General features: G+C 73.1%; 201 protein-coding genes, 1 tRNA gene, 2 pseudogenes, 1 CRISPR repeat array and 1 riboswitch (1 of these 206 cut by a window edge). Of the genes and pseudogenes, 98 read left to right on the top strand and 106 right to left on the bottom strand.

Translation table 11 applies throughout. The annotated features are described in order from the left end of the window. Positions 1-16: 16 nt before the first annotated feature. Positions 17-661 carry a hypothetical protein gene (locus tag OYE22_RS19980; RefSeq protein WP_277321687.1) on the bottom strand — a complete coding sequence of 215 codons (645 nt, stop codon included), beginning with the start codon at positions 659-661 and terminating at the stop codon, positions 17-19. A gap of 243 nt (positions 662-904) precedes the next feature. On the opposite strand from OYE22_RS19980, the gene OYE22_RS19975 reads away from it, so the two are divergent. From OYE22_RS19975 to OYE22_RS19960, 4 genes are all read left to right on the top strand, one after another. Then, on the top strand, positions 905-1,234 hold the full coding sequence (locus OYE22_RS19975) for a PadR family transcriptional regulator (protein ID WP_277321686.1): 330 nt from the start codon (positions 905-907) through the stop codon (positions 1,232-1,234). A 2-nt stretch (positions 1,235-1,236) separates the two neighbouring features. Next, entirely contained in the window at positions 1,237-1,626 is a 390-nt protein-coding gene (locus OYE22_RS19970; RefSeq protein ID WP_277321685.1) for a DUF1048 domain-containing protein, read from the top strand. A 364-nt stretch (positions 1,627-1,990) separates the two neighbouring features. Beyond that, positions 1,991-3,037, top strand: coding sequence for an ATP-binding cassette domain-containing protein (locus tag OYE22_RS19965; RefSeq protein ID WP_277321684.1), 1,047 nt, complete (start codon positions 1,991-1,993; stop codon positions 3,035-3,037). Further along, complete coding sequence (locus OYE22_RS19960; RefSeq protein WP_277321683.1) at positions 3,034-3,825, top strand: ABC transporter permease; 792 nt, start codon at positions 3,034-3,036, stop codon at positions 3,823-3,825. Before OYE22_RS19965 ends, OYE22_RS19960 begins: the two co-directional genes overlap by 4 nt. 189 nt (positions 3,826-4,014) lie before the next feature. On the opposite strand, the gene OYE22_RS19955 is transcribed toward OYE22_RS19960, so the two are convergent. Then, positions 4,015-4,665 (bottom strand): DUF4360 domain-containing protein, encoded by a 651-nt coding sequence (locus tag OYE22_RS19955; protein WP_277321682.1) that lies wholly within the window; start codon positions 4,663-4,665, stop codon positions 4,015-4,017. Between the two features lie 457 nt (positions 4,666-5,122). Between OYE22_RS19955 and OYE22_RS19950 the strand changes: the two genes are divergently transcribed. Continuing rightward, positions 5,123-5,896 (top strand): phosphotransferase, encoded by a 774-nt coding sequence (locus OYE22_RS19950; RefSeq protein WP_277321681.1) that lies wholly within the window; start codon positions 5,123-5,125, stop codon positions 5,894-5,896. A 90-nt stretch (positions 5,897-5,986) separates the two neighbouring features. Here the strand turns inward: OYE22_RS19950 and OYE22_RS19945 are convergent, their stop codons facing one another. The 7 genes from OYE22_RS19945 to OYE22_RS19915 form a co-directional block, all read right to left on the bottom strand. After that, entirely contained in the window at positions 5,987-6,613 is a 627-nt protein-coding gene (locus OYE22_RS19945; protein WP_277321680.1) for a TetR/AcrR family transcriptional regulator, read from the bottom strand. Further along, positions 6,610-7,608 carry an enoyl-CoA hydratase family protein gene (locus OYE22_RS19940; RefSeq protein WP_277321679.1) on the bottom strand — a complete coding sequence of 333 codons (999 nt, stop codon included), beginning with the start codon at positions 7,606-7,608 and terminating at the stop codon, positions 6,610-6,612. Before OYE22_RS19940 ends, OYE22_RS19945 begins: the two co-directional genes overlap by 4 nt. 353 nt (positions 7,609-7,961) lie before the next feature. Beyond that, a complete protein-coding gene (locus OYE22_RS19935; protein ID WP_277321678.1) occupies positions 7,962-9,125 on the bottom strand; it encodes an acyl-CoA dehydrogenase in 1,164 nt (387 codons plus the stop codon). 183 nt (positions 9,126-9,308) lie between these two features. After that, a complete protein-coding gene (locus tag OYE22_RS19930) occupies positions 9,309-11,369 on the bottom strand; it encodes a biotin carboxylase N-terminal domain-containing protein (RefSeq protein ID WP_277324221.1) in 2,061 nt (686 codons plus the stop codon). A 38-nt stretch (positions 11,370-11,407) separates the two neighbouring features. Further along, positions 11,408-13,006: a carboxyl transferase domain-containing protein gene (locus OYE22_RS19925; RefSeq protein WP_277321677.1), complete on the bottom strand. Its 1,599-nt coding sequence runs from the start codon at positions 13,004-13,006 to the stop codon at positions 11,408-11,410. Further along, positions 13,003-14,853, bottom strand: a complete 1,851-nt coding sequence (locus OYE22_RS19920; RefSeq protein ID WP_277321676.1) for an acyclic terpene utilization AtuA family protein — start codon at positions 14,851-14,853, stop codon at positions 13,003-13,005. The genes OYE22_RS19925 and OYE22_RS19920 overlap by 4 nt, the downstream gene beginning before the upstream one ends. 111 nt (positions 14,854-14,964) lie before the next feature. Further along, positions 14,965-15,882, bottom strand: a complete 918-nt coding sequence (locus OYE22_RS19915; protein ID WP_277321675.1) for a TIGR03084 family metal-binding protein — start codon at positions 15,880-15,882, stop codon at positions 14,965-14,967. Positions 15,883-16,729: 847 nt separating this feature from the next. On the opposite strand from OYE22_RS19915, the gene OYE22_RS19910 reads away from it, so the two are divergent. From OYE22_RS19910 to OYE22_RS19900, 3 genes are all read left to right on the top strand, one after another. Next, positions 16,730-17,125 (top strand): hypothetical protein, encoded by a 396-nt coding sequence (locus tag OYE22_RS19910; protein ID WP_277321674.1) that lies wholly within the window; start codon positions 16,730-16,732, stop codon positions 17,123-17,125. 450 nt (positions 17,126-17,575) lie between these two features. Beyond that, a complete protein-coding gene (locus OYE22_RS19905) occupies positions 17,576-18,184 on the top strand; it encodes a carbonic anhydrase (RefSeq protein ID WP_277321673.1) in 609 nt (202 codons plus the stop codon). A 123-nt stretch (positions 18,185-18,307) separates the two neighbouring features. Next, the gene (locus OYE22_RS19900) at positions 18,308-19,891 is read left to right on the top strand and encodes a SulP family inorganic anion transporter (protein ID WP_277321672.1); all 1,584 of its coding nucleotides are present in this window, start codon (positions 18,308-18,310) and stop codon (positions 19,889-19,891) included. Positions 19,892-20,118: 227 nt separating this feature from the next. Here the strand turns inward: OYE22_RS19900 and OYE22_RS19895 are convergent, their stop codons facing one another. The 5 genes from OYE22_RS19895 to OYE22_RS19875 all read right to left on the bottom strand — a co-directional run bounded on the left by OYE22_RS19895 (position 20,119) and on the right by OYE22_RS19875 (position 26,116). After that, the gene (locus tag OYE22_RS19895) at positions 20,119-20,985 is read right to left on the bottom strand and encodes an antibiotic biosynthesis monooxygenase (protein ID WP_277321671.1); all 867 of its coding nucleotides are present in this window, start codon (positions 20,983-20,985) and stop codon (positions 20,119-20,121) included. Positions 20,986-21,248: 263 nt separating this feature from the next. After that, positions 21,249-24,110 carry an FAD-binding and (Fe-S)-binding domain-containing protein gene (locus OYE22_RS19890; protein WP_277324220.1) on the bottom strand — a complete coding sequence of 954 codons (2,862 nt, stop codon included), beginning with the start codon at positions 24,108-24,110 and terminating at the stop codon, positions 21,249-21,251. Between the two features lie 414 nt (positions 24,111-24,524). Beyond that, positions 24,525-24,818 carry a hypothetical protein gene (locus tag OYE22_RS19885; RefSeq protein WP_277321670.1) on the bottom strand — a complete coding sequence of 98 codons (294 nt, stop codon included), beginning with the start codon at positions 24,816-24,818 and terminating at the stop codon, positions 24,525-24,527. Positions 24,819-25,239: 421 nt separating this feature from the next. Beyond that, positions 25,240-25,413 (bottom strand): CsbD family protein, encoded by a 174-nt coding sequence (locus tag OYE22_RS19880; protein WP_187059588.1) that lies wholly within the window; start codon positions 25,411-25,413, stop codon positions 25,240-25,242. 214 nt (positions 25,414-25,627) lie between these two features. Further along, positions 25,628-26,116: an isochorismatase family protein gene (locus OYE22_RS19875; RefSeq protein ID WP_277321669.1), complete on the bottom strand. Its 489-nt coding sequence runs from the start codon at positions 26,114-26,116 to the stop codon at positions 25,628-25,630. Between the two features lie 242 nt (positions 26,117-26,358). Here OYE22_RS19875 and OYE22_RS19870 point away from each other — a divergent pair, with 242 nt between their 5' ends. After that, positions 26,359-26,892 carry a cupin domain-containing protein gene (locus OYE22_RS19870; RefSeq protein ID WP_277321668.1) on the top strand — a complete coding sequence of 178 codons (534 nt, stop codon included), beginning with the start codon at positions 26,359-26,361 and terminating at the stop codon, positions 26,890-26,892. Here the strand turns inward: OYE22_RS19870 and OYE22_RS19865 are convergent. After that, on the bottom strand, positions 26,841-27,887 hold the full coding sequence (locus OYE22_RS19865; protein ID WP_277321667.1) for a putative protein N(5)-glutamine methyltransferase: 1,047 nt from the start codon (positions 27,885-27,887) through the stop codon (positions 26,841-26,843). The genes OYE22_RS19870 and OYE22_RS19865 overlap by 52 nt on opposite strands. A gap of 650 nt (positions 27,888-28,537) precedes the next feature. Here OYE22_RS19865 and OYE22_RS19860 point away from each other — a divergent pair. Then, on the top strand, positions 28,538-28,978 hold the full coding sequence (locus OYE22_RS19860; protein ID WP_277321666.1) for a VOC family protein: 441 nt from the start codon (positions 28,538-28,540) through the stop codon (positions 28,976-28,978). A 239-nt stretch (positions 28,979-29,217) separates the two neighbouring features. Here the strand turns inward: OYE22_RS19860 and OYE22_RS19855 are convergent, their stop codons facing one another. Both OYE22_RS19855 and OYE22_RS19850 read right to left on the bottom strand, forming a co-directional pair. Further along, on the bottom strand, positions 29,218-29,688 hold the full coding sequence (locus OYE22_RS19855; protein WP_277321665.1) for a hypothetical protein: 471 nt from the start codon (positions 29,686-29,688) through the stop codon (positions 29,218-29,220). Further along, positions 29,685-30,002 carry a hypothetical protein gene (locus tag OYE22_RS19850; protein WP_277321664.1) on the bottom strand — a complete coding sequence of 106 codons (318 nt, stop codon included), beginning with the start codon at positions 30,000-30,002 and terminating at the stop codon, positions 29,685-29,687. Before OYE22_RS19850 ends, OYE22_RS19855 begins: the two co-directional genes overlap by 4 nt. Positions 30,003-30,334: 332 nt before the next feature. Between OYE22_RS19850 and OYE22_RS19845 the strand changes: the two genes are divergently transcribed. Both OYE22_RS19845 and OYE22_RS19840 read left to right on the top strand, forming a co-directional pair. Next, positions 30,335-31,279 carry a helix-turn-helix transcriptional regulator gene (locus OYE22_RS19845; RefSeq protein ID WP_277321663.1) on the top strand — a complete coding sequence of 315 codons (945 nt, stop codon included), beginning with the start codon at positions 30,335-30,337 and terminating at the stop codon, positions 31,277-31,279. Then, positions 31,236-31,373 carry a DUF397 domain-containing protein gene (locus OYE22_RS19840; protein ID WP_277324219.1) on the top strand — a complete coding sequence of 46 codons (138 nt, stop codon included), beginning with the start codon at positions 31,236-31,238 and terminating at the stop codon, positions 31,371-31,373. The genes OYE22_RS19845 and OYE22_RS19840 overlap by 44 nt, the downstream gene beginning before the upstream one ends. 103 nt (positions 31,374-31,476) lie before the next feature. Here the strand turns inward: OYE22_RS19840 and OYE22_RS19835 are convergent, their stop codons facing one another. Beyond that, positions 31,477-32,292, bottom strand: a complete 816-nt coding sequence (locus OYE22_RS19835; RefSeq protein WP_277321662.1) for an SDR family oxidoreductase — start codon at positions 32,290-32,292, stop codon at positions 31,477-31,479. Positions 32,293-32,352: 60 nt separating this feature from the next. On the opposite strand from OYE22_RS19835, the gene OYE22_RS19830 reads away from it, so the two are divergent. Next, positions 32,353-32,763 carry a MerR family transcriptional regulator gene (locus OYE22_RS19830; RefSeq protein WP_277321661.1) on the top strand — a complete coding sequence of 137 codons (411 nt, stop codon included), beginning with the start codon at positions 32,353-32,355 and terminating at the stop codon, positions 32,761-32,763. A gap of 73 nt (positions 32,764-32,836) precedes the next feature. Here the strand turns inward: OYE22_RS19830 and OYE22_RS19825 are convergent, their stop codons facing one another. The 3 genes from OYE22_RS19825 to OYE22_RS19815 all read right to left on the bottom strand — a co-directional run bounded on the left by OYE22_RS19825 (position 32,837) and on the right by OYE22_RS19815 (position 36,900). Further along, positions 32,837-33,712, bottom strand: a complete 876-nt coding sequence (locus tag OYE22_RS19825; protein WP_277321660.1) for an alpha/beta hydrolase — start codon at positions 33,710-33,712, stop codon at positions 32,837-32,839. A gap of 130 nt (positions 33,713-33,842) precedes the next feature. Beyond that, entirely contained in the window at positions 33,843-34,910 is a 1,068-nt protein-coding gene (locus tag OYE22_RS19820) for a Rieske 2Fe-2S domain-containing protein (protein WP_277321659.1), read from the bottom strand. Positions 34,911-35,340: 430 nt separating this feature from the next. Next, positions 35,341-36,900 (bottom strand): PLP-dependent aminotransferase family protein, encoded by a 1,560-nt coding sequence (locus OYE22_RS19815; RefSeq protein ID WP_277321658.1) that lies wholly within the window; start codon positions 36,898-36,900, stop codon positions 35,341-35,343. Positions 36,901-36,946: 46 nt separating this feature from the next. Between OYE22_RS19815 and OYE22_RS19810 the strand changes: the two genes are divergently transcribed. The 3 genes from OYE22_RS19810 (at position 36,947) to OYE22_RS19800 (ending at position 39,465) form a co-directional block, all read left to right on the top strand. Next, positions 36,947-37,399: a carboxymuconolactone decarboxylase family protein gene (locus tag OYE22_RS19810; protein WP_176162222.1), complete on the top strand. Its 453-nt coding sequence runs from the start codon at positions 36,947-36,949 to the stop codon at positions 37,397-37,399. A 282-nt stretch (positions 37,400-37,681) separates the two neighbouring features. Beyond that, positions 37,682-38,800, top strand: coding sequence for a phosphoserine transaminase (gene serC / locus OYE22_RS19805; RefSeq protein ID WP_277321657.1), 1,119 nt, complete (start codon positions 37,682-37,684; stop codon positions 38,798-38,800). Positions 38,801-38,955: 155 nt separating this feature from the next. Then, entirely contained in the window at positions 38,956-39,465 is a 510-nt protein-coding gene (locus OYE22_RS19800; protein WP_277321656.1) for a PPOX class F420-dependent oxidoreductase, read from the top strand. A 99-nt stretch (positions 39,466-39,564) separates the two neighbouring features. On the opposite strand, the gene OYE22_RS19795 is transcribed toward OYE22_RS19800, so the two are convergent. Next, positions 39,565-40,611, bottom strand: a complete 1,047-nt coding sequence (locus OYE22_RS19795; RefSeq protein WP_277321655.1) for a hypothetical protein — start codon at positions 40,609-40,611, stop codon at positions 39,565-39,567. 195 nt (positions 40,612-40,806) lie between these two features. Here OYE22_RS19795 and OYE22_RS19790 point away from each other — a divergent pair, with 195 nt between their 5' ends. The 5 genes from OYE22_RS19790 to OYE22_RS19770 all read left to right on the top strand — a co-directional run bounded on the left by OYE22_RS19790 (position 40,807) and on the right by OYE22_RS19770 (position 46,125). Continuing rightward, positions 40,807-41,436, top strand: a complete 630-nt coding sequence (locus OYE22_RS19790) for a Uma2 family endonuclease (RefSeq protein WP_277321654.1) — start codon at positions 40,807-40,809, stop codon at positions 41,434-41,436. A 77-nt stretch (positions 41,437-41,513) separates the two neighbouring features. Then, on the top strand, positions 41,514-42,512 hold the full coding sequence (locus OYE22_RS19785) for an aldo/keto reductase (protein WP_277321652.1): 999 nt from the start codon (positions 41,514-41,516) through the stop codon (positions 42,510-42,512). 191 nt (positions 42,513-42,703) lie between these two features. After that, positions 42,704-43,147 carry a hypothetical protein gene (locus OYE22_RS19780; RefSeq protein ID WP_277321651.1) on the top strand — a complete coding sequence of 148 codons (444 nt, stop codon included), beginning with the start codon at positions 42,704-42,706 and terminating at the stop codon, positions 43,145-43,147. A 73-nt stretch (positions 43,148-43,220) separates the two neighbouring features. Beyond that, the gene (locus OYE22_RS19775; protein WP_277321650.1) at positions 43,221-45,503 is read left to right on the top strand and encodes a hypothetical protein; all 2,283 of its coding nucleotides are present in this window, start codon (positions 43,221-43,223) and stop codon (positions 45,501-45,503) included. Further along, positions 45,496-46,125 carry a hypothetical protein gene (locus tag OYE22_RS19770; protein WP_277321649.1) on the top strand — a complete coding sequence of 210 codons (630 nt, stop codon included), beginning with the start codon at positions 45,496-45,498 and terminating at the stop codon, positions 46,123-46,125. Before OYE22_RS19775 ends, OYE22_RS19770 begins: the two co-directional genes overlap by 8 nt. 225 nt (positions 46,126-46,350) lie before the next feature. On the opposite strand, the gene thpR is transcribed toward OYE22_RS19770, so the two are convergent. The 3 genes and pseudogenes from thpR to OYE22_RS19755 all read right to left on the bottom strand — a co-directional run bounded on the left by thpR (position 46,351) and on the right by OYE22_RS19755 (position 49,435). Next, positions 46,351-46,917: an RNA 2',3'-cyclic phosphodiesterase gene (gene thpR / locus OYE22_RS19765; protein ID WP_277321648.1), complete on the bottom strand. Its 567-nt coding sequence runs from the start codon at positions 46,915-46,917 to the stop codon at positions 46,351-46,353. A gap of 568 nt (positions 46,918-47,485) precedes the next feature. Next, positions 47,486-48,808 (bottom strand): annotated as a pseudogene (locus OYE22_RS19760) (MFS transporter); the annotation flags it as partial. A 162-nt stretch (positions 48,809-48,970) separates the two neighbouring features. After that, positions 48,971-49,435, bottom strand: coding sequence for a MarR family transcriptional regulator (locus OYE22_RS19755; RefSeq protein WP_277321647.1), 465 nt, complete (start codon positions 49,433-49,435; stop codon positions 48,971-48,973). A 128-nt stretch (positions 49,436-49,563) separates the two neighbouring features. Here OYE22_RS19755 and OYE22_RS19750 point away from each other — a divergent pair, with 128 nt between their 5' ends. Further along, entirely contained in the window at positions 49,564-49,773 is a 210-nt protein-coding gene (locus tag OYE22_RS19750; protein ID WP_277321646.1) for a ribbon-helix-helix protein, CopG family, read from the top strand. A 137-nt stretch (positions 49,774-49,910) separates the two neighbouring features. Here the strand turns inward: OYE22_RS19750 and OYE22_RS19745 are convergent, their stop codons facing one another. Continuing rightward, positions 49,911-51,383 (bottom strand): NCS2 family permease, encoded by a 1,473-nt coding sequence (locus tag OYE22_RS19745; protein ID WP_277321645.1) that lies wholly within the window; start codon positions 51,381-51,383, stop codon positions 49,911-49,913. Between the two features lie 313 nt (positions 51,384-51,696). Between OYE22_RS19745 and OYE22_RS19740 the strand changes: the two genes are divergently transcribed. Both OYE22_RS19740 and OYE22_RS19735 read left to right on the top strand, forming a co-directional pair. Next, positions 51,697-52,086, top strand: coding sequence for a DUF2530 domain-containing protein (locus OYE22_RS19740; protein WP_277321644.1), 390 nt, complete (start codon positions 51,697-51,699; stop codon positions 52,084-52,086). Positions 52,087-52,290: 204 nt separating this feature from the next. Beyond that, on the top strand, positions 52,291-54,753 hold the full coding sequence (locus OYE22_RS19735; protein ID WP_277321643.1) for a cation-translocating P-type ATPase: 2,463 nt from the start codon (positions 52,291-52,293) through the stop codon (positions 54,751-54,753). A 145-nt stretch (positions 54,754-54,898) separates the two neighbouring features. Here the strand turns inward: OYE22_RS19735 and OYE22_RS19730 are convergent, their stop codons facing one another. Further along, positions 54,899-55,672 carry a calcium-binding protein gene (locus OYE22_RS19730; protein WP_277321642.1) on the bottom strand — a complete coding sequence of 258 codons (774 nt, stop codon included), beginning with the start codon at positions 55,670-55,672 and terminating at the stop codon, positions 54,899-54,901. Between the two features lie 233 nt (positions 55,673-55,905). Next, a complete protein-coding gene (locus tag OYE22_RS19725; RefSeq protein WP_277321641.1) occupies positions 55,906-56,307 on the bottom strand; it encodes a RidA family protein in 402 nt (133 codons plus the stop codon). A 148-nt stretch (positions 56,308-56,455) separates the two neighbouring features. Here OYE22_RS19725 and OYE22_RS19720 point away from each other — a divergent pair, with 148 nt between their 5' ends. Further along, positions 56,456-57,433, top strand: a complete 978-nt coding sequence (locus OYE22_RS19720; protein WP_277321640.1) for a WYL domain-containing protein — start codon at positions 56,456-56,458, stop codon at positions 57,431-57,433. Positions 57,434-57,474: 41 nt separating this feature from the next. Here the strand turns inward: OYE22_RS19720 and OYE22_RS19715 are convergent, their stop codons facing one another. Both OYE22_RS19715 and OYE22_RS19710 read right to left on the bottom strand, forming a co-directional pair. After that, a complete protein-coding gene (locus OYE22_RS19715; protein WP_277324218.1) occupies positions 57,475-61,050 on the bottom strand; it encodes a molecular chaperone Hsp90 in 3,576 nt (1,191 codons plus the stop codon). A 385-nt stretch (positions 61,051-61,435) separates the two neighbouring features. Beyond that, on the bottom strand, positions 61,436-62,452 hold the full coding sequence (locus tag OYE22_RS19710) for a DUF3027 domain-containing protein (protein WP_277321639.1): 1,017 nt from the start codon (positions 62,450-62,452) through the stop codon (positions 61,436-61,438). 596 nt (positions 62,453-63,048) lie between these two features. Here OYE22_RS19710 and OYE22_RS19705 point away from each other — a divergent pair. The 4 genes from OYE22_RS19705 (at position 63,049) to OYE22_RS19690 (ending at position 67,583) form a co-directional block, all read left to right on the top strand. Further along, the gene (locus OYE22_RS19705; protein ID WP_277321638.1) at positions 63,049-64,782 is read left to right on the top strand and encodes an MFS transporter; all 1,734 of its coding nucleotides are present in this window, start codon (positions 63,049-63,051) and stop codon (positions 64,780-64,782) included. Between the two features lie 26 nt (positions 64,783-64,808). After that, a complete protein-coding gene (locus tag OYE22_RS19700; RefSeq protein ID WP_277321637.1) occupies positions 64,809-65,336 on the top strand; it encodes a hypothetical protein in 528 nt (175 codons plus the stop codon). A 302-nt stretch (positions 65,337-65,638) separates the two neighbouring features. Further along, entirely contained in the window at positions 65,639-66,589 is a 951-nt protein-coding gene (mqnB, locus tag OYE22_RS19695) for a futalosine hydrolase (RefSeq protein WP_277321636.1), read from the top strand. 91 nt (positions 66,590-66,680) lie between these two features. Further along, positions 66,681-67,583 carry a 1,4-dihydroxy-6-naphthoate synthase gene (locus OYE22_RS19690; RefSeq protein ID WP_277321635.1) on the top strand — a complete coding sequence of 301 codons (903 nt, stop codon included), beginning with the start codon at positions 66,681-66,683 and terminating at the stop codon, positions 67,581-67,583. 150 nt (positions 67,584-67,733) lie between these two features. Here the strand turns inward: OYE22_RS19690 and OYE22_RS19685 are convergent, their stop codons facing one another. From OYE22_RS19685 to OYE22_RS19675, 3 genes are all read right to left on the bottom strand, one after another. Further along, entirely contained in the window at positions 67,734-69,899 is a 2,166-nt protein-coding gene (locus OYE22_RS19685; RefSeq protein ID WP_277321634.1) for a neutral/alkaline ceramidase, read from the bottom strand. A gap of 146 nt (positions 69,900-70,045) precedes the next feature. Beyond that, a complete protein-coding gene (locus tag OYE22_RS19680) occupies positions 70,046-70,900 on the bottom strand; it encodes a TetR/AcrR family transcriptional regulator (protein ID WP_277321633.1) in 855 nt (284 codons plus the stop codon). Between the two features lie 491 nt (positions 70,901-71,391). Next, positions 71,392-71,775, bottom strand: a complete 384-nt coding sequence (locus OYE22_RS19675; RefSeq protein WP_176162244.1) for a cold-shock protein — start codon at positions 71,773-71,775, stop codon at positions 71,392-71,394. 194 nt (positions 71,776-71,969) lie between these two features. Between OYE22_RS19675 and OYE22_RS19670 the strand changes: the two genes are divergently transcribed. After that, positions 71,970-72,206: a hypothetical protein gene (locus OYE22_RS19670; protein WP_176162245.1), complete on the top strand. Its 237-nt coding sequence runs from the start codon at positions 71,970-71,972 to the stop codon at positions 72,204-72,206. 187 nt (positions 72,207-72,393) lie between these two features. On the opposite strand, the gene OYE22_RS19665 is transcribed toward OYE22_RS19670, so the two are convergent. Beyond that, positions 72,394-73,065, bottom strand: coding sequence for an HAD hydrolase-like protein (locus tag OYE22_RS19665; RefSeq protein ID WP_277324217.1), 672 nt, complete (start codon positions 73,063-73,065; stop codon positions 72,394-72,396). Positions 73,066-73,287: 222 nt separating this feature from the next. Between OYE22_RS19665 and OYE22_RS19660 the strand changes: the two genes are divergently transcribed. From OYE22_RS19660 to OYE22_RS19645, 4 genes are all read left to right on the top strand, one after another. Beyond that, on the top strand, positions 73,288-74,316 hold the full coding sequence (locus tag OYE22_RS19660) for an iron ABC transporter permease (protein WP_277321632.1): 1,029 nt from the start codon (positions 73,288-73,290) through the stop codon (positions 74,314-74,316). A gap of 115 nt (positions 74,317-74,431) precedes the next feature. Further along, positions 74,432-75,535, top strand: coding sequence for an iron chelate uptake ABC transporter family permease subunit (locus tag OYE22_RS19655; RefSeq protein WP_277321631.1), 1,104 nt, complete (start codon positions 74,432-74,434; stop codon positions 75,533-75,535). Beyond that, positions 75,532-76,476: an ABC transporter ATP-binding protein gene (locus tag OYE22_RS19650; protein WP_277321630.1), complete on the top strand. Its 945-nt coding sequence runs from the start codon at positions 75,532-75,534 to the stop codon at positions 76,474-76,476. The genes OYE22_RS19655 and OYE22_RS19650 overlap by 4 nt, the downstream gene beginning before the upstream one ends. A 282-nt stretch (positions 76,477-76,758) precedes the next feature. Further along, a complete protein-coding gene (locus OYE22_RS19645; RefSeq protein ID WP_277321629.1) occupies positions 76,759-77,721 on the top strand; it encodes an iron-siderophore ABC transporter substrate-binding protein in 963 nt (320 codons plus the stop codon). Between the two features lie 293 nt (positions 77,722-78,014). On the opposite strand, the gene OYE22_RS19640 is transcribed toward OYE22_RS19645, so the two are convergent. The 3 genes from OYE22_RS19640 to OYE22_RS19630 form a co-directional block, all read right to left on the bottom strand. Beyond that, the gene (locus tag OYE22_RS19640; RefSeq protein ID WP_277321628.1) at positions 78,015-79,502 is read right to left on the bottom strand and encodes a hypothetical protein; all 1,488 of its coding nucleotides are present in this window, start codon (positions 79,500-79,502) and stop codon (positions 78,015-78,017) included. A 227-nt stretch (positions 79,503-79,729) separates the two neighbouring features. Beyond that, on the bottom strand, positions 79,730-80,206 hold the full coding sequence (locus tag OYE22_RS19635; protein WP_277321627.1) for a hypothetical protein: 477 nt from the start codon (positions 80,204-80,206) through the stop codon (positions 79,730-79,732). A 634-nt stretch (positions 80,207-80,840) separates the two neighbouring features. Then, positions 80,841-81,329: a hypothetical protein gene (locus OYE22_RS19630; protein WP_277321626.1), complete on the bottom strand. Its 489-nt coding sequence runs from the start codon at positions 81,327-81,329 to the stop codon at positions 80,841-80,843. A gap of 175 nt (positions 81,330-81,504) precedes the next feature. Here OYE22_RS19630 and OYE22_RS19625 point away from each other — a divergent pair, with 175 nt between their 5' ends. After that, positions 81,505-82,722, top strand: a complete 1,218-nt coding sequence (locus tag OYE22_RS19625) for a helix-turn-helix transcriptional regulator (protein ID WP_277321625.1) — start codon at positions 81,505-81,507, stop codon at positions 82,720-82,722. A gap of 55 nt (positions 82,723-82,777) precedes the next feature. Here OYE22_RS19625 and OYE22_RS19620 read toward each other — a convergent pair whose 3' ends face one another. Beyond that, a complete protein-coding gene (locus tag OYE22_RS19620) occupies positions 82,778-83,092 on the bottom strand; it encodes a 4a-hydroxytetrahydrobiopterin dehydratase (RefSeq protein ID WP_277321624.1) in 315 nt (104 codons plus the stop codon). A gap of 9 nt (positions 83,093-83,101) precedes the next feature. After that, a complete protein-coding gene (locus tag OYE22_RS19615; protein ID WP_277321623.1) occupies positions 83,102-84,367 on the bottom strand; it encodes a helix-turn-helix transcriptional regulator in 1,266 nt (421 codons plus the stop codon). 101 nt (positions 84,368-84,468) lie between these two features. Between OYE22_RS19615 and OYE22_RS19610 the strand changes: the two genes are divergently transcribed. The 5 genes from OYE22_RS19610 to OYE22_RS19590 all read left to right on the top strand — a co-directional run bounded on the left by OYE22_RS19610 (position 84,469) and on the right by OYE22_RS19590 (position 92,009). Next, positions 84,469-84,888, top strand: coding sequence for a hypothetical protein (locus OYE22_RS19610; protein ID WP_277321622.1), 420 nt, complete (start codon positions 84,469-84,471; stop codon positions 84,886-84,888). Then, positions 84,885-85,316, top strand: coding sequence for a hypothetical protein (locus tag OYE22_RS19605; RefSeq protein ID WP_277321621.1), 432 nt, complete (start codon positions 84,885-84,887; stop codon positions 85,314-85,316). Before OYE22_RS19610 ends, OYE22_RS19605 begins: the two co-directional genes overlap by 4 nt. A gap of 5 nt (positions 85,317-85,321) precedes the next feature. Further along, on the top strand, positions 85,322-85,606 hold the full coding sequence (locus tag OYE22_RS19600) for a hypothetical protein (RefSeq protein ID WP_277321620.1): 285 nt from the start codon (positions 85,322-85,324) through the stop codon (positions 85,604-85,606). Between the two features lie 335 nt (positions 85,607-85,941). After that, positions 85,942-86,938: a CRISPR direct-repeat array (repeat unit 21 nt; unit sequence CTGGTCCCCGCGCGCGCGGGG). A 111-nt stretch (positions 86,939-87,049) separates the two neighbouring features. Next, a complete protein-coding gene (locus tag OYE22_RS19595) occupies positions 87,050-90,043 on the top strand; it encodes a helicase-associated domain-containing protein (protein WP_277321619.1) in 2,994 nt (997 codons plus the stop codon). A 316-nt stretch (positions 90,044-90,359) separates the two neighbouring features. Continuing rightward, positions 90,360-92,009: a DNA repair helicase XPB gene (locus OYE22_RS19590; protein WP_277321618.1), complete on the top strand. Its 1,650-nt coding sequence runs from the start codon at positions 90,360-90,362 to the stop codon at positions 92,007-92,009. A 233-nt stretch (positions 92,010-92,242) separates the two neighbouring features. Here the strand turns inward: OYE22_RS19590 and OYE22_RS19585 are convergent, their stop codons facing one another. Next, positions 92,243-92,485 carry a hypothetical protein gene (locus tag OYE22_RS19585; protein WP_277321617.1) on the bottom strand — a complete coding sequence of 81 codons (243 nt, stop codon included), beginning with the start codon at positions 92,483-92,485 and terminating at the stop codon, positions 92,243-92,245. Between the two features lie 564 nt (positions 92,486-93,049). Between OYE22_RS19585 and OYE22_RS19580 the strand changes: the two genes are divergently transcribed. From OYE22_RS19580 to OYE22_RS19555, 6 genes are all read left to right on the top strand, one after another. After that, positions 93,050-95,230 (top strand): AAA family ATPase, encoded by a 2,181-nt coding sequence (locus OYE22_RS19580; RefSeq protein WP_277324216.1) that lies wholly within the window; start codon positions 93,050-93,052, stop codon positions 95,228-95,230. A gap of 277 nt (positions 95,231-95,507) precedes the next feature. After that, positions 95,508-95,816, top strand: coding sequence for a hypothetical protein (locus tag OYE22_RS19575; protein ID WP_277321616.1), 309 nt, complete (start codon positions 95,508-95,510; stop codon positions 95,814-95,816). Continuing rightward, positions 95,809-96,297 carry a hypothetical protein gene (locus OYE22_RS19570; protein ID WP_277321615.1) on the top strand — a complete coding sequence of 163 codons (489 nt, stop codon included), beginning with the start codon at positions 95,809-95,811 and terminating at the stop codon, positions 96,295-96,297. The genes OYE22_RS19575 and OYE22_RS19570 overlap by 8 nt, the downstream gene beginning before the upstream one ends. After that, positions 96,297-100,943, top strand: coding sequence for an RHS repeat-associated core domain-containing protein (locus OYE22_RS19565; RefSeq protein ID WP_277321614.1), 4,647 nt, complete (start codon positions 96,297-96,299; stop codon positions 100,941-100,943). Before OYE22_RS19570 ends, OYE22_RS19565 begins: the two co-directional genes overlap by 1 nt. Then, complete coding sequence (locus OYE22_RS19560) at positions 100,937-101,404, top strand: barstar family protein (RefSeq protein WP_277321613.1); 468 nt, start codon at positions 100,937-100,939, stop codon at positions 101,402-101,404. Before OYE22_RS19565 ends, OYE22_RS19560 begins: the two co-directional genes overlap by 7 nt. Before the next feature lie 225 nt (positions 101,405-101,629). After that, the gene (locus OYE22_RS19555; RefSeq protein WP_277321612.1) at positions 101,630-101,758 is read left to right on the top strand and encodes a hypothetical protein; all 129 of its coding nucleotides are present in this window, start codon (positions 101,630-101,632) and stop codon (positions 101,756-101,758) included. 146 nt (positions 101,759-101,904) lie between these two features. On the opposite strand, the gene OYE22_RS19550 is transcribed toward OYE22_RS19555, so the two are convergent. Continuing rightward, complete coding sequence (locus OYE22_RS19550; protein WP_277321611.1) at positions 101,905-102,621, bottom strand: copper homeostasis protein CutC; 717 nt, start codon at positions 102,619-102,621, stop codon at positions 101,905-101,907. A gap of 211 nt (positions 102,622-102,832) precedes the next feature. Between OYE22_RS19550 and OYE22_RS19545 the strand changes: the two genes are divergently transcribed. Beyond that, positions 102,833-103,492, top strand: coding sequence for a hypothetical protein (locus tag OYE22_RS19545; protein ID WP_277324215.1), 660 nt, complete (start codon positions 102,833-102,835; stop codon positions 103,490-103,492). Positions 103,493-103,820: 328 nt separating this feature from the next. Continuing rightward, positions 103,821-105,089, top strand: a complete 1,269-nt coding sequence (locus tag OYE22_RS19540; protein ID WP_277321610.1) for a Cmx/CmrA family chloramphenicol efflux MFS transporter — start codon at positions 103,821-103,823, stop codon at positions 105,087-105,089. 124 nt (positions 105,090-105,213) lie between these two features. Here the strand turns inward: OYE22_RS19540 and OYE22_RS19535 are convergent, their stop codons facing one another. After that, entirely contained in the window at positions 105,214-105,543 is a 330-nt protein-coding gene (locus tag OYE22_RS19535) for a DUF4031 domain-containing protein (RefSeq protein ID WP_277321609.1), read from the bottom strand. After that, positions 105,543-105,953 carry a hypothetical protein gene (locus tag OYE22_RS19530; protein WP_277321608.1) on the bottom strand — a complete coding sequence of 137 codons (411 nt, stop codon included), beginning with the start codon at positions 105,951-105,953 and terminating at the stop codon, positions 105,543-105,545. The genes OYE22_RS19535 and OYE22_RS19530 overlap by 1 nt, the downstream gene beginning before the upstream one ends. Positions 105,954-106,087: 134 nt before the next feature. Between OYE22_RS19530 and OYE22_RS19525 the strand changes: the two genes are divergently transcribed. Both OYE22_RS19525 and murQ read left to right on the top strand, forming a co-directional pair. Then, on the top strand, positions 106,088-107,002 hold the full coding sequence (locus OYE22_RS19525) for a MurR/RpiR family transcriptional regulator (protein WP_277324214.1): 915 nt from the start codon (positions 106,088-106,090) through the stop codon (positions 107,000-107,002). A 193-nt stretch (positions 107,003-107,195) separates the two neighbouring features. After that, positions 107,196-108,143 carry an N-acetylmuramic acid 6-phosphate etherase gene (murQ, locus tag OYE22_RS19520; protein ID WP_277321607.1) on the top strand — a complete coding sequence of 316 codons (948 nt, stop codon included), beginning with the start codon at positions 107,196-107,198 and terminating at the stop codon, positions 108,141-108,143. A 91-nt stretch (positions 108,144-108,234) separates the two neighbouring features. On the opposite strand, the gene groL is transcribed toward murQ, so the two are convergent. From groL to thrC, 4 genes are all read right to left on the bottom strand, one after another. Next, complete coding sequence (gene groL, locus OYE22_RS19515) at positions 108,235-109,860, bottom strand: chaperonin GroEL (RefSeq protein WP_277321606.1); 1,626 nt, start codon at positions 109,858-109,860, stop codon at positions 108,235-108,237. A 778-nt stretch (positions 109,861-110,638) separates the two neighbouring features. Next, complete coding sequence (locus OYE22_RS19510; protein WP_003986833.1) at positions 110,639-110,842, bottom strand: cold-shock protein; 204 nt, start codon at positions 110,840-110,842, stop codon at positions 110,639-110,641. A 443-nt stretch (positions 110,843-111,285) separates the two neighbouring features. Beyond that, positions 111,286-111,561 carry a ubiquitin-like small modifier protein 1 gene (locus OYE22_RS19505; protein WP_277321605.1) on the bottom strand — a complete coding sequence of 92 codons (276 nt, stop codon included), beginning with the start codon at positions 111,559-111,561 and terminating at the stop codon, positions 111,286-111,288. An 87-nt stretch (positions 111,562-111,648) separates the two neighbouring features. Continuing rightward, positions 111,649-112,962: a threonine synthase gene (thrC, locus tag OYE22_RS19500; protein ID WP_277321604.1), complete on the bottom strand. Its 1,314-nt coding sequence runs from the start codon at positions 112,960-112,962 to the stop codon at positions 111,649-111,651. A gap of 17 nt (positions 112,963-112,979) precedes the next feature. Further along, a riboswitch (SAM riboswitch) is annotated at positions 112,980-113,118 on the bottom strand. 174 nt (positions 113,119-113,292) lie between these two features. Between thrC and OYE22_RS19495 the strand changes: the two genes are divergently transcribed. Then, a complete protein-coding gene (locus tag OYE22_RS19495) occupies positions 113,293-114,270 on the top strand; it encodes a glucosyl-3-phosphoglycerate synthase (protein ID WP_277321603.1) in 978 nt (325 codons plus the stop codon). Positions 114,271-114,434: 164 nt separating this feature from the next. Then, positions 114,435-116,156: a trehalose-6-phosphate synthase gene (locus OYE22_RS19490; protein WP_277321602.1), complete on the top strand. Its 1,722-nt coding sequence runs from the start codon at positions 114,435-114,437 to the stop codon at positions 116,154-116,156. A gap of 99 nt (positions 116,157-116,255) precedes the next feature. Here OYE22_RS19490 and otsB read toward each other — a convergent pair whose 3' ends face one another. The 3 genes from otsB to OYE22_RS19475 form a co-directional block, all read right to left on the bottom strand. Then, positions 116,256-117,086 (bottom strand): trehalose-phosphatase, encoded by an 831-nt coding sequence (otsB, locus tag OYE22_RS19485; RefSeq protein ID WP_277321601.1) that lies wholly within the window; start codon positions 117,084-117,086, stop codon positions 116,256-116,258. A 155-nt stretch (positions 117,087-117,241) separates the two neighbouring features. After that, the gene (locus tag OYE22_RS19480; protein WP_277324213.1) at positions 117,242-117,592 is read right to left on the bottom strand and encodes a DUF3263 domain-containing protein; all 351 of its coding nucleotides are present in this window, start codon (positions 117,590-117,592) and stop codon (positions 117,242-117,244) included. Between the two features lie 84 nt (positions 117,593-117,676). Then, positions 117,677-118,936 carry an extracellular solute-binding protein gene (locus OYE22_RS19475; protein ID WP_277321600.1) on the bottom strand — a complete coding sequence of 420 codons (1,260 nt, stop codon included), beginning with the start codon at positions 118,934-118,936 and terminating at the stop codon, positions 117,677-117,679. A 690-nt stretch (positions 118,937-119,626) separates the two neighbouring features. Here OYE22_RS19475 and OYE22_RS19470 point away from each other — a divergent pair. From OYE22_RS19470 to OYE22_RS19455, 4 genes are all read left to right on the top strand, one after another. Beyond that, positions 119,627-120,559, top strand: a complete 933-nt coding sequence (locus OYE22_RS19470) for an ROK family protein (RefSeq protein ID WP_277321599.1) — start codon at positions 119,627-119,629, stop codon at positions 120,557-120,559. Beyond that, on the top strand, positions 120,559-121,737 hold the full coding sequence (gene nagA / locus OYE22_RS19465) for an N-acetylglucosamine-6-phosphate deacetylase (protein WP_277321598.1): 1,179 nt from the start codon (positions 120,559-120,561) through the stop codon (positions 121,735-121,737). The genes OYE22_RS19470 and nagA overlap by 1 nt, the downstream gene beginning before the upstream one ends. Before the next feature lie 408 nt (positions 121,738-122,145). Further along, positions 122,146-123,075, top strand: a complete 930-nt coding sequence (locus OYE22_RS19460; protein WP_277321597.1) for a 1-phosphofructokinase family hexose kinase — start codon at positions 122,146-122,148, stop codon at positions 123,073-123,075. Between the two features lie 217 nt (positions 123,076-123,292). Continuing rightward, a complete protein-coding gene (locus OYE22_RS19455) occupies positions 123,293-124,147 on the top strand; it encodes a class II fructose-bisphosphate aldolase (protein ID WP_277321596.1) in 855 nt (284 codons plus the stop codon). Positions 124,148-124,322: 175 nt separating this feature from the next. Here OYE22_RS19455 and OYE22_RS19450 read toward each other — a convergent pair whose 3' ends face one another. Next, positions 124,323-125,381 carry a carbohydrate-binding protein gene (locus tag OYE22_RS19450; protein WP_277321595.1) on the bottom strand — a complete coding sequence of 353 codons (1,059 nt, stop codon included), beginning with the start codon at positions 125,379-125,381 and terminating at the stop codon, positions 124,323-124,325. Between the two features lie 233 nt (positions 125,382-125,614). After that, positions 125,615-127,387 (bottom strand): diguanylate cyclase CdgB, encoded by a 1,773-nt coding sequence (gene cdgB / locus OYE22_RS19445; protein ID WP_277321594.1) that lies wholly within the window; start codon positions 127,385-127,387, stop codon positions 125,615-125,617. 560 nt (positions 127,388-127,947) lie between these two features. Here cdgB and OYE22_RS19440 point away from each other — a divergent pair. Continuing rightward, a complete protein-coding gene (locus OYE22_RS19440; RefSeq protein ID WP_277324212.1) occupies positions 127,948-128,493 on the top strand; it encodes a flavin reductase family protein in 546 nt (181 codons plus the stop codon). An 832-nt stretch (positions 128,494-129,325) separates the two neighbouring features. On the opposite strand, the gene arfB is transcribed toward OYE22_RS19440, so the two are convergent. Continuing rightward, positions 129,326-129,754, bottom strand: coding sequence for an alternative ribosome rescue aminoacyl-tRNA hydrolase ArfB (arfB, locus tag OYE22_RS19435; protein WP_277321593.1), 429 nt, complete (start codon positions 129,752-129,754; stop codon positions 129,326-129,328). Positions 129,755-129,994: 240 nt separating this feature from the next. On the opposite strand from arfB, the gene OYE22_RS19430 reads away from it, so the two are divergent. Continuing rightward, the gene (locus OYE22_RS19430) at positions 129,995-130,570 is read left to right on the top strand and encodes a TerD family protein (protein WP_277321592.1); all 576 of its coding nucleotides are present in this window, start codon (positions 129,995-129,997) and stop codon (positions 130,568-130,570) included. 161 nt (positions 130,571-130,731) lie between these two features. Here the strand turns inward: OYE22_RS19430 and OYE22_RS19425 are convergent, their stop codons facing one another. The 4 genes from OYE22_RS19425 to OYE22_RS19410 form a co-directional block, all read right to left on the bottom strand. After that, a complete protein-coding gene (locus OYE22_RS19425; RefSeq protein WP_277321591.1) occupies positions 130,732-131,199 on the bottom strand; it encodes a hypothetical protein in 468 nt (155 codons plus the stop codon). Between the two features lie 127 nt (positions 131,200-131,326). Continuing rightward, a complete protein-coding gene (locus OYE22_RS19420) occupies positions 131,327-131,557 on the bottom strand; it encodes a DUF397 domain-containing protein (protein ID WP_277321590.1) in 231 nt (76 codons plus the stop codon). A 328-nt stretch (positions 131,558-131,885) separates the two neighbouring features. After that, positions 131,886-132,716 (bottom strand): helix-turn-helix transcriptional regulator, encoded by an 831-nt coding sequence (locus OYE22_RS19415; RefSeq protein WP_277321589.1) that lies wholly within the window; start codon positions 132,714-132,716, stop codon positions 131,886-131,888. Next, positions 132,713-133,234, bottom strand: coding sequence for a DUF6879 family protein (locus tag OYE22_RS19410; RefSeq protein WP_277321588.1), 522 nt, complete (start codon positions 133,232-133,234; stop codon positions 132,713-132,715). Before OYE22_RS19410 ends, OYE22_RS19415 begins: the two co-directional genes overlap by 4 nt. 448 nt (positions 133,235-133,682) lie before the next feature. Here OYE22_RS19410 and OYE22_RS19405 point away from each other — a divergent pair, with 448 nt between their 5' ends. The 3 genes from OYE22_RS19405 to OYE22_RS19395 all read left to right on the top strand — a co-directional run bounded on the left by OYE22_RS19405 (position 133,683) and on the right by OYE22_RS19395 (position 137,065). Then, complete coding sequence (locus tag OYE22_RS19405) at positions 133,683-134,060, top strand: hypothetical protein (RefSeq protein WP_277321587.1); 378 nt, start codon at positions 133,683-133,685, stop codon at positions 134,058-134,060. After that, on the top strand, positions 133,997-134,911 hold the full coding sequence (locus OYE22_RS19400) for a hypothetical protein (protein WP_277321586.1): 915 nt from the start codon (positions 133,997-133,999) through the stop codon (positions 134,909-134,911). Before OYE22_RS19405 ends, OYE22_RS19400 begins: the two co-directional genes overlap by 64 nt. Positions 134,912-135,250: 339 nt before the next feature. Next, positions 135,251-137,065, top strand: coding sequence for an amidohydrolase (locus OYE22_RS19395; RefSeq protein WP_277321585.1), 1,815 nt, complete (start codon positions 135,251-135,253; stop codon positions 137,063-137,065). Between the two features lie 67 nt (positions 137,066-137,132). Here OYE22_RS19395 and OYE22_RS19390 read toward each other — a convergent pair whose 3' ends face one another. Together OYE22_RS19390 and OYE22_RS19385 are read right to left on the bottom strand one after the other, a co-directional pair. Continuing rightward, the gene (locus OYE22_RS19390; RefSeq protein ID WP_277321584.1) at positions 137,133-137,675 is read right to left on the bottom strand and encodes a hypothetical protein; all 543 of its coding nucleotides are present in this window, start codon (positions 137,673-137,675) and stop codon (positions 137,133-137,135) included. Positions 137,676-137,836: 161 nt separating this feature from the next. After that, positions 137,837-138,319 (bottom strand): hypothetical protein, encoded by a 483-nt coding sequence (locus OYE22_RS19385; protein WP_277321583.1) that lies wholly within the window; start codon positions 138,317-138,319, stop codon positions 137,837-137,839. Between the two features lie 197 nt (positions 138,320-138,516). On the opposite strand from OYE22_RS19385, the gene OYE22_RS19380 reads away from it, so the two are divergent. After that, positions 138,517-138,975, top strand: a complete 459-nt coding sequence (locus OYE22_RS19380; protein WP_277324211.1) for a DUF4259 domain-containing protein — start codon at positions 138,517-138,519, stop codon at positions 138,973-138,975. A 175-nt stretch (positions 138,976-139,150) separates the two neighbouring features. Then, positions 139,151-139,600, top strand: a complete 450-nt coding sequence (locus OYE22_RS19375; protein WP_277321582.1) for a nuclear transport factor 2 family protein — start codon at positions 139,151-139,153, stop codon at positions 139,598-139,600. Positions 139,601-139,761: 161 nt separating this feature from the next. Here the strand turns inward: OYE22_RS19375 and OYE22_RS19370 are convergent, their stop codons facing one another. Then, positions 139,762-140,196 carry a nuclear transport factor 2 family protein gene (locus tag OYE22_RS19370; protein WP_277321581.1) on the bottom strand — a complete coding sequence of 145 codons (435 nt, stop codon included), beginning with the start codon at positions 140,194-140,196 and terminating at the stop codon, positions 139,762-139,764. 93 nt (positions 140,197-140,289) lie between these two features. Here OYE22_RS19370 and OYE22_RS19365 point away from each other — a divergent pair, with 93 nt between their 5' ends. The 5 genes from OYE22_RS19365 to OYE22_RS19345 all read left to right on the top strand — a co-directional run bounded on the left by OYE22_RS19365 (position 140,290) and on the right by OYE22_RS19345 (position 144,233). Further along, positions 140,290-140,784, top strand: coding sequence for a MarR family winged helix-turn-helix transcriptional regulator (locus OYE22_RS19365; protein ID WP_277321580.1), 495 nt, complete (start codon positions 140,290-140,292; stop codon positions 140,782-140,784). Between the two features lie 281 nt (positions 140,785-141,065). Then, positions 141,066-141,440 carry a hypothetical protein gene (locus OYE22_RS19360; RefSeq protein ID WP_277321579.1) on the top strand — a complete coding sequence of 125 codons (375 nt, stop codon included), beginning with the start codon at positions 141,066-141,068 and terminating at the stop codon, positions 141,438-141,440. 317 nt (positions 141,441-141,757) lie between these two features. Then, positions 141,758-142,855: an S-(hydroxymethyl)mycothiol dehydrogenase gene (locus OYE22_RS19355; RefSeq protein WP_277321578.1), complete on the top strand. Its 1,098-nt coding sequence runs from the start codon at positions 141,758-141,760 to the stop codon at positions 142,853-142,855. After that, on the top strand, positions 142,852-143,526 hold the full coding sequence (locus OYE22_RS19350) for an MBL fold metallo-hydrolase (RefSeq protein WP_277321577.1): 675 nt from the start codon (positions 142,852-142,854) through the stop codon (positions 143,524-143,526). Before OYE22_RS19355 ends, OYE22_RS19350 begins: the two co-directional genes overlap by 4 nt. A gap of 284 nt (positions 143,527-143,810) precedes the next feature. Then, positions 143,811-144,233: an SH3 domain-containing protein gene (locus tag OYE22_RS19345; protein ID WP_277321576.1), complete on the top strand. Its 423-nt coding sequence runs from the start codon at positions 143,811-143,813 to the stop codon at positions 144,231-144,233. Positions 144,234-144,390: 157 nt separating this feature from the next. On the opposite strand, the gene OYE22_RS19340 is transcribed toward OYE22_RS19345, so the two are convergent. Next, positions 144,391-144,774 (bottom strand): ArsR family transcriptional regulator, encoded by a 384-nt coding sequence (locus tag OYE22_RS19340; RefSeq protein WP_277321575.1) that lies wholly within the window; start codon positions 144,772-144,774, stop codon positions 144,391-144,393. Positions 144,775-144,920: 146 nt separating this feature from the next. Between OYE22_RS19340 and OYE22_RS19335 the strand changes: the two genes are divergently transcribed. Next, positions 144,921-146,288: an MFS transporter gene (locus tag OYE22_RS19335; RefSeq protein WP_277321574.1), complete on the top strand. Its 1,368-nt coding sequence runs from the start codon at positions 144,921-144,923 to the stop codon at positions 146,286-146,288. A 7-nt stretch (positions 146,289-146,295) separates the two neighbouring features. On the opposite strand, the gene OYE22_RS19330 is transcribed toward OYE22_RS19335, so the two are convergent. Together OYE22_RS19330 and OYE22_RS19325 are read right to left on the bottom strand one after the other, a co-directional pair. After that, positions 146,296-147,189: a peptidoglycan-binding protein gene (locus tag OYE22_RS19330; protein ID WP_277324210.1), complete on the bottom strand. Its 894-nt coding sequence runs from the start codon at positions 147,187-147,189 to the stop codon at positions 146,296-146,298. A 509-nt stretch (positions 147,190-147,698) separates the two neighbouring features. Beyond that, a complete protein-coding gene (locus OYE22_RS19325) occupies positions 147,699-149,483 on the bottom strand; it encodes an MFS transporter (RefSeq protein WP_277321573.1) in 1,785 nt (594 codons plus the stop codon). 607 nt (positions 149,484-150,090) lie between these two features. Between OYE22_RS19325 and OYE22_RS19320 the strand changes: the two genes are divergently transcribed. Next, positions 150,091-150,588, top strand: a complete 498-nt coding sequence (locus OYE22_RS19320; protein ID WP_277321572.1) for a hypothetical protein — start codon at positions 150,091-150,093, stop codon at positions 150,586-150,588. Positions 150,589-150,743: 155 nt separating this feature from the next. Further along, positions 150,744-150,896 (top strand): annotated as a pseudogene (locus OYE22_RS19315) (NmrA family transcriptional regulator); the annotation flags it as partial. 88 nt (positions 150,897-150,984) lie between these two features. On the opposite strand, the gene OYE22_RS19310 reads toward OYE22_RS19315, so the two are convergent. Next, entirely contained in the window at positions 150,985-151,623 is a 639-nt protein-coding gene (locus tag OYE22_RS19310) for a pentapeptide repeat-containing protein (protein ID WP_277321571.1), read from the bottom strand. Between the two features lie 294 nt (positions 151,624-151,917). On the opposite strand from OYE22_RS19310, the gene OYE22_RS19305 reads away from it, so the two are divergent. Next, positions 151,918-152,904: a zinc-binding dehydrogenase gene (locus OYE22_RS19305; protein WP_277321570.1), complete on the top strand. Its 987-nt coding sequence runs from the start codon at positions 151,918-151,920 to the stop codon at positions 152,902-152,904. Positions 152,905-152,985: 81 nt separating this feature from the next. On the opposite strand, the gene OYE22_RS19300 is transcribed toward OYE22_RS19305, so the two are convergent. From OYE22_RS19300 to OYE22_RS19280, 5 genes are all read right to left on the bottom strand, one after another. Continuing rightward, positions 152,986-153,384, bottom strand: coding sequence for a hypothetical protein (locus tag OYE22_RS19300; RefSeq protein WP_277321569.1), 399 nt, complete (start codon positions 153,382-153,384; stop codon positions 152,986-152,988). Positions 153,385-153,494: 110 nt separating this feature from the next. Continuing rightward, positions 153,495-154,628 carry an aminopeptidase P family protein gene (locus OYE22_RS19295; protein WP_277321568.1) on the bottom strand — a complete coding sequence of 378 codons (1,134 nt, stop codon included), beginning with the start codon at positions 154,626-154,628 and terminating at the stop codon, positions 153,495-153,497. A 419-nt stretch (positions 154,629-155,047) separates the two neighbouring features. After that, complete coding sequence (locus OYE22_RS19290; protein ID WP_277321567.1) at positions 155,048-155,806, bottom strand: IclR family transcriptional regulator C-terminal domain-containing protein; 759 nt, start codon at positions 155,804-155,806, stop codon at positions 155,048-155,050. 632 nt (positions 155,807-156,438) lie between these two features. Then, the gene (locus tag OYE22_RS19285; protein WP_277321566.1) at positions 156,439-157,464 is read right to left on the bottom strand and encodes a LuxR family transcriptional regulator; all 1,026 of its coding nucleotides are present in this window, start codon (positions 157,462-157,464) and stop codon (positions 156,439-156,441) included. 253 nt (positions 157,465-157,717) lie between these two features. Continuing rightward, on the bottom strand, positions 157,718-158,968 hold the full coding sequence (locus tag OYE22_RS19280) for a TrmB family transcriptional regulator sugar-binding domain-containing protein (RefSeq protein ID WP_277321565.1): 1,251 nt from the start codon (positions 158,966-158,968) through the stop codon (positions 157,718-157,720). Positions 158,969-160,478: 1,510 nt separating this feature from the next. On the opposite strand from OYE22_RS19280, the gene crcB (OYE22_RS19275) reads away from it, so the two are divergent. Together crcB (OYE22_RS19275) and crcB (OYE22_RS19270) are read left to right on the top strand one after the other, a co-directional pair. After that, positions 160,479-160,913: a fluoride efflux transporter CrcB gene (gene crcB / locus OYE22_RS19275; RefSeq protein WP_277324209.1), complete on the top strand. Its 435-nt coding sequence runs from the start codon at positions 160,479-160,481 to the stop codon at positions 160,911-160,913. Continuing rightward, the gene (crcB, locus tag OYE22_RS19270) at positions 160,910-161,284 is read left to right on the top strand and encodes a fluoride efflux transporter CrcB (protein WP_277321564.1); all 375 of its coding nucleotides are present in this window, start codon (positions 160,910-160,912) and stop codon (positions 161,282-161,284) included. Before crcB (OYE22_RS19275) ends, crcB (OYE22_RS19270) begins: the two co-directional genes overlap by 4 nt. Here the strand turns inward: crcB (OYE22_RS19270) and OYE22_RS19265 are convergent. Beyond that, a complete protein-coding gene (locus OYE22_RS19265; RefSeq protein WP_277321563.1) occupies positions 161,281-162,303 on the bottom strand; it encodes a TIGR03620 family F420-dependent LLM class oxidoreductase in 1,023 nt (340 codons plus the stop codon). The two genes, crcB (OYE22_RS19270) and OYE22_RS19265, sit on opposite strands and share 4 nt — an antisense overlap. Before the next feature lie 148 nt (positions 162,304-162,451). On the opposite strand from OYE22_RS19265, the gene OYE22_RS19260 reads away from it, so the two are divergent. After that, a complete protein-coding gene (locus OYE22_RS19260; RefSeq protein ID WP_277321562.1) occupies positions 162,452-163,087 on the top strand; it encodes a TetR/AcrR family transcriptional regulator in 636 nt (211 codons plus the stop codon). Positions 163,088-163,188: 101 nt separating this feature from the next. Here OYE22_RS19260 and OYE22_RS19255 read toward each other — a convergent pair whose 3' ends face one another. The 3 genes from OYE22_RS19255 to OYE22_RS19245 form a co-directional block, all read right to left on the bottom strand. Next, positions 163,189-164,097: a hypothetical protein gene (locus OYE22_RS19255; RefSeq protein WP_277321561.1), complete on the bottom strand. Its 909-nt coding sequence runs from the start codon at positions 164,095-164,097 to the stop codon at positions 163,189-163,191. A gap of 728 nt (positions 164,098-164,825) precedes the next feature. Beyond that, positions 164,826-165,233 (bottom strand): Rid family hydrolase, encoded by a 408-nt coding sequence (locus OYE22_RS19250; protein ID WP_277321560.1) that lies wholly within the window; start codon positions 165,231-165,233, stop codon positions 164,826-164,828. A gap of 337 nt (positions 165,234-165,570) precedes the next feature. Then, positions 165,571-166,476, bottom strand: coding sequence for a LysR family transcriptional regulator (locus OYE22_RS19245; protein WP_277324208.1), 906 nt, complete (start codon positions 166,474-166,476; stop codon positions 165,571-165,573). Positions 166,477-166,613: 137 nt separating this feature from the next. Between OYE22_RS19245 and OYE22_RS19240 the strand changes: the two genes are divergently transcribed. Next, a complete protein-coding gene (locus tag OYE22_RS19240) occupies positions 166,614-167,675 on the top strand; it encodes a YncE family protein (protein WP_277321559.1) in 1,062 nt (353 codons plus the stop codon). 151 nt (positions 167,676-167,826) lie between these two features. On the opposite strand, the gene OYE22_RS19235 is transcribed toward OYE22_RS19240, so the two are convergent. From OYE22_RS19235 to OYE22_RS19225, 3 genes are all read right to left on the bottom strand, one after another. Further along, a complete protein-coding gene (locus tag OYE22_RS19235) occupies positions 167,827-168,096 on the bottom strand; it encodes a hypothetical protein (protein WP_277321558.1) in 270 nt (89 codons plus the stop codon). A 107-nt stretch (positions 168,097-168,203) separates the two neighbouring features. Continuing rightward, positions 168,204-168,557: a hypothetical protein gene (locus OYE22_RS19230; protein WP_277321557.1), complete on the bottom strand. Its 354-nt coding sequence runs from the start codon at positions 168,555-168,557 to the stop codon at positions 168,204-168,206. 73 nt (positions 168,558-168,630) lie between these two features. After that, positions 168,631-169,557, bottom strand: a complete 927-nt coding sequence (locus OYE22_RS19225) for an SDR family oxidoreductase (protein ID WP_277321556.1) — start codon at positions 169,555-169,557, stop codon at positions 168,631-168,633. 228 nt (positions 169,558-169,785) lie between these two features. Between OYE22_RS19225 and OYE22_RS19220 the strand changes: the two genes are divergently transcribed. Beyond that, the gene (locus OYE22_RS19220) at positions 169,786-169,983 is read left to right on the top strand and encodes a hypothetical protein (RefSeq protein WP_277321555.1); all 198 of its coding nucleotides are present in this window, start codon (positions 169,786-169,788) and stop codon (positions 169,981-169,983) included. A gap of 154 nt (positions 169,984-170,137) precedes the next feature. Here OYE22_RS19220 and OYE22_RS19215 read toward each other — a convergent pair. After that, positions 170,138-170,210: transfer RNA gene (locus OYE22_RS19215), tRNA-Thr, on the bottom strand. Between the two features lie 473 nt (positions 170,211-170,683). Here OYE22_RS19215 and ugpC point away from each other — a divergent pair. From ugpC to OYE22_RS19200, 3 genes are all read left to right on the top strand, one after another. Then, positions 170,684-171,820, top strand: coding sequence for a sn-glycerol-3-phosphate ABC transporter ATP-binding protein UgpC (gene ugpC, locus OYE22_RS19210; RefSeq protein WP_277321554.1), 1,137 nt, complete (start codon positions 170,684-170,686; stop codon positions 171,818-171,820). Positions 171,821-172,111: 291 nt separating this feature from the next. Then, positions 172,112-172,528, top strand: a complete 417-nt coding sequence (locus OYE22_RS19205) for a hypothetical protein (RefSeq protein WP_277321552.1) — start codon at positions 172,112-172,114, stop codon at positions 172,526-172,528. A 398-nt stretch (positions 172,529-172,926) separates the two neighbouring features. Next, positions 172,927-173,628 (top strand): nucleotidyltransferase family protein, encoded by a 702-nt coding sequence (locus OYE22_RS19200; RefSeq protein WP_277324207.1) that lies wholly within the window; start codon positions 172,927-172,929, stop codon positions 173,626-173,628. Between the two features lie 189 nt (positions 173,629-173,817). Here the strand turns inward: OYE22_RS19200 and OYE22_RS19195 are convergent, their stop codons facing one another. The 7 genes from OYE22_RS19195 to OYE22_RS19165 form a co-directional block, all read right to left on the bottom strand. Beyond that, the gene (locus OYE22_RS19195) at positions 173,818-175,692 is read right to left on the bottom strand and encodes a DoxX family protein (protein WP_277321551.1); all 1,875 of its coding nucleotides are present in this window, start codon (positions 175,690-175,692) and stop codon (positions 173,818-173,820) included. A gap of 206 nt (positions 175,693-175,898) precedes the next feature. Next, positions 175,899-176,855 (bottom strand): 23S rRNA (guanosine(2251)-2'-O)-methyltransferase RlmB, encoded by a 957-nt coding sequence (gene rlmB / locus OYE22_RS19190; protein WP_277321550.1) that lies wholly within the window; start codon positions 176,853-176,855, stop codon positions 175,899-175,901. Between the two features lie 142 nt (positions 176,856-176,997). After that, on the bottom strand, positions 176,998-178,392 hold the full coding sequence (gene cysS, locus OYE22_RS19185; protein ID WP_187062174.1) for a cysteine--tRNA ligase: 1,395 nt from the start codon (positions 178,390-178,392) through the stop codon (positions 176,998-177,000). A 168-nt stretch (positions 178,393-178,560) separates the two neighbouring features. After that, positions 178,561-178,965: a PPOX class F420-dependent oxidoreductase gene (locus tag OYE22_RS19180; RefSeq protein ID WP_277321549.1), complete on the bottom strand. Its 405-nt coding sequence runs from the start codon at positions 178,963-178,965 to the stop codon at positions 178,561-178,563. Between the two features lie 237 nt (positions 178,966-179,202). Continuing rightward, the gene (gene ispF, locus OYE22_RS19175; RefSeq protein ID WP_277321548.1) at positions 179,203-179,712 is read right to left on the bottom strand and encodes a 2-C-methyl-D-erythritol 2,4-cyclodiphosphate synthase; all 510 of its coding nucleotides are present in this window, start codon (positions 179,710-179,712) and stop codon (positions 179,203-179,205) included. Next, positions 179,702-180,481, bottom strand: coding sequence for a 2-C-methyl-D-erythritol 4-phosphate cytidylyltransferase (gene ispD / locus OYE22_RS19170; RefSeq protein ID WP_277321547.1), 780 nt, complete (start codon positions 180,479-180,481; stop codon positions 179,702-179,704). The genes ispF and ispD overlap by 11 nt, the downstream gene beginning before the upstream one ends. Before the next feature lie 781 nt (positions 180,482-181,262). Beyond that, positions 181,263-181,745 carry a CarD family transcriptional regulator gene (locus OYE22_RS19165; RefSeq protein WP_009716930.1) on the bottom strand — a complete coding sequence of 161 codons (483 nt, stop codon included), beginning with the start codon at positions 181,743-181,745 and terminating at the stop codon, positions 181,263-181,265. 763 nt (positions 181,746-182,508) lie between these two features. Here OYE22_RS19165 and OYE22_RS19160 point away from each other — a divergent pair. Further along, complete coding sequence (locus tag OYE22_RS19160) at positions 182,509-183,258, top strand: DUF461 domain-containing protein (RefSeq protein ID WP_277321546.1); 750 nt, start codon at positions 182,509-182,511, stop codon at positions 183,256-183,258. 215 nt (positions 183,259-183,473) lie between these two features. Here the strand turns inward: OYE22_RS19160 and OYE22_RS19155 are convergent, their stop codons facing one another. Both OYE22_RS19155 and OYE22_RS19150 read right to left on the bottom strand, forming a co-directional pair. Continuing rightward, a complete protein-coding gene (locus OYE22_RS19155) occupies positions 183,474-184,154 on the bottom strand; it encodes a response regulator transcription factor (protein ID WP_142217884.1) in 681 nt (226 codons plus the stop codon). Positions 184,155-184,199: 45 nt separating this feature from the next. Continuing rightward, on the bottom strand, positions 184,200-185,498 hold the full coding sequence (locus OYE22_RS19150) for an ATP-binding protein (RefSeq protein WP_176162331.1): 1,299 nt from the start codon (positions 185,496-185,498) through the stop codon (positions 184,200-184,202). Between the two features lie 276 nt (positions 185,499-185,774). Between OYE22_RS19150 and phoU the strand changes: the two genes are divergently transcribed. The 4 genes from phoU to OYE22_RS19130 all read left to right on the top strand — a co-directional run bounded on the left by phoU (position 185,775) and on the right by OYE22_RS19130 (position 188,506). Beyond that, the gene (phoU, locus tag OYE22_RS19145) at positions 185,775-186,470 is read left to right on the top strand and encodes a phosphate signaling complex protein PhoU (protein ID WP_277321545.1); all 696 of its coding nucleotides are present in this window, start codon (positions 185,775-185,777) and stop codon (positions 186,468-186,470) included. Positions 186,471-187,121: 651 nt separating this feature from the next. Continuing rightward, positions 187,122-187,277, top strand: coding sequence for a hypothetical protein (locus OYE22_RS19140; RefSeq protein WP_277321544.1), 156 nt, complete (start codon positions 187,122-187,124; stop codon positions 187,275-187,277). Between the two features lie 328 nt (positions 187,278-187,605). Then, positions 187,606-188,070: a hypothetical protein gene (locus OYE22_RS19135; RefSeq protein WP_348652226.1), complete on the top strand. Its 465-nt coding sequence runs from the start codon at positions 187,606-187,608 to the stop codon at positions 188,068-188,070. 214 nt (positions 188,071-188,284) lie between these two features. Further along, positions 188,285-188,506 (top strand): type II toxin-antitoxin system VapB family antitoxin, encoded by a 222-nt coding sequence (locus OYE22_RS19130; RefSeq protein ID WP_277321542.1) that lies wholly within the window; start codon positions 188,285-188,287, stop codon positions 188,504-188,506. A gap of 195 nt (positions 188,507-188,701) precedes the next feature. Here OYE22_RS19130 and OYE22_RS19125 read toward each other — a convergent pair whose 3' ends face one another. Continuing rightward, entirely contained in the window at positions 188,702-189,463 is a 762-nt protein-coding gene (locus OYE22_RS19125) for a phosphoglyceromutase (RefSeq protein WP_277321541.1), read from the bottom strand. A 275-nt stretch (positions 189,464-189,738) separates the two neighbouring features. Here OYE22_RS19125 and OYE22_RS19120 point away from each other — a divergent pair, with 275 nt between their 5' ends. Further along, entirely contained in the window at positions 189,739-191,109 is a 1,371-nt protein-coding gene (locus tag OYE22_RS19120; protein WP_277321540.1) for an MFS transporter, read from the top strand. A gap of 314 nt (positions 191,110-191,423) precedes the next feature. On the opposite strand, the gene OYE22_RS19115 is transcribed toward OYE22_RS19120, so the two are convergent. The 4 genes from OYE22_RS19115 to OYE22_RS19100 all read right to left on the bottom strand — a co-directional run bounded on the left by OYE22_RS19115 (position 191,424) and on the right by OYE22_RS19100 (position 195,089). Next, positions 191,424-191,789 carry a hypothetical protein gene (locus OYE22_RS19115; RefSeq protein WP_277321539.1) on the bottom strand — a complete coding sequence of 122 codons (366 nt, stop codon included), beginning with the start codon at positions 191,787-191,789 and terminating at the stop codon, positions 191,424-191,426. A gap of 109 nt (positions 191,790-191,898) precedes the next feature. Further along, a complete protein-coding gene (locus OYE22_RS19110) occupies positions 191,899-192,903 on the bottom strand; it encodes a helix-turn-helix domain-containing protein (RefSeq protein WP_277321538.1) in 1,005 nt (334 codons plus the stop codon). 229 nt (positions 192,904-193,132) lie between these two features. After that, positions 193,133-193,711 carry a YbjN domain-containing protein gene (locus tag OYE22_RS19105; RefSeq protein WP_277321537.1) on the bottom strand — a complete coding sequence of 193 codons (579 nt, stop codon included), beginning with the start codon at positions 193,709-193,711 and terminating at the stop codon, positions 193,133-193,135. Beyond that, the gene (locus tag OYE22_RS19100; RefSeq protein ID WP_277324206.1) at positions 193,704-195,089 is read right to left on the bottom strand and encodes a glycosyltransferase; all 1,386 of its coding nucleotides are present in this window, start codon (positions 195,087-195,089) and stop codon (positions 193,704-193,706) included. The genes OYE22_RS19105 and OYE22_RS19100 overlap by 8 nt, the downstream gene beginning before the upstream one ends. 432 nt (positions 195,090-195,521) lie before the next feature. Between OYE22_RS19100 and OYE22_RS19095 the strand changes: the two genes are divergently transcribed. Further along, positions 195,522-196,328 carry a class I SAM-dependent methyltransferase gene (locus OYE22_RS19095; RefSeq protein WP_277321536.1) on the top strand — a complete coding sequence of 269 codons (807 nt, stop codon included), beginning with the start codon at positions 195,522-195,524 and terminating at the stop codon, positions 196,326-196,328. 210 nt (positions 196,329-196,538) lie between these two features. Here the strand turns inward: OYE22_RS19095 and OYE22_RS19090 are convergent, their stop codons facing one another. Continuing rightward, complete coding sequence (locus OYE22_RS19090) at positions 196,539-196,892, bottom strand: hypothetical protein (RefSeq protein ID WP_277321535.1); 354 nt, start codon at positions 196,890-196,892, stop codon at positions 196,539-196,541. Between the two features lie 912 nt (positions 196,893-197,804). Beyond that, positions 197,805-198,104 (bottom strand): hypothetical protein, encoded by a 300-nt coding sequence (locus tag OYE22_RS19085; RefSeq protein ID WP_277321534.1) that lies wholly within the window; start codon positions 198,102-198,104, stop codon positions 197,805-197,807. A 170-nt stretch (positions 198,105-198,274) separates the two neighbouring features. Between OYE22_RS19085 and OYE22_RS19080 the strand changes: the two genes are divergently transcribed. The 4 genes from OYE22_RS19080 (at position 198,275) to OYE22_RS19065 (ending at position 202,731) form a co-directional block, all read left to right on the top strand. Then, entirely contained in the window at positions 198,275-199,633 is a 1,359-nt protein-coding gene (locus OYE22_RS19080; RefSeq protein WP_277321533.1) for a tetratricopeptide repeat protein, read from the top strand. A gap of 141 nt (positions 199,634-199,774) precedes the next feature. Further along, positions 199,775-200,878 (top strand): helix-turn-helix transcriptional regulator, encoded by a 1,104-nt coding sequence (locus OYE22_RS19075; RefSeq protein ID WP_277321532.1) that lies wholly within the window; start codon positions 199,775-199,777, stop codon positions 200,876-200,878. A gap of 111 nt (positions 200,879-200,989) precedes the next feature. Beyond that, positions 200,990-201,466: a GNAT family N-acetyltransferase gene (locus OYE22_RS19070; RefSeq protein ID WP_277321531.1), complete on the top strand. Its 477-nt coding sequence runs from the start codon at positions 200,990-200,992 to the stop codon at positions 201,464-201,466. Between the two features lie 140 nt (positions 201,467-201,606). Continuing rightward, complete coding sequence (locus tag OYE22_RS19065) at positions 201,607-202,731, top strand: ABC transporter substrate-binding protein (RefSeq protein ID WP_277321530.1); 1,125 nt, start codon at positions 201,607-201,609, stop codon at positions 202,729-202,731. Between the two features lie 48 nt (positions 202,732-202,779). On the opposite strand, the gene OYE22_RS19060 is transcribed toward OYE22_RS19065, so the two are convergent. The 4 genes from OYE22_RS19060 to mshD all read right to left on the bottom strand — a co-directional run bounded on the left by OYE22_RS19060 (position 202,780) and on the right by mshD (position 208,964). Further along, a complete protein-coding gene (locus OYE22_RS19060) occupies positions 202,780-203,232 on the bottom strand; it encodes an NUDIX hydrolase (protein ID WP_277321529.1) in 453 nt (150 codons plus the stop codon). Beyond that, positions 203,229-204,683 carry a CHAD domain-containing protein gene (locus OYE22_RS19055; RefSeq protein ID WP_277321528.1) on the bottom strand — a complete coding sequence of 485 codons (1,455 nt, stop codon included), beginning with the start codon at positions 204,681-204,683 and terminating at the stop codon, positions 203,229-203,231. The genes OYE22_RS19060 and OYE22_RS19055 overlap by 4 nt, the downstream gene beginning before the upstream one ends. 73 nt (positions 204,684-204,756) lie before the next feature. Further along, the gene (locus OYE22_RS19050) at positions 204,757-207,195 is read right to left on the bottom strand and encodes an RNA degradosome polyphosphate kinase (RefSeq protein ID WP_277321527.1); all 2,439 of its coding nucleotides are present in this window, start codon (positions 207,193-207,195) and stop codon (positions 204,757-204,759) included. Between the two features lie 833 nt (positions 207,196-208,028). Next, positions 208,029-208,964 (bottom strand): mycothiol synthase, encoded by a 936-nt coding sequence (gene mshD / locus OYE22_RS19045; protein ID WP_277321526.1) that lies wholly within the window; start codon positions 208,962-208,964, stop codon positions 208,029-208,031. Positions 208,965-209,212: 248 nt separating this feature from the next. Here mshD and OYE22_RS19040 point away from each other — a divergent pair, with 248 nt between their 5' ends. Next, positions 209,213-211,042, top strand: coding sequence for a bifunctional metallophosphatase/5'-nucleotidase (locus OYE22_RS19040; protein ID WP_277321525.1), 1,830 nt, complete (start codon positions 209,213-209,215; stop codon positions 211,040-211,042). A gap of 116 nt (positions 211,043-211,158) precedes the next feature. Here the strand turns inward: OYE22_RS19040 and OYE22_RS19035 are convergent, their stop codons facing one another. Both OYE22_RS19035 and thrS read right to left on the bottom strand, forming a co-directional pair. After that, positions 211,159-211,524: a hypothetical protein gene (locus OYE22_RS19035; protein WP_277321524.1), complete on the bottom strand. Its 366-nt coding sequence runs from the start codon at positions 211,522-211,524 to the stop codon at positions 211,159-211,161. Positions 211,525-211,677: 153 nt separating this feature from the next. Further along, positions 211,678-212,931: a threonine--tRNA ligase gene (gene thrS / locus OYE22_RS19030; protein ID WP_348652225.1), complete on the bottom strand. Its 1,254-nt coding sequence runs from the start codon at positions 212,929-212,931 to the stop codon at positions 211,678-211,680. 359 nt (positions 212,932-213,290) lie between these two features. On the opposite strand from thrS, the gene OYE22_RS19025 reads away from it, so the two are divergent. Further along, a complete protein-coding gene (locus OYE22_RS19025; RefSeq protein WP_277321523.1) occupies positions 213,291-214,139 on the top strand; it encodes a GNAT family N-acetyltransferase in 849 nt (282 codons plus the stop codon). Between the two features lie 298 nt (positions 214,140-214,437). On the opposite strand, the gene OYE22_RS19020 is transcribed toward OYE22_RS19025, so the two are convergent. Genes OYE22_RS19020 through OYE22_RS19010 form a run of 3 tightly spaced genes read right to left on the bottom strand, consistent with a single transcriptional unit; the run spans position 214,438 to position 216,784 of the window. Then, entirely contained in the window at positions 214,438-215,373 is a 936-nt protein-coding gene (locus tag OYE22_RS19020; protein WP_277321522.1) for a squalene/phytoene synthase family protein, read from the bottom strand. Further along, complete coding sequence (locus OYE22_RS19015) at positions 215,370-216,071, bottom strand: tRNA-dependent cyclodipeptide synthase (RefSeq protein ID WP_277321521.1); 702 nt, start codon at positions 216,069-216,071, stop codon at positions 215,370-215,372. Before OYE22_RS19015 ends, OYE22_RS19020 begins: the two co-directional genes overlap by 4 nt. Beyond that, entirely contained in the window at positions 216,068-216,784 is a 717-nt protein-coding gene (locus OYE22_RS19010; RefSeq protein ID WP_277321520.1) for a hypothetical protein, read from the bottom strand. Before OYE22_RS19010 ends, OYE22_RS19015 begins: the two co-directional genes overlap by 4 nt. Positions 216,785-217,345: 561 nt before the next feature. On the opposite strand from OYE22_RS19010, the gene OYE22_RS19005 reads away from it, so the two are divergent. From OYE22_RS19005 to OYE22_RS18995, 3 genes are all read left to right on the top strand, one after another. Continuing rightward, entirely contained in the window at positions 217,346-218,134 is a 789-nt protein-coding gene (locus OYE22_RS19005) for a pentapeptide repeat-containing protein (protein WP_277324204.1), read from the top strand. 152 nt (positions 218,135-218,286) lie between these two features. Then, positions 218,287-219,933, top strand: a complete 1,647-nt coding sequence (locus OYE22_RS19000) for a DUF2993 domain-containing protein (protein ID WP_277321519.1) — start codon at positions 218,287-218,289, stop codon at positions 219,931-219,933. Between the two features lie 172 nt (positions 219,934-220,105). After that, the gene (locus tag OYE22_RS18995) at positions 220,106-220,696 is read left to right on the top strand and encodes a GNAT family N-acetyltransferase (protein WP_348652274.1); all 591 of its coding nucleotides are present in this window, start codon (positions 220,106-220,108) and stop codon (positions 220,694-220,696) included. A gap of 98 nt (positions 220,697-220,794) precedes the next feature. On the opposite strand, the gene OYE22_RS18990 is transcribed toward OYE22_RS18995, so the two are convergent. The 3 genes from OYE22_RS18990 to OYE22_RS18980 all read right to left on the bottom strand — a co-directional run bounded on the left by OYE22_RS18990 (position 220,795) and on the right by OYE22_RS18980 (position 224,786). Next, on the bottom strand, positions 220,795-222,303 hold the full coding sequence (locus OYE22_RS18990; RefSeq protein WP_277321517.1) for a HAMP domain-containing sensor histidine kinase: 1,509 nt from the start codon (positions 222,301-222,303) through the stop codon (positions 220,795-220,797). Between the two features lie 81 nt (positions 222,304-222,384). Further along, on the bottom strand, positions 222,385-223,197 hold the full coding sequence (locus tag OYE22_RS18985; RefSeq protein WP_277321516.1) for a response regulator transcription factor: 813 nt from the start codon (positions 223,195-223,197) through the stop codon (positions 222,385-222,387). A gap of 350 nt (positions 223,198-223,547) precedes the next feature. Further along, a complete protein-coding gene (locus OYE22_RS18980; protein WP_277321515.1) occupies positions 223,548-224,786 on the bottom strand; it encodes a trypsin-like peptidase domain-containing protein in 1,239 nt (412 codons plus the stop codon). A 130-nt stretch (positions 224,787-224,916) separates the two neighbouring features. Here OYE22_RS18980 and OYE22_RS18975 point away from each other — a divergent pair, with 130 nt between their 5' ends. Together OYE22_RS18975 and OYE22_RS18970 are read left to right on the top strand one after the other, a co-directional pair. Further along, the gene (locus OYE22_RS18975) at positions 224,917-226,122 is read left to right on the top strand and encodes an AAA family ATPase (protein WP_277321514.1); all 1,206 of its coding nucleotides are present in this window, start codon (positions 224,917-224,919) and stop codon (positions 226,120-226,122) included. Beyond that, positions 226,119-226,718 carry a DUF4276 family protein gene (locus tag OYE22_RS18970; RefSeq protein WP_277321513.1) on the top strand — a complete coding sequence of 200 codons (600 nt, stop codon included), beginning with the start codon at positions 226,119-226,121 and terminating at the stop codon, positions 226,716-226,718. Before OYE22_RS18975 ends, OYE22_RS18970 begins: the two co-directional genes overlap by 4 nt. Before the next feature lie 51 nt (positions 226,719-226,769). Here OYE22_RS18970 and OYE22_RS18965 read toward each other — a convergent pair whose 3' ends face one another. Then, positions 226,770-226,938 carry the 3' portion of an ATP-binding protein gene (locus OYE22_RS18965; RefSeq protein WP_277321512.1) on the bottom strand. Its footprint extends 278 nt past the window's final position, so 169 of the gene's 447 nt are visible here — the last part of the coding sequence; the start codon falls outside the window, past its right edge — the gene reads right to left on this strand; it ends in the stop codon at positions 226,770-226,772.

The following is a 226,938-nucleotide window of genomic DNA, read 5'->3' as shown; positions in this document are numbered from 1 at the left end:
AGGCCGTGCCACCACCTCACGGCCGCGCCTCCCCGCGCCTCGCGCCCCGGATGACTTCGGCGGCCTCGGCCGGTCGATCGGCGGTGAAGTACACCCGCCGGGCCAAGGTCGGGCCGCCCTTGCGGAACTGGACGGGAAGAGGCTCGGCGAGTTCGAGGGCCATGGTGGTGGCGCTGCTGACCGAGCAGGCCACGGCGTCGTCCTCGTCCAACGGGCGGCGCAGGCCGTGGCTGGGCGTCATGCCGTGGGCGGCCCGTACGGTCTGGATCTGGTGGAGCGGAATCGCCAGGGCGCGGAACGGGCCGGTGCGCAGGTACAGCGTGTGGTCATCGATCAGGTGGGGAGTGCGCACGGTCATCGCGCAGAACCCCACCGTCATCACCACCGAGACCACGACCCAGGCCAGGTGCAGTGGCCGGTAGGCGGCGGGAACCATCGCGTCCACGACGACACTGGCCACCAGGTCGGCCGCGGTGATCGACCAGATGATGGTGCGGGAATCGGCGGAGTGCCGTATCGCTCGGTGCACGCCAGGGTGCGCGACCGGCTTGCGTGCCAACCAGGCGGCGAGATCGCGCAGCATGGTCATCGTCCAGGTCAGGGCCGATCGCCGAGGCATGGCACCGGACGGGACGCGGTCGCGGATGTCGTCTTGCGTCATGGGTACTCCCCCTGCCGCGAAGGCCCGTGGGCTGGGCCGAACTCCCGGTCGTCAGCCCGAGTATGGCCGCCTCGGCCAGCGCGAATGCCACTGGCCCCCACCGCCTCCTCCCCGAGAGCGGCCGAATGCCGCCCCAGGACGGAGAAGCATCGACCCGCTATTCCGTCTTGCTAAGTACCAGTAGTCAGCGTTACGGTGTACCAGTACTCAACAGCGCTGACTAGCGCAGAGGGGAGGTGCTTCATGGCCAAGCTGCTGACCGAGATGCTCAAGGGCACGTTGGAGGGCATCATCCTGGCCTCTCTGTCCGGCCGGCCCGCGTATGGCTACGAGATCACGGCGCGGCTGCGTGAGCAGGGGTTCTCCGACATCGCCGAGGGGACCATCTACGCGCTGCTCATCCGGATGGAGAAGCGCGGGCTCGTCGACGTGAAGAAGGTGCCGTCCGAGAAGGGGCCGCCGCGTAAGGTGCACTCCCTCAACGCCGAGGGAGTGGAGTACCTCGAAGAGTTCTGGAGGACGTGGAGCTTCCTCACGGAACGACTGGAACAGCTCCGCGAAGGGGGAAAGTGATCATGTCTGACGCCGAGAAGAGCGGCTTCCTCTCCAGGGTGATCGGGCCCAAGAAGCGCTGGCGGGCGTACAAGGCGCGCGTCAGGGACTTGCCGGCCAACTACCGGCTGGCGGCCGAGGCCATCGAGCGACACCTGATGCACTTCGTACCGACCGACAACGACAACGCCGCGACGATGTTCGAGGACCTCGCCGACCTGATCGAGGAGGCCGCGGCGAACGGAACGCCGATCCGCGAGATCGTCGGGGAGGACCCGGCGGAGTTCGTCGCCGAGTTCGCCCAGAACTACACCGACGGCGCCTACGTTCCCGCCCGCCTGCGCGAGCGGCTGGCCGACGACATCGCGCGCGCCGAGGCCGAGCCCCCGGAGGGTTCGGAGGGCACCGCGTAGCCCCGCACCGCGTAGCCCCGCACCGCGTAGCCCCGCACCGCGTAGCCCCGCACCGTACGTACGTCCCGTACCGCAGGTTCCGTACCGCAAGCCGCGTACGCACCACCTGCCGCAAGCCGGTACATCAGCCGCCGCGCCATCCGAGCCGCGCCGCCGTCGCGCCGGGCCCCCGCGTCACGATTCCGCCGTCACGCCCGGGCCCGGCGGCCGGGCCCCGACCACGACCGGGCCACTTCCCCGCCCCACGCGCCACGCGTCACGCGCCCCACACACCGCCACACGCGCCCGGCCACGCCGCGCCGCGCGACCCGCACCCTCAGCCGCTCACGCCATCGCACGGGAGAACTCCATGCCTTCCTCTGTCATGCCCACATCCAAAACCGGAGTCGGTCCCGCTCCGTCGACCGCCGTCTCCGCCGTCGGGCTGCGCAAGTCGTACGGGGACAAGACGGTCCTCGACGGCATCGACCTGCACATCCCGGCCGGGACGGTCTTCGCCCTGCTCGGCCCGAACGGGGCCGGCAAGACCACCGCCGTGAAGATCCTGTCCACCCTCATCACCGCGGACGCCGGCGAGTTGCGCGTCGGCGGGTACGACCTGGCCACCGACGCGCAGGCCGTGCGCGCCGCGATCGGTGTCACCGGGCAGTTCTCCGCCGTGGACGGGCTGATCACCGGCGAGGAGAACATGCTCCTCATGGCCGACCTGCACCACCTCTCCCGCCGCGAGGGGCGCCGCGTCGCCGCCGAACTGCTGGAGCGGTTCGACCTGGTGGAGGCCGCGAAGAAGCCCGCCGGCACCTACTCCGGCGGCATGAAGCGGCGGCTGGACATCGCGATGACCCTGGTCGGCGGCCCCCGGATCATCTTCCTCGACGAGCCGACCACCGGCCTCGACCCGCGCAGCCGCCACAACATGTGGAACATCATCCGCGGGCTCGTCTCGACCGGGGTGACCGTCTTCCTCACCACCCAGTACCTGGAGGAGGCCGACCAACTCGCCGACCGCATCGCCGTGTTGAACGACGGGATGATCGCGGCCGAGGGGACCGCCGACCAGCTCAAGCGGCTCGTGCCCGGTGGCCACGTCCGGCTGCGGTTCGCCGACCCGGCCAGGTACCAGTCGGCCGCCGCCACGCTGCGCGAGGCCCACCGGGACGACGCGGCGCTGGCCCTGCAGGTCCCCAGCGACGGCAGTCAGCGCGAGCTGCGCTCGATCCTCGACTGGCTCGACTCGGTCGGTATCGAGGCGGACGAACTGACCGTGCACACCCCCGACCTGGACGACGTGTTCTTCGCCCTGACGGGCCCGGGCGCCGCACCCGCCATCGGCCCCGCCGCCGACTCCTCCACCGGCTCCACCGCCCGCCCCGCCGCCGTCCCCCACCAGCGCAAGGAGAACGACCGATGAGCGCCCTCACCCTCGCCGTCCGCGACTCGACCACGATGCTGCGCCGCAACCTGCTGCACGCCCGGCGCTACCCGTCCGCGACCCTGAACCTGCTGCTCACGCCGATCATGATGTTGCTGCTCTTCGTCTACATCTTCGGCGACGTGATGAGCGCGGGCATCGGGGGCGGCGACGCCGACCGCTCCGAGTACGTCGCCTACCTCGTTCCGGGCATCCTGCTGATGACCATCGGCAGCACCGTGATCGGGGCCGCGGTGCACGTCTCCATGGACATGAACGAGGGCCTCATCGCCCGCTTCCGTACGATGGCGATCCACCGCACCTCCGTGATCATCGGGCACGTGGTCGGCAGCGTCTTGCAGTGCCTGGCCAGCGTGGTCCTCGTCGGTGCCGTCGGCGTCGCCATCGGCTTCCGCTCCACCGACGCCACGGCCCTGGAGTGGCTGGCGGCCTTCGGGCTGATCGCGCTGTTCGCCTTCGCGCTCACCTGGATCGCGGTCGGGATGGGCATGTCCAGCCCGAACCCCGAGGCGGCCAGCAACGCGGCCATGCCGCTGATCCTGCTGCCGTTGATCTCCAGCGCGTTCATCCCGGCCAGCACGATGCCGGGATGGTTCCGGCCGATCGCCGAGTACCAGCCGTTCACCCCGGCCATCGAGACGCTGCGCGGCCTGCTGCTCGGCTCCGAGATCGGCAACGACGGGTGGATCACCGTCGCCTGGTGCGTCGCGCTCACCGCGCTCGGCTACCTCTGGGCGACGGCTCGGTTCAACCGCGACCCGGCGTGAGGAGCCCGCATTCTCGTCCGGCGAGGTCGACGGCAGACCGCCGCCCGAGACCCGTCGCCCGTTCCCCGTAACGACCGCGCCGCCTGGCCCCCGGGCCAGGCGGCGCGCCCCGTACGACCGAAGGCCCCGCTCCCTCCGGCCGTACGGGGCCGCCGGCTCAGTCGGCTGGGCGACCGTCGAGCGCGCGGGTCATCGCTTGGGGCACTGCTTCCAGGCGAGGCGGTAGATGGTGTTCACGTCGCCGTCGGTGGAGTCCATGGTCATGAAGCTGGTCTGCTTCGGGTCCGAGGTGCCCGCGCTGACCCGCAGCTCGGTGTTGACGTTGAAGTTCCGCCGCGTGCCGCAGGGGGCCCAGACCAGTTCGCCCCAGTCGGTGCTGTCGGTGGCCTGCCAGTTGTCGTGGCGCGGGCCCTTGAACGTGTGCGTGCTGGACGTGGTGTCCGGCGAGCCCTGGAAGTAGAACGAGGACTTCTGCCGGCCGACGGCGCCGGGTTGGAGCGATGCGTAGCCCCGGTAGTCGGCGCTGGCGACGGCGTACGTGAAGCCGTGCGGGACGTGCACCAGCAGGCTGAGCTGACAGTTCTTTCTGGCGTCGGTGGGGTCGGAGGAGCCGCCGACTCTCGCCAGGTACTGGCTGTACGTCACGGTGAAGGCGGTGTTGTCCGGGGCGACGGCCACCGCCGCGGTGTCCTTCGGGCACCCCGAGCCGTTCACCGTCTCGACCTCGACCCTGACCTTCTCGGTGGGCGGGTTGGGGGTCGAGGAGGCCGGGCTCTGGGGCGAGAGCGTCGCGCCGAACAGGCCAAGCATCGCGCCAGTCGCGAGTATGCCGGAGTGCATGAGAGATCAGTCCTTTGCCTTGGGGACGGGCGGTTCGAAACCGTGCGGGACCACCGAGGGGCTGGGGACGTACGTGGTGCGAGCGGTTGCCCCGGCCGGCGGCCGTGTACGAACGGTGGAGCGGAGCGGCACGTACGCGAGTGGCCGGATAGCCATGCGCATGCCAATGGTGCGAGATGTTAAGGAGTCGTGGAGGAGCCGCCTAGGGCGAACTCAGGCCAAATCAAGGGACATACGACGTAGAAGGGGGCATACGTCGTAGAGGCGGTGTCGCGCCTTTCCGGGCCTCGCGTCGGCCAGGGACCAGATGCCAGGGGCACCCCGGCGTCAGGAGGCCCGGCGTCAGGTCCGGGTGCCGGGCGGGTGTCTCCGGCGCGTGGCGGGAGGCGGACAGCCGCGTCACCGCGCGCGATAAACCGGGCGACGCCGGCGACCGTCCTCGGAATACTCGTCGCCCATGGATGCGGTCGAATCACCCGTGAGCCGGGACGAGGTCAAGGTCGTCGTCGCCCATTCCGAGCGCGCGACGCTGCGCGTCGGTGACGTGTTCCTGAAGGTGGACGCCGACCAGGCGCGCATGGACGCCGAGGTCAGGGCGATGACGTTGGCGCCGGTACCGACGCCGGAGATCCTGTGGCGCGAGCCGCCCGCGCTCGCGCTCGCCGCGCTCCCGGGGACGACCCTCGGGAGCCTGGGCGGGGCGGCGACCGGGTCGGCGGCGGCGTGGGCCGCGGCGGGCGCCGCCATCCGGAAGCTGCACGACGGGCCGCTGCCGCCGTGGCCCGGCCGGGCCGGGCGGAGCGTCGCGGCGCTGGTGGCGGAACTCGACGCCGAGTGCGCGTCGCTCGTGACGAGCGGGCTCCTCCCCGCCGACCTGGTCACCCGCAACCGCCAGGTCGCTGAGGCCGCGTTCCGGCCCTGGACCCCGGCGTTCACCCACGGCGACCTACAGATCGCGCACGTCTTCCTCGACGGCGACCGGGTCACCGGCATCATCGACTGGTCCGAGGCGGGCCAGGGCGACGCCCTGTACGACCTCGCCACCTTCACGCTCGGACACGAGGAGCACCTCGACGACGTCATCGCCGGCTACGGCGCCGACATCGACCTCGACGTGATCCACGCGTGGTGGTCGCTGCGCAGCCTGCTGGCCGTTCGCTGGTTGTCCGAGCACGGCTTCGACCCGTTCGCACCGGGCTGCGAGGTCGACGTACTGAGGGCTCGGATGTGAGGTGCGGAGAGCCTGGGTGTGAGGTGCGGGCAGGCCGGGGGTGGGGCCCGCGCGTCGGGTGGGGCCCGCACGCTTGGAGGGGTGGGTCCGTCACCCCCGCCCCAACACGTCGTGGACCAGCCGGGCCCACTGGGTGACCACCCGCTCGCGGCGTGGGGCGTCGTCCGTGAGGAGGTTGGCGAGGCCGAGGCCGCGGGCCATGTCGAGGAGGCCCTGCACGGTTTCCCGTACACCGGGGACGCTCTCGTCGGCGCCGAGGAGTTCGATCGCCATGCGGTGACTCTCGCGGCCGATGCGGGCCTCAAGTGCCGTGACGCGACCGCCGAGTTGGGGCTCGTTCGAGGCCGCCACCCACAGTTGCAGGGCGGCGCGGAACAGTGGGCCCGTGTAGAGGCTGACCAGGGCGTCGACCACGGCGTGGGTGCGCTCGGGGCCGTCGCGCTCGGGCGGGTCGGTGGCGCCCGTGAGCAGCGCGCGCAGGGCCGCCGAGCGTTCCTCGGCGACCTGCTCGACGGCCGCGGTGAACAGGTCCTCGCGGGTCGGGAAGTGGTGTTGCGCCGCGCCACGGGAGACCCCCGCGCGCTCGGCGACCACCGACACCGTCGAGCCCGCCCAGCCGTGCTCGGCCAGGCAGGCGATGGCGGCCTCAAGCAGCCGCTGGCGGGTGGCGCGGCTGCGGTCCTGTTTGGGATCGCGTAGCGCCGGGCGCGTGGTCAACGGGGTTCCTCCACGGTGCTGGGCTCGGCGGGCCGCGCGGCGTGCGGCCCGCCATCGGATGGTGCGGCCTTGGCTGGGGTGGCGGTGGTGGCTATGTCGGCTGGGTTCGCTGGGACGGTGGTGGCTGGGGTGGCTGTGCTGGCTGGGTTCGCTGTGCTGGCGGTCGTGGCCGGGGTGGGGGCCCACGCCGGGTCGCGGCGCTCCAGGAACGCCGTCATCCCTTCCCGGGCCTCGGCCGAGCCGAAGAGTCGCGCGGAGAGTTCGGCCAGTGCCGCCGTGTCCCGGTCGAAGGCCCGTAGCACCTCGGCCGTGACCAGCCGCTTGGACTCCGCGAGCCCCTGCGGCGAGCCCCGACGCAGCCCGTCCAGGACCGGGACCAGGACGTCGTCGGGATCGCCGGCGAGGGTGATCAGGCCGATGCGGGCCGCCTCGGCGGCGTCGAACCGCTCGCCGGTCAGGTAGTAGCGCCCGGCCGCGCGCGGGTCGAGCCGGGGCAGCAGCGGCATGGAGATCACGGCGGGCGCGAGGCCGAGCCTGGCCTCGGTGAACGCGAAGCTGGCCGCCGGCCCTGCCGCCGAGATGTCGCAGGCCCCCAACAGGCCGAGCCCGCCGGCCCGTACGTGCCCGGTGACGCGGGCGACCACCGGCACCGGCAGCTCCACGACGGTACGCATCAACCGGGCCAGGCCCAGCGGCCCGGCCACGGGCGCGCCCCCGTCGGCCGTGGCGCCGGACACCGCCTCGCTCAGGTCGGCACCGGCGCAGAACGTGCTGCCCGTGTGGTCGAGCAGTACGGCCCGAGTGGCCGGGTCGTTGGCGGCGGCCTCCAGGCCCGCCAGCAACTCGGTCACCAGGCGCGACGAGAGCGCGTTGCGGTTGTGCGGCGAGTCGAGGGTGAGCGTGGCGATGCCACGGTCGTACCCGCGACGCACGAGCGGCGCCGGCCGCTCCCCGGCCGTCGCGGACTGCCCGGGCCGCTCGGGTGGGTTGGTCATCGGTCCGCCGACCTCCTTCCTGGGCTGGGTGACTGGGTGGGTGAGTGGCTGGGTGACTGGGTGGGTGAGTGGCTGGGTGGCTGAAATGGCTGGGTGGGTGGGTGCGGGGTTGGGTGGGTGACTGGTGGGGTGAGGCGGCCGGATGGGCACGGCCGGTGGGGCTGCGGGGTGGTGCGCTTCGGCGCGCTTCGGGGCTCCATTGAACTGGATGGACTACGGGACGCGCCGGTTCCCCCGGCGCGTGGCGGACCGCCCCGGTGTCGTACGGGCATGCCTGGTGCGACCGTTCCCGTACGACCGGGTCCCGTACGGCCGCGTTCCCCGGCCGCCCCGCGCCGTGACCGCGCGGCCGGTCAGTACGACTTGGGCAGGCCGAGCGTGGTGTGCGAGACGAAGTTGAGGATCATCTCGCGGCTGACCGGGGCGATGCGGACCACGCGAGCGCCGGTGATGAGCGAGGCGAGGCCGTACTCGGAGGCGAGTCCGTTGCCACCGAGCGTGTGCACGGCCTGGTCGACGGCCCGGACGGTCGCCTCGCCCGCCGCGTACTTCGCCATGTTGGCCGCCTCGCCGGCCGCCATGTCGTCGCCGGAGTCGTAGAGGTGGGCCGCCTTCTGCATCATCAGGCGGGCCAGTTCCACCTCGATGTGCGACTGGGCGAGCGGGTGGGCTATGGCCTGGTGGGCGCCGATCGGACTCTTCCACACCTCGCGGGTCTTGGCGTAGTCGACGGCCCGCGCGAGGGCGAACCTGGCCATGCCGAGGCCGAAGGCGGCGGTCATGATGCGCTCGGGGTTGAGTCCGGCGAAGAGTTGGAGGAGTCCGGCGTCCTCGTCGCCGACCAGCGCGTCGGCGGGCAGCCGCACCTCGTCCAACGTCAGCTCGAACTGCTTCTCCGCCGCCGCGACCTCCATCGGGATCTGCCGGTAGCCGAAGCCGGGAGTCTGGCGGTCCACGATGAACAGGCACGGCTTGAGCTTGCCGGTGCGGGCGTCCTCGGTGCGGCCGACGATCATCGTCGCGTCGGCGACGTCCACGCCGGAGATGAAGACCTTGCGGCCGGTGAGCACCCAGTCGTCACCGTCCCGGCGGGCGGTGGTGGTGATGCGGTGCGAGTTGGAACCGGCGTCGGGCTCGGTGATGCCGAACGCCATCGTCCGCGAGCCGTCGGCCAGCCCCGGCAGCCAGGCCCGCTTCTGCTCCTCGGTGCCGAAACGGGCGATGACGGTGCCGCAGATGGCGGGCGAGACGACCATCAGGAGCAGCGGGCACCCTGCAGCCCCCAACTCTTCAAGCACCAACGAGAGTTCGACGATTCCGCCGCCCCCGCCGCCGTACTCCTCCGGCAGGTTGACGCCGAGATAGCCGAGCTTGCCGGCCTCGGCCCACAACTCTTCGGGGTGCTTGCCCTCGCGGACGACGGTGTCCATGTACGAGCGGCCGTACCGCGCGCCCAGGGCGGCGACGGCGGAGCGCAGCGCGCGGTGCTCCTCGGACTCGATCACGGCGTGGGACATGGGGCCTCCTCGGTGCGGGATGGCGTACGGGGGGTCGGGGGCGTGAGGTGCGCGCGTCGCGTGCGGTGCGCCAGGTACGGGCGGTGCGGCGGTTCCTGTGGTGCGTACGGTGCGCGGGGTGTGGTGCCTGCGGTGCCTGTGGCGCGTACGGGCTCAGGGGTACGGGTCGGGGGACCGGGCCGGTCAGTCGGAGACGACGGCGAGCAGGGCGCCGACCTCCACCTGTTGGCCCGGGACCGCGCGCAGGGCCGTGAGGGTGCCGGAGGCCGGGGCGGTGATCTTGTGTTCCATCTTCATCGCCTCCAGCCACAGCAGCGGCTGGCCGGCCCGCACGGCGTCGCCCTCGGCCACGTCGGCGAGCCGGATGACAGTGCCGGGCATGGGCGCGAGCAGCGAACCGGGCTCGGAGCGGGCACTCGGGTCGGGGAAGCGGGGCAGCGGGGTGAGGGCGTACGCGGTGGGCTGGCCGGGAGGGCCGGCGGCGGGCGGCGGCGTGTCGACGTAGACCGTCCCGTCCTCGTACGCGCTCACCGCAAGGGTTCGGCGGACGCCGGCCACGTCCAGGACGACCTGATCGCGGGTGGCCGAGAGCAGGCGGACGCCGGGCAGGCCGTCGGCGTCCAGGCCAGCGCGGGTGAGCCGGTAGCGGACCTCGTGCTCGGTGCCGTCCGGCTCGCTGCGGTAGCTCCGGGTCTGCGGCTGGGACGGCACGTTGCGCCAGGCGCCGCCGTAGCGGGTGCCGCCGAACCGCGAGCGCCCGCAGCCGTCCGCCAGCGCGGCGGCCAGCGCCGCCAGCCGCACGCCCGTCCCGCCGGGCCCGCCAGGCCCTTCCGCGCGGCCCGACTCTTCCGAGGCACCCAACTCTTCCACCTCACCCGCCTCGCCCGGGGCGGACCCGGTCAGCTCGGTCAGGTGGCGGTCGAGGAAGCCGGTGTCGAGGTCGGCGGCCTGGAAGCGCGGGTGGCGCAGGGCGCGTACGAGCAGGTCGCGGTTGGTGACCGGGCCGTGCAGGCGGGCCCGCTCCAGGGCGTGGGCGAGGCGGCGGACGGCCTCCGCGCGAGTGGGGGCCCAGGCGATGACCTTGGCCAGCATCGGGTCGTAGTGCGGGCTGATGGTGTCGCCGGCGCCGAAGCCGGAGTCCACCCGCAACCCGGCGGGCGGCAGCGGCTGGCCGGGCCCGGTCGGCGTCGTCGGGCCGAGGTCGAAGCGGCGCACCAGGCCGGTCTGCGGCTGCCAGTCGCGCGCCGGGTCCTCCGCGTACAGCCGGGCCTCCACTGCGTGCCCAGTGGGCTCGGGGGGCGTGGCGGGCAGCGGGTGGCCCTCGGCGACGCGCAGTTGCCAGGCCACCAGGTCGAGGCCGTGGACGCACTCGGTGACCGGGTGCTCGACCTGGAGGCGGGTGTTGACCTCCAGGAAGTAGCCGCGGCCCTGCGGAGAGACGAGGAATTCGACCGTGCCGGCGCCCCGGTAGTCGATCGCGGTGGCCGCCTGGGCCGCCGCCTCGTGCAGCGCCGCGCGCAGCGCGTCCGGCAGCTCGGGGGCCGGGGCCTCCTCGATGACCTTCTGGTGCCGGCGCTGGAGCGAACAGTCGCGGGTGCCGAGCGTCCACACCGTGCCGTGCGCGTCCGCGAGGATCTGCACCTCGACGTGGCGCCCGCGCTCCACGTACGGCTCGGCGAACACCTCGCCGTCACCGAACGCCGAGGCCGCCTCGACGCTCGCGGCCTTCATCTCTTCCGGGAGCGCGGCGAGTTCACGTACGAGCCGCATGCCGCGCCCGCCGCCGCCGGCCGCCGCCTTGACCAGCAGCGGCAGGTCTGCCTCGGTCGCCTCCTCGGGGCGTACGAGCGCGAGCAGCGGCACGCCGGCGCCGGCCATCAGCTCCTTGGCCCGGGTCTTGGACGCCATGACCGCGATGGCCGCCGGTGGCGGGCCGACCCAGGTCAGGCCGGCGTCGATGACGGCGCGGGCGAAGTCGGGGTTCTCGGAGAGGAAGCCGTAGCCGGGGTGGACGGCGTCCGCGCCGCAGGCCAGGGCGGCCTTCACCAGGAGGTCGGCGCGCAGGTAGGTGTCGGCGGGCGCGTTGCCCGGCAGGTGGACGGCGGCGTCCGCCTCGCGGGTGTGCGGGGCGCCCGCGTCGGCGTCGGAGTACCCCGTGGCGGTGGAGATGCCCAGCTCACGGCAGGTACGGAAGATGCGGCGGGCGATCTCGCCACGGTTGGCGACGAACAGGGTGGTGATCACTGATGCCTCGGCTTCGGTCACGTGGGTCACGGGGTGCCTCACATCCGGAAGACGCCGAAGCCGCCACGGGCGCCCTCGACCGGTGCGGTGTGGATGGCCGACAGGCACAGGCCCAGGACGGTGCGGGTGTCGCGCGGGTCGATCACGCCGTCGTCGTACAGCCGGCCGGAGAGGAACATCGGCAGCGACTCGGACTCGATCTGCTGCTCCACCATGGCGCGCAGCGCGGCGTCCCCCTCGTCGTCGTACGGCTGGCCCTTCGCTGCGGCCGAGGCGCGGGCGACGATGGAGAGCACGCCGGCGAGTTGCTGCGGGCCCATCACGGCGGACTTGGCGCTGGGCCAGGCGAACAGGAAGCGCGGGTCGTACGCCCGGCCGCACATGCCGTAGTGGCCGGCCCCGTACGAGGCTCCCACCAGCACGGACAGGTGCGGGACGGTCGAATTGGAGACCGCGTTGATCATCATGGCGCCGTGCTTGATGATGCCGCCCTGCTCGTACTCCCTGCCGACCATGTAGCCGGTGGTGTTGTGCAGGAAGACCAGCGGGATGTCGCGCTGGTTGGCGAGTTGGATGAACTGGGCGGCCTTCTGCGACTCGGCCGAGAAGAGTACGCCCCGCGCGTTGGCCAGGATGCCGACCGGGTAGCCGTGCAGGGTGGCCCAGCCGGTGGCCAGGCTCGGCCCGTACAGCGGCTTGAACTCGTCGAAGTCCGAGCCGTCCACGAGGCGGGCGATCACCTCGCGCGGGTCAAAGGGGACCTTGAGGTCGCCGGGCACGATGCCCAGCAACTCTTCCTCGGGGTACCTGGGCGGTTCGGCCGGCGGCGGGTCGGCGTGTGCCTTGGACCAGTTGAGGCGGGCGACGACGCGGCGGGCCTGGCGCAGCGCGTCCCGCTCGTCCACGGCGAAGTGGTCGGCCAGCCCGGAGACGCGGGCGTGCATGTCAGCGCCGCCCAGCGACTCGTCGTCGCTCTCCTCGCCGGTGGCCATCCTGACCAGCGGCGGTCCGCCGAGGAAGACCTTGGCCCGCTCCTTGACCATGATCGTGTGGTCGGACATGCCGGGGACGTACGCGCCGCCGGCGGTCGAGTTGCCGAACACCACGGCCACGGTGGGGATGCCGGCGGCCGAGAGCCGGGTGAGGTCCCGGAACAGGGCACCACCGGGGATGAAGATCTCCTTCTGGCTGGGCAGGTCGGCGCCGCCCGACTCGACCAGCGAGATACACGGCAGCCGGTTGGCGCGGGCGATCTCGTTGGCGCGCAGCGCCTTCTTCAGCGTCCACGGGTTGCTGGCCCCGCCGCGTACGGTCGGGTCGTTGGCCGTGATCAGGCACTCCACGCCCTCGACCACGCCGATGCCGGTGACCAGGGCCGCGCCCACGGCGTAGTCGCTCCCCCAGGCGGCGAGCGGGGAGAGTTCGAGGAAGGGCGTGTCAGGGTCCACGAGGAGTTCGATCCGCTCACGGGCCAGCAGCTTGCCGCGCTCGCGGTGCCGGGTGACGTACTTCTCGCCGCCGCCGGCGATCGCCTTGGCGTGTTCGGCCTCGACGGCGGCGAGCTTGTCGAGCATGGCCTCCCGGTGGGCGGCGTACTCGGGGCTCGTCGTGTCGAGCGCCGACGCGATGACGGTCACAACAGCTCCTCCGGGAGGTCGAGTTGACGGGCGCGCAGCCACTCGCCGACGGCCTTGGCCTGGGGGTCGAACCGGGCCTGGGCCGCGACGCCCTCGCCCAGCAACCCTTCGACGAGGAAGTTGAGCGCGCGCAGGTTGGGCAACAGGTGTCGGGTGATCGGCAACTCTTCGACCTCCGGGAGGAGGCGGCGCAGTCGCTCGACGGTGAGTTCGTGGGCCAGCCAGCGCCAGCCGGCGTCCGAGCGAGCCCACACGCCGATGTTGGCGCTGCCGCCCTTGTCGCCGCTGCGGGCCCCGACGACGCGGCCGAGCGGGGCCCGTACCGTCGGCAGCCCGGACGGCAGTGGCTCGGGCAGCGGCGGCGCGTCGAGCGGGACCAACCCTCGGGTGTGCGCCGGAGGGTCGACGGAAAGCCGCTCGCCACCGGGCAGCACCGCCGTGTGCGGCACGCTGGCCGCCGGTACGAACGCGGCCTCGAAGACGCCGTACGGGGCGCCCTTGCCGGGCGGGGCGGTGACGTGGAAGCCGGGAACGCTGGCGAGGGCGAGTTCAACGGCCGCGCCGCTCAGCGCCCGCCCCACCGGCTCCTGTCGCGGATCGCGGGCCACGAGCCGCAGCAGCGCGCTGGCCTCCTCCTGCACGGCGGCGTCCGGGCGATCGGTCCGCGCCAGCGTCCAGCACACCTCGGCGGGCCGCTGACCGGCCAACGCCTCCTCCACCTGGTCCCGTACGAGAGCGGCCTTGGCCTCGATGTCCAGGCCGGTCAGGACGAAGGTGACCTCGTTGCGCCAGCCCCCGAGCCGGGTCAGCCCGACCTTGACGTCGGGCGGCGGAGCCTCGCCGCGCGCGCCGCTGATCCGCACCCGGTCGGGCCCCTCCCGCACCAGGCGCAACGTGTCGAGCCGGGCGGTGACGTCGGGGCCCGCGTAGCGCGCGCCCTGCGTCTCGTAGAGGAGTTGGGCCGTGACGGTCTCGGTGGTGACGGCGCCGCCGGTGCCCGGGTGCTTGGTGATCACGCACGAGCCGTCGGCGTGGATCTCGGCGAGCGGGAAGCCGGGGCGGTACGGGACGCGCCGCCCGGGGCCGGCCGGGGACGCCTGGTGCGGAAGGGGCGCGGTGAAGGGTTGGTTGAAGGTTTCGGCGGAGGATCGGGAGGCGCCGAACGGGTCCTGCGGGCGGGGTAGGTGCTCGGTGAAGAAGGCGTAGTTGCCGCCGGTGGCCTGCGCGCCGCACTCCAGGACATGGCCCGCGACGACGGCGCCGGCCAGCGCGTCCCAGTCGTCGGGCGCCCACCCGAAGTGCGCGGCGGCGGGCCCGCTGACCAGGGCCGCGTCGGTCACCCTGCCGGTGACCACGACGTCGGCGCCGGCCCGCAGGCAGGCGGCGATGCCCGCGCCGCCCAGATAGGCGTTGGCGGTCAGCGCGTCCGCGCCCCAGCCCTCGCGCTGGGCCCGCTCCAGCACGTCGTCGCCCTCCACGTGGGCGACCCGTACCGGAACCCCCACCCGGTCGGCGAGTTCGCGTACGGCGTCGGCGAGCGCGGCCGGGGCCAGCCCGCCCGCGTTGGCCACGATCCGCACGCCGCGCTCGACGGCGAGCCCGAGCCCCTCCTCCAACTGCCGCAGGAAGGTCCTGGCGTAGCCACGGTTCGGGTCCTTCAGCCGGTCTCGGCCGAGGATGAGCATGGTCAGTTCGGCCAGGTAGTCGCCGGTCAGCACGTCCAGCGGGCCGCCGGTGAGCATCTCGCGCAGGGCGTCGAACCGGTCCCCGTAGAACCCGGACGCGTTCCCGACCCGCAGCGGCCCCGGCGCCGGAAGCCCGGCCCGCGCGGCCTCGGCCCCACCCATCGGCCACCCCGCCCCACCCGAACGCTCCACGCCCGGACTCGCTGGGCCTGAACTCTTCGCGCCCGAACCCTTCGCGCCGGAACCCTTCGCGCCCATGCCCGTCCCCCCCGCTCATGCCCCGCCCCCGCGCCGCTTGGTCCGGCAGCGGCCCGCGTCAACGGCCGTGACGCCGTCGACAGCCGGGGCCACCGCCGCGTGCGCGCCGGGGCCCGCGCCGTGTGCGGCGGCCACGGCGGCGCCGGCCAGGCTGCCGGCGGGGCGGCCCGCGCCCGGCGGGCCGGCGAACGCCTGGGCGATGCCGAGCCACCGTCTGGCCTCGCCGCCGTCCACCCGCAGGGCCAGGTCGTCGCGGTGCGCGCGCTGCGTGACGAGGAGGCAGAAGTCAAGCGCGGGCCCGCTGACGCGCTGGGACGCCTCGGGCGGCCCGTACGTCCACAGCGCCCCGTCGGGTGCCGTCAGCTCCACCCTGAACTCCTCAGTTGGTGGGGAGAGTTGATTGATCGCGTAGGCGTAGTCGCGCGCCCGTACGCCGATGTGGGCGATGTGCCGCAGCCGCGCGGTGGGCGTGCGGCGCACGCCGAGCGCGTCCGCCACGTCCTGCCCGTGCGCCCAGGTCTCCATCAGCCGGGCGGTCGCCATCGAGGCGACCCCCATCGGCGGCCCGTACCACGGCAGCTTCGCGCCCTCGGGCCGCGTGGCGAGCAGCTCGCCGAGCGCGGCGCGGCCGGCGCGCCAGCGGGCGAGGAGGGTGGCCGGCGGCTCCAGCGCGCCGGCCGCCGCGCCCTCGTCGACGAAGCGCTCCGGCGCGGCGGCGGCCTTCTCGACCTCCCGCGCGAACACCTCCGGCGCCGACGCGGCCTCGCTCGCCCGCGCGTCGGTCCAGGTTAGGTGGGCGATCTGGTGCGCGATGGTCCAGCCGACGGCGGGCGTCGGCCGGGCCCACTGGGCGGGGTCGAGCCCGGCGACCAGCGCGTCCAGCTCGTCGCCCTCGGCCCGCAGGTCATCGAGCAGGGCGGCGGTGTCGGCCATGTGCGCTCCCCATCTCCTCGGGTGCTCCTCGGTAGTTCCTCGGGTGTTCCTGGTTGCTGTTCGGGCGCTCTTCGGGTCGTGCTCGTCGCGATGCCCGAACCGCTCGCGCCCCCGGCGGAACGGCCCGTTCGGACAGCGAGCCGGCCCGGTCCGGGCAGCGGCCGGGATGAGGCCGCGCGACGGACGGGGCGGCCTCGCTCAGCAACGCGCCGGAACGACTCGGGGCCGAACCGGCACGGCTCGGGTTCGGATCGGAACGGCTCGCAAGCCGATCGGGAGTGGATCGGAATGGACTCGGCTCAGGCGGGCGACGGGTGTTGGGGATCGCCGGCGCGGCAGCGGGCACACCGCGCGGCGGGCGCCGGGGCAGTCCTCCCGGTGCCGAGAACGAGAGTGGCAGCCTCGCCAGAAACAAGCAAGCGTGATTGCATTGTTTTCTGTGAGCGACGCGCGCCGCCCGCGCCCCTTCCGGCCCCTATCGCACCCCCTATCGGCCTACAGCGGCGCGTCAGGGAAAGGATTCGGGCGAACTCGGTGGCCAGATAAGACCAGGTGGGCGAGGTCACAGTGGCAACCGACCGTCTCAGATGACGGCCCGCCGTCAGCAACTTGCCGGGATTTGTGGCTAGTTGGGGCCGTGGACGGGCCATACGCGCAGGTCATACCGGTCGTCCGAAACCGCATATCGGCCGCTCTCCACAGCTCGGAAACCAGACGTTTACTTCGGCGCGCGCGCGTGCGCGGTCATCGGGTTATACGCTGAAAGTCCTGGGCGCGAGCCAGGGACACCCCTTACGCAGCGGGTGTTTTCTCCAGGTCTCCTGAACTCTCGGACGAGGGCGGTGCGGTGGTACGGAAACGGGCGGCACTCAGCCTGCTGGCGGCCGTGATCGGCGCCATGCTGGCCGTGCTGTTGAGCGTTCCGACCGCGCAGGCCGCCGCCCCCGCCCCCGCCGGCTCGTACAGCGCCGGTCAGGCGGCGGAGACCGTCAGGCTGTGTGAGGACACTCCACGGCAGCCACGGCAGGGCGAGGAGTTGCCCGCTCGGTCATCGTCGTCGGGCCGTTACGGCACGACCCAGACCGCGCCGCCGACCTCCCGGCCGTGCAGTTCGACGCCCGTCACGCACGCCGCGCGCGCGTGTGGCGCCCCAGGGCCGGGCGGTCCCGACTGCGCGTCCCTCGGGCAACACCGAGAACGCGGGGCGGCACTGCCCGTCATGCTCCAGGTCTTTCGCTGCTGAGACGGCCGCGTAAGAGCACCGGACCGGCGCCCACGCCCGGCCCGGACCCACGCCGCGCTCCGCGCCGGGCCCACCGTCGTGCCCCGTGGAACCGTGGAGCGGCCGTACTCCGGCCGTAGCGAGGTCCCGGCCAGGCCCCCAGTGGCGGTCCGCTCCCCCTGGCGACCTTCCGAGCACCCAGCACACCCCTGATGCGCCGCCCCCGCCGCGGGCACGCCACCGCGTGCCCCCGGTGACTCCCGCGCGCCCCATCCGGGCGCGGCACCGACCGGTGACGATGGCCGTACCTCGGCCCCCGCACCGGTGGTTCCCCATGGGCCGCCCGTCGGCCGACCGTCAGGTGCGGCCACCCTCTCCCCCGCTCGGAACGGCTCCGCCCGGGCCCTCCCTGTTCCCTATACGCCAGTTCGTACCGATGCGCACCCCCCTTCAGCGCAGGAGGCAACTGACATGAAATCCCTCATCGACCACGCCCGTACCTTCCGTGACCAGCTCCACCAGCGCGCCGACCTGGCCGCGTTGGCCGCCGGACAGTCGCCGGAGGCGCTCTTCATCACCTGCTCCGACTCCCGCGTCGTCCCGTCGCTGATCACCGGCGCGCGCCCGGGCGGGCTCTTCGAGCTGCGTACGGCGGGCAACATCGTGCCCGAGTACCGCCCGGACCACCCCAGCGGCGAGACCGCCACCATCGAGTACGCGGTGGAGGTGCTCGGCGTCGCGGACATCGTGGTGTGCGGCCACTCGCACTGCGGCGCCGTCGGCGCGCTCGTCCGTGGCGAGGACCTGACCGCCGTACCGGCCGTCTCCAACTGGCTGTCCCACGCCGCCCATTCGCCGACCGGGCCCGAGGGCCCACTGGAGCCAGGCGACCACGGGCCTGAGGTCGCGCGCCCGGTCCAGGCGCACGTGCTGGCCCAGTTGGAGCGGCTGCGCGGCTACCCGTGCGTCGAGCGCCGGCTGGCCGCCGGCACGCTCGGGCTGCACGGCTGGTTCTACGAGGTGCACACGGGCGCCGTGCTCGAACACCGGTCGTCCGACGACGCGTTCCTCCCGCTGTGAGCCCCGATGACGGACGACGCTCACCTGTCGGCCGAGCCCTCCGGCTCCGCCCAACCCCCCAGACCACCCGTGGCTCCCGGCCCCGTGCCACCGAGCCACGGCAAACCGCATCGCGAGGACACCATGCGCCCCACCGCACTCACCCTGCGGCGTGACTTCGCCGCCTCACTCGTCGTCTTCCTCGTCGCCCTGCCGCTGTGCGTCGGCGTCGCCGTCGCCTCCGGCGTGCCGGCCGAGGTAGGGCTGATCACGGGCATCGTCGGGGGCATCGTCACCGGCATGCTCCCCGGCAGCAGCCTCCAGGTCAGCGGCCCGGCCGCGGGCCTGACCGTACTCGTCTACGAGGCGGTCGAGACCTACGGCCTCGGCGCCCTCGGCGTCATCGTGCTGGTCAGCGGGCTGGCCCAACTCGCCCTCGGCGCGCTGGGGTTCGGCCGCTGGTTCCGTGCCATATCCATATCCGTGGTCGAGGGCATGCTCGCCGGCATCGGCCTGGTCATCATCGCCGGCCAGTTGTACGCCATGGGCGACATCACCGCGCCCAAGACCGGCCTCGACAAGATCACCGGACTGCCCGGCCTGGTCGGCGACATCGCCGGGAGCGGCGACGCGCTGATCGCCTTCGCGGTCGGCGCCGGCGTCGTGGCGATCCTCGCCACCTGGCCGTACCTGCCCGCGAAAGTGCGGGTCGTGCCCGGCGCGCTGGCCGCCGTCCTGCTGGCCACCGGCGTGACCGCGCTGGCCGACCTGTCGATCGCCAAGGTCAAGGTGCAGGGCCTGCTCGACTCGGTGAACGTGCCGGGCGGTGGCGACTTCGACGACCTGGCCCAGGTCGGGATCATCGGCACCATCGTGGCCTTCACCCTCATCGCGTCCGCCGAGAGCCTGTTCAGCGCCGCGGCGGTGGACCGGCTGCACGACGGGCCGCGCACCGACTACGACAAGGAGCTGATGGCGCAGGGCGCGGGCAACACGCTCTGCGGCGTGCTCGGCGCGCTGCCGATGACCGCGGTCATCGTGCGCAGCTCGGCCAACGTGCACGCCGGGGCCGTCACCAAGGCGTCCCGGGTGCTGCACGGCGTGTGGCTGCTGCTGTTCGCCGCGCTGCTGCCGGCCGTCATCGGCCTCATCCCGCTCGCCGCGCTCGCCGGTGTCCTGGTCCACGCGGGGTGGAAGCTGCTGCCGCTGGGCCACCTGGTGCCGATGTGGCGCAAGCACCGGGGTGAGGCGATCATCCTGGGCGTCACGGCCATATCCATCGTGGCGGTCAACATGTTCGAGGGCGTGCTGATCGGCCTGGCGCTGTCCATCATCAAGACGGCCTGGGAGACCTCGCACATCCAGACCTCGGTCAAGGAGACGCCGAGCGGCACCATCCGCGTCTCCCTCACCGGCAACGCGACGTTCCTGCGGCTGCCGAAGATGCTCGACACGCTGGAGGGGCTGCCGGCCGACCGGCCCATCGAACTGGACCTGTCCGGCCTGCGCCACCTCGACCACGCGTGCAGCACGGCCCTCACCGGCTGGGCCGAGCGGCACAACGACGAGGGCACGGTGCCGGTACGGATCGCCGCCGAGGCACGGGTCGACGGCGCGGCGACGGCTCCCGACAACACGGGGGCCGACACGACTGCCGACGCCGACGCGCCGCCGTCCGCCCCGGCGGAGGGGCGCACCGAGAAGGAACGCGAGCGGGTGACCGCCTGACCCTTCCCCCGACCGCCCCTGCCCCGTCTCCGTTCCCGTAACGGGGACGGGGACGGGGGGGGGGGCACGCACCACCGGGCCGGGCCCGGCGACCTCCGCCGCGCCCGGCCCACGCGCGCGCGTGGGCTGTTCGGGAGGTGCGGGGCGTCGACCCTGGGTGTGGATATGGGTGCGGGCGCGGGGGCGAGTGGGGGCGTACGAGTACGCGTACGGGTGTGCCGTGGGGCTCAGGCGGGGCCGGGGGCGGGGTGCGGGCTGGTGCGGGTCCAGCTCAGGTGGTACCGCTGGAAGCTGGTGGACTTCAGGCCGGGGAAGGCCAACTGGTTCTGCCACTGGTCGTTGTCGCGGTCACCGTCGGTGTCATCGGCCTGTTGGTCCCGGTGGTCCTGGTGTTCCTGGTTGTCCTGATGGTCCTCGTGAATCGCGGCCAGCGCGTCGACGTGCGCCTGCACGCTCACCCACTCCGCGTAGTTGAGCACCCGCGTGCCGTCCGTGCTCACGTGGAAGTGCGCCGCGAGCAGCCCGTCGAAGTCGTCGACCTCCGGTTCGTCCCCGTCGAACCAGCCGTCCACCCAGCGCCGCAGCCGTGCCTCGTCCGGCCCGTCGAACTCGATGCTCACGGCGACGGCGCAGCCGACGGCCGGCGCCCGCGGGCCGCGCGAGCGCGGCGTGAAGGCGCTGCGGTAGAGCCGGTAGGACGTCACCCCGTCGCGCTCGATGCCCGGCACCGCCGCGTCGATCTCGGCGGCGTGCGCCGCCTGCCGCCCCGCCCCGACGTACGCCTCGCGCGCCGCCTCGCTCGTCCACTGCGCGTAGTGCAACAGCGTCTCGCCGTCGGTGCCGGTGTACACGCTGTAGCCCAGCAGCTCGGGCGTGGGCCAGGGCAGTCGCCGCCAGGTGGCGGCGATGGCGTCCACGGCGGCGCGCTGCCGCTCGGGCGTGCCCACCCGCCAGGTGCTGAACGTGGCCAGGCCGGCGTCGGCCCTGGTGGCGTCCGGATACGCGAACGGGCCGACGGCCGGTTCAGCCGCCTCGCCCACCTCGGCCGTCCCGCCCGCCCCCGTGTGCGTGGTCGTACGGTCCTCTGCGGTCATCGCCGGTCTCCTCGTGGTCCGGGCGGCGCGCGGCACACGCCGCGCACCGGGTGCGTGCCGCGCGTGGGTGCGTGCGCCGCGCGTGCGTGCCGGACCGCGCCGTGCCCCGGGCCCGGGCGCCGGGCGGCGTCGCCCCTGCCGTCCCCTGCCGTGAGCGACGCACGCGTGCGCTGGCCAGCGGGCCGGGGGCGCGGCGCGGATGGTGACCATCCTGAAACTTCAACCACAGTTGAAGTCAACCCCGTTCGGGACCGGGCGTCGGCTCACTCTTCGTCCCGCCGTCCGGCCAGCGCCTCCGCCAGCACCTCGGCCAGGTGGCGGGCGCGCTGGCCGGCGAGTTGGTGGAGTTGCGTACGGCAGGAGAACCCGTCCGCCAGCACCTCGGCGCCGTCCGGCCGGTCCCGTACGGCGGGCAACAGCGCCTCTTCGGCGCAGGCCACCGAGACCTCGTAGTGCCCGGCCTCGAAGCCGAAGTTGCCGGCGAGGCCGCAGCAGCCGCCGCTGAGTTCGCCGGTCAGCCCGGCCCGCTCGCGCAGCGTGCGCTCGGCCGCGTCGCCGAGCACCGCGTGCTGGTGGCAGTGGGTCTGGCCGACGACGGGGCGGTCCACGCGCGGCGGGTGCCAGTTCGGCGCGTACTGATCCAGGGCCTGCGCGAAGGTGAGCACCGACGCGGCGAGTCGGGCCGCGCCCGGTGTGTCGGGGCCGAGAAGTTCGGGCAGGTCGGCGCGGAGTGTCGCGGCGCAGCTCGGTTCGAGGACGACCAGCGGCAGGCCCGCGTCCAGGGCCGGGGTCACCGCGTCCACGGCGCGCCGCATCACCTGCTTGGCCCGGTCGAGCTGACCGGTGGAGACCCAGGTCAGCCCGCAACACAGCGGCCGGCCCGGCCCGGTGGGCGGCACGACGACCCGTAGCCCGGCGTCCTCAAGGACGGCGACCGCGGCCCGCCCGACGCTCGGCGCGAGGTAGCTGGTGAAGGTGTCGGGCCACAGCACCACGGTGGGCCGATCACGGCCCCGGTCCCGGTCCCGGTCCCGGCCACGCTCCCGTACTCCGGGTCGGCCAGCCCGCCGCCGGGCCCGGGTGCGCCACCAGCGGGGGAAGGGTTCGGCGGCCAGCTCCGGCAGGTCACGCTCGGGCGCGATGCCGCCAACTCGCTTGGCCAGCGCGGCGAGTGGCCCGACCCGGGCCGCCGCGTTCGCCACCGGTGCCAGCCGGAGCGCGGCGGCGGTCCGCAGCCACACCGGCAGCCAGCCCATGGCGTAGTGCGCGGCGGGCCGCAGCCGGCCGGCGTAGTGGTGGTGCAGGAACTCCGCCTTGTACGTGGCCATGTCCACGCCCACCGGGCAGTCGGTGCGGCACCCCTTGCAGGACAGGCACAGGTCGAGCGCGTCGCGCACCTCGGTCGAGCGCCAGCCGTCCGCGATGACCTCGCCGGCGAGCATCTCGTGCAACAGCCTGGCCCGCCCCCGGGTCGAGTGCCGCTCGTCGCCGGTGGCGCGGTACGAGGGACACATCACGCCGGCGCCGCTCACGGAGGTCGTACGGCACTTGGCGACGCCCACGCAGCGCCGCACCGCGGCCGAGAAGTCGCCGCCGTCCTCCGGATAGCCGAACGCGACGTCCACCGGCTCGCGCGGCAACACCGCGAACCGCAGGTTCTCGTCCAACCGGTGCGGCCGGGCCAGCATCCCCGGATTCATCCCGCCGGCCGGGTCCCACAGGTCCTTGAACCGCTCGAAGAGTTGGACGAGTTCGTTCCCGTACATCTTCGGCAGCAGCTCCGCGCGCGCCTGCCCGTCGCCGTGCTCGCCCGAGAGCGAACCGCCGTGCGCGACGACGAGGTCGGCCAGGTCGTACGAGAAGTCGCGGAAGCGCGCGATGCCGGGCTCGGTCAGCAGGTCGAAGTCGATCCGCACGTGGATGCAGCCGTCACCGAAGTGCCCGTACGGCGTGCCGCGCAGCCCGTGCTGGGCGAGCAGGGCGCGGAAGTCCCGCAGGTAGCCGCCGAGCCGGGCCGGCGGCACCGCGCAGTCCTCCCACCCCGGCCACGCCTCTCCCCCGAGCCCTCGGCTCCGCCCGGGCAGTGAGGCGCCCCCGGCGTCCGGCATCCGGGTGGCCGTGCCGGAGGCGTCCTCGCGGACGCGCCACAGGGCGCGCTGGTGGGCGGGGTCGGTGATGACGGCGCTGTCGGTGCACTCGGCCGCCGCGTCGCGCAACAGCGCGCCGGCGTGCGCCCGCGCCTGCTCCGGGCTGTCGCCGCCCACCTCCACGAACAGCCAGGCCCCGCCGCGCGGCAGCGACGCGGCGGCGACCGGCCCCACCAGGTCGCTGGCCATGCCCTCGACGGTCAGCGGCCCGTGCGGCAGCAGCGTGCTGGCCGCGTCGGCGGCGGCGTTCTCGTCCGCGTACCCGAGGATCGCCAACGCCCGCGCCCCCGGCGCCCGTACGAGCCGTACCGTCGCCTCACTGACCACCCCGAGGGTGCCCTCGCTGCCGGTGAAGGCGCGCGCCAGGTCGAGGCCGCGCTCCGGCAGCAGCGCGTCGAGCGCGTACCCGGAGATGCGGCGCGGCAGCTCGGGAAAGCCGGTGCGCAGCAGCGCCAGGTTCCCGTCCACCAGCCCCCGCAACCCGTCCCGCAGGCGGACGGGCAGCCCGTCCAGGCCGCCACCGTCCCCCTCCCCGAGGAGCCGCGCCCGCTCGCCCCCGTACAGCAGCGCCGTCACCTCCCGCACGTTGTCGGCGGTGGTGCCCCAGGCCACCGAGTGCGCGCCGCAGGAGTTGTTGCCGATCATTCCGCCGATGGTGCAACGGCTGTGCGTGGACGGGTCGGGCCCGAACGTCAGCCCGTACGGCGCGGCGGCCGAGCGCAGCTCGTCGCAGATGACACCGGGTTGGACGACGGCCGTACGGGCCTCGGGGTCGAGCGAGAGGACGCGGTTCAGGTACCGGGTCGTGTCGAGCACGACCCCGACCCCGGTCGCCTGCCCGGCGATCGAGGTCCCGCCCCCGCGCGGTACGACGGGCACGCCGTGCTCGCGGCAGACGGCGAGGGTGGCCGCGATGTCGTCCACGTCGCGCGGCGCGACGACGGCGAGCGGCACGCGGCGGTAGTTCGAGGCGTCCATCGTGTTCAGCGCGCGGGTGGTGGTATCGGCCGCCACGTCGCCGCGCACGGCCGCCCGCAGGGCGTGGGTGAGGGCGCGGCTCTCGGCGCTGTCTTCGGCGTGGCTTCGGGGTCGCGTGGGCCGGGTGGCCGGGCGCCCGGGTCGTTCTCCCCGCCGGGTGGGGGCCGGACTGTCCCTGGTGGGTGGCCCGTCGCCGGCAGCCGCCGGCTGGCCGCTCGGTTCGTCGGAATGCCGCTGGTCGCCGCCTGACTCCGGGTCGTTGCTCTTCTGCGCCATGGGTCCAGCGTGCCTGGGGAGGGGTGGTTGGGGTGAGGTGGCGCACGGGGCGGGCCCCGACCCCAGCCCAGCGGGGGAGGCCCGGCCCCCACGCGCGAGACACCGCTCACGCGTGGGAGCCGGACCCACGTGAACCGGTCAGTCGCACTGCTCACACAGTTGCCCACGCCGCACCACGACCGGCAGCGACCTGCCCACCCCCGGCTCGGGCACCCACCGGCCCCGGTGGGACCGGCGCTGCGGTGGGCCGTACGGGGACTGCCAGGCCGGCCGGTCGGCCACGGCCGAGGCGCGGAGTCGGGCGGCGAGGGGCTGGTGGTCGAGGGTGAGGCGGAAGGTGTCGCTCACCCGGGAACGCGCGGAGGCGGACAGGGAGCAACGGCGGAGGACGATCGACAGCGAGGTGGGGAAGGCCACCCAGGTTGTGGACACAGAGATATCCCGTTTCCAGTGAGAGGACCGCAGCGAAAGGCAGCGCGGCGCACAGGACTGCGACGCGCGACGGAACAGCGCTCGGGGGTTCTCACTTGGTGTACAACGGCACGTCCTTGACCGGAGAGCGGATGACTGCGGGCGGAAGGACGGTAACGGCCCACGGGAACCCGGCTCCACTCCTTTTTCGGCCGGGTGGCGAGACTCTTCTTTCGGCCGGGTGGGTGGGTGGGTGGCGGGACTCTTCTTTCGGCGGGTGGTGACGGCCGGCGTACGACTCGACCGGGGAGGCCAAGGCCATGCCGCGCCCGCGACCGCTCCCACACGACGGCGCGAGGACGACACTGGGCCCTCGCGGACGGGGGAATCCGCGAGGGCCCAGCAGGGAAGGGCGCAGAAGGGGGCTGCGAAAAGGGTGAGGTCAGTCCTTGAGGACGTCCTTGATCTTTTCCTTGGCGTGTCGGGCGTCTCCCTTGGCCTGGTCGGCCCGGCCGTCCGCGGTGAGGCGCTCGTTACCCACGGCACGCCCGGCGGCTTCCTTGACCTTGCCCTTGGCCTGGTCGGTCTTGGCCTCGGTCTTCTTGTCGGCAGCCATGTCACTCACACCTTGATCTACTGGACATCAGGTACATCCAGCGTCTGACCGCTGTGTTCGGGTTCAAACACGGTCAACGGTGGCGGCGGCCGAAAGCGGCGCGATCGACGATCGGCGACGGATGGCCGGCGATCGGCGCGGACCGCCGTCCCCGGCCTGGCGCCCGAGATCGACGCACCAGTCACCCGGTCACTGATCGCCTACGACCACGGGTTCAGGTGTAGGCCGCCGTGTCGCGCACTTCACCGAACCGGGGAAAGATCTTCTCCACGGTGAAGTCGTGCTCGTCGGCAGCGAAGCCGGACATCGCGTCGGCGACGAACTCCACCTCGTAGCCGTGGTCGCTCGCGGCCCGCGCGGTGGACTCGACCCCCATCGTGGTGACCAGCCCGGCGAGTACCAGCGTGTCCACGCCCCGATCGCGCAACTGGTCGTGCAGGTCGGTGCCATGGAACGCACCGACGGTGCGCTTGACGATCACCACGTCGCTGGGCTGGACCAGACCGGCGGCGAAACCGCTGCCCGGCGGCTGCTCGGTCGTGTTCGGCCTTTCCACCCGAACCAGCACCACCGGGCGACCGCTCGCCCTGAACACCTCAGCCAACCGACGGCAGCGCGTCAACACCTCTTCGCCGGAGTGCGGGGCAAGGGGCAGGTCGATGATGCGCGGCATCAGGTCAATGAGGATCAGCGCGGAGGTCACGGAGGCGATAGTAGGCCAGGGCCCGAGACCGCCTCCCTTCAGCTGTACCAACAGGTGAACACCTCGGACTCGCTCGTCCTAGGTCCGCAGCCCTCGGCCGGGCCCATCCGAGGTCCGGTCGCAGGGCCGATGCCACGCCCCGGCGGCCGGGGAGACGATGTGGGCGTACACCGCTGACCCCATTGCCCCCGTTACCTCGTTGACCCCATTGACCCCGTTGGTCTCGTTGAGAGGAGCGCGACATGTCGTACCTGGAACCCCTCGCCTACCCCGAGCCTCGCTACCACGGAGCCGAAGGCGAGGTGAACGCGGTCTTCCGGCCGGCGGACGCCCCGCCGGACCTCTCCTCGCCCGGCGGGACCACCCACTACCTGGCCACCAACGAGTCCACGGGTGGCGAGTTCGGGCTGTACAAGGTGGAGTTGGCGGCGCGTTCGGCCGGCGCCAAGCCGCACTTCCACCGGGCGATGTCGGAATCCTTCTACGTACTCTCCGGCGAACTGGAGCTGTACAACGGCGAGAAGTGGGTCACCGGCCGCGCCGGCGACTTCCTGTACGTGCCGGTCGGCGGCCTGCACGGGTTCAAGAACGCGACCGACGAGCCGATGACCATGCTCATGCTCTTCTCACCGGGCGCGCCGCGCGAGGAGTACTTCGAGCGGGTGGCGGAGATGTCCCAGCGCGGCGGTGAGGAGCTGAAGCGGTTCCGCCACCGGCACGACAGCTACTTCGTGGAGGACTTCGAGCCGGGGACGGGTGGCGGCGGCGCGGCGTAGCCGTGGGTACGGCCCTCCGGGGCGGCCGGCGACAGCAGGGCGGCCGGTGCGTTCGCAGCCGCCCGACCAGGCGGGGCGGCCGGGGCCGTGCCCACCACGACCGTGACGTCCAACTCCTCCGAGGTGGTCAGCCGGGCCGCCAGCCCGCCCCGTACGAAGGCCAGTGCGGCGCGCGCGGCCTGTCGCTCGCTCGTCTCGACCAGGACGCAGCCGCCGGGCGCCAGCCACTCGCGCGCGCCGGCGGCCACCCGGCGCAGCACGTCGAGCCCGTCCGTGCCACCGTCGAGGGCCACCAGCGGCTCGTGGTCGCGGGCCTCGGACGGCAGCAGCGCGACCGCGTCGGACGGGACGTACGGCACGTTCGCCGCCAACACGTCGACCCGCCCACGCAGCGCGGCGGGTAGCGGCGCGAACAGGTCGCCCTCGTACACGCGCCCGCCGACGCCGGCGACGTTGCGCCGGGCGCAGCGCACGGCGGCCGGGTCCACGTCGGCGGCGTGCAGGACGGTGCCCGGCCCGAGCGCGGCCACCAGGGCGGCGCCCACCGCGCCAGAGCCGCAACACAGGTCCACCACGACGGCCCCGGCCCTCCCCTCCCGCGCCGCCGACCGCCGGCCAGTCGCGTGCGCGACGGCCTGGCTGACCAGGAACTCCGTACGCCGCCGGGGTACGAACACCCCGGGGTCGAGCGAGATCCGCAACCCCCGGAACTCGGCCCAGCCCACGACCTGCTCCAACGGCAACCCGGCCACCCGGCGCCGCACCATCGTCTCGACCTCCTCCGGCGTGCGGGCGGTACGCAGGATGAGCCGCGCCTCGTCCTCGGCGAACACGCAGCCTGCGGCCCGCAGCCGGTCGACCACGTCGGGCGGGGCGGTTACGGCGGGAGGCGAGGCGGGACACGCGGGAGGTGAGGTGGGCAGGGCGTACGGGTCCGAGCCTGGGCACGGGCCCGGGACCGGATGCGTCGGGGACTGCGCTGCGTCGGGGGACATGCGGGGTACGTCGTAAACGTGTGACACGGGAACCTTTCGAGGCGCCTGCGGGGCCCCTGGGTTCACCTACGCGACGAACCGCACCCATGCGAGGGGGAGCACCCGACCTGACACTGCGGAAATGGGGCTCACCTCCTCGTTCGCTCGACGGTTCACGGCTGGAGCGCGTGACCACTGGAGCGCGCCACTGTACCCGACCGGCGCGCGGACGCCAGTCGCGCGCCCCCACGCGTGTGGACCGGTGCCCCGGGTGGGCCGGCGGCGGTGGGCTGACTGGAGGGTGTCCGTACGCGGCTGTCTCGGCTGTGACCACCGCAGCCCACGGGAAACTCCACCCGCCAAGGGTGACCCGGCACCGTGACTTGATGGGGGAGGCGCAATGCTCAAGCGCGCACGCTGCGAATCGTCGAGGAAGCATGGAAAAGCGGGGGCGGCACGCTGCGGCTGATCGCCTTCGTGGGAGCGGCCACCTGCGCCGCACTCACCCTCGGTGGTGGCGCCTGGCTCGCGGGCCTGCTGTAGCGGTGCTGAGGCGCGACCCGGATTCTTCGGAGTTCGGTGGTCTGAGGATGTCGAGAACGTGCCACCGGCTCCGTCCCAGGGACATCAGCGGCCACCACCAGCCGCACGAGGAAGAAGGAGAAACCAGCATGGCGATTCAGCGGATGGACAACGTCGGCATCGTCGTCGAGAACATGGATGCCGCCATCGCGTTCTTCGTGGAACTCGGTATGGAGCTGGAGGGCAGGGCGGAGGTCGAGGGCCTCTTCGCCGACCAGTGCACCGGACTCGACGGCGTCCACTGTGACATCGCGATGGTCCGGACCCCGGACGGTCACAGCCGGCTCGAGCTGGCGAAGTACCGCAACCCCGCGGCGATCAGCGCAGGGCCGCGTAACCAGCCGCACAACGTTCTGGGCACGCACCGCGTCATGTTCGCCGTCGACGACCTCGAGGACACCGTTGCCCGCCTGCGCCCTCACGGCGCCGAACTCGTCGGCGAGATCGCCCGGTTCGAAGACAGCTATCTGCTCTGCTACCTCCGCGGCCCGGAGGGCATCATCGTCGGACTGGCCGAGCAACTGCGCTGAGAAGGAGGCCGAACCAAGCAGCCGCACGAGATCGTCGAGGTTCTGAACCGCCCGACCAGCCAGGAACCGCTGGCCCGTGACGTGGCCCGCCTGGCCTACGTCGCCAAGGCCGGAAACCCGCGCAACCGCCCCACCCTCGTACGTCCCGCGCCCACGGGCCACCCGTGACGAGCGGGCGCGCTGTGACGGCCTCGCCGACGTCCGCGTACGGCGGTTGTGGCGGCCCAGCGCGCGGGTGGTCACAACGCGTCGGCCGCCCCCGACGCGCCCCGCCACAGCAGTGGCGGCGGCTGGCCGGTCACGGCGACGCGCAACGCGTGCACCAGGGCCACCCGGCCCAGTTCCGCGATCGGCGTCCACACCAGCTCGTGATCACCGCAGTCGCACGGCACGAGGCCACCGTCCGTACCGAGCCAGCCGCCGTCCACGATCAGCGCGAGCTGTTCCGGGCACGCGCCGCCCTCGTCCGACCGCTGGTCCACGGCGAGCAGGCGTGGCTGGAGCGGCTGCCGAAGGCCCAGCGCGGTCGCCACCCGCCCCGCCGCCGTACGCGCCGGTTCGCCCGGGCGCACGATGACGCCGGGTGGCTCGGCCCCACCGGCGCGGGCGACCTGGAGGACCCGGGGCCACGACCGGGAGACGTCCAGCGGCGCGGCCGGGTCGGCCGGATGCCATACGAGGAGTTCGACCCGCACCTCACACGCCGTCACGAAGCACCACCCGCGAGCAGGGTCATCGCGGCACACTCCGTTGGCTCCCGGTCGTCGAAGGTGCACATGCCGGCCGCGCTCGCCCCGTCCGACCAGAACCACGCCTCGTCGGTGGTGTACTCGACCCGCCGCGCGTTGGGGCACAGCACGTCCTTGCCGAGCGCGTCGGGGTCGAACAGCGAGAGTTCGTAGGCGTGTTGGAAGTCGACGTCGGTCGTCGGCTCCCACGTGTCGCCGTCCCGCAGGAAGAACCGCAGGGCAAGCCCCTTGACGATGACCCGGTGCGCGCCCACCAGCGCGAGGTGCCGCGTCACGCGACCTCACCCCCGCTGCGCGCGTCCCGGTGGCGCGGGCAGCGGCAGGCGCCCCACGCGTCGGCGCGGTGCTGCGACTCAAGCTCGCCCCGGGTGACGGTGGTTGGGTCGACGCGAACCGTACGGCCCCCTACGGGGCGAGGCTTTTCACCGGGGCGCATGCAATACACCCGGAGGCTCATGGTGTGCATGGTTTTCCTTCCACCGCTCACTGCGCGGCTCCAACGGCGTTACTCTCCGTACCCTGCCGATCGTTCCTCGTGAGCGACGTGGCGCACTACCGGCACAGCCGTGACAGGGGCGGTCCTGTCCCATACGGAGAGTGATGGAGCGTGAAACGCAGGCCACAGGTGGGACGTACGACATCGGCCGAACTGTTCGGCGAGCTTGTGCGTCAACTACGCATCAGAGCGGACCTGACCCAGGACCAACTGGCGACAGCCTTACCGGTGGACCGCTCACTCATTGGACACATTGAGGCGGGCAAGCGCCGGCCGGACCTGTCACACGTGAACGTCTTCGACAAGCTGCTCGACGCGGACGGCCTGTTGGTCGAAATGTGGGGCAAGGTGGACTGGTACGCCGCGCATCCCGCACATCCGGACTGGTTCAAGAAACGTGCGGAAATGGACGCTAGGGCGGTCGGTCTGCGCGTCTGGCAAACGCAGTTGGTGCCTGGCCTGCTCCAGACGCCGGACTACGCCACGGCACTGTTCACGCGAAAGGGGCTGAGCCCTGAACAGGTGAAAGACAGTGTGCAGGCGCGACTGAGTCGACAGGAGCGGTTCCTTGACATCGACGGCCCACCGCTGCGCGTGGTGCTTGAGGAGAGCGCGCTCTACAACGTCGTGGGCGGGGCGGAGGTCATGCGTGATCAGTGTGCCCACCTGCTGAACGTCCAGCGCACGGCGAACATGGTGATCCAAGTGCTGCTCGCCACGCGGAAGGAGACCCCGCGCCCCACCGCGTCGCTGTCGCTGATCGTTCTCCCACAAGGCCGCGAGGTGCTGTACTCCGAATCAGTCAACAGCGGGCACTTCGTCCACGACCCAACAGTCGTCCGCGACGCCGGGCGGACATACGATTTACTGCGTACGGAATCGCTATCGGCCAGCGAGACTGCCGCCCTGATCAGAGACGTGATGGAGAGGTACGACCAAGGTGAAAACCCCCGAACTCAGCGCGGCAACATGGCGCAAGAGCAGCTACAGCGGCGACAACGGCGGCGACTGCATCGAGGTAGCCCCCGGATTCCCCGGCGTCGTCCCCGTCCGTGACAGCAAGGACCCACACGGCCCGACCCTGTCCTTCGACGCCCCGGCATGGGAAGCATTCATCACCGGCGTGAAGACGGGCGACTTCACCGCCTGACCCGTACGCGCGCGGTGAACCGCGCGCGTACGGCGCCACGCTCTCCCACGGCGGGTCAGGCCGGGCCGCGGGAAAACCGTCTACCGGGCAGTGGCGGCGCGGGTCACTGCCCCAGGCCCTGCCCGAAACCGCCGTCGACGGGCAGTTCCACGCCCGTGGTGAAGGTGGCGTCGACGGCCAGGTACAGCGCGGCGGTGGCGACCTCGTCCACCGTGCCGCCGCGCCCCATCGGCGTGGACGCGTTGCCCTGCTCGACGAACTCGGCGCGCTGTTCGTCGGTCAGTTCGGCGACACCCATGGTGGGGGTGAGGATGAAGCCGGGGGCGAGCGCGTTCACCCGTATCCCGCGTGGCAGCAGCTCGACGGCGAGCACCTTCGAGAAGGCGGTGACGGCCTCCTTCGCCGCCGAGTAGGCGCTGAGGCCAGGGAAGATCCGGTCGTTGGAGACGGTGGTGAACACGATCGAGCCGCCCTCGGCCAGCAGCGGCGCCAGGCGCTGGACGGTGAAGAAGGCGCCCTTGGCGTTCACGTCGAAGACGCGGTCCCACGACTCCTCGGTGACCTCTTCGAGCGTCTGGAACTCGGCGATGCCCTGGTTGACGAACAGGTAGTCGATGCCGCCGAGGCGGTCGGCGACCTGGTCGCGGAGGGTCGCGATGGCGGCGGCGTCGGTGGCGTCGGAGCGCACCGGGTGGGCCAGCGGGGTGTCGAGCGCGGCCCGCGCCTCGGCCAGGCGCGCGTCGCTGCGCCCCGTGAACACCACCTCCGCGCCGCGATCGGTCAGGGCCTGGACGATGGCCCGGCCCATGCCGATGGTGCCGCCGGTCACGACGGCCCTCTTGCCAGCCAGGTCCTGCTTGTCAACCAGGTTGTCGCGCCGGCCAGTTGAGTGCTGCTGGGTACCGCTGTTCGTTGTCATGGCGGCTAAGCTAGACCTTGACGTCAATGTCAAAGTCAAACGTCCGTCTTCGGGGGTCACATGTTCATCGGCGAGCTGGCGAAGCGCACCGGCGTCAGCACCAGGAGCCTGCGCTACTACGAACAGCAGGGGTTGCTCCGGCCACGGCGGCGGTCCAGCGGCTACCGCGAGTACGACGACTCCGACGTGGCCACCGTGCGCCGGGTCAGGGTCCTACTCGCGGCCGGGCTGAACACCGACCTGATCCGGGAGGTGCTGCCCTGCATGGCCGACGAGGGCGCCATCCTGGCGCCGCTCTGCGACGAGATGGCCCAGGACCTGCGGGACGAGCGCGAGCGCATGGGCCGTTCCATCGAGCAGCTCCAGGCCGCCCACGCCATGCTCGGCTCGATCATCCACGCGGGCGAGGCGCTCACCGCCGGGACCGGGACCAGGGACGAGACCGGGGCCGGGGTCGGCGGCAAGGCGTAGGCGTACGCGTTCCGGCGGGGGATCGCGTACGACGCGGGGCCGCACGTCGGGCCGTACGACGCCGTGTTCACGCTCACGCGCCGCGCTGCCCGCCCCCGACGGTGGCGGCGGCCGGCACGGGGTCTGGTGCGGGGGCCGCGACGAAGTCGAGCAGGTCCTGGTTCACGCGCTCGGCGTGGGTGACGAACAGGCCGTGCCCCGCCGCCGGGTACTCCCGGTACACGTTGTCCGGCACCAGGTGGGCCAACCACCGGCCGCACAGGTCGACGGGGGCGGAGGCGTCGGCGTCGCCGTGGAGGATCAGGGTGGGCAACCGGAGCGCGCTGACCTCCTCTCGCAGATCGGTACAGAACCCCGTCCTGACCACCTCGACGGCGGCCTTGGCCGAGCAGTCCAGGCACCTGCGGACCGTCTGCTCGATAAGTTCGGTGGAGACCGTGTTGCCCAGGTGGGTGGCGAAGAACGCCTGCGCGTTCTGGGCCATCCACCGGGGCCGGTCCCGGGACTGCGTCGCGAGCAGGGCGTCGAGGACCTCCCGGCCGATGCCCTCCGGGTGGTCCGGCGTCTCGACCAGCAGCGGCGCGGTGACCGCCATCAGCACCACCCGGCTCACCCGGGCGTAACCGTGGCGGGTCAGGTACCGGATCACCTCCCCGCCACCCATCGAGTGCGCCACCAGGGTCACCTCGCGCAGGTCGAGGTGGTCGAGCAGCGCGGCGAGGTCGTCGGCGAGGGTGTCGTAGTCGAAGCCGTGGCCGACCCAGTCCGAGCGGCCGTGCCCCCGCTTGTCGAAGGCGACGCAGCGCAGCCCCCGCTCGGAGAGCGGAAGCATCTGGAACTCCCAGGCGCTGCTGCTGAGCCAGGCCCCCGACACGAACACCACCGGTCTGCCCCGGCCCCAGTCGGTGTAGAACAGGCTTGTTCCGTCGGAACCCTCGAAGTACGGCATCAGCGAATCCCCTTCCGGGACGCGGCGGCGTGGTGGTGGGGCAACTCTCGCCCGCCACCGATCACCCCGTCGATTACCGCTGAGGTAGTGGCGCCGAGGCCGTACCGCTGAGGTGGTACCGCCCGCGCGGTCAGGCGATGCGGGCGGGCGGTTGGGCGTCGGCTGTCGGTTCGGAGGGCGCGGACGTGAACTGTGCCGCCCAGCGCCGGTACTTCATGATCGGCCCGTCGCCACGAGCGAGCCGAGGGTGTTCCACGTGCGCGCGGTGCTGCCAGATGGCGACGTCGCGGGCGCTTTGGCTGACGGTGGCTCGCGCGAACGGCACCGAGATCAGGGCGGCCAGCGCACGGGCCAGCCAGCGGCACCTGCGCCAGGTGAACCGTACGGTGACCGTCGAGCGCAACACGGCCTGACCGGGGCTCACCGGGGTCACACAGGTCCAGTTGCGAAGGTGCAGACCGATGCGGGGGCTGGTGGCCTCGCCGTACAGGACGCCCAGGCCATAGGCGGTCGTCTCCATCGCGGGTGCCCACAACGGTGCGGAACGTGACTGGTCATCGGTACGTCCGAGCCGGTACGCGCTCATCATGCGGGCGCCGAGGAAGCGCGGTGGCGAGACCACTTCCAGGGCCACCTTGTGCAGGGGTACGAAGTGTCCGTAGTCGACGACGTTCTCCATGAAGTCGTCCGGGTGCGCGGCCACGGTCCGCGCCGACGCGCGGGCCCGGGGGAACGCCGCCGGCGGCGGTGCGTCGATCTCCCAGGTGGGGCCCGTGCCTTGGGCGTGCTGCCACACGAAGATCAGGCCGTCGATCTCCCGGAACTCGACCGGGCCCAACCGAGTCGGGGGCGGCGGGGTGTCGTACCCCGTGCGTACGCAGGCTCCGTCGGTGGCGAACTCGAAGTGGTGGAAGGGGCAGACGAGGTTCTCCCCGCGCACGGTGCCGCCGTGGCCGAGGTGGGCGCCCAGGTGCGGGCAGAACGGCCTCACGGCGCGAAGCCGTCCGGTCCGCGTGCGGTAGAGCACCACGTCCTGCCCTGCCAGGCGTCGGGTGACCACCTTGCCGATCCCTACCTCGGCGCTCGTGGCCACGGCGAACCAGCCGTCGGGGTAAGGGCGTTCGATGGAGCGGATCGGTGGCGTCAACGGCTGGTCGGAGTCCGCTTGTTGATCCTCTCCGTCCGGCTTTCCTGTCATCCGCTCGGGGGGCGCGGGCGAAGGCAGCGGCGTGGGTGGTGAGGGCGAAGCCTGGGCCGTGGGCGTTGGCTGGTCGGGATCGGTGGGCCGGTGGGGATGTGGCAGCGACATATCGCCCCTGTCCTTTCCTGCTTCCTTCTGCTTCCTTCTGCTTCTTCCTGCCTTCTGTGCGTGCCGTGCCGTGCCTCGCGTCGCGATGGGGGGACGGTGGGCGGGCGGGCTCCGTCGCGAGCCCTCTCGTGCGGACCTCAGCAGCATCACAGTGGTACGCCGCGCCGAAACGGTCTTTCGGGTGGCAAATCACTAAAAGGCGGGAATGGGGCGTGCTGAGGTTTGCGTAGGGCGCCGGCAAGGCCAGGACGTGTCCGACACGCGATCCGGAACGGGTTCACGGTCCACCGTGTAACCAGGTTGCTTCGCCAGGCAGAACCTAGGCCGGTGACGGCAGCGCCCGGCACAGCGCGTCCAGGGCGCCCGCGAACGTGTGGTCCGGTGGCGTGCCGTACCCCACCACCAGGCCGTCCTGGGGTGGCATCGGCGCCTCCGGGTGGCGGTACGGGCTCAGGCCGTCCACGGCCAGGCCCTGCCACGCCGCGGCCTGCACGATGGTGCGCTCCGTGCCCGGCGGCAGCTTGAGGACCGCGTGTAGGCCGGCCGCGATGCCGGTGACGGCGATGTGCGGGGCGCGCTCGGCGAGCAGCGAGACCAGTTGGTCGCGCCGGCGCCGGTAGCGCTGCCGCATCCGCCGTACGTGCCGGTCGTACGCCCCCGACTCGATGAGGTCGGCGAGGACGAGCTGGTCGGGCACGCTGACCCACAGCTCGCGCTCGCCCTTGGCCGCGAGCACCGCGTCCACCAGCGCGTCCGGCAGTACCAGCCAGCCGAGGCGGACCGCCGGGGACAGGCTCTTGCTGACCGAGCCGACGTACACCACGTACGCCGGGTCGAGCCCCTGCACGGCCCCGACGGGTTGCCGGTCGTAGCGGAACTCGCCGTCGTAGTCGTCCTCGATGACCAGCCCGTCGGTGGCGCGCGCCCAGTCGATGACGGCTGCCCGGCGCTCGGGGTGCAGCGGGCCGCCGGTCGGGTACTGGTGCGCGGGCGTCAGCAGCACCGCGCGGGCGTCGACGGCCGCCAACCCGTCCACCCGCGCGCCGTGTTCGTCCACCGGCAGCGGCACGCCACGGATGCCGGCGCGGCCGAGGATCGTCCGGTGGAAGCCGAGGCCGTAGGACTCCACGGCCACCGTCAACCCGCCGTCGCGCCCGCGCGCGCCACCCGTCAGCACGTCCGGCGCCGCGTCCGCGACCCGCCCCCAGGCCGCCGCCCGACCCGTGTCACCGAACCCGCCGTGCGGCGGGACCTGGAGCGGCGGGCCCCCGTCGCGCGCGGCGTCGACCAGCACCTCGGCCAACAGCCGCAGGCCGTGCGCGAAGCCCGAGCAGATCACGATGCGTTCGGGATCGGCCCGCACGCCACGGGCGCGGGCCAGGTACTCCGTCAGGACGCGGCGCAACTCGACGCGCCCGCGCGGGTCGTTGACGCCGAACGCCGAGCTGGGCGCGTTGGTCAGCGCCCGGCGCGAGGAGGTGAGCCAGGCGGCGCGCGGGAAGGAGGAGGCGTCGGGCGCGCCGGGGTGCAGGTCGAAGGTGGGGCGGGCGGCCAGCGACGGGCGGGTCGGTGCGCGCGGGGCGGCCGGCCTTGGCGGCACGGCGCCCGGCGCGACCCGGGTGCCCGCGCCCCGGCGGGCGGTGAGCCAGCCCTCGGCGACGAGTTCGGCGTACGCCTCGGCGACGGTGTTGCGGGCGACGCCGAGGTCCACCGCGAGCGTGCGGTAGGCCGGCAGCCGGGTGCCGGGCACGAGCCGTCCGGTGCGGATCGCCTCACGCAGGGCCCGCGTCAACGAGGCCCGTACACCTCCCGGACCGGTCAATTCCAGATGGAGGTCACTACCGAGCCCATCGGTCACTTTGCCCCACGATTCCGCCATGGCAATGAACCATATGTGCGCGCGAACGGCCTCCTAGAGTCGAGGTATGACCACTGAACACACCGCCCGCATGAACTTCACGAAGGCCGCCCCCAAGGTCTTCCAGGCCATGATCGACCTGACCGCCGCCGCCAAGGAGGGACTTGACCACTCCCTCGTCGAGCTGGTCCAGATCCGCGCCTCGCAGATCAACCACTGCGCGTACTGCCTGCTCATGCACACCACCGACGCCCGCAAGGCCGGTGAGAGCGAGGAGCGCGTCAACCTGGTCAGCGCCTGGCACGAGGCGCCCACCTTCTTCTCCGAGAAGGAGCAGGCGGCGCTGGCGCTGACCGAGGCCGTCACGCTGCTGCCGAACGGCGTCTCGGACGAGGTGTACGCGCGGGCCGCCGAGCACTTCGACGAGGCCGAGCTGGCCAAGCTCATCGGCGTCATCTTCGCCATCAACGCGTGGAACCGGATCGCCGTGACCACGAGCAAGGTCCCCGGCACGGCCTGAGCCCCGGCTCGGCACGAGCCGGCCCGGCCCGGCACGACACGGACCGGCACGACACGGGCGCGCGGGCGGCGCGGGCCGGGGTTCGCCCCCCGGCCCGCGTCCGCCCCGTACGGGCCTGGCGCCGGCGTCCGCCAGTGCGCCCGAAAACCGACGCCATTCCAGGGGCATATTCAGCCTGATCCGGCCCGTATCCGGTCACCTCTGATCGCGAACGGTGCTCACCTGGTCTCATACGGTGGACCGCCCTCTAGCACGTTCGACGTAACGGATTAGGCTTCGCCCGTGGCTGAGATCCAGATTCCTGCTGACATCAAGCCCGCCGACGGACGCTTCGGCTCGGGCCCCTCCAAGGTGCGCACGGAGGCGCTCAGCGCCCTGGCCGCCACCGGCACCTCGCTGCTGGGCACCTCACACCGGCAGCCGCCGGTCAAGGACCTGGTGGGCCGGGTCCGCGCAGGCGTGCGCGAACTCTTCTCGCTGCCCGACGGGTACGAGGTCATCCTGGGCAACGGCGGCACCACCGCCTTCTGGGACATCGCGACCCACGGCCTGATCGAGCGCACCTCGCAGCACCTGACCTTCGGCGAGTTCTCGTCGAAGTTCGCCAAGGCCGCCAAGCTCGCCCCGTGGCTGGGCGAGCCCACCGTGATCAGCTCGGACCCCGGCACCCACCCGGAGCCGGTCGCCGAGGAGGGCGTGGACGTCTACGCCCTCACCCACAACGAGACCTCGACCGGTGTGGCAGCGCCGCTGCGCCGGGTCGCCGGGGCCGACGACGGAGCGCTCGTCCTGGTGGACGCGACCTCCGGCGCCGGTGGCCTGCCCGTCGACATCACCGAGACCGACGTCTACTACTTCGCGCCGCAGAAGTCGTTCGCGGCGGACGGCGGCCTGTGGCTGGCGGCGTTCTCGCCCGCCGCCCTGGAGCGCGCCGCGCGCGTGCACGGCTCGGGGCGGTACGTGCCCGAGTTCTTCTCGCTGCCGACCGCGATCGACAACTCGCTCAAGAACCAGACGTACAACACCCCGGCGCTCGCCACCCTCTTCCTCCTCGCCGACCAGCTCGACTGGATCAACGGGCAGGGCGGCCTCGACTGGGCCGTGCGGCGCACCGCCGACTCCTCGTCCCGCCTGTACGGGTGGGCGGAGAAGTCCTCGTACGCGTCGCCGTTCGTCGCCGAGCCGGCGCAGCGCTCCCAGGTCGTCGGCACCATCGACTTCGCCGACAGCGTCGACGCCGCCGCTGTCGCCAAGGTGCTGCGGGCCAACGGGATCGTGGACACCGAGCCCTACCGCAAGCTGGGCCGCAACCAGCTCCGCATCGCCATGTTCCCGTCCGTGGACCCCGCGGACGTCGAGGCCCTGACGGCCTGCGTGGACCACGTCATCGAGAAGCTCTGACCCCCGGCGGGCCCACCCGCCACCGCTGTCCACCCGTGAGCCCCGCCCGGCACCGCCGCCGAGCGGGGCTCACGCGTACCGCCCTGCGGGCTTCCGGGGCGCGTGTCGTCGGCGGACGGGGCGCGTGCGGCGCGTCGGGCGGGGACGCGCGCGCCGTGCCGTGCCTTCATGGACCGTATGCCCCTCTCCCCCGACCGCCCGGCCGGCGCCCCGACCCGCCAGGCCCCGGGCTCGCGCCGTACGTCCGGCAGAAGACCGTGCTGCTCACCACGTACAAGCGGGACGGAACGCCGGTCGGCACGCCGGTGCACATCGCCGTGGACGGCGACCACGCGTACGTCCGTACCTACGGCACGGCCTGGAAGGTGCGGCGGCTGCGCCACGACCCCCGGGTGACCCTCGCCCCCTCCACCACCCGGGGCGTCCCGACCGCCCCGGCCACCCCCGCCCACGCCCGGCTGCTCGACCCGGACAGCCCGGAGAACGCGCGCGCGGCCCGCCTGCTGGCCCGCAAGTACCCGCTCACCCACGGCGTCCTGGTGCCGCTGCTGCACCGGGCGAAGCGGGTCCGCACGCTCCACTACGAACTGCGGCTGCGGCAGCCGACGGACGGCGGCGCCGAACACACGGGCCCCGACGGGGCGCCCCACGGCGACCCGGCCTGACGGCGGCCGTAAGGCCGACGGCGACAGCGATAGCGACCCTGTGACTGCGGCCGGCCGAGCGGCACCACGTCTGCGGCCGGTCGGTCGGAACCGGACGGGTCACCTACGGCCGAACAGCCGGCGGACGGCCATGCCGAGGGCGGCGCAGACCACGAGGAGGACGGCGACGAGGTAGTAGTTGCCGGAGTCGCCGTCACCGTCCGCGTCGCCGTCCGCCAGCGAACCCTTCCCGCCGTCGGCCCCGCCGTCCTTCCCCCGCTCGCGGCGCACCTTCGGCGAGACCTGATCGTCATCGAGGTGCACCGCCGAGACCCGGCTGTGCTCGCCCTCGGTGCCGTACATCAGCGTGCCGCCGTCCAGGGTGTACGTCACCGACTCGCCCTGCCGCTGGATCGGCATCTGTGGCTCGGCGATCTTCTTCGGCTTGCCGTCGCGCCAGTCGAACAGGGTCGACTCGAAGTAACCGCGCAGCACCAGGTGCGCGCCGTCGGGCGAGAACGCGCCGTCGGTCGCCCACACGTCCACGTCGCCCACCCGCTCGAAGCGGTTGACGCCGGTGGTCGAGAGCCTGGCGGGCCCGGCGTAGAGCCCGCCGCCCTCCTCGCGCTTGCTGACGATGTAGACCCGGCCCGTCTTCGGGTGCACCATCATCGCCTCGGCGTCCCGTGGGCCGTCCGCGTACTGCACCGTGTACTGCTTGGCCGTCACCGTGGTGTCCGCGAGCCGCTTCGGCTCGGGGAACGCGTAGATCCACACCTTGGGCCAGGTGCCGCCCATGTTGTCGCCGATGTCCGCCACGTAGACCTGGCCGTCGGGCCCGACCGAGATCGCCTCCACGTCGCGCGGGTCACCGACGCCACGCAGCGTCACGGTGGCGACCGTACGGCCCGTCTCGCCGTCCACGGCGTACACGTACGGGCCGTCGTCGCTGTCGTTGTGCGTCCAGTACACGCCGGGGTGCGCCCGGCTCGCGGCGAGGCCGCTGGACTCGGTGATCCGCTCGTCCTGGATCGTGAACGACGACGGCCGGTCGCCGCCGCTCGCGGCGGACGCGGACGCGGCGGGGGCCGACCCCAACGGGGCGGCGGGGAGCGCCACCAAGACGGCGGCGAAGGCGCAGGTGACGACGCGAGCAAGCGAACCCATGGGCGTAAGCCTGCCATCCCCGCGCGCGGGCCCGCGGCGCGCGTGCGAAGTCCCCGTACGGGTCGGGCGCCGCCGGTCCAGCCCGGGGCGGCCGGACCCACCCTTTGGTCAACCCTGGGTGACCAAACCACCCGTACGACGGAAGGCGCGACGAGCGTCCTGGGTACGCTGAAAGGGTCGGCAAGAATCCCGATCATGGGAGCACCGATCATGCCCGTCACGCCACAGCCCGAGTGGCCCCGCCCGCCCGTGGGCGGGTACACCGCCGACGATCTGGACCGGCTTCCCAACCTGCCTCCGCACACGGAGCTGATTGACGGGAGCCTTGTTTTCGTGAGTCCGCAGACGGCCTTCCACACGCTGACCATGCGACTGCTGGAGAACCGGCTCGCACGCAGCGCGCCGCCCGACCTCATGACCTTCCGGGAAATGACCATCGCCATCGACGCGCGCAACCGCCCGGAACCGGACGTGATGGTGGTCCGCGGCGACGCCTTCACCGGCCTGGCCCAGACGGCCTTCCAGCCCGCCGACGTGGTCCTGGCCATCGAGGTCGTCTCCGCCGACTCCGAGGCCCGGGACCGCGAGTCCAAGCCGCTGAAGTACGCCGCGGCCGGCATCCCGCACTTCTGGCGGGTGGAGGAGGCCCGCGGACTGCCCGTCGTCTACGTCTTCGAACTCGAACCCGCCCGGCGTACGTACGCGGTGACCGGCATCTACCGCGAACAGCTCAAGGTCGCCGTGCCCTTCCCGGTCGAGATCGACCTGACCGCGATCGACCCGCGCCAGCGCGGCGGCGCGGGGGCCGCGCCGGACGCCGAGTAGCCCGGGCCGCGTGAGGGGCGGGTGGGGCGAGTGGTGCTCTTGCTTGGAGTCCGCTCCAAGGCGTTGGCTTGGGCTCCATGAAGTACACGCAGCTCGGACACACCGGTCTCAAGGTCAGCCGCCTGGTGCTCGGCACCATGAACTTCGGTCCGCAGACCGACGAGGCGGACAGCCACGCGATCATGGACGCCTCGCTCGACGCGGGCATCAACTTCTTCGACACCGCCAACGCCTACGGCTGGGGCGCCAACAAGGGGCGTACGGAGGAGATCATCGGGTCCTGGTTCGCCCAGGGTGGCGAGCGCCGCGACAAGGTCGTCCTCGCCACCAAGGCGTACGCCAACATGGCCCTCGACGACGGCGAGCCCTGGCCCAACCACGACAAGCTGTCGGCCCTGAACATCCGCAGGTCGGTAGAAGCCAGCCTGCGGCGGCTGCGCACCGACTACATCGACCTGTACCAGTTCCACCACGTCGACCGCGCGACGCCGTGGGAGGAGATCTGGCAGGCCGTCGACGTCCTCATCCAGCAGGGCAAGATCCTCTACGCCGGTTCGTCCAACCACGCGGGCTGGCACATCGCCAAGGCCAACGAGGCGGCGCGGCGGCGCGGTGCGCTCGGCCTGGTCAGCGAGCAGTGCCTGTACAACCTGGCCGAGCGCACCGCCGAGATGGAGGTCATCCCGGCCGCGCGGGACTACGGCCTCGGCGTCATCCCGTGGTCGCCGCTGCACGGCGGGCTGCTCGGCGGCGCGATCCGCAAGGAGCGGGAGGGCACCGTCGGCCGCACCGCCTCCGGCCGGGCCGCCACGACCCTCGCCGACCCGGCGGTGCGCCAGCGCGTGCAGGCGTACGAGGACCTGTTGGCCCAGCACGGCATCGAGCCCGGCGAGGCGGCCCTGGCCTGGCTGCTCACCCGGCCCGGCGTCACCGGCCCGATCGTCGGCCCGCGCACGGCGGAGCAGCTCGCTTCGGCGCTGCGGGCGGTCGAGCTCGACCTGAGCGACGAGGTGCTGACCGGCCTCGACGAGATCTTCCCGGGCCCGGGCCCGGCGCCGGAGTCCTTCGCCTGGTGATCGGCCGCACCGCGTGACGGGGCGGGTCCGAGCGTTCGACCGCTCAGGCCCGCCCCGCTTCACGCCGTGACACACCCTCCCGCACCGTGACCCCGAGTACACCGTTCGTCACCCTCACCCTGCTACCGTCCCTGACGGTAACTACGCTGCTACGTACGAGAGTTACGGGACCCGGGGGAAGTGGGGGAAGCATGTCGTTCCAGGAGGAATGGGGCCAGATCCGCAGCGAGGCGGCCACCCGAACGCGGCTCAACAGCGCGGGTGGCGGCGACGCCGACCGACTGGTCGTCCACCAGGAGGACCTGGGCAGGGTCGGCCACGAGGCGTTCCTGCTGCACGGCCGGCTCAAGAAGGCCGGCGACATCGCCCGCGGGGCGGCGGGCGAGGGTTCGACCGCCAAGGCGGCCGCCACCCTGACCTCGCACAACTTCACGCTGGGCGAGGCCCTCACCACGATGTCGGCGATCTGGGACGACCAGGTCAAGACGCTGCTCCAGTCGTGCGCGCACATCTCGAACCACCTCGACTTCTCGAAGAAGTCCCACACGCGCGAGGACAAGGAGATCGCCGCCACCATGTCGCACCGCGACGGCAGCGCGATGACGGCCTCGGAAATAGCCCAGTACTACCGCTGAGCCGGGCGGAACGGCGTACGGGCATGGACACGAGGACAGTGACGACAACGGAAACGCGTGAGGTGACCGTGGCATGGCAGGGCTGACGTACGACGACCTCTACCAGGTCTCCTTATCCAGCCTCGGTTCGGCGGCCGAGGACTGGAAGGAAATGGTGGACCAACTCGCCACACTGGCCACCGACGCCTCGGACGGCATGGTGCGCCAGTCCGACGCGGCCCGTTGGGAGGGGGTGAACGCTGGCGTCACCCGCCCCTTCGTCCGCACCACCGCCGCCGAGTTCCGCGACGCGCACGCCCAGGCCAAAAGCATCTGGAGCATGCTGCGTGACGCCCACCAGGACCTGACGGCGGTCCAGAAGGCCCTGAAGAAGGCCGTGGACGTGGATGCCAAGAAGCACAGCATCCTGGTGTCGGGCGGCCCCGGCTCGACCGTCACCTGCACGTACGTGGACAGGTCCGGCGAGAAGACCAAGCTCAAGCCGGACCAGGTGGAATACCTCAAGGCGCTGGAAGAGCAGATCAACCACCTCCTCGTACAGGCCAACGAGATCGACGACTCGGTGAGCCGCGCCCTGGGCAGGATTCACGGCGGTGACAGCCACGACTTCGGCCACGCGAAGTACGACACCCTGGACGACGCCCAACGCGAGCGCACCGTCCAACTCGCCAAGAAGAGCCTGGACCTGCACATGGACGGCAAGGAACTGAGCAACACGGAACTGGCCGAGTTCCAACGGCTCATGCAGAGCAACTCCAAGGACGCGGAATTCGCGGTTGAGTTCTACCGCGAGATGGGCCCCAAAGAAGCCCTGCGTTTCCAGGCGCAGTTGGCGGTAGACGCGTCAACGGGCGACGACAGTGCGCGCCTGGAGCTGGCGAAGAGCATCCAGGAAGACATGGGCCTGGCCCTGGCCACGGCAACCGATCCACCCACCGGCAAGGACAATCCCCATACGTCCTTCCGCGAGGACCGCACGTATCTGGGCAGGGCGTGGGTCAATGAGCTGAAGAAGGTGGGTACGAAGCCGCTGGATCTCGGCGTCCACCACGCCGAACCCCTCGGCTACCAGGCCCTGGCGTCCCTGCTGCGGAACGGCAACTACGACAAGAGCTTCCTCAAGCCCATCGCCGAGGACATGGTCGTCTACGAGCGTAAGAACGCGGGCTGGCCGACGCCCGACTCCTACCACGGCGACCTGGATCTGGCCCTCAGCCTCTCCGACAAGAAGAGCCCCGGCTGGGACCCGATGACCGGCCTCCTGGAGGGACTCGCGAACAGCCCCGACGCATCCACCGCCTTCTTCAACGGCTCCACCGGCGGCGGCGACAGCGACCTGAAAAAGCTCAGCAACCTGGAATTCTTCACCAGCGAGGACGACGGCCGCGTATGGCCCTCCGACAAACTCAGTGGCACCACCCACCCCGACGACGACAGCACTCTCCCGTCCAAGCAGGCCCTGGGCCACGCCCTGGAATCCGCCACCTCGGGGCGGCCGTACGGGGACGACGGGCCGTCGCGGCCACATACAACGGGTCAAGCGGATGTCTTCGAGAAGGTGGTCCAGGAGTTCGGGAGTAACCCTGACTTGATCAAGCACGACGGGAACCTCGCGGTGATCGCCCCCAATCTGGGAAACATGTCGGCGGAGTACATGTATGACATCCAGCGGGACTTTTCGGGAGAGGGCGGAGCCGAGGTGTACTTCAAGCATGCGGGAGCCGTGGCAGACCTCTCCAATGTGCAGGACAACGCGCTCAAGCAGTTCCTACGAGCCACCGCAGAAGATCCCAAAGCGTACGGGGCTATGGCCAACGCACAACAAGCGGTCACTACTGAAGCGATCCGAGTGGGCGTGGCCGACCCGGGAGCCCAATCACTCTCGGAAGTCTCCCAGCGCGCCACGCGGCCTGGCGGAATCGTCGCAGGCTGCATGGCTGAGGGAAGAGCCGAGGCTATCGCGGCGGCCGACGACAGTGTCAAAAAGATCGATGAGTACAACAAAAATGTGGAACTCGGCGACAAGTGGATTGGCCGCATCACGGACATGGCGGCGAACCACATTCCCGTAGCAGGCGACGCGGCATCATGGATCACTGAAGATATCCGCGAAGCGGTAGTCAAGCACTACACGAAGGATGGCGCTGACGCGGTCGCAGAAATTGAGAGGAACAGTGAAAATTACCTGGAAGAAGAAGCCAAGGAAACCGCAGAAGCAGCCAAGCGAGCTTTCGTCAACGCCGCCCGGCAAGAAGGCGTCTCAACGGCTCCGGGGGCACCGGGGTTCGCAGTAGCAGGGGACGTGTACTCGGCGGCTTACGCCAGCTTCAGGGACGGAAATTCCCGTAATGCCTAACAAACCTAGCCTACCCAAGGCTCTCAAGTCCCCAGTCGGCCTGGTGTTATCAGTCACCTTTACACTCCTCGTTGGCGCCGGAGCTTGGTGGGCGTTCTCACCTGCCGAAGACACCATCGCGATACCACAGAAAGTCTGCGACGAAGCGATCTCTAGCGACGCCCTTAGGGAGGCTCTCCCAAAAAAGGGTGAGAGATTCAGAGAGGAAAGCTCCCACCTCGGCACCTATTACGGAGACTGCAGAGTGACGGCGGGAGGCGAGCGAGCAACCTTTTCATACATCAACAATCCCGGAAATGTTTACCCTCGTGACCGGGTCCAGAAGAAAGGCGTTCCGGTCTCCCTAGGAGGGGCTTATGGCTACATGGCACCCAACCACGTTGTCTCGCTGTACGTGCCGTGCACCATTCAGCGCTCTACCGACCGCATACTCGTTCGTACGGACACGTCGATGTCTACGCAGGACGACGCGGAAGAATACGAGCGCGCTAAGCCCGTCAAGGGTGACAAAGAGCTAACCCTATTCACAGGGGCCGTGGCTCGCGGGCTGGCCCGGGGCCCACTCAACTGCCCCAACGCCGACAAGCTCCCCGAAGGCCCCGTCAAGATCCACTGGCCTTAGCGGCCCACGCCGGAATCAGCCCAGGAGGGCGGGCAAGGGCGTCGTCACCAGTGGGCATCAGCCCACGAACGCCGCCACCGCCACCACCACAAGCAGCAGGATGAACGTGCCGCTCACGATCAAGCTTCTCATTTTCGGGTCCACCCTCCGAGGTTAGCCCGAGCGTCCGGCGGTGCGGTGACCGACCCGGGGTCGGGTCGCGGTCGCCGCGCGCCGGGGCCTCGCTCACGCGCCCAGTGGCCAGGACGTCAGCGTCTCGTAGCGGGGCTGGGCGCCGGGGATGCCCTGGTCGGGGAGGTTGCTGCGGACCAGGCTGAGGTGGGCGGCGCGCCATGGGTGGCCCTCGAAGTCGGCGAGGGCGGCGGCGTAGCGGGGTAGGTCGGCGGCGCCGGTGCGGTCGCGGGCCAGGGTGAGGTGCGGGGTGTAGGCGCGGTGCTCGGCCATCTCGATCCCGGCGCGGCGGGCCGCCGCCGACGCCGAGTCGGCCAGCCGGCGCATCGGGGGCAGGCCGCTGGACGCGCCGGCCCACAGGGCCCGGCCGCCGAAGGTGCCGGCGCCCTGGAAGCGGAGCTGGAAGTCGCCGTTGCGGTGCGCGGCGCGGCCTAGGCGGGTGTACAGCTCGGGCAGGGTGTCGGGGTCCACGTCGCCGTAGAAGGCGAGGGTGAAGTGCCAGTTCGCGCGGGCGGTCCAGGTCAGCCGGTCCGCGCCGGGCAGGTCGTGCAACGGGGCGACGGCCGAGGCCAGTTCCGCGGTGGCCGCCTCGGGTGGCAGCACGGCTGCGAAGAGTCTCATCCGCTCAGTGTCACCCACGGCCCCCGCCACCCGGCCCTCGGACCGGTCACCGGACGCCCCCTCCCCCGACGCCCGGCCTCCCGGGGCCGGCCAGCTCCCGGGCCGACCGGCTTCTCCCCACTCAGGCCGGCCGGCTTCCTTCCGCACAGGCCGGCCAGCTTCCTCCCGCACAGGCCGGCCGGCTTCTCCTCACTCGGGCCGACCGGCTTCTCCTCACTCGGGCCCGGTCGGTCGGCCGGCCGACCACGTCGGGCGCCGGCTACACCGTCTTCGCCAGCGGCTGCCTCGTACGGCGACCGCGCGAGGCACCATCGCCGGGGCGAGCACCAGCGCCGGGGCGAGTACCGTCGCCCGGCCCGGCGCCATCGCCCAGCCCGGCACCATCGCCCGGCGAGGCGCCGTCCTCCGTGGCGGAGGGCGCACCAGGCCCCGCGGCGTCCGCGGACCCCGCCGGCCCCGGCCCCACCGGCCCGGGCTCCGCCGCGAGCGCGGCGCCCGTACCCGAACTCGTACCCGTACCCGTCCCCACACGCCCCGCGCCCGCCTCCGCCGGAGCCACCGCTCCGGCGCGCGGCACCAGCCGCACCGCGCGTTGGCCGTGGCGCAGGTCGAGGCGGAGGCGGAAGCCGCCGACGCGCATGAGGACCAGGCCGACCGTGACGGCCGCGAGGGCGGAGATCACGCCGCCGGCGATGAAGCCGGCGCGGGCGCCGTAGGTGTCGGTGGCCCAGCCGACGAGCGGGCCGCCGATCGGCGTGCCGCCGACGAAGACCATCATGTACAGGCTCATGACACGGCCCCGCATCGACGGGTCGGTCGCGAGCTGGACGCTGGAGTTGGCGGTGACGTTGAACGTCAGGCCGAAGACGCCGATCGGCACCATCAGCGCGGCGAAGGCCCAGAACGAGGGCGTGAGCGCGGCGACGATCTCCAGCAGGCCGAACAGCAGCGCCGCGCCGACCATCATGCGCAGCCGCGACGTACCGCGCCGGGCGGCGAGCAGGGCGCCGGTCAGCGAGCCCGTGGCCATCAACGTGTTCAGCAGGCCGTACGTGCCGGGGCCGGCGTGGAAGACGTCGTCGGCGAAGGCGGTGAGCCAGATGGGGAAGTTGAAGCCGAAGGTGCCGATGAAGCCGACGAGCACGATGGGCCAGATCAGTTCGGGCCGGCCGGCGACGTACCGCAGGCCCTCGCGCAACTGGCCCTTGCCGCGTGGCGCGCGGTCCACGGAGTGCAGTTCGGCGGTGCGCATCATCAGCAGGCCGATCAGCGGGGCGGTGAAGGAGAGCCCGTTGAGCAGGAATGCCCAGCCGCTGCCCACGGCGGTGATCAGGACGCCGGCCACGGCGGGGCCGACGAGGCGGGCGGACTGGAAGTTGGCGGAGTTGAGGCTGACGGCGTTGCGCAGGTCGTTCGGGCCGACCATCTCCATGACGAACGCCTGCCGGGCCGGGGTGTCCACCACGGTGACCATGCCGAGCAGGAAGGCGATCAGGTAGACGTGCCAGACCTGGACGTGGCCGCTCAGGGTGAGCGCGGCGAGCGCGAGCCCGCACAGGCCGAGCGCGGTCTGCGTGAACATCAGGATGCCGCGCTTGGAGTAGCGGTCGGCGATGACGCCGCCGTACAGGCCGAACAGCAGCATCGGGAGGAACTGGAGGGCTGTGGTGATGCCGACGGCGGTGGCGGAGCCGGTGAGGCCGAGCACGAGCCAGTCCTGCGTGATGCGGGACATCCAGGTGCCGGTGTTGGATATGACGGCGCCGCTGGCGAAGAGCCGGTAGTTGCGGATCTTCAGCGAGCTGAACATCGTGCCACGGGTCGGCGGAGAGTCGGTTGGTGTAGACGGTTTTGGTGCGGGTGCGGAGTCTGCTCCGGATCCCGTACTCAAAGCGGCTTCGCCTCCTTTCGGTGCGGGAAGGCCGCCGCTGGGGCGGCCTCCCGGGTCGGCTCGGGTGGTTCGGTCGTCGTGGGGTCCTGAGGGTCGGGGTGGCCCGAGGGTGGGCCGGTGGCGGGTGCCCGGCGCGCGGGTGGGCCGCACGCCGGGGCGGCGTCACAGGTGGGCGAGCTTCTCCAGGACGGGCGCGGCGGCGCGCAGCGTGGCCCACTCGTCCTCGTCGAGCTGCCCGGCCAGGTCGGCCAGCCAGGCGTTGCGCCTGCGGCGGCTCTCCTCAAGCATCGCCTCGGCCCGCTCCGTCTGCGTGACGACCTTCTGCCGGCGGTCTTCCGGGTGTGGCTCCAGCCTGACCAGACTCTTGGCTTCGAGCAGGGCCACGATGCGGGTCATCGACGGTGGCTGTACGTGTTCCTTGCGGGCCAGCTCGCCCGGCGTGGCCGAGCCGCAGCGCGCGAGGGTCCCGAGCACCGACATCTCGGTCGGGCTGAGCGACTCGTCCACCCGCCCACCGCGCCCGCCCTCGGAGACGAGCGGCTGGTGCTTGAGACGTCGGGAGAGGCGCATCACGGCGGATCGCAGTGAGTTCACGGCGGCAGCGTCGTCGCCGGTCAAGTCAGGCATGTAGTTAGCGTAACTCATTACGCTGCCTAACAAAACCCGAAAGCGTTTCCCGTACGAATCACCCATACGAGTGATCTCGCGCCATAAAGTGAACGAACGGCACCGCCCTGCCGGCAACGCTGTCCCGCATGGGATCAAAGGTGCTCAGCCTGCGGATCGACGGGGCGTTGCTGGACCGGATGCGACAGCATGCCGCCAAACGAGGCATGAGCGTCCAGGAGTACGTGGTCCGGACGCTGATCCGGGAGGACTTCGACGAACGCTTCCACGCCTCCCTGGACGAGACGGCGGCCTTCTACGCCGAGCCCGGCACCCCGTCCGACGCCCGCGCCCGCTGACGTACCGCAGGCGTACCCGACGCCGCCGGCCCCCTGGCCGTACGCCACACCGTCGGCCCCCGGGCGCACGAGACGACGCCGGGCCCCGGCCGGCGTGGTGCCGGCGGGGCCCGGGGCGGGGTGCGGGGGTGCGGGGGTTACTTGACGCCGAGGGCCTGCTCGATGGGGTCGAGCAGGAAGTAGACGAGGAAGCATGCACCGACGACGTTGAGCAGCCAGGGGATCTCACGGAACCGCTGGGTCGCGACACGGAGCAGGATGAACGCCAGCACGCCGATGCCGATGCCGTTGGTGATGCTGTACGTGAACGGCATGGCGATCATCGTCAGGAACGCCGGGATGGCGATCGTAACGTCGCTCCAGTCGATCTCCTTGATGTTGGCCGCCATGATCAGGAAGCCGACGACGAGCAGCGCGGGCGTCGCCGCCTGGGACGGGACGACCTTGGCCAGCGGCGTGAAGACCAGGGCGAGCAGGAAGAGGCCGCCGGTCACGATGTTGGCCAGGCCGGTGCGCGCGCCCTCGCCCACGCCGGCGGTGGACTCCACGAAGCAGGTGTTGGCCGACGCGGAGCCGAAGCCGCCGCCCGCCACCGCGATGCCGTCCACCATCAGGATGCGGCCCATCCCGGGCAGCTGGCCCTTCTCGTCGGTGAGCCCGGCCTCCTCGCCGACGCCGATGATGGTGCCCATCGCGTCGAAGAAGCCCGACAGCAGCACGGTGAAGACGAACAGGCAGCCGGTGAGGACGCCCACCTCCTGGAAGCCGCCGAAGAGGCTGATCTCGCCGATGAGCCCGAAGTCGGGGGCGTCCACCACCTTGTCCGGCACCTCGGGGACGGCCAGGCCCCAGCTCTCGTCCGGGATGGTCACGAGCGCGTTGATGATGATGGCGACGAAGGCCATCACGGTGATGCCGATGAGGATCGCGCCGCGCGTCTTGCGCACGACCAGGATGAACGTGAGCGCGAGGCCGATCACGAAGACCAGCACCGGCCAGCCCTGGAGCTGTCCCCCGGTGCCGAGGCCGAGCGGGACGCTGGTGTGGGCCTTGTCCGGGTTGCGGGTGACGAAGCCGGAGTCGACCAGGCCGATCAGCGAGATGAACAGGCCGATGCCGATCGCGATGGCGCGCCGCAGCCCGCCGGGGATGGCGTCCATGACGCGCTGCCGCAGTCCGGAGGCGACCAGGAGCATCAGCACCAGGCCGGCCAGCACGACCATGCCCATCGCGTCCGGCCAGCTCATCTTCGGCGCGAGCTGGAGCGAGACGACGGCGTTGATGCCCAGGCCCGCGGCGATGGCGATGGGCACGTTGCCGATGACGCCCATCAGCAGCGTGGTGAGCCCGGCCATCAGCGCGGTGGCCGTGACGAGCTGCCCGTTGTCGAGGTAGTTCTCGTACTTGTCGTGGCCCGCTCCGAGAATGATCGGGTTGAGCACGATGATGTACGCCATCGCGAAGAAGGTCGCCAGGCCGCCGCGTACCTCGCGGCCGACGGACGAACCCCGCTGCGTGATCTTGAAGAACCGGTCGACGGCGTTCCGCGACTCGGGTGGGGGCGGGGGCGGCTGCGGGTCGTTGACCGCTGCGCTGGCCGAGGGGGACATGCGGGACCTCAGTCGTACGGGCCTTGAGGGAAGGCGGGGATGGGGGGTGGGACGGGGTGGAGCCGGGGACGGGGCGGGCGGCGGGGACGGGCGGGCCGTCCGTCGGTCGACGCGGGTCGGCGGCGTGCGCCGCCGGCACGTTCGCGCCCGCATTGGGATGTTCCTACGAATAAGTCCAGACGGAACTGGACCGTTGCAGTATGAACAAACAAGAGAAAGATTGCTATCTCCGCGCGTAGACCGATATAGCTCCCGGCCTGTCGAGCGGCGCCCACCCCGCTGGTCGACCGCGCGGACGGACTACGCTTGGACCATGAAGAAGTGGACCCCCCTGCACGAGGCGCCCGAGCCCCTGGAGGGCAACGTCGTCGCCACGATCACCGGTGGCACGATCGTGTGGTTCGTCCTCTTCCTCGCCCAGCTCCCCTTCTACAACTGGTTCGACGACCACGACCACCTGTGGTGGCTGTGGACCTGCCTGGCCGGCGCCGGGCTCGGCCTGATCGGCATCTGGTACGTGCGCAAGCGCGACGAGGCCATCCGACGCCACGCGGCCGAGGCCGAAGCCGCTGCCACTACGCCGGCGCGCGACGCGGCGGCCGGCGGGGCGGGCGCGGACGACGCGGCGGCCGGCGGTACGCCGGGGGACGCCGAGGCCACCGCCGTGGCGCGGCCCTCGGGTGAGGCCGGCGCCACGGCGTAGCGGCACGCCGGCTGGCGCGGGTCGGCGGTCGAGCGGCGGGGGCACGCGGGGCGGGGTGGCCAGCGGTGCCGGGACGCCGTGGAGCGCGGGTGGGGGCGACGCAACAGCGGCCCCGGAGGTTGCCGGCGGAGTTGAGAGAACTCCCACGCCGCTTTGGTGCGTATTCAAGGGGTGGCCGTTGTCTTCCCCCCGTACCTTCGTGTCATGACGTATCGGGCTGAGACCGCAGTCGACGAACCTGACCCGGACGGCGGCGCGGCCTCCGCACTCACCGACGCGGCAGCACGTCGGCCCGGCCACCCCGGGCTGAGCACGGCCGAGGCGGCGGAGCGGGTGAGCCGGGGCGAGGTCAACGACGTCCCCGTGCGCTCCTCGCGCTCCACGCCGGACATCATCCGCGCCAACGTCTTCACGCGCTTCAACGCCATCATCGGCATCCTCTTCGCCATCATGCTGGTCGTGGCGCCGATCCAGGACGCGCTGTTCGGCTTCGTGATCGTCGCCAACACCGCGATCGGCATCATCCAGGAGCTGCGCGCCAAGAAGACGCTGGACAGTCTGGCCGTCATCGGCGAGGCCAAGCCGACCGTGCGGCGCGACGGGGTCGCCGCCGAGATCCCGGTCGGCGAGATCGTCCTCGGCGACCTGGTGGAGCTGGGGCCCGGCGACAAGTGCGTGGTCGACGGCGAGGTCGTGGAGGCCGACGGCCTGGAGATCGACGAGTCGCTGCTGACCGGCGAGGCCGACCCGGTGCTCAAGCGGCCGGGCGACCAGGTGATGTCCGGGTCCTTCGTGGTGGCCGGTGGCGGCGCGTTCACGGCCACCAAGGTCGGCCGGGAGGCGTACGCGGCGCAGCTCGCCGAGGAGGCGTCGCGGTTCACGCTGGTCCACTCCGAACTGCGCAGCGGCATCAGCCAGATCCTCAAGTACGTGACCTGGATGATGGTTCCCACCGCGATCGGCCTGGTCATCAGCCAGAGCGTGGTGGAGAACAACGACTGGCGCGAGGCCGTGCGCCGGATGGTCGGCGGGATCGTGCCGATGGTGCCCGAGGGCCTGGTGCTGCTGACCTCGGTCGCCTTCGCGATCGGCGTCATCCGGCTGGGCCGCAAGCAGTGCCTGGTGCAGGAGCTGCCCGCGATCGAGGGCCTGGCCCGGGTGGACGTGGTGTGCCTGGACAAGACCGGCACCCTCACCGAGGGCGGCATGGACGTCACCGAGGTGCGGCTGCTGGGCGCGGGCGAACCGGCCGGCGGGGGCGAGGGCGCCGCGCCGGACGAGGCTTACGTGGGGCAGGTGCTCGGCGCGCTCGGCGCCTCAGACCCACGGCCCAACGCCAGCCTCCAGGCGATCATCGACGCGTACCCGGAGCCGGCCGACTGGGAGTGCACGGCCGCGCTGCCCTTCTCCTCCGCCCGCAAGTACAGCGGCGCGGCCCTGACCGAGCCGCCCGGGCAGGCCAGCGGCTGGTTGCTTGGCGCCCCGGACGTGCTGCTGCCGGCCGGCGACCCGGTGCTCGGCGAGATCGAGGACCTGAACACGCAGGGCCTGCGGGTGCTGCTGCTGGCCCGTACGGACCGCGAGCTGGACGACGAGCGGGTGGCCGAGGGCGTGCGCCCGGTCGCGCTGGTCGTCCTCGAACAGCGGCTGCGCCCGGACGCGGCGGACACGCTGCGGTACTTCGCGGAGCAGAACGTCGCGGCCAAGGTCATCTCGGGCGACAACGCCGTCTCGGTCGGCGCCGTGGCCGGCAAGCTCGGGCTGCCGGGCGCCGAGCACACGGTGGACGCCCGCCAGTTGCCCGCCGACCGCGAGGCGATGGCCACCGCGCTTGAGGACGGCGCGGTCTTCGGGCGGGTCACCCCGCAGCAGAAGCGGGACATGGTGGGCGCGCTCCAGTCGCGCGGTCACACCGTGGCGATGACCGGTGACGGCGTCAACGACGTGCTGGCGCTCAAGGACGCGGACATCGGCGTCTCGATGGGCTCCGGCTCCGAGGCCACCCGCGCCGTCGCCCAGATCGTGCTGCTCAACAACAGCTTCTCGACGCTGCCCTCGGTGGTCGCCGAGGGCCGGCGGGTGATCGGCAACATCGAGCGGGTCGCCAACCTGTTCCTGGTCAAGACCGTGTACTCGGTGCTGCTGGCGCTGCTCGTGGTCTGCTCGCAGGTCTCGTACCCGTTCCTGCCCCGGCACCTGACGCTGCTGTCCACGCTGACGATCGGCGTACCGGCGTTCTTCCTGGCGCTGGCCCCCAACAAGGAGCGGGCGCGGCCGAACTTCGTGCGCCGGGTGATGCGGTACGCGATCCCCGCGGGCGTCATCGCGGCCGTCGCCACCTTCGCCACGTACCTGATCGCCCGGAGCCACTACACGGGCGAGGGCGCGCGGGACGCGGAGACCAGCGCGGCGACGCTGACGCTGTTCCTGATCTCGATGTGGGTGCTGGCGATCATCGCGCGGCCGTACACCTGGTGGCGGATCGGGCTCGTGCTGACGATGGCGCTCGGCTTCGTGATCGTGATCGTCACACCGTGGTTGCAGGACTTCTTCGCGCTCAAGCTGGTCGGCACGTCGATGCCGTGGGCGGCGGTGGGCATCGCGGTGGCCGCCTCGCTCCTGCTTGAGGTGGCCTGGCGCTGGGTGGGCCGGCGCTTCCCGGCCTAGCGCGAGCCAGCGCGCCCGGGCGCTCGGGCGCCGACGACGGCGGACGTGGAACGCGAGCGGGCCCGCGCCAGATGGTGGCGCGGGCCCGACCCGTTTCCGGCGACGCGCGCCGGGTGCCGCTGCCTCACGACAGCGTCACGTCACATCACTTCACGTCGACGAAGTCCACACCGGAGGCGACGGCCGCGTGGGTGCTGTAGCCGGCGAAGTTCCAGCGCCAGTCACCGTCCACCGACGCCTTGACCGTGGTCTTGTAGTCGCCGTTCTTGTTGCCCTTGACGGTCTTGACCGTCGAGAAGGTCTTGGCGCCCTTCTTGCGGAACTCCAGCTTGGCCGACTGGTTGCCGTGGTTGACCCACTTGTTGTCGCCGAAGACGTCCCAGTGAGCGCGGGTCAGCTTGCCCGTGACCGTGAGCGTCTTGCCCTTCTTGACGGGCTCGGGCGAGGCGTTGACCGTCAGCTTCCCCTCCCGCTGGAGCCGGAAGGAGCCGGCCTTGTCCGAGGTGAAGAAGTCGTCGTCCTTGGCGTCCACCCAGGCGTCCACGTACCAGGTGCCGGCCAGCGCGTTGGTGTACAGGTCCACGCGCGGGTCGATCTTGAAGGTCGCGGTGCAGGTGCTGACCTTCTTGTTGGTGGCGGCGACGCACTTGACGGCCTTGGTCGGCTGGAAGAAGCCGGACGACGGGCCCAGAATGTCGATCTTGGCACCCTGGATGCCCGAGTTGTCCTGCGCCGTGACAGCGACCGTGAAGGTCTTGGCGCCACTCGTGCCGACGACGACGTTCTTGCCGCCGTTGACGACCACCTTGGTGATCTTGGTGTCGCCGTAGCCGTCCGCGTGTGCCGCCGTGGCGGTCAGACCACTCAGCACGGTGGCGCTGGTGACGGCGAGCACGGCCAGAGATGCGCTCTTGCGCATAAATCCCCCCATACGATGAAAAGGGCTCCATCCCCTCTGATGAGATGACGGAGTCCGACGGGAGCGACTGTACGTATTTCACCCGTCATTCACAACTGTTTCCGGAGCCCCACGAGTTGGGCCACGTCACATACGCCCCGTCAGGCCCGCCAGACCCGTCAGTCCAGCCCGTCAGCCCAGCCCCATCGGCCGCGCCGGCCCCGGAGCATCACGCCGTCCACCGGCGGCCGGCGTCAGGCGACGGCCGTCCCCTCGAGCTCGACCAACTGGCCGGGCACAGCCAGTCGCACCACCCCCAGCATGGTGGTGGTCGGCGCCACCTTGGCCGCGGCCAGCCGGGCCGCCAGCACGCCGTAGTGCTGGAAGAGCAGGTCGACGTCGGTCGTGTGGACGTTGAGCCGCACGAGGTGGGCGAGCGTCATGTCGGCCTCGCCGAGCACGGCCTCCAGGTTGTCCACGCTCAGCGCCAACTGCGCCGCCATGTCCCCCTCGTGCTGGGGCTTCCCCTCCCTGCTCATCGCGGTCTGGCCCGAGACGTACAGGGTCCGGGTGTGCCCGGAGACGAGCTCGCCCTGGTTGAACCCCAGCTCCTTCGACCACGTCACCGGGTTGATCGCCGTTCGCTCCACTGCCATGTCAGCTCCGTTCGTTGATGGTGGGTGGGTCCGCGCGCCCGTCGGCTCGGCAGCCGCCGTTCCGACCTGGTGGTGTCCTGGCGTCGCGGGAAGAGCCTCGCGGCATATCACGACACCCTCTGTCACGTATCGGCTTACAGTGCTGCGCATGCGTGCTGACCGGCTGGTCTCTCTCGTCCTCCTGCTGCGCCAGCGCGGTCGGCTGACCGCGGACACGCTCGCCCGCGAGCTTGAGGTGTCCACCCGTACCGTGCTGCGCGACATCGAGGCGCTGTCCGCCGCCGGCGTGCCGGTCTACGCCGAGCGCGGCCGGCACGGCGGGTTCGCGCTGCTGCCCGGCTTCCGGACCGAGCTGACCGGGCTCAACCACGACGAGGCGCTGGCCCTGCTGACCGCCGGATCGGCCCGTGGGGAGCGGGCGTTCGGCCTCGGCGCGGCGCTCGCCTCGGCCATGCGGAAGGTGGTCGACGCGCTGCCCGCCGACCACCGGGCGGGCGCGAGCGACGCCGCCCGGCGGCTGCTCGTCGACCCGGAGACCGACCTGCTCGCCCGGCGGTCGGCCACCGACCAGGTGCCCGCCGCCGCGCTGGCCGAGGTCCGGCGCGCGGTGCTGGCCGGGCGCAAGCTGCGCATCCACTACGCGGCCACGGACCAGCCGCCCCGGTGGCGCACGGTGGACCCGATCGGCCTGGTCACCGTGCGCGACCGGGGCTACCTGCTGGCCACCCGGGCCGGCGCCGACCGTACGTACCGGCTCTCCCGGATCGCGGCGGCCGAGGAGCTCGCCGAACCGGCGGAGCGGCCGGAGACGGTCGACCTGGACCGGATCTGGCGGGAGCGCTCCGCGCGGTTCCGCTTCGACGGCGAGCACCACGTCACCGCGCTGATACGGGTGCGCCCCGCGCGGCGGGAGGAGTTGGTGCACACCGCGCTGGCCGTGCGCGCCCTGGAGCCCGACGCGGACGGCTGGGCGCGCCTTGAGGTCACCTTCCAGGACGCGCGGCACGCCGAGTGGGCGCTGTGGGAGCTGGGCGCGGACGGGGAGGCCGTCGGCCCCCGGTCGTTGCGCGCCTCGCTACACCGGCGCGCCGCCGCGCTCGCCAGCCGCTACGACGACGCCCCCTGAGCAGCCCGCCGACCTCCCGCTCCCGCCCCTGCCCCCGCCCGTCAGGCGGTGCCCGGCGCGCCGTCGAACCAGCGGGAGCGGGCCAACTCCTCGGTGCGGGTCGGGTCTTCGATGAGGGCGGCGACCTCGAAGCGGCGCTCCCACTGGCCGGCGGCCCAGCACAGGCCAGCCGCCACGCCCTCGACCGTGGCCGCGTGCAGCGTGCCGTCCACGTACCGCCAGTCCAGCTCCACCTGGCGCGCGCCCGAGCCGTCCGCGGCCCGCAGCTCGACCAGCAACTCCTCGTGCTCCACGTAGGACAGCGGGGCGCCCGGCAGCAGTTCGCGGACCGCGTCGGCGACCTCGTGCGGCTCGCCGTGCGAGAGCACCGGGGCCGGGTACGCCTCGCTCAGCCGGCGCACCTGGAGCAGTTCGGCCAGCTCGGCGGCGCGGGCCGGCGGGACCGGCAGCAGGGGTCGCGCCTCGGCCATGGCGAGCACCATCAGGTCCGGCGCGTCGGCGACCAGCGCGTCCGCCGCGTCCACCACCTCCACGGCGTACTCGTCCGCGTACTCCTCCGCGTCCTCGTCCCCGTCCTCGCCGTGCCCGTACGTCACCGCGCGCAGTTCATCCGGGAGGGTGACCTCCTCCGGGGCGAGCTGGGCCAGCGCCCCGTACAGGCCGCGGAGTTGGGCCGGGCCGACCTCGCTGTCCTCGTCGGCGAGCCGGGCCAGCAGTTCGGCGGCTCCGCCCGGCTCGTCGAGCAGGGCCCGCACCGTGGTGCGCACCCCGAGCGCGCGCAGCACCTGGGTGTCGACGTCGGCGGTGTCGGCCGCCTCGTACAGGCCCGCGAGCAGCGGGTCGCCGCCGGCGGCCCGCAGCCCGGCCGGGCGCCGGCCGTCGAGCACCGGGTGGCCGCGCAGCCACCACGCCGTGTACGGGCGCACCGTCTCGGTGGTGCCGCCGGGCAGCAGCACCCGCACCGGGGTGGTGAGCGCGTCGCGCAGCGGCGGCTGGGAGAGCATGGCCAGCGCGAGCGGCCATGCGTCGTCGTCCACCAGGTCCAGGTCGCGCACGGCCACGATCTCGGTGGCCACCGGGGGTACCGGCGTGGGCTCCAGGCCGTCGAGCAGGTCCTCGCACCACACGTCCACGGCGTCGAGCACGCCCACGTCGTCGGGCTCGGGGTAGTCGCCGTCCCGTGGTTCCAGCTCGTCCGGGTCGAGCACCACGTCGGTGGCGCGCACCAGCGTGAAGCCGGCGAGCACGCCCACGGCCGCGAGCGTCTCCTCGCCCCACCGCTCGACCAACTCCGGGTCACAGGTGGCCAGTTCGCCCGGCCGGATGACGCGTTCGAAGTCGCTGCCGGGCACCACCAGGTCGCCGGCGAGCGCCGGTTCGCCGTCCTCGTCGGGCAGCGCGAGGGCGGCCAGCCACGGCTCGTCACCGGGGGCCAGCCGGGCGTCGCGCACCAGCGCGAGCACCGTGTCGGCCAGCGCCTCGCCGTCCAGCGGGCCGCCCGGCGCGTCCTCGTCCAGGAAGGGGTCGAAGTCGTCGTCGGCCGCGTCCAGCGAACCGGCGACCGCGGCCCGCACCTGCGGCGTGGTCAGCACGGCGCGCGGCGTGGCCGGGGTGGCGCCCAGCTTCTCCAGGAGCGGGTGGACGGCGTCGGGGTGGGCGACCTTGAGGCCGAGCCTGGCCAGCGTGCGGTGCTGCCGCGCGGCGGCGCTCTCGGCATCGGTATTCGTGTCGGCGTCCGGTGCGGGGCCCTGGTCGGCGCCGTCGGGCAGCGGCAGCAGCACCTGGCGGGGGCCGATCGTCGTACGGACCGCGCCGCTCGCCTCGCCCCGCCAGCCGGCCCCGCCGCCCAGCGGCGCGCCGGCCAGCGGCACCGGCAGGCCGCTGAGCAGCTCCGGGTCGGTGCCGGTCAGCGCGTCGTAGAGCCGCCGCCACCAGGCGGGCCGGCGCTCGGCGCCCGCGAGGCGCTCGATCATCTCGCCGAGCCGCACCCGACCCACGTCGAGCGCGCGCAGCTCGGCCCGCCGCTCAAGGCCGGCCGGCAGCAGGTGCGGGAAGAGTTCGGCGAGCACCCGCACGGTCTCGGCGCCGGCCCCCTCCAGCACCTCCGCCTCCACCGGCCGCAGCACGCCCGGCGCGTCGGCGACGGCTGGTTCGGCGTACGGGTCGGCGGGGTCGGGCGCGGTCACGGCCTCGGCGTCCGCCCCGGCGCCCTCGGCCGGCCCGTACGCGGTGGCCGCGCTCGGCAGGAACGCGACCCGGGGCAGCCGGTCGAGGACCAGGCGGCGCAGCGTGCCGTCCAACTCGCCCTTGCCGAGCGGCTCGGGCACCAGGTCGAGCGTGCCGACCGTCACCGGGTGCCAGTCGCCGAGCAACGTGGCGTACGCGTCGGCGGCGCGGGCCAGCAGGAAGTCGGTGAGCGGCCCGGGCGCGACCCGGCGGCGGGTGGGCTCCAGCGGGAAGGAGGCGATGAGCAGCGCGGGCAGCCCAAGCGGTTCGTCGGTGGGGGTCGGCGCGTGCACGACCGGCGCGGCGCCGCCACGCGCGGCCCGCCCGGCGCCCTGGCCGCCGCCGTCCCCGGGGACCACCCCGAGGTCGGGCAGGGCGGGCCCGCCGCCGACGCGCACCGGCGCGCCCTCGGCGTCCACCGGCACCGCCCAGGTCACCGACCACACGGGGCGCAGCCGCTCCTCGACCGGGCGGTCGGCGAGCAGGTCGGGGGTGAGCGGGCCGCCGTCGCGGGCGACGCGCCAGCGAGTGGCGCCGCTCTCGTGCGCGCTGTCCTCGATGACCACGTACGGGCCGTCCTGGCGGCGGCGCAGCGTGCGGACGCCCTCCGGGGTCTCCACGACGACCTCGGCGAGGCCGGGGAGGGTGAGCAGCAGCGACGCGTCGACCGCGTCGAGCAGGCGGCGGGCCAGGTCCTCGGCGGCGCCGTCGCGCAGCGGCAGCACCACGACCGTGTCGTAGCCGTCGGGCGCGCTGCCCTCGGCGGGCAGCGGCAGCCGCAGCAGCGGCACGTGGCCCTCGCGCCGGCGCAGCTCGTCCGCCAGGCCCGGGCTCTCCTCGGCCGCCCGCTGGGCCAGCTCGCGTGCCTCGGCCAGCGACCAGCGGACACCGCCCGTACGGCTCACGATGGCGGGCTCGTCGCTGACCGCGAGGACCGCGGCGAAGCCGACGCCGAACCGGCCGACGGCCAACCCGGCCTCCGGGCCGCCGGCGTCGCCGGTCGGGGCTTCGTCGCGCTTGGCGGAGGCGCGGAGCGTGGACAGCGACTCGGCGCCGGCGGCGTCGAGCGGGACACCGTTGTTGGCGGCGGCCAGCACCGCCTGGCCCGTGCCGTCGCCGTCCGCGCGCGCCCCGGCCGTCTGGTCGGGCTGACCGCTCTCGTGCAGGGTCAGCCGCAGCCGCCCGGGCACCTTGGCGCGGGCCGCGGCGTCGGCGGCGTTCTGGGCGAGTTCGATGATGAGGCGGTCGCGGTAGCCGCCGAGCGCGAGGTCCTCCTCGGCGTTGGCGTCCTCGCGGAAGCGGGCGGGCGAGGCGGCCCACGCGTCCAGGACGCCGCGCCGCAGCCGCCCGGTACCGAACGGGTCCGCGTCCCCCGTCGCGCCGCGCACCATCGCCGTGCTGCTGCTCACCTGTCGTCTCCCCTGTGCCGGTCCGTCGGCCCTCCGCACGCGCGGTGCGTACGGCATGCCGGCGGTGAACGTCTGCGGTGAACGTACCGCCATCCCGCCGCACTCCCCGACTCCCCCCGTCCGCCGGGCGAACCCCGCAGGTGGCGACGGAGTGGCGACGGGCAACGGCGGCCTGGCTGGGGAGGGGCGGCCCAGGCCGGGGGAAGGCCCGGCGCGGGGGCGTGGTCCGACGCCTGGGCCGGGCCCGGCGCACGCCGGGGCCTGGGCCGGGGCCGGCGCGCGCCTGGGGTCGCCGCCGCGGGGCGGGGCGGCTCAGGCGTGCGCGGGCACGGTTTTGTGGTGGGGCGGAGGGGTCAGGAGTGACCCGTCAGGAGTGGCCGAGTTCCTCGGCCGGGCCGTCGGGCTCCACGGAGCCGCCCGTACGGTCGGGGCGCAGGGTCAGCGGGTCGACCACCGTCTCGTCGATGACGGGCGGGGCCGGGCGCGGCGGCTTGGGCATGACGGCGGCCTCGGAGTGGCCACCACAGCCGTAGCTGAGGGAGACCACGCGGCCGTCGGCGGGGCTGAACTCGTTAGCGCACACCCCGAACGCCTGCCGCAGCGATCCCGTCAGCGGCACCAGGAACCCGCAGGTCATGCAGGAGGCCGGGGCCGCCTGCGCCATCGGGGTCTTCGCCCCGTACGCCTCGTCCCAGCGGTCGGCCGCCACGTGCAGCCCGTACCGCGAGAGCACCCGGGCGCGCCCGAGGCCCAGCTCCTGGGCCACGCCCGCGATCGTGCCGACCACGGGCAGCTCGGAGCCGTCGGCGGCGGTGGCCGGGGCGCCGGCCACGGGCGCCGGCTGGGTGGCCGGGGAGCCGGGCGTGACGTCGGCGTCCTCGGTGTCCGCGAGCTGGGCCAGCTCGCCGGAGAGCGGAGCGCGCCGCCCCGCACCGTCGGGGCCGTCGGCGACCGCGCGCACGGGCGAGCCCTCGTCCGCCAGGACGGAGTTGGGCGGCGGGGCGTCCTCGCCGGTGAAGCCCGGCTCCAGGCGCAGGTCGTCCGCCTCGGTGGGGAGCAGGTCGCCGGGGCCCATGTCGCCCGGGCGCAGTCGCTCGCTCCAGGGCACCCACTCCGGCGCCAGCAGCGCCTCGGGGCCGGGCAGCAGCACCGTCTCGTCGAGCGTGACGACCTTGGCGCGGGAGGCGCGGGCGACGGTCACCGCCCAGCGCCAGCCCCGGTAACCGGGTTCCGCGCACTCGAAGAAGTGGGTGACCACACGGTCCCCGTCGGCCGCGAGGGCGACGTGTTCGCCGACGGGGCCCGGGAACGCCGCCTCCTCGGCCGCCGCACGGGCAAGATCGACCGCCTCGGCGCACAAGCGGTCCGGGGTACGGCTTCGCATCGCAGCACTCACAAGAATCGATTCTCTCCTACGCCGTCTCACGAGCGCGCCGGCCAAGCAGCCGGGACAGCGGACGGAGCGGACCTGTGGACCGCGTCGACGTCCGCGCCCGAACGGCCTCGGACGCGCCGGTTACGTCCCATTCTGCGGGATGCTGACCCGGTGCGTGGCCAAGAACGACCGCCAGTGGCGCGTAAGGCACGCTACCTTGTCGGACCGCGCCATCCCCACCCCGCCTCGTCCCCACGGGGTGCGCGCGCCGCCCCGGGACCCCGCCGGCCGCCCCCGCGCGCCGCCCCGACGCCCGGCGCGAGGTGGCCCAACCGATGTCACGTACCCGGTCACCCGGCCGCCATCCGGCCGCCGACGAAGATCGCGGAACTCGCCCGCGACGGGGCCCGGGAGGTGGGGGTGCGGCGACACGGATGTGAGGGAAACACGGCGGAGAAGCGGCGGAAAGTCGCGTACGGCGTCCTCATGGGGTAGACGATGTCGTGGTGAGAGGCACGAGGTTCGCCGCGGGCGGTGCGATCGGAAGGTCGCGACGCTCGTTCGGCCAGACGCTACGGCGCCCGTTCGCGAGCACGGCTCGCGGCGTGCGGCGGGCGACCCATGCGCACGGCGCGGGCGAGTCCGGCCTCGGGAAGCTGATCGAGCTGCACGCGGTGAACTCCGCGGGCGACATGATGATCACCGTCGCGCTCGCCTCGACCGTGTTCTTCTCCGTACCGACCGACGAGGCGCGCGGCCGGGTCGCCCTCTACCTCGCCATCACGCTGGCGCCGTTCGCGCTCCTGGCCCCCGTGATCGGCCCGCTGCTCGACCGCGTGCCGCACGGCCGGCGCGCGGCGATGGCCAGCGCGATGCTGACCCGCGCGCTGCTCGCGCTGACGATGGCCGACGTGGTCAGCGGCGGGGGGCTTGAGCTGTACCCGGCGGCGCTGGGCGTCCTAGTGGCCTCCAAGGCGTACGGCGTGGTGCGCTCGGCGGTCGTGCCCCGGCTGCTGCCGCCACGCTTCTCGCTGGTCAAGGCGAACTCGCGGGTGACGCTCGGCGGGCTGCTCGCCACCGGTCTCGCGGCGCCCATCGGCGCGGGGCTGCACCAGCTCGGGCCGGCGTGGCCGCTCTACGGGGCGTGCGCGGTCTTCACGATGGGCACGATCCTGTGCTTCACGCTGCCGCACAAGGTGGACTCGGCCAAGGGCGAGGCGCGGGCCCACGTCATCGCGCACCCCCCGCACCTGCGCTCCCACGACCACGGTCACGGCCACGACCACGGTCCAGCCCACGCCTCGCACCGCGCTGCCGACGCCGACCCCGATACCGGTTCCGATACCAGTCCTGACACCGACCCCGAGACCGACACTGACACCGAGGCCGGTTCCGCCACCGAGACGGCGGGCGCGGGCGCGACCCAGACCGGGGCCGGGGCCGGGCCGGCGGTCGCGGCCGCCGCGAGCACGACGTCGGGTGCGAGCGCGACGACGGGCGCGAGCACGAGCACGACGGGCACGAGCACGGCCACCGCCGACGGTGGCGCCACCGCCGAGCAGGGCCCGCCCGACGCCCGGGAGGCCGGGGCGCGAGAGGACGCGGCGCAGGTGACGGCCGGGGCGCAGGTGACGGCCGAGGCACGGGAGGCCGGGGCCCATGAGACGGCCGGGGCGCACGAGGTCGTGCCGTATGCCGGCGACGCGGCGTACCCGGGCTGGGACGAGGAGCCGATCAAGCGACCCGGGCTGCGCAACGTGGGCTCGTCGGTGCTGCACGCGTGGCCGGCCAACGCCACCATGCGTACGCTCTCCGGCTTCCTGACCCTCTTCCTCGCCTTCATGCTGCGCGAGCACCCGTTGAGCGGGCTCAGCCCCGAACTGTCGCTGGGCATCGTGGCCGTCTCGGCGGGTGCGGGCAACGCGCTCGGCACCGCGATCGGGGCCGGGCTGCGCGCCCGTGGCCCGGAGCTGATCATCGTGGCCGTGCTGACCACCTCGCTGGCCACGGCCATCACCGCGGCCGTCCTCTACAGCCAGGTGGCCGTCGCCGCCCTGGCCGCCGTCGCGGGCCTCTCGCAGGCGCTGGGCAAGCTGTCGCTGGACGCCCTGATCCAGCGCGACGTGCCGGAGAACGTCCGTACCTCCGCGTTCGCCCGCTCCGAGACCGCGCTCCAGATGTCCTGGGTGGTCGGCGGCGCGATCGGTATCGCGCTGCCGCTCAACGGCGTCCTCGGCATGTCGACGGCCGTCTGCTTCCTCGCCCTCGGCTGGCTCGGCACCGTGCGTGGGCTGCTCGCTTCGGCCAGGCGCGGCACGCCGCACCCGCGCGTGGCTTGATCCGCGCGGCCCGATAGCCTGCCAGCATGACCACTGCCACGCGGCGGAGCCGCACTTCGATGTCGTCCTGGCGCAAGGGCCGCCGCGTCGCCGCCGCCGTTGGTGCCGTGTCCATCGGGCTGATCACCCTGGCCGCCTGTGACAAGCCGACCCCCCTCGCGACCGTGACCGTCGGCACCAGCTCGGTGAACTCCGAGGCCACCGAGGGCTGCTACGGCGACGGCAAGGTGCTGAACGAGAAGAAGACCAAGGACTGCCTCTCCAAGAAGGGCGGCAAGACGATCAAGGTCGCCCCCGGCGAGAAGGTGCGCATCGGCGTGGACCCGGAGATCGGTGAGTCCGGCTGGGTGATGGTTTCGAGCAACCCGCTCATGAAGGAACCGAGCAAGGACAACTACCGCAGCTTCGACGGTGACACCCTCTTCGAGCAGAAGGACCCGCAGACGGGTCAGACGATGGGCATGCGTGACAAGGTCACCATCGCCATCGTGGAGCTGAAGGGCAACGACGGCCCGAAGGCCATGTGGCACTTCAACCTGGAGCGCGAGGACTAGGCAGCCCCGTCGGGCGCCGCCCGCCCCACGGGCCGAGCCGCCCCACGGGCCAGCCGTCCCCGCCCGCCCGGGCCGGTGACCGTCCCCGCGACGCCCACCGGCCCGGGCGCCGGACGCACCACCCGCACCACCCTCGTACCGCCCGATCCGCCCCGCACCACCCGATCCACCTGCACCACCTCAGCCACACACACCGCACTGCACCGAGTGCCGGCCCAGCTCGCCGGCGGGCCGCACCGCCGCCCGCCGCGCGGGCGCGCGGGGCGCACGGAGCGCGGTGCACGACGAAGGGGCGTGAGTCCATGCGCGCGCTGATCGTTACCGCGGTCCCGGCCGAACGCGACGCGGTGGTGCGGGGCATCCGGGATGCCGGCGCCTTCGAGGGGGTGGAGCGCGCCCTGCCCGGCGCCCCGGGGTACGCGCGACACCGGCTGGCGCTGCCGGTCACCGGGGCCAGCGACGCCCTGACGCTGGACGCGCTGGACGCCGACGTGCTGGCGGCCGGCGTCGGGCCGGCCGCGTCGGCCGCCGCCACCGGCAGCGCCCTGGCCACCGCGACGGCCGACGGCCTCCCGTACGACCTGGTCATCTCCGCCGGCATCGGCGGCGGCTTCGGCGTGGCCCCGGCCGTACCGCCGACCGGCACGGGGTCGGTCGGCGGTACGGCCGGTACGGAATCGGCCGGCACGGGTCAGGCGGCGGCCCGGCCGGCCGGGCTGGCGCTCGCGGCCGTGGTGGTGGCCGACGCGATCGTCGCCGCCGACCTGGGGGCCGAGACGCCCGACGGCTTCGCCGCCGTCACCGACCTCGGCTTCGGCACCATCCGGCACCTGCCGCCCGCGCACCTGGTGCGGGCGGCGGCCGAGGCCACCGGGGGCGTGCGCGGGAGCGTGCTCACCGTGTCGACGGTCACCGGCAGCGCCGAACGCGCCGCCGAGCTGATGGCCCGCCACCCGGGGGCCGTGGCCGAGGCGATGGAGGGTTTCGGCGTGGCGGAGGCGGCCACCGCGTACGGGGTGCCGGTGCTGGAGATCCGTACCGTCTCCAACGCGGTGGGCCCGCGTGACCGGGCCGCCTGGCGGATCGACGCCGCGCTGGCCGCCCTCACCGGCGCATTCGAGGCGCTCGCGCGGGCGCTGCCGCGGGCCATGGCGGAAAACAGCGCGCCGACCGCCCCGGCGGGAACAGTCCGGGGCGCGGCGGCGCTGCACGAGGCGGCCTCCGACACGGCGGCCGGCGGCGGGCCGACCTGAGACCCAGGCCGGCCCCGTACCCGCGAAGACGCCCCGCTCCCCCGCCGAAGGAGCCACCGCAGACTACCCCCCGCGCGAGGAGGACCCCGTGATGACCGAAAGCGCCGAACTCTCCGACCCGGCACCCGGCGCCGGCGGAAGCGACGACCGCCCGCTGCGCATCGCCTATTCGCCGTGTCCGAACGACACGTTCGTCTTCGACGCCTGGGCCCACGGCCGCGTCCCGGGGGCGCCCGCGCTCGACGTGACCTTCGCCGACATCGACGTCACCAACGGCATGGCCGAGCGCGGCGAGTTGGACGTGCTGAAGGTGTCGTACGCCGTGCTGCCCTGGGTCCTCGACGAGTACGCGCTGCTGCCCTGCGGCGGGGCGCTCGGCCGGGGCTGCGGGCCGCTGGTGCTCACCTCGGGCCCGGCGGACGCCGCCGACCTGGCGGGCCGCACGGTCGCGGTGCCCAGCGAGCGGTCGACGGCGTACCTGCTGTTCCGGCTGTGGGCCGCGACCGAGGTGCCGGGCGGCGTCGGCGAGGTGAAGGTGCTGCCCTTCCACGAGATCATGCCGGCCGTGCGGGCCGGCACGGTGGACGCGGGCCTGGTCATCCACGAGGCGCGCTTCACCTACCAGGACCACGGGCTGCATTGCCTGGCCGACATGGGCGAGCACTGGGAGGCGACCACCGGGCTGCCCATCCCGCTCGGCGCGATCATCGCCCGGCGCGCGCTGGGCGCTGAGCGGCTGCGCGAGCTGGCGGACGCGGCGCGCGCCTCGGTGCGCATGGCCTGGGACGACCCGCTGGCCTCGCGCCCGTACGTCCTTGAGCACGCGCAGGAGATGGACCCGGCCGTGGCCGACCAGCACATCGGCCTGTACGTCAACGAGTTCACGGCCGACCTCGGCGAGGACGGCTACGCCGCCGTGCGCGGCCTGCTCACCCGCGCCGCGGCCGAGGGCCTGGTACCCGCCCTGCCCCCGGGCGCGCTCGACTTCGTCTGAGCGCTCGGCTCGCGGCCGGGTCCTCGGCTCTGGCCGCGCACCCCGCTCGCGGCCGAGCCGCGCCGTCTCCTTCCGTACGCCTCGGCCCCGCCCTCCCGAACGCGCGAGGGGCGGGGCCGTTGGCGTGAGCCCGGGCCGTGGGCGTGGGCGTCAGTGGACGGTGAAGGGGCGGCTCGCGCCGGTGAAGGGGCTGATCCCGCCGGACAGCGCGCGGGCGTCGCCGTGGTGGACGAGGCGGTACGTGCCCGGCTCGGCCTCGCGTGGGATGTCCCAGGTCAGCGTGGCCGTGGAGACCGCCAGATAGGCGCGCTGCCAGCGGTAGGTGGTGGACCAGTCGTCGTCCGTGGCCACCGTGCGCCAGCCGCCCGGCGCGTCGGGGTCGCGGCGCTGCACCTCCAGGAAGGTGGAGCCGGTGCGTAGGTTGTTGGCGGGGTGGCCGGTGAAGAAGGTGGCGCTGGCGCGCTCGCCGCGCCGGTAGCCGTCCGCCGCCGGCTGGTCGCGTACGTCCCCGAACTCCCGGCCCGCGGGGGGCGCGTCGAGGACGGGCCCGGGGTTCAGGCTCAGTTGGTGGTCGCCGCGCCAGGCCGGCCGGGTCTGGCTCGGCGTCGGCTCGCCGGTGCGCAGCGCCTGGGCGAGGCGCGCGAACTCCTGCTGGTAGGCGGGGAGGGTGTAGCGGCCGAAGTGGGTCGAGGCCCCCTCGTAGTGCTGGGCGTCGTACTCCTGCGACGTGGTGACGTACTGGCTGTACGCGTTGGAGTAGCCGGCGAACACGGTGTGCCGCGAAGAGTCGCCGAGTTCGGCCGCGACCGTGTCGGTGACCCGGTGGCCGGCCGCGATGGTGAACTCGGCCGGGGCCGCGGTCAGGGTGAGCTGCCCGACGCGCACGATCTGCACCGGCAGGACCTGCGGGGTCCAGGCCGGCCGCTGCGCGCCGGTGGCCAGGAAGACCGGCTTCGGGGCCTGGCAGCGGCGCAGTCCGGGCGGCGCCGGGTTGAGCACCGCGCCGAGGCCGACCACCAGCGGGTTGGCCCGCAACTCTCCCTCGTCCACCAGGTCGGGTCCGGGGCCGTCCTCGGCGCCGGCGGTGAACGCCTGCCCGAGGGCGGCCTGGCAGGTGCGGTGCGGCTGGCCGTCGGGGGTGTAGCGGCCGGCCACGTCCACGGTGGAGAAGTCGACGTAGCGCTGCCGGTGGTCGATGGGGCCGCGCAGCTCCTCCGTGGCGCCGTTGAAGAGTTCGAGCGCCTTGGCGGCCTGTCGCTCCCCGATGATCCTGGTGTTCTCGAACTCGTCGTCGGTGGGGCCGTGGGCGCCGCCGTCGCGCAGGTTGGGTGACATGTCGCCGGCGTTGGTCTGCGCGAACGCGGCGACGAACCGGCCACGGTCTGCCGCGTCCACGCCGAAGGCGTCGTGCTCGACCCGGTAGCTGGCGTACCCCTTGTTGTCGGCGCTGATCAGCGTGTTCTTCGGGGTCATGGAGGTGGCGTGGGTGGGGAACCAGCTCAGCATGCCCACCGGCCGGCCCGCCCGCTCGAAGCGGAGCACGGTCATCCGGGTGTCCACCTCGCCCGGGAAGCGGGCCCGCTCGGCGGCCGGGTTGCGGCGGAAGGCCGCCGACGACCGGTTGACGTTCGCGCCCTTCAACTCGCCGGTGGCGATCTTCACGGTGCCGGGGGCGCGGTCCGCGTCGGCGGCGACGACGGCCGCCACGATGCCGGAGACGATCGCCTCGTACGTCTTCTTCTGGTGCCCGAGCGTGGTGAGGTTGTAGAGCACGTCGTGCCCGTGGCCGCCGGGGCCGGCGTGGGTGTGGGTGGCGGAGAGGACGACGTTGCTCTCGGTGTAGCGCTGACCGAGGCGCTCGGCGAGCCGGCGCAACACCTCCTGGTGCACGCCCTGCATGATCATTCCGACGTCGGTGCTGACGAACGCCGTGCGCCCGCCTTCCGGTTGCTCCAGCACGAAGGCGCGCGCCCACTGCCGGGTGTGGATGCCGGAGGTCCGCTGGTCGAGCCGGGCGTACCCCATCATGCCGACCTCGGCGGCCTCCCCGGTGACGTCGGCGATGCCCACCCCGACCCGGTAGCCGCCGCCCTCGGTGGAGGCCCCGCCGGGGGAGTCGGGGGCCGGGTCGGCCGCCGCGGGCCCCGGCGCGGCGAGGCCGGCGGCCAACACCGCGGCGAGCAGCGCGCCGAGCGCCGCCCGCGCGGCGGCGGGCCGGGCCCGGCGCCGGAGCCCGCGGCTACGGCGGGGCGTACGGATGGTCAGGGGGGCGCGATCACCGAGACCGCGCGACGGACACAACGTGCGTAACGACATACGCGGTGCCTGACTGTGAGGGGTGGGGCGGCCCCGGTACGGCCTCCGGGAGAAACCGCCCGGGCCGGCGCTTGCGGCTCAGAATGGGACCGTACTTACTCCCGGGTCAATACGCTGACCACGTAAACCGAAAAGGTACTCAGCTTTTACGCCACCGCTGGGCCCTCGCCCGTACGGCATTCGGCGGCAGCGGAACCCGCGCTTTCCGAGCCCGTTTCGCCTTCCCGGGCGCCCGGCAGCGCGGCGGCGGTCGAGGACCCCCGGTCGACCGGAGGCGCCGGCAGCGCGACCGACCCGCCGCTCTCCGGTGACCCGCCGTACTCCCGTGGCCCGCCGCGCTCGAAGATCCCCTGTACGACGCGTCGCGCCTCGGCCAGCACGGCCGGGTCGCCCTGCTCCGGGTCGCACTCGAAGGCGAGCTTGACCAGCGCGTCCCCGGCGGCGACGGCCGTCAGCAGCGCGGTCCGCAGCCGGTCGTCCACCACGACGCCGAACCGCGTGCCGATCAGCTCGGCCAGCCGGTCGGCCACCACCTCGTCGTTGCGCCGCCCCTCGGCCAGCAGCCGGTCGTCGGCCACGTCCCCGAAGAGCACCATCCGAAAGCCCACGTCGGCCCGCGACATCCGGACGTACTCGTCGAAACCGGCCGTCGCCGCCTCCGACCAGTGCGTGAAACCGGCCCGCGCGAGCAGTTGGTCGAGCCGGCCCAGGAAGGCGTCCAGGTTGCGGGCGGACGCGGCCCGGAAGACCGCCCTGCGGTCGGTGAAGAAGCCGTACAGCGTGGCCAGACCGACGCCGGCGGCCTCGGCGATGCGGGTGGTGGTGGCCGCCGCGTACCCCTCGCGCACCACCAGTCCCACGGCGGCGTCCATGATGCGGTCCACCTTCTCGCGGCTGCGCCGCTGCCGGGGCTCGCGGCGCAGCGCGCTCGGGGAGACCACGGGGTCGGGCGTCGGGCGGGCCGGGGTGGCTCGCGTGGGCTCCGCTGGCTGAGCGTTCATCCACCCATCTAACCGAAGCGGGGGCTGCCTGGCGATGACACGGAAAGGCGGAAACGAGAAGGGATGTCCCCATAGCGTGGCCGCCCCGGCGCACCAGCCGGCGCACGCCACCACCGCGGCGACCCCACCCGGTCCACGCACCGGCGTACGCGAGTCCACCCGGCACCGCCCGCACCACGCCCCGGTGCGCGACGGCGTACGACGGCGTGCGACGGCCTGCGAGGGAATGAGGGCGGGGCGGTCCTCCCGGGGCGGGCGCGGGGCACGGCGCGCCGGGTCGTGCGCGGTGGCGTACGCGTACGGCGCGCGCCGCCACTCCCTGCGGCCGGGCACCGCCAACCCCTACGGCCGGGCCCGGCGCGTCACCGTGTGGGTCCGGCGGGTCGCGGGCCCGGGACCACACGGCGCGGGCCCGGCGGGTCGATGGAGGCCGCCGGGCCCGGGAGGGGGTCGGCGCCCGCCGGCCCCCGGATGCGCTGTCCGCCGCCGCGTTACACGTCGAGCTGGTCCGCCACCGCGCGCAGCATGCCCGCGATCTTGGCGCCGTGGGCCTTGTCGGGGTAGCGGCCCCGTTCGAGCTGCTGGGTCACGTTCTCCAGGAGCGTGGTCAGGTCCTGCACGATCGAGGCCAGCTCGTCGGGCTTGCGCCGCTGGGCCGCCGCGACCGACGGGGTCGGGTCGAGCAGAGTCACCGAAAGCGCCTGGTCACCGCGGTTCCCCGCGACGACCCCGAACTCCACGCGCTGGCCTGGCTTGAGCGCTTCGACGCCTTCGGGGAGCACCGACGAGTGGACGAAGACGTCATCGCCGTCGTCGCGGGAGAGAAAGCCGAAGCCCTTCTCACTGTTGAACCATTTGACCTTGCCGGTAGGCACGTCTGTCCTCGTCCTCGTAACTCGTCGGGAAACAACGGAAAACAGCTCTGGATAGCACTACAGCGGGTCGCAAGACCCGCCGGCACCAAGGCTAATGGTCCGGAGCCTGGTGACAAGACGTACCCGGGTCGTTCCTGCTCGGTAATGACCGACAGGAGTCTCACTGTTGCAGGTAGGGGACCTACCCTGGTCACGTGAGTAATGAAACTTCCCGTACTGGGGATCTCCTGGTCCGCATCGGCGCGATCGTCTTCCTGGTCGGCGCGGTGGGGACGCTGGTCACGGTGGCCCCGCTGCTGCTCGGGCTCGACCGGCTGCCCACGCCCGCGTACTTCGTGTCGATGCTGATGGGCGTCGGCTTCGTGATCGCGGGGGCCGGCCTGCTGACGTCGATCGCCGCGCAGCGCCGCCAGGCCAGGTCCGCCGCGTAACCCTGCGGGCGCTGCCTCACCGGACCCGGCCCGCCGAACCCAGTCCGCCGGGTCCAGCCCCTGAGAGCCCGTTCCCCGACGCGCCGCCTTCGGCTCCCCGCACGCCCGTGCGCCAGCGCGCCCGCCCCGGCGTACGGGCGCGGGGTGGGCCCGCCGACGTGGCGGGCGCGCCGGAGGGGTCCGTGGGTCAGGCCAGCTCGTTCACGTACGAGCGCCACCAGGCGGGGAACTCCGTGAGGTCGGCGAGGACGACGTCGGCCCCGGCCGCGCGCAGCTCGTCCGCGTCGCACGGACCGGTCGCCACCGCCACCGCGAGCGCCCCCGCGGTGCGGGCGCCGCGCACGTCCCCGACGTGGTCGCCGACGTACACGCTGGCCCCGTACTCGCGCAGCGCCTCCGCCTTGGCCTCGGCCCACAGCCAGCCGATGACGGCGTCGGGCTCGATCCCGAGGTGGGCCAGGTGCAGCTTGGCGTTGGGCTCGTGCTTGGCCGTGACGACGATCGCCCGGCCACGGGCCGCGCCCGCCCGCCCGGCGCCGCCGCCCGCGCCCGCCTCGCCGACGCCCGCCCCGTCGGCCTCCGGCCCCGCGCCGCCCGCCCCGTACTCCCGTACCGCGGCGATGGCCTCGCGGGCGCCCGGCAGCGCCGGGGTGGGGGCGATGGCGTGGGTGGGGTACAGCGCGCGATAGCGATCACCGACTGGCTGGATCTGGTCGTCGGGGAACCAGTGCGCCAGCTCCTGTTCGAGCGGCGGGCCGAGTCGGGTGATGGCGAGGTCCGCGTCGATGAAGGTGCCGGTCTCCTCCGCGAGTGCCTGGTACGCGGCCTTGATGCCAGGTCGCGAGTCGATCAGGGTCATGTCGAGGTCGAAGCCGACCGTCAGGAAGGGCGGCGCGTCGGCGGTGCCCGGCCGCGGGTCGGCCCGGTGCGGGGCCGGCTGGGGGTGCTGCGACGGCTGCGGGGGCTGGTGCGGATGCGAAGACATGGTCGATATTCTGCCGCGTCCCGCCCCTTACACTTAGCCTGACCTAACCACCGTTCAAGATCCACTTATCCGACCGCGCGCGATGTGAAGGGCACGATGTCAGCCGTCCCGACCAGCAGCGCCAGGACCTCCCTGGTCAGCCGCCGCATCGGCTGGACGGCGATCGCCGTGTTGGCCCTGCTGCTCGCCATGCTGCTCAGCCTCGCGATCGGCAGCCGCCAGATCGCGCCGTCCGCGGTCTTCGACGCGCTGCTGCACGGCGGCGGCAGCGACGCGGCCGAGGTGGTCCGCTCCATGCGCCTGCCCCGCACGGTGGTGGGGGTGATGGTGGGGGCCGCGCTGGCCATGGCGGGCACGGTGATGCAGGGCATCACCCGCAACCCCATCGCCGACCCCGGCATCCTCGGCATCAGCCAGGGCGCGTCGGTGGCGGTGGTGCTCGCCATCGCGTACGCCTCGGTGCACACGCTGACCGGATACGTGTGGTTCGCCTTCGCCGGCGCGGGGGTCGCGGCCGTGCTCGTGTACGCCATCGCCGCGCGCGGGCGCGGCGGCGCGACCCCGGTGAAGCTGGCGCTCGCGGGCGCCGCCATCAACGCGCTGCTGGTCTCGGTGACCATGGCGGTGCTCACCACCAAGGCCGCGGCGCTGGACGAGTTCCGCTTCTGGCAGGTCGGCTCGCTCTCCGGCCGGGACGCCGAAGTGGCCGCCCAGATATGGCCGTTTCTGCTGGTGGGCGTGGTGCTGGTGGCCTCGGTCGCGCGCGGGCTCGACGCCCTGGCGCTCGGCGAGGACGTCGCCAGGGGGCTCGGCCAGAACGTCGCCACCGTACGGATCGTCGGCGGTCTCGGCGCTGCGGTGCTCACCGGGGTGGGCGTCGCGGCGGCGGGGCCGATCGCGTTCGTGGGCCTGGCCGTGCCGCACATCGCCCGCGCCGTCGTCGGCACCGACCACCGCTGGGTGCTGCCGATGGCCGCCCTCATCGGCCCGGTCATGCTGCTGGTCTCGGACACCGTGGGCCGGATCATCTTCCCGCCGAGCGAGGTGCCGGCCGGCGTGATGACCTCCCTGATCGGCGTGCCGTTCCTGGTGGCGCTCGTACGTCGAAAGGCGGTGGCCGCGTGACCGGCTCCCCGAGCGCGGCCCACACCGCGCCCTTCCTCCACCCGTCGCGCACCACGAACCGGAGCGCGCCGGTGACGAGCGGCCCGCGCGGCGCCGGCCCTCGCGGGGCACTCCGATGAGCGCCGTCGAGACCGGCCCGGCGGGCGGCGGCCGTACGGTGCCCGCGGGCGCGCGCCCGGGCGTGCGGCCGGCCGGGTACGCGCTGGTGCGCGCCGGTCGCGGGGCCTTCCTGCTGCACCGGCGGGCCACCGTCGTCGCCGGCGTGCTGGCCGTGCTGCTGGCCGCCGTCTGCGTGCTGTACCTCTCGGTCGGTGAGAGCTTCGTGCCGCCCGGCGAGGTGGTGCGGGTGCTCGCGGGCCAGCCCTCGCCCGACCGGCTCGTCGTGGAGACCCTGCGGCTGCCTCGGATGACGCTCGGCCTGCTGGTCGGCGCGGCCTTCGGGGTGGCCGGCGCGCTGATCCAGACCGTCGCCCGCAACCCGCTGGCCAGCCCCGACATCATCGGCGTCACACAGGGCGCGAGCGCGCTGACGGTGGGCGCGATGACGTACGGCGTCACCTCGTACGCCGTCCTCCCCTATCTCTCCATCGCCGGCGGCATCGCCGCCGCCGCGCTCGTCTACGTCTTCGCCTGGCGCGGCGGGCTGCACGCGGCGCGCTTCGTGCTCATCGGCATCGGCTTCGCGATCGCGCTGCGATCGATCACGCAGCTCTTTCTGACCAAGGGCGACTACCTGGTCGCCCAGCAGGCCCAGGTCTGGATGACCGGCTCGCTCAACGGGCGCGGATGGGACGAGGCCAACCCGCTGACGCTGGCCCTGCTCGTGCTGCTGCCGTGCATGATGTGGGCCGCGCGGGCGCAGCGTTCGGTGGCGTTGGACGACGACACGGCCACCGCGCTCGGCGTACGGCTCGGCCGGGTACGGCTCGGGCTCGTGCTGCTCGGCGTGGTGCTCGCGGCGCTGGCGACCGGGGCCGCGGGCCCGGTGGACTTCGTCGCGCTGCTGGCCCCGCAGATCGCCCGCCGGATGACCCGCACCGCGCAGATCCCGCTGCTGTGCTCGGCCCTGATGGGCGCGTTCATCGTGGTCACGGCCGACCTGCTGGCCCGGAAGCTGTTCGCGCCGACGGAGCTGCCGGTCGGCGTGCTGACCGCGGCCATCGGCGCCCCGTACCTGATCTGGCTGATCATCCGCAGCCGCACCGGAGGCAAGGCATGACGAAACCCGCATCCGCGAACGCCGCCGCCCCGGCCGGGGACGCTGGAGCCACCGGGAAAGCCGGGGACACCGGGGACACCCCGGCCGCCGCCTCGGCCCGGGCGGAGGCCGGGCGGCCGGAGAGCCGGCTCGCCGCGCGCGGGCTGACCCTCGCCTACGACGACCGGGTGGTCGTGGAGGGCCTCGACCTGGCCGTCCCGCAGGGCGCGGTCACCGTCATCGTCGGGCCCAACGCCTGCGGCAAGTCCACGCTGCTGCGCGCGCTCGGCCGGCTGCTGAAGCCGCGGCACGGCGCCGTCCTGCTCGACGGCACCGAACTCGACCGCATCCCGACGAAGAAGATCGCCCAGTCCGTCGGCCTGCTGCCGCAGACGCCGGTGGCGCCCGAGGCGATCACCGTCGCGGACCTGGTCTCGCGGGGCCGCCAGCCGCACCAGAGCTGGTGGCGCCAGTGGTCGGAGACGGACGAGCGGGCCGTGACGGACGCGATGGCCCGCACGGACGTCTCGGCCCTCGCCGACCGGCCGGTGGACGAGCTGTCCGGCGGCCAGCGGCAGCGGGTGTGGATCGCCATGGCACTGGCCCAGGAGACGGACCTGCTGCTGCTCGACGAGCCGACGACCTACCTCGACATCGCGCACCAGGTCGAGGTGTTGGACCTGGTCCGGCAGCTCAACCACGAGCGGGGCCGCACGGTCGTGGCGGTGCTGCACGACCTCAACCAGGCCGCGCGGTACGCGGACCACCTGGTGGCGATGAAGGCCGGCAGGATCGTCGCGCAGGGCAGCCCCGCCGAGACGGTCACCGCCGACCTGGTGCGCGAGGTCTTCGGGCTCGACTCGGTCGTCGTCCCGGACCCGGTCACCGGCAGCCCGCTCGTCGTCCCCGGCACCCCCTGGCGGCCCACCGACCCGGCGCGGGACGCCCCCGACCCGGCATGACCGGCCCCGTACGACCCGGGCCACCGCCCCGTAGTCCCCTGGGCCCCTCTGCCCGTACGACCACGGTCCCGTGACCCACAGCCGTAGCCCCACCGTCGTAGTCCCGTCGCCGTAACCGCAGTCCCGTAGCCGTAGTCGCCGTGTTGGTGGTCGCCGTAACCGACGTCCCCGAAGCCGAAGTCGTACGGCACTCGCCCCGCGTCCCCACCCTCCCTCCCCTCCCGCTCCCTCTCCTCCGCTCCCCGTACGGCCCCTCCGTACGGGCGGCAGAAAGGCCAGACCATGACCCACCTCCCGTACCGCCGCACGCTCGGCGTCGTCTCGCTCGCCCTGGTCACCACCGTGGGTCTGACCGCGTGCAGTGCGGACTCCGACGACTCGTCGGACGGCAAGAAGCGCACGGTGAAGACGGCCATGGGTGACGTGAAGGTGCCGGAGTCCCCGAAGCGCGTCGTGGTCCTCGACACCGCCGAGCTGGACTCCGCGATCACCCTGGGCGTCAAGCCGGTCGGCGCCACGCGCGCCGACGTGGCCTCGGGCTTCCTCAACTACCTGCCGAAGGAGAAGGTCCAGGGCATCAAGGACGTCGGCACCATCGCCGCGCCGAACCTGGAGACCATCGCCAGCCTCGACCCGGACCTGATCCTCACCAACAAGGACCGCGACGCGACGCGTTACAAGGAACTCAGCGCCATCGCGCCCACGGTGATGACGGAGACCACCGGCTACCCCTGGAAGGAGAACTTCCAGGTGCACGCCGCCGCGCTCGGCAAGACCGCCGAGGCCAAGAAGGTCGCGGCGGACTACACCGCCCACGCCGGCCGCGTCACCGACGCCGTCGGCGGCCCGGCCAAGGTCAAGCAGACCGAGGTCAACGTCGTCCGCTTCATCGAGGGCGCCGACATCCGGATCTACGGCAAGAAGAACTACATCGCGACCATCCTCGCCGACGCCGGCCTCGGCCGCCCCGCCGTCGCCGACAAGGCCAAGGACGGCTTCTCGTACGACGTGAGCCCCGAGCAGATCGACAAGGCGGACGCGGACGTCGTCTTCACCTCCACCTACGGCGACCCGAAGAAGTCCGGCGAGACGAAGACGACCGCCAGCGGCCTGTGGAAGAACATGGGCGCCGTCAAGAACGGCAAGGTCTACACGGTGGACGACCAGCTCTGGATCCAGGGCATCGGCTACACCGCCGCCAACAAGATCCTCGACGAGATGCAGGGTCACCTGACGAAGAAGTGACCCGAGTCCGGCCTGCTCGCCCCGCCCCGCACGTAGGGGTACCGCCCGGCGCGCGTGCGCCGGGCGGCGCGGGGCCCGGGGCGGCGCGGGGCGCCGCTCGGGGTGCGGAGCACCGCTCGGGGCGCGGCTCGTTCCCGTACGACTCGGCTCGTACGACTCAGCTCGTACGAGCCGGCTCGTACGCCCGTGCTCCTACGGTGGCGCTACGCGCGGTGGTACGCGACACCGAGGCACTATGACCGTGGCACTATGACCGTGGTGCTACGACCGTGGTGCTACGCGCGGGGTGGGGCTCAGCCGTTGCGCTTGCGCTGCACGCGCCACACCAGGTAGAGCGCCGAGCCGAACGCGGCGACCCGGATGACCGCGGGGGCCGTGTCGGCAAGGGCGTCACCCATGCCGTCCTCCGGGATGGCCGTGCCCCAACGCCCCTCGAACCGCCCCCACAGCCACACCATGCCCCCGAACACCGCGAGGCTCGGCACGCCGATGGTGGCGGTGGTGGTCTCGCCACGGGTGAGGCCGCGCGTGTTGTACGCGAGGACCCAGCCGAAGCCCAGCGCGATCCAACTGCCGAACGCGCCGCCCACGATCAGCAGCAGCGCGGCCGCCACCGCCAGCCAGGCGATGGACCCACCGCCACCGCCGCCACCACCGTCACCGCCGCTCTTGCCGCCACGCCGCCGCAACACCCGCCGCAGCAACCCTCGGCGCTTCCCACCCCCCTCGTCGGCCGCGCCGCCGCCACCCGCCGTGCCGCCCACGAGCGTCCCCGAGGTGATGTCGGGGACCGAGCCGTCCGGCAGCTTCTCGACCGGTTTGCCCCCGGGGCCCGTTTCCCCCGGCGGCTTGAGCAGGTCAGGCAGGTCGATGCCGCCGACGAACCCGTCCACGTAGCCGGGCCCCTGGCCCTGCGGCGCGAAGACACCGCCGTCGAACGGGCTGACCTCCAACGGCCCCGGCTCGTTGAGCCACCAGTCGGGGTTCGACTCGCGCGGCCCGAGCTCGTCCTCGCCGGCCAGGTGCGGCGGCGAGGCCGCGCCCGGCGGCCGGAACCGTGGCCGGGGCGGGTACGCGGGGGCCGGCGCGCCGAACTCCTCCGCACCCTCCCCAACCTCCGTCGCCTCTGCCGTCTCCGCTTCCCCCGCCGCCTCTTTCCGCAGCCGCGGCCCAGCCGGCCGCTCGGTCGCCGGCTGTGACTGCGGGTGTGGCTGTGACTGCGGTTGTGCCGGTACGTCCGGGGTGGCGGGGCGTGCGGTGCGGCGGGCCGACCGGTCGTCGCCCCGCCGCTGGGACGGGGCCTTGCCGGTGAACCCGCTGGTCAGGTTGGACGTGAAGGCGCTGAGGTCGGTCAGTTGGGACAGCTTCTCGCGGGCCGCGCGGGTGGCCTGGTCGGCGGCCGAGAAGATCCCCGTACGGTCGGCCCCGCCGTCACCCGCCGCGGCTCCCCCGCCGGCCGGCCGCCCCGCGCCGACGTCCTGCTGACGCGCGGCGGAACTCGGCCCCGGCTCGATGTGCGTCGGCTCGATCGGCGCGGGCGTCCCGGGAGGCCGACCCCCCGCCGCGACCACCACCTCGGCCGGCGTCCCGATCTTCGCGAGCAACTTCTTCACGGCGGCGGGGTTGTCCCCACCCGCCATGGCGGCCCGCCGCCGATCGATGTCGGCCCGCAACTCGGAGACCAGCCGCACCCGATCGCCCGAGAGCAGCCCTTGCTGCTGGGCGAGGTCGCCGACCTTGCCCAGATAGTCATAAACGAGCTGATCGCTCTCGATCCCCACCAAAACCCCTGCGAATCCGGAACGTTGGCGCCCTGAACTGTTCCGACGTTACCGTTCCAGCCGCGCTGGGGGGCGCTAGCGCCACGGGTGGGTTGTTTCGGGCGGGGGTGGGCCGCATGCGGGAGGTGTGCGGGGCTGTGACGGGGGGCTGTTAGGCGGGGGGTGGGGGGCTGGTGACGCCAGCCCGGCGATGCCGGTGGTGTTCTTACCCGGTCGGGCCCGGCCCCTCAGTCACGCGTCGCGCCCTCGGGCCACACGACGGTCACTGGCACTCCCGTGCGTTCGGCGTACGCGACGACGTCCGCCGTCCCTCCGTAACCACGAGCCGGGAGCCCGTCCCAGACGGCGATGAGTCGATCGACAAGGCCCACCAGAATCTCACTGCCCGCCATGTGGGCCTGCGCGTCAGAGCGACGCAGGCCCGTGGAGTGGACCCTGGTCGCCCGCGCCAGCAGGGCGTCGTACGTCGCGTGGTGCCAGGCGGGCAAGCCGGCCCGGTACTCCTCGGCCGGCACGACCGCCTCGCACCGCCCGCCGTGCTCGATGACCATCTCGACGAACCACGCGTCGGGACCGTCAGCCAGACACGAGACCCCGCACAGCTCAGCCGGGGCGAACTGACGGATCTCGTCAGCGAGTAGCGCCCTGACCTTTTCCTCAACCTGCGCGGGGAGTCCGCGATGTCCGGTGATCCCGAGACGCATGAAGGACCTCTTCCCGTGAGACTAGGAATACATGTCCCTGAGCCGCTCATCGAAAGCGCGGACCGCTCTGAGAGGCCCGGCCGACGAGCGCGATGGTGGCCGTGCTGTGGCTGGCTAGCCTCGCCGAGGGCGCCGGGCCGAGCGCTGGACCGCGAGCAGGGCGATAGCCTGGAAAACCTGACCAACAGGGGGCTTTATGAGTCATATGCCGAGCTTGAGCGGTAGGTCGGAGTTCGCGGAAGTTGCAAAAAACCGGGGTACCGCGCGATAAAGCCGCAGGTCAATTGCTCTGGTCCCCGCGCGCGCGGGGGTGGTCCTGGGTGGCGGGCCCGGTAGGCATCGGCGTAGGGCTGGTCCCCGCGCGCGCGGGGGTGGTCCCAAGCTGTCCGCCAGCGGCGCCAAGCTCACCACCTGGTCCCCGCGCGCGCGGGGGTGGTCCCCACCTGTTCCAGCGCGGGCGCATCTGGTCCCCGCGCGCGGGGGTGGTCCCGGTCTGACATGTCCTCAACTCCCCGAAGTGCGCTGGTCCCCGCGCGCGGGGGTGGTCCCGTTAACCCCACGGTGGCTTATGACGGGTTCGACTGGCTCCCTGCGCGCGGGGCTGTGCCACCAACACCCAGTCACACCCACCCCATCACCTCCCCCGCCGCGCCCCCTCGGGCCAGACGACATCCACGGGAATCCCCATCTCACGTGCCGCCACCACCACATCGGCCGTTCCCCCGCCCTTGCCGCTCGGGGGTGCGCCGTCCCACACCGCGACCAGCCGGTCAGCCCGCTCCAGCAGCACCGCGTTGGCGGCCTCGTAGGCAGCCCGGTTCGCCGTTTCATGTGGCATGACGCGGGTCTCGTGAGCGGCCTGGCTCAACCGGTCGAAGGTGCCCGCGTGGGCGGGCTTGACCTTCGCTTCGCGGTAGTCCCGCGACGGGATGACGACGATCAGGCGCCCGCCCGCCTCCAACACGGCCTCGGCGAACAACGAGTCCGCCCCAGCAGCGATGCAGGACACGCCCGTCAGCTTGTCGTCACGATGCTGGGTGATGACGTGTCGCAGGGCCTCGCGGACGAGGGCGGTGGTGGCGTCGGTCAGGTCGATGTGTCCGGTGACAGCCAGCGTGACCATGTGGCGCTTCCTTACTTCGATGGCGGCGGGCTACGCGACGGCAGTCCACCAGCCCAACCTGCCGGCGGGGGCGATTGTCACCGTACGAGATGAGGGCAGCGGCACACTCCATCACGGATGACGTGAGCGCGCGTCGGCGTACCGTGGATTCCGGGCCCTGCGACGGGAGCAACGTATGAGCACTTCATTCGAGTTGGGGATGGGCGACCGGCTGGCCCGGTTGCGGATTCGGCGCAGTCTTACGCAGGAGCGCCTGGCCGAACGGGCTGGGGCCTCCGTTGACGTGATTCGCAAACTGGAACAGGGGCGACGTCGGACGGCCCGGTTGGCCACGATCAATTCCCTCGCCCGGGCACTGGATACCGAGCCGAGCTACCTCGTGGGCCAGCCTTCCACCTTCGAGAATCCGGACCCCCACGCGGAACTACCCTCCGTGTTGGCCCTCCGGCGAGCCATTTCGCCGGTGTACGACCTGTTCGACGGCGAGAACGACCCGGAAGATCCGCCCAGCATCGCCGCGTTGCGCGCCTCCCTCCATTCCACTGACGGCATTCGACGGGAGGGGCGTCTCGGGGAAATCGGGGCGCTACTCCCCCAGTTGATCCACGACGCCCGGGCGGCGGCCCACGCTTCCTCCGGAGCCGATGCGGCGGCAGCGCATTCCGTACTGGCCGTCGCCTATCAGGTGGCGGCGACAACGCTGGCCGCGCTGGGCAAGGAAGACGCGGCCTTCACGGCCATAGAGCGGTCGATGCAGTCGGTTCGGCAGAGCGACGATCCGCATCTCGAAACCCTCGCGTTGTCCACGCTGTCCTGGGTCTTCACCAAGCAGGGGCGCCTCGCGGACGCCGAGGCGGTGGCCTTGAAGCGGGCCGCCGCCATCGAGCCGAATTTCCGGTCCGCGCCGAAGGAACTCGCTCTGTGGGGCGTACTCATCCTCCGCGCGGCAACCGCCGTCGTACGGCAGGAACGTCGCGACGACGTAACGGACCTGCTCAACATGGCCTCGGCCGCCGCCGCCCGCATCGGAACGGACCAACTGGTCTACGCGACGCCGTTCGGTCCGACGAACGCCGGGGTGGCCAAGGTCAATTTCCTGGTGGAAATGGAAAAGGCCCCCGAGGCCATCCAGGCCGCCCGTACCGTTCCCGATATTGATTCCCTACCCCCTACCTGGCGGGCCAGGTTCTACGTTGATCTCGCCCTCGCACACGCGGAACTCCACCAGGACGCCTCGTCGGCCAGGGCGCTACTCACGGCAGAGCAGGCCGCCCCGGAATGGATGCGCTACCACGCGACAACGCGCCGGCTCACCGGCGAACTCCGCGAGCGCTCCACGCGCCGTGACGCTCCGGTTGTCGGGCTGGCCGCCCGGCTGGGCGTCGACGGGTAGGTACGAGTCCTCACGCCACTGATCGATGGTCGATGATGACGGCGACTATGGCGCGTTACGCCGCCGTGGTCGCGCCGTGTGCTGCGGCGATCCGCTCGATATCCGCGACAAGCTTGAAGTCCAACGGCGTCACCACACCGCCAGCGGTGTACGTGGTCATGCTGAAATGCAGCCGCTCCCACCGAATGTCGATGTCCGGATGGTGCTGGAGCCGCTGGGCGGCTTCCGCTACCTCGTTGATGACCTCGATACTTGTGTAGTAGTCCAGTTGGTAGGTCTTCGAGATGCGGCTCGTATCGCCGGACCATCCCGCCCAGTCCGCCAGGTTCTCCTTGACCTCTTCCGCCGTCAGGGGGTCACGCTCGGCCATATGCCTCTCCTAATCTCGATGGTTAATGCGCAGGCTTGAATGAGCGAGTAGTGCGCGCACCTCATCGGTCACGGGGGCATCGTGCCAAGGTGCCAGCCGTTCCCAGGTCAGCTGCAATTCCTGCCATAGGCGGGCCGAATCGACCTGTACCGCTACTCGAATGGCCGCTGCCAGGCCCTCCACCGATTCCTCCGGTTGTCTGCTGTCAGCTAGTGCAGCCGCCCGTCGTGCGGTGAAGGCACCGGAATTCCGCCACTGCGCGCCAGGAACGACCTGGTCCCACAACCGCACGGCTTCCGACCCAAGCCGCATGCGGCTGTAGCAGGTGGCTCGCTGGGTTTCCAGGTAGAGCGGTGTCCTTGTCGCGTTGCCCCACGCGTAGTCGTCATCGATGTGCCCGACGAGTTCGCCGGCTCTGTCGAGCAGCCGATCGACGGAAGTGCGATCACCAACCAACGCATACCCGTGAGCGGCTTGCTGGAGCGCTTGCACTCTCACCTTGGCACAGAGGTGGCTCTCGTCAGCCAGAGCCGCCGAAGCCATCTCGATCGTCGTCGGTCCGTCACCGTCATCCATGGCCACCATGGCGCGGTTGGCCAATGCATGGGCTACGAGTTGCCTGTCGTGAGATCGATGCGCCAGGTCCAGGGTTCGTATTCCCCAGACCGTCGACTGATCGAGTTTTCCAACGTCCTGGTGAAGCCACGTGATCAAACCAGCGAATCCCGCAGCCACCGCCCAGAGCCCCTTTCGGGTACCTCCGTGGCTGAGAGATGCCACATGCGCGACGATTCGGAAGTGTGCAAGGGCAGAGGGCACGATTCGATGGGAGCTATGCGATGCGTCGGCTGCCCACAGTTCGCGGAGTTGGTTCCTGAAATACCCGACGCACTCCGGTGGCACCGCGCGCGACGGAGGTGAACCGGTGGGAATCACGGTGAGTGCGAGGCCGCTGCTATCGGCGAGAAACGTGCGCCTGTCTAGCCCGAGTCCGACGTGCTGCTCGAACCGCGTCAGAGCATCCGTGAGGGCCAACGAGGCAGGAACGGGTGCGCCCGTCAGCCAGTGGGGCGACACGCCGAGCGCCCGCGCGAGGAACGGGAGCCAGTCGTGTGGGGTGCGCAGCCCTCGCTCGTACCGACTGATCTCGTTCCGGGTCAGGCCCCCGGACGTCAACCCAGCCAACTGGTTGGCCTTGGCCGCAAGCTTGCCCTGCCCTAAGCCGAGTTCGGACCGACGTTGTCGCATCCGCTCGCCAATGGTCGTGCGCTCCATGCTGGCCCCTACCTGGCCCCCACCGCTGCCCTGTCTCGCGACTCCTCCCTCCAGTTGTATCAGCGGAACTGGTCTTCTGAGTAAGGGAAATGGGGTGCGTGATGGTCGTGGACTCGTCGCAGCTCACCTCCGGGCCGCGAGCCTGGATTCCGCCCGGTGAGGGCGTCAACTGGTCCTCCATCGGTCAGCACGGTTGGGACGTCATCAGCCTGCCGACCTGGTTGGGCAACCGTGTACTGGCCGAACTCGGCGAGGAAAGTGGCGCCGTCATCCAGGACGACCTTGTACACACCATGACCTGGCTCGTTCCGCTCGGCTCGGCCGAGGAGTGTGCCCTGCCGCCCGAGGCGGACACGACGGGCGACGAGGGAAAGATCTTCGTTCCGGGCATGGCGCGGACGCGCACCACGTACTGGCGCGTCAAGCCGGACGCCCAGCGGCTGTTGACCGACTGCGTCCGTCTGCTCGCCGCACTCGAAGCCGTTCAGAACAACTCGCGCCCCGGGCGGCCAGCGTCATGACGGACACGAGACTCGACTGGTGCCCGCCGCGCAGTGACACCGTCTCGTTGCTGCCCGCCGGCCGGGACTGGGACGCCGTACGCACCGACGCCGCCACCGCCCGCTGGGCCTTCCCCATCCTCAGCGGCCCGTATGAGAGCGCGGCCATCGTGGACCCGTACACCTGCTCCACGTACTGGCTCCTACCACCGGGTGAGGCACACGACTTCATCCACTGGCAGCGCCTGCACCCCCACGTGGCCGTGCTCCCGGCCAGGTCCGGTACGCACTACGTCGGCATCCCGCCCGCGCACCGCCGTACGGGCCCGGGGTTGCACTGGTACGTGCCGCACAACTGGTCCGGCCGCTACCTCACCGAACCCGCCTACCTCGCCGCCGCCCTCACCCCCGCTGTCCACGCCGCCCACGGCCCCCGCAACAACCGGTAACCGCCATGACCCACCGACGCCGTTACCGCTACGTGGAGATGAGCCTGGCTCCTGATCCGGCGGCCGATCCGTACACCGTCCGCGCCACATGCCTCACCTGCGCCGACCAGTCCCCGGAACCCGAACCGTCGGAGTCCATCACCGGCCAGCACCAGCAGGCTCAGCGCTGGTGTACGAGCCACGCGGCCCGCGATCATCCCGACGGCCGCCATTTCCGCTACACCGCTCATGTGACCTTGCGGTGGCTGGTCACGCCCGCCGAGGACATCGGGCCGAGTGCTGGACCGTAGGCGGGGTGGAGAGACGGTCCGGACTGTCGCGTCGGGTGCTGTGGTGTTGGGTGCTGGCACCTGCGGGTGGGGAGTGCGGTTGGCGGGTGGGCGGGGGGCCGGGGGTGACGCTGGCTGTGCCGCCTTGCGAACGGGGGCGGCGTGGCTGGCGTGGCTGGTGAGTTGGCGGTCCAGCATTCCTGTACGTCAGCGTCGCGTGTGCGAGCGCAGCTAGTCTGTGAAGCCTGGCCAGCAAGGGGGCGCTGTGGGCGATCTGCCGAGTTTGAGCGATAGGTCGGAGTTCGCGGAAGTTGCAAAAAACTGGGGTGTCGCGCGATAAACCCGCAGGTCAATTGCTCTGGTCCCCGCGCGCGCGGGGATGGTCCCGCTTCGGGCGTGGCCGGGGAGGCGTCTGCGGGCTGGTCCCCGCGCGCGCGGGGATGGTCCCGCGGTGGCCGGCGGGTGCGCGGGCATCGGCGGCTGGTCCCCGCGCGCGCGGGGATGGTCCCCGGTACGACAAGAGCGCCGCGTGGCTGGCCGCCTGGTCCCCGCGCGCGCGGGGATGGTCCCCGCATACGAACGCGAAGTTCACCGCTTGCCCTCTGGTCCCCGCGCGCGCGGGGATGGTCCCACGTGGATCGTCACGAGCTTGGCCGTGTCGGGCTGGTCCCCGCGCGCGCGGGGATGGTCCCCGGGCCGCCCTCCAGAGGTACGCCGAGTGCACCTGGTCCCCGCGCGCGCGGGGATGGTCCCGTGAAGCGCTGGCGGGGGCCGTCTGCGGTCGCCGGGGTGCTGGTCCCCGCGCGCGCGGGGATGGTCCTGGTCCTGGTCCCGCGTCATGGTGGCGCTGGTCCCCGCGCGCGCGGGGATGGTCCCCAGCACGCTGACCTTGCCCGCGCGGCACTCGGTCTGGTCCCCGCGCGCGCGGGGATGGTCCCAGCACCACCCTGACGAGCCTGCCCTCGACGCTCTGGTCCCCGCGCGCGCGGGGGTGGTCCCTCGCCGGCGTTCAGCGCGTGCGCGCTGGTCGCCTGGTCCCCGCGCGCGCGGGGATGGTCCCCCTCGTGAACTACATCAACCCGCCCGGGGGTGCTGGTCCCCGCGCGCGGGGATGGTCCCGCCAGCTTGGCGGTGACCCGGTTCGGCTCGACCTGGTCCCCGCGCGCGCGGGGATGGTCCCTCGCGCTCCTTGGCGGCCAAGGCGTCGCGCTCCTGGTCCCCCCGCGCGCGGGGATGGTCCCAAGTCGCGACGGGTGGGCTCCTGGCGCCGTTGCTGGTCCCCGCGCGCGGGGATGGTCCCCGGGTCGTGGCCGCCGACAAGGTCGTCGCCGACTGGTCCCCGCGCACAGGGACGACGAACCCACCCCACCCCCACCCGAGGCTCAATCAAGCCCCGCTCGTGCCACCCGCCCCGCGTTGCGTGACTCATAGGGCGGCAGCCGCCCACCCGGTACCGTGGTCCGAATGACCACCTCGCGGGATCGAGCGGCACGCAGGACCCGGGGAGCCGGGCAGCGCGACGGCGCCCGTGGGGCGCCGCGCACGTTGGCGGAAGAGTTGCGGGGACGCCCCGACAGCGCGCTCGAACTGTTGCTGCGCGCCCGGCCTGACCTGCTCAATCCGGTGCCGAACGACCTCACCCAGCTCGCCACCAGGGCGGGTACCCGGGCGTCGGTCGTACGGGCCGTCGAGCGGCTGGACCGGTTCGCGCTCCAGGTCGCCGAGGCGCTGGCCGTGGCGCCCGACCCGTGCCCGTACGAGACGTTGCGCGACCTGCTGACCGGCGACCCGGGCACGCTCCCGGAGCCGAGCCCCGGCGCGAACGCCGACCCGCACGCGCCCCCGGCGCTGAGCCCGGGCGCCGGCGAGCGCCCGGACTCGCCCTCACGGTCCGGCATCAGCACCAGCGAAAAGCCAGGCACCGCCCCCACCACCGCGTCCCCCGACGACATCCACGCCGCCCTGCCCCACGCGGTGGCGACGTTGCGGCGGCAGGCGTTGGTGTGGGGTGGGGACGACCGGCTGCGCCTCATCCGTACCGCCCGCGAACTGCTCGCGCCCGCCGCCGCCAGGCCATCGCCCACCGGGCTCGGGCCGACCGTCGCGGAGGCCACGGCGGGGATGTCGCCCGGGCGGTTGCAGGAGGTCATCGCCGCGGCGGGGTTGCCGGCCACGCATGATCCCGTGACCGCTGTCGCGGCCCTGACCAGCCTGTTCAGCGACCGTACGCGGATGGCGGCGCTGCTCGACCAGGCGCCGCCGCAGGCGCGCGCCGTGTTGCGGAAGCTGATGTGGGGGCCGCCGTACGGCTCCGTGTCCGCCGCCACCGCCGAGACGGCCGCGGCGGAGAACGGCCTGGGCCAGGCCCCACACCCCGACCTCGGGCCAGCCGGCGCGCCGCAGGCGCACGCCACCGCACAGGGTGAGCCCGCGCACGCCGCCTCCGGCCCCGCTCCGCACCTGCGCTGGTTGCTGGCCCGTGGCCTCCTGTTGCCCGCGGGCCCCCGCAACGTCGTCCTGCCGCGCGAGGTCGCGCTGCACCTGCGCGGCGGGCGCGCGCACCGCACCGTCGAACCGGTGCCGCCACCGCTCACGCCGCTGGCCGAGCGGCGTACACAGGTTGTGGACAGCGCGGCGGCCGGGCAGGCGTACACGGCGCTCGCGACGGTGGAGGAGTTGCTCACCGAGTGGCAGAGCGGCGGGCCCGCCGTGTTGCGCGCCGGCGGGTTGAGCGTGCGCGACCTCAAGCGGACCGCCGGCGCACTCGACGTACCGGAGTCGATGGCCGCGTTCTGGATCGAGCTGGCCTACGCGGCCGGGCTGCTGGCGTCGGACGGCGAGGCGGACGAGCGGTTCGCGCCGACGCCGGCGTACGACGAGTGGCTGCGGCTGCCCGCCGAGCAGCGGTGGGCCCGGCTCGCCACCGCCTGGCTGGTGGCCACCCGTACGCCGGGGCTCGTCGGTGGCCGGGACGCCAAGGGGCGCACGCTGGCGGCGCTCGGGCCCGATCTGGACCGGGGTGCCGCGCCGGAGGTGCGCCGGCGCGTGCTCGGGCTGCTGGCATCGCTGCCGGCCGGGGGCGCGGTGCCGGCCGACGCGTTGCTGGCCAGGTTGGCGTGGGAGCGGCCGTTGCGGGGCGCGGCCGGGGCCGACGCGCCCCCGGGCGACGACCCGCGTTCCCGGCTCGCCCGCTGGGCGCTCGCCGAGGCGGAGGAACTCGGCGTGACCGGTCGCGGGGCGCTCGCGGCGCACGGCCGCGCGCTCATCGGCCCGAGCGCGCCGCCCCAGCCGACCCCGACGCCCGAGCCGACCCCGACGCCCGAGCCGACCCCGACGGCCGAAGCACCCGCCGAACAGCCCGACTCCGCCGAACAGCCCGGTCCCACCGAGCACACCAGCCCCAGCGAACAGGCCACCCCGACCCCCGCCGAACTGGCGGCCTCCGGCGCCGCCGCCGCGCGACTGCTGGCCCCGCTGCTCCCCCAGCCGCTGGACCACGTACTCCTCCAGGCCGACCTGACCGCCGTCGCGCCGGGGCCGCTCGAACGCCACCTCGCCGACGTGCTCGGCGTCCTCGCCGACGTCGAGTCCAAGGGCGGCGCGACGGTCTACCGCTTCACGCCCACCTCCGTACGCCGCGCGCTCGACACCGGCCGCACCGCCGCTGACCTGCACGCCTTCCTCGCCGAGCACTCCCGTACGCCGGTGCCGCAGCCGCTGGCGTACCTGATCGACGACGTCGCGCGCCGGCACGGCCAGTTGCGGGTGGGCGCGGCCTCCGCGTACGTGCGCTGCGACGACGACGCGCTGCTCACCGAGATCCTGGCCGACCGGCGCTCGTCGGGGCTGCGGTTGCGCCGGCTCGCGCCGACCGTGCTGGCCGCCCAGGCGGACCCCTCGGTGCTCCTGGAGCGGCTGCGCGAGATGGGGTACGCGCCCGCGGCCGAGTCGGTGGAGGGCGACGTGCTGGTGACGCGGGCCGACGCGTACCGCACCCCGCCGCGCTCCGCGCCGACCCCCGTGCCCGACGGTCCGCCGGTGCCGGACGAGACGCTGCTGCACGCGGCGGTACGGGCGATCCGCGCCGGCGACCTGGCGGCGACGGCCGCGCACAAGCCGGCCGCGCCGAGCGGCGACGAGGCCACCCCTGACGCCACCCCCGACGCCGCCCCGGGCACGGCCGCCGACCGGCCCGCCCCGGCGGCCACCGGCGCGGGCCGGCTCCCGCGCACCACGTCCGCCGAGACCCTGGCCACCATGCAGGCGGCGGCGCTCACCGGCTCCGCCGTGTGGATCGGCTACGTCAACGCGGACGGCGCCGCCAGCCAGCGGGTGATCGCCCCGGTGCGGGTCGAGGGCGGGTTCGTCACGGGGTACGACCACACCGCCGACGAGGTCCGCACCTACCCACTGCACCGCATCACGGGCGTCGCCGAACTGGCCGACGACGCGTTGTGAGCCGGCGGGACCCCCGCTGGCCCCGCCCGACGCCCCACCTCCGCGCGGCGGGCCACCGCCACCGTGGAACCCCGCTGACGGCCCACCCGAGCGGCCCGCCCCAGCGGCCCCCCACTCCCGCGTGACCGATGCCACCCCGGCACCCCGCCCCGATGAGCGACACTGGCTGTTTGGCCGCCCATCGCGCGGCGGCCCCCGGACGCCGTACCTGCCGCCGCCCACGCGGTGCGCTCGCGCGGTCCAGGGCGGCCCGGGTGGTCGCCGATGCCAGCCGGTCACCAGTGGAACCGGTCACCAGCGGAAAGGGCGAGGCAACGTGAACGGACCCCTCATCGTCCAGAGCGACAAGACACTCCTCCTGGAGGTGGACCACGATCAGGCCGACGCCTGCCGTCGGGCCATCGCCCCGTTCGCGGAACTGGAGCGCGCGCCGGAGCACATGCACACCTACCGGGTCACCCCGCTCGGCCTGTGGAACGCCAGGGCAGCCGGGCACGACGCCGAGCAGGTGGTGGACGCGCTCGTGGAGTTCTCCCGGTACCCGGTGCCGCACGCCCTGCTCGTGGACGTCGCCGAGACGATGGCCCGCTACGGGCGGCTGCGCCTGCTCAAGCACCCCACGCACGGGCTGGTCCTGGAGAGCAGCGACCGGCCGGTCCTGGAGGAGGTGCTGCGCTCGAAGAAGGTGCAGCCCCTGGTCGGGGCGCGCGTCGACGAGGACACCGTCGTGGTGCACCCCTCCGAGCGCGGGCAGATCAAGCAGACCCTGCTCAAGCTGGGCTGGCCGGCCGAGGACCTCGCCGGGTACGTGGACGGCGAGGCGCACCCGATCGAGCTGGACGAGAGCGAGTGGTCGCTGCGCCCGTACCAGAAGCAGGCCGTCGAGGGTTTCTGGCACGGCGGCTCCGGCGTGGTCGTGTTGCCCTGTGGCGCGGGCAAGACGCTGGTCGGCGCTGGCGCGATGGCCGAGGCCAAGGCGACCACACTGATCCTGGTCACCAACACCGTCTCGGCCCGGCAGTGGAAGCACGAGCTGGTGCGGCGCACCTCGCTCACCGAGGACGAGATCGGCGAGTACAGCGGCACGAGGAAGGAGATCCGGCCGGTCACCATCGCCACGTACCAGGTGCTGACGACGAAGCGGAAGGGCCTCTACCCGCACCTGGAGCTGTTCGACTCCCGCGACTGGGGGCTGATCGTCTACGACGAGGTGCACCTGCTGCCGGCGCCGGTCTTCAAGTTCACCGCCGACCTCCAGGCGCGCCGCCGCCTCGGCCTGACCGCGACGCTCGTACGGGAGGACGGCCGCGAGTCGGACGTCTTCTCGCTCATCGGCCCCAAGCGCTTCGACGCGCCGTGGAAGGAGATCGAGGCGCAGGGCTACATCGCGCCCGCCGACTGCGTCGAGGTGCGGGTCAACCTGACCGACAGCGAGCGCCTGACGTACGCGACCGCCGAGGCCGAGGAGAAGTACCGCTACTGCGCGACCACCGACTCCAAGCGGCGGATCACCGAGGCGCTGGTCAAACGGCACCACGGCGAGCAGACGCTGGTCATCGGGCAGTACATCGACCAGCTCGACGAACTCGGCGAGCACCTGGGCGCTCCGGTGATCAAGGGTGAGACGACCAACGCGCAGCGGGAGCGGCTGTTCGACGCCTTCCGGGCCGGCGAGCTGTCCGTCCTCGTCGTCTCCAAGGTGGCCAACTTCTCCATCGACCTGCCCGAGGCGACGGTGGCCATCCAGGTCTCGGGCACGTTCGGGTCGCGGCAGGAGGAGGCCCAGCGGCTCGGGCGGGTGCTGCGGCCGAAGGCGGACGGGCACGAGGCCAGGTTCTACTCGGTGGTCGCCCGCGACACGATCGACCAGGACTTCGCCGCCCACCGCCAGCGGTTCCTGGCCGAGCAGGGCTACGCGTACCGGATCGTCGACGCGAGCGAACTCCTCGCGGACGAGGACGCGTGAGGTCGTCGTGGGTCCCTCATGAGGTCACCGTAGGGTCGTCATGAGGCCGCCGTGGGGGCGGGTGGTGTGAGGTGGGCTGTGCGCGGCGGACCGTAGGAGGGTGTGTTGTGCGGAAGGTTCGTGGGCCGGTGGTCGCGGTCGCGGCGGGAGTAGGGGCAGGCCGGTCGGTACGGGGCGGTCGGGTACAGGTCGGTCGGGTACGGGAGGCTCGGGTACGGAAGGGTCGGCTGGGGCTACTTCTTCTTCACGCCCGCGTCCTTGTAGTCGCCGAGCACGGCCACGCTGAACGCGGCGCCCGCGAAGGCCCGCACCGCGTGCAGCGCGGTGCCCAGCGGGCGGCGGGAGCGCGGGAGTTCGCCGGTGCGCGGCGTGGAGGCGGTGGCACAGGCGGCCGTCGACCCGGGGTTCACCGGGGCGGAGCCGTAGCCACTGGTCGTCGGGGCGAGGGGCGCTGAGGTGATGGTCGCGATGCTCATGTACTCCATCATCGATTCCGCGAGCGGCTCGGGCATCGGCCTGCCGATGTAAACGTCGGTGGGCGCCCCTCCCCCTGCGGTCCTATGGCATCCCCTACGGGAGGTGGAGACCGACCCTGAGATTCCCGTCCCGCCCGCACCCGAGCCGGAGCGGGGGAACCGCGGCCGGCCCCGTGAAAAACCAGTCGCGTCCGCCTGTCCTCGTGGTTAAACTCTCGCTCTTCCCCGGCCATGCCGGGTTCCCCGCCTCCCTCACCGCCAGGGAGCGCCGCCGTCCGGACGGAAACCGGGCGGTCCTCGCTCACATCCGCGCGTAGGCGCCGTACGCCGACGTGCGCCCTCGCGCGCCCGTCGGCGCACGCGGGCGTCCACGCGCGCTTGGTACGCCCTCGTACAACAGCCGGAGGCCACACCGTGCCGTCGCACGCCCAGCAACCCGCCGCACCCCTGCCCACCAGCGCCGACGAACCACCCGAACCGACCTCGGGCGGCACCAGCGCCACGGGTGGAGCCGACGAGGCCGACGCCGCCGGCGGTGGGCCGCTCGCCAGGGAGCGCGCGCACCTGGCCGCCTCGCGGGCCGCGCTGCGGGCCATGCGTCAGGACGCGGAGGCGCTCGACACCCGGGACACGGCCGGGAACTGGGTGAGCGCCGAGTCGCTGCGGCACACCATCGACGAGCGGATCAAGGCGCTCGCCGACCTGTCCGACACCCCGCTGTTCTTCGGCCGCCTCGACTACGGGCACGACCACCACACCACCGAGACGCCCGCCGCGCCCGCCCCGGCCGACCGGCCGGCCCCGGGGAGCACGGTGGACGAGGTCGGCGACCGGTTCTACATCGGGCGCCGGCACGTGCACGACGCCGACGGCGAGCCCATGGTCATCGACTGGCGCGCGCCCATCTCCCAACCCTTCTACCAGGCGTCCCCGAAGAAGCCGATGGACGTCGTACTGCGCCGGCGCTTCGGCTACACCGGCGGAGAGTTGACCGCGTACGAGGACGAGCCGCTCAGCGGCCCCGACGCCGACGGCGACGAGCGCACCAGCAGGCTCCTCCAGTCCGAGATCGAGCGTCCGCGCGTCGGCCCGATGCGCGACATCGTCGCCACCATCCAGCCGGAACAGGACGAGATCGTCCGCGCCGGCATCGGCGGCACGGTCTGCGTGCAGGGCGCGCCCGGCACCGGAAAGACCGCCGTCGGCCTGCACCGGGTGGCGTACCTGCTGTACGCGCACCGCGAGCGGCTGGCCCGCACCGGCACCCTGGTCATCGGCCCCAACCAGTCCTTCCTGCACTACATCGAGCAGGTGCTGCCGGCGCTCGGCGAACTCCAGGTCAAGCAGGCGACGGTGGCCGACCTGGTGGCGCACGTGGAGGTGCGCGGCACGGACAGCGCGGAGCGGGCCCGGATCAAGGGCGACGCGCGCATGGCCGAGGTGCTGCGCCGCGCGCTGCGCTCCGGGGTGCGGATGCCGCGCGAGTCGGTGGTCGTGGTGCGCGGCTCGCGCCGGTGGCGGGTGCCGGCGTACGAGGTGGAGGAGATCGTAAGGGAGTTGCTGGCCCGCGACATCCGGTACGGGGCGGCCCGCGCGGCGCTGCCGCAGCGCATCGCGCACGCCGTACTGGTGCGCATGGAGCAGTCCGGCGAGGCCCCGGACGACCGGGTGCAGGACGCGGTGGCCCGCAACGCGGCGGTGAAGGCGGCGGTCAAGGAGATCTGGCCGGCGGTCGACCCGGCCAAGCTGGTGTTGCGGCTGCTGTCGGACGCCGACGCGCTGGCCGAGCACGCGGCGGGCATCCTCACCGAGGAGGAGCAGCGCACGCTGCTGTGGGAGAAGCCGGCCCGTGGCCCGAAGTCGGCGAAGTGGTCGGCGGCGGACGCGGTGTTGATCGACGAGGCGGCCGACCTCATCGAGCGCACGCCCTCGCTCGGGCACGTGGTGCTGGACGAGGCACAGGACCTGTCGCCGATGCAGTACCGCGCGGTGGGCCGGCGCTGTACGACGGGTTCGGCGACCATCCTCGGCGACATCGCGCAGGGCACCACGCCGTGGGCCACCGGCAGTTGGGCCGAGGCGCTGCACCACCTGGGCAAACCGGAGGCCAGGGTCGAAGAGTTGACGCGCGGCTTCCGCGTGCCGCGCGAGGTGATCGCGTACGCCTCGCGGCTGCTGCCCTCGATCGCCCCTGACCTGACGGAGGCGACCTCGGTCCGGGAATCCCCGGGCTCGCTGGAGTTCCACCGGGTGGCCACGGAGGACGCGGGCGAGGGGAGCGCGGCGCTCGACGCGGAGGTGGTCGCGGCCTGCCAACGCGCCCTGGCTCAGGAAGGGTCGATTGGTCTCATCGCCGCCGACGCCCGCGTCCCGGCCCTCGCCGATGTCCTCACGTCGGCCGGCCTCAGCTACCTCTCCCCCGGCGAGGAGACCACGGCCGACGCCCGCCTCACCCTGGTCCCGGCCTCGCTCGCCAAGGGCCTGGAGTACGACTACGTGGTCCTCGACGAACCGGCCGCGGTGGTGGCCGGCGAGCCGCTGCTGACCGGCCCGACGACGCGACCGGCCACCACCGATGCCACGGGCGAGGCCGGTGCCACGGACGCCCCCCGCGTTCCCGCCCACCGCACCGGCCTGCGCCGCCTCTACGTCGCCCTCACCCGCGCCGTCTCCGGCCTGACCATCGTCCACGCGCAGCCGCTACCGACGGAACTCGCGCGGGGGGAGGGTGGGGTGGGGGTGTAGGGCGACGTCGGGGCGGGTGGGGCGCAGGTCCCGTGCGCCGTGCGAGCCCAGCGTTGCGCACTGCTCAACAGCGTGTGACCATGTGCCGGTTGTGCCAAGTGTCAGGGTGCGGGGCTTCGGGGGTGTCCGCGTGAGCGGTGACGGCCGGTTACGGCTGGCGGATCTGGCGTCGGACAGCGCGGCGGGTGAAGCTTCTCGGACGGCCCGGCGAACGGCCCTGCTGGCGACCCGGTTGTACTTCGAGCGTCCACGACCGCCCGCGCCCCCTGGTTTCCTGGTGGCGCGGACGGACGAGGGCCCGCTGGTCGCGGTGTTCACGTCGGTGTCCGGTCTGGCGCTGTACGCGGGGGCGTGCGACTGGGCCTCCACCACGGTCGAGGACCTGGTGGGGTTGCTTCCTGACGGGGTGCGGGCGTTGGTGGACCCGCTGGGTGAACAACCATTCGTCCTGGACAGGGAGGTGCTGCGCGCGCTGGTCGTGGACGCCGCTGAAGAGGCGGTACCGGCGTCCACCACGCGAAGCGATCGTTCCCTGCCTTCCGTCGGTGGGTTGAACGCGGAGCACCGGGAGGGGGTCGGTGGCTGATCCCGAGGAGTGGAACGGCCATCACGACCGGGACCTCGGCGACGGGGAGGGCGATGTCGGCTACCGGCTGGAGATCGCCCAGGTGAAGGGGCTCATCCTGCCGCTGGAAGAGTCGGTGGCGGCGGCTCGTGCGATGGGCCGCGACGAGGAGCGGCTGACCGGGTACCTGCGGCATGCCGGCGCGCCGGAGATCCTGCACGCGGGGCAGGAGTTCGTCTCGTCATGGGGCTTTGGCATGCGGCAACTCGCCGAGCACGCGGACGAGGTGGTGGATCGGCTGTACGAGGCGGTCGCCGCGTACATGCTGGCCGAGATCCTTCAGGTGGAGAACTTCTGGCCCTCGGACGCGAACATCGCCAAGTTGCCGATCGGTGACGCGAGCACCTGGGCGGCGAAGAAGTACGGCGTTCCGGAGATGGACCCACGGCCCGGTGAGAGCGGCCACTGGAAGAAGTTTCAGGACTTCGTGGATGAGGACTGATGGCTGAGCCAGAGCGGTGGAACCCGGCCCGGCCCGCCATCCCGGAGGGCTGCACGGCCAAGGACCTCATACCGGGCGAGCCGGATGACGTCGACTCGCTGGTCGCGGAGTTACGCGCGTACGCGGGCGCGTTTCGCGACGGGCACGACCGTCTGGGTCCGTTGCACCTGGCCGACTGGCAGGGCAAGGGCGCGGGAGCCTTCCGCAAGGCGGTGGACCGGCTCCCCAAGGAGTTGACGTCGGCCCGGGACCGGTTCACCGACGCGGCCAGCGCCTTGGCCGCGTACGCGGTCAAGCTCCGTACCGTGCAGAAGCGGTGCCTGCCCATCATCGAGGCGGCCGACACCGCGCGCGCGGACGCCAAGCGGCACGACCGGCGGGTCGCCGACTACAACGCGGCGATCGAGCGCGAGGACGAGACGCTTCCGGAGCGCCCGCCCGACACCAACCCGGGTATCACCGCGATGGAGGGGTGCGTACGGCGTCTGGAGGCGCTCAGGGCGGAGCTGCAGCCGGTCGTCGACGCCGTGAAGAAGAAGATCGACACCGCGGCGGAGAAGGCACCGGACAAGCCGAGCGGGTTCCAGTCGGCGAAGGAGAACCTCAAGGAGGCGCTGTGGAGCGCCCACCACGCCATCAACGGCATGGCCGAGTTGGCCGTGCCCTTCGTCACCGGTGATGAGAAGGCCATCGCCATGCAGTTGGCGCAGATCACCGACGGGGCGGTCTACGCGGCCAAGGACCCACAGGGCTTCCTGAAGGCGGCGGCCAACTGGGACGAGTGGAGTGACCATCCCTACCGGGCGATGGGCAGCCTGGCACCCTCCGTGGTGTTGGCCATCGCCACCGGCGGCGGCAGTGTGTTGCGCGACGCCATGAAGTCGGGCCGGGACGCGGCGACGCGGCTCAACCGTCGCAAGGCGGAGCTGGGTCGGGACGGCGCGGCGCGGGAGCGCGCCGACGGCGAGGGCACCCAGCGCCAGTGCGGTCCCGAGAAGGCGACGTGCGGCGAGCCCATCGACGTGGCCACGGGCGAGATGGTCATGTCGGCCGTGGACGTGTCCCTGCCGGGCGCGCTTCCACTGGTGCTTCAGCGTGCCTTCGTTTCCGGCCACCCCTGCGGCGGGTGGTTCGGTCGGACCTGGGCCGCCACGCTGGACCAGCGACTGGAGTTGGACGGTGACGGCGTCGTCTTCGTGGCCGACGACGGGATGGTGCTGCGCTACCCGGTTCCCACGCCCGACGAGGACACTTACCCGGAGGGCGGGCGCCGCTGGCCCCTGTACTGGGACGGCACGGCGGGCGGCACCATGCGGCTGGCCCAACCAGAGCGTGACCGAACCCTGTACTTCGCTCCGTTGCCGGGCCTGGAGCCCACGGAACTGCCCCTGGTCAGCGTCTGCGACCACAACGGCGACACGATCACGTTCACGTACGACGCGCAGGGCACGCCCACGGAGGTCACGCACTCCGGTGGCTACCGGATAGCGGTGGACACCAGCCCCGGCGCGGCCTCCGTCGGCCATGAGGACGGCTCCGGCGTCGGAGCCGACCGGCATGACCGCGCCCCTCGGCAGACGGGGGCTCTCCCGACGGGAGAAGAACCAGGGACGGGAGCCGGTTCGGGACCACCGCGTATCACCGCCCTCCGCCTCCTCGGCGTGGGCGCGACGACGGCGGGCACGACACTCGTCTCCTACGGCTACGACGCCGCCGGCAACCTGACCGACGTGATCAACTCCAGCGGCGAGGCCCTGCGGTTCACCTACGACACCGACCACCGCATCACCTCCTGGACCGACCGCAACGGGACCCGATTCGGTTATGTCTACGACCGACGGGGCCGCGTGCTGCGCACCATCGGCAGCGGCGACATGATGACCGGTCGGCTGCACTACGACAGCGCCCGGCGCACCACCACCTACACGGACTCGCTCGGCTACGAGACGACCTACGTCTACGACGAGACGTACAAGGTGGTGGCGGAGACCGACCCACTCGGGCACACGCGCCGCACCCAGTGGCACCCCGACCGCCCGCACCGGCCCTTGGCGGTCACCGACGCGCTCGGCCACACCACCCGGTACGCGTACGACGAGGACGACCGTCTCATCAAGGTCGAGCGGCCGGACGGCAGCACCGCCACCGCCACGTACGACGCTTTCGGGTTACCGGTCGAGGTGCGCGAGCCGGACGGCGCGCTGTGGCGGCACACGTACGACGCCCACGGCAACCGCCTCACGACCACGGACCCGACGGGGGCCCGGACCCACTACACGTACGACGAGGAGACCGGACACCTCGCCAGCGTCAGTGACCCCCTCGGCCACACCACCCGTCTGAGAACCAACGCCGCCGGCCTCCCCGTGGAGATCACCGACCCGCCGGGCCACACCACCACCCTGCGCCGCGCCACCCACGGCCGCGTCACCGCCATCACCGACCCCCTTGGGCACACCACCCGCCAAGGCTGGACCATCGAAGGCAAGCTCTCCTGGCGCGAACGGCCCGACGGGACACGCGAATCCTGGACCTGGGACGCCGAGGGCAACCTCACTGAGCACACCGACACCGCGGGCCACACCACCCGACACACCCACACCCACTTCGACCTGCCCGCTACCCACACCACCGCCGACGGCGCGCGATACGCCTTCGCCTACGACACCGAGCTACGCCTGACGTCCGTCACCAACCCCCAAGGTCGGACGTGGACCTACGCCTACGACGCGGCCGGCCGCCTGACGACGGAGACGGACTTCAACGGCCGTCGCACCTCGTACACACACGACGCGGCGGGACGACTCACGGCACGCGCCAACGGAGCCGGGGAGACGATCCGCTACGTGCGGGACGCACTGGGCCGCACCGTCGCGGCGCACCCGGACGGTGATCGCCCCGGCGTCACGTACACCTACGACGCGAGTGGCCGACTCCTGCGCGCCCGGAACGCGGACACGGACCTGCGTCGAAGCTACGACGCGGCAGGCCGACTCCTGACCGAGACGGTCAACGAGCGTACGACGCGCTACGCCTACGACGCGGCGGGCCGTCGCGCCTCGCGTACCACCCCGTCAGGGCTGGTCTCGCGGTGGACGTACGACGCGGCGCAACGTCCCGCCACGCTCACCACGGCCGGTCACGAACTGCGCTTCGCGCACGACGCGGCAGGACGCGAGATCTCGCGCGCCCTCGGCGAGGACGTCACCCTCACCCAACGCTGGGACGAGCTCGACCGGCTCAACAGCCAACGATTGACTCACCGGTCGGGGGCCGCGGCGGACGTCCTCCTCCAACACCGCGAGTACGCCTACCGTGCCGACGACCAACTCACCGAGATCCGCGACCTCACCACGGGCACGCGTCGCTTCGACCTGGACCGGGCAGGACGCGCCACAGCGGTCCACGCACACGGTTGGACGGAGCGCTACGCGTACGACAGCGCGGGCAACATCACCGACGCGACCGCACCTGACCACCCCTCCACCGGCGAGCGCGAGTTCACCGGAACCCTGATCCACCGCGCGGGCCGGACCACGTACGAACACGACGCCCAGGGCCGGCTCACCCGCCGCACCCGCCGCCTCCTCAACGGCCAACGCCGCACCTGGACCTACACCTGGGACTCGGAGGACCACCTCACCGCCGCGGTCACCCCGGAGGGCACCCGATGGCGCTACACCTACGACCCGCTGGGCCGCCGCGCCACCAAGCAGCGCCTGGGGGGTGACGGCGAACAGGTCGCGGAGGAGCTCCGGTTCTCCTGGGACGGCACCCGGCTGGCGGAGCAGGTCGCGATCGGCGACGCGACCACGGGAGCGGCCACCACCTGGGACTACGCCCCCGCCACCCACCGCCCGCTCACCCAGACCGACCACACCCCCGCCCCACCCGAGCCACTCAGCCAGGTCCTCACCCAGACCGACACCCGCTTCCACGCCATCGTCACCGACCTGGTCGGCACCCCACAGGAACTCGTCACCCCGACCGGCACCCTGGCCTGGACCCCCCGCACCACCCTGTGGGGCACCCCCTTACCCACCCCGCCCCACGCCCAGGACCTCGACTGCCCCCTCCGCTTCCCGGGCCAGTACGCCGACCCGGAAACGGGCCTGCACTACAACTACTTCCGCCACTACGACCCGGAGACCGGGCGGTATGCGAGCCCTGATCCGCTGGGGTTGGAGGCGGCACCCAACCCTCTGTCGTATGTCCACAATCCACTCACTTGGATGGACCCCTTAGGGCTCGGCCCCTGTCCCACGTCCAGTCCTGCGCCAGGTACTCAACTCGGAGATACAAGCAGGCTCGGCGGGTGGATACCGAGCCGCGTGCCCGACGAGGCGATGAGCTCTATTCAAGACGTCAAAAAGTACGGGCGGGAAGCCACAGGCTGGGGAGCCCAATGGCACGGCCCCAACCTCACCATGAAGCCCTTCGCTAATGACGGCAAGGGGGGAGCCCACGTACTTCCACGAACCGACCCGACAGGAAATCCGATCACTTATCGCGAATATGGCGCACCCGCGGCAAGTGACAATCCGAAGCCGGGCGGGGAAAGAACAGTATGGGGCAGCGACGGCTCCGTATATTATACTCCGACGCATTATCAGACGTATATCGTAGTAGAAAGCCCTCAATGGTGACTGATCATGACCCTTGGCTCGGTGTCGAGCCCTGGCTGCGCATTATCAGCTCGGACGCCCGCGCGTCAGTTCGGCAGCTCCTCCCGTCGCCCGGCCTCACCTTTACCGCTTGGCTGAGCGGGCGCCGCATGCGAGACTCGGACGGCCTCCTTATGCAATTCTTTGACGATTTCAAACTGCCGGATTACTTCGGCTGGAATTTTCCCGCACTCAACGACTGCTTGCGTGACCTTTCCTGGCTGCCCGCAGAACACTACGTGCTCGTGATCGAAGAAGCCCACGAGTTGTTGGTCGACGAGCCCGAAGCAGTGCCCGAGTTTCTCGCCATGCTGCTGCGGACGGGGCAGGAGTGGTCACAAGTAGAACGAGTCGACGGAAGCACTCAGGCGCGGTTCCGCACCATTCTGGCTTGCGACGGGCCGGGGGTCGCTCGCCTACAGAGCGCCATCTCTAGAGCGTGATCTTGTCCCCACCACCACCATCCCCGAGGATGGCCCCACCGAGCACACAGGCGTCCGGGCTCGCGACGGGGAGCGGAGGGGTAAGCGTGGCCGATCACTGGGTGCGGCTCGAACTCGACGTGGCGGCGTTGGGGATGGCCGCGACCTCGCGGCACAGCACGTTCGCGATGAACGAGATGACCGGGGTGCGCGCCGCCTACCGGGGGGCGGGGCGTCTCGCTGGCCATGAAGACGTACGGCATGGCCTTCGTCCGGGAGCGTGGGCTGCCCACGGTCCGTACAGTCCACCACCCGGCCAACGTGAGCGCGATCGCGATGAACCAGAGGATGGGGTTCGTGGACGCGGTCGGCTGAGTCACACCGGTAGGCACGCGACCCGGCCGCGCCTGCCGTCGCATGACGCCACGCGCGTGGGCGCGAGACGCCCTGCCCGCGCCCACGCGCGCCTCAGTTCCTACCGCGCCGCTCCGGCCCATGGCGGTCCCGGGTCGAGGGGCGCCTCAGCCCACGCCCACCGGCGTGTCCAGCGCCGCGCGCCAGGCGGCGACGGACTCGGTGTCCACCGGGCCTGACCAGCCCTGGGGCCGGGCGGCGCCGCCGATGTGGAAGGCGTCGACGCCCGCCTCGCGCAGCGCGGGCAGGTGGTCCAGGCGCAGGCCGCCGCCGACGAGGATGGTCGGCTCGTAACCGGGTTCGCCGGCCTGGCCGCGCTTCGCCTCGGCCACCAGCGTGGCCAGGCCGGCGTCCACGCCGGTCGCCGCGCCGGCCGTCAAGTACGTGTCGAGGCCGGGGAGTTCGATAAGCCGCTTGCGGGCCAGGTCGCGGTCGGCGGCCCGGTCGATGGCGCGGTGGAAGGTCCACGGGGCGCCGTCGATGGCCTCGGCCAGCGCGCGCACGGTCGCCAGGTCGGGCTGTCCCGCCTCGTTCAGGAAGCCGAAGACGAACTGGTCAGCGCCCTCGGCGCGGAGTGCTCGCGCGCTCGCGCACAGGGCCGCCACCGCGCTCTCGCCGCCCGCGGCGAAGCCGTCGGCGGAGCGCAGCATGACCCGCAGCGGGAGGTCGACGGCGGCCCGGATCGCGGCGAAGCCGTCGAGTGTGGGGGTGAGCCCGTCGGCCGCCATGTCGGTGACCAGTTCGAGGCGATCCGCCCCTCCGGCCTCGGCCGCGACCGCGTCGTCCACGCCGAGCGCGATCACCTCAAGAATTGGTCTAGACATGTAACACAGCCTGCCACATCCCGGCCCGGGACCGGAAGGTGTACCTCACAATTGGCCTATGCCAGCCCCCGTGCCACATCCCCATTCCCCTTCCGACGACGCCTCCTTCGGCGATCACGACGCCGGCCAGCGCCAACGCCAGGGCCCGGGCGCGTCGGGACCTGAGCCCCACCCCGCGGAGTCGGCCACGGACTCGGCCGAAACCCCCACCGTGCCCGGCTCCCCGCACCCCGCGACCGACGCCCTGCTCTCGCGCTGGGCGCAGGCGCTGATCAACGCGCGCGCGGGCGGCGCGGGGCCCGACCCGCTCCCGTACGGCGAGAACCTGCTCACCCGCTGGGCCGAGCCGCACCGCCGCTACCACACCACCGACCACCTCATCGCCGTGCTCAACCGCGTGGACGAGCTGGCCCACCACGCGGACGACCCCGACGCGGTGCGGCTCGCCGCCTGGTTCCACGACGCGGTCTACCTGCCGGACCGCTCCACCAACGAGGAGCGCAGCGCCAGGCTGGCCGAGCGCGCGCTGCCGGAGGCCGGAGTCTCGCCGGAGACCACCGCCGAGGTGGCCCGCCTGGTGCGGCTGACCATCGAGCACGACCCGGCCGAGCGGGACCACAACGGCCAGGTGCTGTGCGACGCGGACCTGGCGGTGCTGGCGGGCGGGCCGCAGGAGTACGCGGCGTACGCGGCGGCCGTACGCGCGGAGTACGCGTTCGTGCCCGACGACGCGTTCCGCGCCGGGCGCGCCGACGTACTGCGCCAACTCCTCGGCCAGGAGCCCCTGTTCAGGACGCCGACCGGGCAGACCCGATGGGAGCGGGTCGCGCGCCGCAACCTCGCCACCGAGCTGGAGCTGCTGAGCGCGTAGCACCGGCTCGGTTCGGGGCAGGCGCGGCGCGGGGACGGGTGACGGCCCGGGGCACGGTTGCGGGGGCGCGCGGGCGAGCTGGCCGGACCAGGCCCAGGCCGGGCCCAGGCCGGATCCAAGCCGGGCCCAGACCGGACCCAGGCCGTGTCGTCCGACCGCTGACGGGCGTGTGACCTGCGGAAAGACACCAGGTAGCAGCGGCGTACCGGGAATGTCAGGCGGCGGCGGACTGTTCTTGCCTGTCATGCCCGTCCCCACTGAACCCACAGCGCCCCACCCTGCCCCCGCGCCTCCCGCTTCCCCCGAGTCACCCGCGGCGCCCCACCGCATGCCCATCGCCGTGTACGTGCTCGGCCTCTCGGTCTTCGCGCTCGGCACCTCGGAGTTCATGCTCTCCGGGCTGCTCCAGCCGCTCGCCCGCGACATGGGCGTCTCCATCCCCCAGGCGGGCCTGCTCGTCTCCGCGTTCGCGGTCGGCATGGTGGTCGGCGCCCCGGTGCTGGCCGCCGCCACCCTGCGGCTGCCGCGCCGGACGACCCTGATCGCCCTGCTGGCCGTCTTCGGGCTCGGCCAGATAGCCGGCGCGGTCGCCCCCACGTACGCCGTGCTGTTCGTCTCCCGCGTCATCAGCGCGCTCGCCTGCGCCGGGTTCTGGGCCGTGGGCGCGTCGGTGGCCGTCTCGCTGGTGCCGGTGACCGCGCGGGCCCGGGCGATGGCCGTGATGGTCGGCGGGCTGAGCATCGCCAACATCGCCGGCGTGCCCGCCGGCGCGTTCCTCGGCCAGCACGCCGGCTGGCGCGCCGCCTTCTGGGCGGTGGCGGGGCTGTCCGCGCTCGGGCTCGTCGGCGTCATCGCCCTCGTGCCCCGTACGGCGCCCGCGACCGGCGACGACGCGCCCTCGCTCCGCCGGGAGCTGCTCATCTACCGGGACCGGCAGGTGTGGCTCGCGTTGATCACCACGGCCCTGAACGGCGGCGCCGTCTTCGCCCTGTTCTCCTACCTCGCGCCGCTGCTCACCGACACCGCGGGCCTGAAGGAGAGCTGGGTGCCGACCGTGCTCGGCCTGTTCGGCGTCGGTGCCCTGATCGGCACCGCGATCGGTGGGCGCATCGCGGACGCGCACCTGTTCGGCACCATCTACGGCGGCATCACGGCCTCCACGGCCGTGCTCACGCTGCTGGCGCTCACCGCGCGGTGGCCGGTCGCCGCCGTCACCCTGTCGCTGCTGCTCGGCGTCACCGCCTTCACCACGGCACCCGCGCTCAACGCCCGGATGTTCAACGTCGCGAGCGCGGCGCCCACCCTGGCCGGGGCCACCACGACCTCGGCGTTCAACATCGGCAACACGGTCGGACCCTGGCTCGGCGGCCTGGTCATCGGCGCCGGCTGGGGCTACCCGGCCGTCGCCTGGACCGCCGCCGCGCTGGCCGCCCTCGCCGTCGGCACCACGGCCGTGGCCTCCCGCCTGCACCGGCGGAGCGCCACCGCCGAGCCCGGCACCCGCGTGGTGGCCAGCTCGGCCGACTCCACGCCGAAGGCCGCCGCCCTGGCCAAGGCCGAAACCACCACGGCGGCGGAGTCCTGCTCCACCGCCTGATCCCCCGCCGCCGGCGGGCGGGTCCGCACCCGGGCCCGCCCGCCCCGGCGACACACCACCGCCCAGCCGCCGGAGGCTGAGAGGTCACGCGGTCACGCGGGCCGCGCGACCACGGGCCGCCGGACTACGGGGCGGCCCCACCCGCCGAACCCGGGTCGCCCAAGCTGTCGTCGCGCGGCGGCGCCGCGCCGTCGGCCCCCTGCCGGGGCCGGCGCAGCCCGGCCCCGGTGAGCCGCCGCACCAACTCCTTGCTGCTCACCTCGATCGCGCCGGCCTCCACCGCCGCCGCGTAGCTGGCCGACGGCAGGTCGTAGTGGTCGCGGTCGAAGCCGCGTCGCGGGACGCCGATGCGTTCGGCGAACTCGTGCAGCTCCGCGTACGAGACGTCGCTGACCAGGTGCGACCACATGCGGCCGTGTCCGGGCCACACGGGCGGGTCGATGTACACGGCCATCAGTGCTCGTCCTCGGCCTCGCGGTCGCGTCTCGGGCCGTGGTCCCCACCGCCCGACACCACGGAGCCAAGCGCGCCCACCCGGGCGACCGCGACCGTGGTCTTGGCGCACACCCAGTGCGGGTCGGCGCCCAACTCGGGCTCCACCTCAAGGGCGTGCGGGTCGCCGCCGCCCACGCACACCGGGCACAGCGGCCACCGCCCGTACCGCTCGAGCAGCGCGTCCTGGACGTCCTGGGCCACCAGGCCCGCCACGAACTCCGAGCCCTCCGGCCACTGCTCGACCCACCACCGGCGGTGCGCCACCGCGTCCTCCACGAGCGAGACCACGTCCGCCCGCGCCACGTCCCCCGCCGACAGGTCGGCGAGCACCAGCGCCCGTGCCATGTGCAGTGTCTGTTCGAGCTCCATGTCTCCATTGTCGGGGGCACCAAGGGTTGACGCCCGCCACGAGTGAAAATACCTTTCAAAGAGTGAGCAGCAGACTGAAAGAAACTTTCACCGACGGCGGTGGCCCGCTCGGCGACGCCGCGCCGTCCGGTCCGCTGGCCCCGACCCAGGCCGCGACGTCGGCACCGGCCCCGGCACCGGCGGCCCTGACGGCCAAGGTCCGCGCCCTGGCCCCGTCCATGACCCGCTCCATGCAGCGCGTCGCCGAGACGGTCGCCGCCGACCCGGCCGGCTGCGCCGCGCTCACCGTCACCGGCCTCGCCGAGCGCACCGGCACCAGCGAGGCCACCGTCGTACGCACCGCCCGCGTCCTGGGCTACCCGGGCTACCGGGACCTGCGGCTGGCCCTCGCCGCGCTCGCCGCCCAACAGGCCGCCGGCCGCGCGCCGGCCGTCACCGCCGACATCGCGGTGGACGACCCGATAGCCGACGTCGTCGCCAAGCTGGCCCAGGAGGAACAGCAGTGCCTGGCGGACACCGCCGCCGCCCTCGACCCGGTCCAGCTCGACGCGGCGGTGGCGGCACTGGTGGCCGCCCGCCGCGTGGACGCGTACGGCATCGCCGCCTCCGGCCTGGTCGGCCAGGACCTGGTGCAGAAGCTGCTGCGCATCGGGCTCATCGCGCACGCCCACACCGACCCGCACCTGGCGGTGACCAACGCCGTGCAGCTCCGGCCGGGCGACGTGGCCATCGCGATCACGCACTCGGGCCGCACCATCGACGTCATCGAACCGCTGCGCACGGCCTTCGACCAGGGCGCGACGACGGTGGCGATCACCGGGCACCCGGAGGCCGAGGTCGCCCAGTACGCGGACCTGGTGCTGACCACCTCCACCGCCCGCGAGAGCGAGCTGCGACCGGCCGCGATGTCCAGCCGCACGAGCCAACTCCTGGTCGTGGACTGCCTGTTCGTCGGCGTCGCGCAGCGCACCTACGCCACCGCGGCCCCGGCCCTGTCGGCCTCCTACCAGGCGCTGGCGCACCGCCACGACCCGCGCCCGGGCCGCTGAGCCCCGCCCGCCCCGCTCCCGTACGCCGACCGCACCGCCCCGCCCGCACGCTGCGCCCGCACCCGCGCCCGCGACCCCCGAGCCCGTACGCGTACCAGCCACACCAGCCGTACCAGTCGCACCAGCCAGACCAGTCGCACCAGCTCTCTCCTGCGAACCTCCCTCATCCGTACCGAGAAAGAGCCCCCGTCGCATGAACTCCAGCACCCAGGGCCAAGCGCCCGACCGGCTCCGCGCCGAGCTCGACACGCTGACGACCGAGGCGTTCCGCCCCGAACTCGCCGACGTCGACCGGCTCAACACGCTCGCCATCGCCCGCCTGATGAACGCGGAGGACGCCGCCGTCCCCACCGCCGTCGCCGAGCGGCTTCCCGAGGTGGCCGCGGCGATCGACGCGATCGCCGCGCGGATGGCCGACGGCGGCCGGCTGATCTACGCGGGCGCGGGCACCGCGGGCCGGCTCGGGGTGCTCGACGCCAGCGAGTGCCCGCCCACCTTCAACGCGGCCCCCGACCAGGTCATCGGCCTCATCGCGGGCGGCCCGGACGCGCTGGTGACCTCGATCGAGGGCGCCGAGGACAGCGCCGAGCTGGCCGCCGCCGACCTGGCCGCGCTGAAGCTGACCGACCGCGACAGCGTGGTGGGCGTCTCCGCGTCGGGGCGCACGCCGTACGCCGTCGGGGCCGTGACGTACGCGCGCGAGCGCGGCGCCCTGACCGTGGGGCTGGCCTGCAACGCGGGCTCGGCCCTCGCGGCCGCCGCCGAGCACGGCATCGAGGTCGTGGTCGGCCCGGAACTGCTCACCGGCTCCACCCGGCTCAAGGCGGGCACGGCCCAGAAGCTGGTGCTCAACATGGTCTCGACGCTGACCATGATCCGGCTCGGCAAGACGTACGGGAACCTGATGGTGGACGTGCGGGCCTCGAACGAGAAGCTGCGCGCCCGCTCGCGCCGCATCGTGGCGCTGGCCACCGGCGCGCCGGAGCAGGAGATCGAGGCTGCCCTCGCGGCCACCGGCGGCGAGGTGAAGAACGCCATCCTCACCCTCCTCGCGGACGTGGACGCCGCGGCGGCCGAGCGGCTGCTCGCGGAGGCGAACGGCCACCTCAGAGCGGCGATCGACGCCGCCCGCGCGGCCTGAGACCGGCCGAACCGGGCCCGGACGCGCCCGAGGGCGGCACCCGCAGGGGGTGCCGCCCTCGTTCGTAGGAACAGCCGATCCGCGAGGCGGATCAGAAGTCCATGTCACCACCCGGCATGCCGCCCGGCGCGCCCGCGGGGGCGGCCTTCTCCGGCTTGTCGGCGATGACGGCCTCGGTGGTGAGGAACAGCGCGGCGATCGACGCGGCGTTCTGCAGCGCGGAACGCGTCACCTTGGCCGGGTCGATGATGCCCTCGGCCACCAGGTCGACGTACTCGCCGGTCGCGGCGTTCAGACCGTGACCCGGGGTCAGGTTGCGCACCTTCTCCACGACGACGCCACCCTCAAGGCCGGCGTTGACCGCGATCTGCTTGAGCGGGGCCTCCAGGGCCAGGCGCACGGCCTGCGCACCGGTGGCCTCGTCGCCCTCCAGCTCCAGCTTCTCGAAGACGGCGGAAGCCTGCAGCAGGGCCACGCCACCACCGGCGACGATGCCCTCCTCGACGGCGGCCTTGGCGTTGCGCACCGCGTCCTCGATGCGGTGCTTGCGCTCCTTCAGCTCGACCTCGGTGGCGGCACCGGCCTTGATGACGGCCACGCCGCCGGCCAGCTTCGCCAGGCGCTCCTGGAGCTTCTCGCGGTCGTAGTCCGAGTCCGAGTTCTCGATCTCGGCGCGGATCTGGTTGACCCGGCCCTGGACCTGCTCGCTGTCGCCGGCACCGTCGACGATGGTGGTCTCGTCCTTGGTGATGACGACCTTGCGGGCGCGGCCCAGCAGGTCGAGACCGGCGTTCTCCAGCTTGAGGCCGACCTCCTCGGAGATGACCGTGCCACCGGTGAGGATGGCGATGTCGCCGAGCATGGCCTTGCGACGGTCACCGAAGCCCGGGGCCTTGACGGCGACGGACTTGAAGGTGCCGCGGATCTTGTTGACCACGAGGGTGGACAGGGCCTCGCCCTCGACGTCCTCGGCGATGATCAGCAGCGGCTTGCCCGACTGCATGACCTTCTCCAGGAGCGGGAGCAGGTCCTTCACCGCGGAGATCTTGGAGTTGACGATCAGGATGTACGGGTCGTCCAGGGACGCCTCCATACGCTCCATGTCCGTCGCGAAGTACGCGGAGATGTAGCCCTTGTCGAAGCGCATGCCCTCGGTGAGCTCCAGCTCAAGACCGAAGGTCTGCGACTCCTCGACGGTGATGACGCCTTCCTTGCCGACCTTGTCCATCGCCTCGGCGATCAGCTCGCCGATCTGGGTGTCAGCGGCGGAGATGGAGGCGGTGGAGGCGATCTGCTCCTTGGTCTCCACGTCCTTGGCCTGCTCGAGGAGCTGCGCCGAGACGGCCTCGACGGCACGCTCGATGCCGCGCTTGAGGGCCATCGGGTTGGCGCCGGCGGCGACGTTCCGCAGGCCCTCCTTGACGAGCGCCTGGGCCAGGACGGTCGCGGTCGTCGTGCCGTCACCGGCGACGTCGTCCGTCTTCTTCGCGACCTCCTTGACCAGCTCGGCGCCGATCTTCTCGTACGGGTCCTCGAGCTCGATCTCCTTGGCGATGGACACACCATCGTTGGTGATCGTGGGCGCGCCCCACTTCTTCTCAAGGACGACGTTGCGGCCCTTGGGGCCGAGGGTGACCCGGACGGCGTCGGCGAGCTGGTTCATCCCGCGCTCGAGACCGCGCCGTGCCTCCTCGTCGAACGCGATGATCTTGGCCATGTGAAGTGGTCCTCCCAGGACTGGGGGTCCCCCCGGCCAGTGGCTGGGGGAGGGTGGATACTCCGGACCGCGCGCGGCGCCCGCGACGGACGGCCTGCCTGCCGGGAGGTTCCTTCCCACCCGACCTGCGGGCCTCACCGACCCGGTCCTGCTGTCACTCTCGACATCAGAGTGCTAACGCCAATGATTAGCACTCGGCACCATAGAGTGCAAGGCGCGCTCCGCAGGAGCGTCGTTGAGGGGCGGTGGTCGGGGACGCGGTGGGCGCAAGGCGCGCTCCGCAGGAGCGTCGGTGAGGGGTGGTGGTCGGGGACGCGGTGGGCGCAAGGCGCGCTTCGTAGGAGCGTCGATGAGGGGTGGTGGTCGGGGACGCCGGCCACGGGCGCGGGACTGCGGGACCGCTCACTCACGTTCACCGTACGCAGTCGCAACGCGCGGGAACGGGGGGCGGGTCGCCGAGGCGCGGCCGGTGGTCGTACGGGCCGTCAGGGGGCGTCCGGCGCGGTGGTGTGGGACGGGGTGGGCCAGGGCCGGCGTGCGCCGTGTGCGAGCCGTGCACGAGGCGGCCACGCCCCCGACGCGAGCCGGTCCTCCCACCCGTACGCCAGCGGTCGTGGACGCGAGCGGGCCCGAGTGGCGCGCCAGTCGCCCACCACCGCGCGTGGCCCGGGGCGCGATCGGGGTGTGCGGCGGGGCACGTCGGGGCGGGGGCGCGCGAAGGGCCCGCACCCCCCTGCCGAGGGTGCGGGCCCTTGTTCGCGCTGCAGTCGGTCGGCGCTCAGCCGGCCACGCGGACCATGTCCGCCTGCGGCCCCTTCTGGCCCTGCGAGATCTCGAACTCGACCCGCTGGCCTTCCTCAAGGGTGCGGTACCCGTCCATCTGGATCGCGCTGTAGTGGACGAACACGTCCGCACCACCGTCGACCGCGATGAAGCCGTACCCCTTCTCCGCGTTGAACCACTTGACGGTGCCCTGAGCCATTCCTAACTCCCCTATTGCTGGCCCTTGCGCGGGACCGCACTCCGCGGACCCGGGTCAGACCTCACCCCTGAGAAACCCCTCACTTGCGGAAAGGGGACCCCTGGGGCGTGCGCCGGAACGCGTCGACCGCCGCTGAATGTATCTGTCCAGATGCCCAGAGCAACAGGTCAATCGGACGAGAATTCTGGGCGCGCGTCATCGGCCATAGGAGGCGAACTCCGGTGATTACCGGTCAAGTCGGGCTGGACATGGCGGGAGCAACCCGGCAAATCACGTCCACACTTCACGCACATTTTGACGAGCCACTGCCGCGTTCCGCGCACGGGCCCGTAAGAGAGGGAGGGAGATCAGTTCAACCTTATCGCGGTTTCAAACACGGAATTGCCCCGTCCACTTTCTCGTGGACGGGGCAATTCGGGCAGTTCGCGCGCGGAATGCGTGGGTCAGCCGCCGGCGACGGCGGGAATGATGGAAATGCCCGCGCCGTCCGGCGTCGCCGTCTCAAGACCCTGGTCGAAGCGGACGTCGTCGTCGTTGACGTACACGTTCACGAAGCGGCGCAGCTTGCCCTGGTCGTCGAGCACCCGGGCGGCGATGCCCTGGTGGTTCTTCTCCAGGTCCGCCAGCACCTCGCCGAGGGTCGCGCCCTCGGCGGGCACCTCGGCCTTGCCGCCGGTGTAGGTGCGCAGGATGGTCGGAATGCGAACGTTGACGCTCATGAGGGGGCCACCTTCGTGGGAGAACGGAAAGCTTGCTGATCGCGGCGGACGGGGCGCCGGCCGGATGGGTGGCCGGCGCCGCGGGCGTCAGCCCGCCAGACCCGCCGCGCGGAACGCGTCGAGGCTCGGCTTGATCGTCGCGGTGGGCCCGGTGGTGGGCGCGACGGCGTCCAGCGTCTTGAGCCCGTCGCCGGTGTTGAGGACGACGGTGGTGCGGGTCGGGTCCAGCTGGCCGGTCTCGATGAGCTTCCTGGTGACGCCGACGGTCACGCCGCCCGCGGTCTCCGCGAAGATGCCCTCGGTGCGCGCGAGCAGCTTGATGGCGTCCACCACCTGCTCGTCGGTCACGTCCTCGACCGCTCCCCCGGTGCGCCGGGCGATGTCGAGCACGTACGGGCCGTCGGCCGGGTTCCCGATGGCCAGCGACTTGGCGATGGTGTTCGGCTTCACCGGGCGCACCACGTCGTGCCCGTCCTTGAAGGCCCGGGAGACCGGCGAGCAGCCCTCGGCCTGCGCGCCGAAGATCTTGTACGGCTTGTCCTCGACCAGGCCGAGCTTGATCAGCTCCTTGAGCCCCTTGTCGATCTTCGTGAGCTGCGATCCGGAGGCGATCGGGATGACGATCTGGTCCGGGATCTCCCAACCGAGCTGCTCGCAGATCTCGTACGCCAGCGTCTTGGAGCCCTCGCCGTAGTACGGGCGCAGGTTGACGTTGACGAAGCCCCAGCCCTCGCCGAGCGAGTCGCCGATCAACTCGCTGCAGAACCGGTTGACGTCGTCGTACGTGCCCTCGATGGCGACCAGTTCGCCGCCGTAGACCGCGGCCATGACGACCTTGCCGGCCTCCAGGTCGTGCGGGATGAACACGCAGGAACGGAAGCCCGCGCGGGCGGCGGCGGCGCCGACCGCGCCGGCCAGGTTGCCGGTCGAGGAGCAGGAGAGGGTGGTGAAGCCGAAGGCGCGGGCGGCCTCGACGGCGATGGCCACGACCCGGTCCTTGAAGGAGTGGGTCGGGTTGCCCGAGTCGTCCTTGACGTACAGCCCGCCGGTGACGCCCAGCTCGCCGGCCAGCCGGTCGGCCTTGACCAGCGGCGTCAGGCCCGGGTTCAGGTTGGGCTTGGACGCGACGTCGGCGGGCACCGGCAGCAGCGGCGCGTACCGCCAGATGCTGTTCGGGCCGGCCTCGATGCGCTGCCGCAGCCCCTGCGGGTCACCGGTCGGCAGGTCGTACGCCACCTCAAGGGGGCCGAAACACAGCGCACAGGCGAAGATCGGGCCGAGATCGAAGCGCTCGCCGCACTCGCGACAGGAGAGCGCGGCAGCGGGGCCGAGGTCCACGGACGCGGCGGACGCGTCCGACGTGGCGGGGGCGGTGGTGCTTTCGGTGACTTGCACAGCCATGGAGGCGAGGCCCTTTCTCCTCATCTTCCTCGCGACGCATCTCGCCACGAGACGGAATTGGCACCTTCCCCGCCGGGAGCCTCGCTGTGCGAGAAACCGACTGGAGGGTTGCCGGGGCTTCAACGGGCCGTATCCCTCTGCCCCTCTGGATGAGCGGTATGGCACCGGCTCCTTGGAGCCAGGCGTTTGTTGGCGTGATGACCCCGGCATGCGACGGTCATCCGCGTTGTTCAAGACTGTAACCGAAGGCTGGGACCCGGGTGAGGGTCGTCCAAACCACGAGATGAACGTAACATCGAGCGCCGCTCGGCGCGCAAAGGAGTCACGCAGGTGCTGGAAGAGGTGGAGCGCTGGCTCAGTCGCCGGTCCTGGTCCGCTGCCGACCGTCCGCTCGACCTGCTCCTCGCGGCGAAACGGGCCGGTGGCAGCAGCGTCAGCGTGGTGCTGCCCGCGCTGAACGAGGAGGCGACGGTCGGGGCGATCGTCGACACGATCCGGCGCGACCTCATGCGGGCGGTCCCGTTGGTGGACGAGCTGGTGGTGCTCGACTCCGGCTCGACGGACGCCACCGCCGAGGTCGCGCGCGCGGCCGGCGCGCGCGTGGTGCACCGGGACAGCCTGCTGCCCCGGGTGCCGGCGGTCCCGGGCAAGGGCGAGGTGCTGTGGCGTTCGCTGCTCGCGACCAGCGGCGACATCGTCTGCTTCGTCGACGCCGACCTGCGCGACTTCTCCGCCACCTTCGTCTCCGGGATCGTCGGCCCGCTGCTCACCGACCCGGAGACGCAGTTCGTGAAGGCCATGTACGACCGGCCGCTCGAACCGGCGGCGCGCGGGGCCGAGGCCGGCGCCGGGCCCGTCGGGCAGGGCGGCCGGGTGACCGAGCTGGTGGCCCGGCCGCTGCTGAACCTGCACTGGCCGCAGCTCGCGGGGTTCGTACAGCCGCTCGGCGGCGAGTACGCGGCGCGCCGTTCACTGCTTGAGCGGCTGCCGTTCCCGGTCGGCTACGGCGTGGAGCTGGGCCTGCTCGTCGACGCGCTGCACACGGTCGGGCTCGACGCGCTCGGCCAGGTGGACGTGGGCGTACGCCGCCACCGCCACCAGGACGGCCAGGCCCTCGGCCGGATGGCGGCGGCGATCTACCGCACGGCCCAACTACGGCTCGCCCGGGGCCACTTGGTACGCCCACGGCTCACCCAGTTCACGCGCGGCGCCGGCGGCGGGTTCGAGCCGCGGACGCACCCGGTGGACACCGAGGAACGCCCGCCGATGATCGAGGTCCGGGAGTACGCGGAGCGCTGGGCGGCGTAGCGGGACCGGCGGAGCGCCGTCGTACGGAGGCACACGAGGCGGGCGAGACGGACGGCGTGCACGGGGCGGACGGGGCCCGGGTGGGTGGCGGGCGACCGGCCGGGCGGGTGGGGCGGATCAGGTCCGTACGTTTGAGCGGTTCCGGTGCTGGCTAGGCTCGGCACATGGTCTCCGAGCACTCCGAGCAGGACGCCGCCGAACCCGCGCGCGACGCCGCCCCCGGGCCCGGTGCCCAGGTGCTGGTCGCGTCGAACCGCGGGCCGGTCTCGTACGCCCTGACGCCGCCACCCTCCCGTTCGCCATCGCGAACACCGACGTCCGACGACGCGGGCGCCGCCGAACCGGCCGAGCCGCCCGCGCTGACCGCCAAGCGCGGCGGCGGCGGGCTGGTCTCCGGCCTCTCCGCGATCGGCGCGGACGCGCGGGCGGTGTGGGTGTGCGCCGCGCTCGGCGAAGGCGACCGGGAGGCGGTGCGCCAGGCCGCGGCCCGCGCCGGGGCCGACGGCCAGCGGGAGGCGGGCGGCCCGGCCGGGGCGCTGCTCGACACGGACGACACCGGCGGGCAGCGGGTGCGGATGCTGGACATCGCGCCCGAGGTCTTCGCCGCGGCGTACAACGGCATCGCCAACTCGGTCCTCTGGTTCGTCCACCACCTGCTGTACCAGACCCCGCTGGAGCCGGCGTTCGACGCGGACTTCCGACGCGAGTGGGAGGCGTACGAGACGTACAACGCCGCCTTCGCTGACGCGCTCGCGCGCGAGGCCGCGCCGGGGGCGGCCGTCCTGGTGCAGGACTACCACCTGTCGCTGGTCCCGGCGCTGCTCCGCGAGCGCCGCCCCGACCTGCGCATCGGGCACTTCTCGCACACGCCGTGGGCGCCGCCGGACTACTTCCGGATGCTGCCGGACGACGTCGCCGACGCCGTGTTGCGCGGCATCCTCGGCGGCGACCGGGCCGGGTTCCTGACCGAGCGCTGGGCCGAGGCGTTCGCGGACTGCTGCGCCCGGGTGCTCGGCGCGCGCGTCGGACGGGACGCGGCATCGGGCGAGCTGACGGTCGAACTCGACGGGCGCACGACCCACCTCGGGGTGCACGGCCTGGGCGCGGACGCGGAGTTCCTGCGCGAGCGCTCGCGCGCGGCCGACGTGGTGGAGCGCCGCACCGCGCTGCGCGCGCAGGTCGAGGGCCGCGACGCCGACGCCACGGCCACACCGGCCGAGGGCACACCGGCCGACGGCGGGGCGGCCGACGGCGGGGCGGGTGAGTCGGCGCGGGACGCGGGCGGCGGACGGAAGGTCATCGTCCGGGTGGACCGCACGGAGTTGTCCAAGAACATCGTGCGCGGTCTGCTCGCCTACCGGCGGTTGCTCGCCGACCGTCCCGAGTGGCGGGAGCGGGTGGTGCACGTCGCCTTCGCCTACCCGTCGCGGCAGGACCTGGCGGTGTACCGGGAGTACACGCAGGAGGTCCAGCGGGTCGCGGACGCGATCAACGAGGAGTTCGGGACGCCGGGTTGGCGGCCGGTGGTGCTGCACGTCAAGGACGACTTCGCGCGCTCGCTCGCCGCGTACCGGATCGCCGACGTGGCCCTGGTGAACCCGATCAGGGACGGCATGAACCTGGTCGCCAAGGAGGTCCCGGTGGTCTCGGACGCGGGCTGCGCGCTGGTGCTCTCGCGCGAGGCGGGGGCCTACGCCGAGCTGGGTGACGACGCGGTGACGGTCAACCCGTACGACGTGCGGGCGACGGCCGACGCGCTGCACGAGGCGCTGACGATGGACCCGGGTGAGCGCGCCGAGCGGACCAAGCGGCTGGCCGCGGCGGCCACGGCGCTGCCGCCCAAGCAGTGGTTCCTGGCCCAGCTGCGCGCGCTGGGCGCGACCTAACCGCACCGCCCCACCACGGGCAAGCCGGCCCGCCGGCCGCGACCGGCCTCGCTGAGCCGCCCCCGACACCGGGGGCGGCTCAGCGCGCTCGGAGCGTGCTCAGCGCAGCTCGTGCGCCAGGGACGAGAGCAGGTCGACCACGCCACGCGGGCCGTCCACGACCAGGTCGGCCCGCTCGGCCAACGCGGTGACCTCGACGCTCCCGCTGCCGACGAGCAACCCCGGCAGCCCCTTGGACCTGCGCCGTTCCACCGCCTCGAAGGCCGCGATGTCGCCGAGGTCGTCCCCCGCGTACAGCACGGCCTCCGCGTCCACCTCGCGTACGAACTCCTCAAGCGCGACGCCCTTGTCCATGCCGGGCGGGCGCAGTTCGAGGACGAGTCGGCCCGGCTCGACGATCAGGCCGTGCCGGTCGGCGAGCGCGGCGAGCGGGGCGCGTAGCGCCTCGAACGCGGCCTGCGGGTCGGCGGCCCGGCGGGTGTGTACGGCGATGGCGCGGCCCTTGTCCTCGACCCAGGTGCCGTCGGCCGCGCCGGCCCGGGTGAACACCTCGGCCAGCTCGCCCTGCGCGGCGGCCACGCCCGGGTGTGGCTCGGGGGCGCGCAGTTGGCCGGTGGCGGCGTCCCAGCGCTCGGCGCCGTAGTGGCCGAGCACGACCAGGTGTTCGAGGCCGGGCACGCCGGCGAACCCGCCGTAGCCCACCGCGACCTCGGCCGGCCGGCCGGTGAGCACGAGGACCGTGCCGACCAGCGGGGCGAGCGCGGCCAGCGCCGGCACGGCCGCGGGGTGGGCCCGGGCCTGCTCCGGGTCGGGCACGATCTCGGCGAGGGTGCCGTCGAAGTCGAGAGCGATCACGGCGCGTTCGGGCCGTGCGAGCAGCGCGGCGAGGCCGTCACGGCCCGCGGCGGTGGAGGGGACGGGAATGGCCATGCGGCCGACCTTACCGGGGCGCCCCGGCGCCGTCGCCGGGGCGGGTTTCGGCCAGCGGCGGGGCGGTCGTTCGCCTTGGTCGTACGCGGGGGCGTACCCGAGGCCGTACGCGGGTGCTGACCCGGTGCGCCGGCGTGGAGCCCGGCGCCCCTTCGTCAGCGGCGGGAGCGGCGGGCGGCGCGCAGGCGCCGCAGCCGGTGGACGGTCACCGGGTCGTGCCGCAGGGCGCGCGGGTCGTCGAGGAGGGCGTTGAGCACCTGGTAGTAGCGGGTCGGCGACATGCCGAGGCGCTCGCGGATCGCCCGCTCCTTCGCGCCGGGCCCCGACCAGCCGCGACGCTCCAGCGCCAGCACGGCCACGTCCCGCGCGGAGAGTTCGCCCTGCTCGGCGGGGTCATCGTCGGCGGCGGCCGGCCCGGGCTCGGCGTCGGAGACCGGCTCGGGCTCGGGCTCGGCGGCGGGCGCTCCCTCAGCGGGACCGCCGGGGGTCGGGCCACCGGCGGCCAGGTCGCCGTGGGCCGGGTCGCCGTTGGTCGGGTCGCCGCCGGTGGGTGGGGGGCCGGGCTCGGCGGGGTGTGTCACGCCGCCAACCTAACGTTCCTCGTTCTCCGTGGCGTCGGCCGCGCGCTGGATCTCGCCGAGCGCGGTCGACGGGTCGCCGCCCTTGGCGACCATGGTGCCCACCGAGTCCCGCAGCTTCTGGTTGACCTTGGCCCAGGACGTCTTGTCGAACGGGTAGAACTGCGCGGTCTCCAGGCCGTCGAGGAACTGCCAGAGGCTCTTGTACTCGTCGTTGCGGCGCATCGTGTCGGACGCCTCGGTGGTGACCGGCAGCAGCCGGTACTTCGACGCGAACGCCACGACGTTCGGCTCGCTGTAGACGAAGTCGAGGAACTCGCCTATCTCCTTGCGGTGGCCGTTCTTCTTGAACGCCATCATCCAGTCGGCCACGCCCATCGTGGTCGCCGAGGGGCCGTCGCGCCCCGGCAGCGGGGCGACGTCGTACTCGATGCGGTGCCCGACCACCTGCTGCATCAGCGTCGGGTGGCCGTTGAGCATGCCGACCTCGCCCCGGGTGAAGGCGTTGAAGGCGTCCTGGCGGTTGAGCTTGCCGGGCGCGGTGGGGCCCGTGAGGCCCTTGCCGACGAGTTCGTCGCGCAGCCACTCCAGCGTCTCGACGTTCTCCGGCGAGTCGAGCATGTAGCTGCCGTACCCGTCGGTGTAGCCGCCACCGCCGCTGAGCAGCCAGATCAACGTCTCGGCCTGGGCCTCCTCGCGGCCGAGCGGCAGCGCGTACGGGTACTTCACGTCGATGGCCTTGAGCTTCTCGGCCGCGGCCTGGAGCTCGTCCCAGTCGGTCGGCGGCTTGAGGACGCCCGCCTCGCTGAACAGCTTCTTGTTGTAGAAGAGCAGCCGGGTGCTGGCGCCGAACGGCATCGCGTACTGCACCCGCTTGACCTCGCCCGCCTGCGTGATGGCGGACGGGAAGGACGCCTGGGTGCGGATGGAGAGGATCTGGTCGGCGCGGTAGAGCATGCCCTTGGCGGCGAAGTCCGCGTACGTGCCGAACTGGACGAGGTCCGGGGTGTCGCCGCTCTCGATCATCTGGGCGACCTTCTTGTCGATGTCGGCCCAGCCGAAGACGTTGACGTCGATCTTGATGTTGCCGTGCTTGGTCTCGAACGCGCGGGCCAGGTCGCCCCAGTAGTTCAGGGAGCTGTTGGTGCTGGTGTCTCCGTAGTCCGCCGCGACGAGCTTGAGCCGTACGTCACTGGAGCCCGAGCCGGCACCGCAGGCGGCGAGCGTCGGAGTCACCGCCGCCGTCGCGGCACCCGCTGCCGTCAGACTCAAGAACCGCCGCCGCTGCACAACCGGTACCCACCCTCGTGCTCTGCTCTGTTTCCCGGAATCTGCCGGAGTGTCACTCTCCGACACGAGTTGCGAGTCTCCCCCCGCAACCCCCCTAAGGTCTACACCACACCTGGTCTCGCTTCGGTATCACCTGTGGCCACTTCCGCGTCACCCACATCAGCTATGGCCGGCCCGGAACGCGCCGCTCCACCGCGGCGCCGCCGAACCCGCTCAGACTAAGCACGACCCCCTTCGGCGCGGAGGGCCATCCCCACCCGAAGCCGGCCACACCCGCGCCTCATACGGGGTGATTTCCGGGCCATTCCGGCGCCCGGTCGCGCGACCGTGTGCGGTCTCACAGATCGTTTACCGGTCGCCGCCGCTCAGCCCGTACGCCGGTCGCCGTTCACGGCGGCGTCGCCGGCCCCGCGCGCGCCACCGACGCCGAGCCGCGCCGAACCGTGGCCCGTCGGCGCCGCGCGCGGCGCGCGGCACCCGTTGTCCGGTGGGGTGTTCGGGCCGCCCGCCGCTGCCCGGTTCGGTGCCCGCCCGGGCCCGAACGGACACCATTCGGGCACGGCCTCCGACGGCCCCCGCGCGGCCGATAACCCGTGCGGCGACAGGGCACGACACTCCGCGAGGGCGAAGTGGCCTAGACCTCTAGTGGGGAATCGCGCGAGACTGTCCCGCGTGAAACACGTCATCGCCCTCGATGTGGGCGGCACCGGAATGAAGGCCGCCCTGGTCGGGGCGGATGGCGAGCTGCTGCACACGGCCCGGCGGCCGACGGAACGCGAGCGCGGGCCGGACGCCGTGATAGCCGGAATCCTCGATTTCGCGGCCGAGCTGCACGCGATCGGCACCCAGCGGTTCGGCACACCCGCCGCGGCGGCCGGCGTCGCCGTGCCCGGCATCATCGACGAGGCGGCCGGGGTCGCGGTGTACGCGGCCAACCTGGGCTGGCGCGACGCGCCGCTGCGCGCCCTGCTCTCCGAGCGGCTGGCCGGCGTCCCCGTCGCGCTCGGCCACGACGTACGGGCCGGTGGCCTGGCCGAGGGGCGCATCGGCGCCGGCGAGGGGACGGATCGCTTCCTGTTCGTACCGCTCGGCACCGGCATCGCCGGCGCCATCGGCATCGACGGCCGCGTCGAGGCCGGCGCGCACGGCTACGCCGGCGAGATCGGGCACATCGTGGTGCGCCCGGCCGGCCCCGAGTGCGGCTGCGGCCAGCGCGGCTGCCTGGAGACGCTCGCGTCGGCGTCCGCCGTCAGCCGGGCCTGGGCCGCCGCCGTGGGCGACCCGGAGGCGGACGCCGCCGACTGCGCGAAGGCCGTCGCCTCGGGCGACCCGCGCGCGCTGGCCGTCTGGCGGGACGCCGTGGCCGCGCTCGCCGACGGCCTGGTCATCGCCCTCACCCTGCTCGACCCGCGCCGGCTGATCATCGGCGGCGGGCTCGCCGAGGCCAGGGACACGCTGTTCGTGCCGCTGCGCGCGGCGGTGGCCGAGCGGGTCACGTTCCAACAGCTCCCCGACATCGTCCCGGCGGCCCTCGGGGACACCGCCGGTTGCCTGGGCGCGGGTCTGCTCGCCTGGGATCTTCTCGCTACGGAGGTATCCGCCTGATGGCCGAACGAACAGCTCTCGCGGGCGCCCGCGTCGTCCTGCCGACCGGGATCGTGGAATCCGGCGTGGTGACGGTCGCGGACGGCCGCGTCGTCAGCGCCGGCCCGGACGCGGCACCCGCCGCGAGCGGCGGGGCCGGCGACCGCCTCGACCTCGCCGGCCACTGGGTGGTCCCCGGCTTCGTGGACCTGCACGTGCACGGCGGCGGCGGCGCCTCGTTCTCCTCCGGCACCGCCGAGGAGTCCCTGCGGGCCATCGCCACCCACCGGCGGCACGGCACCACCACGATGCTCGCCTCCACCGTCACCGGCGACCTGGACGAGGTGGCCCGGCAGGCACACGCCCTGTCCGAACTGGTCGAGCAGGGCGAACTGGCGGGCGTGCACTTCGAGGGCCCGTTCATCTCGCCGCACCGCTGCGGCGCGCACGAGCCGACGCTGCTGCGCGACCCGGACCCGGCCGACGTGCGCAAGCTGGTGGACGCGGCCCGTGGCACGGCCAAGATGATGACGCTGGCGCCCGAGCTGCCCGGCGGCCTGGACTCGGTACGGCTGCTCGTCGAAGCCGGCGTCATCGCGGCCGTGGGTCACACGGACTCCACGTACGACGCGACGCGCGAGGCCATCGAGGCCGGCGCGAGCGTGGCCACCCACCTGTTCAACGCGATGCCCTCGCTGCTGCACCGCGCGCCGGGCCCGGTGGCCGCCCTCCTGGAGGACGAGCGAATCACCGTCGAGCTGATCAACGACGGCACCCACCTGCACCCGGCCACGCTGGAACTGGCCTTCCACCGCGCCGGCGCCGACCGGGTCGCGTTCATCACCGACGCCATGGGCGCGGCCGGCATGGAGGACGGCATCTTCCCGCTGGGCCCGATGAAGGTCGAGGTCAAGGACGGCGTGGCGCGCATCAGCGACGGCCCGACCGCCGGTTCCATCGCGGGTTCCACGCTCACCCTCGACCAGGTCTTCCGGCGCGCGGTGACCATCGACGGGCTCTCCGTCGAGCAGACCGTACGCGCCCTGTCCGCCACCCCGGCCCGGGTGCTCGGGCTCAGCGACCGCGTCGGCTCCATCGAACCCGGCAAGGACGCCGACCTGGTGGTGCTCGACGAGCACTTCGCCCTGGTCGGCGTGATGCGCCGGGGCGCCTGGGTGGTCCGCCCGACGACCGGCTGACACCGGCGCCGTCGGCCGACCACCCCCCGGCCGAGGACGCGCACCACGCCCGCCACGGGCGACGACACCGGAGCGGGGCCACGGCGCAGCCGGCCGCGGCCCCGCTCCCGCGCTCCCCGCTCCCCGTCCCCGCGGAGCGGGACGAATCCGCGCGACAGGCAGGCGGAATGCGTCGACAACGGCTCATAACGCGTCGAAGCCGCGCGGTTGGCCTACAGGGGTGGGACAACCGCTCCGGCTTTGGCATGATCGCTGCCAGTAAGCCAACCGCTCCGAGCGCCGCACCGCGCAGCACGGACCCGGCGCGCGGGACCGGAACCCCGGCCCGGGGGAACACCGCGCCGGCCGGCCCGCGCCGCGCCGCCGGGGCACCGTCACGACCACCACCAACGGGAGGGGGAGCCCGCAGTGATCCTGACCGTGACGCTCAACGCTGCCCTCGACATCACCTACCGCGTGCCACGCCTGCGGCCCCACCACAGCCACCGCGTCTCCGAGGTCATCGAGCGCCCCGGCGGCAAGGGCCTGAATGTCGCCAGGGTGCTGGCCACGCTCGGTCACGAGGCGGTCGCCACCGGCCTGGTCGGCGGCGCGACCGGCGCCGCGCTGCGCGACCAGCTCGACGCCTACCCGGGCGTCACGGACGCGTTCGTGCCCATCGCGGGTACCACCCGACGCACCGTGGGCCTGGTGGACGCCTCGTCGGGCGACACCACGCAGCTCAACGAGCCGGGCCCGCAGGTCACGCCCGCCGAGTGGGCCGCCTTCGCGGACCGCTACGCGGAGCTGCTGGACGGCGCCGCGGCGGTCGCGCTGTGCGGCAGCCTGCCCCCGGGGCTGCCGGTCGGCGCGTACGCCCAGTTGATACGTACCGCGCGGACCGCCGACGTGCCGGTGCTGCTCGACACCAGCGGCGAACCGCTGCGCCGGGGCATCGCCGCCCGGCCCGACATCGTCAAGCCGAACGCGGAGGAGCTGGCCGCGCTCACCGGGTCCACCGAACCGGTGCGGGCCGCGCGCGACGCCAGGCGCCGGGGCGCGCACGCGGTCGCCGCCTCGCTCGGGCCCGACGGGCTGCTCGCCGTCACCGGCGACGGCGCCTGGCGCGCGAGCCCGCCGAGCCGGATCGCCGGCAACCCGACCGGCGCGGGCGACTCGGCCGTCGCCGGCCTGCTCTCCGGCCTCGCCGAAGGGCTGCCCTGGCCGGAGCGCCTGGCCCGGGCGGTGGCGCTGTCGGCGGCGACGGTACGGGCGCCGGTGGCCGGCGAGTACGACGCGGCCACCTACGCCGAACTCCTCCCCAAGGTGCGCGTCGCCAGCCATCCGGCAGCGGCGTGAGACCCCCCGCTTCGTGCCGGGCCCCCGCCCACCAGGACCGGGGCCCGGCACGGGCGCGACCGGCAAGGACGCCGCGCCGCGCGAACAGGTCGCCGGGCCGTGGCCCGGCGCGCGAACGACCGCCCGGGTGGGCCAGGCGCGCGGGCTGGGTGCAGCCGCGCGGCCGCCGCCCGCGCGGGCACGAGGGGCCGAGCCCGGCCCGGAACGAAGGACGGACATGCCACTGGTCAGCACTGGTGAACTCGTCGGGCAGGCGCGGTCCGCGGGCCGCGCGGTCGCCGCGTTCAACGTCATCTCGCTGGAGCACGCGGAGGCGATAGCCGCCGGCGCCGAGGCGGCGGGCGCGCCCGCGATCCTCCAGGTGTCGGAGAACGCGGTGCGCTTCCACGGCGGGCGGCTCGCCCCGATCGCCGCCGCGGCGGCCGCCGTGGCCCGCGCGTCGAGCGCGTCGCTCGCGCTCCACCTCGACCACGTGGTGAGCGTGGAGCTGCTGCACGCCGCGCACCCGGAGGGGTTCAGCTCGGTGATGTTCGACGCGTCGAAGCTGTCGTACGAGCAGAACGTGGCGGCCACCGCCGACGCCGTGCGCTGGGGTCACGAGCGGGGCATCTGGGTGGAGGCCGAGCTGGGCAAGGTCGGCGGCAAGGAGGGCGAGGCACCGCTGGACGCGCACGCCCCGGGGGTGCGCACCGACCCGGAGGAGGCCGCGGCGTACGTCGCGGACACGGGCGTGGACGCGCTGGCCGTGGCGGTCGGCAGCTCGCACGCGATGACCGAGCGCACCGCGGCGCTCGACCACGAGCTGATCGGCCGGTTGCGGGAGGCGGTGCCGGTGCCGCTGGTGCTGCACGGCTCGTCGGGCGTGCCGGACGAGGAGATCCGGGCGGCGGTGACGGCCGGCATGGTCAAGATCAACGTCGGCACGGCCCTGAACACGGCGTTCACCGGCGCGGTGCGCGAGGTGCTGGCGGCCCAGCCGGCGCTGGTGGACCCGCGCAAGTACGTGGGACCCGGGCGGGACGCGATGGCCGAGACGGTGGCCCGCTTCCTCGCCGTGGTGCACGCCGACTGACCGGTGCGCGGGGGGCCGGCCCGGGCCGGCCCCGCGCCGGGGCGGCCCCGATCCCGCTGGGCGGGCTTCCGGTCCGGCCGGGGCGGAGGCCGCTCGCGCGGAGGCGGTGCGCAGCCGCTGGTCCGCGCGGAGGCGGAGGCGGGGGCCGCTGGGCCGGCCGGCGGGTGGGCCGTGGTCAGCCTCGGGCGAGCCAGACCTGGTCGAGGTTGACGTCACACTTGTTGCCGGCCTCGCAGGACAGCCGCACCGTGTTCGTGCCCTTGTTGAGGTTGACGATGGCCCAGGTGTGGGTCCAGCCCTTCGCCCAGTCACCCTTCTTCGCGAGTGCGAAGTTCTTCATGCTGACGGCGCGCGGGTCTCGCTTGCTGTTCACCGTGAGGCTCAGGTTCTGGTCCTCGCCGGGTACACCGTAGCCGACATACAGCCGGTACTGGCCGGCCTTCTCGACGTCCACGGTCCACGTGGCCCCGGCGCCGGGCTTGTTGAGGCCGGCGACGTACTTGCCGCCCTCGGCCTTGGCGCCCGGTATGTCGGAGGCCAGGGTGGTGCCGCCGTCCAGCCGCATGGCCGAGGCGTCCTCGGTGGGCAGCGGTTCCGGCTTCTTCGTCGGCTTCGGGTCCTGGCTGGGCTCGACGGTCTCGGCCGCGGTGGGGCTGGTGTTCTGGGTGGGCTCGGCCTTGTCGTCCTTGTCGCCCGAGTTGTTGGAGATCATCGCGACGGAGATGCCGATGATCACGACGGCCACCACGGCTATCGCGCCGATCAGCAGGCCCCTGCTGTTGGGCCCGCGCCCCCCGCCGCCGTGCCCCGCGCCCCCGCCGTGCCCGCCGCCGTACCCCGCGGGCGCGCCCTGGCCGTGCGCGGCCTGCCGGGGCGGCACGCCACCGGGCGGCGGGGCCCCGTGCGCGCGCTGCCGGGTCTGCTGGGGCAGCGCCTCGGGGGCGGTGTAGTGCGCGTTGTGCTGCGGGTAGCCGTAGCCGCCCTGCTGCGGCGCCGGCTGCTGCTGGCCGTACTGCTGCTGACCGCCGTACTGCCGCTCGCCGACCGCGCGCACGTGGTTGTACGAGGTCCGGGGGACGCCCGGCTGCTGCGGCCCGGGATAGCCGTAACCGCCCGCGCGTGACGAGCCCTGGGCGCCCTGGCCCGCGCCCCCGTCGCCGCCCTCCTGGCGGTACAGGTAGGCGAACGGGTCGTCGTCCTGCGGCACCCCCGAGCCGTTGTTGCCGGCCGTCATCCCCTGGTCACTCCCACTTCGTCCCTGATGGTCATCCGCGCTGCGGCACTCGCGTGCCAGAACAGCTCTTATCAGGGCCGGGGCGGCCGAAATAGCCGTGCGCTGTCCGGATGGCCAATGTTCACGATCGATTCATTCTCGGCAGCCGTGCCGACCGGCGCAGCCTACCCCGCCCCGCAAGCCGCGCGCGGCCCGTCCACGGGGCCGCGCCCGGCCATCCCCTGCCCAGATTGCTAACCCGCACGCCGATTCGCCTTCGACCGCGACCGCTTTTCCACGTACATGCGCTGGTCAGCGGATTGCAGCACTTCCTCGGCCGACATCCCGCAGGCCGCCCAGCTAATACCGAAACTCGCGCCCACGCGCACCGCGCGACCTTCGAAGCGAATGGGCGGAATGATCGCGTTTCGCAACCGTACGGCGAGATCCTGCGCGTCGGCCCGCCCCAGTCCATCGGCCAGGACCACGAACTCGTCGCCGCCGAGCCTGGCCACCGTGTCACCGTCCCGCACCCCGTGCGAGAGCCGGCGGGCGACCTCGATGAGCACCGCGTCGCCGGTGTGGTGGCCGAACCTGTCGTTGATCGACTTGAACCCGTCCAGGTCGCAGAAGAGCACCGCGAGCCCCTTGGTGCCGTCGTCCTCCTCGCCCTCGGCGGGCGCGTACGTGTGCACGTGGTGGTCGAACGGGCCGCCGTCGGAGCCGGTGAGCCCCTCCAGGGCGTCGGCGTCGAGCCCGGCGAAACCGCCCAGGCCGCCGAGGTCCACCGCCGAGTCGAAGCCCTCCAACCCGAACCCCTGCACGTACGCGTCCTGCTCGACGCTCCCGACGAGGGCCGCCTCCCGCACGGCCGTCCCGGCCTGCTGCGCGCCGTCCGGGCCCACGCCGGCGCTCTCCGCGCCCGCGTAGGCGGGCTGCGGCGGGCGGGCGCACAGCCGGGCGCCGAGCCGGGCGCGCAACTCTGCGCTGTTGGGCAGCCCGGTCAGCGAGTCGTGGCTGGCGCGGTGCGCGAGCTGCAGCTCGTGCCGCTTGCGCTCCTCGATGTCCTCGACGTGGGTGAGCAGGAAGCGCGGCCCGTCGGCGGCGTCGGCGACCACCGAGTTGCGCAGCGAGACCCACATGTACGTGCCGTCGCGCCGGACCAGCCGCAGCTCGGCCCGGCCCCCCTCGGCCGAGGTGCGCAGCAGGGTGCCGATGTCCTCGGGGTGCACGAGGTCGGAGAAGGAGTAGCGGCGCAGCGCGGTGGCCGAGCGGCCGAGGAGGCGACACAGCGCGTCGTTGGTGCGCAGCAGCCGGCCGTGCTGGTCGCCGCCCATCTCCGCGATGGCCATGCCGCTCGGCGCGTACTCGAACGCCTGCCTGAAGCTCTCCTCGCTGGCCCGCAGCGCCTGCTGGTCGCGCTCCAGGCGCATCAGCGCGCGCTGCATGTTGGCGCGCAGCCGGGCGTTGCCGATGGCGATGGCCGAGTGGAACGCGTACATCTGCAGGGCCTCGCGGCCCCAGGCGCCGGGGCGGCGGCCGTTGCGCGGCTTGTCCACGGAGATCACGCCGAGCAGCTCGCCGTGCGGCGAGCCGGCCGCGCGCATGGGCGCGAACAGCCGGTCCATCGGGTGCCACTCGTCGGGGAACCTCGGCGCCGGACCGGCCACGTGCCACTGCGGCACGTCGTCGTCGTCGAGCACCCAGCCCTCGGTGTACGGGATGAATCTCAGGTCGCCCCAGCGCTCGCCCATCGAGAGCCGCCGCTCCCAGGACGTCCGCGAGCCGACCCGGCCCGCCATGAGCGCCTCGGCCCCGGGACTGCCGCTGACGGCGGCCACCACCAGGTCTCCGTCCGGGCGGACCAGGTTGACGGCTGACAGCTCGTATCCCAGGCCCTGGATCACCCCGTCGGCGACGGTTTGCAGGGTCTCCGCCAGACTGCGTCCGGTGTTCAGTTCTGCGACTACTTGATGTAGCTGTCGCAGGGTCGCAAGGCGGATGTACGGCTCCGACTCGGTCTCCATCGATCGCTCTCCCCCGAGACCTCGACAGCAACTCCAGAATTTCTCGTCGTCTCTCACTGCCACGGCCACTGAATCACAGCGAGCTGTCCACCCGGTACACAGGGTCAACAATTACTGCCCGTTGTGACTCATGTCACAGCGTGTGTCCGGGGTGGGGATAAAGCCGTTACGCGGGCTCAGACGGGCCGCGCGATATTTCCTGAAAGCAAATCCGGAATGCGATTACGTTTACCGGAGGCGACCGTCTCGAATATCGGTGCGGATTTGCGCACACTCCGCGAGCGCCCCCACGACGCTCCCTCAGCGCCGCTCCAGCGCCCCCCGAGCGCCCCGCCGGCGGCCCACCGGCGCTCAGCCCAGGGACCTAGGGCTCCCCTCCGCCGGGAGCCCGATGCGACCGGGCGGGGCGGGGGGTTAGCGTCGAAGGCGTGTTGCGAACCTCGTCCTCTTCGGTCCCATCCGCCCCGTCCGGCCCAGACGCCGCCTCGGCCGCCGCCCCGAACGCCTCGGGCGCCCCCGGCACCCCTGCCGCCCCGGAGGCCACGCCCGCCCCGGGCGCCGTGGCCCAGGCGGAGCCGGGGCGTGCCGTCCCGCATGCTGGAGGGGTGAGCGAGGACGAGTTCCGGGCCGCCCTGGCGCGGCTGGCGGCCGGTGTGGTGCTGGTGACGGCGCACGACGAGGAGGAGGGACCGCGCGGCGAGGACGTCGGCATGACGGCCACGGCCTTCCTGTCGGTCTCGCTCGACCCACCGCTGGTGATGGTGAGCGTCCGCAACGGGTCCCGGATGGACGACGTGCTGGAGCGGCAACCGCTGTGGGCGGTCTCGCTGCTCGCCGAGGGCCAGCGGCAGATCGCCGGCCGGTTCGCGATGAAGGGCCGGGTCAGCGACCGGCTGCTGTTCGAGGAGCTGACGTACACCCGCGGCGAGGCGTCCGGCGCGCCCCTGATCAGCGGCGCCCTCGCGACCCTTGAGTGCCGTACGGAGCAACGCGTCCAGGCGGGCGACCACACGCTGGTGGTGGCCCGCGTCCTGACGGCGCACACCCCCAGCGCGGAGGGCGGCCCGCTGACGTACTTCCGCGGCCGGTACCGCCACCTGAGCTGAGCGGCACCGGGCCGCACCGCACCAGGAGCCCCCCGCGCCCCTCACACCCCCGGCGTCACGCCGGCCCCGGGCCCGGTCCACGGGTCGAGCCCTCTCCCGGCGTAACTGACAGACCATCAGTTACCCTTCATCCCAGGGCCGTCGGGTCACCGGCGGGGGTTCGCCCAGGGGCCATGAGGGGGCGGGGGTGACCGGACCGACACCCGCGCACGTCGCCTCGCCGGGACACGCGCCAGGCGCCGGCGAACGCGCGGTCCCCGCGCCCCCACACTGCTTGGCACGACCACCCACACCACCACTCGCACGACACGACCGCTGGCACGACCGCTCGCACGACCACTGGGGCGACCGCTCACACGGCCGCCGCCGAGCCGGCGCGTGGCGGGCGTCCGGCGCCTCTTGCCACAACCGGCCGGGCGGCGCGACGGCATGCTCGATTCCGTACCGGAAGGGGTGTCACACAGCACGCTCTCGTCGCCGGGAACGGATGTGCGTGATATGCCTGGCGCAACTGCCTTGGCGGCGGCGGTAACCGCCCGACCGGGCACCGCCGGGAGTACGTACGGCTGTTCGCTTACGAGAAGCGGCCGGGTCCGTAATGGTGCCCCGATATCGCCGCGCGGCGGGCTGCCGGCGCTTTGTGATCCACCCCGGCAATAGCCGGCAATTCCGCTCCCGGAGGCGCCGCGATTTCCCTGGGAAACGGGCGGTCGCCCCACTCCGGCACGGCCGGGCGCCGGCACGATCGGGCCGGGGGAACTGTTTCTCGTGGGACGGCGGAGGCACCACTCGGCGCCGTACGACGACAGCCCCGGAGCCCGTACGAAACCGTCTAGTGCCAGTCGCGCCCGGAACGGCCCCGCTTGGTGTCGCCGCGCTGCTTCTTCTCGCGCAGCCGGCGCTCGTTGATGCCGCGCGGGATGCGGGTGGGGCGGCGGGGCTTGGGAGGCGGCGCGGTGGCCTCGGCGAGCAGGGACGCCAGCCGGACGGCCGCGGTCTCGCGGTTGCGCCACTGGGAGCGGTGCTCCGAGGCCCGCACGGACACCACGCCGTTCACCAGCCGCCCGGCCAGCCGCTGGAGGGCGCGCTCCTTCCACACGGGCGGCAACGCGTCGGTCGCGGCCAGGTCGAACCGCAGCTCCACCTGACTGTCACTGGTGTTGACGTGCTGTCCGCCGGGCCCCGACGAGCGGGAGAAACGCCAGATCAGCTCGGCCTCCGGCAGGGAGACCGAGCCACGGATGACATAGGGCCCGGGCATGCCCCCATGCTCCCGCGTTGACGCGCTCCCGTCACCCGCATTTCCCACCCGCCCCGCCGTCGCGCCCGCCCTCCGCCCCCGACGGGAAGCGGAACGATGCACTCCGTACCGCCAGAGTTTGGCAAAGAAAGTAAAGGGGGCTGGAACCCAGCGGTGCCCTGATGGCGTTGTGAGGGGTGACGGTAGCTTCGTGGTCGTCACGAAGACCGACCATCGACCAGTACAAGAAGGGGACACCCCATGGCTGTAAGCCTGTCCAAGGGCGGCAACGTCTCGCTCACCAAGGAGGCACCGGGCCTGACCGCCGTCACGGTGGGCCTCGGCTGGGACGTCCGCACCACCACCGGCCAGGACTTCGACCTGGACGCCAGCGCCATCGCCGTGAACCCGAGCGGCAAGGTCTACTCGGACCAGCACTTCGTCTTCTTCAACAACAAGGCGACGCCGGACCAGTCGATCGTGCACACCGGTGACAACCTCACCGGCCAGGGCGAGGGCGACGACGAGCAGATCAACGTCAACCTGGCCGGCCTGCCCGCCGACGTCGAGAAGATCGTCTTCCCGGTCTCCATCTACGACGCCGAGAGCCGCAGCCAGAACTTCGGCCAGGTGCGCAACGCGTACATCCGCATCCTCAACCAGGCCGGTGGCACGGAGATCGCCCGCTACGACCTGAGCGAGGACGCGGCGACCGAGACCGCCATGGTCTTCGGCGAGCTGTACCGCAACGGCGCCGAGTGGAAGTTCCGCGCCGTCGGCCAGGGCTACGCCTCCGGCCTCACGGGCATCGCGCAGGACTTCGGCGTCAACGTCTGAGACTCGACGTCGCCGTCCGAGTAGACGACACCGTCTGAGTAGGGGACGGGCTCACCGCCCGCCACCTCGCCGAGTCGAGGAGTCCCCAGGCCAGGGGCCAGACCTTCGGGTCTGGCCCCTCCCTGCTTTCACGGCCGCCGGGCCTGGTGCCGCCGTCCGCCCTACCCCAGCGGGCAGGTCCGCTCCGGCTGGGCCCTGTTCGGGGAGCAGCACACCAGGGCGAGTGACAGGTACGAGGGGCGTTCGAGGTAGAAGCCGAGGGACACGTCCACTCCCCCGCCCAGGCTCGCGGCGGCCGAGTCGACCAGCGCCGCGAGGCGCGTCCGCGCGCGGTCCGCCTCGGACGTGAACCGCGGCGCGTACTCCACCAGCCGCGCGTCGAGCCACCGCACGGCCTCCTCCGGCTCGTTCCACGTGCCCCGTACGAGCCCGCCGGGCTTGACGAGCCAGTAGGCCGTTTCCAGCGGGGGCAGATCCACGACGGGGAACTCCGCCCGCACGTCCTTGTACCGCTGGGCCAACTCCGGCCCAGCGGCCGCCGGCGGTGGATCGGGGTGAGGGGGCCGGCGCAGCGCCTCCTCGTCGAAGCGCTGCTTGGTGCCGGCCCACAGGTAGCCGTGGTGGTGCAACTGTGTCGTCCCTCGTCGCGGCGGGCGGTGGCGGCCCGGGGTGGCCCCCGCTCGCCGGAGAACGGGCCGCCGGGTGGCGGGTCTCCGTCGAGCGGGGGCCGGCGGTCGGTGGTCGGCGGGCGGCCGGTCAGGCCGAGAGGCCGAAGCGGGCCGGGTCGATGCCGGCCGCGTCCAGTTCGGCGGTGGTGAAGCGCAGCGGGGGCAGGCCGGGCTGCTTGCTGTCCCCGAGCGCCCACGCGTCCTCACCGATCCTGGAGAGGGTCACGCAGGACTCGCCGTCCGGGTGGGTGTTGCCGCCGCAGGGTGTGCGGAAGTCGGCTTCCTTGAGGGGCAGGCTGTAGAGGTCGGTTCCGGGCATGGTGTGCCTTCCTATGCGGTCAGGGGCAGGGCAGGCTCAGGACTGGTACTGCCGCGTGTTCGGCACGCGTGCAACGTCGGGCCCGATCGCTGTCGCGGGCCCTCGAAAAGGCCACTCGGCTTTGATCTGGGGTTGCCTCGTCCGGTCTTGTTCGGACGGCCGGTCAGGAGGGCCGTCGCAGCCGGGAGCAGGACCATTTCCGTGTTCGCCATACGCCGGCCGTTCCCCGCCAGCCACGCGAGCACGCGGACATCACCCGAACCCTGCTGACTGGCCTTCTTCGGTACGGTCGGCATGGGTACATCTTCGGAGTGCCGGGGGGCAGCCTCTACCGTGTTTCCTGTTGCCTCAAGAAGTCGTCCCGAACGCCTGCCACGAGGGCCCGCATGTCCTCACCGGTAACGGCCACCCGCTCGAACTTCTGAAACTTTCTCAGGTACAGGTCGATATCGGGGATTTCGCTTGTGGTGATCTCGGCGTGAGGCACCTCGATGGTGGCCAGCCGAGCGTCGAAGAGGGTGAAGGCCGAAGTGGGAAGCCCCGGCTTCGCACCTTGCTGTGGAATCACTCCGATGGTGATGTTGGGAAACCTTGACATGCTGATGAGCTTGTCCAACTGCATCGCCATGGAACGAGCCTTGACGACCTCCCAGCGGAGCACTGACTCCGTGACGAGAAAGTGGAACCTACGTCCCTCGTCATGCAGGACGTCATGACGCTTGAGTCGAGCACCGACCATCTTCTCCAGTGCGTCCTCGGTGAGATCCCAGTCCTTGAGGATGCCTCGCACGTATTCTGGCGTCTGAAGCAACCCAGGAACACAGGACGGCTGAAACAGCCTGAGAAGCCTTGTGCTGGCCTCTATGGCCCTGATCTCTTCCTGGTGTTTATGGAGCCCCGAACGCCGGTAGATGCGCCACGCGGTGGCCTCTGTCGCCACCTGCCGGGCAAGCTCCATCAGTCGGGCCTTGGCCTCCTCGGAGACCTCCAGGGCCGTGAGGATGCGCTCGACGTCGATGACGCTGGGCGCGAGCACGCCATTCTCGATCTTGCTGAGCTTGCTCGGGGACATGACAGCGCCACGGGCCACGGCTTTGGCCTGCTTTCCGCCGGCCTCTCGCAGTTCCCGCAGCGCTTGCCCGATGTCCGTGCTCTTCACTTGCCTCCGTGCCGTTCCCACCAATCAGGGAACGGCACGGCATGGCGCATGGCGGTGTCGCGTACCCGCACCCAGTCCTCGGGATCGGGCTCCAATGCGGCACCAAGGAATTCGCCTTGTTCGCCGTAGTTCATCGAGGCGACCTGGGACTCGTCGAACATCCAGAAGTCAGGAACTCCGGGTACGGGGTTCTCCTGGTCCGTGGTGTCGAGAATGAAGAACTCCTCTCCGGCCGTCTGGTTCTTGGTGTAACCCCAGCCGAGTTCGAATCGGAGGTAGTCCGTGAGAGGCCGCGAGACCACGTGCACGCGGTACACACGCCTACCGGCCGCCGTGCTGCGCCGCACGTCGCCCACCCACTGCTGGTTGTAGTCGACGGGCTGGGGTTCACCGGCCAGAAAGGCGCGGATCATTTCCGGGTCGGACGAGCCGCTGTAGTCGTCCAGCGCTTCCAGCCGGAACGCTTCCCGCTCGAAGGTGGTGAAGAGTTTCCCGAACTCATCCGTTGAGATATTCACGGGCGTACCTCTCGATGATGTGAGCGGGAATGCGGACCACGGACTCACCCGCGGGAACAACGATCCCGGCCGTCTCGGCGGCCGTTGTGTCATACCCCTGGACTAACAGGTCACGTGTGCCGTCGAGGGCGTACAGGGTGGCGCAGGTGCCACCCTCGCATTCGCCGACGAGTCGCCTTGCGGCCATGGCTGCCCCCTGGTTGTGAGGTTGTGCTTCCGATGCTCCCGAGGGCGTGACAGGCGCGTCAAGGTGACTCAGTTGAGGGAACAGGAAACTCGGCTCACTGGTGCGGAGGTTTGCCTTGTGGGAACGAAGGACACCGTCTCGGCCCCGGCAGGCCGCACGTCCCACACACGCTCACCAGCCGCCCTGAGGTCAGCCCCCCACCCCCACCCCACCTGCGAAAACCCCGTGGACGGCAGCCGCCCCGGATGTCATAGTCCCGCCGTGAACACGACCCGCGCCGCAGGCGCGCCCCGCGAACTGGCCGGTGGGCTCGTCCTGCGTGAGGCGTGCCCCGGTGACCTGGAACAGATCGGTGCGCTGCTCGCCGCGCGCGGGGCGGAGGAGGACGCGCTCGATCACCGGCTGGTGGTCACCGACCCCGACGCCGGCTGGGCCGCGTGTGCGGTGGTGGTGGACGGTGAGCGGGTCGTGTCGACGGCGACGCTGCTCGACGAGGAGGTCCGGCTCGGGGACGTACGACTGCCGGCCGGGCAGGTGGAGTCGCCACCGACCGGGCGTACGAGGGACGCGGGCTCGTGCGGGCGCTCATGGGGTGGGCGCACGAGCGCTCGGCCGCGCGGGGGCACGTCGTCCAGGTGATGATCGGCATCCCGTACTTCTACCGGCTGTTCGGCTACGAGTACGCCATCGACATCCCACCCGCGCTCGCCGTCACCATCCCGCCGTCCGACGGCGACACGCCCGCGCTACGCGCCGCGCGGCCCGACGACGTTCCCGCCCTCGCCGCCCTCCAGGGCGCGGCCCAGGCCCCCTTCGACGTGGCGGTGCCGCACTCGGCGCCGCGCTGGCGCTGGTTGCTCGGGCACGACTCGAGCGACCTGTGGGTGCTGGAGCGGGGCGGCGCCGTCGTGGCCTCCGCGCGCACCACGCTGCCCGGCGACGGCGTGCTGGTGGCGGAGGCCGCGGCGGTGGACGAGGCCGCCGCGCGGGAGTTGCTGTGCGGCGTCGCGGCCCGGTGCCCGGGGGCGGGACTGCGCGTCGTCCACCGGGCCGGCACCGTGCCGGCCGAGGCGTGGCGGGAGTGGGTGGACCACACGCCGCGCGGCCGGGCGGACCAGTACTACGTCCGCGTACCCGATCCGGCGGCGCTCCTGGACCGGCTGCGCCCGCTGCTGTGGCGGCGCCTGACCACGACCGGCGTCGACCTGCCCGACGGCGACATCGTGCTCTCCACCTTCGGCGCCCACTACCGCCTCCCGGTGCTCGCCGACGGTCTCGGCGAGGTCGTCACGGGCGGCCCGCGCCAGTACCCCGGCAAGGACGGCGCCGCGGTGGCCCCCGACCACCTGCCCGCCCTGCTCTTCGGCCCGCACGGCATGGCCGGCCTCACCCAGCTCCGCCCGGACGTGTACGCCCCGCGGCGCGAGCTGTTCCACGCGTTGTTCCCGCCGCTCACGGCGGACGTGCTGAGCTACTACCTGCCGTACTAGACCTGCCGTCTGGTCCTCCCATGCCGTACTGGTCCTCCCGTACGACAGTCCGTCCCGCCATCCGAGCGGGCCGGCCCGCCGGCGTACGACCGGCCAACGCCGGAGGAAGCGGCGCGTGTTCGGCCTCTTGGGGCGCGCGCCCGGCGCCACGGAGCCCCGGAAGGCGCCCCGTTCGCGTGACTGCCGGGCCCGGTGGCATGACTGCCGGGCCCGGTGGCGTAGCTGCCGGGCTGGATGGCCTGACTGCGGGCCCGAGCCTTGACGTACGCGCCACCGACGGCCAATTCTCCGCTGGTTGGGTCACGACGTGCACACGCACCGCGAACGAGAGGCTCCCCCATGCCCACCCCTGAGTCCGCCGAGTCCGCCACCGAGTCGGCACCCGGGACCGCGGCCGGTCCCGCGCCCGGCCCTGCCGTCGACGAGCGCTCCGTCCCCGCCATCTCCCGGCGCAACGCCGGCCGGCTGCTCGGCGGCGCGGCGGCGGCCTCGCTGTTCGTCGGCGCGCGGCCGGCGTTCGCCGCCGCGTCGGGCAAGGCCGACCTGGTGTTCCGCAACGGCGACGTGATCACGATGGACCCGCGGCGGCCGAGGGCGTCGGCCGTCGCCGTCCGGGCGGGCCGCGTCGCGTACGTCGGCGACGACGCCGGCGCCAGCGCGTTCACCGGGCCCGGCACCGAGGTGGTCGACCTGCGCGGCGGGAGCCTGCTCCCCGGCATCAACGACACCCATCTGCACGCCGCCGTCTACCGGTTGAACCTGCCGCCGTACGTCGTGGACCTCGGCCCGACGGCGGTGCGGTCCATCGCCGACATCGTCGCCGCGGTGGCCGCCGAGGCCGGCCGGTTACCGGCCGGGCAGTGGGTGCGCGGCGCCGGCTGGAGCCCGGGCCGGCTGGCCGAGCAGCGCGGCCCGAACCGCGACGACCTGGACCGCGTCTCGCCCGACCACCCGGTCTTCCTCCAGGACAGCGGCTACCACGTCAGCGCGGTCAACTCACGCGCCCTCGCCCTCGCCGGGATCACCGACGTCGGCCCCGGCGACCCCAGACAGCCAGGCGTCGAGTACGACGCGAACGGCCGCCCCACCGGGGTGTTGCGGTACGGGGCGCAGGCCCTGGTGCAGTTGCTGCTCCCGCCCCGGTCGCGGGACGAGCGCAAGGAGGCCGTCCGGGACGCGGTGGCCCGCCTGCACGCCCAGGGCATCACGAGCTTCACCGACCCGGGCCTGGGCCCCGGCGGTGACGGGCTCGGTGGCGGGACGCAGGGCATGGAGACCCTGCACGCGTACGCGGACCTGGCGCGCTCCGGCGAGCTGCACGCGCGGGTGAGCACGCTCTTCCTGCCCTGCTCCCAGTCCGGCGGGTCGGCCGCCGCAGTCGACGCGGCGCTGCGCGGCTTCACGCCGCCGACCGGCGTCGACCCGCGCCGGTTGGCGGTACGCGGCGTCAAGCTGTTCTCCGACAGCGGCGGCGACCTGCTGGTGGAGGGGGACACGAACGAGGAGCGGGCCGCCGAGCTGACCGAGATGATCCGGATCGCGCACGCGGCGGGCTACCAGTTGGGCGTGCACTGCTACCGCTGGGTGCCCACCGTCGTGGAGGCGCTCGTCGCCGCGCTGCGCGACCACCCGCGGCCCGACGCCCGACACGTCGTCATGCACGGCCCGTTCGTCCCGACGAGCCTGTTGCCGACCATGGCCCAGCACCGGATCGGCCTTGGGCCGCAGGCTCAGAGCTGGGCGAACGTGGTGCACGGCGCGGCCCAGGGTCCGGAGGGTGACGCGTTCCTGCCGTGGCGCTCGGTGGTCGACGCCGGGGTGCCGTTCGTCGGCAGCTCGGACGCCCCGGTCAACGAGCCCGACTGGCGGGCGGGCGTCCGGGCCCTGGTGACCCGCGTCGGCGCCTGCGGCGAGGTGCACGGGCCGGAGCAACGCCTCACCCTGGACCAGGCCCTGGCTGCGTACACCACCGCCGGCGCCTGGCAGGACTTCGCCCAGGGTTGGAAGGGCTCGGTGAGCGTGGGCAAGGTGGCCGACCTGTGCGCACTCGGCGCCAACCTGCGCACCACGCCGCCGGAGGACATCACCTCCGTACCGGTGACGATGACCGTCTTCGACGGGCGGGTGGTGTACGAGGGGGCCGCCGCGAGCTGAGCCGCGGGGCCGTCGGCGCGGCCCGGGTGCCCGGGGCTCGGGACCGGTTCCGGGCCCCGGACTCGCGCTACTTCGCCGGGAAGAGCCGCAGCTTCGCGGTGTCCCCCGTGATGGCGAGAACGGAGATCGACAGCTCGTTGACGGTGGACGGCCCGCCCTGGTCGGGGCGCTGCCCCAACAGGTTGGCGGCGAATCCAGTCGCGTCGACCGAGCTGAGGTCCACGCCGTCGGCCCCGACGGCGCTCACCGTGAACGGTCCCGCGCGCAGGCCGGCGGCGCGCGGGAGCTGGGTGCCCTTGGTCACGACGACCGTGCAGCTCCCGTCCGCACACGCCCGCAGCTCGGCCGGTGTCGACGGCTTCATCGGCCTCACCTCGGTCGGCGTCGGCGACGCGGAGGGCTTCGTGGGCGAGGGCGTGGGCGAGGCGGGCGACGGTTCGGCCGAACGCGAGGGCTCGGCCGAACCGGGCGCCCCCGCGTCGCCTCCCGAGTCGGAGCCGCAGCCGGTCAGCGCGGCGGCGAGGGCCAGCACACAGCCGGCCCCGGCCGTGCCGCGCGCCAGGGACAGCCTGGTCCTATGGCGGCGGGCCGGTGATTCCGATGTGGTCATGGGACCGTTCTATACGCGCGTACCCGGGAGGGGTCCCGGCGCCGGCCCCGCTCTCCCCCGCGGCCGCGACGGGCACGGCTGCTGGGGGTCGCGGGTGGCCGAGGGTGGTGTCCGCGTGGTGCGCCGGTCCGTGGCCGGGCGCGGGCCGCGCTGGGTACCGATCAGCGGACGGGGAACGAAGCCAAGGCGAGATCCCACTGGTCAGCGGCGCGAAGCAGGGCGGCCATGCCCACCCGGGTCTCCACGTAGTACTGGTAGATGTCCGCGTCGTCGTCACCCCGCTGCCACGGCGGTGCCGCCTCCATGGACAGGTGCACACGGATCACCGCGCGGTCCTCGCTCCGATCGGCGAGACCAAAGGCCAGGACCGGCTCGACGAACCACGCGTCCGGGGACAGCCGACCCTCGGCGTCGGGCCCGATCACCGCGACCGCCCCCGCCGCCACAGCACGCAGCCAACCGGACACCCGGCGGGCCTCGTCGGTGAGCAGACAGGGATCAGCGAAGGTCCAACTGCCCTCCGGAGCCCGCACCTCACCGCCGATGACCAGCCAGTTGTCGTCGTACGAGTCACCGCGGACGGCGGAGAACTGGTACCGCAGCGGACGCAGTTCGACACTGCTTGCCTGATCACCCAAGAGCATGGCCGAAGGGTGTCACGGGCCTTCTCGACGCCGCACACGCGGCTTTGTTCACGCCTTCCGGTTGTGGCACGACCTCTGTGACGCGGTCACGCTGAGCGGCGTTCGGACCGTCCGCGGAAGCGCGTGCTGCTCGCACAGTGATCGCGATGTCGGTGGCTGATGCGAGGATCCCGGCGCAGCTACACGAGGAGATCACCATGGGCACCTGGGGCACCGGCCCTTTCGACAACGACACGGCCGCGGACTTCGCCGATGCTCTCGACGGCACCGAACCCGAGGAACGCGAGGCGCTGATCCGTAGCACCCTCACGCGCACCGTCGGCGCCACCGGCTGGCTCGCCGAGGGAGACGAGGCGGTGGCCGCGGCGGCGCTGATCGCGGCGCAGTGCCCTGGCGGCGACCCGATCGACTCAGCCTGCGGTCCTGAAGAACCCATGCCCGCCTTCCCTGACGATCTACGGAGGCTCGCGGCCAAGGCCCTCGCTCGCGTCGTCAGTGAGGAGGCCGGGCCGGCCTCGAACTGGGTCGACCCGGAAGACGGGAAGCAGTGGCGGGCCAACGTCGACCGCCTTCGCGCAGTCCTCGCTCCGTCATCACCGTCCACCCCGCCGCTCGTTGTCGAGCAAGGACAGAGCCCCACCCACCACGGAACCTGAGCCAGAGCCGAAGCTCGTGGCCGTACGGGCCCAGCTCGGGGTCTCGGCACCTCCCGACCGAGACCGCGGCGCCGTCGTCGCCGACCGACAGTCGTGCCAGAACCGGCTCTCGTGGGCGGACCACGACGTCCGATGGCCGCCAGCACCGTCCCGTCGGGAACCCCATGCTGGCGGCATGACGATGTCACCAGCGGCGGACGCCGCGACGGTCCTCACCGGGATGTACGCCGCCGAGGCCGCGTACCTGGCGGCCGGCGGGCCCGGCGAGGCGTCCTTCGACCTCCTCGCCCCGTTCTTCGCGCCGGACGTCACGCTGCACCAGGCCGACGGGTTGCCGTACGGGGGCACGTGGCGCGGGCACGACGGAATCCGGCGGTTCTTCCTCGCGATGGCGCGGACCTGGGAGTCGTTCGAGATGGTGGAGCAGGAGTTCCTCGCCACCGGCCGGACCGCGGTCGTCCTCACCCAGGTCCGGGCCCGCGCGCGGGCGACCGGCCGCGAGCTCGGCTTCCCGATCCTGCAGACGGTCACGGTCGAGGGCGGCCGGATCACCGAGGTCCGCCCGTTCTACTGGGACACGCTGGCCATCGCGGACGCCTGCGGCACGGCGCCCCGAGCGGCCTGAGACGCGGCGGCCCCGACCGGTTCGCCCGGCCGGGGCCGCGCGGCGCCGCTGTGCCGTCGTTCCGCTGTCCCGCTGTCCCGCTGTGCCATGGCTGTACGTCACATATCGGGACCCGCGCCTGACGTGCGGCCGGCCACGAGCGGAGGCCGGAGGCTCGGGCCCTACAGTGCCCGCTCCAGAGCCTTGGTCAGGGCGACCGGGGTGATGTCGAGGCGGTCGAAGCGCCAGCCGGCGTCGGTGCGGCGGGCCCGGTAGCGGTGGATACCGGCGGCGACGGCCTCCGTCGAGTCGTCGATGACGAAGACGGCGATGTCGTGGGCCCGCACGGTGGCGGTCGCGCCGTCGATCTCGATGACGAGGTTGGACTTGTTGTGCAGGGTGCGGGCGTAGTCGTCGTGGCGTGCGCGGACGAGGTCGACGAGTTGCTCGATGCCGTGGGCCTCGCCGCGGAGCGAGGTGACCACGACGTCCTGGGTGAAGAGACGGTCGGTCTCGTCGTAGCGGCCCTCGTCGATCCACAGGCTGTGGCGGGCGACCAGGTCGGACAGTTCGGCGCGGTCGGCGAGTTCACGGAGCAAGGTTTCGGTGCCGGTCATGGCGGCCTCTCAAGCGGTTAGTGCCACTAACGTTCGGGTTCCTCACGAACGTATACCGTTAGGAGCACTAACACAAACGGCTAGGCTGTCGGCATGGAGACCGGCGACGAATCGCGCTTCGACCGCGGCGACGAGACTCCCGAGCGGCTCAAGGGCCAGCTCTCGCGCCTCGTCGGGATGACCGCCGTGCAACTGCGGCGGGTGGCGGGTGACGCGCTCGGCGCGGTGGGGGCCCGCAAGGACCACTTCGTGGTGCTCGCCACGCTCGCCGAGTTCGGGCCGGCGAGCCAGGCGGCCCTCTCCGACCGCACCCGGATCTACAAGAGCGATCTGGTCGCCGTCCTCAACGACCTCGCGGCCGGCGGCTGGGTGCGCCGCGCCCCCGACCCGGCGGACAGGCGCCGCAACGTCATCAGCATCACCGACAGCGGCGAGCGCCGACTCGCCGAACTCGACCGCGTCCTCGCCGACGTCAACGAGCGCGTCATGGCTCCGCTCGACCACGACGAGCGCAGGCAACTCTTCGCCCTGCTCGGCCGCGTCAACGCCCACCTCGACACCCCGCCGGGACGGCCCGGCCACGCCTGAGCGCGCCGGCGCGCGCCCGCTTCGCCGCAGCGGTGGCGCCGTCGGTGGCGCGCACCGGACGGTGGCTCTCCGTATCGCTCACGGCGAGTCGGGCACAGAGCGCGACGAGGCGGGTACGCGGACAACACGCGGCCCCCTGGTGGCGGGCGCGCCCCAATGCGAGAGTGGCCGCGCTAGCGGTCACGGTCGTGCGTGGCCAAGGCTGGGGCGACCGCCCTGATGTGCGCGGATTCTCCCTAGTTTCCGCACAGTTGCCCCCACAGGAGAAGGGAACACGGCAGGTGAGCCAGGAACGCGAGTGGGATCAGGGTGTGGCGGCCCTGTTACGGCACACCGCGTGGCAGCACCCGAAGCGGTACGTGGGGCCGCACGGCCACTCGTGTTACGTGGCCAGCGAGGCCGCGGACAGTCCCCTGGCCAACCTCATGCAGAGCATGGAGGACGGTGCCCTCGACCACGTGGCGTCGGTGACCGAGCACGCCCGGGCCACCCTGCACGGCACGGCGTCCGAGGACCAGCTCCGGTGCGCGCTGAGCGAACTGGTCCTCTCGTCCGAGAAGGCCCTGCGGATCGCCGCGTGCCGGGGCGAGCGCCTGACCGCCGACACGGCGGACGAGCCGGCCGACGACGAGGACACCACCACCCCCACCCGCTGACCCCCGCCCCCTCTCCCCGATCTCTTCCTCCCCCTCCCGGTCTCGTACGGTCTCGTGCGGTCTCGTCTGTTCTCGTACGGCTTCCCGCACGGTCGCGTGCGGTCGCGTGCGGCCTCGTGTGGTCCCGTTCGGTCGCTGTCGCGCGGGCCCGGGGTGGCGCGGTGTGGCGCCCGCGCGCCGGGCCCCTTCGCCGACGTCGCACGTCGTGGCGTGGGCCGCGTCGGTTGGACGGTCGGGGCGTGGCGTACGAGAGTGGGGGCCGCGCGGTGCGCGGAGGTGGAACCGCGGGGCGCGAACCGTAGAGAGAGGTAGCTCGCATGGCACAGCAGGTGCGTGGCGTGGTGGCCCTGGGCAAGGGGCAGCCGGTCCGGGTGGAGACGATCGTGGTGCCCGACCCGGGCCCGGGCGAGGCGGTCGTACGGGTCCAGGCGTGCGGCGTGTGCCACACCGACCTGCACTACCGTGAGGGCGGCATCAACGACGACTTCCCGTTCCTGCTCGGGCACGAGGCGGCGGGCGTCGTGGAGTCGGTCGGCGACGGGGTGAGCGACGTGGCGCCCGGCGACTTCGTCATTCTGAACTGGCGCGCGGTGTGCGGCCAGTGTCGGGCGTGCAAGCGGGGCCGCCCGTGGTACTGCTTCGCGACCCACAACGCCACCCAGAAGATGACCCTGGCCGAGGGCCCGTCGGCCGGCGCCGAGCTGACGCCGGCGCTGGGCATCGGGGCGTTCGCGGAGAAGACGTTGGTGGCCGCAGGCCAGTGCACCAAGGTGGACCCGGCCGCCTCGCCGGCCGCCGCCGGCCTGCTCGGCTGCGGCGTGATGGCCGGCATCGGCGCCGCCATCAACACCGGCAACGTGGGCCGCGGCGACTCCGTCGCCGTCATCGGCTGCGGCGGCGTGGGCATCGCCGCGATCGCGGGCGCCCGGTTGGCCGGGGCCGCCAAAATCATCGCGGTGGACCTGGACGACCGCAAGCTGGAGCAGGCACGCGGGCTCGGCGCCACGCACACCGTCAACGGGCGCACCACGGACGTGGTCGAGGCCGTGCGCGGGCTGACCGACGGCAACGGCGCCGACGTCGTCATCGAGGCGGTCGGCCGCCCGGAGACGTACCAGCAGGCGTTCTACGCCCGCGACCTGGCCGGCACCGTCGTCCTGGTCGGCGTGCCGACGCCGGAGATGAAGCTGGAGCTGCCGCTGCTCGACGTGTTCGGGCGCGGCGGGGCGCTCAAGTCGTCCTGGTACGGCGACTGCCTGCCCTCGCGCGACTTCCCGATGCTCGTCGACCTGTACCAGCAGGGGCGGCTGGACCTCGACGCGTTCGTCAGCGAGACGATCACGCTGGACGACATCGAGGAGGCGTTCGCCAAGATGCACCGCGGCGAGGTGCTGCGTTCGGTGGTGATCCTGTGACCGGCGAGGCGCGCATCGACCACCTGGTCACCTCCGGGACGTTCTCGCTCGACGGCGGGACGTGGGAGGTGGACAACAACGTCTGGCTGGTCGGTGACGACCGCGAGGTGTACGTCATCGACGCCGCGCACGACGCGCGGGCCATCATCGAGGCCGTGGGCGACCGGCGCCTGCTCGGCATCCTGTGCACGCACGGCCACGACGACCACATCGACGCGGCCCCCGAGGTCTCCGACGCCACCGGGGCGCCCATCCTGCTGCACCCGGAGGACGAGGCGCTGTGGCGGATGCGGCACCCGCACCGGGCGCCGGACGGCCGGCTCGTGGAGGGTGACGTGCTCACCGTCGCCGACACCGAGTTGCGGGTGCTGCACACCCCCGGGCACTCCCCCGGCGCGGTGTGCCTGTACGCGCCGACGCTGACGGCCGGGGCGCCGGACGAGGGCGGGCTCTCGGGTGTGGGCACGCTGTTCTCGGGTGACACGCTGTTCCAGGGCGGGCCCGGCGCCACCGGGCGCTCGTACTCCTCGTTCCCGACGATCATCGACTCGATCCGCGACCGGCTGCTGACCCTGCCGGCCGAGACGGTGGTACGTACCGGACACGGCGACTCCACGACGATCGGCGCCGAGGCGCCGCACCTGGAGGAGTGGATCGCGCGCGGCCACTGAGCCGCGGTTACCGGCCCCGGGGCGCGCGTCGGTGGCGCGGGCCGGCGGCACGGGCCAGCCGGACGGGGCGGCGGTACGGATCGGCGAGGGCCGGCGCGGGGTGTGAACCCGGCGTCGGCCCTCGCCGTTGTCGTTCTCGGTCGCACCCGATCTTGGAAAGAAAAAGGGGAAAAAATTCGGACATACCCGAACCTTTCACCCGGAGTGCCGCGTCCTCGCTTGTGTAGTCCCGACTCTCACGCCCCGGCAGTCGCCTGGCGTGACGACGCAAGGAGATGAGTGACATGGCAGCAAGGACGCGCCGCGCCCGCGTGACGGCGGCGACCCTGGCCCTCGGCGTGGCGGCGGGCGGTGCGGCGCTGGCGCTCGGCACGGCCTCCGCTCAGGCCGCCGACGCGACGAGGGCCGCGGCCCCGGCCAAGCCGCACGTGACCGTCGACACCCGCAGCACGAAGCCGCTCAACGTCCGGATGTACCCGAGCGAGGACGCCACGGACGTGGGCAACCTCAAGAACGGCACGGTCGTCGGCGTGGACTGCAAGGTCCGCGCCCAGCCGGTCCAGAACAGCACCTACTGGTACAAGATCCGCGGCAAGGAGCAGTGGATCACCGCCGAGTTCACCAAGAGCCCGGCCGGCACCGCGCCACTGTGCAAGGACTTCTTCCGAGCCCAGCAGGCCACCGACCAGGGCAAGGCCGTGGGCTGACCCAGCCCGACCGCACAACGCGACACGCGGCCGGACACGGCGGCCCCCTCGGGCCGACCCTGCCGGCCGGCACGCCCCGCCGGACGCTGAACCACCAGCGCGCCGACGGGGCGTTCCTCTTGCCCGCGGCCGTTCAGCCGCCGCCCGGCCGCCACCCTCAGGGGGCGACCGGCGGCTCCCAGGCGGCGACGAGGTCGAGCAGGCCGGGGAAGCGGTCGTTGAGGTCGGCGACGCGGACGTGGCTGCGCCGCTCCAGGCCGTACTGGCGCTGCCGGATGAGGCCCGCCTCGCGCAGCGCCTTGTAGTGATGGGTGAGCGACGACTTGGGCCGGTCGATGCCCAGCCAGGAGCAGGGATGGTCGAACCGCTCCGACTCCAGCAGCAACTTGCGCACGATGAACAGGCGCAGCGGGTCGCTCAGGGCGCCGAGCACCGTCTCCAGGCGCAGCTCCGCCGGGGCCGGCTCCGGCAGCGGAGCGGGCAGGTCGGCGGGTTCGGGCAACACCCGGACGGCCGAGATGGTGTGCGCACTCGACGGCATGGGCCGCCTCCCGTCGCTCGATTCGCCTCAGTACGGACGGTACGGATCGTACGGACGGCATCGCCCCCGCAGAATCAGTACGAGTTTAATCGTACTGCATGCTAAGTTCGACTCAACTCGTACTGAGAGCGGCGAAGGGGGCGGGCATGTCGGCACGGCGTACGGCCACGGGGGCGGCGGTGAGCGTGCGGGGCGACGGGCCCCGGCGCCACGACGTCGCGGGAGGGCCGGCGGATGGGCGCGCGGTGGTGCCGCTGTGGTGGGTGTGGCTGGCGGCCTGGCCCGTCACGGCGGTCTTCGCCCTGTCGAACGCGGCGACGCCGCTGTACGTGCTCTGGCAGGACGAACTCGGCTTCTCCGGCGGCACGTTGACCGTCGTCTTCGCCAGTTACATCGTCGGCCTGCTCGCGTCGCTGCTCTGCTGCGGCGTGCTGTCCGACCGGTTCGGCCGCCGGCCCGTGCTGCTGCCCGCGCTGGGCCTCGCCTTGGCCGCCTGTCTCCTGTTCGCCACCGCGCACCACGTCACCGTGCTGATCGTGGCGCGGCTGCTCACGGGACTGGCCGTCGGGGCGGCCGTCTCCGCGGGGATGGCCGCCGTCACCGACGTGGCCGGCCCCGACCGACGCCGGCTCGGCGCCCTGTTGGCCTCGTCCGCCATGGTCTTCGGCGCCGGCCTCGGGCCCCTCCTGTCAGGCGTGCTGTCCGAGACGCTGCCCGCGCCGACCGTCACCGTGTTCCTCGTGGAGGCGGCGCTGCTCGGCACGGCCGCGCTGGTCGTCTGGCGGATGCCGGTGCCGAGGCCGGTTCCCGGGCTGGCGCCAGTGCCTCGCGCGTCGGCGGGGCCGGGCGGAGGCAAAGGCAGGGACAGGGACAGGGGCGGGGACACGGACCGAGTTGTCTGGGTGCGGGTGCCGGGCGTTCCGCGAGGCAGTGGGTGGCACCTCGCGCTGGGCGTCGCGGTGTTCGGGCCGGGCATCGTGGCGACGTCGTTCGTGCTCTCGCTCGGGCCGTCGCTCCTGACCGACCTGCTCGGCAGCGGCAGCCGGATCGTGCCGGGCGCGCTGGCGTTCGCGATGTTCCTCGCCTCGACGTGCGTGCAGTTCGCGGTGCAGCGGCGCTCCCGGCACACGATCCTGGTCGGCGGGGCCGTCAGCGTCGTGTTCGGCATGGCGACGCTGGTCGTCGCCGTGCACACCGCGACCGTCTGGGCCCTGGTCGCCGCGGCCGTGCTCGCCGGGGCCGGCCAGGGCATGGGCCAGCTCGGCGGCCTGTCCCTGCTCAACTCCAGCGTCCCGACCCACCGGCTCGCCGAGGCCAACGCCGCGCTCAGCGTCGGCGGTTACGCCCCGGCCGGCCTGCTCGCGGTCGGCGCCGGCTACCTCACCGACGCGGTCGGGCTGACCAGCGCGGCCACCACCTTCGCGGTCACCCTGGCGGCCGCGGCCGGCCTCGGCGGCGCCCTCGTCGTCGCGCGCCGGAGCCGGGGCGGCAACGGCCAGCCCGTACGGCGCTGACCTGACGTCAGCCGACGAGGGCCGTCCAGGTCTTCGGGCCCGCCTCGCCGTCGACGACCAGCCGGTTGGCGCCCTGGAACGCGCGGACGGCGGAGCGGGTCACCGAGCCGAAGCCGCCGTCGACGGCCAGGCCCGCGCTGTGCTTGTTCAGCACGGTTTGCAGGGCCCGCACGTGCGAGCCCGAGTGGCCCTGCCGCAGCGTGTACACCAGGTGCGGCCACGTCTTCGGGCCGACCTGGCCGTCGGCCACCAGCTTGCGGGCCGACTGGAACCTCTTGACCGCGCTCACGGAGACCGAGCCGTACGCGCCGTCGGCGACGAGCTTGTGGCCGCGCTGCGTCAGCAGGTGCTGGAGGGTCCTGACGGTCGCGCCCCCGGCCCCCGGGTCCAGGGTCGGCCAGCCGCCGCCCAGGTCCACGCCACGGGCGGCGAGGTAGCTGACGGGGTTGGTGATGCCGCCGAGGCCGTTCGAGTGGACCTCAAAGTGCAGGTGCGGGCCGGTCACGTTGCCGGTCGCGCCCATGTCGGCGATCCGCTGGCCGGCGCTGACCTTGGCGTTCAGGCCGACGCGGAACCTGTTGAGATGCCCGTAGTAGGTGTACCGGCCGCCGCCGTGCGAGATGACCAGGCCGTTCCCGCTCCGCCCGCCGAGTACGCCCGAGCCGCGCCGGATCACGGTGCCGGCCGACGCGGCGTAGATAGCCGTGCCGATCGAGTTGGTGACGTCCTGGCCGGCGTGCGGCCCGCCGCCGCGCGGGGCGCCGTAGTGGCCGCCCTTGGGGAAGTGGCCACGGGCGGGGTTGCACCACTGGCCGTTCTTCAGGGACCCGGCGACGGGCGTGGCGGCGGACGTCGCGGCCACCGCCGGCGACGTGAGCCCCGCCGCGCCCGTCAGGACCACCCCGAGGCCGGCCCCGGCGCCGAGCAGCAGCCCCCTGCGCGAGAGGCCCGCGGGGCGCGGGTCCGCCGCTTCCAGTTCCGCGCCGTCGAACGGACCGCACTGCTCACACATGTCGCATCCTCCTGAAGTCACTGTCGGCCGGCAGGCGTCGGCCGGCGTCCGCCGACCGACGCTGGTCAGCCGCCTGGTCGGGCGGTGCTCGCCGGCCGGCCCCTCGACCGGCTCCGGCCGTACGCGGGCGAAGCCCCGGCGCCGCAGCCGTGGTTGGGGCGGTTCTACGCGCGTCACTCCAGGGGCGTGCCGCACCCACGGCAGGGTGGCGGGAACTGTTCGTCGAGAGCATGACAGACAACGGCCGGATGCTCCACAGGTACGGGAGCGGCGGATGCGATTCCTGACGGCGGTTCACTGCCCGTGCCAACACCCGTGGGAACCCGTTCACTTCGCGTACGCGCACCGCTTCCCGGCATGCGCGGAACCGGTCGATCGCGCGCGCCGGGGCCCGACCCTCACGCGTCGCGGCTGGTCAGCGCCCGGAGCCAACCGGCCAGCGCGCCGGCGGTCAGCACGCAGGCCAGCGCCACCCCCCACAGCGCCCCGTCGGCGGCCCGCGCCGCCTGCCCCGCCCACGCGCCCGCGCCCGCGCCGGCGCCCGTGTCCGCGCCGGCGGGGCCGCTCGCCGTCGGGCCGACGAGCGCCACGCCGAGCCCCGCCGCCACGGTGACCACCGTCTTGGTCACCCCGGACGCCTCCCCCGCGCGCCGGGGGTCGATGACCGCCTGCGTGGCGGCCAGCGTCAACGCGTTGGCGAGGCCGAGGGCGGCGCCGGCGGCCGTGGCGGCGCACAGGTAGCGCGGGAGGGTGCCGGCGGTGGCCATCGCGCCGAGCCCCACGGCGCCCGCGACCAGGCACCCGGCCATCACGGCGACCGCGCGCGAGGGCGCGATTCGCCCCGCCACCACGCCCGCGCCGGCCATCGCCGTCGCGGGGGCGAGGAACGCGCACCCCGCCTCTCCCGCCGACAGCGCCCACGTACCCTGCAGGGCCAGTGGGGTGACGTAGAGGAAGACGACCGTCGCCGCGTTGGCCACCGCCCCGGAGCCGGTGAGCGCGACGTACGGGCCGTTGCGGAACAGTGACAGGTCCACCAACGGATCGGGGGCCCGGCGCTGCCGCCGTACGAAGGTGGCCAGCGCCACCCCGCACGCCCCGAGCGTCGCGACGCTCGCGCCCGACCACCAGCCCCAGGCGGGCCCACGGTCGACGAACAGCCCCAGCGCGGCGAGCGCGGCCGTGCCCGTGACCAGCCCCGGCCAGTCCCAATCCGCGCGCCCGCGCACCCGGGCGCCCGCGTCACCCCGCCGCCGCGCGCGCCACCGGCCCCCCACCGACCGCGCGGCGCCCCGCCCCGCGCGCGGGGTACGCCCAGCGCGCCTGGAACGCGCCGGGCACCCGGCACGCGCCGGGCGCTCGGCGGCCCAGGCGGCGACCGCGGCGCAGCAGGCGAGCGGCACGTTCAGCCAGCAGACCGCCCGCCACGACAGGGCCTGGGTCAGCGCCCCGCCGACGAACGGGCCGCACGCCGTGGCCACCCCGCCGAGGCCGAGCGCCCAGCCGGTCGCGCGCCCGCGCAGCGCCGGCGGGTAGGCGCTGGTCAGCAGCGCGAGCCCGGCCGGCATGAGGCAGGCGCCGCCGGCGCCCTGCGCCACCCTGGCTGCCACCAGGGCCGGCAGTCCGGGCGCGAGCGCGCACGCGGCCGAGGCCACTCCGAACAACGCCAGCCCCAGAAGCAGCATCCGCCGCCGCCCCCACAGATCGCCCAACCGCCCGGCCCCGACCATCAACGACCCGGCGGCCAACAGATAGCCGCTCACCACCCACCGCACGTCCCCCGCCCCGCCCGTGCCCGCCCCACCGGCGGAGTCCGGCGCTCCGGCGGAGTCCGGCGCTCCGGCCGGGCCGGGCGAGGCCGTCGGCGCGGGCGCCAGGTCGGCCGCGATCCGCGGCAACGCCAGGTTCAGGGCGAACGCGTCCAGTTGTACGCAGCACACCGCGAGGGCCACCGCGACCAGCACCCACCGCCGCCTCCGGACGGCACCACCCGCGCCCGCAGCGCTGCCCGGGCCACCATCTGCCGCGCCCTCGCCCACCCCGCCCGGGCCACCGGCCACCACCGGGCCTCGATCCCCCGCCTCGTACGGACCAGCGGCCTCGATCTCCCCGTCCGCCCCGCCGCGCTCGGCGCCCGTTTCCCCGCGCGCGCCCGGCGCGTCCCATCCCCGTCCCGCTGTCATAGCGTCGCCCTCCCGGCGTCCGTGGCCCAGTCATCCGTCCACCCGCCACCCGCGACGCGCGCGGCGGGGTACCGCTCGGGAGGGGGAGAGGGGCGCCGGAAACGCGGCGACGGCTGTGCGTCGCGGCGTGCGCGAGAGGTCGTGAGGTGGGAACACGAGAGACCGCGAGGTGGGAGCGCGAGAGGTCGCGAGGTGGGGGCGCGGGACGCGTGTGGTGCGGGCCGGCGCGGCGCCGGCCCGGGCGTCCGCGTCCGTACGGGCCAGGGGCCGGAAGGGCCGGAGGAGCCGGGTCGCGGGCCGGAGGGCGCGCGAGGCCGAAGGGGCCGGATCGTACGGCGGCGGCGCGGGCGGCGGAGGCCGCCGAGGCGACGGGAGCCCGGGGCGCGCCGTGCCCGTCCACCGTACGCGGGCGGGTGCGGGTACGCCTACCCGTACGCGCACCCGGGTCGCGCGCCGGTCGGGCCGCGTGCCCGTCAGGTGGCGCGCCCGTCAGGTGGCGTTCGGCGGGTCGGGTGGACCCGCCGGTCACGACGGGCACGACGGGTCCGGCGGGTGGCGGGGTGCCGCGGCGTGGGGTGGGCGCCCGGCCCGTGACACCATCGGCAGCGTGATCGACCTCGGCTACTCCCTCTCTCCCCGCTTCCCCGACCCGCCGCAGACGGACTACCGCACGGCGGACGTGTACGCGCTGCGGCACGACCTGTTCTGCGGTGACGTGTACCTGGCGGACACGAAGGCCGACCGGGAAGTGTCCACAGCCTGGGGATGGGTGCCGGTCCTCGACTTCGCCTGGGCGCTGTGCGACATCGTGGAGCAGCTCGACCGCGACCCGCGCGGCAGCCGGTCCGCCCAGCCGGTCCACGCGGAGCTGGACTTCACCGAGTCCAGCGACCGGATGCTCTTCGAGCGCCGGTTCGGCTGGGTGGACGTCACGGCGGACTGGGTACCGCTGGAGGAGCCGCCGTTGACCTTCAACCACGCCGCGCTGCGCCGCGAGGCCCGCGACTTCCTGCACGACGTGATCGCGGACCTCACCGACATGCACGAGGGCCTGGCCGACAACCCCGTGGTCTGGGACGTCCAGGCCCGCTTCCCCCGCGTCTGACCTCCCGCCCGGCCCCGCGAGAGCGCGGGAGCGGGCCTGGGCCGGGGGCTCGCCACGTACGCACGGCACCCCGCGCGTCACCGCGGTCAGGCCGTGTCGCGCTCCGCCATGTGCCGCGTGATCCGGTCGAACAGCACGGTCAACGGTTCGCCGACCTCCCGGCCGAACTCGCCGACGACACGCTGGACATCACCGGCTCCCCGAGCCCGGCCGAGCTGTGCGTCAGCCCGGACGTCCGGCAGGTCCTGGGCCGCGCGCCGCGTCACTTCGCCGACTGGGTGGCCCGCAACGTCGCCGCCTTCCGCTGAACCCGGCCGGCGCGGGCCGCGCCGCCCCCTCCCGGCCGCCCCGCCAGCCGTCCCCCGCCCGCCGCCCGCGCCATCGCCCCCGCCACGCCTACCCCGGCGGCCCCTCGTCGGCCACCCGTACCCCGAGCTGGGCGGCCATCGCTGGGGCCAGGTCCAGGAGTTGGGTGGGGCTGATGACCGCGCCGGAGAGGGCGTCCAGGCCGCGGGCGATGTCCAGCTCGACCACGCGGCGCAGGTCCACGTCCGTCATGCGGGCCGCGGTGAAGTCCACCCGGCGCAGCACGCAGTTCGCGAACGAGACCCGCTCCAGCGTGGCGCCGCCGAAGTCCGCCTCCACCAGGACGCAGCCGTCGAACGTCACGTCCCTGAGCTTGGCCGTGCGCAGGTTCAGGTAGTCGAACTTGCCGCCCCGGACCAGAACGCCCTCCCACGAGCCGCCGTGCGCCTGGGTGCCACCCAGCCGGGCATCGGTCAGCTCCACGTCGCGCAGTGAGGCCGTCGACAGGTCCGTCCCCACGCCGCGCACCTCGGTCACGACACAGTCGATGAACCGGGCGCCCGCGAACACCGTCTCGCCGAGCGCGCAGCCCCGCACCCGGCAGTCCAGGAAACGGGCGCCTCGGGCCGCCTGGTCGCTCAGATCGAGGTCAGTGAAGTCCTGCCCGTCGTAGTCCCCCTCGGCCTCCAACGCGCCGCCCCCGTACGGCACCAGAGGGGGCAGCCGCACGGCCGGGCGGCGCGGCGCCCGGACCCCGTCCCCGTCCCCGTCTCCTCGCCGGCCGCCCGCGCCCGCCGCACCGGCCCGCCGTCGCCCTCGCTCCGCCACGCCTTCCGCCCTCCGTCACCGCGCCCGCCGCTCGACCACGTCCGCTTCCTGGCACTGCCATCCCATCGTGCACCCGGGGTCTGACATCGCCTCGTAACCCGCTCTGACCTGCGACGCTTGACTTAACCTTTGGTTGAAGTCGGACGCTCGTCGCATAACAGCGGCCCCGTGGGGCCCCGACCGATGGAGATCGCCATGCACGCCGTTCGTCTGCACGCCTTCGGGCCCGCCGAGAACCTCACGTACGAGCAGACGGAGGACCCGCGTCCCGCGCCCGGGCAGGTGCGGATCAAGGTCGAGGCGGCGGGGGTGCACGTCATCGACACCACCTTCCGCTCGGGCGACCCCAACGCCCCGTACGACCTGCCCGAGTTGCCGACGATCCCGGGCCGCGAAGTGGCGGGCACCGTCGACGGGCTGGGCGACGGCGTGGACCCCGCGTGGCTCGGCCGGCGCGTGGTGGCACACCTCGGCCTGGTGCCCGGCGGCTACGCCGAACTCGCCGTGGTCGCCACCGAGAAGCTGCACGCGCTCCCCGACGACCTGCCCTTCGACCACGCCATCGCCATGATCGGCACCGGCCGCACGACGGTGGGCATCCTGCTCTTCGCGGACCTCACCGCCGACGACGTGGTGGTGGTCACGGGAGCCGCCGGCGGCATCGGCACGCTGCTCACTCAGTACGCGAAGCACGTGGGCGCCACCGTGGTGGGCCTGGCCGGCGGGCCGACCAAGGTGGCGCGGGTGGCCGAGCTGGGCGCGGACATCGCCCTCGACTACGACGCCACCGACTGGCCCGAGCGGGCCCGCGCCGCCCTCGGCGACCGCGCGGCCACGATCGTCTTCGACGCCGTCGGCGGCGAGCGCGGCCTCGGCGCCGTTGACCTGCTCGGGCCCGGCGGCCGGCACATCGTCTACGGCTGGGCCGGCGGCCCGCTCGACCTGAGCGAGGCGGAGTTGGAGCGGCGCGGCATCACCTCGCTCCAGGTCGTCGGCAAGCCGATGCTCGACCGGATCGGCGGCCCGGCCGGGATGCGCAAGCTGGAGGAGGACTCGATGGCGCTGGCCGCCTCCGGCGTCCTGGTGCCGGCCGTGCACCGCTTCCCGCTCGCCGAGGCCGCGGCGGCGCACCGCGCGATCGAGACCCGCGGCACGATGGGCAAGGTCGTGCTGATCCCCTAACCCGCCACGGCCCCGACGACCGCATGGGGCGGCCCGGCGGTACGGCTGGACGTCTGTACGGCTGGCCGTACGGCGGTACGGCTAGACAGCACGCCGGAAACGGAAAGTCTTCGCGCCCGGCGGGCCGGCGGGGACGGCCTCCAGCGTGTCCCCGTCGACCACGATCTCCAGGCTGGTCGGGACGTTGGCCGACACACACGGTGAGCCGAACGCGAGCCGGTACTCCCGCTTGCCGTCCCCGCCCTCGCCCGTGTCCGCCACCTCGGCTCCGCCGCACAGCCTCGCCGGCGGCGTACCGAGCGTGGCCTCGTCGCTCCCGTCCACCTGGATCACGGCCCGGTCCGCGAAGTCGGAGTACCCGGGCGGCTGTGGCCCGTCCGCCACCCACTCCCCCTCGATCGGCTCCGGGGACGACTCCTCGGAACACCCGGCCAGTAACAGGGCCACGGCCAGGACAAGCACGGTGAGCGTGCGGCGCATGCGAATCTCCCGGTGGCGGACGACCGAACGGGCCACAAGTCAAGCAGGCACCCGTCCTCGTCCGCCGCTGGTTCGCCGCCTTCGCCGCGATCGTCGGGCGAGGACGGGTCTCAGTCCACGTACCGCAGCGCGTGCGAGGTGTTGTTGAGCCGTCGGCCGCCGGTCTCCGTGCAGGTGACGATGTCCTCGACGCGGACGCCGAACCGGCCGCGCAGGTAGATGCCCGGCTCGATCGAGAAGCACATGCCCGGCACCAGCGGCAGGTGCTCGCCCTCGACCAGGTACGGCGGCTCGTGCGTGGTGACGCCGATGCCGTGGCCGACCCGGTGGATGAAGTACTCGCCGTAGCCGGCCTCGGTGATGACCCGGCGGGCCACCCGGTCGATCTCCTGACAGGCGACCCCGGGGCGCACCGCCTCGAACGCGGCCTGCTGCGCCTCGCGCACGACGTCGTGCACCTTGCGCTCCTCGGGCGTCGGCTCGCCCACGTGCACGGTGCGCGTGGTGTCGGAGCCGTAACCGTCCTTCAGGCCGCCGAAGTCGAGCACGACCATGTCGCCGTCCTCGATCACCCGCTCGCCCGCCTCGTGGTGCGGGCTCGCGCCGTTCGGCCCCGACCCGACGATGGTGAAGTCGACCTGGCTGTGGCCGTGCGCGCGCAGCAGGTCGGCCAGGTCGGCGGCGACGTCCAGCTCCCGGCGGCCGGCGAAGCGCGCCGCCGAAATCTCCTCGTACACGGCGTCCGCCGCCGCGCCGGCCGCGGCCAGCCGCCGCACCTCGTGCTCGTCCTTGACCGCGCGCAGCATCGGCAGCACGGCGGTGAGCGAGTCGTACGTCGTGTCGGGGCGGGCGCGTCGCAGGGCGAGCAGGTGCAGGGCCCAGGCGGAGTCGGCGATGCCGTACCGGCCGCGCGGGTCGAGGAGCGTGCCGGCGGTCTCGTACGGGTCGTCGCCGTCGGTCCAACTGACCAGTTCGACCGCGCCCGCGCCGACGGCGTTCGCGGCGTTGGCGCGCTCAAGCGCCGGCACGAGCAGGCGCGGCGGCCGGTCCGGGGTGATGACCAGGGCGGTCAGCCGCTCGCTCGGCGTCACGTCGTGGTAGCCGCACAGGTGGGTCAGGTCGGGCCCCGGGGTGACGATCAGCCCGGCGAGGCCCGCGTCGAGCGCCGCCCGACCGGCCCTGGCCATCCGGGCGGCGTAGTCCTCGCGGGTGATGGGCGCCGGCTGGTCGGCGGCTTCGGGCATGTCTCTCCTCCGGGCGGGGCGGTGGCGGTCGGCGGCTGGTGACGCCCCTCCGAGCGGGGCCGTGGCGGTCGGCGGCGGCTGGTGCCGGCCGGTGCCGGGTCAGCTCAGCATCGCGCAGCCGGCCCCGCCTCGCGAGAGGACGCGGGGGGCCCGACCGGCGAGCCGACGGCCGCACACCCGGCACACACCCACCCGGCACCCGGCCCCTCGGCGCGGACGCGCCCCGGCATCCGTACCCCCGCCGCGAGCACGCCCCGGCGACCCCCGGCGGGAGCACGCCCCCACGCCCCTCGGCGCCAGTACGCCCCGACACCCCAACGCCCGGCGACGTACACGCCCCTACCGCGCGCCGCGACGCCCCCGCGCGCCGGCGCGTCCACCGGCGCGGGTCACCCACGCGGCCACCTACCGGGAGCCGTTCACTCCGGGAAGCCGCGCCCGATCCGTACCGCCGCGTCCACCAGCTCGCTCACGTGCATCCGGCCGGCGCTGCTCGGCATCCGGTTGCCGGGCCAGTACGCGGAGAGCGCCGCGACCACCCGGCCGCCCGGACCGTACACCGGCGCCGCGACCTCGGCGCCCTCGCGCTTGCGGACGTCGATGCTCTGCGCCCAGCCCTGCCGCCGCACGCTGGAGAGGGAGGCGGCGGTGAACCGCGACCCGCGCAGCATCTCGTGCAGCACCTCCGGCTCCTCCCAGGCGAGCAACACCTGCGAGGTGGGGCCGGCGTTCATCGGGAACGCCGCGCCGACGGGTACCGAGTCGTAGGGGCCCGACGTGTCGTAGGACGGAGCGGGGGCCGCGGCGACGCAGATGCGCAGGTTGCCGCGGCGACGGTAGAGGCGGGCGTTGGCCCCGGTCACGTCGCGCAGTTCGGCCAGGACCGGATTGGCCACCGTCAACAGCCGGTCCTGGCAGGCCTGTACGGCCATCACCCCCAGTCGCGGTCCCAGGATGAACCGCCCGTGCTTGTCCCGTGCCAGCAGCCGCAACCGCTCCAGCGCGAGCACCAGCCGGTGGGCCGTCGGGCGTTTGAGACCGGTGTCGGCCACGAGCCTCGTTAACGAGGCCGGGCCGGCCTCCAGGACCCCCAGCAGTAGTGAGGCTTTGTCGAGGACACCGACGCCGCTGAGCGGTTGCTCAGGGGCCAGCGCCTTCTCCGGACTAGTCGTCGTCATGCGTGTGTCTCCTCATCGGACCGGCCCCGCGGTGTGCCGGGACCGTCCACAACCACGGCTTCGTTGCGGATGTCGAGCGATAACGGGCGGAGGTCCGACGGGACTGGGGGAAGACTGCCGACCCTCCGCCACCGCTGGCGCTCCGGGAGGAGTTGCCACCGGTGGGATTCATCATCCTTAGTTGGCGCGGATTCCAATTCCCACGGACATGTCTATCCGCCCGGATCGAACACCCGCAATGACCACTACAGGAAGCTGCCAGCCCCAACGGGACACCAGCAATAGTTTGCCTTTCGGCGCATTCGGCCCCCGCTCAACCCAAACGGCTGTTCTCGGCAACAGGTCCCCCGCCTGCCGCCACTCGCCCCCTCCGAGCCCACCGCCCCCGTATGCCCCCGCCGCGCATCACGCCCCGCTCGCGGCACCGGATGCCATGCGCCCCGCACGCCCCGTACGCCCACCCCACCGCCCGCGCCTCCCACGCGCCCGGGGCGGCTGCCACCGGGCGACTGCCATCGAGCGGCTGCCACCGTGCGGTTGCCACCGGGCGGCTGCCACCAGGCGTGCGGCGCCATGGGCGACACGGTCGGTCCGGACGGTGTCGGCGGTGCGGGCGTACGGCGGCGCCCCGTTCAGCGCAGCTCAGGCACCGGCGACGGGGCCGGAGTTGGAGCCGAGGCCGGGGCCGAGGCCGGGGTCGGGGTCGGGCCCTGGGGCGAGGGCGAGGGGGCGGCGGGGGCCGCTGGCAGCAGGCCCAGTTCGGCCGCCCGGACGCCCGCCTGGAACCGGGAGTCGGCGCCGAGCAGGGACATCATCTCCGCCACGTAGCGCCGGTACGTACGCACCGAGACCGACAGTTCGCGCGCGGCCACCTCGTCGGTGACGCCCAGGCGCAGCCACTCCAGGATCTGCCGGAGCATCTCCTTGCGGCTCCGGTCGCCGTCGTCCAGGCGTTCGCCGGCGGCCAGCGACTTGCGCCAGATGCCGGTGAACAGCGTCCGCATGGCCTCGATGACCCCGGGGTCGCGGATGGTCGACGCCCGTCGACCGACCGCCGCGTCCGCGCAGACCAGTGCCGCCCGACCGTCGACCACGACGGCCGCGAGCAGCGGGATACGGGCCACCCGGACCTCCAGCGGCACCGGCCCGCCGGCGTGCCGCTGCACGAACTGCCGGTCCAACGCGCCCGGCGCGCACAGCAACCGGGCCCGCACCGCGCGCCGACCCGCGCCCTGCCCCCGGCCGGCGCCCCCCGCGGCGTCGGTGTCGGGCTGGGCACGAGAACCGGCCACGGTGCCGGCGGTTCCGCTTCGAGCCGCCGCGCGGGCCTCGTCCACGGAGCGGCCGTCGCCGCCCTGCGCCGACAGCCAGTCGCCCAGCGCGGAGTACAGCACCTGAGCGTGCCCCGCGTCTCCCGCGAGGACGATGTCCACGCTTTCCCGCGCCTCGCCGAACAGCTTCCTGGCGGTCACCAAAATGTCGTTCTCCTGGCTTCCGACCGTCGCCACCCACGAATTGCGGGACTGCCGGTCCCGGTGCTTCACCACCGTCGACTCGACGAGCGCCCGCACCGCGAGGAGTTCCTGCGCAATGTCGTCCTCGGTCGGTGGATTACTCGCGCTGGTCGCGGCGTGTACGAATTCCCTCAACTCATTCACCCCCGTGAATTCCACCCCGTTCGGCGCGCTGTCACGCGATACCGGCGGCCCGTCGGCCGGCAATCGCGGCACGGGCGTCCGGCGGCTCCGCCGACGCGGCGTGTTCGGCCGTCGTCGGCGGGCGAACACCGCCGCCTCTCGGGTTCCTCTCTGGTTTCGCGGGCCGAACCCGTCCGGCCCCTTCCCGCTGGCCCCTCTCCGGCTGTTCCCACTCCCGCTGATCCCACCGCGACCGGCCCTCTCGGGCGGCCGCTCAGGCCGGGCCCAGCAGCCCGAGTTCGTACGCCCGAACACCCGCCTGGAAACGGGAGTTGGCGCCCACGTCGCGCATGATGGCGGCGACGTGGCGGCGGTAGGTGCGCAGCGAGACCTGGATCTCCCGGGCCGCCACGTCGTCGGTGCGACCGGCGCGCAGCCGGTCCAGGATCTTACGCACGGAGTCGGTCCGCAGCCGGTCGGCCAGCCGTAGGTGCTCGGCCATCGGCATCGCGGTGCGCCAGGCGGCGGCGAACATCAGGTCGAGGACGCGTACGGACGCCGGGTCCTCGATCACCGAGGCGTACCGGCCCGGCTGCCCGGGGCCCGCGTGGACGAAGGCCGTCTGGCCGTCCACGATCACCCCGCCCTGGAGGTCGCCCGTCTCCACCCGCACCTCGTGGCCGGCCAGGCCGCGCCGCACGGCGGTCGCGACGCCCGGCGTCTCCAGCGCGTCCGCCGCGCACAGGACGCGCACCGCCACGCCCCGGTTCGCCACGCCGGCGAGCTGGTCGAGGAGCGGTGCGAGCGACTGCGCCTGGTCCGGGCAGCTCGACACGATGACGCTCACGCCGTGCCGGGCCTGGGCGATCAGTTGGTGCACGGTGCGGCGGGCCGCGGGCCCGTCGTCGGCGACCACCACGGCGGCGGGCTGCTCGCAGCGGCGGCGGTGCAGGCTGACGGCCGACTCGATGAGTTCGCAGACCTGCCGCAACGCGTGCTCCACCGCGTCCGTACCGCCCGCCTCGTCGCCCTCAGTGCCCTCGCCGCCGTCGGACAACCCGGCGTCGGGCCGGCCGCCCGGTTCGCGCGACCCGTCCGGGCCCCACGCGGGCGCGCTCCGCCCCGCCTGCCCGGGGTCGGCCCAGCCGAGGCCCGCCCGGCCCCCGTCGCCGCCCCGTACCTCCCCGGCCCACCCGTCGCCGCCCCGTACGCCGCCGGGCCACGCCCCGCCGTGGCGTACGGCGCCGGCCCGTGGGCCGTCGGCGCGGGCGCGTTCCGCGTGCTCGCGGGGCGCGTCGTCGGGCCGCTGCCGCACGTCGGCCGGGTAGGCGTACGCGGCGCCCGCGGCCTCCCGCTCCGCGCCACTCGCCGCGCGCCGCGCGCCGGCCGCGCCGCGCCACGCGGGACCGCCCTGCTGCGGAACGCCGTGCTGCGGCGGCAGACCCTGCTGCGGGACGCCGTCGCGCGGTGGGCCCTGCGGTGGAGCGTCCGGCGCGGTGGCGTCGCGTGTGGGCGCGCCCGCCACGGGGGCGAGGGGGTCGCCCGGGCCGCCCCCCGTAGCGGTCCGCGCTCCCCACCTCGCCCCCGCCGGTCCGCCGGGGGCCGTCCCCCGTCCCCCGTCCAGGTGGCCGTGCTCGTTTTCGCGTACGGAATCCGCCGCGCCCGGCACCACGGATCTCGTCGCGGAATCCCGCGTCGCGTATCGCGCGGAATGCGCGGCGGCCGGTGTCCGATGGCGTGCCGGTATTTCCGGGCGGCCGCCCTGTCCCGTATCCGGAAGACCGACCGGGCGGGCGGATGACGCGTTGTGCCGCACTCCCAGCGCGTTGGTGAACGAAGCCCTTACGGGATTCGCCAGCGGGCCTTTCCGCTCGGCGGGCGGTGCGGGTGGATCTGAGTGGGCGGATGGGTCCGGATGCGGCTGGGTCAGTGGATTCGTATGCGGGCTCGTATCCGTGCTCTGTGACATCGTCGCCAGTTCTGCCATGACTCCCCCATGCGATGCGCGGCGCGGCGTTCCCGAACGTGTCGTCAACGCTTCGAACACACAGGTGGAGCGAATCAGTCGCGTTATCGAAAGATTCGGTTGTCGGAAAATGCGGTGACGGGTTCGCTGTTCTCCCCCGACGCCGCGTCCACCTGTGCGCCACTCGTTCTTCACTCACGAACTTCGCTCATGAGCCGGTGTGCATTTCCCGTGGCTGGAATGACCCACCCACTGCGCCGCGAGATTAGTTCGCTGGCCGCGACCCAGTCAACGCACCCCAAGAGGCAAAGAAAAGGCAAAGACCGCGTTGTGTACCGGGTCCGTCACGGGGTTGCCCCGACGGCGCAACGCGCTTGACAGCAAACTGCCGGCGCCGGCCGAAACGTGCGCCTCTCGACGCCACTTCCTCCACACGACGCACACGCGTCGCTACACCGAGCGAGCTGGCGCCGGTCACTTGTCCGGTTGTGGACAGCCGCATCGCCCGATTGGCAAGTGTGTGTCAGTTACGGAATCCTTACCCGCCCCCGGTCAACCTCCGCCGACCACCGGTGGCGCGATTCCGCCCCCACCCGCGCGAGACCACACCCACGGGCCCGCCCCGATCACCCGCGCACCGCCCACGTCGCCGGGACGCCGGGACGCCGGCAACGCCGAGGTCGCCGCCGAGCCAGCAGGCCCGCCGGACCAGCCCTTCGCCCACCGGCCCGCGACCGGGCTCCGGACGGGGCCCGACGCGCCGCCGCGCGCCGGGCCCCGTCCGGACCACGGCCCGCGCCGCGCCGACACTGGTACCGCAGCCCAGGCCAGGGCGCTTCGCCCGACGCGTAGGAGACCGCTCGTGCCCGACCCCCACCACCCGACGACGAACGGCCCCGGCCCCGACCCAGACCCCGAACACACCCCGGCCCCGAACCCGGCCCCAGACCCGGGCTCGGCCTCGGCTCCGGACGCCGCCCGCCCCGGCACCCCGGACACGCCGCCGCCCGCCGAGCCGCGCCCGCCGGCCGCCCCGCACGGCGCGCGGGCGGCCGGCGAGCCGGCCCCGCTGCCCCCGTTCCTCGGCCGGCCGAGGACGGGCAGCCGGTGGCGGGTGCTCGCGGTGGTCGCCGCCGGCGGCGCGCTCGGTGCCAGCGCCCGCTACGGCGCCGGGCTGCTCTGGCCCACGGAGCCGGCCGCCTTCCCGTGGACGACGCTGTGCGTGAACGTCGTCGGCTGCGCGCTCATCGGCGTCTTCCTCGTCGTCCTCCAGGAGGCGTGGCAGGCGCCCCCGCTCGTACGACCCTTCGTCGCCACCGGGGTGCTCGGCGGGTTCACCACCTTCTCCACGTACGCCGTGGACGTGGAACGCCTCGTCCACGACGGCGAGGTCGCCACCGCCCTGGGCTACCTGGCGCTCACCCCGCTGGCCGCGCTGGTCGCGGTCTGGGGCGCGGCGACCGGCACCGACCGGTTGCTCGCCGGACGGCGGGCCACCGCATGACCTGGCTCCTGGTCGTCATCGGCGCGGCGGTGGGCGCCCCGCTGCGCTACCTGGTCGACCAGCGGGTACGCGCCCGCTACGCCACGACCTATCCCAGCGGAACCTTCCTGGTCAACGTGGTGGGAAGCCTCGCGCTCGGGCTGCTGACCGGCGCCGCCCTCGCGGGCGCCGCCGGCTCTCGGTGGCAGGCGCTGCTCGGCACGGGCCTGTGCGGAGCGCTCACGACGTACTCCACGTTCTCCTACGAGACGCTCCGCCTCGCCGAGACCCACCGCCGCCGGCTCGCCGCCGCCAACGTCGCCGTGACGCTGCTGACCGGCCTCGCCGCCGCCTTCGCCGGCGCGACCCTGGGCCGCGCCCTGTTGGGTTAGCCGCCGGCTCCGGCGTGCGAGCCAGCGCCAGAACCCGGTCGCCCGCGCGCCGGGGCGCCGCCGGCCCGCTGGGCGCCGCCGGCCCGCCGGGCGCCGCCGGCCCGCCGGGCGAGGGGGGCCAGGCGGCGCCACTGGTCCAGCGGGAGGGCGGCCGGGTGGGCCGGCAGGGCCTGTAGGCACACGTGGTCGGCGCCCGCCGCGAGGTGGGCCGCGACCCGCTCCGCGACGCCCTCGTCGCCGATCGCCACGAGGGCGTCGACCAGGCGATCGCTCCCGCCGTCGGCGAAGTCCGCCTCCGTGAAGCCGAGCCGCCGCCAACTGGCCCGGTAGGGCGCGGCCGGCAGGTAACCCGCGATGTGCTGGCGCGCCCGCTCCCGCGCCTGCTCGGCGGGCAACCCGGCCACCACGGCCTGCTCCACGATCAGGGCTCGGCCCGGGCCGAGCGCCGCGCGGGCCCGCGCCGTGTGCTCGGGCGTGACGAGGTAGGAGAACGCGCCGGCCGACCGCTCCCGCGCCAGCGCGACGGCGCGCGGGCCCAGCGCGGCGAGCACCCGGGGCGCGCCGGGCGCGTCAGCCGCCGGCGAGCCGTCGACGCCGGCCAGCGCGAGCAGCGGGTCGGGCGCGTCGAGCCCGTCCAGGTGTTCGCGCAGGGCCGTCAGGGGCCGCTCGTACCGCAGCCCGAGAACGCCTTCGACCAGCCGTGCGTGCGAGGTGCCGAGGCCCAGCACGAACCGCCCCGGGTGGGCGTCGAGCAGCGCGCGGGCCTGCCCCTTGACCATGCGCGGATGCCGTCCCCAGATCACCGCGATGCCTGTCCCGACGACCAGCGAACGGGTGGCCGCCAGCAGTGTGGCCGCCTCCATGAACGGGTCGCGGACTAGCCCTTCGCTGAGCCAGAGGGCGCCGTACCCGAGCGCCTCGATCTCGGCCGCGGCCGCCGCGGATTCCTCCGGTGGCCGCAGGTCCATGCCGGGCGTCCAGAGGCCAACGGCGTTGAGGAAGGGCAGGGTCGGCTGCATGGGCGATCTCCCCACTAGAATCCGGAGTGGCACTCCGCATCGTATCGGAGTGCCACTCCGGTACGTCCGGGCCGGGCGGCGGGAAGGAGACGACGTGGTGCGGGAAGGCGACATGGCAGCAAAGGGCGCGGGGACGGCGGAAGGCGCCATGGCGACGGAGGATGACGTGGCGACGGAAGGCGACACGGCGGCGCGGGGCGGGGCGGTCCGACCGGGCGCGCGCCGGCGCAAGGACGCGCAGCGCAACCGGGCCCGCCTCATCGAGGCGGCGAGCGCGCTCTTCGACGAGGTGGGGACGGAGGCGGCGGCGATGAACGACATCGCCCGCCGCGCCGGCGTCGGCCCGGGCACGCTGTGGCGCCACTTCCCGGACAAGGAGGCGCTGACGGCCGAGGTCGTCGGCCAGAGCCTGGACGACCTCGCCGACCTGGCCGGCCACCTGCTCGCCGCCCCCGACCAACCGGACGCCCTCGCCCGGTGGGTCGCCGCGCTCGTCCGCCACATCACCCGCTACCGCGGCCTGGCCACCAGTTACGCGCACGCCGCCCGCACGGCGGAAGGCCCCCTGGGCGCGCGCTGCCAGGCCGTCGAGCGGGCCGCCGCCGAACTGGTGGCCCAGGCACGCGAAAGCGGTCGGGTGCGGGCTGACCTGACCGCGGCCGAACTCGTCCAGCTCGCGACGGCGGTCGCCTGGGCAGCCGAGACGACCACCGACACGACCGCGCGGCCCACCGACCCGACGCGCCTCCTCGACCTGGTCTTCGACGGCGTACGCCCGCGCTGAACACGCCGCCGCCCCGCCCCGTCCGTCCGGTACGACGGCGGGGCGGGGCGGGACGAGCCGGGACGAGACGGGCCGGCCCGTGACGGCGCGCGCCGGGCCGCTCACCTCGGTGAGGCGCCGCCGTCACCCACGAAGTCCGCCAGCGGGAAGGCCGCGACGTGTGCCGCGGGCCGGGACACGTACAACTGCGCGTGGTAGTAGCCCTGGTCCTCCTTGCCCCGCGGGTCGGCGCCGGCCGCCACCACCCCGGCGATCGCGTGCCGACGCTCGGCCACATCCGCGAACCGCCGTTGCACGAAGGTACGTTTAGGACCCGCCGTCTCGGTGACGAGACCGAACCCGCGCAACGCCTCCGCCACCGGCTCGTACGACACGCCACGCAACACGAACGCCGCCACCCACAGCGGGCCCTCGATCACCTCGGCCAGCCGGGAGACGGTGCGGCTGGTGATGTACCCGATGCCGCCGGTGACCGTGACCAACCCGGCGCCAGCCACGGCGCGCCGCAGTTCGGGCCCCGGATCGGCGCGCTCCAGGTCCTCGCCGAACGCCTCGTCCAGGAGGCCGGCGGTGCGCGCGTAACCGACCGCACGCTTGGCCGCGTCAAGACCGACCACCCGGGCGGCGTCCGGCAGCCGCCGCTCGGCGAAGAACCGCCGGTCGCTCGCGATGAGTTGGTCCGACGTCAGGGCCGCTAATCGCGGGTCCGTATACCGCTCGTACAGCTCGTCCAGCGTCAGCTTGTGTTTGAGCAGCGCGGCGTTGATCCCGTACGAGCAGCACAGGTCCACCACGGTCGGCGGGCGCTCGGCCGGCTGAGCGCTCGACGCGTCGGCCAGGACGCGCGCGGCCAGCAGTTGCTGAAAGACCTCTTGTGCGTGGTGGGGAATCTGGTATGCGAGTGGTCGCAGCGTCCGGAAGTACCCGCGGGGATCGGGCAGGTCATAGATCTCATCGAAGCGGGCCTTTCCGCGCAGTCCGTCGTCCAAATCCACTCGTGCACCGGTCATGGCACCTCGTCTCTCACCCAGGCAGGCGACTCCCACCCGTTTCATGGCTAGTGCCTGAGGTGGGGCGAGGAAACAGTGCGGTGTGGATTTCGGCCAGGCACGGCCGTCATTCGGTCGCGCCCCGCATAGCGCCGGGGGCATGTGCGCCCCGGCGGCCGGGCCGGGCCGCCGCGCCCCCGCGCCACCGCGCGCGACCAGCGCCGATACCGGCCCCCGCGACCCACCCTCGACACGCCCCCCACGGACGGCCCCCTTTCGTCCACGGACCGCCGCTCCACCCGCCAGGAAACGACGGGACTTCGTCCCCGCACGAGCGACGGAATGGGTCAACACGGCACGCGATACCTAAGAAACAAAGGATTTCAGACGATATAGGCGACCATTCCCGGAGTACGGGTGCGGGTTTCCCTTTACGACGGGGCGCGCGCCGCCGGCCCGCCGGGTACCCCGGAAATCCATCCGAAGCACCCGGCACGCACCGAGCACGCCACGTACGGGGCACGCCCAGGACGCACGTGGGCGCGCACGGCACGTATGGGGGCGCATGACACGCGCGGCAGGCGCGACGTACCCCGACCGTGTGTCCCACCGGGCCCACCCGTCACGACGACGGACGCGGCACCGTTTGCCAGACGACCCCGAGGCCGGTCGGCCGAGGGCCCTGGGACCAGCGGACCAGCGGACCACGGAACCAGGCCCACGCTCGTCAGGCCGGAGCCGGCCCGGAGTCAGTCGAGCACCGCCGCCACGGACTCGATCTCCACGAGCTGGTCGTCGTACCCGAGCACGGTGACCCCCATCAGCGTGCTCGGCACGTCGTGGTCGCCGAACCCGTCCCTGACCACCTGCCAGGCGGTGACCAGGTCAGCCTGGTGCTGCGAGGCCACGAGCACCCGGGTGCTGATGACGTCCGTCAGCTCGGCCCCCGCGTCCGCGAGCGCGGTACGCAGGTTCTCCAGCGCCTTGGCGGCCTGACCCGCGTAATCCCCCACGGCCGCCGTGGTCCCGTCGGCGTTGAGCGGGCAGGCCCCGGCGAGGAAGATCAGCCGCGCGTCGGCGGGTGCCGTGGCGGCGTACGCGTACTCGGCGACGTCGGACAGCGTGGCGGAACGGATGAGACTGACGGCACGGGCCATGGCGCGACTCCTCGCGGGGCAGCGGTCGAAACGGACGGTCACAGCGGACGTTCGCACCCCACGGGCGTGGCCGACGACCGGGCCGACGACCGGCTACCTGGCCGGCAACGGGCGGAGCCGACGACGCGCCCACCGGACACCCTGCGGCACAGGTCAACAGGCCACACGGCGTACGGGTGGACATCGCCAGCCTGCCACGCGGGGCCACGTCCCGGTCAACGCGTTTTCCGTTCGCCGACGAGGCCGGCCCGGGCGGCGGGGACGGGCGCCGGGGCCGGGGATCGTACGCACACGGGCCGGCTCCTTCCACGAGGCCCCCCGACCCCGCTGGCGCCCGTCAGGACCGGCCGCCACCCAGCGCGCCCACCGCCACGGCCCTGACGTGGTCGCGAAACCAACGATGCGCGTGGTCAACGGAGTTACGGGGGTGCCAGGCCATGCCGACGGCCACCGGCGGGAGGTCCAGCGGCAGGGGAAAGGTGCGCAGGCCCAGGGCGGCCATGGTCTCGGGCAGCCAGTCGGCGAGGGTGAGCGAGACCAGGTCGCTGGTACTGGCGAGCATCATCGCGCTGGTGTGGCCGGGCACCACGACCGCCACCCGGCGCCGTAGATCGCGGCGAGCCAGTTCGGCGTCGATCGGACCGTGTCGCCGGCCGCGCCGGGAGATCCCGATGTGGTCGGCCTCGGCGAAGCGTCGCGCGTCGATCGGCCCGTCGAACAGCGGGTGGCCGCCGCGCGCGACGCCCACCATCGGCACCTCGGTCAGCGTCTCGGCGCGGGTCTCCGGATCGAGGTGCCCGAGGACGCCCAACTCCAGGTCGGCATGGCCCTGTCGCAGCGCGGGGCCGCCCTCCAACGTCTCCGCCAGGAACACCACGTCCACCTGCGGCGCCGCGCTGTGGACCCGTTCGAGGAGCGGCCCGGCGAGGCCGGTCAGCAGCAGGTCGGCGGCCTGGACGGTGAACGTCCGCCGCAGTTCCCTGACATCGAACGCGGTAGCCGGCCGGAACAGCGCGTCGGAGCGCCGTACCAGCGCGCTCACCTCCTCGCGCAACTCCAGCGCGCGGGGCGTGGGCACCAACTCCTGGCCCGCCCGCACGAGCAGTGGGTCGCCGGCCGCCCGGCGCAGCTTGGCGAGCATCCGGCTGGCCGCGGCGGGCGAGGTGCCCAGCCGCTCGGCCGCCCGCGTCACGCTGTTCTCCTGGAGCAGCGCGTCCAGCGCCCGCAGCAGGTTCAGGTCCATCCCCACGCCCCCGTCCAGGGTCATTCCGCTGAGCGCAACAATGCCGTGCTCATCTTTGCATTGCCCGCGAGGCAGTCGACTGCCGAGAGTGGACCCACCCGCGAACGAGCGGGACAGCGACCCACCGGGAGAACTCCGTGCAGCAGTCCGTCCGTGACCGGTTGGCAGGCGACGTCGTGGCCGTGGTCAGCCAGAGCGGCCCCACCGTGTCCTTCTACGACGCCGCCACCGACCGGCACCTCGACACCGTCGAGGTCATCGCCGAACCGCACGAACTGTGCTTCGACCCGACCCAGCGCCTCTTGTGGTGCTCCACCGCGTACAACTCCGGCTACTACCACGCCAACACCGGCCGACGCAGCGAACTCACCGTCATCGACGCCGACACCCGCCGCGTCGTCGAGGTCGTCGACCTCGCCCCCGAGCACGGCCCGCACGGCTTGGCCCTCGACCCCGTAGGCGGCCGGCTCTACGTCAGCGTCGAGGGCTCGGCCGACCGCCCCGGCGGCGTCGTCGTCATCGACACCGCGACCCGCCGCCCCGTCGGCCGCATCGACACCGACGCCCCGGGGCCGCACTGGTTCGTCATCGACCCCACGGGCACCGTGGGGTGCGCCAGCAACAAGGAGGCGCCCTTCGTCTCCCTCGTGGACCTCGAACGCGGCACCCTCACCGCCAAGGTCGAGGTGCCGGGTAGCGAGGGCCTCGCCTTCTCGCCCGACGGCTCGAAGGTCTTCGTCGCCGCCCCGTACGCGGCGTTCGGCCCCACCGGCGACACCGCCGGCCCCCGCCCGACCCCCGGCGTGCGCGTCATCGACCCGCGCACCGCGACCGTGACCGACACCCTCGCGACCGACCACGTCATGCTCCCGGTGCACGCCACCGCCACCGGCAGACTCCTGGTCGGCGAGGTACGCATGGAGCCCGCCCCGGACTCCCAACTCGGCCGACACGCGCCCGGGCGGCTCACCGTCTTCGCCACCGACGACCACGCGCGGCTCGGCAGCGTCGAGGTCGGCCTGGCCCCCCTGACCATCACCTCGTCCCCCGACGGCCTCCTCGGCTACGTCGCCTGCGCCGCGTCCTCCACCGTGGACGTGGTCCACCTCGACACGCTGGAACGGCTGGCCCGCCTGGAGATCCCCAAGCGGGGCGAGCCCGGCGCGCACGGCATGGCCTACATCCCCCGCCACCCGTAACCGCCGACCTGTAACCCGTAAGCCGTAGCCCGTAGCCGCCGACTCCCCTGCCCAGGCACGAGTGGGCGAGAGGCGCGACAGCCACCCACCAGAACCCGAGGCGGGTCGCGCCGGCCGAGCCGCCCGCGACCTGGCCGACGCGCCACCACCGTCAGGTGGGTTGGTAGTCCCAGAAGCAGTAGGCGCAGGCACCTCGCCCCTCCCCCCGCGCCTCGGCCAGCGCGACGCGGCGCGGCGGATGGTTCTCCATGCCCAGGCGGAGGGCGTAGTGCTGCCCCTCCCGCAGGGCCTTGCACCCCGACGAGCGATGGAAGACCGAACCCCCCGCCGTGACGAACACGTGCTTCACGAGCCCCTCGGGAGCAGGCGCGCAGTCCACGCACTGCTCGACGACCATGTCGTGCATGCATCGCTCACTCATACCGCGAGGCTAACCGGCGCCACTGACAACCGAGTTGGTCCGCCCGTCGGCGTCCACGGCGGGAACGCGGCCGACAGTAGACGGAACGGGTCACCCCGCCCGGCGGGTCAGACCGCCCGGTTGCCCTTCGGCTTTCCGTGCTGCTCCGGCGTGCCGTGCGGCGGCGGGTGGATCGGCTCGGTCGACGTCGCCGGGGACACGGGCGATCCCGCGCGGCGCGGCGGTGCCTGCGGCCGCGGCGCGGCGGGGTCGGCCCCCGTCGGCTCGGCGCCGGACGCCAACTGCTCCAGCCGTGCCGTGAGCAGTTCGACGACGGCGGTACGTTGCCCGTGGCTCTGCTCGTACTCCAGCAGGGTCCGCAACTCCGTGGCGTCCAGGGCGCGGACGCGGTGCTGGAGTTCCCCGAGGGGGAGCCCGTCGTAGTCGGGCAGCGGTAGGTCGCTGCGGTTCGCTTCGCTCATCGTCGCTCACTCTCCTCGCGTCGAGGGTGGTGCGGGGACCGCCGGCCGGACCGACCGCGCGGCCGCCCGGGGCTCATCGGGTGTCGACCATCCCACCGGTGACGGCGATCGTCTCGCCGATGGTGTAGCTGGAATCGGCGTCCGAGGCCAGGTACACGTACGCCGGAGCGATCTCCTCCGGTTGGGCGGGCCGCCCCAGCGGCGTGTCGCTGCCCAGCTGGTCCAGGCCCTCCTTGGGCATGTGTGGATCGGCGTTGTTGAGGGCCGTCCACGTGGGCCCGGGGGCCACCACGTTGGCGCGTACGCCGCGGCGGGCCAGGTGGGGAGCGATCGACTTGGTGAAGATGATCAACGCTCCCTTCGAGGCCGCGTAATCGATCATGGTGACGCTGCCCTTGAGCGCCTCCTCGGTGGCCGTGGCGATCACCGCGTCGCCCTCCCCCAGGTGCGGCAGGGCCGCCATCACCAGGTGGAAGTAGGCGTAGACGTTGGTCTTGAACGTACGGTCCCAGTCCTCGGCCGAGAGCTGCTCCAGCTCCAGCTTGCTGTTGAGGTAGGCGGCGTTGTTGACCAGGATGTTGAGCTGCCCGTACTCCCGTACGGTCCGCTCGACCGCCTCACGGCAGAACTCCGGGTCACACAGGTCCCCGGGAACGAGCAGGCAGCTACGGCCGTGCTCCCGCACGGCCCGCTGGGTCTCCTCCGCGTCGGACTGCTCCTCCGGGAGGTAGACGATCGCGACGTCCGCGCCCTCCCGCGCGTAGAGCACCGCGACGGCCCGCCCGATGCCCGAATCGCCGCCGGTGATCAACGCGGTCTTGCCGAGCAGCTTGTCCGCCGCCCGGTAGCGCTCGGCGCGGTAGTGGGGCCGGGGGTCCATCTCGGACTCAAGGCCGGGTCGGGACTGCTTCACCGCGTCGAAGGGCGGGGCCGGCTCCGAGGTGACCTGCGGCGCCGCACGCCCCCGGTCGCCATCGTTCGGTGAGCTGTCGTGCTGCACGATGCGCCTCCTGTACGGACTCCGTCAACGGCCGCGAGCGGCTGCTCGCACCGCGACCCCCGGGGGCCGCCCCCGCGAATCGCCCGGCCCGGGTGCCCACACCACAACCCCGACAAACGACCCCACTCCCCCGTGTGCGCGGACGGGCCCCGGGGTACCCGTCGATCACTCGAACCCGGACAAGCAACACACACCGCACCACCAGCACACCCCACGAACGGAGGGACCATGACGACTCCCGAGGAGAGCCGCCGCAAGACACCGAAGACGGACGACGTGCTCGGCGACCCGGACACGCACCAGAAGGACGAACAGCAAACCCCCGGCGCGACGAGCCGCACCCTGGCCGAGGCGATGGACGAGGCCAACATCACCCCGGACGACTACGACCAGGAACCCGGCGACGACCAGCCCTCACGCCCCTGACCCCCGCCCCGCCCCCACCACCCGCACGACACGTTCCCACACCCACGTCGGCGCCCGCCCACACGACCGCCGCCCATCAGCCCCCAAACCAAACGCCCCGGACCAACCCAGGTCCGGGGCGTTTCGCGCGGCCCAACGACGTGTCCGCACACAGAGCCGACTGTCGGGTTCGAACCGACGACCTTCGCTTTACAAGAGCGGTGCTCTACCAACTGAGCTAAGTCGGCGCGTCCCCAGCAGTGTACCCACGCTCACGGCGTGCCCCGGCCGGAATTCCCCTGGACCCGCACGACCCGCGCACCGACCAACCCAAGCCCGAGCCGCCACCCGCCCGCATCCTCCCGCACCCGTGGCCGCGCGCCGCCCCCAGCCCCGGCCCCGGCCACCCAACCCAGCCACCACCCACCCAGCCCCACCCGAACCCAACCCGTCCACCGACCACCCACCCACCGACCGCCACCACCACCCGCCACCGCACCCCCACACCCACCCACCGCCCCCACCCAGCACACCCACCCGCTCCCACCACCCGGAACTTCTCCGGCGGTGGCTACTGACACGAGAGCCCTGGCCAGGTACCGTCACGGCAAGTCTGGTCAGTGGACTAGACCCCTTCCCCGCCGTCGTCGGCGTGCGGAAGGCTCCGCTCGACCTTTACTCGGATCGTCCGGCACGTTCCTGCCGGTGAAGGGAATGCACCATGGCTTCGGTCACGTACGACAAGGCGACCCGGATCTACCCGGGCTCCGACAAGCCCGCCGTCGACCAGTTGGAGATCGACATCCAGGACGGCGAGTTCCTCGTCCTGGTCGGCCCCTCCGGCTGCGGCAAGTCCACCTCGCTCCGGATGCTCGCGGGGCTTGAGGACGTCAACGGTGGCGCCATCCGCATCGGCAACCGGGACGTCACCCACCTGCCGCCGAAGGACCGGGACATCGCCATGGTGTTCCAGAACTACGCGCTCTACCCGCACATGACCGTCGCCGACAACATGGGCTTCGCCCTCAAGATCGCGGGCGTCAACAAGAGCGAGATCCGGGCCAAGGTCGAGGAGGCGGCGAAGATGCTCGACCTCACCGAGTACCTGAGCCGCAAGCCCAAGGCGCTCTCCGGTGGCCAGCGGCAGCGCGTCGCGATGGGCCGGGCGATCGTGCGTGAGCCGCAGGTCTTCCTCATGGACGAGCCGCTGTCCAACCTGGACGCCAAGCTCCGCGTGCAGACCCGTACCCAGATCGCCAGCCTGCAGCGGCGGCTCGGCATCACCACCGTGTACGTCACCCACGACCAGGTCGAGGCCCTGACCATGGGCGACCGGGTCGCGGTGCTCAAGGACGGGCTGCTGCAGCAGGTCGACTCGCCGCGGAACATGTACGACCGCCCGGCCAACCTCTTCGTCGCCGGCTTCATCGGCTCGCCGGCCATGAACCTGGTCGAGGTCCCGATCGCCGACGGCGGCGTGAAGTTCGGCAACAGCGTCGTTCCCGTCAGCCGCGAGGCCCTCGCCGCCGCGGCCGACAAGGGCGACAAGACCGTCACCGTCGGCGTCCGCCCGGAGCACTTCGACGTCGTCGAGCAGAACGGCGGCGCCACCAAGACCCTGGCCAAGGCGGCCAGCGACGCCCCGGCCGGGCTCCCGGTCACCGTCAACGTGGTCGAGGAACTCGGCGCCGACGGCTACGTCTACGGCAGCGCCGAGGTCGGCGGCTCGACCAAGGACCTCGTCGTCCGCGTCAACGGCCGCCAGGTGCCGGAGAAGGGCAGCGTGCTCCACGTCGTCCCGCGCCCCGGCGAGACCCACGTCTTCGCCACCTCCACCGGCGAGCGCCTCACCGACTGACGCCCTCCCCGCCGCCGTCCCTCCCCTCTCTCGGGATCACCCAACCACCCCCGTACGGGCGGATTTCCGGGCGGGGACCGGGGGGATGACGGAGACGCTGGGCACTGGTAGCCGACACGCGCCGCGCATCCGCCGCAATGCGGATGCGCGGCGCTGTCGTAGTGAAATCCCCGCAGAACAGGCATTTCGATCCGTGTGCGTCAACACGCGAATCGCATGTGGATGCCATGTCATCCCTCAACAGGGTGACTAAATGTCGCCAAATCATCACTGCTCGCTACGATCGCGGGCATGAACCAGGCCGCCCGCCGTATCGGCAGAACCCTCGCCTTCGTCCTCCCCGTCGTTCTCATCCTCTCCGGCACCCTGGCGGTCACCGCCGTGCCGTGGGCCGGGAACTCCGGGGACTCGGTGCTCACCGCCTCCTCCAAGAACGCCTCCAGCCAGGCCGGCCAGCGCCCCCAGCACGAGGTGCTGCGCGACCAACTCCTCACCGAACTCCAGGAGAAGGACCCCGGCGTGGCCCTCACCGACCTCCAGGAGGCCATCACGGAGCGCCCCTCGCTCGCCCGGCACTGCGCCTCCATCGCGCGGGCGCTCGGCCGCGCGGCGGTCGCCAAGTACGGCGGCGCCGCCCACCGCGCCCACGCCTTCTCCCGGCCCGTGTGCGACACCTCGTTCGCCTCCGGCGTCGCCCAGGCCAACTGAGGCCCGACAGCGGGCCGCCTCCGGCATCCGCCGCCGGCCCGCCGCTCGGCCCGCCGCGTGAGATGTGACCCGTCGTACGAGTCGGCATGCGAGGTCCAGCGTCTGGTCGGCGTCCGCGCCGGCCAGCACTTATCGTGCGGACCATGACCGACGATCCCATCCGTCCCACGACCCCTGCCGGCCCCGACGCGCCCCATCGGCGGCCGGCACCCGGCGGGCCCGCGCGCGCCGCCACCCCCGGCACCGCCACCCCCGGCACCGCCACCCCCGGCACCGCCACCCCCGGCACCGCCGCCGCCACGGGCCCGTCCGTGGCCGCGGGCTCCCCGTCGCCCGCCGCGGCGCCCGAGCGCGCCCCGCGCCCCGCCGCGGACTCCGCCGCCCCCACCCAGGCCGTCATCCTCGCCGGCGGCCAGGGCTCGCGGCTGCGCCCGTACACCGATGACCGCCCTAAGCCGATGGTCGAGATCCCCGGCACCGGGACCCCGATCATCGGCCACCAGCTCAACTGGCTGGCCACCGAGGGCGTGACGGACGCCGTCGTCTCCTGCGGCCACCTCGCCGAGGTCCTTGAGGACTGGCTGGCCAGCGCCGACCTCCCGCTCCGTGTCACCACCGTCGTCGAGAACGAGCCGCTCGGCCGCGGCGGCGGCCTCAAGTACGCCGCCGCCTCGCTCCCCGACCCGGACCGGCCCTGGTACGCCACCAACGGCGACATCTGGACCCGGTTCTCGCTGCGCGAGATGGCGGGCTTCCACCACGAGCGCGACGCGGCGGCCACCCTCGCGCTGGCCAGGCCGCGCATCCCGTGGGGCGCGGTGGAGACCGACGAGTTCGGGCACGTCCTCGACTTCATCGAGGCGCCTCCGTCGCCGTACCTGATCAACGCCGGCGTGTACGTGTTCTCCGCCGACTTCACCACCCTGCTGCCCGACCGAGGCGACCACGAGCGGACCACCTTCCCCCGCCTCGCACGCGAACGCCGGCTGGCGGGCTACCCGCTGCCGCACGGCGCGTACTGGCGCGCCATCGACACCGCCAAGGACCTCACGGAGGCCGCGAAGGAACTGGCCACCGGCGGCCCGGCGGACAAGGGCTGAGCCGGACACGGCTCGCACGCCCCGAGGCCGCCGTGTGACGGCGCGCGGGCCTCGACCGACGGCGGCCCCCAGCGGGCCCACGGCCCCCGTACGCGCGCCCGTACCAACGGCAGCAGCGGCGCCCCGGTGGGACGCCGCTGCTGTACGAGGAGGCGTACGGGGCCGCGGTGGGCTCGTACGCCGGAGTGGCTAGCCGAGCAGGCCGCCGAGGGCGCCCTCGCGGCCCATGCCGCCGCTCGTACCGCCTCCGCTGGTGCTGTCGGAGTCGCTCTCCAGGTCGCTGTCGCTGGCCGGGGGCGGGGCCTGCCGCTGTTGCTGGGGCGCGGACTGCGGGGCCTCGGGCTGCGCCTGCGGGGCGGTCTGGGCGCCCGAGGTCTGGCTGCTGGTCTGGCCGCCACCGACCTGGCTCTGTTGCTGCTGCTGTCGCACCCGGGGCTGGCTCGGCCCCGCGGTCAGCCCTCCGGGGGCCGGTTGCTGCCCGGTGACGCCCGGCGTGCTCGCCACGCTGGGGGCCGACGAGGCGGGGCTCGGCGTGCCGTCGGCCGCGGACGGCGAACCGCTCCGCTTGTCCTCCGGACCGCGGCTGCCGGGCGACTTGCTCGCCTCGGGCGTGCCCGGCAGCGGCTTGCCGGGCAGGTGGTTGGTCGGCGGCTCGCTCGGTCCCGGCACCCGCACGGTGTCCGAGGAGCGCACCGCGCCACCCAGCATCGAGCCGATCAGCAGCGTCAGGCCGGTGATCACGGCCGCCAGCACCGAGCCGCGCCGCAGCACGCGGCGGCGCAGGTCGCGGACCTCGACGCGCGGCCCGAGCCGCCGCCACGCCTCGCCCGCGAGCCGGGCGTCCATCGAGTAGACCGGCGCCCCGGCGATGATCAGCGGGCTCCACGCGGCGAGGTAGATGATGTCGGGCGCGTCGTACGCCGCCACGGTCCGCCAGCTCACCGTCACCAGCAGCGCGGCCGACAGCAGCGCCCCGACCGACGCGGCGAGCCGCTGCCACAGCCCGAACACGGTCAGCACTCCGACCACGACCTGCGAGAACGCGATGGTCAGGCCGGCGCCCACGGGGTGTTCGAGCGCGAAGTCACGCAACGGGGACGCCACGTCCCACGGGTGCAGCGACTGCAACCAGATGACCATCGACCCGCGCTCGCCGCCGTCGAAGTACACCGGGTCGCAGAGCTTGCCCATGCCCGCGTAGATCGAGATGAAGCCGAGGAAGACGCGCAGCGGGAGCAGCACGACGCCCAGGTTCATCCGGCGCCCGGGGTAGTACGCGTGGCGCACGGCGTCGGGGTTGCGCCGCCCGCGCGCCGCGCGCCGCGACGCGCCGGCGGGGCCGGTGTCCGTCTCGTCGGCGGCGTCGGCGTACGCCGCCGAGTGCCACCGCGCCGTGCCGTCGTCACCGCCGGCGACGGGGCCGATCACCGTGGTGTGTTCGCCGGTGTCGAGCCCGTCGTCCGGTGAGTCGGCGTCCGGGCTGCCGTCGAACCGGCCGCGCGCGTACCGCGTGCCACCCGGCGGGGTCTCGTCGTTGTACGGCGTGCGGGGGCCGATGACCAGGGCCTGGGCGGGGGGCTCGGGCTGTCCGACGGCGACGCGCGGCAGCACCTGGGTGGCGCCCACGTCACCGCCGGGGCCCTCGGGTTCGCCGTACGGGGTGGTCGCGGCGCCGGAGGTGGGGCTCGGCGGGCGCACGGTGCGCGTGGCGCCGGTCGTCGCGGTGGCGGCGAGGCTGGCCTCGGACTGTCGTACGGCCTGCAGGAGTTGGGTCGCCGCGCCGTCGCCCGGGCTCGTACGACCGCTCCACACCACCGGGGCTCTGCGCCGCGCCGGGCGCGCTCCCAGGCCGGCACCAGCCCCGGCGAGCGCGGCCATCCGCGCCGTCTCCACGAGCGCGCTGCTCTTGACGGGGGTCGCGAGCTGCACTCGGAAACTCGCGTGGGAGACCACGACCTGCGCGGGGTCGCTCGGCACCTTCGCCATGTTCAGGCGCGGCTCGTCGTCAAATCCCGGTGAGCGTCCCCCCGGAGGTGTGCGGGGTGTTCTGGTGTCCACGCTCATCTAACCGAGTGACCCCCGGTTAAGACACTGCCTTGACCGCCTCGAAACTGTCCGAGACCCGTCAAGCCCGCCGTCGCCTCACCCAAGCGCAGGCCAGCGCCGCCCGGCGGCACGCCGGGCGGCGCGAAACGAGCCGCGCCCCTCGCCTCTCACGGGCCCGCCCGGCCCGCCGCCGCGAACCGCGCGGCGGGCCGACGCGCCGCCGCTCAGCGACGGCGGCGGCGAGCCGCCTCGTACAGCACCACGCCGGCCGCGACGCCCGCGTTCAGGGACTCCGCGCCGCCCGGCATGGCGATGCGTACCCGCAGGTCACAAGTCTCGCTGACCAGGCGCGACAGGCCCTTGCCCTCGCTGCCGACCACCACGACGAGCGGACCGTCCAGCGCCTCGACCTCGCTCAGCTCCAGCTCGCCGTCGGCGGCCAGGCCGACGACCGTGATGCCGGCCTTCTGGTACGCCTCCAGCGCGCGCGTCAGGTTGGTGGCGCGGGCGACGGGGGTGCGCGCCGCCGTGCCGGCCGACGTCTTCCACGCGCCGGCCGTCATGCCGGCCGCGCGCCGCTCGGGCACGACGACGCCGTGCCCGCCGAACGCGGAGACGGAGCGGACGACCGCGCCGAGGTTGCGCGGGTCGGTGACCCCGTCGAGGGCGACGATCAGCGGGTCCTCGCCGGCGTCGAACGCCTCGGCGGCCAGGTCCTCGGGGTGCGCGTAGTCGTACGGCGGGACCTGGAGCACCAGGCCCTGGTGGTTGAGCCCGTTGGTCATGCGGTCCAGCTCGGGGCGCGGGGCCTCCATGAGGTTGATGCCGCCGCGCTCGGTCGCCAGCCGCAGGGCGTCGCGCACCCGCTCGTCGCTGTCGATGAACTGCTGCACGTACAGCGCGCTGGCCGGCACGCCGTCGCGCAGCGCCTCGAAGACGGAGTTGCGCCCCACGACCAGCTCGTTGGTGCCCTTGGGCCCGCCACGGCGCGGCGCGGGCCGCTTGGCCGCCTGCCGCACCTTGGCGTTGGCCGCCCGCTGCTTGACGTGTCCCTTACGCATCTCGGCGGGCGGGGTCGGGCCCTTGCCCTCCAGGCCCCGGCGCCGCTTGCCGCCGCTGCCGACCGTCGCGCCCTTCTTGTTGGACGTGCGGCGGTTCCTGCGCTGGCTGTTACCGGCCATGGGTCACCTGTCTCTTACTGCTCACTGCTCAGCCCGTACTGCTCAGCAAAAAAGTCGATGTTACGGAAAGTGTGCCGCCCGGCGTACCGCGCGGCACACCGAGCCGTTCCGGCGTGGCTTTCTGTTCCGCTGTCCGCCCAGCTCAGCGGGGTCCCAGCTCCCAGCGCGGGCCGGACGGAGTGTCCTCAATCACCAGTCCGGACTGCTGGAGCTGGTCGCGGATGGCGTCCGCCGTGCCGTAGTCCTTGCGGGTGCGCGCGGCCTGCCGCTGCTCCAGTACGAGGCGCACCAGCGAGTCCACGACGCCGTGCAGGTCCTCACCGCGCTCGCCGCCGGACGACCAGCGCTCGTCCAGCGGGTCGAGGCCGAGCAGGCCGAGCATGGCGCGCACCTCGGCGAGCCGGGCGACCGCGGACTCCTTGTCGTCCGCGGTCAGCGCCGAGTTCCCCTGCCGGACCGTGGTGTGGATGATCGCGAGGGCCTGCGGGACGCCGAGGTCGTCGTCCATCGCCTCCGCGAAGGCCGGCGGCACCTCGGCGGCGGGCTCGACCGGGCCGGCCTTCTCGACCACGCGCTGGACGAAGCCCTCGATCCGCGCGAACGCGGACTCCGCCTCGCGCAGGGCCTCCTCGCTGTACTCGATCATCGACCGGTAGTGCGGGGTGCCCAGGTAGTAGCGGAGCACGATGGGGCGCCAGCGCTTGACCATCTCGGAGACGAGCACCGAGTTGCCGAGCGACTTGCTCATCTTCTCGCCGCTCATGGTCACCCAGGCGTTGTGCACCCAGTAGTCGGCGAAGCCGTCGCCGTACGCCTTGGCCTGCGCGATCTCGTTCTCGTGGTGCGGGAAGATTAGGTCGATGCCGCCGCCGTGGATGTCGAAGCGGCGGCCCAGGTACTTGTGGGCCATAGCCGAGCACTCCAGGTGCCAGCCGGGTCGGCCACGGCCCCAGGGCGTGGGCCAACTCGGCTCGCCGGGCTTGGCCGCCTTCCACATCGCGAAGTCGCGCCCGTCGCGCTTGCCGGCGCCGACGTCGCCGGCGTTCGGCAGGTTGTCCAACTCCTGGTTGGACAACTGGAGATACTCCGGGAAGGACCGCACGTCGAAGTAGACGTTGCCGTCGACGGCGTACGCGTGACCGCGCTCGATCAGACCGCTCATCATCTCGATCATTTCCGGGACGTGCCCGGTCGCGCGCGGCTCGTAGGTGGGCGGCAGGCAGCCGATCGCCTCGTACGCGTCGTTGAAGGCGCGCTCGTTGCGATAGCCGATGGACCACCACGGCTCGCCGCTCTCGGCGGCCTTGACCAGAATCTTGTCGTCGATGTCGGTGACGTTGCGGATGAACGTCACGTCATAGCCGCGGTAGGTGAACCAGCGGCGCATGATGTCGAAGTTCAGGCCCGACCTGATGTGCCCAATATGCGGTGCGGCCTGCACGGTCGCGCCACAGAGGTAGATCGAGACACAGCCCGGCGTCAGCGGGGTGAAGTCACGGGTCTGCCGGGCGCTGGTGTCGTACAGGCGAATGGTCACGCCACAAGGGTAGTCGGAACAGGGCAGTGCCCCGCGACCCCCGGGCCCGCGCGGACACAGAAGCGTGATATTCGGCGCGCTTCGGTCAGATCGTGGGGCGCTGTGCGGCGGGGGTGCGGTGGCGACGGGGTCGGCCGGCGGACCGGCAGGGGTCGGAGCCGGCCTGGGTCAGAGTCGGCCGACGACCTTGCGCGGCGTCACCCGGATCACGACCCGCTCCGCGTCCTCCCCGCTGCGCGGGTTGAACTCCGCGTACGTCTTGCCGGTGTACTTCAGCGACAGCTCGTCGATCAGCTCCTGGCCGCCCTCGGTGCCAACGGTCGCGGTGCCGCGGATCTCGGCGTAGGTGTACGGCGCGTCCGCCGGGTTGACCAGCACGGTCACCCGCGGGTCGGCGGCGAGGTTCTTCTCCTTGCGACGGCCGACGGTGGTGGAGATCAGCAGGTCGTCCCCGTCACGCTTGACCCAGACCACGGAGAGCTGCGGACTCCCGTCGGGCTGGATGGTCGCGATGGTCACGAAGACCGGCCCGTCGAGGATGCGCTTGAGGTCTTCGGAGAGTACGGCTGACACGGTGGGTCCTTCCGTCACGTCGATCGCCTGGCGGTCTCGCCCGGCAGTGGATCACGGGGCAGGTTCCTCGATGGGTACCCAACAGCCCCGGGCCCACCCGCATTCCCCACCCGCGCGTGAGCCGTACGGAGCAGCGCGCCCGGCGCCGACTCGGCCGCGTGCGGGGCCCGGGCCCCGCACGCGTGGAGGCGGTGACTCACGCGGGTCACCGCCCCGGACCGGCGCTCGGCGCGCGGCTCAGCGGCGTACGACCAGAGCCGTCGCGATCGCGGCCAGGCCCTCGCCGCGACCGGTGAAGCCCAGGCCGTCGGTGGTCGCGCCGGAGACGGAGACGGGGGCGCCGACCGCGGCGGACAGCACCTCCTGGGCCTCCTCGCGTCGCTTGCCGATCTTCGGGCGCGGGCCGACCACCTGCACGGCCACGTTGCCGATGGTGAAGCCCGCCGCGCGCACGATGCGGGCCGCCTCGGTGAGCAGGGTCAGGCCCGACGCGCCGGCCCACTCCGGGCGGCCGGTGCCGAAATGGGCGCCGAGGTCGCCGAGGCCGGCGGCGGAGAACAGGGCGTTGCACGCGGCGTGGGCGACGACGTCCGCGTCGGAGTGACCCGCGAGACCCGGCCCCTCCCCCTCCCAGCGCAGGCCCGCGCACCACAGCTCGCGGCCCTCCTCGAAGGCGTGGATGTCGGTGCCGATGCCGACCTGGGGGAGCACCACGGCGGGCTGCTCGGCGGGCGACTCAGAACCCATCGTTGGCCCTCCTGCGGGCGAGTACGGCCTCGGCCAGGACCAGGTCGAGCGGCCGGGTCACCTTGAACGCCTCCTCGTGGCCGGGGACGACCACCACGTCGCGGCCGATGCGCTCGACCATGCCCGCGTCGTCGGTGGCGCCCTCGCCCGCCAGCTCGACGCGCTCGTGCGCCTCGACCAGCGTGGCCCGGTCGAAGCCCTGCGGGGTCTGGACGGCCCGTAGCCTGGCCCGTTCCGGGGTGCCGACGACCGGTTCCGGCTCGCCGCCGGTACGCGGCTCGACCTGCTTCACGGTGTCCGCCAGCGGCAGCGCGGGAACCACGGCCGGCGCGCCGGAGCGCACCGCGCCCGCCACCGCGTCCACGACGTCCACCGGCACCAGCGGGCGCGCCGCGTCGTGCACGAGGACGACGCTGACGTCATCGGGGAGGGCGGCGAGGCCGAGGCGTACGGACTCCTGGCGGGTCTGGCCGCCGGGAACGACGACGACCTCGGTCTTCTCGGCGACGGACTCGGCGAGCGGGTGCGCGTCGAGCAGTCTGCGGACCTCGGTGGCGCCGTCCGACGGGGCGACGACGACCACGAGCGAGACGGCGCGCGAGGCGGCCATCGCGCGCACGGCGTGGACCAGCATGGGCGTGCCGTTCAGGGCGCGCAGCGCCTTCGGCGCGCCCGGGCCGAGGCGGACGCCTCGGCCGGCGGCGGGAATGACGGCGGCGGTGCGCACGGGACGCGTGTCGGTGGAGTCGGCACGGTCTGATGCGGACATTGCGTTGGCGTTCAGGTTTGCTTCCTCGGCCGAGTTGGGTATGGCCAGAGCGTGCCGGGCGCAGCGGCCCGATCAGCCCCTTCCGTGACGACTGGTCGAGCCAGTGCCCGAGCCCGGCACACCAATCGCCGCACACGTGATGTAACCGCACACAGTGTGGCGGAGCGAAGCGCAAGAACTTGCCAGTTGCCCGCCCCCTCGCCCCTGACCGCCGCCGACCGCCTGGGCCACATGGCTCTCGGGGTCGCGGCGTATCCGCATGCGCGTCTCGCCGACGGTGTCGCCCCGCGCGGACACCGCCGTGTGACCGACCGCTGTGTGACCGGACACAACCACCCCACGACACCGCGCCCCCGCACACCGGGACCGGTGAACGATCGGCGACGTGCCGTCGGGCGATCCGCCCCCGTGGGTGATCGGGACCACCGCCGTGGCCGCCGGCCCTCGCGGTGACCGGCGTACGCCAGACGCACCCGGCCAAGGCCGCCGTGTAGGCGTCGGTGACGCGTGCGGGTGGTGGTGCGTGGGATTGCCGAGGTGCGCCGTACTGCCAAAGCGTGCTGCCGTATGCCGAACCGTGCTGCGTGGAGCTGCGGGAAAGCGTGCTTCACCGGCGCGGACGCGCCGACAGGTGCGACCGGACGACAGATGCCGCAGTGCCCGGCGTAGGGATCGCGTCCTCGGGACGCGACCGCCACTCGGGCACTGCGGCAGGTGTACGTCCGTCAGAACGTCCCGGACACCGGCAACGACCCCGTGTCCGTGGGTTCGCAGAAAGTCCTCAGGATGCGAGAACTTCGTCGAGCAGGGCCTCAGCCTTGTCTTCGTTGGTGCTTTCCGCGAGAGCGAGTTCGCTGACCAGGATCTGCCGGGCCTTGGCGAGCATGCGCTTCTCACCAGCGGAAAGACCGCGCTCACGCTCACGACGCCACAGGTCGCGCACGACCTCGGCGACCTTGATCACGTCACCGGACGCGAGCTTCTCCAGGTTTGCCTTGTAACGACGGGACCAGTTCGTGGGCTCCTCCGCATACGGTGCGCGCAGCACCTCGAAGACCCGGTCCAGCCCGTCCTGGCCGACCACATCGCGTACGCCGACGAACTCCGCATTGTCCGCTGGTACGCGAACCGTCAGGTCGCCCTGGGCGACCTTCAGCACCAAGTAGGTCTTGTCCACGCCTTTGATCTGGCGAGTTTCGATGGCCTCGATCAGCGCGGCCCCGTGATGGGGATAGACCACGGTGTCGCCAACCTTGAACGTCATGTGACAGGTACCCCTTCCGTGGCTATCCAGAGTAACACGTGAACGCCCCGTTCTGAATGGCGTTTTCGCAGGTCAGGGCATATCTCGGGGCTTGACAACAGCACTCGGAACGTGCTTCGAGCGGCGTCGGGAAGGGGGAATTCGCAGGTGGGAGCCACTGTCCGGGCAAGGAGAAACGCGGACGTTACATCCCGCGACACCCCCGCGCGACAGGCCGTACGTCCCGGTTTGCCGGACTCTGAGCGTGCGAGTTCCGCTACTCCGTTCGGTCTCGGGCCGGCCACTCCGCGCCGTTTCCTCGAATTGATCAGGCCACGTAGATCACCTTCGTGATCAATTCACGCGACCGTCACCGAGCGCCTGCATTCCGCGCCGATATTCATCCCGGCGCGCGACGGCCGATATTCGGCGCGGGGTCCGCGCGCGGGTGATTGCGGAGCGTTCTCCCCGTACTTGTTCAACGACTGTTCACAGGCGTGTTCACCGTGTGGCGGGCGCCGCCGGGAGGAGGCCGGGGGGAAGCGCGGGCGGCGCGCGTCGGGCCCACCCCCCGCCCGGGCCGGCCTCGCGCGGGGCGGGCCCGGCCACGGTAGGGGGCCGCCCGGTGTGGGAGGCGGGTCGGGTGCGTGCTCTCGACGGCGGGTCGGTAACCTAAGCGCGCTGATAGATCCTTTTACGGGCAGCTCACCGCCGCCCCCGCCGTCCATCCGCGACCGGGCCCAGCGTTCGGCCGCCGAAGCTCGTCCTAGGAGATGCCGCCGCCGTGAGCAGCAGCCTTCGACGCGGCGCCCTCGCCGCCACCGCCCTCGTGCTCTCGATCGCCCCGCTCTCCGCCTGCGCGGCCGGGAACGACTCGCAGACGATGGAGATCAACCCGGACCACGCCCACAAGACCGTCGGCGACATCGCGGTCCAGAACGCCACGGTGATCACCCAGCCGGAGCTGGACGACGAGGGCCCCGCCGCCCTCACCGCCAAGATCTTCAACAACGGCTCGTCCGACCAGGTCCTGCGCGCCGTCACGGTCGACGGCAAGAACACCGAGGTCAAGCTGAAGCCCGCGAAGGGTTCGGGCCCGCTGGTCGTGCCCAAGGGCGGTTCGCTGACCCTCGGCGGCGAGGGGAACGCCTCCGCCGAGATCGTCGGCGGCCACGAGGCGGCCAAGGTCGGCGACGCCCAGAAGATCGTCTTCGACTTCAGCAAGACGGGCGACGTCGCGTTGCGCGTGCTGGTCGTCCCCGCCAAGGGTGACTACGCCAAGTGGGGCCCGAGCCCCGCGCCGACCACCAAGCCCACCGAGACCGTGAAGCCCACGGGCAAGCCGGGCGACAAGGAGTCGGGCAAGCCGTCGGACGACGAGAGCGGCGACCCGACCGGCAAGCCGGGCCAGGACGAGCAGACGCCGACCGGCACGCCCACCGGCAACGCCCAGGACGAGCAGCAGGGTGAGCAGCAGGGCCAGCAGGACGCCCAGGACGGCGCCCAGGGTGAGGAAGCCCCGGCCGGCCACTGAGCCCTGACGCACCGACGTGACGGCGCGGCCCACCCGGGCCCGCCCGCGCGCCGGTGCGGTCCGGCGTCGTACGGCCGCGAACCGGCCCGTACGACGCCTGGCCCGCCCGGCGGGCTCCGTACGCACGGCAACGCCGCGAGGGCGGCCCCCGACCGTGGGGGCCGCCCTCGCGGCGTTGCGGGGTCGGCGCCGGGTGGGGCGCCGCCCGGTGCGGTCTACGGCTCGAACTTGTAGCCCAGGCCGCGGACGGTCACCAGGTAGCGGGGCGCGCCCGGGTCGGGCTCGATCTTGGCGCGCAGCCGCTTGACGTGCACGTCGAGGGTCTTGGTGTCGCCCACGTAGTCGGCGCCCCAGACGCGGTCGATGAGCTGCATCCGGGTGAGCACGCGGCCGGCGTTGCGCAGCAACATCTCCAGCAGGTCGAACTCCTTGAGCGGCAGGTCCACCTTGCCGCCGGAGACGGTGACCACGTGCCGGTCGACGTCCATCCGCACCGGGCCCGCCTCCAGGGCGGCCGGCGTGACCTCCTCGGGCTCGCCGCGGCGGCGGAGCACCGCGCGGATGCGGGCCACCAGCTCACGGGAGGAGAAGGGCTTGGTGACGTAGTCGTCGGCTCCTATTTCCAGGCCGACGACCTTGTCGATCTCGCTGTCCTTGGCGGTCACCATGATGACCGGGACGTTGGAGCGCCCGCGCAACTGGCGGCAGACCTCCGTGCCGGGCAGGCCGGGCAGCATGAGGTCGAGCAGCACCAGGTCGGCGCCGTTCCGCTCGAACTCGTCCAACCCTTCGGGGCCCGTTGTCGCGATGGCGACCTCAAAACCCTCCTTGCGGAGCATGTACGACAAAGCGTCGCTGAACGATTCCTCGTCCTCGACAACGAGCACTCGGGTCACGGAAGGACCTCCGGGGCGAACTCAGGGGCGCGAAGCGCCTTCCAGCTACGGGTGGTGGGCGACGGGAGGGGGTTCATTGGTGAAGGTCTCATAGGAACGGTCGGGGTCCTCGTCGTCGAGGTCGTCCGGCTCGATCAAGGAGTTTCCGCCCTTGCGCCGCCCGGAGGCGGCCGCGGCCTCGGCCCGGTCGCGTACGCCACCGGCTTCCGGGAGCCGCAGGGTGAAGGTGGAGCCCTGGCCCTCAGCGCTCCACACCGTGACCTCCCCGCCGTGCGAGGCGGCCACGTGCTTGACGATGGCGAGGCCGAGGCCGGTCCCGCCGGTGGCGCGCGAGCGCGCCGGGTCGACGCGGTAGAACCGCTCGAAGATCCGTTCGCGGTCCTTCTCCGAGATGCCGATGCCCTGGTCGGTCACGGCCACCTCGATGAGGTCGCCGCCGGGGGCCGCGATGCGCCGGGCGGCGATGCCGACGCGGGTGCGCGCCGGACTGTAGTTCACCGCGTTCTCCACCAGGTTGCCAAGGGCCGCGGCGAGCTGGCCGCGATTTCCCCACACGTGCAGGTCGGCGGTGCCGCCGGTGGCCATCGTGATCTGCTTGGTGCCGGCCTGGTGGCGGCAGCGGTCGATGGCCTCGGCGACGAGTTCGTCCACGCGGACCGGCTCGGCGTCCTCCAGCGGGTCGTCGTTCTGCACCCGGGAGAGGTCGATCAGTTCCTGGACCAGGCTGGTCAGCCGGGTCGCCTCGATCTGCATGCGGCCGGCGAAGCGGGTCACGGCCTCCGGGTCGTCCGAGGCGTCCATGACGGCTTCGGACAGCAGCGACAGGGCGCCGACCGGGGTCTTGAGCTCGTGGCTGACGTTGGCGACGAAGTCGCGGCGTACGGCCTCGATGCGGCGGGCCTCGGTCAGGTCCTCGACCAGCAGCAGCACCAGCCGGGAGCCGAGCGGGGCGACCCGGGCGGAGACCGCGAGGGCCTCGCCGCGGCCCGTGCCACGGCGCGGCAGGTCCAGTTCCACCTGGCGTATCTCACCGTCGCGACGGGTGTCGCGGGCCATGTGCAGCATCGGTTCGACAGCGAGCTTCCCGCCTCGCACCAGACCGAGCGCGTACGCCGCCGAGCTGGCCTTGACCACCGCGTCCTCCTCGTCGAGGACGACCGCGGAGGACCGCAGCACGGAGAGCACGGTGTCGACACCGGGCGGCAGCGCGGCGTCGGTGTGGAGTGAGGAGCGCGTGGGCTTCGCCTGGTCGCGCTCGCTCCAGCGGAACGCCAGCATGGCGATGACGCCGGTGCAGAGCCCGGCGATCGCTGCCACAGCGGCGATTGCCGCGTCCACGTTCATGGCTCCAGGTTAGGCGCCTGCTCGGACCGCTCCACAGCCAAATGGGGGTCGACCAGGTGAGACGTTGCCGATAGTTCACCACGAGGACGCGACCGGTTCACTATCCAGGCTTCAGGCCGGGACGTACGACACCACTCGGACCACGGGGGTTGCCGAGAGTTCACCGTTAGGTCGTGATGGGTTTACTTGGCGGGCCGGAACCGGACTCGTTTCGGCCACACCGTGGGAGCGTGGGGCTGACAGCCCTACGGGACCCCCAGCGAGAGAAGGTAAGTGATGCGGGACGCGTACCACGAGGAGCTCGATTCGATCGGTGAAAGTCTGGTCGAGATGGCCCGGCTCGTCGGATCGGCCATCGGCAGGGCCACCACGGCCATGCTGGATGCGGACCTGAAGCTCGCGGAGAGCGTCATCGCCGCCGACCAGAAGGTCGACGACCTCCAGCACGACCTCGAGGCGCGGGCGATAGCCCTGCTCGCCCGCCAGCAGCCGGTCGCCACGGACCTGCGGATCGTGGTCACCAGCCTGCGGATGAGCGCCGACCTGGAGCGCTCCGGCGACCTCGCGCAGCACGTCGCGAAGCTCGCCCGGCTGCGCTTCCCCGAGTCGCCCGTCCCCCGCGACCTGGCCGCCACCATCCTGGAGATGGGCCAGCTCGCGCAGCGCCTGATGGCCAAGGCCGCCGAGGTGATCATCACCAAGGACGTGGACCTGGCGCTCCAGTTGGAGCAGGACGACGACGCCATCGACATGCTCCACCGCACGCTCTTCCAGCACCTGATGGACGACCGCTGGAAGCACGGCATCGAGACGGCCGTGGACGTGACGCTCCTCGGCCGCTACTACGAGCGCTTCGCCGACCACGCGGTCTCCGTGGCCAAGCGGGTCGTCTACCTGGTCACCGGCGAGCACGCGGACGAGATCGCGCCGGCCACGCCGGTCGCACCGGTCGACACCGAGTCACCGGCGTAACCCGCGCGTCCCGGGTAACTCGGGTAACTCGCGGCCGGGCGCACGGCCGCCATGCGGGCGCCGGGCCCCCCTCCCTGAGCCCGGCGCCCGCCCCTCTCCCCTCCCTCTTGCCTGCTCCCCTGCTCCCCTTCTTCCTCTCCCCTCCGCCCTTCCTTTCTCCTTCCTCCTTCCTTCTCCGCTCGTTTCGCGCGCCCTCCCGTGGGCCCGCGCTCCGGTCTCCTGCCTGGCCGGCGCGCGGGCCTTTGGCGTGTACGGGCCGGGGGCGGGTCTTGTCTGCGGTACGGGTACGGGTGTGGTCCCGGCCTCACGGGGCGTACGCGGTCGGTCCGGGTACGTGGGCTGGGCCGGGCGCCCTGAAGCGGGGATGGAGGTTGGCTGGTGCGCGGGACGGGGCCCGGTGGGGCTGGCGCGGGGCGGTGGGGCGCGGGGCGCGGCCGGGCGGGGTGGGTACGGCCGGCTGCCGCGCAGGTCGGGCCGGGTTGCGGTGACCGAGGTTGGGCGGGGCGGGTTTTGGTGGCGTAGCGACGGGCGTGCGGGCATTCGCGGCGTACGGACCGCGATGCGCCTACGCGCCGCTTACGCGCCGTTCCGCGCCCCTCGGGGCCCGACGTTCACTGGAGGCTCCGCGGTACGCCTGCGAGGAGGACTCACATGTCAGACACCCCGACCTCCAACCCAACCCCGACGGAGCAGCCGCCCACCCCGACCCCGGCCCGGCCACTGCTCGGCAACTGCGGGTGCGGCTCCGGTTGCCAGTGCGGCTGCCAGTCGGGCGGCCCGTGCAGTTGCTCCGGCGGCTGCGGCTAGCGGTAAGCGGCTGCGCCGCGGGGTGCGCACCACGCACCCGCTGCTACGCCGAACGGCCTCCCACCCGCGCGGAAACCGCGAGTGGGAGGCCGTTGCGTACGGGGCGCGCACTCGATGCCACCTTGTGCGACTCGTCTGACCAGAGCACGGTTCAAGGGGACGCTGCTCGGTGCTCTGCTGCAGGACCACCTGAGAAGGGCGGTACGTCGTGGGTTCGGCCAGCCAATGGGCACGTGAAACCTTCGGAGACATAGCCGGTGAACTGGCGGACATCGTCCCGGCTTGCCTCCGCCGGGCTCATGAACGCGCCAGGACCGGGCATGAGGGCGTGCACACGCAGACGCTCGAAGCCTACGGGCATGGTCTCTACGCGGTGCAGTACGAGGAACTGGCCGCCGGCCTCTCCGGACTGGGAGAAGCCGTGCGTATGCAGGGACGCACGATGATGCTCGTCCGTGGCCGCCTGATCTACCCACTCCGCTACGCGAAGAAGGACGTCCCCGTCACCACCGCGCGGCTCCCTCGGTCCTCCGGCTTCCGAGCGGACCTGATCCGCCGTCATGGCCCGCCACCCATGCAGCAGGCACTCGACCTGGGCTTGGGAGAACTCGATGACTCCGAGGTACACCCTGACCTGGAGCTACTCCCCGAGGACGTGCGGCTCGTCCTCGTCGCCTATGCCTGCTCGATGGAGGCGGGCGTCATGCGCGTCGAATGGGGTTCCGCGGAGTTGCGTCGTGAGGACCGGTACCTGGTCTGGCACCGACACGAGCCGCTGCCGCTCAACGGCTGACGCCGGTCTGGGCGCGTGCCGTGCGACGGGGGCTGGCCCGGGGCGGCGTCGACGCGCCCCAGGCGGGCGGCGGCGAGCCGCAGGGCAGAGCCGGGCGCACGGCTCCTGGATCGACCGGCGGTGTCCGCCGTGACCGCACACACGGGAACCTCGCGCGGGGCGCTGGCGGCCTGATTTTCTCCGTACACCACCAACATCGCGCGGAGGTCGCCACATGTCCGTGACACGGACCGACATCGACGAGGACGCCTTGGAGCGCGTCTTGGCGCTGTCCAAGGTCAGGACCAGGGAGGAGGCGGTCAATCTCGCTTTGCGCTTCTACGTCGAGCGGCAGGAGCGAGCGGCACAGATCAGCCGACACTTCGAGCGTGCGCGTGAGTGGGGTGCCGTCGAGGGCGCCGATCGAATGCACCAGGCGGAGAAGAACAACCGGTGATCTACCTGCTCGACACACCCGGCTTGGTCTGACGGCTGCCGCACTGTCGCCCGGCACGCATCCGACCTGAGCGAGCACAACGTCCACCACATCGCCTGAGGCGCCCGCGCCGCACCACGCCCCCCAGACGGCCCGAGCGCGCAAAAGAACCCCCTGCCTGCCAGTGACCGCAGGTAGGGGGCTCTTTCGATGTGCTTACTTCTTCTTCCCCTGGTTCTTGACCGCCTCGATGGCGGCCTTCGCCGCCTCCGGGTCGAGGTAGGTGCCGCCGGGGTTGGTCGGGCGGAAGTCGGCGTCCAGTTCGTAGGAGAGGGGGATGCCGGTGGGGATGTTGAGGCCCGCGATGTCGGTGTCGGAGATGCCGTCGAGGTGCTTGACCAGGGCGCGGAGGCTGTTGCCGTGCGCGGCCACCAGGACGGTGCGGCCCGCGAGGAGGTCGGGGATGATGCCGTCGTACCAGTACGGCATCATCCGCACGACGACGTCCTTGAGGCACTCCGTGCGCGGGCGCAGCTCGCTCGGGATGTCGGCGTAGCGCGGGTCCTCGCTCTGGGAGTACTCGGCGCCGTCCTCCAGCGGGGGCGGCGGGGTGTCGTACGAGCGGCGCCAGAGCATGAACTGCTCCTCGCCGAACTCGGCCAGGGTCTGCGCCTTGTCCTTGCCCTGGAGCGCGCCGTAGTGCCGCTCGTTCAGCCGCCAGGAGCGGTGCACGGGAATCCAGTGCCGGTCGGCGGCTTCCAGGGCGAGCTGCGCGGTGCGGATGGCGCGCTTCTGGAGCGAGGTGTGGACCACGTCGGGCAGCAGGCCGGCCTCCGTCAGCAGCTCACCGCCGCGGACCGCCTCCTTCTCGCCCTTGTCGTTGAGGTTGACGTCCACCCAGCCGGTGAACAGGTTCTTCGCGTTCCACTCGCTCTCGCCGTGGCGGAGCAGGATCAGCTTGTACGGTGCGTCGGCCATGCCCCGAGCGTAATGGACGCCCCGTGGCGGCCCGTTGCCCGCCCGGCCGGCCGGGCTGCCCCCGGTAGGCCCGCTCGGCGGCTCGCGCGGGGCGCGTGCGGCCGCGTGACCAGCGCAACAGTTGACGGTTTCCGCCAAATGACTAGCAGTCGAGAGCCCGTTCGACGTAAGTTACGACTACTGGCAGAGCCTCTTACATGGCGTGCCGCACGCTCGGAGCTACCCGCCACCTCCCCCACGTTCTCATCCGTTGTTTCGCCCCTCGGAGGATTGTCATGTCCGCTACCGCCATGAGACGGGCCGTGCGCGAGAGCGTGTCCGGTCTGCCGCGGGAGTTCTGGTGGCTGTGGACCAGCACCCTGGTGAACCGCCTGGGCGGGTTTGTCGCCACCTTCATGGCCCTCTACCTCACGTTGGAGCGCGGCTACTCGGCCACGTTCGCCGGGCTCGTCGCCGCGCTGCACGGGCTCGGCAGCGTGGTCTCGTCGCTGGGCGCGGGGGTGATGACCGACCGGCTCGGGCGGCGGCCCACGATGCTGATCGCCCAGCTCTCCACCGCCGTGTCGGTGGCCGTGCTCGGCTTCATGACGCACCCGGTGGCGATCGCCGCGGTGGCCTTCGTCGTCGGGATGGCCAGCAACGCGTCGCGGCCCGCCGTGCAGGCGATGATGGCCGACATCGTGCGCCCCGAGGACCGGGTCCGGGCCTTCGCCCTCAACTACTGGGCCATCAACCTGGGCTTCGCGTTCTCCTCCATGGGCGCGGGCTTCATCGCCGAGTACAGCTACCGGGCCGGGTTCGTCGGCGAGGCCGTCATGACGCTGATCTGCGCGGTGCTGGTCTTCATCAAGCTGCCCGAGTCGCGTCCCGAACGGGCGAAGGACGCCAGCGGCGCCGTGGTCGAGCCGGAGGTCGGGCTCGGCACGGTGCTGCGCGACGGCCGCTTCATGAGCGTGGTCGGGCTCTCGTTCCTCATCGCCCTGATCTTCCAACAGGGTTACGTGGCGCTGCCGGTGGCGATGGGCGCCGACGGGTTCTCCAGCTCGGACTTCGGCGTGGCGATCGCCGTCAACGGCATCCTGATCGTGGCCCTCCAGATCCCGGTCACCCGTTACATCGAGCACCGCGACCCGCAGCGGCTGCTGATCGTCTCCTCGCTGCTGGCGGGCTACGGGTTCGGGCTCACCGCGTTCGCCGGGTCGATCGGGGTGTACGCGCTGACCGTGTGCGTCTGGACGCTGGCCGAGATCGTCAACTCCCCCACCCAGATGGGCCTGGTCGTCCGCCTCTCGCCCACCCACGGCCGGGGCCGCTACCAGGGCATGTACACCATGTCGTGGTCGGTGGCCGCGCTCGCCGCACCGCTGATCGCAGGTCAGGTCATCGACCGGTACGGCGCGGAATGGCTGTGGGGCGGCTGCGCGGTCGTGGGCTCGGCCGCGGCGCTCGGCTACTGGTTGCTGATGCGCGCGCTGCCGGCGGAGGACGCGGTGGTGGAGGTGCTGAAGCCGGACGCCGGGGCGGCGGGCGCGCCGGCGACAGGCGTTGTGGACGCGCCGGTGGCGGGCGCCGCGCAGGCGCCGGGCACGGCCCACGCGCCGGCGGCCCCCGGCGCGGAGCCGGCGGGCGCGCCCGCCGCCCCCTGAGCCGGCCGGCCTCCGGCACGGGCCCGCCCGACCCGGCGTACGCGTACGGCTGACGGCCGTACGGGACCGGGCCGGGCGGGCCGTTACCGGCGATCCGTCACGGGTGGGTCGTCACGAACGCGCCGTAACCGGCGAGTTGTCCCGGGTGGGTCGTCACGAACGCGCCGTCACCGGCGAGTCGTCACCGGCGAGTCGTCACGGGCGAGTCGTCACGGGCGGGTCGTCACGGGCGGGTCGTCACGGGCGGGTCGTCACGGGCGGGTCGGCGGCGGCCGGCCGGCTGTGAGCCGGGGGCGCCACCGGGACGTGGCTGGTCAGCCGCACTTGGGCAGGTGCGAGTGGGTAATGTTGGTGGCGTCGTGCGAGACGTGGCCCTTGACGCCGTCGATGTCGAAGCGGACCCAGTACCACCACTTGCCGTCCGCGCCCCAGCGCTTACACGAGGCGAGGACCGTGTCGTCCTCGAAGGTGACGCCGATCTTGTTCTGGAAGGGGTTCACCTTCTCCCAGATCGAGTGCCCGCCGTGCACCGTGCCCCGGACGGAGGCGACGGAGACCTCCGACCGGTCAGTGCTGGCGGCAGCCGTGGTGGTCGCGGTGGCGGCCGGGGCCGCCGTGGCCAGCGTTCCCGCCGCGAGGCCGAGCGCGGCCACAGCGGTGGCCATCCTTGCCCTGTTCATGGTCCAACCCCCTGGAAGTGGAACTGGTCGAGTGGAGCGGTGCCTGCCGCGGCGCTGTCGAGTCTCGCGGACGACGCCCGGCAGGTGATGCGCAGCGCGTGCCCGACCGTTAGCGTTCGGCGCACTCCGTCGGCGCCCCGGCCAGCCGCCGGTACTCGCCCGGCGAGAGCCCGTACGCCGCCCGGAACGCCCGGTTGAAGTCGGCCGGTCGCGGAAAGCCCCAGGTGGCGCCGATGGCGCGGACGGTGCGCCGGGACAGGGCCGGGTCGGCGAGGTCGCGCCGGCAGCGGTCGAGGCGCCGGGCGCGTATCCAGCCGGCGACCCCGAACCCCACCGGTTCGAAGAGCCGGTGCAGGGAGCGCAGCGAGACGTGGTGTGCGGCGGCGACGGCCGCCGGGCTGAGTTCCGCGTCGCCGAGGTGCCGCTCGATGAACGCCTGTACGCACAGGAGTCGGGTCTCCCGGTCGGCGCCGGCCACGGCCGCGCCGGGGCGCCGCTCGTACTGCCGGCTGAGCAGGGCCGTCAGCAGGTCGGTGAGGACGAGGCCGAGCCGGCCCGCGTCGGCCGGGGTGTACGGGGCGACGCCCGCACCGGCGGGGCGGGCGACGGCGTCGATGAACTGCCGCAGCAGCGACCCGACCGGATCGTCCGGCGGCACCCGCGTGCCGAGCAGCCCGTCCGCCCGGACGCGGTCCATCGGCAGCAACTCCCGTGGCACCTGGACCACCACCGACGACGCGGCCGCCTCGCCGGTGCGGATCTCGGCGGTGAAGGGGCGGGAGGAGTCGTAGAAGAGCAGTTCGCCGTGGCCGAGGACCAGTTCCCGGTCCCGCCAGGTGATGCACTGGCGCCCGCCGCGCACCAGCGCGAGCTGGTACAGCTCGGGGTCGGCGGCCCGGATGAGCGCCGGCGTACGCCGCGAGCGCAGGCTCTGGTACGTCATGGCCGACACCTGTACGGGCCCGAGGCCACCCGCGCGCAACGTGGCCCGGAAGTCCGCGGCGCGGTCGCTGTCCATCAGCGTCCTGAGCACCGCCCTGCCGCTCAACTCCCGCCAGGCGTCGAAGCGTTGCTCTGCCGGAAGGTCATCACTCCGGAACACCACGGACAGCACGCCGGCCCCCTTCGCCCGTCGCGACCCCCACGCGTCGGCGACGACCGTAGGCACGACCGGCGACGGAAGGCTGCATGCCGGATGAACCAGACATGTCCCGACGGGCGAGGGTCCGGAGTTGAGGGGTTGGGGGCACGGCGTTAAGGGACCGCCGGGGTCACAGGGTTACGGAGTCGCGGCGTTAGGGGGTTGAAGGGGTCCGGGGACGCGGGGTTACGGGGTCACGGGCTTACGCGCGGTCGGACGCCGGGCCGCCGCCCGGACCGCCGCGCTCCGCGTCCGCGTCGGGGCCGGGCCGCCCCTCGCCGGTCAGGTGGGTGAAGGCGGCGAGGTTGCGGGTGGACTCGCCACGGGCCGTGCGCCACGCGTACTCCTTGCGGATCGCCGACGCGAAACCCAGCTCAAGGAGGGTGTTGAAGCTGGCGTCGGCGTTCTCCAGGACGGTGCCGAGCAGCCGGTCGAGTTCGTCCGGGGTCACCGCGGCCAGCGGGAGGCGGCCGACCAGGTAGATGTCGCCGAGTCGGTCGATGGCGTAACTCACCCCGTACAGGCGGGTGTTGCGCTCCAGCAGCCAGCGGTGCACGGCCGCGTCGTTCTCGTCGGGGTGGCGGATGACGAAGGCGTTGACGGACAGCGAGTGGCGCCCGACACGCAGCGAGCAGGTGGTGGAGAGCTTGCGGGTACCGGGCAGGGTGACGACGTACGCGCCGTCGGCCGCCCGCTCCCACTCCAGCTCCGCCTCGCGCAGGGTGCTCTCGATGACGGCTTCCGCGTCGTTGACCGGGCCGGCTTCCGCGTGGTTACCCATGCGTAGATCGTAGGCGACCGCGCCGCTCGTGCAGCGCCGCGCCGTAGACGTCGGCGGTCGCGGCGGCCGCCGCGTCCCAGCCGAAGGACTGCGCGTGGCGCGCGGCGGCGGCGCCCATGCGGGCGGCGAGGTCGGGGGCGGTGACGAAGCGGTGCAGCGTGCGCGCGTAGTCGGCGGGGTCGTGGCCGTCGACGAGGAAGCCGCTGACGCCGTCCCGCACGGCGACCGGCAGTCCGCCGACGGCCGCCGCGATCACCGGCGTGCCGCACGCCTGCGCCTCGGCCGCCACCAGGCCGAACGACTCGCTGTACGAGGGCATGACCAGCACGGACGCCGCGCGGTACCAGTCGGCCAGCCGCTCCTGCCCCACCGGCGGCCGGAACTGGACCAGGTCCGCGATGCCCAGCCGGGCGGCGAGCTTCTGCAACCCCTCCGGCTTGGCCAGTCCGCTGCCGCTCGGGCCGCCGACGACGGGCAGCACGACGCGGTCGCGCAGCGACGGGTGCTCGGTAAGCAGGTGGGCCACGGCCCGCAGTACGACGTCCGGGGCCTTGAGCGGCTGGATGCGCCCGGCGAACAGCGGCACCAGGGCGTGCTGCGGCAGCCCGAGCCGCTCGCGGGCGGCGGCCCGGCTGGCGGCGACGGCCTCGGGGGACGTCTCGGGGCCGACGTCGGGGGCCGTCGCGGCCAGGTGCTGGTGCGGCGGCGCGGGGCGGAAGCGGTCGAGGTTGACGCCGGGGTGGACGACGGCGACCTTGTGCGGCTCCGACTCGTAGTGCCGTACGAGTTCGCCCGCCTCCTCGGCGGTGTTGGCGATGAGCCGGTCGGCGGCCCGGACGATCTGCGTCTCGCCGATGACGCGGGCGGCGGGCTCCGGGGTGTCGCCGGCGGCGAGCGCGGCGTTCTTGACCTTGGCCATGGTGTGCATCGCGTGCACGAGCGGGGTGCCCCAGCGCTGGGCGGCGAGCCAGCCGACGTGGCCGGAGAGCCAGTAGTGGGAGTGCACGAGGTCGTAGTGGCCGGGGCGGTGGCCGGCCCAGACCTGCATGACGCCGTGCGTGAAGGCGCAGAGCTGCGCGGGCAGGTCCTCCTTGGCCAGCCCCTCGTACGGGCCCGCGTCCACGTGCCGGACGAGGACGCCGGGGGCCAGCTCCACGGTGGGCGGCAGGGCGCCGGTGGTGGCGCGGGTGAAGATCTCCACCTCGATGTCGATGGCCGCGAGCCGCCTGGCCAGCTCGACGATGTACACGTTCATGCCGCCCGCGTCGCCGGTGCCCGGCTGGTGCAGCGGCGAGGTGTGGACGCTGAGCATCGCTATCCGGCGCGGCACCGAACGCCCGAACGTCCGGGGACGCCGGGCCGCCGCCCTGCCCAGCAGGCCACTGCGCGGCTTCGGAAGCGGCGACCGGGAGCCTTGCCGAGGTGCGTACTGACTCACCGCGCGTGGCCTCCTTAGACGGCGTGAGGTCCCTCCGCAGGACTGCAACAGCGGAATGCGTCCTTCCCATTTCCATTTTGCCAAGTTGTTACGCGGGCTGGCCGGGCGCGGTGCCTCCGGCCGGAATCGGCCCTCGGGGGCGGACGGCGTGCGGCGGCTCCCGCGCCGGGCCGCGCGGGGGCGGTTTCCTGGTTCGCGCGGGCGCCGTTCCCACGTACGCGCGGGCGCGGCCCCCTGGTGTGCGCGGGCGCCGCTCCCCGTACGCGCGGGCCCCAGCTCCTCGTACGGGCGGGCGCCGGCCGTGACCCCGGCGCATCGGCGTGCACCGGGCGTGCGCCGGCGCTGGCGCACGGTGCGGCTAGGCTCGCCCGTATGCCGCCCCGTACCCCGCACCGTCCCGTGGGGTCGGTGACCCGCGGCACCACCAACCCGAACCGGCTGCGCCGCATGGACCGCTGGATCGTCGCCACCCACGGGCGGGAGCTGCGCCGCAGCGACGACCCGGTGGCGGTCGACCTGGGGTACGGGGCCGCGCCGTGGACGGCGGTCGAACTGCTCGGCCGGCTGCGTACGGTACGGGCCGACGCCGAGGTCGTCGGAGTCGAGATCGACCCGGCGCGGGTCGCGGCGGCCCGGACCTACGAGCGCCCGGGACTGCGCTTCGCGCACGGCGGCTTCGAGGTGCCGCTGCCGGGCCCGGCCGGGCGTGCGCCGGTGCTCATCCGGGCGGCGAACGTGTTGCGGCAGTACGACGAGGCCGAGGTGGCCGCCGTGTGGCAACGCCTGCGCGCCCGGCTCGCGCCCGGCGGACTGCTGGTCGAAGGCACCTGCGACGAGATCGGCCGCCGCCACGTGTGGGTGGCCCTCGACCGCACCGGCCCGCGCACGGTCACCTTCGCGGCCCGCCTCGCGTCCCTGGAGCACCCGTCCGACCTGGCCGAACGCCTACCGAAGGCGCTGATCCACCGCAACGTGCCGGGCGAACCCGTACACGCCTTCCTCCGCGACTTCGACCGCGCCTGGGCGGCCAGCGCCCCCTACGCCGCGCTCAGCGCCCGCCAACGCTGGATGCGCTCGGTACGCCTCCTCGCCCCGGACTGGCCCCTCACGGACGGTCCCACCCGCTGGCGACAGGGCGAGGTCACGGTGGCGTGGGGGGCGTTGGCGCCGGGTGGGTGAGGCTTGGGGGGCGGGGGTCGGTGGGGTGTGGGCGGTGGTCGAGCGGACCATCGCACGGCCGGGACGCGTGAGGACACGTGTACGGGACGGTCATGAGGCAGGGCGCGGAAAGCGCGGCGAACGGATGCGACGTACAGCGGCGGCCTGCCGGTGCACTCGACAGGCCGCCGCCGATATCCGCTCGCGTTACGCGTACTCAGCCGGAGTTGGTCAGACCCGCCGGTCGTACACGTACAGGAACCACTTCTTCTTTCCGTCGTTCCCCGTTTCGTACTTGCAGTTGTAGTCGGACCACCAGCGCTTGGCCTTGCCCGCCTTGCCTTCGGAAAGGCAGGCGCTCTTGCTCCAGTAGGCGCGGTAGAAACTCCATCCGGCGGTCAACTGGGCGGAGTTCTCGCTGCTCGCCACCTGGCTGGTGGCGCTCTGGACCGTGGCGGACGAGCGCGGTGTGGCCTCGGCCGTTCCCGCGAAGCCCAGCAGGCCAGTGCCGAGAACGGCGGCGGTGGCCACCGTGCTCGTCAGCGCCCTGCGGACCCGCAGGCTCGAGCGATCGGTGTGTGTCATTCGGATGTTCCCCCTTTGGTTGGTTCACCCTCGTGACGACAGGGACCCCCTAGTGCGGGCGTCACACGGGCACCGAGCATGCTGCCGCTAGCGACTATCCCTGTTTCTTGCGCCATAAGCGGTTAAGCACCTTTTTTGCCGGCAGTTCAGCGTTGCGGGGGACGGCCAGCCACAGAAGGGAGGAACCGGCCATTCCACAGGCAGCCGCAGGGCCGCCCGGTGTCGCGACGGTGCCTACCGTGACCGAAGGCCAGGTCAGAGGCCACGTGCGCGTCGTTCCCGGTGGCCGGTGCGGCGTTGCCGTCGTCCAGACCGCGGGCCATGCGACGGCAGCCCGGCCATCCCGTGGCAACCCGCAGATCACGTGCGGACAGACCCTAGGCTCCGACCATGGCTGAGGCTTTCGTCGGCGGCGAAGGGCACCACGCGGCAAGCGGAATCTGCCCTGCGCGCAGGTTCCGCTTCGGGGATTTCGACGTGTACGACCGACCGACGAAAAAGTGCCCCTTCGATCCGGCCGACGGCCACCGGTACACCCGATGGCGTGCCGGTCTGCGTTCACCCGGAGAAGGTCGGGCTTCCGGCTGGCCGCTACAAGCGCGAAGGCACCCGGCTGTCGGTGGAGTCACGCTGCCTCGGTCGGAGGCTGACCTGGCCCCCTGCCTGCGCGAGGTGCTGCACGGCGCGGCACCGGTACTGCTGGAGGAACTCGTCGGCTACCGAGATTGTCCGTGTCTTGCCCGACATCGACGTGTTGGCGACGCTGCGTCGGGCGTTGGGTTAGTCAGGCGCCGCCCTACCGGTCTGGCTCAGTGAGCCCTCGACGCTCAACCCATACCCGCGCTGTGTCCAACATGGCCGCCAGTCAGGCTTCCTCCGTCCTGCCCCGCGCTCGGGCGCCACATCCGAAGCCTAGCCAGGGCGAAGGAGAACCGCGCCCGGTTGGCGGCGCCCACGCGACACCCCGGAGCGAGGCCCGCGCAACCGCTCCCAGTCGTCATACGGGGCCCGCGCCACCTCGCCCGGCGGCACCAGCCAGTGCACGCTGCCGGTGTACGCGTCCACGATCGCGGCGCTGCGCTCGATCGCGTCGAGAAACCCGAACGCCCACCGCGCGGTGCCGATATCGGTGCGCACGGCATCCCACTGCCGGCCGGCGGGCAGCACGGTCAGGCGGTCGCAAGGGGGTGGAGTCCAGTCAAGGTCATTCACGGAACTCTCCGAGGACGAGGGCGGGTTATCCGGTCAGGCCAGCCACACCGTCATGGGGTGCGGTGTTTCCATTCCAGAGAACTGGCAGGGCGCGCACAGCGGTACCGTGGGACGAGTCCCGGGACTTAAGATCGGTTAAGAGCGTTGGCGCGCGAGGAGCGTGGAGCCAGATGCCACCATCAGGGCCGAACACCGAGCTCGAAAAGATTTTCCAAGAGACCGGCTGGACGCTTCGCCAGTTCGCGCAGGCCGTCAACCGCGCAGCAACCGAAGCGGGCGTGCCCACAAGGTACCGCGAGCCATCCATCCATCAGTGGCTCAAGGGTCACCTGCCTGTTCAGCGCGTGCGTCCGCTGGTCCTCGAAGCGTTATCCAGAAAGCTGGGACGGCCGATCTCGCTCGCCGACGCGGGATTTCCCGCGCTCCCAGCCGAAGTGGGGAGTACCACTCACGAAGACCTTGTCGAAGACCTGATTGCTCTGGGAAGGCAGGACATGGCCCCCTCGCGTCGGACCATACTGAGCGCCAGCGTCTTCTCGGCCACATTCGCCGTACCGTCCTGGGCGGAAGCCGTAGAACGCAGCAGCCTCGTCACCTCCCAGCAATTCACCCGCGTCGGCACGTCCGACGTCACCCTGATCCGATCCATGATCAGACACTTCTCCCAGTTGGATGACGCCATGGGGGGTAAGGTAACCCGCCCTATCGCGGCTGCGTCTCTGGTCAACCACGTGGCCCCACTTCTGCACGCGCCTGCGAAGGAATCCGTACGGTCGGACCTGCTCTCCGCCGCCTCTGAGTTCTGCTACCTCCTTGGCTACATGGCGGTTGACGAAGGCGCACACGGGCTCGCCCAACGTTATTACTCAAAAGCGCTCGAACTGGCCGGAGGGGCCGGCGACCCCTCGCTCTACTGCCTGACGTTGCACGGAATGAGCTCACAGGCAGTCAACTCGGGACAGGCACCGACAGCCCTCAGACTGGCCAACGCGGCCGCCGGGCCCGCGCGGGAGGTGAGCGTCAACATGCGCGTGCATCTCTACGCCCAGCAGGCTTATTCCGCCGCTGCCGCGCACCACAAGGCGGAGGCGTTTTCCATGCTGCGACAGGCTGAGAATTCACTGAGCAAAGCAGAGCCCGAGTCAGGCAAGTCCGTCGTGGGCCTCGCGAATCCGGGTCTCCTCGCCTACTACCGCGCTCAGGTCGAGTACAGCCTGGGCAACGTCTCGCGCTCTGTCACCGCGATGCACGAGGCACTGAAACCGCTACGCGGTCCGGGGCGCACGCGCCGCCGGGTCCTCGACACCGGTCGGCTGGCGGATCGGCAGTGTCAGAGTGGATTACTGGAAGAAGCCTGCGCCACGTGGGGTGTGGCCCTCGAAGAATATCCCCACGTGCGGTCGGGGCGTTGTGATGAGCAAATGCGCGTCATGTTCGCCCGCCTCCGCCCGTACCTCCGTAACCCGCATGCCCGCGCTCTTTTCGAGCGAGCGCGTGACGTCGTTCCCCGTCACGTCGCGCCCAGGTAGTTCGCTCACGACTCATTCCTCCGCGCGCGCCACACAGCCGGAATGCGGTACGAGATATCTCGTGGGTACGTAGCAACAAGTCAGCTCGTCAGTACGTCAGTTACAGGCGCGACATCAGATGGAGGACATGATGATGACCCCATGGGCATCGGGGAACTGATCCGCGAGCTACGTTCGGCGCTCGGCTGGTCGCAGGGGCGCTTGGCGTCGGAAATCAACAAACAGTTCGGGACCACGCTGAGCCGGGAGTACGTGAGCGGCTGGGAGTGTTCGAAGCATGAGCCGGGAGCGTTCTCCTTGCGCGCTCTGTCGGCGGTCCTTGACGTCCCCCTAGCTGTCCTGGAGAACGAGTTGGAGCGGCGTACCTTTCTCACCGATGTCGCCGGGGTCGCCATAGCGCCCGTGGTGGCCTCGGACCTGCTGTCCCAGGGCTTCGCCGCACGGCTTCGCGGCGGCCCGTCGGCGGACGACTGGGAAGGCAAGCTTTCCGCCTACGGCACGGACTACATGTCCATGGGGGCGGCCGACATCCAACGGCGCGTCTCCGGGGAACTCGTCGCCGTGCAACAGCAGTTGGACACGCCGCAGCTCTGGTCCGTGGCCGCCCGGTTCATGACGCTGTACGCCAAGACGTTCCCCGGCTCGGACGGCTCCAAGGCCGTCTACTGGTACCGCATGGCGGCCAGGGCGGCGGACGAGTCGGGAGATGAGGCCGCGCGGGTGTGGGTGCGCGGCCGGGCCGCCATCGCCCTGGGGTACGAGGGAGCCTCGCTGCCTGTGGCCGACGTGATCGCCGACCAGGCGGTGGCCATTTCGGACCGGCCATCGCTCGGCCTCCTCAACGCCGTCTACGGTAAGGCGCACGTCGCCGCCATGCGCGGCGACCGCGCGGCGGCGCTCGAACTCGACGCTCGTGGGCGGCGCGTATTCGACGCGGTGGGATCGCACGAACAGACCTCGGACTACGCCGTGCCGTACTGGCGGCTGAACGTTTTCCGGTCGCTCCTACTGGCCCGCCTCGGCGATGAGAAGGGTGCTGTGGCGGCGCAGGAGGAGGCCCACCGCGAACTCCCGCCCACTCTTCCCCGGTTCGCCACCCACCTGGCCCTGCACAGGGGCCTGATGCTGGCCCGTTCAGGGGACCTGGCCGGGGGTGTGGCGGTCGCGCGAGCGGCCATGGACGCCCTGCCGCCGGCGAAGCACTCGCTCACACTGCGGATGTTGCTGGCCGAGGTGCACGCGTAGCGCTACCCACGAGCGGGGAGGCCCCTCGCGCGAGAACGAGAACCCGTGAACGCCCTCGGAAGGGAGCGAGAAGTGCGCCTCCGTACGTACAGCCATACAGAAGCCGCCACCGTGCGCGAGACCATTCTGGACCTCCACAGCGCCGTTCACAGCGGCTCAAGCGACCCTTTCCTTTCCCGCGAGCGCTTCAGTTGGTTCTACGACAGGTGGAGCGGGAAGCCGTCGTGGTCGTGCGTCGTCAGCTTCGAGAACGAGGTTCCGACTGGTTTCGCGTACGGCGGCTCGTTCGCCCCAGGCGGCTGGTGGAAGGGCTCCGAGCGGCCGAGTTCCGTGCCGGTGGGTGTGCCCGTCTTCGGGCTTTCCGAACTGCTCGTGCTCAAGGAGTGGCGCAAGACGGGCACTTCGCAACGCCTGCACGACGCGGTCGTGAGCAGCCGTGGCGACGAGGTCGCGACACTGCTCGTTGACGTGGCGCACCCCAAGGTCGTGGAGCTGTACGAGCGGTGGGGTTACGAGAAGGTGGGAGAGCAGAAGCCGTTCGAGGACTCCCCCGTCTTCGGCATCATGGTCAAGCGGCTGCGTGCCTAGTGGGCGGGGCACGGCGTCCACGTGTTCCCAGCCGGCAGCGCACGTCGCGTCTCCGGCGGCGACCCTGAACCTTCACACCCGGCACCAAGATTCACCATGCTGACGGCAGCCCAACCGTCCACACGGGGAGACACCAGCACATGAACGCGACGCCGACGCCACCACCAGCCCCGGGCGCGGAGCGCCCCGTCGCCGACGGAGCGGTGCGGGTCGGGGTTCTCGTGCCGCTGTCGCCGCCCGGGTGGGTAGAGGCCGGGCGGAACGTGTTCGCCGGGGCCGAGTTGGCCGTTCGGGACGTCAACGAGGCTGGTGGCATCGGCGGGAGGCCGCTGGAGCTGGTGGTGCGGGACACCGCCGCCGATCCGGAGCGGGCCACGGCGGCCGTCGCGGAGTTGGCGGGGCTCGGGGTGGCCGGCGTGGTCGGGGAGTACCACAGCGTCGTGGCGCGGGCCGCCGCCGCCGAGGCCGACGCGCTGGGGGTGCCGTTCCTGTGTTCGTCGGCGGTGCTCGACGGGCTCACCGAGAAGCCGACGGAGTGGGTCGCGCGGCTCGCGCCGGCGCAGTCGTACGGTTGGCGGATCTACGCGGACGCGCTGCTCGACGCGGGGCACCGGCGCGTCGCCGTGGCGGTCGAGCCCAGCGTGTACTGGGCCTCGGGCACGCGCCTCCTGCGGGACCACCTCGCTCCGCGCGGCGGCACCGTGGTCGAGCTGGACGCGCGGGCGCTCGGCCCGGCGGCCCTGTGTGACGCGCTCGTCGAGCACGGCGCCACGGCCCTGCTCCTGCTGGTCGGCTTTCCGGAGCCGGCGGTGTCGATCGTCAGGGCCGTACGGCGGGACCCGCGACTGGCCGAGGTCACCGTGGGCGCGCCGGCCGGGCAGCCGGAGTTCGCGGAGTGGGCGGCGCTGTTGGGGGGCGAGGGCGCGGGGGTGCCGTTCCTGCGGTACCTGCCCGAGCGGCTCACCCCGCTCGGGGAGCGGGTCGAGGCGGCGTTGCGTACGCGGCTCGCCGGGGCGCCGTCCTTCGTGGCGTACGAGGGGTACGACGCCGTTCTCGTCCTCGCCGACGTGCTGCGTACGCACGGGGTGGACCGGGCGGCGGTCGCCGCCGCCTGGGCGCGGGTCGCGACGCCGGGGACGCGCGGGACGGTGCGGTTCTCGCGGCCGGACGGGAGCGGCGTGTGGCAGTGGGCCTGGCCGCCGGTGCGGGTCGAGGAGCGGGACCCGGAGCGGCCCGATCGGTTCCGGGTGGTGCGCGGCGTCTGACGGGGTGCCGGCCGGCCGCTCAGCCAGTCAACCAGCCCGGCCGGCCGTTCAGCCCTGGCGGGCCTCGTCCTCGCCGGCCTCCGCGATGAGCGCCAGCAACGCGTCCACCAGGTCGCGGTCCCGCTGCTGGGTGAGGCGGGTGCGGGCGGCGGGTGGGGGGAGCCAGATGAGGCGGTCCACCTCGCGGTTGGGGACGAACGTGTCGTCCAGCGCGCGGGCGGCCCAGTAGCGGACCTCCTTGGGCCGCCCGTCCACCACGTAGTGCGTGCTGGGCAGCGGCGGGCCCGGCACGCAGTCCATGCCGGTCTCCTCGGCGACCTCGCGCAGGGCGCCGCGCAGCGCGTCCTCGCCGCGCTTGAGCTTGCCCTTCGGGTGTGACCAGTCGTCCCAGCGCGGCCGGTGGATCAGCGCGATCTCCAGGCCGGTGCCGCGCGGCGAGCGGCGCCACAGGACGCAGCCCGCCGCGCGGATCGGGCCGGTGGCGGCCCCTGGTCCGGTCACGGCGTGGTCGCCGCCCGCTGCCAGATGCGGCCGAAGGCGAACCGGGCCGCCTCCACCTCGTGCCGCTGGTCCGCGTGCAGGATGCCGAGCGCGTACGCCGTGGCCGGGGCGATGCGCGGGGTACGGGCGGCGGCCGCTGCCGCCGCCGCGGCCTCGGCCGCGTCGCGGTGCCGCTCCAGGGCCTGGCTGGCCGCGAGGAGGCGGACGGCGAGCGTGGGCTCGGCCTCGGTCGGGCCGGTGCCCAGCGGCTGGTGCTCGTCCAGCACCTCAAGGGCGTACCGGCCGATCCGTACCAGCCGGCGCACCTGGTGCCACGGCGCGTCCTGGGCCTCGCTCGCCGGTGGGGCGTCGGCGCTGGGGGTGGCGGCCAGGCCGTGGGTGAGGGCCTCCGCGTTGTACGGGTGGCCGGCGCGGCCGAGCGGCAGCGCGTCGATGGCGTCGAGGAGGCGGCGGTGGGCCAGCTCCGCGAGTGGCGGGAGCGCGACGTCGGCCGGCTCGTCGGCGGCGGAGGCGACCAGCGGGACCTCGGAGGCCAGGAGGGCGACGGCGTCGGCGACCGCGTGGAAGCGGGACGAGCCGAGGGCCTGGAGCGCCGCGGTGTGGGCGCGGGTCCTGGCCAGGGTGAGTTGGCGCTCCAGGAGTGCGCCGGCGCGGGCGGCGCCGACGGTCAGCGCCCCCGGGCGGGCCTCGTCCGCCTCGCCACGGGAGCCGGCGGGGCCGCCGGCCGGTCCGGCCGGGCCCGGGGTCGTGTTGCCGGCGCTCGCGGCGCGACCGGTCGAGCGGGCGGCTCCGGCGCGTTCGCCGGGCAGCGCCTCGCGCCCGTCCCGGCCGCCCCGGCCTGCCTGTGCGTCGCGGGCCCGCTGCTCGCCGAGGCGGCCGGCGCGCACCGCGCGCCCGCCCACGCCGTCGGCCGGGAGCTTCGCCGACACGGCCGGCGCGCCGGCGGCGCTCGCGCCGTGGACGCGCGCGCCCCGCGCGGTGCGCCCGGCGGCGCCCGGCGCGACGCCGTTGTCCGTGCCCCCGGGGGCACGGCCGGCGCCGGGTCCGGGCGGCGGGTCGGCCGGCCGGTCGGCGCCCTGCTCGGGCAGCGGGGCGCCGGAGAGCCGGTGCAGGGCGCCACGCAGTCGGGCCAGCCGGGCGGCGTACGCGTGCTCGCGCGCCAGCATCCCCGACAGCCAGGCCAGTTCGGCCCGGAGCTGGTCGGCCCAGACCGGGTCGGTCAGCGGCCGGTAGGTGTGCAGCACGCCGCTGATGCGGCGCGCGGACTGCCGTAGCAGCCGGGCCGCCTCCACCGCCTCCTCCGCGTCCGAGCCGCTCTCGCGGTGCAGCCGCAGGCTCCGCAGGAAGTCCCCCGCCTGTGCGTGCAGGTAGCGGGAGAGCACGTCGCCCGCCGTCGTCGCCTGGCCCTGGTCGTCGCTCGTGACCGCTGAGCCCATGGCGTAGTCCGTCATTTCGTGTCCCCTGGTACCGGAGGCGGTACCGGTGACGGGTCCCTGCCTGGCCCCCGTAACCTCAACCGCCAGGTCATGTCGCTGTTGAACCACGCCGGCGCCTCCGGGCGTCGATGAGCATCTCCTGTACGTGCCGCAGCGGCCGGTCGTCCGCGTCCACCGCGTGCCGGGTCCAGTCGCCGCTGGGTCCCAGGCGCCAGGACGCCGTGGAGTCCGAAACGCCGGTCTCCAGCAGCCGGTTGAGCGCGGCCCGGTGGGCGGGGTCGACGACGCTGACCAGCGCCTCGATCCGCCGGTCCAGATTGCGGTGCATCATGTCGGCGCTGCCGAGCCACACTTCGGGCTCGCCGCCGTTCCCGAACACGAACACCCGCGAGTGCTCCAGGAACCTGCCGAGCACGCTGCGTACCCGTATGTTCTCCGAGAGGCCCGCCACGCCCGGGCGCAGCGCGCAGATGCCGCGCACCCACACGTCGACCGGCACGCCGGCCCGCGAGGCCCGGTACAGGGCGTCGATGATGGCCTCGTCCACCATCGAGTTCACCTTGATGCGGACGTACGCGGGCTTGCCGGCCCGGTGGTTGGCCACTTCCTTGGTGATCCGCTTGATCAGCCCGTCCCGCAGCGACTTGGGCGCGACGAGCAGCCGCCGGTAGTTCTCGCGCAGCGAGTAGCCGGAGAGCCGGTTGAAGAGGTCCGAGAGGTCGGCGCCCACCTCGGAGTTGGCCGTCAGCAGGCCGAGGTCCTCGTACAACCGGGCGGTCTTGGGGTGGTAGTTGCCGGTGCCCACGTGCGAGTAGCGCACCAGCGACTCGCCCTCCTGGCGCACCACGAGCGACAGCTTGCAGTGCGTCTTGAGGCCGACGAGGCCGTAGACGACGTGACAGCCGGCCGCCTCCAGCTTGCGGGCCCACTTGATGTTGGCCTGTTCGTCGAAGCGCGCCTTGATCTCCACCAGGACCAGCACCTGCTTGCCGGACTCGGCCGCGTCGATCAGCGCGTCCACGATCGGCGAGTCGCCCGAGGTGCGGTACAGGGTCTGCTTGATGGCCAGTACGTCCGGGTCGGCCGCGGCCTGCTCCAGGAACGCCTGCACGGAGGTGGAGAACGAGTCGTACGGGTGGTGCAGCAGCACGTCGCGCTCGCGCAGCGCCGCGAAGATGTCGGGCGGCGACGCGGACTCGACCTCGGCCAGGTCCCGGTGCGTGCCGGCGACGAACTTCGGGTACTTCAGCTCGGGCCGGTCCAGCGAGCCGATCTTGAAGAGTCCGGTCAGGTCGAGCGGCCCGGGCAGCGGGTAGACCTCGGACTCGGTCACGTCCAGCTCGCGCACCAGCAGGTCGCGCACGTACGGGGCGATGGTCTCCTCGACCTCGAGGCGGACCGGCGGCCCGAAGCGGCGGCGCATGAGTTCCTTCTCCAGGGCCTGGAGCAGGTTCTCCGTGTCGTCCTCCTCGACTTCGAGGTCCTCGTTGCGGGTCACCCGGAACATGTGGTGCGCCAGCACGTCCATGCCCGGGAACAGGTCCCCCAGGTGGGCCGCGATGACGTCTTCGAGCGGCACGTAGCGCTGCGCGGACGCCTCAAGGAAACGGTTGAGCAGCGGCGGCACCTTGACCCGAGCGAAGTGGTCGTGGCCGCTGACCGGGTTGCGGACGACGACGGCCAGGTTGAGCGAGAGCCCCGAGATGTACGGGAACGGGTGCGCCGGGTCCACCGCGAGCGGCGTGAGCACGGGGAAGATGCGCTGCTTGAACAGCGCGGTGAGCCGCTCCTGCTCCTTCTCGGTCAGCTCCGGCCAGCGCACCAGGTGGATGCCCTCGTCGGCGAGGGCCGGGCCGACGTCCGTCTGGTAGCAGGCGGCGTGCCGGGCCATGAGTTCGCGGGTGCGGTGCCAGATCAGGTCGAGCACCTCGCGCGGCTGGAGGCCGGAGGCGGAGCGGGTGGCGACGCCGGTGTGGATGCGGCGCTTGAGGCCCGCGACGCGGACCATGAAGAACTCGTCCAGGTTGCTGGCGAAGATGGCCAGGAAGTTGGCCCGCTCAAGCAGCGGCGTGTTCGGGTCCTCGGCGAGTTCCAGGACCCGCTCGTTGAACGCAAGCCAGCTCCGCTCGCGGTCCAGGAAGCGGCCCTGCGGCAGCTCGTCGCCGTCTTGCGCCTCGTACGCGTCCAGGTCGGCGTCGATGTCCGGCTCCAGGTCCCGCACGGGCGGGGCGCCGACCGCGTGGGGGCGGTGCGCGGCTATGGAGCCGATGGAGGGCTGGGGGGCGGGGCGTCCCTGCTGGTCGGTATCGGGCGTACCGTGTGCGCCGTGAATGGCCAGTGCTCCGTTGCTCGTGGGGACCACGGGTGGGGTGGTGGCGTGCGGGCCGGTACCGGGGCCGCGCCGCGCCGGTTCGCCCGCGCCGTGTGGGGAGGTCTCCTGGGTCGTCCCCTGGCCCTGCGGCCGGGCCGGGGCGGGGGCGCTGGTTTCGTGGGGGTAAGGGGCACGTTCCCCGGAAGACTGCTGCATGTCCTTATTCTCCCGCGCATCGAGCCGTGCGGGCTCGGCGACGGGAGCGGGAGGCGGAACTGCCTGGAGCCTCCGGCTGGAGGCATTGGGCACAGCGGGCTGCATTCAGCGATGCTCGCAAGCGACGTTGAATCGCCGGTAACGGGCACATGGCTGTCAGGCAAGCGGGTCCCCTCGCCAGGGTGGCCATGACACGTCCCTGGACGGCCGCGCCGCCCGGACTCCGCTCACCTCGCGCGCCCCGCGCGCCCGCGCCCTGCCGGCGCCCCGGGTATGTGCCCGGCTGCCACGGTTTCACGCGTGCGATTCACCCAACCGAGCGGCGCACTCCGGCATTTCGGCCACCACGACGGCGGGGGCGGACGCGCGGGCGGCCCCTGGGGACCACCCCGGATGCCGGGCCTGAGCGCGCGTTCGGCGGCGCGTGGGGGGCCGCGGCCCGGTGCTGGAGGGGCGGACGGGGCGCGCGGGAGCGCACGGGGGTGTGCGGCGGGGCGCGGGCGCGCGGGTCCTCGCGGCCTGGCACGGAGCGTGGTCGCGTGCGAGCGGTGGGTGGCGGTAGGGCCCGGCCGGGGGCGGGCCGACGCGGCGCGTCCCGGGCTGGCCGGGGGCGGGCCCCGGCCCGGCCCCGCCGGGGAGGGGGGCCGGGACCTCCCGGCAGCCCGTGCGGCACACGGCCCGGCGGCCTGTGGCCCGGCAGCCCGGTGGCCAGCTCACCTCTCCGCCGGTCGGCCGGACCCGTCGTCGGCCGGCCCCGCTGTCGGTCGGCCCCGTCGTCGGTCAGCCGGCCCGGTCCCCGCCCGCGCGTCCCGCGCGCCCCGCCGCCCCCTCGGTCAGCTCTCCGCGCGGTACATCAGGTCCGTCTCGTACGTCGTGAAGCCGAGCCGCTCGTAGACGGTGACCGCCGGCACGTTGTCCGCGTCGACATACAGCATCCCGGTCGGCAGCCCGCGCGCGGCCAGGTGGCGCAGGCCGATCGCGGTGAGCGCCTTGCCCAGGCCGCTGCCCTGCTCGTCGGGGTGGACGCCGACGACGTACACCTCGCCGAGGTTCTCCTCCGCGTGCACCTTGGTCCAGTGGAAGCCGACGAGTCGGCCCGCGCGCTCGGCCAGGAAGAAGCCGGCCGGGTCGAACCACGCCTCGGCCTTGCGGTCGTCCAGGTCGCGCTGGGTCAGGGAGCCCTGCTCGGGGTGGTGGGCGAAGGCCGCCGCGTTCACCGCGAGCCAGGCCGCGTCGTCCTCGCCGGGGACGAAGGCGCGCACGGTCACGCCGGCCGGCAGGCTCGGCTCGGGGATCTCGGTCAGCGCCGGCTCCCCCAGCGGGCGTCGGAGCTGGCGCAACTCGCGGAAGAGGGCGAGGCCGAGCACCTGCGCGAGGTGCCGGGCGGCGGGGTGGCCGCCGTGCGCCCAGACCCGCAGCCGCTTGCCGGACTCGGCGAGCAGGGCGTTGCCCAGGGCCCGGCCGTGCCCGTGGCCGCGCCGGCCGGGTCGCACCACGAGCTCGGCGGCGGGCGGCTCCACCGGGTCGGTGTCCTCCAGTTGCGCGTAGCCGACCAGTGTGTCGCCGTCGACGCGCAGCACCAGGTGGCGCACGCCCTCCCGGCTGCCGCCGCGCAGCCGCAGCCGGCCCTGTTCGGAGACGGCGGGCTGGCCGTCGTTCCTGGCCGCCTCGGCGATGAGTTCCAGCACCTCGCCGGCCACCTCGGGCGGCAGCTCGTCCACGATCTCGATCCGCCGCGCCCGGCCCGGCTCATCCACCACGTCAGTCATGCGCCCGAGCCTACGACCCCGCGCCCCGCCGCCCCAGGGAGCCGTCGCCCGGGTCACCCCGGTCCCACCGGTCACTGCCGTCCAGCGGGCCGGCGCCGCGCGCCAAGGCGCAACCAACTCGTCACCTCAACCCCCCTGACCCGCTACGCGCGTCAACCCTATGCTGCGGCCCGTCCCCGCGCGGCGTCCGGTACGCCACCGGCCGGCCGGTCCCGCCGCGTCGCACCCGCAGCTTCGAAGGGAAGCCCATGCCAGCCACACCCGAACGGCGTCGCGCGGCGCGCAGACTGGCCGCGACCGCGGCCGTCCTGGCCGCGGCGGCGGGCGTGCTCGCGACCGCCCTGCCCGCGGGCGCCGACACCGAGACCGCCGCGCACGGCGCACACCACAGCGGACACGGTGGCCACGGCCGGACCGTGGACGTCCAACTGCTCTCCTTCAACGACCTGCACGGCACCCTGGAGCCCCCGCAGGGTTCGGCCGGCACCGTCACCCAGACCCAGCCGGACGGCACCACCAAGGCGATCCCGGCCGGCGGCGTCGAGTACCTGGCCACCTCGCTGCGCGAGGCGCGCGAGGGCCACCGCTACTCGGTGACCGCGGCCGCCGGCGACATGATCGGCGCGAGCCCGCTGCTGTCCGGCCTCTTCCACGACGAGCCGTCCGTCGAGGCCATGAACAAGCTGGGCCTGGACGTCTCGGCGGTCGGCAACCACGAGTTCGACGAGGGCTCGGCGGAGCTGAAGCGGATACAGAACGGCGGCTGCCACCCCAAGGACGGCTGCTACGAGGCGGGCAAGCGGTTCCCCGGCGCCGACTTCCCCTACCTCGCGGCCAACGTGACCAGCGAGAAGACGGGCAAGCCGATCCTGCGGCCGTACACCGTGTGGAAGCACAACGGCGTGCGGATCGGTTTCATCGGCGTGACCCTCGAAGGCACGCCGGACGTCGTGACGGCCGAGGGCGTCAAGGGGCTGAAGTTCCACGACGAGGTCGAGACGATCAACAAGTACACCAGGGAGCTGGAGCGCCAGGGCGTGAAGTCCGTCGTCGCGCTCGTCCACGAGGGCGGCATGCCGGCCTCCGGCTCGTACGACTACGACTGCGACAGCCCCGGTCCCGGCGACGGCATCTCGGGCCCGATCGTGGACATCGCCAAGAACGTGAGCCCGCAGGTGGACGCGCTGGTCACCGGCCACACCCACCAGGCGTACGCGTGCTCCGTCCCGGACCCGAACGGCGTGCCGCGCACGGTGACGTCGGCCGCGTCCTTCGGCCGGCTGTACACCGACACGACGCTCACGTACGACCGCCACACCCGCGACATCGTGCGCACCAGTGTGCGGTCCGCCAACCACGTGGTGGACCGGGAGCAGCCCAGGGCGGCGGACATGACGGCGCTCATCAAGCGCTGGAACGCGCTGGCGGCCCCGGTGGCGAACCGGCCGGTCGGCTACATCTCGGCCGACATCCCGGGCCGTGGCCTGAACGCGTACGAGAGGCCGCTCGGCGACCTGATCAGCGACGCGCAGCTCGCCGGGCTCGCGCCGGCCGACAAGGGCGGGGCGCAGATCGCGTTCATGAACCCCGGCGGCATCCGCGCCGACCTGGCGCACAAGGCGTCGGGCGACGAGGGCGACGGCGTGGTGACGTACGGCGAGGCGTTCACCGTGCAGCCGTTCACCAACATGACCAACGTGCTCGACCTGACCGGCGAGCAGCTCCTGACCGTGCTGCGGCAGCAGGTCAGCGGCGTCAACGAGAAGCAGCCGCGCGTCCTGCAGGTCTCCAAGGGCCTCACCTACACGCTCGACCTGCGCAAGGCGGGCGCGGAGCGGATCGTCACCGACTCGGTGCGGCTGAACGGCGAGCCGATCGACCCGAAGAAGACCTACCGGGTCGCGGTCAACGAGTTCCTGGCCGGCGGCGGCGACGGCTTCCCAGTCCTCAAGGAGGGCAAGAACAAGCTGGTCGGCCCGTCCGACCTGGACGTCTTCACGGCGTACCTGGAGGCCAACTCCACGCCGGACAAGCCCCTCGCGCCGCCGAAGGCGGACCGCGTCACGATCGTGAAGTGACGCGCCGCGCCCACGGAACACCATCCGGGGGCGAACGATCGGGGCCCGCGACCGGGGTGAGCGGTCGCGGGCCTCGGCCGTGGGGGCCGCACCGGTGGGAGCGGGGCCCGCACGGGCTACATCGCGGGCTTGGTGCGCTGGAAGCGGTCCGTGCTGCCGTCGCTCCAGTGGCAGGCCGGGTTCTCGCCGCCGCCGGTGACCTCGGCCTTGCCGGTGGTGGAGTCGCCGCCGCAGTTCATCCGCATCGAGTTGTCGGCCTTGATCGTGCCCGAGCAGGACTTCCCGCCGGGGGGCGACATGTGCACCGAGGTGCCGCTGATGTTGACGGTGATGAGCTTGCCCACCGCCTTGCTGGCCGTGTGGTACCAGACGCCCTGGACGCCGGAGGGCTGGCCGCCACCGCCCGTGGACGACGAGCCCCCGCCGCAGCCGGTCAGCGTGAGGGCCAGTATCGCGACCGCCGACGCGGCGATCGACGTCATTTTTCGCACGGAATTCCCGTTCCCGTCCGCTGTTCCGTGGACAAGTTGGAATGCACCGCGGGTCAGTAAACGCGCGCCCCCGTGGCACGGTATTCCGCGACGCGGCGGCACGGAACAGCGCGCCGCGGAACACCTGCCTTTACCGCGTATCCACTACGCCGCCCACAGCTCGGCGCCGCGCGCCGCGACGGCGGCCTCGACGCGGGCGATCACCGCGTCGGCGGGCTGCGCGGCGAAGCGCCGCCCGTCCCGCAGCCGCACCGCGAGGTGCCCCGCCTCGGCCTCGCTGGCCCCGATGACGACCTGGTACGGAACCAGCCGGGCTTGTCGGACGCGGGCCCCGAGGGTACCCCGGTCCGGCTCGGCGACCTCGGCCCGCAGGCCCCGCTCCAGGCACTGCCGCGCGACCTCGCGCGCCCGGTCCACCTCCGCGTCGGAGACCGGCAGGAGCACGAGTTGGACGGGGGCGAGCCAGGCCGGGAACGCGCCGCCGTGCACCTCGATGAGGTGGGCCACGGCGCGTTCCACGCTGCCGATGACGCTCCGGTGCACCATCACCGGCCGGTGCTTCGCGCCGTCCGCGCCGACGTAGCGCAGGTCGAACCGTTCGGGCTGGTGGAAGTCGACCTGCACGGTGGACAGGGTGGACTCGCGGCCGGCGGCGTCGGCGATCTGCACGTCGATCTTCGGCCCGTAGAACGCGGCCTCGCCGGGCTCCGCCTCGTACGCGATGCCGAGCCGTTCCAGCGCCTCGACCAGCAGCCCGGTGGCGCGCCGCCAGGGCTCGGGGGCGGCGGCGTACTTCTGGCCGGCGCCCGGGAGCGAGAGCCGGTAGCGGGCCGGGGTGATGCCGAGTGCCGCGTGGGCCCGGCCGATCAGGTCGAGCGCGCCGCACACCTCGTCGACGACCTGCTCCGGTGCGCAGAACACGTGCGCGTCGTTGAGCTGGATCGCCCGCACCCGGGTCAGCCCGCCGAGCACCCCGGACAGCTCCGAGCGGTACATGCCACCCAACTCGGCCATGCGCAGAGGCAGTTCGCGGTAGCTGCGGGAGCGGGAACGGTAGATCAGCGCGTGGTGCGGGCACAGGCTCGGACGCAGCACGGCCTGCTCGCCGCCGACGTCGATGGGCGGGTACATGTCGTCGCTGTAGTGCGCCCAGTGTCCCGAGATCTCGTACAGCTCCCGCTTGCCGAGCACGGGCGAGTACACGTGCTGGTAGCCGGCCCGGCGCTCGATGTCGCGCACGTACTCCTCCAGCGCGTGCCGCACGGCCGCGCCAGCCGGCAGCCAGTACGGCAGGCCCGCGCCGATCAGCGGGTCGGTGTCGAACAGGTCCAGCGCGCGGCCGAGCGAACGGTGGTCGTGCATGGCGTCGCGCATGGGCTCGCGCACGGTGTCGTGCATGGCGGTCTCCTCGCGTACGAGGGGCGAGCGAGTGGGCCACCGTGTGGGCCCGTGCCCCACGACGACAACCCCGGGGCGCTCGCCCCGGGGCTGTGGTTTCGCGGACAACGGTCAGCGCGCCGGGACACTCTCCGGCGTCGTCGTGTTCGCGGCGCGCTTCATGCGGGGCACCGTAGCGCGGGCCGGCGGGGACCGACCAGCGCTTTTCCGCTACGGGGCGGGCCCAGGGCCGGCGTACGGGTCGGGGCGGTCCGGCGTACGGGCGCGGCCCCGGTCCGGCGTACGGGCCCGGGTGGGCCGCGCGCCGCGCGGGCGAAATCGCGTTGCCGGACGGGGCGACGGGTGCTGAGGTGTGCCGAATGGAACACAGCGAAACACCCCCGACTCCTGACGACACCCCCACCAGCGACGCGACCGCCCAGCGGGACGCGGCCCGGGTGGCGGCCCTACGGGCGGAGTTCGACCGGCAGTTGCGGCAGGGCGTGCCGCCCGACGGCGCCGACTCCCGCGTCGAGCGGATGGCCGACATCGTCCGGCAGACCAGCACCGACGACGGCTGGAACGGCGTCCTCTGGTCACGGCTGACCCCGGAGACGGCCGACGCGGCCATCGCCGCGCAGCTCGACCACTTCGGCGCGCTCGGGGTGGAGTTCGAGTGGAAGCTGTACGACTACGACGAGCCGGCCGACCTCGGGAAGCGGCTGTCGGCGGCGGGCTTCGTGCCTGAGCCGGCCGAGGCGCTGATGGTCACGGAGGTCGAGCGGGTGACCGGTGACGTCCCGCTGCCGGATGGCGTCACGCTGCGCCCGGTCCGGGACGCGGCCGACGTGCGGCTGATGGCGGACGTCCACGCGCGGGCGTTCGGGACGGACGCGACGCGGCTGCACAACCGTCTGGTCGAGCAGCTCGCCGACGGTACGGACACGATGGTCGCCGTGCTCGCCATGGCCGGCGACGAGCCGGTGTGCGCGGCCCGCATGGAGTGTTACCCGGGCACCGACTTCGTCGGCCTGTGGGGCGGCGGCACGGTGGCGGCCTGGCGGGGCCGGGGCATCTACCGCTCCCTGGTCGCCTACCGCGCCCGCCTGGCGGCCGAGCGCGGCTACCGCTACCTCCAGGTCGACGCCTCCGACGACAGCCGCCCCATCCTGCACCGCCTGGGCTTCGCCCAGTTGGCCACGACGACGCCGTACGTGCACGGCGGCTGACCCCCACCCCCGCGCCCCATATCCGTGCGCGTGCCCGCGCCCGTGTCCGTACGCGTTCCCGCACGCGTGGCAGCGGGCAGGGCGCTGCGCCCCCGGCGGGAGGCGGTGCCGGGGGCGCAGCAGCGGGGCGACCGCCCGGGCGCGGCGGCGCGCGGGTCGGAGGCGGGCACGGGGCGCGGCGCCCGCACCCCGCGCCGGGCGGAGCCCCGTGGCCGTACGACCACGGGGCCGCGGGGTCACGGCCCCCGGACCGCGACCCCGTGGACCACAGCCCGGACCACGGGCCACGGCCCCCGGGCTACGCCGACTCGGCGGTCAGGGCGAAGACGTCGTGGTCGCAGCGGGCGAGCCGGTCCACCGTGGACCAGCCCTCGGTGAGCGAGTCGCGGATCGCCCCCCAGCCCACCGGGCGGGCCTGGTCGAGCCATGCCTCGGCGGCCGTGAAGTACGTCCGCACCCGTTCCAGTTGGCAGCCGACGAGGTCGCGCAGCGGCTGTGAGGTCTGGCGGGCCGCGACGGTCGACTCCAACTCGGCGCGCTCAAGGCCGCAGCGGCGCAGGTCGTCGAGGGGTACGTAGAGCTTGCCAAGACGCAGGTCCTCCTCGATGTCGAGCAGGAAGTCCAGCGTCTGGAGCCCGAACCCCCAGGATATGACCGCGTTCTCGGCCCCCTGTGACAGCTCCTGGCCGCGCTGCCCGAGCAGGATGGCCAGCCAGCGCGCGGGTTCGCCGCTGACGCCGAGCATGTACTGCTCCAGCGCGTGCGTCGTGTCGTACGCCTCGACGGTGATGTCCGTGCGCAGCGCCTGGCCGGCCTGGCGGACGTCCGCCTCGCGCAGCCGCCAGGTGTGGACGAAGTCGCAGAACGCCAGCGACACCAGGCGTACCCGGTCACCGGGGGCGCGCCGGCCCGGCGTGCCGGGCAGCGGGCCGAGCACGGTGGCGGGGCCGGCCTGCCGCGTGGCGTGCAGCATGCGGAAGAAGTCCTGGGTGAACGCGTCGTAGCGGCGCAACCGCTCCGCCAGCGGCACGTTGAGCGCGTCGACCAGGTCGTCCGCGTGACCGCAGAAGGCGATCATCGCGTCCCAGTACGGCCGCCGGTCGGGCGGCAGTTGGTCGCGCATCCAGGTGTGGGACGCGTGGTTCTCCTCCTGGAGGACCGTCTCACACAGCGCGTACGCCTCCCGGAGGAGCGGGTCGCGGATCTCGGCCGCGTCGAGTTCCTGGCGGGTCATGACACGGGCCGGGTGACGACGAACGCCTGCTGATCGCTGCGGCGCAGGGGGGTCTGGCCGGCGTAGATCCGGTCGATGAACTCCACCCGGTGCTGGTAGATCGCGGTCGAGCTGGTCACGCCCATGACCTGTGGCGTGTTGATCAGGAAGGGCGTCTCGGCGATCAGGTAGCGCGCGGCCTCCGCGGCCTGTTCCTCGGTCGGCTCGGCCCCGGCCAGGTGGTTGCGCAACACCCTGCGCACCACCCGGTGGTAGCTCTCGCGCGTCTCGGGGTCGTCGGCCAACGCCTTCTCGCTCACCCGGAGCAACTCCTGGTAGTTGGGCCGCTCCTCGATCTCGGAGAGCCGGTAGGCGCCGAACTCCACGTCGGGCACATCCGCCGCCTGCCAGGCCCGGTTGACCCGGTTGAAGATGCGGGACGACTCGTTGTGCGACTTGCGGTGCGAGCGGCCGGGCGTGTAGCCGAGCGCGAGCCAGGTGTGGCGCTGTGCCGAGTCGGGGATCATGACGTCCACCCGCCGGAAGAGGCTGCCGGCCCAGCGGAACAGTTCGGTGAGCCGCTCCTCGCTGAAGTAGCTGTTGCCGGGCGAGACTCCCACGAGGGCGTGCTCACCCCGGGCGCAGACCTCCCGGCAGTTCTCCGTGAGGGGCTCGGTGGTGAACGTTGGAATGACCGTCGAAGGGTTGGAGTTCGTCACAGCGAAGCATTCCTTTCGATGTCCCGGAGTTCGGGCCGATCACCGGCGAGCCGGCCGCTCTCACGTTCCCTGCGCAGTACGGCGGAGAGGGCGGCGATGTACGCGACGTCCAGCAGGACGCAGGCCACCGTGCAGTACGGGAGCCAGGGACCTGGGTAGACCGAGGTGTCGAAGAACCAGGCGAGGCAGGTGGACGCGGTGCCCACGAACTTGGCCACGGCGATGCCCATCGACTGGCCACGGCTCGACTGCCGGGCGGCCAGCATCGCCAGGAACAGCCCGGACATGGCCACGTTCATGCCGAAGCTGGTGAGGACCACGTCCCCGTCGTCGAATTCCCGGGAGAGCACCTCGATCCCCGCGTAGGCCAGGCCGAGCACGACGACGAAGCCGGCGTAGAAGACGCGGCGCGGCAGGTAGGGGAATTCGTTCGGACCGAAGCGGAATACGGTGTACAACAGGCCGCAGTCGACGATGAGCCAGATGATTCCGATGAATACCTCGGCGCCCTCGACCTCGGAATTGCTGCCCGACATGTGTTCGGCGGATCTGAAGAAGACGAACTGGAATTCCCAGCAGATGTTCATGGCCAGTGCCACGAGCGGAACGCAGTACGTCTTGTCACGCAGCCCGGTCCGTACCGCCAGCACGTACGCGATGGTCCAGCCAAGGCCGCATACGGCGGCGAGCGCCATACGGATGCCGTCTACCATGTCCCCCCTTGGAGCTGTGCTGGTCGCTCGTCACTGATCGCGGCGACCCATTCGATTGCACAGCGGAATACCGCAACGTCACAACGGCGTGAGGGAGCACTGTGGGCGGAGTGCTCTACCGGTCAAGCGCCCGCGAGAACCCCTATAAATATGCTTTTCACAGGAGCCGAAGTTGCCCATCTCGGGCGCGGCTCCGCCCGGGTGCTCACCCCGTGGGCGCACCGCCGGCCCCCACGGGGCGCGACGGCAGGCGGCCCCGCGGCCACGCCGGCCCGGTACGGGGACAATAGGGGCCGCCCCCTCACGCGGGGGTGACAAGGCACCGCCCCTACCTCGTAGGAAGTACAGACGTTGGCACAGCGACAGCACGCCCCGGCCCCCAACGACGCCGGGCGACCGACCGCGACCAGCCACCCCGACGCGGCGCCCGGCGGGCCGGACTACGGTCCGAGCGCCACGCCGACCAGCACGGCGAGCCGTACGGCGAACGGCACCGCGAGCGGTACGGCGAACGGTACGGCGAACAGCGCGGAGACCGGCACCGTCGGTGGCGACGGCGCGCTGCGGGCGGACTGTTCGCGGTGTTTCGGGCTGTGCTGCGTCGCGCTGCCGTTCGCCGCGTCGGCCGACTTCCCGGTGGACAAGCCGGCGGGGCGGCCCTGTGCGAACCTGCGCGCCGACTTCCGCTGCGGCATCCACGCGGACCTGCGCGGGCAGGGCTTCTCCGGGTGCACGGTCTTCGACTGCTTCGGCGCCGGGCAGCAGGTCTCCCAGGTCACCTTCGGCGGCCGAGACTGGCGGCGGGCCCCGGAGACCGCGCGGCTGATGTTCGACGTGTTCGCGGTGGCACGCCAGGTGCACGAGGTGCTCTGGTACCTCACCCAGGCGCTGGAGATGGCGCCCGCCCGGCCGCTCCACGGCGAGCTGCGCCGGGCCGCCGACGAGACGCGCCAGCTCACCTGCGCCGACGCCGACACCCTCGCCGCCGTGGACGTGGGCGCGCTGCGTCACTCCGTGAACCCGCTGCTGCTGCGGGCCAGCCAGCTCGTCCGCGACCAGACCGTTCCCGGCCGCAAAAAGAACCGCCGGGGCGCCGACCTCGTCGGGGCGCGGCTGGCCGGAACCTCGCTGCGGGGCGCCAACCTGCGCGGGGCGCTGCTCATCGCCGCCGACCTCACCGGCGCCGACCTGCGCGGCGCCGACCTGATCGGGGCCGACCTGCGCGACACGGCGCTGCACGGCGCCGACCTCACCGGCGCCCTCTTCCTTACCCAGGCCCAGCTCAACGCCGCCCGCGGCGACGCCCGTACGACCCTGCCGGCAGGGCTCACCCGCCCCGGCCACTGGTAGCTCCCCGGCGGCGGCCCCGCCCCGCCCCGCCGCGGCGGGCTGTCGCGCGGTGGGGCGGGGGTTCGCCGGTTCCGACCGGAAGACGTCCCGCGCGGCGCCGTACCCACGGTAGGACTTGCGTTCGAGGCGGGCCGTCGTGGTGGGATACGTCGATGCGACCCCCCACACGCATACCCTCACCGTCAGCTCATCCGGAGTTCACCGACGCGTCAGCGCCGCCGGGCGCCCACGCCGGGGAGCCCGCCGCCGCCCCCCACGCCGCGCACGCCCCGGCGCGGGCCCGACCGGAGGAGCCGGCGCCCCGCCCGTACAACCCGTACGCCGCACTCGCCGCGCTCGCCGACCCACCCCCGGACCCGACCCCGAACCACGACCGGGGCCAGCGCCCCCGCCACGACGAGCCCCACCCACCGGCCACACCCGGCCGCGGCCCCCGCAACACCGACACCCACGCCCACACCGACACCCACGCGCACCACACCAGCCACGAATCCCGGCACGACTACGCGGCGGACCGCGCCGGCGACGCGTACGGGCCGCGCGGCCACGTCGAGCACGGCGAGGGCCTCCGGCACCGCGAGGCCCGGGAGCAGGCGCCCGGCCCCGAGCCCGCGAACGGGTCCGAGCCCGGCCCGTTCGCGTGGGGCGAGGCGGGGCCGGTCGGCCTCGGCGGGCGGCTCGGGCTGCGATCCGACGACGAGGACGACGACGAGCCCTGGTCGCCGCCCAACCACCGCCGCGCCAAGCGCGGACGCTCCAGGCGCGGACGCGGCCGCTTCGCGGCGGTGCCGCTGACCGCGAAGCTGCTCATCGGCGTCGTGGTCTGCGCGCTCGTCCTCACCCTGGCCGACCGCTGCGCGGTCCTGTACGCCGAGCGCGAGGCGGCGCAGCGGCTGCGCGCGGACCTCGACCTGGCCGCCGCGCCCGAGGTGGAGATCCACGGGTTCCCCTTCCTCACCCAGGTCGCCCAGCAGCGCGTCGACCGGGTCGACGTCACCGTGCCCGACGTGGCCGCCGACCGGGTCTCGCTGGCCCGGGTGCGCGCGACGGCCGAGGGCATCGAGCTGCGCGGCGACTCACCGGCCGCCATCGACGGCGCCCTCATCGGCGCCCTGCGCGGCGACGTGCTGCTCTCCTTCGACGACCTCGGCCGCGAACTCGGCGCATCCCAGGTGCGCTACCGCAAACTGGACGACAACGCGGTACGCGCGGACGGCACGGTGCCGGTCGCGGGCCAGATGCTGCGCGTACGGGCTGACGCGCGCCTCCAGCGGGACGGCGGTCGCGGCATCTCGACGCAGATCAGCAACATGCTGCTCGACGTTCCCGAGGTGGCCAGCTACCGGCCGGGCCCGGACGCCGGGCTGCGGCTGCACCGGCCGGCCGCCGAACGGATCGTCCGCGACGCCGCGAAGGCGCGCGCCCTGCTGTCCGTACCCGCCATCGCCGACCGGATCGGCGTGCCGCAGCGCCGCGTCGACCAGGCGCTGCGCAGCGACGCGCGGTTGACCGAACTCGTCGGTGCCCCGCGCTTCGCCCAGCTCCTGATGGGCGTCAACCTGGTGGACGTCGTACGGGACCACCCGTGGCTCCTGGAGAAGCTGGGCCTGGACCCGAAGCTGCTGACGGCGCTCACCGCGCTACGGCTGCCCGAGTTGTCCGAGCGCCTCGCGCTCTCCTTCCAACTGCCGGAGCAGGCGCGCGGCGTGTGGCTGCGCGACGTCGTCGTCCGCGCGGACGGCATCCACGCCGAACTGGCGGGGACCAGCCTGCCGTTCGGCGCGGCGCGCGAGCGCTAGTCACACCAGCCGGCCCAGCCGGTGGGGCCGCGCCGCGAGCGCGCCCCACCGGCCCACCCCACCCCGATCAGCCCCATCCCGCCCCGGCGCCGAAATGCCGTGGACGGCCGGTGCCAGCCCCGGGGACGATGGCGGCCGCCAACCCGGGGAGTACACCGTGCCGACGGACGACGTGGACGTGTTCGTACGGACCGAGCGGCTGACGCTGCGTCGGTTCACCGCCGCCGACGTGGAGCACCTGGTGGCGCTGGACAGCGACCCACGGGTGATGCGGTTCCTCACCGGCGAGCCGACGCCGCGCGCCGTGATCGAGAACGAGGTGCTGCCGAAGATCCTGCGCGACTACCGCCTCGGCCCGGCCGGCCGCTGGGCCGCCGTCGAGCGGGCCACCGGGTCCTTCCTCGGGTGGCTGAGCCTCCAGCCCCCGCCCGACGGCAGCGTCACGGACGTGGAGCTCGGCTACCGGCTCATGGCGTCGGCCTGGGGTCGCGGGCTGGCCACCGAGGGGGCCCGGGCGTTGATCGACAAGGGGTTCACCGAACTCGGCGTGCGGCGCGTGTGGGCCCAGACGATGGCGGTCAACACCGCGTCGCGGCGCGTCATGGAGAAGGCCGGCCTGCGCTACGTCCGCACCTTCCACGTGCACTTCGACGACCCGCTGCCGGGCACCGAGCACGGCGAGGTCGAGTACGAGCTGCGCCTAGCCGACTGGGCGGCGCGGCGTGCCGCCCAGGCCGACCCGGCGGCCGACGGGTCGCGCTGAGCGCGGGCCGGGGCGGGGCGGGGTGGGGCGGGGAGCCCGCCGCCCCCTGACAGTCGGAGCCCGGCCGCCCTGTCAGCGACCGGCCCCGTCCTTACCGGTCAACCCACGCCAGTCCCGGCCGACCCAGCCGGCCCGGTGGACCCACCCGCCCCGGGCGGGGGCGCCTCGGGCGGCGGGTGGGCCGCGCCGGGCAGCCGGACGACGGCCACCGTGCCGCCGCCGTCGGCCGGCCGCAGGGCCACCTCGCCGCCCGCGCGCTGCACCGTACGGGCCACGATCGACAGGCCGAGGCCCGAGCCCGGCATGCTGCGGGCCGACGGGGAGCGCCAGAACCGGTCGAAGACGTGCGGCAGTTCGTCGGCAGGGATGCCCGGGCCGTGGTCCCGCACGGTCAGCACGCCGTCGTCCAGCGCCACGTCGACGGTGCCGCCGGGCGGGCTGAACTTGACCGCGTTGTCCAGCAGGTTGATCACGGCCCGTTCCAGCGTGGCGGGCTCGGCCGGCACGTACCACGGCGCGAGCCGCGCCGTGATCCGCAGGTCCTTGCCGCGCAGCCGCGCCCGCTCCACGGCCGCGCCCGCCGCCTCGTGCAGGGCGGCGACCGGGGGCGGGCCGCTGCCGGGCGGGGCGTCGGCGCGGTTGAGCTCCTGGAGGTCGCCGATGAGCGAGGCCAACTCGGTCATCTGCGCCTTCACGCTGGCCAGCAGCTCCCTGCGGTCCTCGGGCGGCAGCGCGCGGCCCGTCTCCTCACTGCGGGCGAGCAGTTCGACGTTCATCCGCAAGGAGGTGAGCGGGGTGCGCAGCTCGTGCCCGGCGTCCGCGATGAGCTGCTGCTGCCGGTCGCGAGACGAGGCGAGGGCGGCGGTCATCGAGTTGAACGAACGCGAGAGCCGGGCGATCTCGTCCCGGCCATCGACCGGGATGGTGGTGGCCAGATCCTCGGTGCGGGCGATGTGCTCGACGGCCCCGGTCAGCCGGTCCACCGGGCGCAGCCCGGCCCGGGCGACGGCAAGGCCCGCGGTCGCCGCGCCGAGCACGCCGATCCCGGCGACCACCGCGAGGACCAGGGCCAGCGTGCTCAGCGCGCTGTTGGTCTCGGCCAGCGGCCGGGACATGGACACGGCGAACACGGTGTCGCCGACGACGTAGTTCTTGGTGAGCACCCGCACCGGCGCGCCCCGGTCGGTCCTGCCGTCCCGCAGCACCTCGTCGTTCACCCCGCGGGCGACGTGGATGTCCTCGTTGTCGACCTTCACCGGCTTGGAGCCCGGGCCCACGCACCGACCGCCGTTCGGCCCCACGGTCTGCACGTACACCAGGCTCGGCCCGGCGTCCCGGCTCGGCTCGGGCTCGCCCTGCGAACAGCGCTCCAGGGTGGCCTGGAGGTAGCTGGGCTTGACCTCGAGACCGCTCAGCGAGTTGTCGATCTCGTCGCGGAGCTGCTCGCGCGTGATCACCCAGCAGGCGACGGCGGACAGCGCGACCGCGAAGGCCACCGCCAGCGCGGTGAGCAGCGCGAGCCGCGAGCGCAACGGCAGCCGGGTGCGCCACGACCGCCGCCCCCCGGCGCGCGGCGCCGCCGTGCTGCCGGCCGGCGGGGCCGGCATCGGTGTCGGTGTCGGGGCGTACGGAGCGGTGGGGCCGGCGGGCTGGTGCGGGGGGCGCGCCGGGGGGCGGCGGCGGGCCGCTCACGCGCCGGTCCCGCGCTCGGGGCCGTGCACCTGACCATGGCCCTGGCCCCGCCCCTGCCCGTACCCGTGGTCGTCGGCGCGCAGCACGTAGCCGACGCCGCGCACGGTGTGCACCAGCCGCTGCTCGCCGCCCGCCTCGGTCTTGCGCCGCAGGTACATCACGTACACGTCGAGCGAGTTGGACGACGGCTCGAAGTCGAAGCCCCAGACCGCCTTGAGGATCTGTTCCCGGGTGAGCACCTGGCGCGGGTGGGCCAGGAAGAGTTCGAGGAGGGTGAACTCGGTACGGGTCAGCTCCACCCGCCGCCCACCCCGGCTGACCTCCCGCGTCGCCAGGTCCATCCGCAGGTCGGCGAATTCCAGGAGCTGGCCCGCGTCCGGCTCGACCGCCCCGCCCGTGGCGGCGGTCGCGTACGAGCTGCGCCGCAGCAGGGCCCGGATGCGGGCCAGCAGCTCGTCCAGCTCGAACGGCTTGACCAGGTAGTCGTCGGCCCCCGCGTCGAGCCCCGTGACCCGGTCCCCCACGGTGTCGCGGGCCGTCAGCATGAGGATCGGCACGGTCACCCGGGCGGCGCGCAGCCGCCTGGCCGCCGTCAGCCCGTCCATCCGGGGCATCAGCACGTCGAGCACGATCAGCTCCGGCGCGCGGCCCTCGGCCTTCTCCAACGCGTCGAGCCCGTCCACGGCCTCGACGACCTCGTACCCCTCGAACACCAGGCTGCGCCGCAGCGCCTCGCGTACGGCGGGCTCGTCGTCGACGACGAGGATGCGGGCGGGGCCGGGACGCTCACCGTGCTCGGCGGGACTCATCGACGCTCTTCCTTCACGGGTACGGGCGCGGAACGCGCGGCCCGCCCACGGGCGGGGGCGGGCGGGTGGCTTACGGGTGGCTCGTGGTGACCTACGGGCGCAGCGGGACGGATGCCCCACGGGGAGCGTACGCAGGCGCGCGCGACGCGCGCCGACAGTCGGGCCGGGGCCCCTGCCGGGCGGACGGTCCGGGTGGGCCGCCCAGCCCGTGGTCGCGGGGCCCCGCACAGGCGAGCGCACGGCCCGCCGCGCCGGGCGGGCCACCCCCCAAGGGGCCCACCCGGCGTGGAAGGCCGTGCGCACGGCCGGTCCACTCCGGCAGCCGCCGCCAGCGGGCCGGAGCCGGCGTGTCACACGTTGGTGCCGCCGCCGCGCAACGCGTTCAGGTCCTGCTTGACCGTCTCGCTCGGGATGGCGAAGCCGAGCCCGACGCTGCCGCCCGAGCCGCCCGCCGACGCGGGCGAGGAGATGGCCGAGTTGATGCCGATGACCTCGCCCCTCATGTTGATGAGGGCGCCGCCGGAGTTGCCGTGGTTGAGCGAGGCGTCGGTCTGGATGGCCCGGTAGCTGGTCTTGGACTGGCCCACGTCGCCGTTGTACTCCCGGCCCTCGAACTCGAACGGCCAGCCCCCGCCGCTCCCCGGCCCCGGCTGCCGCCCCTCGTCGCTGGCCACCGTCACCTCGCGGTCGAGCGCGGAGACGATGCCGCTGGTGACCGTGCCCGTCAGCCCCTCGGGCGAACCGATGGCCACCACCTCGTCACCGACCTTGACCGCCTTCGAGTCACCGAGCTTGGCGGCGCGCAGCCCGCTGGCGTCCGCGACCTTGATGAGCGCGAGGTCCTTGGACGCGTCGGCCCCGACCAGCGACGCCTCCTTCCGCGTGCCGTCGCTCAGGGTCACGGTGATGTCCTCGGAACCCGCGACGACGTGGTTGTTGGTGACGATCTCGCCGTCCCCGGAGATGATCACCCCGGAGCCGAGCGACTGCCCCTGGTTCGTACCCGCCGTGATCTCCACGATGCTGGGCGCGAGCGCCTTCGCCACCTCGGTGACGCTCCCGACGGCCCCGTCCTTGGCCCCCGCGCTCACCACCGGCGCCGCCGACGTACTGCTCGACCCCCCGTCGTGCCGGCTGCCGACGAACGCGCCGGTCGCCCCCGCCACCACGGCCGACACCAGCGCGACCGCCGCGAGCAACACCCCGGTCCGCCGCCCGCGCGGCCTCCCCGGCCCGGCCCCGTGCGCCCCGCCGTGCGGCGTGTCCGCGCCGAACGTCGCGTACGGACCGGGCGCGGCGGCCCCGTTCCCGGCGCCACCCGCGTGCCCGCCGCCCGGCCACACCCGCACGCCGGACGCGGTGGTCACCGCACCGGCCGGCTCGTACGCCGGCGCGGCCGGCGGCACGGGCGCCGTGGGCGCCACCGCCGGCCCGGGAGCGTGCGCGGGCGGCGGGGGTGGCGTCGCGCCGGCCGCACCGGCTGACGCGTACGGGTGCCCCGAACTCTCCGCCGACGCGGCGGAGGAAGCGGAGCCTGCTACGGGGGCGGGGCCTGCGATGTCGCCGTCGCGGCGGAAGTTCTCGGTCATGGCTACGACTGTGCTGGGCGTTTATGAGAACTCTCTGAGACCGACCTGAGAAGGCCGACAGAAGCGCGTAGGGCGGGCGTAAGGGGGCGCGTGCGCCGGGCGTGAGGGCGCCTCCTGCCAGACTGATCGCATGTCGGACAACTACTTCTCGCTCACCCGCGTGCGGCTCCGGCACTACCGGAGCATCGCGGCGGCGGACGTCGAGCTGGGCCCACTGCTGCTGCTCGTCGGCCCGAACGGGGCGGGCAAGAGCAACTTCCTCGACGCGTTGCGGCTCCTCTCCGAGTCCTTGCAGACCTCGCTCGACCAGGCCCTCCGCAGCCGCGGCGGGGTGACGGAGGTATGTCGCCGGACCGCCGGACACCCGGCGCGCTTCGCCATCGACCTGGAGTTCCGGGCGCCGGACTTCCACGGTGAGTACGGCTTCGAGGTGGCCGCTGTGGAAGGTGGCGGCTTCCAGGTCGCCCGCGAGCGGTGCCACGTCTGGCACGGCGTACGGCCCGAGCCGGAGAAGGGTCGGCCGTCCGCCAGCTTCCGCGTCGTGGACGGCCAGATGACGCAGACGACCGAGGCCGTCATGCCCCCGGTCGGCGAGCAGCGTCTCACCCTCGTGACGGCCGCCGGCCTCGAACCGTTCCGGCCCGTGTACGACGGCCTGGCGGGCATCAGCGTGTTCAGCCTCAACCCGGACGTGATGCGCCAGCCGCAGACGCCGGATTCCGGAGAGTTCCTGCACCGCGACGGCTCGAACATCGCCAGCGTCCTGCACCGCCTCCAGCGCAGCCCCCGAGGCCGCGCCAATCAGGCCCGCATCGAGGAGTACCTGCAGCAGATCATCCCCGGCATGCACGGGGTGACCCGCGCCGAACTGGGCAACTGGGAGACGTTGGAATTCCTCCAGGACGCCCCGGGTTCCGAGAGCCCCTGGCGCTTCCAGGCGCGGTCCGTCTCCGACGGCACCCTACGAGCGCTCGGCGTCCTCGTCTCCCTCTTCGCCGGCACCGGCAGCACGCTCAGCACCATCGGCATCGAGGAACCGGAAAGCGCCCTGCACCCGGCCGCCGCCGGCGTACTCCTCGACGCGCTGCGCGACGCGAGCGAGCGCCGGCAGGTCATCGTCACCAGCCACAGCCCCGACCTGCTCGACCGCCACGACTTCGAACTCTCCGAACTACGGGCCGTCCGCGCCATCGACGGCGAGACCCGGATCGGCCCCCTGGACGAGGCGGGGGCCCTCGCCCTCCGCGAACACCTCTACACTCCGGGCGAACTGTTGCGGAACGACCAGCTCTTGCCTGCTACCGACACGGACTCATCGTCGGAGGTACACCGGTGACCTTCGCTCCTGTCGTGGCCCCCATCGTGGAAGGCCACGGCGAGGTCAACGCGGTGCGCGAACTCATTCGCCGCATCGCCACCGAACTCTGCGGCACCTGGGCGGAGGTGGCCCAGCCGTTCCGGCTGGACTCCGGCAAGATGCGCAAGCCGGACGAGCTGGCCAAGGCCCTGCGTCTGCAAGCGGCACGCGTGAAGGGGGGCGGCGGCGTGCTCGTCCTGCGGGACGGCGATGACGACGACGTCGACTGCCCGGTCGCCCTCGCTCGCCAACTAGCGCCGGACCCCGCACTACTGCCGGTTCCCGTGGAAATCGTGATCGCCCGGCACGAGTACGAGGCGTGGTTCCTCGCCGCCGCCGACTCGCTCCGAGTCCATCCGGCCGTCCGTGACGACGCGACCGCACCCACGGACGCCGAGGCCCGGCGCAGCGCGAAGACCCAACTGCAGTCGATGATGTCCGAGTCCTACCGGGAGACCCTTCACCAACCGAAGTTCTCCGCACTGATGGACCTGCACGCGGCGCGCGCAAACAGCAGATCGTTCCGGCGCATGACGCATGCGGTGGAGAAGCTGCTCGCCCACGCGCCTGGGTAGTACGGACGCCCCCGCCCACCGCGCCGACGCCGCCGCTTGCCCACGCCCCCGTCACACCACGCCATCCCCGCCCGCCGGCTCATCGAGCACGAACCACACCCGCTTGCGGGAGTGTTCGCAGTTGGACGGCCAGGTGACGCCCCACTCGGCGCACAGGCGCTGGACGAGCAGTAGACCGCGCCCCCGTTCCTCGTGGGTGACGCCGCCGCGGCCCGGGGCG

Origin of the sequence: Streptomyces sp. 71268, from assembly GCF_029392895.1 — a bacterium.
In the GTDB taxonomy this organism is placed as follows: domain Bacteria; phylum Actinomycetota; class Actinomycetes; order Streptomycetales; family Streptomycetaceae; genus Streptomyces.
The sequence above is the reverse complement of the archived record's forward strand: the minus strand, read 5'-3'. Positions and strand labels throughout refer to the sequence as shown.

What these genes read in the sequence shown, in the direction of transcription:
- OYE22_RS19980 (WP_277321687.1), bottom strand. Translation starts at nt 661, where the DNA reads ATGACGCAAGACGACATCCGCGACCGCGTCCCGTCCGGTGCCATGCCT.
- OYE22_RS19975 (WP_277321686.1), top strand. Translation starts at nt 905, where the DNA reads ATGGCCAAGCTGCTGACCGAGATGCTCAAGGGCACGTTGGAGGGCATC.
- OYE22_RS19970 (WP_277321685.1), top strand. Translation starts at nt 1,237, where the DNA reads ATGTCTGACGCCGAGAAGAGCGGCTTCCTCTCCAGGGTGATCGGGCCC.
- OYE22_RS19965 (WP_277321684.1), top strand. Translation starts at nt 1,991, where the DNA reads ATGCCCACATCCAAAACCGGAGTCGGTCCCGCTCCGTCGACCGCCGTC.
- OYE22_RS19960 (WP_277321683.1), top strand. Translation starts at nt 3,034, where the DNA reads ATGAGCGCCCTCACCCTCGCCGTCCGCGACTCGACCACGATGCTGCGC.
- OYE22_RS19955 (WP_277321682.1), bottom strand. Translation starts at nt 4,665, where the DNA reads ATGCACTCCGGCATACTCGCGACTGGCGCGATGCTTGGCCTGTTCGGC.
- OYE22_RS19950 (WP_277321681.1), top strand. Translation starts at nt 5,123, where the DNA reads ATGGATGCGGTCGAATCACCCGTGAGCCGGGACGAGGTCAAGGTCGTC.
- OYE22_RS19940 (WP_277321679.1), bottom strand. Translation starts at nt 7,608, where the DNA reads ATGACCAACCCACCCGAGCGGCCCGGGCAGTCCGCGACGGCCGGGGAG.
- OYE22_RS19935 (WP_277321678.1), bottom strand. Translation starts at nt 9,125, where the DNA reads ATGTCCCACGCCGTGATCGAGTCCGAGGAGCACCGCGCGCTGCGCTCC.
- OYE22_RS19920 (WP_277321676.1), bottom strand. Translation starts at nt 14,853, where the DNA reads ATGGGTGGGGCCGAGGCCGCGCGGGCCGGGCTTCCGGCGCCGGGGCCG.
- OYE22_RS19915 (WP_277321675.1), bottom strand. Translation starts at nt 15,882, where the DNA reads ATGGCCGACACCGCCGCCCTGCTCGATGACCTGCGGGCCGAGGGCGAC.
- OYE22_RS19905 (WP_277321673.1), top strand. Translation starts at nt 17,576, where the DNA reads ATGAAATCCCTCATCGACCACGCCCGTACCTTCCGTGACCAGCTCCAC.
- OYE22_RS19900 (WP_277321672.1), top strand. Translation starts at nt 18,308, where the DNA reads ATGCGCCCCACCGCACTCACCCTGCGGCGTGACTTCGCCGCCTCACTC.
- OYE22_RS19895 (WP_277321671.1), bottom strand. Translation starts at nt 20,985, where the DNA reads ATGACCGCAGAGGACCGTACGACCACGCACACGGGGGCGGGCGGGACG.
- OYE22_RS19890 (WP_277324220.1), bottom strand. Translation starts at nt 24,110, where the DNA reads ATGGACGCCTCGAACTACCGCCGCGTGCCGCTCGCCGTCGTCGCGCCG.
- OYE22_RS19880 (WP_187059588.1), bottom strand. Translation starts at nt 25,413, where the DNA reads ATGGCTGCCGACAAGAAGACCGAGGCCAAGACCGACCAGGCCAAGGGC.
- OYE22_RS19870 (WP_277321668.1), top strand. Translation starts at nt 26,359, where the DNA reads ATGTCGTACCTGGAACCCCTCGCCTACCCCGAGCCTCGCTACCACGGA.
- OYE22_RS19865 (WP_277321667.1), bottom strand. Translation starts at nt 27,887, where the DNA reads ATGTCCCCCGACGCAGCGCAGTCCCCGACGCATCCGGTCCCGGGCCCG.
- OYE22_RS19860 (WP_277321666.1), top strand. Translation starts at nt 28,538, where the DNA reads ATGGCGATTCAGCGGATGGACAACGTCGGCATCGTCGTCGAGAACATG.
- OYE22_RS19835 (WP_277321662.1), bottom strand. Translation starts at nt 32,292, where the DNA reads ATGACAACGAACAGCGGTACCCAGCAGCACTCAACTGGCCGGCGCGAC.
- OYE22_RS19830 (WP_277321661.1), top strand. Translation starts at nt 32,353, where the DNA reads ATGTTCATCGGCGAGCTGGCGAAGCGCACCGGCGTCAGCACCAGGAGC.
- OYE22_RS19825 (WP_277321660.1), bottom strand. Translation starts at nt 33,712, where the DNA reads ATGCCGTACTTCGAGGGTTCCGACGGAACAAGCCTGTTCTACACCGAC.
- OYE22_RS19820 (WP_277321659.1), bottom strand. Translation starts at nt 34,910, where the DNA reads ATGACAGGAAAGCCGGACGGAGAGGATCAACAAGCGGACTCCGACCAG.
- OYE22_RS19815 (WP_277321658.1), bottom strand. Translation starts at nt 36,900, where the DNA reads ATGGCGGAATCGTGGGGCAAAGTGACCGATGGGCTCGGTAGTGACCTC.
- OYE22_RS19810 (WP_176162222.1), top strand. Translation starts at nt 36,947, where the DNA reads ATGACCACTGAACACACCGCCCGCATGAACTTCACGAAGGCCGCCCCC.
- OYE22_RS19795 (WP_277321655.1), bottom strand. Translation starts at nt 40,611, where the DNA reads ATGGGTTCGCTTGCTCGCGTCGTCACCTGCGCCTTCGCCGCCGTCTTG.
- OYE22_RS19790 (WP_277321654.1), top strand. Translation starts at nt 40,807, where the DNA reads ATGGGAGCACCGATCATGCCCGTCACGCCACAGCCCGAGTGGCCCCGC.
- OYE22_RS19785 (WP_277321652.1), top strand. Translation starts at nt 41,514, where the DNA reads ATGAAGTACACGCAGCTCGGACACACCGGTCTCAAGGTCAGCCGCCTG.
- OYE22_RS19780 (WP_277321651.1), top strand. Translation starts at nt 42,704, where the DNA reads ATGTCGTTCCAGGAGGAATGGGGCCAGATCCGCAGCGAGGCGGCCACC.
- OYE22_RS19775 (WP_277321650.1), top strand. Translation starts at nt 43,221, where the DNA reads ATGGCAGGGCTGACGTACGACGACCTCTACCAGGTCTCCTTATCCAGC.
- OYE22_RS19770 (WP_277321649.1), top strand. Translation starts at nt 45,496, where the DNA reads ATGCCTAACAAACCTAGCCTACCCAAGGCTCTCAAGTCCCCAGTCGGC.
- thpR (WP_277321648.1), bottom strand. Translation starts at nt 46,917, where the DNA reads ATGAGACTCTTCGCAGCCGTGCTGCCACCCGAGGCGGCCACCGCGGAA.
- OYE22_RS19755 (WP_277321647.1), bottom strand. Translation starts at nt 49,435, where the DNA reads ATGCCTGACTTGACCGGCGACGACGCTGCCGCCGTGAACTCACTGCGA.
- OYE22_RS19750 (WP_277321646.1), top strand. Translation starts at nt 49,564, where the DNA reads ATGGGATCAAAGGTGCTCAGCCTGCGGATCGACGGGGCGTTGCTGGAC.
- OYE22_RS19745 (WP_277321645.1), bottom strand. Translation starts at nt 51,383, where the DNA reads ATGTCCCCCTCGGCCAGCGCAGCGGTCAACGACCCGCAGCCGCCCCCG.
- OYE22_RS19740 (WP_277321644.1), top strand. Translation starts at nt 51,697, where the DNA reads ATGAAGAAGTGGACCCCCCTGCACGAGGCGCCCGAGCCCCTGGAGGGC.
- OYE22_RS19735 (WP_277321643.1), top strand. Translation starts at nt 52,291, where the DNA reads ATGACGTATCGGGCTGAGACCGCAGTCGACGAACCTGACCCGGACGGC.
- OYE22_RS19730 (WP_277321642.1), bottom strand. Translation starts at nt 55,672, where the DNA reads ATGCGCAAGAGCGCATCTCTGGCCGTGCTCGCCGTCACCAGCGCCACC.
- OYE22_RS19725 (WP_277321641.1), bottom strand. Translation starts at nt 56,307, where the DNA reads ATGGCAGTGGAGCGAACGGCGATCAACCCGGTGACGTGGTCGAAGGAG.
- OYE22_RS19720 (WP_277321640.1), top strand. Translation starts at nt 56,456, where the DNA reads ATGCGTGCTGACCGGCTGGTCTCTCTCGTCCTCCTGCTGCGCCAGCGC.
- OYE22_RS19715 (WP_277324218.1), bottom strand. Translation starts at nt 61,050, where the DNA reads ATGGTGCGCGGCGCGACGGGGGACGCGGACCCGTTCGGTACCGGGCGG.
- OYE22_RS19710 (WP_277321639.1), bottom strand. Translation starts at nt 62,452, where the DNA reads ATGCGAAGCCGTACCCCGGACCGCTTGTGCGCCGAGGCGGTCGATCTT.
- OYE22_RS19700 (WP_277321637.1), top strand. Translation starts at nt 64,809, where the DNA reads ATGACCACTGCCACGCGGCGGAGCCGCACTTCGATGTCGTCCTGGCGC.
- mqnB (WP_277321636.1), top strand. Translation starts at nt 65,639, where the DNA reads ATGCGCGCGCTGATCGTTACCGCGGTCCCGGCCGAACGCGACGCGGTG.
- OYE22_RS19690 (WP_277321635.1), top strand. Translation starts at nt 66,681, where the DNA reads ATGACCGAAAGCGCCGAACTCTCCGACCCGGCACCCGGCGCCGGCGGA.
- OYE22_RS19685 (WP_277321634.1), bottom strand. Translation starts at nt 69,899, where the DNA reads ATGTCGTTACGCACGTTGTGTCCGTCGCGCGGTCTCGGTGATCGCGCC.
- OYE22_RS19680 (WP_277321633.1), bottom strand. Translation starts at nt 70,900, where the DNA reads ATGAACGCTCAGCCAGCGGAGCCCACGCGAGCCACCCCGGCCCGCCCG.
- OYE22_RS19665 (WP_277324217.1), bottom strand. Translation starts at nt 73,065, where the DNA reads ATGACCCTGATCGACTCGCGACCTGGCATCAAGGCCGCGTACCAGGCA.
- OYE22_RS19660 (WP_277321632.1), top strand. Translation starts at nt 73,288, where the DNA reads ATGTCAGCCGTCCCGACCAGCAGCGCCAGGACCTCCCTGGTCAGCCGC.
- OYE22_RS19655 (WP_277321631.1), top strand. Translation starts at nt 74,432, where the DNA reads ATGAGCGCCGTCGAGACCGGCCCGGCGGGCGGCGGCCGTACGGTGCCC.
- OYE22_RS19650 (WP_277321630.1), top strand. Translation starts at nt 75,532, where the DNA reads ATGACGAAACCCGCATCCGCGAACGCCGCCGCCCCGGCCGGGGACGCT.
- OYE22_RS19645 (WP_277321629.1), top strand. Translation starts at nt 76,759, where the DNA reads ATGACCCACCTCCCGTACCGCCGCACGCTCGGCGTCGTCTCGCTCGCC.
- OYE22_RS19635 (WP_277321627.1), bottom strand. Translation starts at nt 80,206, where the DNA reads ATGCGTCTCGGGATCACCGGACATCGCGGACTCCCCGCGCAGGTTGAG.
- OYE22_RS19630 (WP_277321626.1), bottom strand. Translation starts at nt 81,329, where the DNA reads ATGGTCACGCTGGCTGTCACCGGACACATCGACCTGACCGACGCCACC.
- OYE22_RS19625 (WP_277321625.1), top strand. Translation starts at nt 81,505, where the DNA reads ATGAGCACTTCATTCGAGTTGGGGATGGGCGACCGGCTGGCCCGGTTG.
- OYE22_RS19620 (WP_277321624.1), bottom strand. Translation starts at nt 83,092, where the DNA reads ATGGCCGAGCGTGACCCCCTGACGGCGGAAGAGGTCAAGGAGAACCTG.
- OYE22_RS19615 (WP_277321623.1), bottom strand. Translation starts at nt 84,367, where the DNA reads ATGGAGCGCACGACCATTGGCGAGCGGATGCGACAACGTCGGTCCGAA.
- OYE22_RS19610 (WP_277321622.1), top strand. Translation starts at nt 84,469, where the DNA reads ATGGTCGTGGACTCGTCGCAGCTCACCTCCGGGCCGCGAGCCTGGATT.
- OYE22_RS19605 (WP_277321621.1), top strand. Translation starts at nt 84,885, where the DNA reads ATGACGGACACGAGACTCGACTGGTGCCCGCCGCGCAGTGACACCGTC.
- OYE22_RS19600 (WP_277321620.1), top strand. Translation starts at nt 85,322, where the DNA reads ATGACCCACCGACGCCGTTACCGCTACGTGGAGATGAGCCTGGCTCCT.
- OYE22_RS19595 (WP_277321619.1), top strand. Translation starts at nt 87,050, where the DNA reads ATGACCACCTCGCGGGATCGAGCGGCACGCAGGACCCGGGGAGCCGGG.
- OYE22_RS19585 (WP_277321617.1), bottom strand. Translation starts at nt 92,485, where the DNA reads ATGAGCATCGCGACCATCACCTCAGCGCCCCTCGCCCCGACGACCAGT.
- OYE22_RS19565 (WP_277321614.1), top strand. Translation starts at nt 96,297, where the DNA reads ATGGCTGAGCCAGAGCGGTGGAACCCGGCCCGGCCCGCCATCCCGGAG.
- OYE22_RS19560 (WP_277321613.1), top strand. Translation starts at nt 100,937, where the DNA reads ATGGTGACTGATCATGACCCTTGGCTCGGTGTCGAGCCCTGGCTGCGC.
- OYE22_RS19555 (WP_277321612.1), top strand. Translation starts at nt 101,630, where the DNA reads ATGAAGACGTACGGCATGGCCTTCGTCCGGGAGCGTGGGCTGCCCACG.
- OYE22_RS19550 (WP_277321611.1), bottom strand. Translation starts at nt 102,621, where the DNA reads ATGTCTAGACCAATTCTTGAGGTGATCGCGCTCGGCGTGGACGACGCG.
- OYE22_RS19540 (WP_277321610.1), top strand. Translation starts at nt 103,821, where the DNA reads ATGCCCATCGCCGTGTACGTGCTCGGCCTCTCGGTCTTCGCGCTCGGC.
- OYE22_RS19535 (WP_277321609.1), bottom strand. Translation starts at nt 105,543, where the DNA reads ATGGCCGTGTACATCGACCCGCCCGTGTGGCCCGGACACGGCCGCATG.
- OYE22_RS19530 (WP_277321608.1), bottom strand. Translation starts at nt 105,953, where the DNA reads ATGGAGCTCGAACAGACACTGCACATGGCACGGGCGCTGGTGCTCGCC.
- murQ (WP_277321607.1), top strand. Translation starts at nt 107,196, where the DNA reads ATGAACTCCAGCACCCAGGGCCAAGCGCCCGACCGGCTCCGCGCCGAG.
- groL (WP_277321606.1), bottom strand. Translation starts at nt 109,860, where the DNA reads ATGGCCAAGATCATCGCGTTCGACGAGGAGGCACGGCGCGGTCTCGAG.
- OYE22_RS19510 (WP_003986833.1), bottom strand. Translation starts at nt 110,842, where the DNA reads ATGGCTCAGGGCACCGTCAAGTGGTTCAACGCGGAGAAGGGGTACGGC.
- OYE22_RS19505 (WP_277321605.1), bottom strand. Translation starts at nt 111,561, where the DNA reads ATGAGCGTCAACGTTCGCATTCCGACCATCCTGCGCACCTACACCGGC.
- thrC (WP_277321604.1), bottom strand. Translation starts at nt 112,962, where the DNA reads ATGGCTGTGCAAGTCACCGAAAGCACCACCGCCCCCGCCACGTCGGAC.
- OYE22_RS19490 (WP_277321602.1), top strand. Translation starts at nt 114,435, where the DNA reads ATGGTCTCCGAGCACTCCGAGCAGGACGCCGCCGAACCCGCGCGCGAC.
- otsB (WP_277321601.1), bottom strand. Translation starts at nt 117,086, where the DNA reads ATGGCCATTCCCGTCCCCTCCACCGCCGCGGGCCGTGACGGCCTCGCC.
- nagA (WP_277321598.1), top strand. Translation starts at nt 120,559, where the DNA reads ATGGCCGAACGAACAGCTCTCGCGGGCGCCCGCGTCGTCCTGCCGACC.
- OYE22_RS19455 (WP_277321596.1), top strand. Translation starts at nt 123,293, where the DNA reads ATGCCACTGGTCAGCACTGGTGAACTCGTCGGGCAGGCGCGGTCCGCG.
- OYE22_RS19450 (WP_277321595.1), bottom strand. Translation starts at nt 125,381, where the DNA reads ATGACGGCCGGCAACAACGGCTCGGGGGTGCCGCAGGACGACGACCCG.
- cdgB (WP_277321594.1), bottom strand. Translation starts at nt 127,387, where the DNA reads ATGGAGACCGAGTCGGAGCCGTACATCCGCCTTGCGACCCTGCGACAG.
- arfB (WP_277321593.1), bottom strand. Translation starts at nt 129,754, where the DNA reads ATGCCCGGGCCCTATGTCATCCGTGGCTCGGTCTCCCTGCCGGAGGCC.
- OYE22_RS19430 (WP_277321592.1), top strand. Translation starts at nt 129,995, where the DNA reads ATGGCTGTAAGCCTGTCCAAGGGCGGCAACGTCTCGCTCACCAAGGAG.
- OYE22_RS19420 (WP_277321590.1), bottom strand. Translation starts at nt 131,557, where the DNA reads ATGCCCGGAACCGACCTCTACAGCCTGCCCCTCAAGGAAGCCGACTTC.
- OYE22_RS19395 (WP_277321585.1), top strand. Translation starts at nt 135,251, where the DNA reads ATGCCCACCCCTGAGTCCGCCGAGTCCGCCACCGAGTCGGCACCCGGG.
- OYE22_RS19390 (WP_277321584.1), bottom strand. Translation starts at nt 137,675, where the DNA reads ATGACCACATCGGAATCACCGGCCCGCCGCCATAGGACCAGGCTGTCC.
- OYE22_RS19385 (WP_277321583.1), bottom strand. Translation starts at nt 138,319, where the DNA reads ATGCTCTTGGGTGATCAGGCAAGCAGTGTCGAACTGCGTCCGCTGCGG.
- OYE22_RS19380 (WP_277324211.1), top strand. Translation starts at nt 138,517, where the DNA reads ATGGGCACCTGGGGCACCGGCCCTTTCGACAACGACACGGCCGCGGAC.
- OYE22_RS19375 (WP_277321582.1), top strand. Translation starts at nt 139,151, where the DNA reads ATGACGATGTCACCAGCGGCGGACGCCGCGACGGTCCTCACCGGGATG.
- OYE22_RS19370 (WP_277321581.1), bottom strand. Translation starts at nt 140,196, where the DNA reads ATGACCGGCACCGAAACCTTGCTCCGTGAACTCGCCGACCGCGCCGAA.
- OYE22_RS19365 (WP_277321580.1), top strand. Translation starts at nt 140,290, where the DNA reads ATGGAGACCGGCGACGAATCGCGCTTCGACCGCGGCGACGAGACTCCC.
- OYE22_RS19355 (WP_277321578.1), top strand. Translation starts at nt 141,758, where the DNA reads ATGGCACAGCAGGTGCGTGGCGTGGTGGCCCTGGGCAAGGGGCAGCCG.
- OYE22_RS19345 (WP_277321576.1), top strand. Translation starts at nt 143,811, where the DNA reads ATGGCAGCAAGGACGCGCCGCGCCCGCGTGACGGCGGCGACCCTGGCC.
- OYE22_RS19340 (WP_277321575.1), bottom strand. Translation starts at nt 144,774, where the DNA reads ATGCCGTCGAGTGCGCACACCATCTCGGCCGTCCGGGTGTTGCCCGAA.
- OYE22_RS19335 (WP_277321574.1), top strand. Translation starts at nt 144,921, where the DNA reads ATGTCGGCACGGCGTACGGCCACGGGGGCGGCGGTGAGCGTGCGGGGC.
- OYE22_RS19325 (WP_277321573.1), bottom strand. Translation starts at nt 149,483, where the DNA reads ATGACAGCGGGACGGGGATGGGACGCGCCGGGCGCGCGCGGGGAAACG.
- OYE22_RS19305 (WP_277321570.1), top strand. Translation starts at nt 151,918, where the DNA reads ATGCACGCCGTTCGTCTGCACGCCTTCGGGCCCGCCGAGAACCTCACG.
- OYE22_RS19300 (WP_277321569.1), bottom strand. Translation starts at nt 153,384, where the DNA reads ATGCGCCGCACGCTCACCGTGCTTGTCCTGGCCGTGGCCCTGTTACTG.
- OYE22_RS19295 (WP_277321568.1), bottom strand. Translation starts at nt 154,628, where the DNA reads ATGCCCGAAGCCGCCGACCAGCCGGCGCCCATCACCCGCGAGGACTAC.
- OYE22_RS19290 (WP_277321567.1), bottom strand. Translation starts at nt 155,806, where the DNA reads ATGACGACGACTAGTCCGGAGAAGGCGCTGGCCCCTGAGCAACCGCTC.
- crcB (WP_277321564.1), top strand. Translation starts at nt 160,910, where the DNA reads ATGACCTGGCTCCTGGTCGTCATCGGCGCGGCGGTGGGCGCCCCGCTG.
- OYE22_RS19265 (WP_277321563.1), bottom strand. Translation starts at nt 162,303, where the DNA reads ATGCAGCCGACCCTGCCCTTCCTCAACGCCGTTGGCCTCTGGACGCCC.
- OYE22_RS19260 (WP_277321562.1), top strand. Translation starts at nt 162,452, where the DNA reads ATGGCGACGGAGGATGACGTGGCGACGGAAGGCGACACGGCGGCGCGG.
- OYE22_RS19255 (WP_277321561.1), bottom strand. Translation starts at nt 164,097, where the DNA reads ATGACCGGTGCACGAGTGGATTTGGACGACGGACTGCGCGGAAAGGCC.
- OYE22_RS19250 (WP_277321560.1), bottom strand. Translation starts at nt 165,233, where the DNA reads ATGGCCCGTGCCGTCAGTCTCATCCGTTCCGCCACGCTGTCCGACGTC.
- OYE22_RS19245 (WP_277324208.1), bottom strand. Translation starts at nt 166,476, where the DNA reads ATGGACCTGAACCTGCTGCGGGCGCTGGACGCGCTGCTCCAGGAGAAC.
- OYE22_RS19235 (WP_277321558.1), bottom strand. Translation starts at nt 168,096, where the DNA reads ATGAGTGAGCGATGCATGCACGACATGGTCGTCGAGCAGTGCGTGGAC.
- OYE22_RS19230 (WP_277321557.1), bottom strand. Translation starts at nt 168,557, where the DNA reads ATGAGCGAAGCGAACCGCAGCGACCTACCGCTGCCCGACTACGACGGG.
- OYE22_RS19220 (WP_277321555.1), top strand. Translation starts at nt 169,786, where the DNA reads ATGACGACTCCCGAGGAGAGCCGCCGCAAGACACCGAAGACGGACGAC.
- ugpC (WP_277321554.1), top strand. Translation starts at nt 170,684, where the DNA reads ATGGCTTCGGTCACGTACGACAAGGCGACCCGGATCTACCCGGGCTCC.
- OYE22_RS19205 (WP_277321552.1), top strand. Translation starts at nt 172,112, where the DNA reads ATGAACCAGGCCGCCCGCCGTATCGGCAGAACCCTCGCCTTCGTCCTC.
- OYE22_RS19195 (WP_277321551.1), bottom strand. Translation starts at nt 175,692, where the DNA reads ATGAGCGTGGACACCAGAACACCCCGCACACCTCCGGGGGGACGCTCA.
- rlmB (WP_277321550.1), bottom strand. Translation starts at nt 176,855, where the DNA reads ATGGCCGGTAACAGCCAGCGCAGGAACCGCCGCACGTCCAACAAGAAG.
- ispF (WP_277321548.1), bottom strand. Translation starts at nt 179,712, where the DNA reads ATGGGTTCTGAGTCGCCCGCCGAGCAGCCCGCCGTGGTGCTCCCCCAG.
- ispD (WP_277321547.1), bottom strand. Translation starts at nt 180,481, where the DNA reads ATGTCCGCATCAGACCGTGCCGACTCCACCGACACGCGTCCCGTGCGC.
- OYE22_RS19165 (WP_009716930.1), bottom strand. Translation starts at nt 181,745, where the DNA reads ATGACGTTCAAGGTTGGCGACACCGTGGTCTATCCCCATCACGGGGCC.
- OYE22_RS19150 (WP_176162331.1), bottom strand. Translation starts at nt 185,498, where the DNA reads ATGAACGTGGACGCGGCAATCGCCGCTGTGGCAGCGATCGCCGGGCTC.
- phoU (WP_277321545.1), top strand. Translation starts at nt 185,775, where the DNA reads ATGCGGGACGCGTACCACGAGGAGCTCGATTCGATCGGTGAAAGTCTG.
- OYE22_RS19140 (WP_277321544.1), top strand. Translation starts at nt 187,122, where the DNA reads ATGTCAGACACCCCGACCTCCAACCCAACCCCGACGGAGCAGCCGCCC.
- OYE22_RS19130 (WP_277321542.1), top strand. Translation starts at nt 188,285, where the DNA reads ATGTCCGTGACACGGACCGACATCGACGAGGACGCCTTGGAGCGCGTC.
- OYE22_RS19125 (WP_277321541.1), bottom strand. Translation starts at nt 189,463, where the DNA reads ATGGCCGACGCACCGTACAAGCTGATCCTGCTCCGCCACGGCGAGAGC.
- OYE22_RS19120 (WP_277321540.1), top strand. Translation starts at nt 189,739, where the DNA reads ATGTCCGCTACCGCCATGAGACGGGCCGTGCGCGAGAGCGTGTCCGGT.
- OYE22_RS19115 (WP_277321539.1), bottom strand. Translation starts at nt 191,789, where the DNA reads ATGAACAGGGCAAGGATGGCCACCGCTGTGGCCGCGCTCGGCCTCGCG.
- OYE22_RS19105 (WP_277321537.1), bottom strand. Translation starts at nt 193,711, where the DNA reads ATGGGTAACCACGCGGAAGCCGGCCCGGTCAACGACGCGGAAGCCGTC.
- OYE22_RS19095 (WP_277321536.1), top strand. Translation starts at nt 195,522, where the DNA reads ATGCCGCCCCGTACCCCGCACCGTCCCGTGGGGTCGGTGACCCGCGGC.
- OYE22_RS19090 (WP_277321535.1), bottom strand. Translation starts at nt 196,892, where the DNA reads ATGACACACACCGATCGCTCGAGCCTGCGGGTCCGCAGGGCGCTGACG.
- OYE22_RS19080 (WP_277321533.1), top strand. Translation starts at nt 198,275, where the DNA reads ATGCCACCATCAGGGCCGAACACCGAGCTCGAAAAGATTTTCCAAGAG.
- OYE22_RS19075 (WP_277321532.1), top strand. Translation starts at nt 199,775, where the DNA reads ATGGGCATCGGGGAACTGATCCGCGAGCTACGTTCGGCGCTCGGCTGG.
- OYE22_RS19065 (WP_277321530.1), top strand. Translation starts at nt 201,607, where the DNA reads ATGAACGCGACGCCGACGCCACCACCAGCCCCGGGCGCGGAGCGCCCC.
- OYE22_RS19055 (WP_277321528.1), bottom strand. Translation starts at nt 204,683, where the DNA reads ATGACGGACTACGCCATGGGCTCAGCGGTCACGAGCGACGACCAGGGC.
- OYE22_RS19050 (WP_277321527.1), bottom strand. Translation starts at nt 207,195, where the DNA reads ATGCAGCAGTCTTCCGGGGAACGTGCCCCTTACCCCCACGAAACCAGC.
- mshD (WP_277321526.1), bottom strand. Translation starts at nt 208,964, where the DNA reads ATGACTGACGTGGTGGATGAGCCGGGCCGGGCGCGGCGGATCGAGATC.
- OYE22_RS19040 (WP_277321525.1), top strand. Translation starts at nt 209,213, where the DNA reads ATGCCAGCCACACCCGAACGGCGTCGCGCGGCGCGCAGACTGGCCGCG.
- OYE22_RS19035 (WP_277321524.1), bottom strand. Translation starts at nt 211,524, where the DNA reads ATGACGTCGATCGCCGCGTCGGCGGTCGCGATACTGGCCCTCACGCTG.
- thrS (WP_348652225.1), bottom strand. Translation starts at nt 212,931, where the DNA reads ATGCACGACACCGTGCGCGAGCCCATGCGCGACGCCATGCACGACCAC.
- OYE22_RS19025 (WP_277321523.1), top strand. Translation starts at nt 213,291, where the DNA reads ATGGAACACAGCGAAACACCCCCGACTCCTGACGACACCCCCACCAGC.
- OYE22_RS19020 (WP_277321522.1), bottom strand. Translation starts at nt 215,373, where the DNA reads ATGACCCGCCAGGAACTCGACGCGGCCGAGATCCGCGACCCGCTCCTC.
- OYE22_RS19010 (WP_277321520.1), bottom strand. Translation starts at nt 216,784, where the DNA reads ATGGTAGACGGCATCCGTATGGCGCTCGCCGCCGTATGCGGCCTTGGC.
- OYE22_RS19000 (WP_277321519.1), top strand. Translation starts at nt 218,287, where the DNA reads ATGCGACCCCCCACACGCATACCCTCACCGTCAGCTCATCCGGAGTTC.
- OYE22_RS18990 (WP_277321517.1), bottom strand. Translation starts at nt 222,303, where the DNA reads ATGCCGGCCCCGCCGGCCGGCAGCACGGCGGCGCCGCGCGCCGGGGGG.
- OYE22_RS18985 (WP_277321516.1), bottom strand. Translation starts at nt 223,197, where the DNA reads ATGAGTCCCGCCGAGCACGGTGAGCGTCCCGGCCCCGCCCGCATCCTC.
- OYE22_RS18980 (WP_277321515.1), bottom strand. Translation starts at nt 224,786, where the DNA reads ATGACCGAGAACTTCCGCCGCGACGGCGACATCGCAGGCCCCGCCCCC.
- OYE22_RS18975 (WP_277321514.1), top strand. Translation starts at nt 224,917, where the DNA reads ATGTCGGACAACTACTTCTCGCTCACCCGCGTGCGGCTCCGGCACTAC.